This window comes from Aeromicrobium sp. Leaf245, from assembly GCF_942548115.1.
Classification (GTDB): Bacteria; Actinomycetota; Actinomycetes; order Propionibacteriales; family Nocardioidaceae; genus Aeromicrobium.
This window is the reverse complement of sequence record NZ_OW824151.1, coordinates 783,719-1,007,828: the sequence shown is the minus strand read 5'-3', so window position 1 is coordinate 1,007,828 and position 224,110 is coordinate 783,719. Positions and strand designations below refer to the sequence as shown.

Annotated in this window: 227 protein-coding genes, 4 tRNA genes, 1 pseudogene and 1 riboswitch (2 of these 233 cut by a window edge); of the genes and pseudogenes, 80 read left to right on the top strand and 152 right to left on the bottom strand. The window is 71.9% G+C overall.

Annotated elements, in window-relative coordinates:
* The 3 genes from panC to NBW76_RS05005 form a co-directional block, all read right to left on the bottom strand.
* Positions 1-175: the 5' portion of a pantoate--beta-alanine ligase gene (panC, locus tag NBW76_RS05015; RefSeq protein ID WP_056556061.1), read on the bottom strand. It extends 674 nt beyond the left edge of the window; only the first 175 of its 849 coding nucleotides appear in the window; the start codon lies at positions 173-175; the stop codon falls past the left edge of the window.
* A 1-nt stretch (position 176) separates the two neighbouring features.
* Positions 177-1,187, bottom strand: a complete 1,011-nt coding sequence (locus NBW76_RS05010; RefSeq protein WP_082482027.1) for a Rossmann-like and DUF2520 domain-containing protein — start codon at positions 1,185-1,187, stop codon at positions 177-179.
* 105 nt (positions 1,188-1,292) lie between these two features.
* Positions 1,293-2,798, bottom strand: coding sequence for a glycosyltransferase (locus tag NBW76_RS05005; RefSeq protein ID WP_056556064.1), 1,506 nt, complete (start codon positions 2,796-2,798; stop codon positions 1,293-1,295).
* 32 nt (positions 2,799-2,830) lie between these two features.
* Between NBW76_RS05005 and ilvA the strand changes: the two genes are divergently transcribed.
* From ilvA to NBW76_RS04990, 3 genes are all read left to right on the top strand, one after another.
* The gene (gene ilvA, locus NBW76_RS05000; protein WP_056556067.1) at positions 2,831-4,126 is read left to right on the top strand and encodes a threonine ammonia-lyase IlvA; all 1,296 of its coding nucleotides are present in this window, start codon (positions 2,831-2,833) and stop codon (positions 4,124-4,126) included.
* Between the two features lie 63 nt (positions 4,127-4,189).
* The gene (locus tag NBW76_RS04995; RefSeq protein WP_055963872.1) at positions 4,190-5,662 is read left to right on the top strand and encodes a polysaccharide pyruvyl transferase family protein; all 1,473 of its coding nucleotides are present in this window, start codon (positions 4,190-4,192) and stop codon (positions 5,660-5,662) included.
* A complete protein-coding gene (locus NBW76_RS04990) occupies positions 5,655-7,346 on the top strand; it encodes a DUF885 domain-containing protein (protein WP_056556070.1) in 1,692 nt (563 codons plus the stop codon). Before NBW76_RS04995 ends, NBW76_RS04990 begins: the two co-directional genes overlap by 8 nt.
* Positions 7,347-7,675: 329 nt before the next feature.
* On the opposite strand, the gene NBW76_RS04985 is transcribed toward NBW76_RS04990, so the two are convergent.
* From NBW76_RS04985 to NBW76_RS04940, 10 genes are all read right to left on the bottom strand, one after another.
* The gene (locus NBW76_RS04985) at positions 7,676-8,164 is read right to left on the bottom strand and encodes a DUF3180 family protein (RefSeq protein WP_156364862.1); all 489 of its coding nucleotides are present in this window, start codon (positions 8,162-8,164) and stop codon (positions 7,676-7,678) included.
* Entirely contained in the window at positions 8,164-8,727 is a 564-nt protein-coding gene (gene folK, locus NBW76_RS04980; RefSeq protein WP_056556076.1) for a 2-amino-4-hydroxy-6-hydroxymethyldihydropteridine diphosphokinase, read from the bottom strand. The genes NBW76_RS04985 and folK overlap by 1 nt, the downstream gene beginning before the upstream one ends.
* Positions 8,724-9,101 carry a dihydroneopterin aldolase gene (folB, locus tag NBW76_RS04975; RefSeq protein WP_055963858.1) on the bottom strand — a complete coding sequence of 126 codons (378 nt, stop codon included), beginning with the start codon at positions 9,099-9,101 and terminating at the stop codon, positions 8,724-8,726. The genes folK and folB overlap by 4 nt, the downstream gene beginning before the upstream one ends.
* A 13-nt stretch (positions 9,102-9,114) precedes the next feature.
* Complete coding sequence (locus tag NBW76_RS04970) at positions 9,115-9,564, bottom strand: nuclear transport factor 2 family protein (protein ID WP_055963855.1); 450 nt, start codon at positions 9,562-9,564, stop codon at positions 9,115-9,117.
* On the bottom strand, positions 9,554-10,429 hold the full coding sequence (gene folP / locus NBW76_RS04965; protein ID WP_235493047.1) for a dihydropteroate synthase: 876 nt from the start codon (positions 10,427-10,429) through the stop codon (positions 9,554-9,556). The genes NBW76_RS04970 and folP (NBW76_RS04965) overlap by 11 nt, the downstream gene beginning before the upstream one ends.
* Positions 10,430-10,442: 13 nt before the next feature.
* Positions 10,443-11,018, bottom strand: coding sequence for a GTP cyclohydrolase I FolE (folE, locus tag NBW76_RS04960; protein ID WP_055963852.1), 576 nt, complete (start codon positions 11,016-11,018; stop codon positions 10,443-10,445).
* 13 nt (positions 11,019-11,031) lie between these two features.
* Complete coding sequence (gene ftsH, locus NBW76_RS04955) at positions 11,032-13,047, bottom strand: ATP-dependent zinc metalloprotease FtsH (RefSeq protein WP_082482028.1); 2,016 nt, start codon at positions 13,045-13,047, stop codon at positions 11,032-11,034.
* 162 nt (positions 13,048-13,209) lie between these two features.
* Positions 13,210-13,761 (bottom strand): hypoxanthine phosphoribosyltransferase, encoded by a 552-nt coding sequence (gene hpt, locus NBW76_RS04950; RefSeq protein WP_369797005.1) that lies wholly within the window; start codon positions 13,759-13,761, stop codon positions 13,210-13,212.
* A 60-nt stretch (positions 13,762-13,821) separates the two neighbouring features.
* On the bottom strand, positions 13,822-14,769 hold the full coding sequence (tilS, locus tag NBW76_RS04945; protein ID WP_056556079.1) for a tRNA lysidine(34) synthetase TilS: 948 nt from the start codon (positions 14,767-14,769) through the stop codon (positions 13,822-13,824).
* A gap of 22 nt (positions 14,770-14,791) precedes the next feature.
* On the bottom strand, positions 14,792-15,844 hold the full coding sequence (locus NBW76_RS04940; protein WP_055963847.1) for a zinc-dependent metalloprotease: 1,053 nt from the start codon (positions 15,842-15,844) through the stop codon (positions 14,792-14,794).
* 55 nt (positions 15,845-15,899) lie between these two features.
* Between NBW76_RS04940 and NBW76_RS04935 the strand changes: the two genes are divergently transcribed.
* From NBW76_RS04935 to NBW76_RS04900, 8 genes are all read left to right on the top strand, one after another.
* Positions 15,900-18,812, top strand: coding sequence for a Na+/H+ antiporter subunit A (locus NBW76_RS04935; protein ID WP_056556082.1), 2,913 nt, complete (start codon positions 15,900-15,902; stop codon positions 18,810-18,812).
* 76 nt (positions 18,813-18,888) lie between these two features.
* On the top strand, positions 18,889-19,308 hold the full coding sequence (locus tag NBW76_RS04930) for a Na(+)/H(+) antiporter subunit C (protein ID WP_055963841.1): 420 nt from the start codon (positions 18,889-18,891) through the stop codon (positions 19,306-19,308).
* Complete coding sequence (locus tag NBW76_RS04925; protein ID WP_055963838.1) at positions 19,305-20,912, top strand: Na+/H+ antiporter subunit D; 1,608 nt, start codon at positions 19,305-19,307, stop codon at positions 20,910-20,912. The genes NBW76_RS04930 and NBW76_RS04925 overlap by 4 nt, the downstream gene beginning before the upstream one ends.
* Positions 20,912-21,442 (top strand): Na+/H+ antiporter subunit E, encoded by a 531-nt coding sequence (locus NBW76_RS04920; protein WP_055963835.1) that lies wholly within the window; start codon positions 20,912-20,914, stop codon positions 21,440-21,442. The genes NBW76_RS04925 and NBW76_RS04920 overlap by 1 nt, the downstream gene beginning before the upstream one ends.
* Positions 21,439-21,717: a monovalent cation/H+ antiporter complex subunit F gene (locus tag NBW76_RS04915; protein WP_200914374.1), complete on the top strand. Its 279-nt coding sequence runs from the start codon at positions 21,439-21,441 to the stop codon at positions 21,715-21,717. Before NBW76_RS04920 ends, NBW76_RS04915 begins: the two co-directional genes overlap by 4 nt.
* Entirely contained in the window at positions 21,714-22,043 is a 330-nt protein-coding gene (gene mnhG / locus NBW76_RS04910) for a monovalent cation/H(+) antiporter subunit G (RefSeq protein ID WP_055963831.1), read from the top strand. The genes NBW76_RS04915 and mnhG overlap by 4 nt, the downstream gene beginning before the upstream one ends.
* Positions 22,044-22,143: 100 nt before the next feature.
* The gene (locus NBW76_RS04905; RefSeq protein ID WP_055963828.1) at positions 22,144-22,932 is read left to right on the top strand and encodes an exodeoxyribonuclease III; all 789 of its coding nucleotides are present in this window, start codon (positions 22,144-22,146) and stop codon (positions 22,930-22,932) included.
* Between the two features lie 116 nt (positions 22,933-23,048).
* A complete protein-coding gene (locus NBW76_RS04900; protein ID WP_056556086.1) occupies positions 23,049-26,282 on the top strand; it encodes a CDP-glycerol glycerophosphotransferase family protein in 3,234 nt (1,077 codons plus the stop codon).
* 21 nt (positions 26,283-26,303) lie between these two features.
* On the opposite strand, the gene NBW76_RS04895 is transcribed toward NBW76_RS04900, so the two are convergent.
* The 4 genes from NBW76_RS04895 to NBW76_RS04880 all read right to left on the bottom strand — a co-directional run bounded on the left by NBW76_RS04895 (position 26,304) and on the right by NBW76_RS04880 (position 30,031).
* Positions 26,304-27,602: a class I SAM-dependent methyltransferase gene (locus tag NBW76_RS04895; protein WP_055963823.1), complete on the bottom strand. Its 1,299-nt coding sequence runs from the start codon at positions 27,600-27,602 to the stop codon at positions 26,304-26,306.
* Entirely contained in the window at positions 27,599-28,948 is a 1,350-nt protein-coding gene (locus NBW76_RS04890) for an FAD-binding oxidoreductase (RefSeq protein ID WP_055963819.1), read from the bottom strand. Before NBW76_RS04890 ends, NBW76_RS04895 begins: the two co-directional genes overlap by 4 nt.
* Positions 28,949-29,037: 89 nt before the next feature.
* Positions 29,038-29,697 (bottom strand): pirin family protein, encoded by a 660-nt coding sequence (locus NBW76_RS04885; protein WP_055963816.1) that lies wholly within the window; start codon positions 29,695-29,697, stop codon positions 29,038-29,040.
* The gene (locus NBW76_RS04880; protein ID WP_082480410.1) at positions 29,690-30,031 is read right to left on the bottom strand and encodes a metallopeptidase family protein; all 342 of its coding nucleotides are present in this window, start codon (positions 30,029-30,031) and stop codon (positions 29,690-29,692) included. Before NBW76_RS04880 ends, NBW76_RS04885 begins: the two co-directional genes overlap by 8 nt.
* Before the next feature lie 111 nt (positions 30,032-30,142).
* On the opposite strand from NBW76_RS04880, the gene NBW76_RS04875 reads away from it, so the two are divergent.
* From NBW76_RS04875 to gluQRS, 3 genes are all read left to right on the top strand, one after another.
* A tRNA-Glu gene (locus tag NBW76_RS04875) sits at positions 30,143-30,218 on the top strand.
* 124 nt (positions 30,219-30,342) lie between these two features.
* Complete coding sequence (locus NBW76_RS04870; RefSeq protein WP_055963809.1) at positions 30,343-30,528, top strand: hypothetical protein; 186 nt, start codon at positions 30,343-30,345, stop codon at positions 30,526-30,528.
* Positions 30,476-31,336 carry a tRNA glutamyl-Q(34) synthetase GluQRS gene (gluQRS, locus tag NBW76_RS04865; RefSeq protein ID WP_056556089.1) on the top strand — a complete coding sequence of 287 codons (861 nt, stop codon included), beginning with the start codon at positions 30,476-30,478 and terminating at the stop codon, positions 31,334-31,336. Before NBW76_RS04870 ends, gluQRS begins: the two co-directional genes overlap by 53 nt.
* 142 nt (positions 31,337-31,478) lie before the next feature.
* On the opposite strand, the gene NBW76_RS04860 is transcribed toward gluQRS, so the two are convergent.
* From NBW76_RS04860 to NBW76_RS04830, 7 genes are all read right to left on the bottom strand, one after another.
* On the bottom strand, positions 31,479-32,291 hold the full coding sequence (locus NBW76_RS04860) for an alpha/beta fold hydrolase (protein ID WP_056556091.1): 813 nt from the start codon (positions 32,289-32,291) through the stop codon (positions 31,479-31,481).
* Between the two features lie 112 nt (positions 32,292-32,403).
* Positions 32,404-33,309 carry an ABC transporter substrate-binding protein gene (locus NBW76_RS04855; RefSeq protein WP_056556094.1) on the bottom strand — a complete coding sequence of 302 codons (906 nt, stop codon included), beginning with the start codon at positions 33,307-33,309 and terminating at the stop codon, positions 32,404-32,406.
* Between the two features lie 24 nt (positions 33,310-33,333).
* Complete coding sequence (locus tag NBW76_RS04850) at positions 33,334-34,089, bottom strand: ABC transporter permease (RefSeq protein ID WP_082482029.1); 756 nt, start codon at positions 34,087-34,089, stop codon at positions 33,334-33,336.
* Positions 34,086-34,706: an ABC transporter permease gene (locus tag NBW76_RS04845; protein ID WP_055966194.1), complete on the bottom strand. Its 621-nt coding sequence runs from the start codon at positions 34,704-34,706 to the stop codon at positions 34,086-34,088. Before NBW76_RS04845 ends, NBW76_RS04850 begins: the two co-directional genes overlap by 4 nt.
* 30 nt (positions 34,707-34,736) lie before the next feature.
* The gene (locus NBW76_RS04840; protein ID WP_055963798.1) at positions 34,737-35,549 is read right to left on the bottom strand and encodes an ABC transporter ATP-binding protein; all 813 of its coding nucleotides are present in this window, start codon (positions 35,547-35,549) and stop codon (positions 34,737-34,739) included.
* Positions 35,546-36,004, bottom strand: a complete 459-nt coding sequence (locus NBW76_RS04835) for a rhodanese-like domain-containing protein (protein WP_055963795.1) — start codon at positions 36,002-36,004, stop codon at positions 35,546-35,548. The genes NBW76_RS04840 and NBW76_RS04835 overlap by 4 nt, the downstream gene beginning before the upstream one ends.
* Positions 36,001-36,534, bottom strand: a complete 534-nt coding sequence (locus NBW76_RS04830) for a cysteine dioxygenase family protein (protein WP_056556097.1) — start codon at positions 36,532-36,534, stop codon at positions 36,001-36,003. Before NBW76_RS04830 ends, NBW76_RS04835 begins: the two co-directional genes overlap by 4 nt.
* 154 nt (positions 36,535-36,688) lie before the next feature.
* Between NBW76_RS04830 and NBW76_RS04825 the strand changes: the two genes are divergently transcribed.
* From NBW76_RS04825 to NBW76_RS04810, 5 genes are all read left to right on the top strand, one after another.
* Positions 36,689-36,762, top strand: a tRNA-Asp gene (locus NBW76_RS04825).
* Between the two features lie 117 nt (positions 36,763-36,879).
* On the top strand, positions 36,880-37,491 hold the full coding sequence (locus NBW76_RS04820; protein ID WP_056556100.1) for a malonic semialdehyde reductase: 612 nt from the start codon (positions 36,880-36,882) through the stop codon (positions 37,489-37,491).
* 91 nt (positions 37,492-37,582) lie between these two features.
* A tRNA-Phe gene (locus NBW76_RS04815) sits at positions 37,583-37,658 on the top strand.
* Positions 37,659-37,792: 134 nt separating this feature from the next.
* Positions 37,793-38,029: a helix-turn-helix transcriptional regulator gene (locus NBW76_RS16935; protein WP_082482031.1), complete on the top strand. Its 237-nt coding sequence runs from the start codon at positions 37,793-37,795 to the stop codon at positions 38,027-38,029.
* 90 nt (positions 38,030-38,119) lie between these two features.
* On the top strand, positions 38,120-38,314 hold the full coding sequence (locus NBW76_RS04810) for a hypothetical protein (protein WP_156364864.1): 195 nt from the start codon (positions 38,120-38,122) through the stop codon (positions 38,312-38,314).
* Between the two features lie 116 nt (positions 38,315-38,430).
* Here the strand turns inward: NBW76_RS04810 and NBW76_RS04805 are convergent, their stop codons facing one another.
* From NBW76_RS04805 to NBW76_RS04795, 3 genes are all read right to left on the bottom strand, one after another.
* Complete coding sequence (locus tag NBW76_RS04805; protein ID WP_156364865.1) at positions 38,431-38,925, bottom strand: hypothetical protein; 495 nt, start codon at positions 38,923-38,925, stop codon at positions 38,431-38,433.
* 62 nt (positions 38,926-38,987) lie between these two features.
* Entirely contained in the window at positions 38,988-40,238 is a 1,251-nt protein-coding gene (locus tag NBW76_RS04800) for a hypothetical protein (RefSeq protein ID WP_156364866.1), read from the bottom strand.
* A gap of 316 nt (positions 40,239-40,554) precedes the next feature.
* Positions 40,555-41,172: a TetR/AcrR family transcriptional regulator gene (locus NBW76_RS04795; protein ID WP_055963777.1), complete on the bottom strand. Its 618-nt coding sequence runs from the start codon at positions 41,170-41,172 to the stop codon at positions 40,555-40,557.
* An 81-nt stretch (positions 41,173-41,253) separates the two neighbouring features.
* Between NBW76_RS04795 and NBW76_RS04790 the strand changes: the two genes are divergently transcribed.
* Together NBW76_RS04790 and NBW76_RS04785 are read left to right on the top strand one after the other, a co-directional pair.
* Positions 41,254-42,606 (top strand): cytochrome P450, encoded by a 1,353-nt coding sequence (locus NBW76_RS04790; protein WP_200931198.1) that lies wholly within the window; start codon positions 41,254-41,256, stop codon positions 42,604-42,606.
* On the top strand, positions 42,585-43,418 hold the full coding sequence (locus tag NBW76_RS04785; RefSeq protein ID WP_056556104.1) for an SDR family oxidoreductase: 834 nt from the start codon (positions 42,585-42,587) through the stop codon (positions 43,416-43,418). The genes NBW76_RS04790 and NBW76_RS04785 overlap by 22 nt, the downstream gene beginning before the upstream one ends.
* A gap of 37 nt (positions 43,419-43,455) precedes the next feature.
* Here the strand turns inward: NBW76_RS04785 and NBW76_RS04780 are convergent, their stop codons facing one another.
* A complete protein-coding gene (locus NBW76_RS04780; RefSeq protein WP_056556107.1) occupies positions 43,456-44,247 on the bottom strand; it encodes an SGNH/GDSL hydrolase family protein in 792 nt (263 codons plus the stop codon).
* 60 nt (positions 44,248-44,307) lie between these two features.
* Here NBW76_RS04780 and NBW76_RS04775 point away from each other — a divergent pair, with 60 nt between their 5' ends.
* Positions 44,308-45,081 carry an SDR family oxidoreductase gene (locus NBW76_RS04775; protein ID WP_056556110.1) on the top strand — a complete coding sequence of 258 codons (774 nt, stop codon included), beginning with the start codon at positions 44,308-44,310 and terminating at the stop codon, positions 45,079-45,081.
* Between the two features lie 10 nt (positions 45,082-45,091).
* Here the strand turns inward: NBW76_RS04775 and NBW76_RS04770 are convergent, their stop codons facing one another.
* Positions 45,092-46,018: a sterol desaturase family protein gene (locus NBW76_RS04770; RefSeq protein WP_235493049.1), complete on the bottom strand. Its 927-nt coding sequence runs from the start codon at positions 46,016-46,018 to the stop codon at positions 45,092-45,094.
* A 64-nt stretch (positions 46,019-46,082) separates the two neighbouring features.
* Between NBW76_RS04770 and NBW76_RS04765 the strand changes: the two genes are divergently transcribed.
* The 3 genes from NBW76_RS04765 to NBW76_RS04755 all read left to right on the top strand — a co-directional run bounded on the left by NBW76_RS04765 (position 46,083) and on the right by NBW76_RS04755 (position 48,729).
* Positions 46,083-46,712, top strand: coding sequence for a TetR/AcrR family transcriptional regulator (locus NBW76_RS04765; RefSeq protein ID WP_055963757.1), 630 nt, complete (start codon positions 46,083-46,085; stop codon positions 46,710-46,712).
* Positions 46,709-47,533, top strand: a complete 825-nt coding sequence (locus tag NBW76_RS04760; protein ID WP_055963752.1) for an SDR family NAD(P)-dependent oxidoreductase — start codon at positions 46,709-46,711, stop codon at positions 47,531-47,533. The genes NBW76_RS04765 and NBW76_RS04760 overlap by 4 nt, the downstream gene beginning before the upstream one ends.
* Positions 47,534-47,652: 119 nt before the next feature.
* Entirely contained in the window at positions 47,653-48,729 is a 1,077-nt protein-coding gene (locus NBW76_RS04755; protein ID WP_055963749.1) for a Glu/Leu/Phe/Val dehydrogenase dimerization domain-containing protein, read from the top strand.
* Between the two features lie 16 nt (positions 48,730-48,745).
* Here the strand turns inward: NBW76_RS04755 and NBW76_RS04750 are convergent, their stop codons facing one another.
* Positions 48,746-49,231: a MarR family winged helix-turn-helix transcriptional regulator gene (locus NBW76_RS04750; protein ID WP_162239228.1), complete on the bottom strand. Its 486-nt coding sequence runs from the start codon at positions 49,229-49,231 to the stop codon at positions 48,746-48,748.
* A gap of 23 nt (positions 49,232-49,254) precedes the next feature.
* Here NBW76_RS04750 and NBW76_RS04745 point away from each other — a divergent pair, with 23 nt between their 5' ends.
* Positions 49,255-51,315 carry an MMPL family transporter gene (locus NBW76_RS04745; protein ID WP_200932686.1) on the top strand — a complete coding sequence of 687 codons (2,061 nt, stop codon included), beginning with the start codon at positions 49,255-49,257 and terminating at the stop codon, positions 51,313-51,315.
* Between the two features lie 381 nt (positions 51,316-51,696).
* Here NBW76_RS04745 and NBW76_RS04740 read toward each other — a convergent pair whose 3' ends face one another.
* The 3 genes from NBW76_RS04740 to purF form a co-directional block, all read right to left on the bottom strand.
* A complete protein-coding gene (locus NBW76_RS04740; RefSeq protein WP_082480278.1) occupies positions 51,697-51,873 on the bottom strand; it encodes a DUF3073 domain-containing protein in 177 nt (58 codons plus the stop codon).
* 93 nt (positions 51,874-51,966) lie between these two features.
* The gene (purM, locus tag NBW76_RS04735; protein ID WP_056556121.1) at positions 51,967-53,055 is read right to left on the bottom strand and encodes a phosphoribosylformylglycinamidine cyclo-ligase; all 1,089 of its coding nucleotides are present in this window, start codon (positions 53,053-53,055) and stop codon (positions 51,967-51,969) included.
* A complete protein-coding gene (gene purF / locus NBW76_RS04730) occupies positions 53,052-54,545 on the bottom strand; it encodes an amidophosphoribosyltransferase (RefSeq protein ID WP_056556124.1) in 1,494 nt (497 codons plus the stop codon). The genes purM and purF overlap by 4 nt, the downstream gene beginning before the upstream one ends.
* 341 nt (positions 54,546-54,886) lie before the next feature.
* On the opposite strand from purF, the gene NBW76_RS04725 reads away from it, so the two are divergent.
* The 4 genes from NBW76_RS04725 to NBW76_RS04710 all read left to right on the top strand — a co-directional run bounded on the left by NBW76_RS04725 (position 54,887) and on the right by NBW76_RS04710 (position 59,343).
* On the top strand, positions 54,887-55,570 hold the full coding sequence (locus NBW76_RS04725) for a ZIP family metal transporter (protein ID WP_056556126.1): 684 nt from the start codon (positions 54,887-54,889) through the stop codon (positions 55,568-55,570).
* A 55-nt stretch (positions 55,571-55,625) separates the two neighbouring features.
* Positions 55,626-56,078: an SRPBCC family protein gene (locus NBW76_RS04720; protein WP_056556129.1), complete on the top strand. Its 453-nt coding sequence runs from the start codon at positions 55,626-55,628 to the stop codon at positions 56,076-56,078.
* 108 nt (positions 56,079-56,186) lie between these two features.
* Positions 56,187-57,764, top strand: a complete 1,578-nt coding sequence (locus tag NBW76_RS04715; RefSeq protein WP_056556131.1) for an AMP-binding protein — start codon at positions 56,187-56,189, stop codon at positions 57,762-57,764.
* A gap of 241 nt (positions 57,765-58,005) precedes the next feature.
* Entirely contained in the window at positions 58,006-59,343 is a 1,338-nt protein-coding gene (locus tag NBW76_RS04710) for a glycoside hydrolase domain-containing protein (protein ID WP_162239229.1), read from the top strand.
* Positions 59,344-59,404: 61 nt separating this feature from the next.
* Here NBW76_RS04710 and NBW76_RS04705 read toward each other — a convergent pair whose 3' ends face one another.
* From NBW76_RS04705 to NBW76_RS04680, 7 genes and pseudogenes are all read right to left on the bottom strand, one after another.
* Positions 59,405-59,773, bottom strand: coding sequence for a sterol carrier family protein (locus NBW76_RS04705; RefSeq protein WP_055966188.1), 369 nt, complete (start codon positions 59,771-59,773; stop codon positions 59,405-59,407).
* Between the two features lie 5 nt (positions 59,774-59,778).
* A complete protein-coding gene (gene purL / locus NBW76_RS04700; RefSeq protein WP_055963719.1) occupies positions 59,779-62,070 on the bottom strand; it encodes a phosphoribosylformylglycinamidine synthase subunit PurL in 2,292 nt (763 codons plus the stop codon).
* Positions 62,071-62,127: 57 nt separating this feature from the next.
* Complete coding sequence (locus NBW76_RS04695) at positions 62,128-62,493, bottom strand: hypothetical protein (RefSeq protein ID WP_056556136.1); 366 nt, start codon at positions 62,491-62,493, stop codon at positions 62,128-62,130.
* A 9-nt stretch (positions 62,494-62,502) separates the two neighbouring features.
* Complete coding sequence (locus NBW76_RS04690) at positions 62,503-62,799, bottom strand: DUF1905 domain-containing protein (RefSeq protein ID WP_056556139.1); 297 nt, start codon at positions 62,797-62,799, stop codon at positions 62,503-62,505.
* Between the two features lie 61 nt (positions 62,800-62,860).
* Positions 62,861-63,955 (bottom strand): NADH:flavin oxidoreductase/NADH oxidase, encoded by a 1,095-nt coding sequence (locus tag NBW76_RS04685; RefSeq protein ID WP_056556142.1) that lies wholly within the window; start codon positions 63,953-63,955, stop codon positions 62,861-62,863.
* A gap of 84 nt (positions 63,956-64,039) precedes the next feature.
* Positions 64,040-64,324 (bottom strand): cation:proton antiporter regulatory subunit, encoded by a 285-nt coding sequence (locus tag NBW76_RS16930; RefSeq protein WP_369797004.1) that lies wholly within the window; start codon positions 64,322-64,324, stop codon positions 64,040-64,042.
* Between the two features lie 63 nt (positions 64,325-64,387).
* Positions 64,388-65,248, bottom strand: a pseudogene (locus NBW76_RS04680) (RimK family alpha-L-glutamate ligase); the annotation flags it as partial.
* Here NBW76_RS04680 and NBW76_RS04675 point away from each other — a divergent pair.
* Positions 65,247-65,786, top strand: coding sequence for a RimK/LysX family protein (locus NBW76_RS04675; RefSeq protein WP_082480286.1), 540 nt, complete (start codon positions 65,247-65,249; stop codon positions 65,784-65,786). The pseudogene NBW76_RS04680 and the gene NBW76_RS04675 sit on opposite strands and share 2 nt — an antisense overlap.
* Entirely contained in the window at positions 65,786-66,736 is a 951-nt protein-coding gene (locus NBW76_RS04670) for a succinylglutamate desuccinylase/aspartoacylase family protein (protein ID WP_156364867.1), read from the top strand. The genes NBW76_RS04675 and NBW76_RS04670 overlap by 1 nt, the downstream gene beginning before the upstream one ends.
* 145 nt (positions 66,737-66,881) lie before the next feature.
* Here NBW76_RS04670 and NBW76_RS04665 read toward each other — a convergent pair whose 3' ends face one another.
* On the bottom strand, positions 66,882-68,081 hold the full coding sequence (locus NBW76_RS04665) for an NAD(P)/FAD-dependent oxidoreductase (RefSeq protein ID WP_056556145.1): 1,200 nt from the start codon (positions 68,079-68,081) through the stop codon (positions 66,882-66,884).
* Positions 68,082-68,128: 47 nt separating this feature from the next.
* On the opposite strand from NBW76_RS04665, the gene NBW76_RS04660 reads away from it, so the two are divergent.
* Positions 68,129-68,908, top strand: coding sequence for a hypothetical protein (locus NBW76_RS04660; protein WP_156364868.1), 780 nt, complete (start codon positions 68,129-68,131; stop codon positions 68,906-68,908).
* A 12-nt stretch (positions 68,909-68,920) separates the two neighbouring features.
* Here NBW76_RS04660 and NBW76_RS04655 read toward each other — a convergent pair whose 3' ends face one another.
* The 3 genes from NBW76_RS04655 to NBW76_RS04645 form a co-directional block, all read right to left on the bottom strand.
* Complete coding sequence (locus tag NBW76_RS04655; protein WP_055963695.1) at positions 68,921-69,235, bottom strand: META domain-containing protein; 315 nt, start codon at positions 69,233-69,235, stop codon at positions 68,921-68,923.
* Entirely contained in the window at positions 69,232-70,077 is an 846-nt protein-coding gene (locus NBW76_RS04650) for a hypothetical protein (protein WP_056556151.1), read from the bottom strand. The genes NBW76_RS04655 and NBW76_RS04650 overlap by 4 nt, the downstream gene beginning before the upstream one ends.
* Before the next feature lie 75 nt (positions 70,078-70,152).
* Positions 70,153-71,682 carry a gamma-glutamyltransferase gene (locus NBW76_RS04645; protein WP_056556154.1) on the bottom strand — a complete coding sequence of 510 codons (1,530 nt, stop codon included), beginning with the start codon at positions 71,680-71,682 and terminating at the stop codon, positions 70,153-70,155.
* A 185-nt stretch (positions 71,683-71,867) separates the two neighbouring features.
* On the opposite strand from NBW76_RS04645, the gene nhaA reads away from it, so the two are divergent.
* Positions 71,868-73,145, top strand: a complete 1,278-nt coding sequence (gene nhaA / locus NBW76_RS04640) for a Na+/H+ antiporter NhaA (protein ID WP_056556157.1) — start codon at positions 71,868-71,870, stop codon at positions 73,143-73,145.
* Positions 73,146-73,155: 10 nt separating this feature from the next.
* Here the strand turns inward: nhaA and NBW76_RS04635 are convergent, their stop codons facing one another.
* A complete protein-coding gene (locus NBW76_RS04635) occupies positions 73,156-73,602 on the bottom strand; it encodes a GNAT family N-acetyltransferase (RefSeq protein WP_156364869.1) in 447 nt (148 codons plus the stop codon).
* A gap of 17 nt (positions 73,603-73,619) precedes the next feature.
* Positions 73,620-74,252 carry a hypothetical protein gene (locus NBW76_RS04630; protein ID WP_055963683.1) on the bottom strand — a complete coding sequence of 211 codons (633 nt, stop codon included), beginning with the start codon at positions 74,250-74,252 and terminating at the stop codon, positions 73,620-73,622.
* A 115-nt stretch (positions 74,253-74,367) separates the two neighbouring features.
* Here NBW76_RS04630 and NBW76_RS04625 point away from each other — a divergent pair, with 115 nt between their 5' ends.
* Positions 74,368-74,763: a nuclear transport factor 2 family protein gene (locus NBW76_RS04625; RefSeq protein WP_056557170.1), complete on the top strand. Its 396-nt coding sequence runs from the start codon at positions 74,368-74,370 to the stop codon at positions 74,761-74,763.
* A 23-nt stretch (positions 74,764-74,786) separates the two neighbouring features.
* Here the strand turns inward: NBW76_RS04625 and NBW76_RS04620 are convergent, their stop codons facing one another.
* Complete coding sequence (locus NBW76_RS04620) at positions 74,787-75,386, bottom strand: class I SAM-dependent methyltransferase (RefSeq protein ID WP_056556162.1); 600 nt, start codon at positions 75,384-75,386, stop codon at positions 74,787-74,789.
* A gap of 66 nt (positions 75,387-75,452) precedes the next feature.
* Positions 75,453-77,012, bottom strand: a complete 1,560-nt coding sequence (guaA, locus tag NBW76_RS04615) for a glutamine-hydrolyzing GMP synthase (protein ID WP_056556165.1) — start codon at positions 77,010-77,012, stop codon at positions 75,453-75,455.
* A gap of 213 nt (positions 77,013-77,225) precedes the next feature.
* Here guaA and NBW76_RS04610 point away from each other — a divergent pair, with 213 nt between their 5' ends.
* Entirely contained in the window at positions 77,226-78,044 is an 819-nt protein-coding gene (locus NBW76_RS04610; protein ID WP_056556168.1) for an adenylate/guanylate cyclase domain-containing protein, read from the top strand.
* Positions 78,045-78,171: 127 nt separating this feature from the next.
* Here the strand turns inward: NBW76_RS04610 and NBW76_RS04605 are convergent, their stop codons facing one another.
* A complete protein-coding gene (locus tag NBW76_RS04605) occupies positions 78,172-78,570 on the bottom strand; it encodes a cyclic nucleotide-binding domain-containing protein (protein ID WP_055963666.1) in 399 nt (132 codons plus the stop codon).
* Positions 78,571-78,708: 138 nt separating this feature from the next.
* On the opposite strand from NBW76_RS04605, the gene NBW76_RS04600 reads away from it, so the two are divergent.
* Complete coding sequence (locus NBW76_RS04600) at positions 78,709-80,280, top strand: adenylate/guanylate cyclase domain-containing protein (protein WP_056556171.1); 1,572 nt, start codon at positions 78,709-78,711, stop codon at positions 80,278-80,280.
* A gap of 155 nt (positions 80,281-80,435) precedes the next feature.
* Here NBW76_RS04600 and NBW76_RS04595 read toward each other — a convergent pair whose 3' ends face one another.
* The 4 genes from NBW76_RS04595 to efeO form a co-directional block, all read right to left on the bottom strand.
* On the bottom strand, positions 80,436-82,127 hold the full coding sequence (locus NBW76_RS04595) for a GMC oxidoreductase (RefSeq protein ID WP_056556174.1): 1,692 nt from the start codon (positions 82,125-82,127) through the stop codon (positions 80,436-80,438).
* Positions 82,128-82,220: 93 nt separating this feature from the next.
* The gene (locus tag NBW76_RS04590; protein ID WP_055963658.1) at positions 82,221-83,771 is read right to left on the bottom strand and encodes a succinic semialdehyde dehydrogenase; all 1,551 of its coding nucleotides are present in this window, start codon (positions 83,769-83,771) and stop codon (positions 82,221-82,223) included.
* Between the two features lie 66 nt (positions 83,772-83,837).
* On the bottom strand, positions 83,838-85,112 hold the full coding sequence (gene efeB / locus NBW76_RS04585; RefSeq protein ID WP_055963655.1) for an iron uptake transporter deferrochelatase/peroxidase subunit: 1,275 nt from the start codon (positions 85,110-85,112) through the stop codon (positions 83,838-83,840).
* 31 nt (positions 85,113-85,143) lie between these two features.
* Entirely contained in the window at positions 85,144-86,277 is a 1,134-nt protein-coding gene (efeO, locus tag NBW76_RS04580) for an iron uptake system protein EfeO (protein WP_056556177.1), read from the bottom strand.
* Between the two features lie 279 nt (positions 86,278-86,556).
* Here efeO and NBW76_RS04575 point away from each other — a divergent pair, with 279 nt between their 5' ends.
* Together NBW76_RS04575 and NBW76_RS04570 are read left to right on the top strand one after the other, a co-directional pair.
* On the top strand, positions 86,557-87,249 hold the full coding sequence (locus NBW76_RS04575) for a response regulator transcription factor (protein WP_056556179.1): 693 nt from the start codon (positions 86,557-86,559) through the stop codon (positions 87,247-87,249).
* A complete protein-coding gene (locus NBW76_RS04570; protein ID WP_082482034.1) occupies positions 87,246-89,921 on the top strand; it encodes a DUF4153 domain-containing protein in 2,676 nt (891 codons plus the stop codon). The genes NBW76_RS04575 and NBW76_RS04570 overlap by 4 nt, the downstream gene beginning before the upstream one ends.
* Before the next feature lie 2 nt (positions 89,922-89,923).
* Here NBW76_RS04570 and NBW76_RS04565 read toward each other — a convergent pair whose 3' ends face one another.
* The 7 genes from NBW76_RS04565 to NBW76_RS04535 all read right to left on the bottom strand — a co-directional run bounded on the left by NBW76_RS04565 (position 89,924) and on the right by NBW76_RS04535 (position 97,044).
* Positions 89,924-90,340 (bottom strand): hypothetical protein, encoded by a 417-nt coding sequence (locus NBW76_RS04565; RefSeq protein WP_056556182.1) that lies wholly within the window; start codon positions 90,338-90,340, stop codon positions 89,924-89,926.
* On the bottom strand, positions 90,337-91,443 hold the full coding sequence (locus NBW76_RS04560) for a GuaB3 family IMP dehydrogenase-related protein (RefSeq protein WP_055966179.1): 1,107 nt from the start codon (positions 91,441-91,443) through the stop codon (positions 90,337-90,339). The genes NBW76_RS04565 and NBW76_RS04560 overlap by 4 nt, the downstream gene beginning before the upstream one ends.
* 212 nt (positions 91,444-91,655) lie before the next feature.
* Positions 91,656-92,183, bottom strand: a complete 528-nt coding sequence (locus tag NBW76_RS04555; protein ID WP_200932688.1) for an SRPBCC family protein — start codon at positions 92,181-92,183, stop codon at positions 91,656-91,658.
* Between the two features lie 10 nt (positions 92,184-92,193).
* Complete coding sequence (gene guaB / locus NBW76_RS04550; RefSeq protein WP_056556185.1) at positions 92,194-93,702, bottom strand: IMP dehydrogenase; 1,509 nt, start codon at positions 93,700-93,702, stop codon at positions 92,194-92,196.
* A gap of 59 nt (positions 93,703-93,761) precedes the next feature.
* On the bottom strand, positions 93,762-94,526 hold the full coding sequence (locus NBW76_RS04545; RefSeq protein ID WP_056556188.1) for a siderophore-interacting protein: 765 nt from the start codon (positions 94,524-94,526) through the stop codon (positions 93,762-93,764).
* A 74-nt stretch (positions 94,527-94,600) separates the two neighbouring features.
* Positions 94,601-95,599 carry an ABC transporter substrate-binding protein gene (locus NBW76_RS04540; protein WP_082482035.1) on the bottom strand — a complete coding sequence of 333 codons (999 nt, stop codon included), beginning with the start codon at positions 95,597-95,599 and terminating at the stop codon, positions 94,601-94,603.
* 47 nt (positions 95,600-95,646) lie between these two features.
* On the bottom strand, positions 95,647-97,044 hold the full coding sequence (locus NBW76_RS04535) for an RNB domain-containing ribonuclease (RefSeq protein WP_156364871.1): 1,398 nt from the start codon (positions 97,042-97,044) through the stop codon (positions 95,647-95,649).
* A 69-nt stretch (positions 97,045-97,113) separates the two neighbouring features.
* Here NBW76_RS04535 and NBW76_RS04530 point away from each other — a divergent pair, with 69 nt between their 5' ends.
* Positions 97,114-97,566 (top strand): SRPBCC family protein, encoded by a 453-nt coding sequence (locus NBW76_RS04530; protein ID WP_055963629.1) that lies wholly within the window; start codon positions 97,114-97,116, stop codon positions 97,564-97,566.
* Positions 97,567-97,581: 15 nt separating this feature from the next.
* On the opposite strand, the gene NBW76_RS04525 is transcribed toward NBW76_RS04530, so the two are convergent.
* The 5 genes from NBW76_RS04525 to groES form a co-directional block, all read right to left on the bottom strand.
* Positions 97,582-99,204 (bottom strand): 4Fe-4S binding protein, encoded by a 1,623-nt coding sequence (locus NBW76_RS04525; RefSeq protein ID WP_056556196.1) that lies wholly within the window; start codon positions 99,202-99,204, stop codon positions 97,582-97,584.
* A gap of 7 nt (positions 99,205-99,211) precedes the next feature.
* Positions 99,212-100,144, bottom strand: a complete 933-nt coding sequence (locus NBW76_RS04520) for a diiron oxygenase (RefSeq protein WP_055963621.1) — start codon at positions 100,142-100,144, stop codon at positions 99,212-99,214.
* Between the two features lie 305 nt (positions 100,145-100,449).
* Entirely contained in the window at positions 100,450-100,842 is a 393-nt protein-coding gene (locus NBW76_RS04515) for an MmcQ/YjbR family DNA-binding protein (protein ID WP_055963620.1), read from the bottom strand.
* Between the two features lie 109 nt (positions 100,843-100,951).
* Positions 100,952-102,556, bottom strand: coding sequence for a chaperonin GroEL (gene groL, locus NBW76_RS04510; protein ID WP_055963617.1), 1,605 nt, complete (start codon positions 102,554-102,556; stop codon positions 100,952-100,954).
* Between the two features lie 207 nt (positions 102,557-102,763).
* On the bottom strand, positions 102,764-103,057 hold the full coding sequence (groES, locus tag NBW76_RS04505) for a co-chaperone GroES (protein WP_055963614.1): 294 nt from the start codon (positions 103,055-103,057) through the stop codon (positions 102,764-102,766).
* Between the two features lie 228 nt (positions 103,058-103,285).
* Here groES and NBW76_RS04500 point away from each other — a divergent pair, with 228 nt between their 5' ends.
* Genes NBW76_RS04500 through NBW76_RS04480 form a run of 5 tightly spaced genes read left to right on the top strand, consistent with a single transcriptional unit; the run spans position 103,286 to position 107,538 of the window.
* Positions 103,286-104,455 (top strand): methyltransferase domain-containing protein, encoded by a 1,170-nt coding sequence (locus NBW76_RS04500; RefSeq protein ID WP_056556199.1) that lies wholly within the window; start codon positions 103,286-103,288, stop codon positions 104,453-104,455.
* Between the two features lie 37 nt (positions 104,456-104,492).
* Positions 104,493-105,182, top strand: a complete 690-nt coding sequence (locus tag NBW76_RS04495; RefSeq protein ID WP_056556202.1) for a LamB/YcsF family protein — start codon at positions 104,493-104,495, stop codon at positions 105,180-105,182.
* A complete protein-coding gene (locus NBW76_RS04490) occupies positions 105,179-105,787 on the top strand; it encodes an allophanate hydrolase subunit 1 (protein WP_056556205.1) in 609 nt (202 codons plus the stop codon). Before NBW76_RS04495 ends, NBW76_RS04490 begins: the two co-directional genes overlap by 4 nt.
* Positions 105,784-106,659: a biotin-dependent carboxyltransferase family protein gene (locus NBW76_RS04485; protein WP_056556208.1), complete on the top strand. Its 876-nt coding sequence runs from the start codon at positions 105,784-105,786 to the stop codon at positions 106,657-106,659. The genes NBW76_RS04490 and NBW76_RS04485 overlap by 4 nt, the downstream gene beginning before the upstream one ends.
* A 42-nt stretch (positions 106,660-106,701) precedes the next feature.
* Positions 106,702-107,538, top strand: coding sequence for a tryptophan 2,3-dioxygenase (locus tag NBW76_RS04480; RefSeq protein ID WP_055963597.1), 837 nt, complete (start codon positions 106,702-106,704; stop codon positions 107,536-107,538).
* 103 nt (positions 107,539-107,641) lie between these two features.
* On the opposite strand, the gene NBW76_RS04475 is transcribed toward NBW76_RS04480, so the two are convergent.
* The 12 genes from NBW76_RS04475 to NBW76_RS04420 form a co-directional block, all read right to left on the bottom strand.
* On the bottom strand, positions 107,642-108,301 hold the full coding sequence (locus tag NBW76_RS04475) for a methionine ABC transporter permease (RefSeq protein ID WP_055963593.1): 660 nt from the start codon (positions 108,299-108,301) through the stop codon (positions 107,642-107,644).
* Positions 108,301-109,377 (bottom strand): methionine ABC transporter ATP-binding protein, encoded by a 1,077-nt coding sequence (locus NBW76_RS04470; protein WP_056556212.1) that lies wholly within the window; start codon positions 109,375-109,377, stop codon positions 108,301-108,303. Before NBW76_RS04470 ends, NBW76_RS04475 begins: the two co-directional genes overlap by 1 nt.
* Before the next feature lie 73 nt (positions 109,378-109,450).
* Positions 109,451-110,392 (bottom strand): MetQ/NlpA family ABC transporter substrate-binding protein, encoded by a 942-nt coding sequence (locus tag NBW76_RS04465; RefSeq protein WP_056556215.1) that lies wholly within the window; start codon positions 110,390-110,392, stop codon positions 109,451-109,453.
* A gap of 155 nt (positions 110,393-110,547) precedes the next feature.
* Positions 110,548-111,288 carry a hypothetical protein gene (locus NBW76_RS04460; protein WP_156364872.1) on the bottom strand — a complete coding sequence of 247 codons (741 nt, stop codon included), beginning with the start codon at positions 111,286-111,288 and terminating at the stop codon, positions 110,548-110,550.
* 27 nt (positions 111,289-111,315) lie between these two features.
* Positions 111,316-111,690, bottom strand: coding sequence for an MmcQ/YjbR family DNA-binding protein (locus tag NBW76_RS04455; RefSeq protein ID WP_055966173.1), 375 nt, complete (start codon positions 111,688-111,690; stop codon positions 111,316-111,318).
* A 106-nt stretch (positions 111,691-111,796) separates the two neighbouring features.
* A complete protein-coding gene (groL, locus tag NBW76_RS04450) occupies positions 111,797-113,428 on the bottom strand; it encodes a chaperonin GroEL (RefSeq protein WP_055963583.1) in 1,632 nt (543 codons plus the stop codon).
* Between the two features lie 201 nt (positions 113,429-113,629).
* Entirely contained in the window at positions 113,630-113,908 is a 279-nt protein-coding gene (locus NBW76_RS04445; RefSeq protein ID WP_055963579.1) for a hypothetical protein, read from the bottom strand.
* Positions 113,909-113,917: 9 nt separating this feature from the next.
* Positions 113,918-115,180, bottom strand: coding sequence for a hypothetical protein (locus NBW76_RS04440; RefSeq protein WP_235493051.1), 1,263 nt, complete (start codon positions 115,178-115,180; stop codon positions 113,918-113,920).
* A gap of 18 nt (positions 115,181-115,198) precedes the next feature.
* Positions 115,199-115,642, bottom strand: coding sequence for a hypothetical protein (locus NBW76_RS04435; RefSeq protein ID WP_056556217.1), 444 nt, complete (start codon positions 115,640-115,642; stop codon positions 115,199-115,201).
* Complete coding sequence (locus NBW76_RS04430; protein WP_055963573.1) at positions 115,639-115,875, bottom strand: hypothetical protein; 237 nt, start codon at positions 115,873-115,875, stop codon at positions 115,639-115,641. The genes NBW76_RS04435 and NBW76_RS04430 overlap by 4 nt, the downstream gene beginning before the upstream one ends.
* Positions 115,872-117,752: a hypothetical protein gene (locus NBW76_RS04425; RefSeq protein WP_156364873.1), complete on the bottom strand. Its 1,881-nt coding sequence runs from the start codon at positions 117,750-117,752 to the stop codon at positions 115,872-115,874. Before NBW76_RS04425 ends, NBW76_RS04430 begins: the two co-directional genes overlap by 4 nt.
* 130 nt (positions 117,753-117,882) lie before the next feature.
* Positions 117,883-118,083, bottom strand: coding sequence for a cold shock domain-containing protein (locus NBW76_RS04420; protein WP_055963570.1), 201 nt, complete (start codon positions 118,081-118,083; stop codon positions 117,883-117,885).
* Between the two features lie 261 nt (positions 118,084-118,344).
* Between NBW76_RS04420 and NBW76_RS04415 the strand changes: the two genes are divergently transcribed.
* The gene (locus NBW76_RS04415) at positions 118,345-118,749 is read left to right on the top strand and encodes a DUF4870 domain-containing protein (RefSeq protein ID WP_055963566.1); all 405 of its coding nucleotides are present in this window, start codon (positions 118,345-118,347) and stop codon (positions 118,747-118,749) included.
* A gap of 142 nt (positions 118,750-118,891) precedes the next feature.
* Here the strand turns inward: NBW76_RS04415 and NBW76_RS04410 are convergent, their stop codons facing one another.
* Complete coding sequence (locus NBW76_RS04410) at positions 118,892-119,173, bottom strand: ubiquitin-like small modifier protein 1 (protein WP_055963564.1); 282 nt, start codon at positions 119,171-119,173, stop codon at positions 118,892-118,894.
* Positions 119,174-119,221: 48 nt separating this feature from the next.
* Complete coding sequence (gene thrC, locus NBW76_RS04405) at positions 119,222-120,529, bottom strand: threonine synthase (RefSeq protein ID WP_369797003.1); 1,308 nt, start codon at positions 120,527-120,529, stop codon at positions 119,222-119,224.
* 16 nt (positions 120,530-120,545) lie between these two features.
* Positions 120,546-120,671: riboswitch (SAM riboswitch) on the bottom strand.
* Between the two features lie 217 nt (positions 120,672-120,888).
* Here thrC and NBW76_RS04400 point away from each other — a divergent pair.
* Positions 120,889-121,263, top strand: coding sequence for a hypothetical protein (locus tag NBW76_RS04400; protein WP_056556221.1), 375 nt, complete (start codon positions 120,889-120,891; stop codon positions 121,261-121,263).
* A 51-nt stretch (positions 121,264-121,314) separates the two neighbouring features.
* Here the strand turns inward: NBW76_RS04400 and NBW76_RS04395 are convergent, their stop codons facing one another.
* The gene (locus NBW76_RS04395) at positions 121,315-121,899 is read right to left on the bottom strand and encodes a TetR/AcrR family transcriptional regulator (RefSeq protein ID WP_055963558.1); all 585 of its coding nucleotides are present in this window, start codon (positions 121,897-121,899) and stop codon (positions 121,315-121,317) included.
* 92 nt (positions 121,900-121,991) lie between these two features.
* On the opposite strand from NBW76_RS04395, the gene NBW76_RS04390 reads away from it, so the two are divergent.
* Complete coding sequence (locus NBW76_RS04390) at positions 121,992-123,464, top strand: MFS transporter (RefSeq protein WP_082482036.1); 1,473 nt, start codon at positions 121,992-121,994, stop codon at positions 123,462-123,464.
* 7 nt (positions 123,465-123,471) lie between these two features.
* On the opposite strand, the gene NBW76_RS04385 is transcribed toward NBW76_RS04390, so the two are convergent.
* Genes NBW76_RS04385 through NBW76_RS04370 form a run of 4 tightly spaced genes read right to left on the bottom strand, consistent with a single transcriptional unit; the run spans position 123,472 to position 125,666 of the window.
* Positions 123,472-123,933 (bottom strand): hypothetical protein, encoded by a 462-nt coding sequence (locus tag NBW76_RS04385; RefSeq protein ID WP_235493052.1) that lies wholly within the window; start codon positions 123,931-123,933, stop codon positions 123,472-123,474.
* Positions 123,934-123,943: 10 nt separating this feature from the next.
* Positions 123,944-124,759, bottom strand: a complete 816-nt coding sequence (gene otsB / locus NBW76_RS04380; RefSeq protein ID WP_055963551.1) for a trehalose-phosphatase — start codon at positions 124,757-124,759, stop codon at positions 123,944-123,946.
* Between the two features lie 30 nt (positions 124,760-124,789).
* Positions 124,790-125,356, bottom strand: coding sequence for a LytR C-terminal domain-containing protein (locus NBW76_RS04375; protein WP_056556224.1), 567 nt, complete (start codon positions 125,354-125,356; stop codon positions 124,790-124,792).
* A 13-nt stretch (positions 125,357-125,369) separates the two neighbouring features.
* Positions 125,370-125,666 carry a DUF3263 domain-containing protein gene (locus NBW76_RS04370; RefSeq protein WP_055963545.1) on the bottom strand — a complete coding sequence of 99 codons (297 nt, stop codon included), beginning with the start codon at positions 125,664-125,666 and terminating at the stop codon, positions 125,370-125,372.
* Between the two features lie 74 nt (positions 125,667-125,740).
* Between NBW76_RS04370 and NBW76_RS04365 the strand changes: the two genes are divergently transcribed.
* Together NBW76_RS04365 and NBW76_RS04360 are read left to right on the top strand one after the other, a co-directional pair.
* Complete coding sequence (locus NBW76_RS04365; protein WP_082482037.1) at positions 125,741-126,817, top strand: Gfo/Idh/MocA family protein; 1,077 nt, start codon at positions 125,741-125,743, stop codon at positions 126,815-126,817.
* A 104-nt stretch (positions 126,818-126,921) separates the two neighbouring features.
* Positions 126,922-128,379 carry a trehalose-6-phosphate synthase gene (locus tag NBW76_RS04360; protein WP_056556226.1) on the top strand — a complete coding sequence of 486 codons (1,458 nt, stop codon included), beginning with the start codon at positions 126,922-126,924 and terminating at the stop codon, positions 128,377-128,379.
* 3 nt (positions 128,380-128,382) lie between these two features.
* Here the strand turns inward: NBW76_RS04360 and NBW76_RS04355 are convergent, their stop codons facing one another.
* A complete protein-coding gene (locus tag NBW76_RS04355) occupies positions 128,383-129,090 on the bottom strand; it encodes a GAP family protein (RefSeq protein WP_056556230.1) in 708 nt (235 codons plus the stop codon).
* A gap of 272 nt (positions 129,091-129,362) precedes the next feature.
* Between NBW76_RS04355 and NBW76_RS04350 the strand changes: the two genes are divergently transcribed.
* Entirely contained in the window at positions 129,363-130,694 is a 1,332-nt protein-coding gene (locus tag NBW76_RS04350) for an MFS transporter (RefSeq protein ID WP_056556232.1), read from the top strand.
* A complete protein-coding gene (locus NBW76_RS04345; RefSeq protein WP_056556235.1) occupies positions 130,687-132,123 on the top strand; it encodes an aspartate aminotransferase family protein in 1,437 nt (478 codons plus the stop codon). Before NBW76_RS04350 ends, NBW76_RS04345 begins: the two co-directional genes overlap by 8 nt.
* Before the next feature lie 45 nt (positions 132,124-132,168).
* On the opposite strand, the gene NBW76_RS04340 is transcribed toward NBW76_RS04345, so the two are convergent.
* A complete protein-coding gene (locus tag NBW76_RS04340) occupies positions 132,169-133,368 on the bottom strand; it encodes an MFS transporter (RefSeq protein WP_055963531.1) in 1,200 nt (399 codons plus the stop codon).
* A 99-nt stretch (positions 133,369-133,467) separates the two neighbouring features.
* Here NBW76_RS04340 and NBW76_RS04335 point away from each other — a divergent pair, with 99 nt between their 5' ends.
* Together NBW76_RS04335 and NBW76_RS04330 are read left to right on the top strand one after the other, a co-directional pair.
* A complete protein-coding gene (locus tag NBW76_RS04335) occupies positions 133,468-134,178 on the top strand; it encodes a uracil-DNA glycosylase (RefSeq protein ID WP_055963527.1) in 711 nt (236 codons plus the stop codon).
* The gene (locus NBW76_RS04330) at positions 134,175-135,326 is read left to right on the top strand and encodes an AI-2E family transporter (protein WP_056556238.1); all 1,152 of its coding nucleotides are present in this window, start codon (positions 134,175-134,177) and stop codon (positions 135,324-135,326) included. The genes NBW76_RS04335 and NBW76_RS04330 overlap by 4 nt, the downstream gene beginning before the upstream one ends.
* 182 nt (positions 135,327-135,508) lie before the next feature.
* Here the strand turns inward: NBW76_RS04330 and NBW76_RS04325 are convergent, their stop codons facing one another.
* The gene (locus NBW76_RS04325) at positions 135,509-135,799 is read right to left on the bottom strand and encodes a WhiB family transcriptional regulator (protein ID WP_055963520.1); all 291 of its coding nucleotides are present in this window, start codon (positions 135,797-135,799) and stop codon (positions 135,509-135,511) included.
* A 116-nt stretch (positions 135,800-135,915) separates the two neighbouring features.
* On the opposite strand from NBW76_RS04325, the gene NBW76_RS04320 reads away from it, so the two are divergent.
* The 3 genes from NBW76_RS04320 to NBW76_RS04310 are packed head-to-tail and all read left to right on the top strand — an operon-like array spanning position 135,916 to position 138,623.
* Entirely contained in the window at positions 135,916-136,812 is an 897-nt protein-coding gene (locus NBW76_RS04320) for a MerR family transcriptional regulator (RefSeq protein WP_056556241.1), read from the top strand.
* 37 nt (positions 136,813-136,849) lie between these two features.
* Positions 136,850-137,716 carry a dihydropteroate synthase gene (gene folP, locus NBW76_RS04315; RefSeq protein ID WP_055963514.1) on the top strand — a complete coding sequence of 289 codons (867 nt, stop codon included), beginning with the start codon at positions 136,850-136,852 and terminating at the stop codon, positions 137,714-137,716.
* The gene (locus tag NBW76_RS04310; RefSeq protein ID WP_162237282.1) at positions 137,709-138,623 is read left to right on the top strand and encodes a glucosyl-3-phosphoglycerate synthase; all 915 of its coding nucleotides are present in this window, start codon (positions 137,709-137,711) and stop codon (positions 138,621-138,623) included. The genes folP (NBW76_RS04315) and NBW76_RS04310 overlap by 8 nt, the downstream gene beginning before the upstream one ends.
* Here NBW76_RS04310 and rpsN read toward each other — a convergent pair.
* From rpsN to rpmB, 3 genes are read right to left on the bottom strand one after another with little or no spacing between them, the layout of a single operon-like run.
* Complete coding sequence (gene rpsN / locus NBW76_RS04305) at positions 138,604-138,909, bottom strand: 30S ribosomal protein S14 (protein WP_055963508.1); 306 nt, start codon at positions 138,907-138,909, stop codon at positions 138,604-138,606. The genes NBW76_RS04310 and rpsN overlap by 20 nt on opposite strands.
* Positions 138,909-139,091 carry a 50S ribosomal protein L33 gene (gene rpmG / locus NBW76_RS04300; protein WP_055963505.1) on the bottom strand — a complete coding sequence of 61 codons (183 nt, stop codon included), beginning with the start codon at positions 139,089-139,091 and terminating at the stop codon, positions 138,909-138,911. Before rpmG ends, rpsN begins: the two co-directional genes overlap by 1 nt.
* Positions 139,091-139,327: a 50S ribosomal protein L28 gene (gene rpmB, locus NBW76_RS04295; protein ID WP_055963502.1), complete on the bottom strand. Its 237-nt coding sequence runs from the start codon at positions 139,325-139,327 to the stop codon at positions 139,091-139,093. The genes rpmG and rpmB overlap by 1 nt, the downstream gene beginning before the upstream one ends.
* Positions 139,328-139,382: 55 nt before the next feature.
* On the opposite strand from rpmB, the gene rpmE reads away from it, so the two are divergent.
* The 4 genes from rpmE to ykgO all read left to right on the top strand — a co-directional run bounded on the left by rpmE (position 139,383) and on the right by ykgO (position 141,286).
* A complete protein-coding gene (rpmE, locus tag NBW76_RS04290; RefSeq protein WP_056556244.1) occupies positions 139,383-139,682 on the top strand; it encodes a 50S ribosomal protein L31 in 300 nt (99 codons plus the stop codon).
* On the top strand, positions 139,679-140,809 hold the full coding sequence (locus NBW76_RS04285; protein WP_055963495.1) for a GTP-binding protein: 1,131 nt from the start codon (positions 139,679-139,681) through the stop codon (positions 140,807-140,809). The genes rpmE and NBW76_RS04285 overlap by 4 nt, the downstream gene beginning before the upstream one ends.
* A gap of 106 nt (positions 140,810-140,915) precedes the next feature.
* On the top strand, positions 140,916-141,089 hold the full coding sequence (gene rpmF, locus NBW76_RS04280) for a 50S ribosomal protein L32 (RefSeq protein WP_055963491.1): 174 nt from the start codon (positions 140,916-140,918) through the stop codon (positions 141,087-141,089).
* Positions 141,090-141,163: 74 nt separating this feature from the next.
* Positions 141,164-141,286, top strand: a complete 123-nt coding sequence (ykgO, locus tag NBW76_RS04275) for a type B 50S ribosomal protein L36 (protein ID WP_023645249.1) — start codon at positions 141,164-141,166, stop codon at positions 141,284-141,286.
* A gap of 130 nt (positions 141,287-141,416) precedes the next feature.
* Here ykgO and NBW76_RS04270 read toward each other — a convergent pair whose 3' ends face one another.
* Positions 141,417-142,202, bottom strand: a complete 786-nt coding sequence (locus NBW76_RS04270; RefSeq protein WP_056556247.1) for a TSUP family transporter — start codon at positions 142,200-142,202, stop codon at positions 141,417-141,419.
* A 129-nt stretch (positions 142,203-142,331) separates the two neighbouring features.
* Here NBW76_RS04270 and NBW76_RS04265 point away from each other — a divergent pair, with 129 nt between their 5' ends.
* The gene (locus NBW76_RS04265) at positions 142,332-144,050 is read left to right on the top strand and encodes an ATP-dependent endonuclease (protein WP_055963486.1); all 1,719 of its coding nucleotides are present in this window, start codon (positions 142,332-142,334) and stop codon (positions 144,048-144,050) included.
* 33 nt (positions 144,051-144,083) lie between these two features.
* Here NBW76_RS04265 and NBW76_RS04260 read toward each other — a convergent pair whose 3' ends face one another.
* The 11 genes from NBW76_RS04260 to NBW76_RS04210 all read right to left on the bottom strand — a co-directional run bounded on the left by NBW76_RS04260 (position 144,084) and on the right by NBW76_RS04210 (position 155,497).
* Complete coding sequence (locus NBW76_RS04260; protein ID WP_056557188.1) at positions 144,084-144,710, bottom strand: class I SAM-dependent methyltransferase; 627 nt, start codon at positions 144,708-144,710, stop codon at positions 144,084-144,086.
* Complete coding sequence (locus NBW76_RS04255; RefSeq protein ID WP_056556250.1) at positions 144,707-145,789, bottom strand: prenyltransferase; 1,083 nt, start codon at positions 145,787-145,789, stop codon at positions 144,707-144,709. Before NBW76_RS04255 ends, NBW76_RS04260 begins: the two co-directional genes overlap by 4 nt.
* A 7-nt stretch (positions 145,790-145,796) precedes the next feature.
* Positions 145,797-146,516 carry a bifunctional 2-polyprenyl-6-hydroxyphenol methylase/3-demethylubiquinol 3-O-methyltransferase UbiG gene (locus tag NBW76_RS04250; protein WP_055963476.1) on the bottom strand — a complete coding sequence of 240 codons (720 nt, stop codon included), beginning with the start codon at positions 146,514-146,516 and terminating at the stop codon, positions 145,797-145,799.
* A gap of 1 nt (position 146,517) precedes the next feature.
* Positions 146,518-147,801: a glycosyltransferase family 4 protein gene (locus tag NBW76_RS04245; protein WP_055963473.1), complete on the bottom strand. Its 1,284-nt coding sequence runs from the start codon at positions 147,799-147,801 to the stop codon at positions 146,518-146,520.
* 76 nt (positions 147,802-147,877) lie between these two features.
* On the bottom strand, positions 147,878-148,627 hold the full coding sequence (locus NBW76_RS04240) for a glycoside hydrolase family 16 protein (protein WP_200914382.1): 750 nt from the start codon (positions 148,625-148,627) through the stop codon (positions 147,878-147,880).
* A gap of 40 nt (positions 148,628-148,667) precedes the next feature.
* Entirely contained in the window at positions 148,668-150,077 is a 1,410-nt protein-coding gene (locus NBW76_RS04235) for an FAD-binding oxidoreductase (RefSeq protein WP_055963467.1), read from the bottom strand.
* On the bottom strand, positions 150,074-151,429 hold the full coding sequence (locus NBW76_RS04230; RefSeq protein ID WP_056556252.1) for a hemolysin family protein: 1,356 nt from the start codon (positions 151,427-151,429) through the stop codon (positions 150,074-150,076). The genes NBW76_RS04235 and NBW76_RS04230 overlap by 4 nt, the downstream gene beginning before the upstream one ends.
* 85 nt (positions 151,430-151,514) lie before the next feature.
* A complete protein-coding gene (locus NBW76_RS04225; protein WP_056556255.1) occupies positions 151,515-152,714 on the bottom strand; it encodes a GGDEF domain-containing protein in 1,200 nt (399 codons plus the stop codon).
* Between the two features lie 133 nt (positions 152,715-152,847).
* On the bottom strand, positions 152,848-153,807 hold the full coding sequence (locus NBW76_RS04220; protein WP_055963455.1) for a phosphotriesterase: 960 nt from the start codon (positions 153,805-153,807) through the stop codon (positions 152,848-152,850).
* A gap of 89 nt (positions 153,808-153,896) precedes the next feature.
* A complete protein-coding gene (locus tag NBW76_RS04215) occupies positions 153,897-154,685 on the bottom strand; it encodes an alpha/beta fold hydrolase (protein ID WP_056556258.1) in 789 nt (262 codons plus the stop codon).
* A complete protein-coding gene (locus NBW76_RS04210) occupies positions 154,682-155,497 on the bottom strand; it encodes an alpha/beta fold hydrolase (RefSeq protein ID WP_055963449.1) in 816 nt (271 codons plus the stop codon). Before NBW76_RS04210 ends, NBW76_RS04215 begins: the two co-directional genes overlap by 4 nt.
* A 127-nt stretch (positions 155,498-155,624) precedes the next feature.
* Between NBW76_RS04210 and NBW76_RS04205 the strand changes: the two genes are divergently transcribed.
* Complete coding sequence (locus NBW76_RS04205) at positions 155,625-156,113, top strand: MaoC family dehydratase (RefSeq protein ID WP_055963446.1); 489 nt, start codon at positions 155,625-155,627, stop codon at positions 156,111-156,113.
* A gap of 2 nt (positions 156,114-156,115) precedes the next feature.
* Complete coding sequence (locus NBW76_RS04200) at positions 156,116-157,120, top strand: NADP-dependent oxidoreductase (RefSeq protein WP_200932689.1); 1,005 nt, start codon at positions 156,116-156,118, stop codon at positions 157,118-157,120.
* A gap of 14 nt (positions 157,121-157,134) precedes the next feature.
* Here NBW76_RS04200 and NBW76_RS04195 read toward each other — a convergent pair whose 3' ends face one another.
* The 13 genes from NBW76_RS04195 to NBW76_RS04135 all read right to left on the bottom strand — a co-directional run bounded on the left by NBW76_RS04195 (position 157,135) and on the right by NBW76_RS04135 (position 169,767).
* The gene (locus NBW76_RS04195; RefSeq protein ID WP_055963443.1) at positions 157,135-157,803 is read right to left on the bottom strand and encodes a TetR/AcrR family transcriptional regulator; all 669 of its coding nucleotides are present in this window, start codon (positions 157,801-157,803) and stop codon (positions 157,135-157,137) included.
* Positions 157,804-157,870: 67 nt separating this feature from the next.
* Positions 157,871-158,179, bottom strand: a complete 309-nt coding sequence (locus tag NBW76_RS04190; protein ID WP_055963441.1) for a putative quinol monooxygenase — start codon at positions 158,177-158,179, stop codon at positions 157,871-157,873.
* Complete coding sequence (locus tag NBW76_RS04185; RefSeq protein WP_056556261.1) at positions 158,176-159,132, bottom strand: cyclase family protein; 957 nt, start codon at positions 159,130-159,132, stop codon at positions 158,176-158,178. Before NBW76_RS04185 ends, NBW76_RS04190 begins: the two co-directional genes overlap by 4 nt.
* A 52-nt stretch (positions 159,133-159,184) precedes the next feature.
* Positions 159,185-160,243, bottom strand: coding sequence for a phosphotransferase family protein (locus NBW76_RS04180; RefSeq protein WP_056556264.1), 1,059 nt, complete (start codon positions 160,241-160,243; stop codon positions 159,185-159,187).
* Positions 160,244-160,246: 3 nt separating this feature from the next.
* On the bottom strand, positions 160,247-161,029 hold the full coding sequence (locus NBW76_RS04175) for an SDR family oxidoreductase (protein WP_056556267.1): 783 nt from the start codon (positions 161,027-161,029) through the stop codon (positions 160,247-160,249).
* Complete coding sequence (locus NBW76_RS04170) at positions 161,026-162,261, bottom strand: acyl-CoA dehydrogenase family protein (RefSeq protein ID WP_056556270.1); 1,236 nt, start codon at positions 162,259-162,261, stop codon at positions 161,026-161,028. Before NBW76_RS04170 ends, NBW76_RS04175 begins: the two co-directional genes overlap by 4 nt.
* Positions 162,261-163,079, bottom strand: coding sequence for an enoyl-CoA hydratase-related protein (locus NBW76_RS04165; RefSeq protein ID WP_055963425.1), 819 nt, complete (start codon positions 163,077-163,079; stop codon positions 162,261-162,263). Before NBW76_RS04165 ends, NBW76_RS04170 begins: the two co-directional genes overlap by 1 nt.
* A gap of 54 nt (positions 163,080-163,133) precedes the next feature.
* Positions 163,134-164,138 carry an ABC transporter permease gene (locus NBW76_RS04160; protein WP_055963422.1) on the bottom strand — a complete coding sequence of 335 codons (1,005 nt, stop codon included), beginning with the start codon at positions 164,136-164,138 and terminating at the stop codon, positions 163,134-163,136.
* On the bottom strand, positions 164,135-165,691 hold the full coding sequence (locus NBW76_RS04155) for a sugar ABC transporter ATP-binding protein (protein WP_082480314.1): 1,557 nt from the start codon (positions 165,689-165,691) through the stop codon (positions 164,135-164,137). The genes NBW76_RS04160 and NBW76_RS04155 overlap by 4 nt, the downstream gene beginning before the upstream one ends.
* A gap of 51 nt (positions 165,692-165,742) precedes the next feature.
* Complete coding sequence (locus NBW76_RS04150) at positions 165,743-166,717, bottom strand: sugar ABC transporter substrate-binding protein (RefSeq protein ID WP_056556274.1); 975 nt, start codon at positions 166,715-166,717, stop codon at positions 165,743-165,745.
* Between the two features lie 91 nt (positions 166,718-166,808).
* A complete protein-coding gene (locus tag NBW76_RS04145) occupies positions 166,809-167,462 on the bottom strand; it encodes an HAD family phosphatase (RefSeq protein WP_056556276.1) in 654 nt (217 codons plus the stop codon).
* Positions 167,459-168,268 carry an SDR family oxidoreductase gene (locus tag NBW76_RS04140; RefSeq protein WP_056556279.1) on the bottom strand — a complete coding sequence of 270 codons (810 nt, stop codon included), beginning with the start codon at positions 168,266-168,268 and terminating at the stop codon, positions 167,459-167,461. Before NBW76_RS04140 ends, NBW76_RS04145 begins: the two co-directional genes overlap by 4 nt.
* Positions 168,265-169,767: an AMP-binding protein gene (locus NBW76_RS04135; RefSeq protein WP_200932690.1), complete on the bottom strand. Its 1,503-nt coding sequence runs from the start codon at positions 169,765-169,767 to the stop codon at positions 168,265-168,267. Before NBW76_RS04135 ends, NBW76_RS04140 begins: the two co-directional genes overlap by 4 nt.
* A gap of 134 nt (positions 169,768-169,901) precedes the next feature.
* Here NBW76_RS04135 and NBW76_RS04130 point away from each other — a divergent pair, with 134 nt between their 5' ends.
* Positions 169,902-171,116: an acetyl-CoA C-acyltransferase gene (locus NBW76_RS04130; protein ID WP_056556285.1), complete on the top strand. Its 1,215-nt coding sequence runs from the start codon at positions 169,902-169,904 to the stop codon at positions 171,114-171,116.
* Between the two features lie 17 nt (positions 171,117-171,133).
* Here NBW76_RS04130 and NBW76_RS04125 read toward each other — a convergent pair whose 3' ends face one another.
* The 27 genes from NBW76_RS04125 to NBW76_RS03995 form a co-directional block, all read right to left on the bottom strand.
* Complete coding sequence (locus NBW76_RS04125) at positions 171,134-171,883, bottom strand: dienelactone hydrolase family protein (RefSeq protein WP_056556288.1); 750 nt, start codon at positions 171,881-171,883, stop codon at positions 171,134-171,136.
* 69 nt (positions 171,884-171,952) lie between these two features.
* Positions 171,953-172,330 (bottom strand): metal-sulfur cluster assembly factor, encoded by a 378-nt coding sequence (locus NBW76_RS04120; RefSeq protein WP_082480317.1) that lies wholly within the window; start codon positions 172,328-172,330, stop codon positions 171,953-171,955.
* Positions 172,327-173,442, bottom strand: a complete 1,116-nt coding sequence (locus NBW76_RS04115; RefSeq protein WP_056556291.1) for an amidohydrolase family protein — start codon at positions 173,440-173,442, stop codon at positions 172,327-172,329. The genes NBW76_RS04120 and NBW76_RS04115 overlap by 4 nt, the downstream gene beginning before the upstream one ends.
* Positions 173,439-174,113, bottom strand: a complete 675-nt coding sequence (locus NBW76_RS04110) for a cysteine hydrolase (RefSeq protein ID WP_055963393.1) — start codon at positions 174,111-174,113, stop codon at positions 173,439-173,441. The genes NBW76_RS04115 and NBW76_RS04110 overlap by 4 nt, the downstream gene beginning before the upstream one ends.
* 24 nt (positions 174,114-174,137) lie before the next feature.
* A complete protein-coding gene (locus NBW76_RS04105) occupies positions 174,138-175,148 on the bottom strand; it encodes a LacI family DNA-binding transcriptional regulator (protein WP_162239230.1) in 1,011 nt (336 codons plus the stop codon).
* A gap of 10 nt (positions 175,149-175,158) precedes the next feature.
* Positions 175,159-175,827 (bottom strand): flavodoxin family protein, encoded by a 669-nt coding sequence (locus tag NBW76_RS04100; protein WP_082480320.1) that lies wholly within the window; start codon positions 175,825-175,827, stop codon positions 175,159-175,161.
* A gap of 31 nt (positions 175,828-175,858) precedes the next feature.
* Positions 175,859-177,400, bottom strand: coding sequence for a class I adenylate-forming enzyme family protein (locus tag NBW76_RS04095; RefSeq protein WP_056556294.1), 1,542 nt, complete (start codon positions 177,398-177,400; stop codon positions 175,859-175,861).
* A complete protein-coding gene (locus NBW76_RS04090) occupies positions 177,400-178,263 on the bottom strand; it encodes an amidohydrolase family protein (RefSeq protein WP_082480323.1) in 864 nt (287 codons plus the stop codon). Before NBW76_RS04090 ends, NBW76_RS04095 begins: the two co-directional genes overlap by 1 nt.
* A complete protein-coding gene (locus NBW76_RS04085; RefSeq protein WP_055963377.1) occupies positions 178,256-179,239 on the bottom strand; it encodes a carbon-nitrogen hydrolase family protein in 984 nt (327 codons plus the stop codon). Before NBW76_RS04085 ends, NBW76_RS04090 begins: the two co-directional genes overlap by 8 nt.
* The gene (locus NBW76_RS04080; protein WP_056556297.1) at positions 179,236-180,255 is read right to left on the bottom strand and encodes an ABC transporter permease; all 1,020 of its coding nucleotides are present in this window, start codon (positions 180,253-180,255) and stop codon (positions 179,236-179,238) included. The genes NBW76_RS04085 and NBW76_RS04080 overlap by 4 nt, the downstream gene beginning before the upstream one ends.
* Positions 180,256-180,296: 41 nt before the next feature.
* The gene (locus tag NBW76_RS04075; RefSeq protein WP_055963371.1) at positions 180,297-181,862 is read right to left on the bottom strand and encodes a sugar ABC transporter ATP-binding protein; all 1,566 of its coding nucleotides are present in this window, start codon (positions 181,860-181,862) and stop codon (positions 180,297-180,299) included.
* 2 nt (positions 181,863-181,864) lie between these two features.
* Positions 181,865-183,034 carry a sugar ABC transporter substrate-binding protein gene (locus tag NBW76_RS04070; RefSeq protein WP_056556300.1) on the bottom strand — a complete coding sequence of 390 codons (1,170 nt, stop codon included), beginning with the start codon at positions 183,032-183,034 and terminating at the stop codon, positions 181,865-181,867.
* A 232-nt stretch (positions 183,035-183,266) separates the two neighbouring features.
* Entirely contained in the window at positions 183,267-184,514 is a 1,248-nt protein-coding gene (locus NBW76_RS04065) for an XdhC family protein (protein ID WP_082482091.1), read from the bottom strand.
* Positions 184,515-184,518: 4 nt separating this feature from the next.
* Positions 184,519-185,277 (bottom strand): SDR family NAD(P)-dependent oxidoreductase, encoded by a 759-nt coding sequence (locus NBW76_RS04060; protein ID WP_200931718.1) that lies wholly within the window; start codon positions 185,275-185,277, stop codon positions 184,519-184,521.
* A 2-nt stretch (positions 185,278-185,279) separates the two neighbouring features.
* The gene (locus tag NBW76_RS04055) at positions 185,280-185,699 is read right to left on the bottom strand and encodes an Ohr family peroxiredoxin (RefSeq protein ID WP_055963360.1); all 420 of its coding nucleotides are present in this window, start codon (positions 185,697-185,699) and stop codon (positions 185,280-185,282) included.
* 31 nt (positions 185,700-185,730) lie between these two features.
* On the bottom strand, positions 185,731-187,761 hold the full coding sequence (locus NBW76_RS04050) for an FAD-dependent oxidoreductase (RefSeq protein ID WP_056556306.1): 2,031 nt from the start codon (positions 187,759-187,761) through the stop codon (positions 185,731-185,733).
* 37 nt (positions 187,762-187,798) lie between these two features.
* Positions 187,799-188,740 (bottom strand): 3-hydroxyacyl-CoA dehydrogenase family protein, encoded by a 942-nt coding sequence (locus tag NBW76_RS04045; protein WP_082480327.1) that lies wholly within the window; start codon positions 188,738-188,740, stop codon positions 187,799-187,801.
* A 68-nt stretch (positions 188,741-188,808) separates the two neighbouring features.
* Positions 188,809-189,594 (bottom strand): SDR family NAD(P)-dependent oxidoreductase, encoded by a 786-nt coding sequence (locus NBW76_RS04040; RefSeq protein ID WP_056556309.1) that lies wholly within the window; start codon positions 189,592-189,594, stop codon positions 188,809-188,811.
* A gap of 24 nt (positions 189,595-189,618) precedes the next feature.
* On the bottom strand, positions 189,619-190,659 hold the full coding sequence (locus NBW76_RS04035) for an ABC transporter permease (RefSeq protein WP_055963350.1): 1,041 nt from the start codon (positions 190,657-190,659) through the stop codon (positions 189,619-189,621).
* The gene (locus NBW76_RS04030) at positions 190,656-192,236 is read right to left on the bottom strand and encodes a sugar ABC transporter ATP-binding protein (RefSeq protein ID WP_082480329.1); all 1,581 of its coding nucleotides are present in this window, start codon (positions 192,234-192,236) and stop codon (positions 190,656-190,658) included. The genes NBW76_RS04035 and NBW76_RS04030 overlap by 4 nt, the downstream gene beginning before the upstream one ends.
* Before the next feature lie 5 nt (positions 192,237-192,241).
* A complete protein-coding gene (locus NBW76_RS04025) occupies positions 192,242-193,426 on the bottom strand; it encodes a sugar ABC transporter substrate-binding protein (protein WP_055963343.1) in 1,185 nt (394 codons plus the stop codon).
* Positions 193,427-193,722: 296 nt separating this feature from the next.
* Entirely contained in the window at positions 193,723-195,039 is a 1,317-nt protein-coding gene (gene hisD / locus NBW76_RS04020; RefSeq protein ID WP_056556312.1) for a histidinol dehydrogenase, read from the bottom strand.
* 61 nt (positions 195,040-195,100) lie between these two features.
* Positions 195,101-195,733 (bottom strand): isochorismatase family protein, encoded by a 633-nt coding sequence (locus NBW76_RS04015; RefSeq protein WP_055963337.1) that lies wholly within the window; start codon positions 195,731-195,733, stop codon positions 195,101-195,103.
* Positions 195,730-197,535, bottom strand: a complete 1,806-nt coding sequence (locus NBW76_RS04010; protein WP_082480331.1) for a hydantoinase B/oxoprolinase family protein — start codon at positions 197,533-197,535, stop codon at positions 195,730-195,732. The genes NBW76_RS04015 and NBW76_RS04010 overlap by 4 nt, the downstream gene beginning before the upstream one ends.
* Positions 197,532-199,595: a hydantoinase/oxoprolinase family protein gene (locus NBW76_RS04005; protein WP_055963334.1), complete on the bottom strand. Its 2,064-nt coding sequence runs from the start codon at positions 199,593-199,595 to the stop codon at positions 197,532-197,534. Before NBW76_RS04005 ends, NBW76_RS04010 begins: the two co-directional genes overlap by 4 nt.
* 40 nt (positions 199,596-199,635) lie before the next feature.
* Entirely contained in the window at positions 199,636-201,048 is a 1,413-nt protein-coding gene (gene leuC / locus NBW76_RS04000) for a 3-isopropylmalate dehydratase large subunit (RefSeq protein WP_055963331.1), read from the bottom strand.
* The gene (locus NBW76_RS03995; protein WP_056556314.1) at positions 201,048-201,851 is read right to left on the bottom strand and encodes an SDR family NAD(P)-dependent oxidoreductase; all 804 of its coding nucleotides are present in this window, start codon (positions 201,849-201,851) and stop codon (positions 201,048-201,050) included. The genes leuC and NBW76_RS03995 overlap by 1 nt, the downstream gene beginning before the upstream one ends.
* Positions 201,852-202,090: 239 nt before the next feature.
* Between NBW76_RS03995 and NBW76_RS03990 the strand changes: the two genes are divergently transcribed.
* Positions 202,091-202,984: an oxaloacetate decarboxylase gene (locus tag NBW76_RS03990; protein ID WP_055963325.1), complete on the top strand. Its 894-nt coding sequence runs from the start codon at positions 202,091-202,093 to the stop codon at positions 202,982-202,984.
* Positions 202,985-203,047: 63 nt separating this feature from the next.
* Here NBW76_RS03990 and NBW76_RS03985 read toward each other — a convergent pair whose 3' ends face one another.
* From NBW76_RS03985 to NBW76_RS03960, 6 genes are all read right to left on the bottom strand, one after another.
* Positions 203,048-204,064 carry a LacI family DNA-binding transcriptional regulator gene (locus NBW76_RS03985; RefSeq protein WP_055963322.1) on the bottom strand — a complete coding sequence of 339 codons (1,017 nt, stop codon included), beginning with the start codon at positions 204,062-204,064 and terminating at the stop codon, positions 203,048-203,050.
* Between the two features lie 157 nt (positions 204,065-204,221).
* Entirely contained in the window at positions 204,222-204,740 is a 519-nt protein-coding gene (locus NBW76_RS03980) for a (2Fe-2S)-binding protein (RefSeq protein WP_056556319.1), read from the bottom strand.
* Positions 204,737-205,561, bottom strand: coding sequence for a xanthine dehydrogenase family protein subunit M (locus tag NBW76_RS03975; protein WP_055963315.1), 825 nt, complete (start codon positions 205,559-205,561; stop codon positions 204,737-204,739). The genes NBW76_RS03980 and NBW76_RS03975 overlap by 4 nt, the downstream gene beginning before the upstream one ends.
* Positions 205,558-207,939 (bottom strand): xanthine dehydrogenase family protein molybdopterin-binding subunit, encoded by a 2,382-nt coding sequence (locus tag NBW76_RS03970; protein WP_055963310.1) that lies wholly within the window; start codon positions 207,937-207,939, stop codon positions 205,558-205,560. The genes NBW76_RS03975 and NBW76_RS03970 overlap by 4 nt, the downstream gene beginning before the upstream one ends.
* Complete coding sequence (locus tag NBW76_RS03965; protein WP_055963307.1) at positions 207,936-208,517, bottom strand: ureidoglycolate lyase; 582 nt, start codon at positions 208,515-208,517, stop codon at positions 207,936-207,938. Before NBW76_RS03965 ends, NBW76_RS03970 begins: the two co-directional genes overlap by 4 nt.
* A 501-nt stretch (positions 208,518-209,018) precedes the next feature.
* Positions 209,019-209,091, bottom strand: a tRNA-Thr gene (locus NBW76_RS03960).
* A 90-nt stretch (positions 209,092-209,181) separates the two neighbouring features.
* On the opposite strand from NBW76_RS03960, the gene NBW76_RS03955 reads away from it, so the two are divergent.
* From NBW76_RS03955 to NBW76_RS03945, 3 genes are read left to right on the top strand one after another with little or no spacing between them, the layout of a single operon-like run.
* Positions 209,182-209,592, top strand: a complete 411-nt coding sequence (locus NBW76_RS03955; RefSeq protein ID WP_056556320.1) for a hypothetical protein — start codon at positions 209,182-209,184, stop codon at positions 209,590-209,592.
* Positions 209,593-209,650: 58 nt separating this feature from the next.
* Positions 209,651-210,844 (top strand): alanine racemase, encoded by a 1,194-nt coding sequence (locus NBW76_RS03950; RefSeq protein WP_055963301.1) that lies wholly within the window; start codon positions 209,651-209,653, stop codon positions 210,842-210,844.
* Between the two features lie 19 nt (positions 210,845-210,863).
* Positions 210,864-212,159, top strand: a complete 1,296-nt coding sequence (locus NBW76_RS03945; RefSeq protein WP_056556323.1) for a D-arabinono-1,4-lactone oxidase — start codon at positions 210,864-210,866, stop codon at positions 212,157-212,159.
* A 5-nt stretch (positions 212,160-212,164) separates the two neighbouring features.
* Here the strand turns inward: NBW76_RS03945 and NBW76_RS03940 are convergent, their stop codons facing one another.
* The gene (locus tag NBW76_RS03940) at positions 212,165-212,419 is read right to left on the bottom strand and encodes a metal-sensitive transcriptional regulator (protein ID WP_055963293.1); all 255 of its coding nucleotides are present in this window, start codon (positions 212,417-212,419) and stop codon (positions 212,165-212,167) included.
* An 80-nt stretch (positions 212,420-212,499) separates the two neighbouring features.
* On the opposite strand from NBW76_RS03940, the gene NBW76_RS03935 reads away from it, so the two are divergent.
* The 10 genes from NBW76_RS03935 (at position 212,500) to NBW76_RS03890 (ending at position 220,937) form a co-directional block, all read left to right on the top strand.
* Positions 212,500-212,865 (top strand): carboxymuconolactone decarboxylase family protein, encoded by a 366-nt coding sequence (locus NBW76_RS03935; RefSeq protein ID WP_056556326.1) that lies wholly within the window; start codon positions 212,500-212,502, stop codon positions 212,863-212,865.
* A 15-nt stretch (positions 212,866-212,880) separates the two neighbouring features.
* The gene (locus NBW76_RS03930) at positions 212,881-213,045 is read left to right on the top strand and encodes a hypothetical protein (RefSeq protein WP_164468783.1); all 165 of its coding nucleotides are present in this window, start codon (positions 212,881-212,883) and stop codon (positions 213,043-213,045) included.
* 44 nt (positions 213,046-213,089) lie between these two features.
* Positions 213,090-213,695, top strand: a complete 606-nt coding sequence (locus NBW76_RS03925; RefSeq protein ID WP_082482038.1) for a DinB family protein — start codon at positions 213,090-213,092, stop codon at positions 213,693-213,695.
* Positions 213,696-213,840: 145 nt separating this feature from the next.
* Entirely contained in the window at positions 213,841-214,728 is an 888-nt protein-coding gene (locus tag NBW76_RS03920; protein ID WP_056556332.1) for a phenylalanine 4-monooxygenase, read from the top strand.
* Between the two features lie 117 nt (positions 214,729-214,845).
* Entirely contained in the window at positions 214,846-215,331 is a 486-nt protein-coding gene (locus tag NBW76_RS03915; RefSeq protein ID WP_056556334.1) for a flavin reductase family protein, read from the top strand.
* 102 nt (positions 215,332-215,433) lie between these two features.
* Entirely contained in the window at positions 215,434-216,570 is a 1,137-nt protein-coding gene (sfnG, locus tag NBW76_RS03910; protein WP_055963279.1) for a dimethylsulfone monooxygenase SfnG, read from the top strand.
* A gap of 101 nt (positions 216,571-216,671) precedes the next feature.
* Positions 216,672-217,925 (top strand): acyl-CoA dehydrogenase family protein, encoded by a 1,254-nt coding sequence (locus NBW76_RS03905; protein WP_056556337.1) that lies wholly within the window; start codon positions 216,672-216,674, stop codon positions 217,923-217,925.
* Between the two features lie 170 nt (positions 217,926-218,095).
* Positions 218,096-218,563 (top strand): OsmC family protein, encoded by a 468-nt coding sequence (locus NBW76_RS03900; RefSeq protein ID WP_055963272.1) that lies wholly within the window; start codon positions 218,096-218,098, stop codon positions 218,561-218,563.
* Positions 218,560-219,744 (top strand): SfnB family sulfur acquisition oxidoreductase, encoded by a 1,185-nt coding sequence (locus NBW76_RS03895; protein ID WP_056556340.1) that lies wholly within the window; start codon positions 218,560-218,562, stop codon positions 219,742-219,744. Before NBW76_RS03900 ends, NBW76_RS03895 begins: the two co-directional genes overlap by 4 nt.
* Positions 219,745-219,809: 65 nt before the next feature.
* Positions 219,810-220,937: an LLM class flavin-dependent oxidoreductase gene (locus NBW76_RS03890; protein ID WP_056556343.1), complete on the top strand. Its 1,128-nt coding sequence runs from the start codon at positions 219,810-219,812 to the stop codon at positions 220,935-220,937.
* A gap of 10 nt (positions 220,938-220,947) precedes the next feature.
* Here NBW76_RS03890 and NBW76_RS03885 read toward each other — a convergent pair whose 3' ends face one another.
* Positions 220,948-221,427 (bottom strand): CoxG family protein, encoded by a 480-nt coding sequence (locus NBW76_RS03885; protein WP_055963262.1) that lies wholly within the window; start codon positions 221,425-221,427, stop codon positions 220,948-220,950.
* Positions 221,428-221,514: 87 nt separating this feature from the next.
* Here NBW76_RS03885 and galE point away from each other — a divergent pair, with 87 nt between their 5' ends.
* Entirely contained in the window at positions 221,515-222,531 is a 1,017-nt protein-coding gene (gene galE / locus NBW76_RS03880) for a UDP-glucose 4-epimerase GalE (RefSeq protein WP_056556346.1), read from the top strand.
* A 502-nt stretch (positions 222,532-223,033) separates the two neighbouring features.
* Here galE and rlmB read toward each other — a convergent pair.
* Together rlmB and cysS are read right to left on the bottom strand one after the other, a co-directional pair.
* Complete coding sequence (gene rlmB, locus NBW76_RS03875; protein WP_055963255.1) at positions 223,034-223,981, bottom strand: 23S rRNA (guanosine(2251)-2'-O)-methyltransferase RlmB; 948 nt, start codon at positions 223,979-223,981, stop codon at positions 223,034-223,036.
* Positions 223,981-224,110 carry the final stretch of a cysteine--tRNA ligase gene (gene cysS / locus NBW76_RS03870; protein WP_055963252.1) on the bottom strand. It continues 1,301 nt past the right edge of the window, so the window shows 130 of its 1,431 coding nt (coding positions 1,302-1,431); its start codon lies off the right edge, out of view — the gene reads right to left on this strand; the stop codon is at positions 223,981-223,983. Before cysS ends, rlmB begins: the two co-directional genes overlap by 1 nt.

The window sequence follows — 224,110 nt, the reverse complement described above, 5'->3', positions numbered from 1 at the left end:
GGGTGGGGTTGACGAAGATCGAGACCACGAGCGTGTCGCCGAGCGGGCGTGCGTGCCGCATGAGGCGCGCGTGGCCGTCGTGCAGCGCACCCATGGTGGGCACGAACGCCGTGCGGTCGGCCCCCGCGAGGGCCGCACGCAGCTCGGCCCGGGTACGGGCGACGACGGGGGTCATGTCAGGCCCGTCCGTGCGCGTGCTGCCGCTCGTCGGCCGATCCCGACCCGTGGAGCCCCGACCCGCGAAGCACCGACTCGTCGAGGGCGGACTCCACGACCGCCGCGGTGGCGGCGTCGAGCCGACCGTCGGCCGCGGCGCGCTCGGTGGTGGCGTGGGCCATGGCGACGTAGGCGTCGCGGGTGGAGGCGGGCTCGGTGGCGAGAGCGTCGACGTGGGCCCGCACGGTGGTGACGTCGCCGCGGGCGATGGGGCCGGTCAGCGCGGCGTCGCCGAGGTCGAGGGCGTTCTCGAGGGCCGCCTCGAGCAGCGGGCGCAGGATCTGCGAGGCCTCGGCCCCGGCACCGATGCCGTGGAGCAGCTCGCGGGCCTGGGCGACGAGCGTGACGAGGTGGTTGGCGCCGTGGCTGAGCGCCGCGTGGTAGCGGACCCGGTCGGCGTCGTCGATCCACACCGGGGTGCCGCCGAGCGTGACGGCGAGGTCCTCGGCGACCTCGCGCTCGGCGTCGCCGGCCGTGAGGCCCATGGCGCACGAGCGACCCAGGTCGACCGACGAGCCGGTGAACGTCATGGCCGGGTGCAGGGCCACCGGGCGCGCGCCGACGCGCGCCGCGGACCGGAGGGCGTCCAGGCCGTGCCGCCCGCTCGTGTGCACGACCACCTGGCCGGGACGCAGCACCGTCGAGAGCTCCTCGGACACGGCCACGAGGGCGTCGTCGGGGACGGCGAGCACCAGCACGTCGCTGCGCGCGGCGACCTCGGCCGGCGACAGCACCGGCACGTCGGGCACGAGAGTGCGGGCGCGCAGGGCGGAGGCGTCGGAGCGGGCGCTGATGCCCACGACGTCGCGGCCGGCGGCGCGCAGTCGGGCGGCCAGGACGGAGCCGACCCGGCCGGCGCCGACGACGCCGTAGGTGGTGCGCTCGCGCGCAGCATCGTCCGTGGTGCGCTCACGCGCGGTGCCGTCGATCGAGCGCTCACGCGCAGGGTCGTGCTGACGTGGATGCGTCATGGGGAGTGCCTCTCGTTCCAGTCCCGCGAACGGGTACCAGACTGCTGACACCCTCAGTCTACGACCGTCCTCCGGCGGCGCACAGTGGCACGGAGGTGGCGAGGGTCACAGCGTGAGCCGGTGGCTCCGCAGGCCCTCGAGGTGCAGGCCCTCGGGCCCGTCGACGGTCAGCGTCAGCACCAGCTCGCAGCGCCGGGTGGCGGGGGCCGGGAACCGCAGCCGCCAGCCCGAGCCCGGGTAGCTGCGGACGGTGCCCGCCCGCGACGTGAAGGCGGCGGCGTCGTCGGTCCGCTCGACCTCGCCGGCTGCCGTGTCGCGGCCCGTGAGCATGCGTGCCGTGAGCGACGCGGCGGCCACGTCGGCGTGGGGGAACCAGGCCCGCACGTCGACCACGAGCTCGTCGGCTCCGGCCAGGACCTCGCGCACGGTCGTGCGAAGCCGCACCTGCTCGGCGGTGGCCAGGTAGGTCACGGGGTCGAGATCGTCGTCGAGGCGCCCCGGCAGGTCGATCGCCGGGCCGTCGGACGTGGGCACCAGGTCGAACAGCTGTGACTGCAGGCCCTCCGCGCGCACGAACCGCCAGACCGCGGCGAGGTCCCCGGTGGCGCGGGCCTGGTCCAGGAGGGCGTTCATGACGCGGTGCTGGGCCGGCACCTCGCGGGCGTAGCGGTCGGGGGCCACCGCCGCCACGAGCCGAGGGATCCGCTGCACGAGGACCTCGAGGTAGGCGTCGTCGGCCCGCTCGAGCTTGAGCGTGGAGTTGGGGACGTTGTGCTTGAGCAGCTGCAGCGCCCGCTCCTCGCGGACGGCGGGCAGCGGCTCGAGCAGGCGGAGTGACTCGTCGGCGGCGTCCATGCGGGCCGTCACGTTCTCGACGGTCACCTGCCCCTGCGAGGTGGAGGCCGTCTGCCGCCGCCAGGAGTAGGCCATCGTGGAGGTCACGTCGATGCCTGCGGCCTCGCGGAACGCCTGGGCCGTGAGGATCTGGTCCTCGTAGATGACCCCGGGAGGGAACGCCAGCCCGGCCGCGTCCCAGAAGGTGCGCCGGAACACCTTGGCGCAGGCGATGGCGTGGACGAGCACGTCGGGCCGTTCCGACACCGTGGTGCCCTCCACCGGCCGCGCGTGCAGCGCCCGGATCCACGGCGCGGGCCGCACCACGGTCCCGCCCTCGAGTCGCTGGTACGGCAGCACGGCGAGGTCGGAGCCGCTGCGCTCCAGCCCGCGCACGGCCGCGTCGAGGCCCTCACGGGTCACGACGTCGTCGGCGTCGACGAACGTGAGGTAGGTGCCGGTGGCCACCTCGACACCACGGTTGCGGGCCGCGCTCTGGCCCGCGTTCGGCTGCGAGAGCACGACCACGCGGGAGTCGCGCGCCGCGACCTCCTCGGCGATGGCCCGGCTGCCGTCCGTCGAGCCGTCGTCGACGACCACGACCTCGAGATGGCGGTAGCGCTGCCCGAGCACCGACTCCAGGGCCGCCGCCAGGTGCTCCTCGCCCTGGTACACGGGCATCACGACGCTGAGCGTCGGCCCGCGCAGGTCGCGAACCCGACGGGTGGCCCGGCCGACGGCACCGCGGACGAGGCGACGGACGGGCAGGCGGGGCACGCCGCGAGCATAACGTCGGGTAGACAAGCACCATGAGCACCGACGCACAGGCCGAGGCCCACGGCCTCCTGGTCACGGCCGACGACGTCGAGGCGGCCGCGGAGCGGCTGGCCGGCGTGGTGACCGCCACCCCGGTCGAGCGCAGCGCCCGGCTGAGCGAGGTCACGGGTGCCGACGTCTGGCTTAAGCGGGAGGACCTGCAGGTCGTGCGCTCCTACAAGGCGCGGGGCGCGTACAACCTCATCGCGCAGCTCGACGACGCCGCACGGGCTGCCGGCGTGGTCACCGCGAGCGCAGGGAACCACGCCCAGGGCGTGGCGTTCGCGTGCGCCGCGCTCGGTGTGCGCGGCCGCGTGCACCTGCCACGCACGACGCCCCACCAGAAGCGCGACCGGATCGCGAGCATCGGCGGCGACGCCATCGAGATGATCCTCGACGGCGAGACCTACGACGACGTGTCGGCGGCAGCCACCCGCGAGGCGCTCGACGGCGCCACCCTGGTGCCGGCCTTCGACGACCCGCGCACGATCGCCGGCCAGGGCACGGTCGTGCAGGAGGCGTTCGACCAGCTGCAGCGGCTCGGCGAGCCCGTCCCCGACGTGCTCGTGGTGCCCGTCGGCGGAGGCGGCCTGCTCGCCGGCAGCATGGCCTGGCTCCGAGAGCGCCATCCCGGGGTCCGGGTCGTGGGCGTGGAGCCGGCCGGGGCGACGTCCATGGCGGCGGCGCTCGCAGCCGGCGAGCCGGTGACGCTGCCCGAGATCGAGACCTTCGTCGACGGCGCCGCGGTGCGACGCGCCGGTCGGCACACCCTCGACACCGTGCGCGGCGACGGCTCCCCGTCCGTGCAGATGCTCGGCGTCCCGGAGGGCCAGGTGTGCAGCGAGATGCTCGCGCTGTACCAGAGCGACGGCATCATCGCCGAGCCCGCAGGCGCCCTCGCGACGTCGGTCCTGGGCTCCCTGCTGACGGTGGCGCCCGGCTCGCGCGTGCTGTGCATCCTGTCCGGCGGCAACAACGACGTCAGCCGCTACGCCGACGTCGTGGAGCGCTCGCTCGTGCACGAGGGCCGCAAGCACTACTTCCTCGTCGAGTTCGCGCAGGAGCCGGGTGCGCTGCGACGCTTCCTCGACGAGGTGCTCGGCCCCGACGACGACATCGCCCTGTTCGAGTACGTCAAGCACAGCAACCGCGAGACCGGCCCCGCCCTCGTGGGCATCGAGCTGGCCCGCGCCGACGACCTGCCGGCCCTGCTCGAACGCATGGAGGCCGCACCGCCGCGCATCGAACGGATCGAGAGCGACAGCCCGCTGTTCCGCTTCATCCTCTGACCCTCCTCGGGCACGGCGGCGCGACCCCGCCGTCGTGAGCACGGCCTCTGACAGACTGGCGCCATGCCTCGTCTGCTGGTCCGCTCCGGCAAGGACCCGTTCACCCCGGTGGGCGCGGAGACGACCCTCACGCAGGACGTCTTCAACTCCAACTCCGGCAACTACCTCTTCCAGCACTCGGTGTGGCGGTCCCTGGCCGTCGACGGCACCGAGCTGGTCAGCTCGAGCACGCTCTCGGAGCGGCGCTCCCCCGAGCCCGGCGACGCCGAGCGGATCAACGCCGAGTTCGACCACCTGGTGGTGCCGATGGCCAACGCGTTCCGACCGCAGTTCGTGCGTCACCTGACGGCGCTCACCGAGCTCGTCGAGCAGCTCACCATCCCCGTCACCGTGGTCGGCATCGGCTCGCAGGCACCGCACGGCGAGGGCCCGGAGTCCCTGGGCGAGATCGCCGACCCCGTGCGACGCTTCGTCTCCGCCGTGCTCGAGCGCTCCGCCTCCATCGGCGTGCGCGGCGACTTCACCCGACGCCACCTGGCACTCCTCGGGTTCGGCGACGACGTGGTCGACGTCATCGGCTGCCCCTCGCTGTTCCTCTGGGGGCCGGACCACCGCGTCGAGCGGCGCGTGACCGCCATCGGCGACGACGCGGCCCTGGCCCTCAACTTCACGCCCGAGGTACCGGGCATCGGCGACTTCGTCACCCGGCAGGGCGAGCGGCACCCGAACCTCGTAGCCGTCGGCCAGGACGCGCACGACCTGCGGGCCATGCTCTGGGGCGTCCCGCACCCGCACGTCGACGACCCCGCCGTGCCCGTCCACCTGCACCACCCGCTCTACCAGCAGGACCGGCTGCGGCTGTACCTCGACACCTGGACCTGGTACCGCGACCTCGCCCAGGTCGACTTCGTGTACGGCACGCGCTTCCACGGCAACGTCGCGGGGCTGCTCGGCGGCACGCCGGCCGTGCTGCTGGCCCACGACTCGCGGACCCTCGAGCTGGCCGAGTACCACCGCATGCCGCACCGCGTGGTGTCGGCGTTCGACGAGGCCACCGCCGGGCTGCACGCCGACGAGCTGCACGCCGCGGCCGACCTCGACGCCTTCCACGCCGAGCTGCCGGCCGGCTTCGCCCGGTACACCGCCTTCCTGGAGCGCAACGGCCTCACCCACCGGTGGTCGCCCGGCACCAGCGCGCAGTCCTTCGACGAACGCCTCGCCGCGGTGGACCTGCCGCCGGCGGTGCACACGCTCGCCGCGCCGGGGCTCGACCAGGTGGCCGCACGCCTGCAGTGGCTGCGCGAGGGGATGGTCCTCGACATCACACGGCACCCGCAGCGGTACGAGCCGCCCTTCCCGCACCCCGCGTGGCGCGGGGCGGGCAGCCGCCACGCGCGCCTGGCCGACGACGCGAAGGCCCGCGACGCCGCCAACGCCGACGCGGTCGCCGCGCTGGCGCGCCGTGTCGAGTCGTTGGAGAACACCCGGTGGCGGCGCTTCGTCGCCCGGCTCAGGAAGGCGGTCGGTCGTGGCTGACGCCTCGGGGCAGCGGGAGTCGGGGTCGCAGCGGTCGGGGCGGGTCCCGTCGGCCGTCGACGTCCTGGCCGAGGAGTGGCTCGACGTGGTGCTCGAGCACGAGCCCGAGTGGCACGTCTCCCTCGGCCGGCCGGGACGCGATGGCGAGTACGCCGACCTGTCGCCGTCGGGGCACGAGGCGTACGCCGACGCGGCACGCGCCATGCGTCGCCGGCTCGACCACGTGGAGCCGCGTGACGACGTCGACGTCGTCACGCACGCGGAGCTCGTGCGCGTGCTCGACCTGCACGTCGAGGAGCACGACGCCGGCACCTGGCGCAGCGACCTCAACGTGATCGCCTCGCCCGTGCAGAACGTGCGCGACGTCTTCGACCTGATGCCGCGCGACGACGTCGACGGCTGGTCCGGCGTCGCCACCCGCCTCGCGAACCTGCCGGGTGCGCTCGCCGGGTACACCGAGTCGCTGCGCTCCGGGATCCGCGCCGGCGACATCCCGGCGCGCCGCCAGGTGGTCGAGGTCGTCGACCAGGCCCGACGCCAGGCCGAGGCCGGCGCGTTCTTCGACGAGCTGGCCGACGCCGCCGCGTCCGCGTCCGTGCCGGCGTCGCTGCAGGCCGACCTGCGGCGCGGCGCCGACGGCGCGCGGGCCGCGTACGCCGAGCTGGCGACCTTCCTGGCCGACGAGCTGGCCCCGGCGGCCCGAGAGCGCGACGCCTGCGGCCGCGACCGGTACGCCCTCGCCTCGCGCGGCTTCCTGGGCGCGGCCGTCGACCTCGAGGAGACGTACGACTGGGGGCTCGAGGAGCTCGACCGCATGGTCCGCGAGCAGGAGGCCGTCGCGCAGCAGGTCCTGCCCGGAGCGTCGGTGGCCGAGGCCGTCGCGCACCTCGAGTCCTCCCCCGAGCACCGGCTGGTGGGCACCGACGCCCTGCAGGCCTGGATGCAGGAGACGAGCGACCGCGCCGTCGAGGAGCTGGGGCGCACCCACTTCGACGTGCCCGACATCATGCGCTCGCTCGAGTGCCGCATCGCGCCCACCCAGGAGGGCGGCATCTACTACACGCCGCCGAGCGACGACTTCGCCCGCCCGGGGCGCATGTGGTGGAGCGTGCCGGAGGGTGTCACGGAATTCGACACCTGGCGCGAGCTGACCACCGTCTACCACGAGGGCGTGCCCGGCCACCACCTCCAGTGCGGCTATGCGGTGTGGAACGCCGCCGAGCTGAACGCCTGGCGTCGCGGGGCCCTCTGGACCTCCGGACACGGCGAGGGCTGGGCGTTGTACGCCGAGCGGCTCATGGCCGACCTGGGCTACCTCGACTCCCCCGCCGACCGGCTCGGCATGCTCGACGGCCAGCGCATGCGGGCGGCCCGGGTGGTGCTCGACCTCGGGGTGCACCTCGAGCTGCCCCGTCCCGACGGCGACGGTCCCTGGACCGCCGAGCACGCCTTCGCGTTCATGGCCGAGCACGTGAACATGAACGCCCCGTTCGTGCGCTTCGAGGTGAACCGCTACCTCGGCTGGCCGGGCCAGGCGCCCAGCTACAAGGTCGGCCAGCGCATCTGGGAGCAGGTCCGCGACGCCTGGGTCCGTGAGCACGGTCCGGACCTCAAGGAGTTCCACCGCCGGGCGCTGAGCCTCGGCTCCGTCGGGCTCGACACGCTGCGCGCCACGCTGGTCTGAGCAGCACGCCCCGCCGCCCATCGGTGGATGCGCAACATCAGGACGCGCGCTGCGGTTGAGGATCCACCGATGCCACCACGTCCCCCGCCATCGGTGGATGCGCAACATCAGAACGCGACCTGCGGTTGAGGATCCACCGATGCCACCACGTCCCCCGCCATCGGTGGATGCGCAACATCAGAACGCGACCTGCGGTTGAGGATCCACCGATGACCACCACGTCCCCCGCCATCGGTGGATGCGCAACATCAGAACGCGCGCTGCGGTTGAGGATCCACCGATGGGGGCGGATCGGCGTCACTCCAAGGTGGTCCGGCGACCCGGCCGAGCTACGCCGCCGTCGCGGCGCCGGGAGGGGCGTCGTCGTCCTCGTCGTCGGGCTGGGGCACGTGCAGGGTGCGCTCGAGCAGGAGCGCTGCGACGAGGAGGAGGAGGCCGGAGACGGAGGCGAGGCCCCCCTGCAGCACCCGGTCCTGACCGAACATCGTGTCCCAGTCACGCACGAAGGAGAGAGCGAAGCCGCCGTAGGCGCCCACCGAGAGCGCCCCGACGATGCTGCACGCCTTCGCCATGGCGAGCAGGGTCACGGCGTGCTGGGAGGTCATCCGCTGCTTGCGCTGGTGCAGGCTCTGCCAGGTGCTCCAGGCGACCGCTGCCACGAGGGCCGCCAGCGCCAGGAGCAGCACGGCCACCAGCCAGCCGGGCCGCGGCGGCGACAGGCCGAGACGCAACGACGCGGGCCGGACGACCGATCCCAGCAGCAGCCCTACGGCGACCAGGGCGGCGACGTGGACGGCGGTCGTCCGCCCGGCGTGCATCACAGAAGGATCTCGAGATCCTCTCGCCGGACGACGCCGGACGTGTCGACGTCGCCGACGAGGTCGGCCACGAATCCCTTGCCGGGGATCTCGCCCTCGGGGTCGATCTCGAGCCACGGGACGAGCACGAAGCCACGCTCGTGCGCCCGCGGGTGCGGCAGCGTGAGGGTCTCGTCGTCGGCGATGCGGTCGCCGACGACGACCAGGTCGACGTCGAGGGTGCGCGGGGCGCCCGGCTCCGAGCGCTCGCGTCCGAAGGCGTCCTCGATGGCGTGGGCGCGGTCGAGCAGCGTGTGCACCGTGAGGGTCGTGTCGAGGAGCACGACGGCGTTGAGGAAGGCCCCCGACCCGTCGGGCGTGCCGACCGGCTCGGTCTCGTAGACCGACGACACGGACACGACCTGGACCTCAGGGGTGTCCTCGAGGGCGGACACCGCGCCCTGGAGACGGTTCAGCCGGTCGCCCAGGTTCGACCCGATCGCGATGACGGCCTGGCGGATGGGACGCATGCCACCCGTCATGGTGTCGGCGTCCAGCACGTACGGCGTGGGCGATTCGGTCACTGGTGGCTCCGCTCTATCGTCACGCTGACGTCGGAGAACGTCACCGCGATGGGCGCTTGGGGCTTGTGCACGGTCACGCTCGCCCATTCCACGGACGGACGTGCCAGGCACCAGTCCACCATACGGAGGGCGAGGGACTCAATCAGGTCCACCGGCTCCCCGGTGACCACGGCCTGGACCATCTCGGCGACCTCGGCGTAGTTGACGGTCGCCGTCAGGTCGTCGCTCGACCCGGCCGGTCCCAGGTCGATGCCGAGGCTCACGTCGACCACGAAGGTCTGGCCGAACCGGCGCTCGTGCTCGAGCACGCCGTGGTGGCCGAAGGCCGTCACGCCGCTCAGGTCGATGCGGTCGAGACCGTCAGGACATGCCATCAGTGCTCCTCCATCAGGGCTGTTCCGTCATGCCGGGCTCCTCGGGAGCCTCGGGGTCGATGTCGAGCACCGGCGAGGCGTGCCGCGACCACAGTCGCCACACGCCGCCGGACCGGACGAGCACCGACGTGCAGATCGCCTTGCCGCCGGAGAACTGCTCCGGTGACTCGGTGCCCTCCCCCGAGAGGATGTTCTCGGTGCACGTGACGAGCGCCAGGTCGGCCTCGGAGCCCAGCGGCCAGGACACCTGGACGTCGGTGAGGAAGAACTGGATGTACTCCACGTTCGCCATGACGAGCGCCCACGAGCGCAGTACCGCGTCGGTGCCCTCGATGGCCTCGGCGCCGGGGTGCACGCACAGGGCGCTGGGCGAGTCCACCCACAGCGAGCTCATGAGGTCGAGGTCGCCGGACTCCACCGCGTCGTAGAACGCGCGGTGACGCGCCAGCACGTCAGCGGCCATGGTCGACACCCCCTGGGACGGACTCCTGCGCGATCCGCGCGACCACCCGCACGGCGTCGGCCGACGCGGCCACCTCGTGCACCCGCACGGCCCACGCCCCGGCCTGCGCGGCCAGCGTGGACAGCGCGACGGTGGCCGCCTCCCGACCCTCGGTGGGCCGCAGCGTGCCGTCGGCGTCGGCGAGGAGCTCGCCGAGGAAGCGCTTGCGGCTGGCCGCCACGAGCATCGGGAGCCCCAGCGCGGTGAAGGCGGAGAGCGCGGCGAGCACGGTCCAGTTCTGGCCACCGGTCTTGGAGAAGCCGAGACCGGGGTCGACCACGAGGCGGGACCGGTCGACTCCCGCGGCCAGGGCCTCCTCGACCCGCTCGGAGAGCTCGGCGACCACGTCGGCGACGACGTCGTCGTAGTGGGTGAGGTCCTGCATCCGGTCGGCGTGGCCGCGCCAGTGCATGAGCACCAGCGGGACGTCGCGCTCGGCGGCGAGCGGCACCATGCGGGCGTCGGCACGGCCGCCGGACACGTCGTTCACGAGCACGGCGCCGGCGTCCAGCGCCGCCTCGGCCACGTCGGCGCGCATCGTGTCGACCGAGACGGCCACGCCGTCGGCAGCCAGCTCGCGCACCACGGGCACGACGCGGCGCAGCTCCTCGTCGAGGTCGACGCGCACCGCGCCGGGGCGCGTGGACTCACCACCCACGTCGACGAGGTCGGCGCCGGCCTGGGCCAGCTCACGCCCGTGCCGGACCGCGCTGTCGAGGTCGAACCAGCGTCCGCCGTCGGAGAACGAGTCGGGCGTCACGTTGACGACGCCCATGACCCGGCACCGCCCGATGGGCTCCAGCACCTGTGCGGGTGCGAGCCCCATCAGCAGGCCCCGGTCACCGAGCGCCACCGCTCGTGATGAGCCCCATCGCCTCGGCCCGGGTGGCGGGGTCGCGCAGCTGTCCGCGCACGGCGCTGGTGACCGTCCGGGCGCCGCCCTTGCGGACGCCGCGCATGGTCATGCACAGGTGCTCGGCCTCGATCACGACGATCACGCCGCGCGGTTCCAGCACCTCGGTGAGGGCGTCGGCGATCTGGGTGGTGAGCCGCTCCTGCACCTGGGGCCGACGGGCGAAGACGTCGACGAGCCGGGCCAGCTTGGACAGGCCGGTGACGAACCCGTCGGATCGCGGGATGTAGCCCACGTGCGCGACCCCGGTGAACGGCACCAGGTGGTGCTCGCACATCGACCACAGCTCGATGTCCTTCACGAGCACCAGCTCGTCGTGACCGACGTCGAACGTGGCCGTGAGGACCTCGCGCGGGTCCTGGTCGAGACCGGCCAGCAGCTCGGCGTACGACCGGGCCACGCGGTCCGGGGTCTCCTTCAGGCCGTCACGGTCGGGGTCCTCCCCGACGGCGATCAGCAGCTCGCGCACCGCCGCTGCGGCGCGCTCGACGTCGACGCTCATGCTGTCCTCGTCCTCACGCCGGCCCGACCGGGCCCTGCGGGGTGGGATCGTCCGGCGGCGGTGCGTCCGGGCCGGTGTCGGGACCGACGACGATGCCCTCGGTCTCGGGCTCCTTGAGCCGTGCCGCCTCCGGCGCCTCGACCGGGGGCTGGTCCGACGGCTGCCGCGTGTCCGAGCCGGTCCACGCCGGACGCACCTCGCGCCGGCGCAGCGGCTCGAAGATGCGGGCGACCTCGCGCTTGTCGAGGGTCTCCCTCTCCATGAGCTCCAGGACGAGGGAGTCGAGCACGTCGCGGTTCTCCGCGAGGATGTCGAACGCCTCCTGGTGGGCGTGGGCGATGAGCGAGGAGACCTCCTCGTCGACCACGGCGGCCACCCGCTCGGAGTAGTCGCGGGTGTGGCCCATGCCCATGCCACCACCGAGGAAGGGCTGGCTGTTGTCGCTGCCCAGCTTGATGGCGCCCACGCGCTCGCTCATGCCGTACTGGGTGACCATGGCCCGGGCCAGGCCCGTGGCCTTCTCGATGTCGTTGCCCGCGCCGGTGGTCGGGTCGTGGAAGACCAGCTCCTCCGCCGCGCGGCCACCGAGCATGTACGCCAGCTTGTCCTGCAGCTCCGCGCGCGTCTGGCTGTACTTGTCCTCGTCGGGCAGGACCATCGTGTAGCCGAGGGCGCGGCCACGGGGCAGGATCGTGATCTTGTGCACCGGGTCGCTCTGCGGGAGCGCCGCGGCCACCAGGGCGTGTCCGCCCTCGTGGTAGGCCGTGACCAGCCGCTCCTTCTCGTTCATCAAGCGCGTGCGCTTCTGCGGACCGGCCATGACGCGGTCGATGGCCTCGTCGAGCGTGGCGTCGGTGATGACCTTGTCGCTGTTGCGCGCCGTGAGCAGGGCGGCCTCGTTGAGCACGTTGGCGAGGTCGGCGCCGCTGAAGCCGGGGGTACGTCGGGCCACGCTCTCGAGGTCGACGTCGGGGCCGATCGGCTTGCCGCGGGCGTGCACCTTGAGGATCGTCTCGCGGCCCTTGAGGTCGGGGGCCTCCACGCCGATCTGGCGGTCGAAGCGGCCGGGACGCAGCAGGGCGGGGTCGAGCACGTCGGGCCGGTTGGTGGCCGCGATCAGGATGACGCCGCCGCGCACGTCGAAGCCGTCCATCTCGACGAGCAGCTGGTTGAGGGTCTGCTCGCGCTCGTCGTGGCCGCCGCCCATGCCGGTGCCGCGGTGGCGGCCGACCGCGTCGATCTCGTCGATGAAGACGATCGCCGGGGCGTTCTCCTTGGCCTGCTCGAACAGGTCGCGCACGCGGCTGGCGCCCACGCCCACGAACATCTCGACGAAGTCGGAGCCGGAGATGGAGTAGAACGGCACGCCGGCCTCGCCGGCCACGGCGCGGGCCAGCAGCGTCTTGCCGGTGCCGGGCGGGCCGTAGAGCAGCACGCCCTTGGGGATCTTGGCGCCGACGGCCTGGAACTTGGCCGGCTCCGACAGGAACTCCTTGATCTCGCCGAGCTCCTCGATGGCCTCGTCGCAGCCCGCGACGTCGGCGAAGGTGGTCTGCGGGGTGTCCTTCGTGATGAGCTTCGCGCGCGACTTGGCGAACTTCATGACGCCACCGCCGCCGCCCTGGAAGCGGGTCATGATGAACAGGAAGAGACCGACCAGGAGCAGGATCGGCAGGATCGAGCTGGCGAGGTAGGTGAGGAACCCGGTGGTGGGGACCTTGACGTCGAAGGTCTTGAGCTTCTTGTCGACGACCTCGGACTCGGCCTTCTCGACGAGGCGGTCGCCCTGGCCGGCGAGGAACTTCGCGCGCACCTTGGTGCCGTCGTCGAGGGTCGCCTGGATCTCCTGGTCACCCTCGACGAAGGTCATCTCCGAGATCGTGCCGTCGTCGAGGTAGCCGACCATGGTGGCCGTGCGGACCTCCTTGAAGCCGTCGGCCCGCCCGGAGAACTGGAGGGTGACGACGACGAGGACGAGGATGAGGACGATCCAGACCCAGGGACCGCGGAACAGGCGCTTGGCGTTCATGGACACGGGCCGGCGGGGCCCACTCCTCCTCGTGTGCTCGGTCGGCGGCCCTCGCCGCCGACACAGGAACCGTACACGTCAGGACGAAGTCCGACCTGCCGATCCCGTACTGGCAGAACGCTCACGCGAACCGTGACGTTCCCGCTGGATCGGGACGTGCTCTCAGGAGTACACGTGGGGCGCCAGCGTCCCGATGCTGCGCAGGTTGCGGTACTGCTCGGAGTAGTCCAGGCCGTAGCCCACGACGAACGCGTTGGGGATGTCGAAGCCGACGTACTTCACGTCGACGTCCATCTGCAGCGCGTCGGGCTTGCGCAGGAGCGTGGCGATCTCGACCGAGGCCGGACCGCGGGAACGCAGGTTGGTCACGAGCCACGACAGCGTCAGGCCGGTGTCGATGATGTCCTCGACGATGAGGACGTCACGGCCCGAGATGTCGGTGTCGAGGTCCTTGAGGATGCGGACCACGCCGGACGACGTGGTGCCGGAGCCGTAGGACGAGACCGCCATCCAGTCCATCTCGACGTGGCGGTCGAAGCTGCGCGCGAGGTCGGCCATCACCATGACGGCGCCCTTGAGCACGCCGACCAGGAGCAGGTCGCGACCGGCGTAGTCCGTCTCGACCTGGCGCGCGATCTCGCGCAGCCGCGCGACGATCTGCTCCTCGGTGAACAGGGTCTGGTCGAGGTCGAGGTCGGACTCGACGTGCTGGATGTCCACGGACTCAGCCTCCCACAGCACCCCTCGGCACGGACGAGGACCGCCCCGATCGGATCAGGGACCGCCGCCGATCCGGTGGAGCCGGCCTGCCGTCCGCGTCAGCGCGACGTGACCGGGCAGCTCGACCCGGTCCTGGCCGTGCCAGTCGGTGACGAGACGGTCGAGCGCGGCGAGGTGGACCGAACCGAGCTCCCCGGGGACGGCGCCGGCCTCGAGCGCGAGTCGGCGGAGCACCCGGGACCGCAGCGCAGGCGGGAGAGCCACGAGCGTCGCGACGTCGGCGGCGTCCTCGACCTGGCCCGCCAGCTCGTCGAGCAGCGTCGTGTCGTGACGCAGCTGGTCGGCGGTGCGGGCGAGCGCCTCCGGCACCCCCGAGCCCAGCACGTCGTCGAGCAGGGGAAGCACCTCGTGCCGGAGCCTGGCACGACGGTAGGCGGGGTCGGCGTTGTGCGGATCGGTCCACCAGACCAGGTCGTGGGCGCGGCACACCGCCTCGGTGTCGGACCGGCGCAGACCGAGGAACGGCCGACGCCAGCGCCCGTCGCGCGCTGCCATGCCGGCGAGCGAGCGCGGCCCCGAGCCCCGGCCCAGTCCGAGCAGCACGGTCTCGGCCTGGTCGTCCAGGGTGTGCGCCAGCAGCACCACGCCTTCGCCACCCGCGGCCTCGAGCAGGGCCGCCCGGCGTGCCGCACGCGCTGCGGCCTCGGGCCCGCCGACGGTCCCCACCTGCACACGGACCGCGCCGCCGGGCAGGCCGAGCGAGCGCACCTGCTCGACCGCGCGGGCCGCCACCGCGTCCGACCCGTCCTGGAGACCGTGGTCGACCACCACGACGCGCGCGCTTCGGTCGTCACGGTCGGCCACGAACGCGGCGCAGACCGCCAGCGCGAGCGAGTCGGCCCCGCCGGAGACGCCGAGCACCACCGGTGCGTCCGGTGCGACGTCGGCGAGGGCGTCGCGCACGCCCGCCCGACCACGCGCTTCCGCGTCGAGCAGCCTCACGCCGCGGCTCCCGGCCCGTCGCTCAGCCGTGCACCCGCGCCACCCAGGCGGCGGGGTCGAGGATCTCGGCACGGTCGGGCAGGTTCTCCGGCCGTTCCCACACCGCGTTGAAGCCCGACAGCCCGACCTTCTCGTTGACCTCGCGGACGAACACGGCCCCGTCGCGGTACTGACGCATCTTGGACTCCAGGCCCAGCAGACGCCGCAGCACCCGGTCGAGCCCGCCGCCGCCCTGACGTCGCTGGTCGAACCGCTTGCGGATCGTGGCGACCGACGGGATCACGTCGGGCCCCACGCCGTCCATGACGACGTCGGCGTGGCCCTCGAGCAGCGACATGACGCCGGTGATCCGGTCGACGACGGCCTTCTGCCGCTCGTTCTGGAACAGCTCGGCGAGAGAGGCGTCGGAGGTGCCCCGCAGGACCTTGACCAGCTCGCCCACGCCCTCGGTGAGGAAGCGCTGCACGGCCTCGGAGTCGAGGTCCGTGGCGGCGGTCAGCTCGTCGATCAAGCCGCGGAGGTGGTCGCGCATCCACGGCACGGCCGTGAACTGCACCCGGTGGGTCTCCTCGTGCAGGCACACCCACAGCCGGAAGTCGTGCGGGTCGACGTCGAGCGAGCGCTCCACGTGGACGATGTTCGGCGCGACGAGCAGCAGCCGGCCGCCCTCGCCGCGCGGCCCGGTCCAGAACGGGTCGAACTGGCCCAGCACCTTGCCCGACAGCAGTGCCACCAGTCCGCCGATCTCGGCACCGCTCACCCGGCTGCCGACGGCGTGGGCCAGACCGCTGCGCGGCCGCCCCGCCTCGATGCGGGCCACGACCGGGTCCATCAGCACCTCGAAGGTGCCGAGGTTCGCCTCGATCCATCGAGGCCGGTCGACCACGAGCACCGGCGCCTGCGCCTGGACGGTGTCGGGTGCGTGGAGGTCGGAGAACTCGCGGACCGGGCCGGTGGACCGGGCCGCCGCCTCCCGCAGCTCGCCGACGACGTCGTCGGCCTCCGCCGGCGACAGGTCGGGCCCCGGACGTGACAGCTTCGTCGCCGTGCCCTGCGCGACGCCCCAGTCGATCATGGGGCCACGGTACGGCGTGCCGCCATGCGGGACCTCCCGATAGGGTGGGGTCAGAATGATCGGGCTCCTCGCGCTGCACCTCGTCGCCGCAGCGGGAGCCCCTCTCCTGGTCAGGTTCCTCGACCGTCGCGCCTTCGTCGTGCTGGCCCTCGTTCCGGCCGCGTCCTTCGCGTACCTGCTGCCACGGGCGCTCGACGTGAGCTCGGGCACGAGCGACCCGATCGTCGAGCGCTGGAGCTGGATCCCCTCGCTCGGTGTCGACGTCGACCTGCTGATCGACCCCCTCACGGCACTGATGTCACTGGTGGTCACGGGCGTCGGTGCACTGGTGCTGCTCTACTGCGGCTGGTACTTCCGCCAGGGCGATCCCGAGATCTGGCGGTTCTCCGGCGTGCTCACCGCCTTCGCCGGGTCGATGCTCGGACTGGTCCTGTCCGACAACATGTACGTGCTGTTCGTGTTCTGGGAGCTCACGACAGTGCTGTCGTACCTGCTGATCGGGCACAACCCCGAGCGCCGGGCCAACCGCCGGGCGGCCATGAACGCGCTGCTCGTGACCACGTTCGGCGGGCTTGCCATGCTCGTGGGCCTGTTCGTGCTGCACGCCCAGACCGGGACGGCTCGGCTCAGCGAGATCGTCGCCGACCCGCCGTCGGGCCCGGCCGTCACGGCCGCGGTGGCGCTGCTGCTCGTCGGCGCGCTCAGCAAGTCGGCACTCGTCCCGTTCCACTTCTGGCTCCCGGGAGCCATGGCGGCGCCCACGCCGGTGAGCGCCTACCTCCACGCGGCGGCCATGGTGAAGGCCGGCGTGTTCCTGGTGCTGCTCCTGGCCCCCGCGTTCGCCGACACCCCCGGCTGGCGGCCCGTGCTGCTCACCCTCGGCATCATGACGATGATCATCGGCGGGCTGCGCGCCCTGCGCCAGCACGACGTCAAGCTGCTGCTCGCCTACGGCACCGTGAGCCAGCTCGGCTTCCTGGTCGCGGTGGCCGGGGCCGGCACCCGGTCGGCCGCGTTCGCCGGTCTCTCGCTCGTGCTCGGGCACGCGCTGTTCAAGTCCACCCTCTTCCTCGTGGTCGGCATCGTCGACCGCAGCACCGGCACGCGCGACCTGCGGGAGCTCAGCGGACTCGCCCGTTCCATGCCCGTCCTGTTCGTCGTCACGCTCGTGGCCGCGGCGTCGATGGCCGGGCTGCCCCCGCTGCTCGGATTCACGGCGAAGGAGGCCGCGCTCGCGGCGTTCGTCGACCTCGGCGAGGACGCGGGCATCGGCGTCTGGGGCACGGTCTCGCTCGTGGGACTGGTGGTCGGGTCGGTCCTCACGGTGGCGTACACGGCACGCTTCGTGTGGGGCACGTTCGGCACCAAGGACGTCACCCCCACCGACGTCGCGGCACCGGGACCCTGGTTCCAGGCATCTCCCGTGATCTTGTCCGTCCTCACGGTCGCCGGCGGCGTGGCCGGTCCCCTCCTGACGCCGCGGATCGAGTCCTACGCCGAGGCGTTCGGCGCCGGCGCCCACGAGCCCGTCCTGACCCTCTGGCACGGGTTCACCCCGGCGCTGTGGCTGTCGGTCGCCGCCGTCGTCGGCGGCATCGCCCTCTGGCTGCTCCGCCGACCCGTCGCGCACCTGCAGGAGACGCTCGTGCGTCGGCTGCACCTGCCCGACGCCGAGCGCAGCTACCACGCGGTCGTGCGCGGCGTCGACCGCGCGAGCGTCGAGGTCACGGGCTTCACGCAGCGCGGCTCTCTCCCGGTCTACCTGGGTGTCGTGCTCGTGGTGCTCGTGCTCCTCCCCGGCAGCGCCGCCATCAGGGCGTGGGGCTCACCGTCGATCTCCGTCGGCGACGGCGGTGCCTTCGAGCCCGACGACGCGCTACGCATCGCCACGGCGGCCCTCGTCTGTGGCGCCGCGCTGCTCACCGTCCGCTCCCGCCGACGCCTCCGTGCCGTGCTGATGCTCGGCGTCACCGGCTACGGCACGGCCCTGCTGTTCGTGCTGCACGGCGCCCCCGACCTCGCGCTCACCCAGGTCCTCGTGGAGACCTTCGCGCTGGTCACCTTCGTGCTGGTGCTGCGCCGCTTCACGCCGTTCTTCTCCGACCGGCCGTTCACCGCGGCCCGCCGGGTGCGCATCGCGATCGGCGCCACGGCCGGCCTGGCCGTGGCCGCGTACGCCGTGGTCGCGGCGAACGCCCGCACCGCATCGCCGGTCGGGCGGGCGTTCGAGGGTCCGGCCTACGACTTCGGCGGCGGCGAGAACATCGTCAACATCACGCTCGTCGACATCCGCGTGTGGGACACCTTCGGCGAGCTGGCCGTGCTCGTCGTGGCCGCCACCGGCATCGCGAGCCTCATCTTCCTCATCACCGACCGGGCCCAGTCCCACCGCGAGACCCGTCGGGCGCGCCCCAGCGCCACGGACGAGCGCGAGGACTGGCTGCCCGGCGCGGCCTCCCTCGACATCGAGCGCCGCTCCGTCGTCTTCGAGGTCGTGGCGCGCGCGGTGTTCCCCGTGCTGATGATCTTCTCGGTGTACCTCATGTTCACTGGCCACTACACGCCCGGCGGCGGGTTCGCAGGCGGGCTCGTCGCAGGGCTGGCGCTCGCCGTGCGCTACCTCGCCGGCGGTCGCCGCGAGCTCGACGCCGCCGCGCCCGTCGACGCCGGCGTCGTGCTCGGCTCGGGCCTGGCCATCGCCGCCCTGTCCGGGCTCGTGCCACTGCTCGTGGGTGCCAACACCTTCCAGAGCGGTGTCTTCGACATCCCCGTCCCGCTCCTCGGCGACGTCCACGTGGTCACCTCGGTGGCCTTCGACGTCGGCGTCTACCTCGTCGTCATCGGCCTCGCGCTCGACGTGCTGCGCAGCCTCGGCGGTGGCATCGACCGGCACGGCGAGCAGGGCCACACCGACTCCGGGCTGTCCGAGGAGTGCACGAGCGACGACGCGAAGGGGGCGAAGGCATGAGCGAGCGCCAGCGAGCGAACCGAGGGCTCCTCATGTCGGCGCGCCCGTACCATGCCCTTCCCACGGGGGTGACGACATGAGTGTCGATCTCGCCCTCGTGATCGCGATCGCCGTCCTGGTCGGCTGCGGCACGACGCTCATGCTCGAGCGCAGCCTGAGCCGGATCCTCGTCGGGTTCGTCATGGTCGGCAACGGCGTGAACCTGCTGTTCCTCGTGGCCTCCGGACCGAGCGGGGCGCCGCCGATCGTCGGCCGCGAGGACATCACCGACCCCCTCCCCCAGGCCATGGCCCTGACCGCCATCGTCATCACCCTCGGCGTCAGCGCGTTCGGCCTGGCCCTCGCCTACCGCTCCTGGCAGCTGTCCGGCAGCGACGACGTGAAGGACGACGTGGAGGACGACCTCGTGCGCCGTCGGGCCGAGGCCGACGAGACGTCCGGGACGTTCGACGAGCCCGAGACCAGCGTCCCCGACGAGGAAGGGGCCGACTCGTGACCCAGCTCGTCGTCCTGCCCGTGCTGCTCCCCCTGCTCGGCGCCGGCCTCTGCCTCGTGCTCGGCCGCTCCGCCCGCGCCCAGCGGATCGTCAGCGTCGCGGTGCTCGCGTCCGTCGTCGCCACCGCCGCCACCCTGCTGGTGCGCGCCGACACGCAGGGACCCCAGGCGCTCACGCTGGCCGGCTGGGGACCGGAGATCGGGATCACGCTGGTCGCGGACCGGCTCTCGGCGCTCATGCTGCTGGTCTCGTCGGTCGTCACCCTCGCCGTGCTGCTGTACTCCTTCGGCCAGGGCATCGTCGAGTACGGGCGCGACACCCCGCTCTCGGTGTTCCACCCCACCTACCTGGTGCTGAGCGCGGGCGTCTCCAACGCGTTCCTCTCGGCCGACCTGTTCAACCTGTTCGTCGGCTTCGAGGTGCTGCTGGCCGCCAGCTACGTGCTCATCACGCTGGGCGGCACGGAGGCGCGCATCCGGGCGGGCACGGTGTACATCGTCGTCAGCCTGCTGTCGTCGGTCGTCTTCCTCATCGCCATCGCGTGCGTGTACGCCGCGACCGGCACGGTGAACTTCGCGCAGCTCTCGCAGCGGCTCGGTGAGCTGGACCCGGCGGTCGCCCACATGCTGCAGCTGCTGCTGCTCACGGTGTTCTGCATCAAGGCCGCGGTGTTCCCGCTGTCGGCCTGGCTGCCGGACTCCTACCCCACCGCGCCCGCCCCGGTCACCGCCGTGTTCGCCGGACTGCTCACCAAGGTCGGCGTGTACGCGATCGTGCGCACCCAGACCCTGCTGTTCCCCGACGACTCGATGAGACCCCTGCTGCTGACGGCAGCGATCCTCACGATGGTGGTGGGCATCCTGGGCGCGGTCGCGCAGACCGACATCAAGCGCATCCTGTCGTTCACGCTCGTCAGCCACATCGGCTACATGCTGCTCGGCGTCGCGCTCGGCACGGAGCTGGCGCTGTCGGGCGCGGTCTACTACATCGCGCACCACATCACCGTGCAGACGGCGCTCTTCCTGCTGGCCGGACTGATCGAGTACCGCACCGGCACCACCAACCTCGACCGGCTCGGCGGGCTGGCACGGTCGGCGCCGATCCTGGCCGTCGCCTTCTTCGTGCCGGCGATGAACCTGGCCGGCATCCCACCCTTCTCGGGCTTCCTCGGCAAGGTCGCGCTCGGACGCGCCGGCATCGAGGCGGGCGACTGGCTCGCGGTCACGGCCGTGGTGGCCAGCGTCGCGGTCAGCCTCCTCACGCTCTACGCCATCGCCAAGGTCTGGAACCGCGCCTTCTGGCAGCCGGTCGACGACGACCTGGCCCAGTCCGTGGTCGACGACGGCTCCGACGTGTGGTCGCACGGTGCGATGCACGGGGGCGGCGACGTGAACACCCGCTTCCAGGCGACGTCGGCCTGGCAGCGCCTGGCCGAGGAGCAGCGGCTCCCCCTCGGCATGGGACTGCCGACGCTCGCGCTCGTCGTCGCCTCCGTGGCGCTCACCGTGCTCGCCGGGCCGTTGTTCGGCGTCACCGACGCCGCTGCCGTCGAGCTGCTGCAGCGCACCCCCTACATCACGGCGGTCCTGGGAGGTGGCGGCTGATGCCCCGCTGGCGGGTCGTCCTCGGCCTCACCGTCGTCTGGCTCCTGCTCTGGGGCTCCGTCACGCCCACGCTCGTGCTCGGCGGCCTCATCACGTCGGTCCTGGTGCTGCTGCTCTTCCCCTTCCCGCGGGCACCCTGGCGCTGGACGCTGCGACCGTGGCCGACGACCACCCTGGTCCTCCGGTTCGCCGCCGACATGCTGCGCGCGTCGGTGCAGGTGGCCTGGCTCGCCGTCCGTCCGTCCGCACCGCCGCCGAGCGCGGTCGTGCGCGTGCCGCTGGTGACCCGCTCGGAGCTGCTGCTCACCGCCACGGCCGAGCTGGTCTCCCTGGTCCCGGGCTCGTTGCTCGTCGAGCTCGACCCGGAGGCGCCGGCGCTCTACATCCACGTGCTCGACGCCCGCTCCCCCGAGCGCATCGAGCGGGCCATCGCCGCGGTCCACGAGCAGGAGCGTCGCGTCGTCGAGGCGTGGGCCCCCCGTGACGAGCGCGACGCCTACCGCCGCACCGTGCAGGAGGCCGCCTCGTGATCCCCGTCGCCGTCGCCTGCGCCACCATGCTGGTCGTCACCGGCGTGCTGTGCCTCGTCCGGATCGTGCGCGGCCCGACGATGCTCGACCGCACCGTCGCCGCAGACGTCTTCGTCGCCGCCTGCCTGTCCGCCGTGGGGGTCGAGGCCGCCATCAGCGGTCACGTCGACACCGCCCCCGTGCTGCTGGCCCTGGCGCTCGTGGGCTTCCTCGGCTCGGTCAGCATCGCGCGGTTCGCCGCACGCGACATCGACGCACCCCCGGAGGACCCATGACCACGTCCCTGATCGTCGACATCGTGTCCGGAGCCCTGCTGCTCGTCGGCAGCGCGCTCGCGCTCATCGCCGCCATCGGCCTGGTGCGCTTCCCCGACGTGCTCACCCGCATGCACGCAGCCACCAAGCCGCAGACCCTCGGCCTGCTCCTGGTGCTGGCCGGCCTGGCCCTGCGCATCCGCGACCCCGGCGCCCTCGCCATCATCGGGCTCGTCGCCCTCTTCCAGCTGTTGACCGCACCCGTCTCGGCGCACATGGTGGCGCGCGCCGCCTTCCGCACGGGCGTCGCCGACACCTCCCGCCTCGAGCGCAACGACCTCGACTAGTCCTTCCATTTCGGACACCTCCGGGGCACCACGTCCGGTCGAGATGCCCCGGAGGTGTCCGAAACGGAGGGACTGGAGCGACGTTGGTAGGTTCGGGGACGTGCGAATCGCCACCTGGAACGTCAACTCGATCCGCAGCCGCGTCGACCGCGTGACGGCCTTCCTGGAACGGCACGACGTCGACGTGCTGGCCATCCAGGAGACCAAGTGCCGCGAGGACCAGTTCCCCGCGCTCGAGCTCAGCTCGATGGGCTACGAGTACGTGCACGTGGGCCTCAACCAGTGGAACGGCGTGGCGCTGCTGTCGCGGGTGGGCCTCGAGGACGTGGCCACCTCCTTCGCCGACCAGCCGACGTTCGGCGACCCCGCGGTGGTCGAGCCGCGCGCCGTGGGCGCCACGTGCGGCGGTGTGCGGATGTGGAGCCTCTACGTCCCCAACGGCCGCGACCTCGAGCACGAGCACTTCACCTACAAGCTCGAGTGGCTCGACCGCCTTCGCGCCGACGCCGCAGGCTGGCTGGCCGCCGACCCCGACGCGCAGATCGCGCTCACCGGCGACTGGAACATCGCCCCCCAGGACGACGACGTCTGGGACATGGCGGCCTTCGACGGCAAGACCCACGTGTCGGCACCCGAGCGTGCCGCGTTCGCGAGCTTCGTCGACACCGGCTTCAGCGACGTCGTCCGCCCGCACGCCCCCGGCCCCGGCACCTACACGTACTGGGACTACCAGCAGCTCGCGTTCCCGAAGAAGCGCGGCATGCGCATCGACTTCGTGCTCGGCTCCCCCGCGCTGGCCGCGCGCGTCGAGGGTGCCTTCATCGACCGCGAGGAGCGCAAGGGCAAGGGCGCCAGCGACCACGCCCCCGTGGTCGTCGACCTCGGCTGAGGTCGTTATCGTGACGCAGTCGCCCAGCGTGACGGCACCGGACCGGCTCCTCGCCCCTCCGTGCGGAGACGCTCCGACCGCCCCGCCCCCGTCCCGAGCGCCCAGGGAGGTCAGTCGTGCCACCTCGTGAGACCACCGACGCCCCGCCGCTCGGACCCGACTCGCGTCTCGTCGTCCGCCGCGACGGCGCCCTGCTGACTCTCGAGATCTCGCTCGCACGGCCCGCCCACACCCTCGTGGTGCGCCAGCGCGACACCCTGCGTGAACGACGCGTCCCCGTGACCGACGGCACCGCGACGTTGGACCTCGACGACCTCTGGGCCTGGAGCGGTGACTTCGAGCGCTTCCTCGACCTCTGGCTCCTCGTCGGCGAGTCCGCGGACGAGGTCCGGCTCGGCGGGTTCGCCCACACCGACCGCGACGCGGCCTTCGGCCAGCACGTGGTCGTCCCCGGCGACGGGACCGAGGTCGTGCCCCACCGCGGCCTGACCTTCACGATGTCGCGAGCCGGGAACGCCGCGGTCCACGTGGGCCCACCGCGGCGGCAGGACGTGCGCACCGCCACCGACCGCATGACCACACGTCGCGGCAACCTGCACGTGTCCGCGCGGTTCACCACGGGCAACAACCTCCTCGGCCGAATCCGCCTGCTGGCCGTGGTGCGTGACACCGGCGAGGAGCACGAGCTGCCGATCACCGCCACGTACGACGAGGAGTCCACGCGGCGTAGGGCCGGCAACCGGCACTACGGCGTCGACTTCGAGGTGCCGTTCCAGCAGATCGCACCCGACGGACGCCTCGACGGAACCGTGCTCGACCTCGTCTACGAGATGGAGTTCGCCGACGGCGCTACACCGCTGCGTCGCGGCATCGTCATGCCGTCGCTGGTGGGCCGTCGCGGCCTGCGCGAGATGTTCGCCCGCGGACCCGAGCACGCCACGACGTTCATCCCCTACCGCACGTCGAAGGCGCACCGCGTCGCGTTCAACATCGAGACGACGACGCGCGAGCTCCTGCGGTACCGCCGGCGCCTCGCCGTCGTCGCGCCGCTGCTCAGCCTGCTGCGGCCGTTCCTGCGCGTCTGGCTCGTCGGCGAGCAGCCGTTCAAGGCCCAGGACAACGGCTACCACTTCTTCCGCTGGGTGCGGCTCAACCGGCCGAGGCGCCGCGTGTACTACGTGGCCGACCCCGGCCTGTCCAACCTCGCGGAGCTGCAGGACCTCGGCCAGGTGGTCATGCGCGGCTCGCGTCAGCACCTGCGTCTCAACCTGGTCGCGTCGCGGATCCTCTCCACCCACCACGCCGACTACCTCCTCGCCTCCCGCTCCCCCGGGTACCGGCGCTGGGTGCGCGGTCGTCGCGTCTTCCTGCAGCACGGCGTGATGGGCACCAAGAACATGGCGCACCTGTACGGGCGCCGGGCTCCCGGCTTCCGCACCGACGACGTCATCGTCAGCTCGACCTTCGAGGCCGAGATCCTGCGCAACGACTTCGGCTACGAGGCCGCTCAGGTGCACGTGACCGGTCTGGCGCGGTTCGACCGGCTGCTCGACGGCAGCGTCGAGCCCGACCGCGCACTCCTGGTCATCCCGACCTGGCGCGACTGGCTGCTGAACCCCAACGACGTGCCGGACAGCGAGTACGCGCAGGCCTGGTCGGCCGTGCTCGACCACCCCCGCGTGCGCGCCATGGCCGACGACGGCGTCGAGGTCCGGTTCATCCTGCACCCCAACATGCGCGCCCACTCGGCCCTGTTCGACCGACCCTGGGTCACGGTGCTGCCGTCGGGCGCGACGAACGTCCAGGACCTCATGAAGTCCAGCGCGGCGCTCCTCACCGACTACTCGAGCGTCGGGTTCGACTTCAGCATGCTCGAGCGTCCGGTGTTCTACCTGCAGTTCGACCGACGTCTCTACCTGGCCGGCGGCGGCTCCCACCTCGACCTCGATGCCCAGCTGCCCGGCCGCATCGCCTTCGACGTCGAGACCGCCGTGCGCCTCGTGACCGAGTCGGCTGCCGGGGGCTTCGTCGCCGACGAGGAGTCACGGGCGCGGGCGCGTCGCTTCCTGGACCACCGCGACCTGGAGTCCTCGCGCCGCATCCACGACCTCGCGATGCGGCGGTCGTCGCCCCTGGTGGCCGTCCGCCGCGTGCGCGCGAGCGTCTGGTCGATGCGCCTGTTCGAGACGTTCCGGCGCAGCAAGGCCTACGGACCGGCCATGCGGATGCTGTTCCGCATCGCACGGCTGCTCCCTCGGCAGGACGTCGTGGTGCTCGAGAGCGGCCTGGGCAAGCAGTACGGCGACAGCCCACGTGCCATCCACGAGGAGCTCCTGCGCCGTGGCACGCCGTTGCACCTGACCTGGGTCAACGACACCTCCACCCGTATCCCGGGTGACGACGTCGAGAAGGTGCGTCGGCTCTGGCCCCGGTACTTCTGGCGTCTGGGCCGGGCCCGCTACTGGGTCAACAACCAGAACTTCCCGCACTACCTGCGGCCGTCCTCACGCACCCGCTACCTGCAGACGTGGCACGGGACGCCGCTGAAGCGCATGCAGCACGACATCGACGGCATCGGCGAGCGCGACCCCGAGTACCTCGAGAAGGTCACCCGGATGACCGGCTACTGGGACGCACTCGTCTCGCCCAGCCCCTACGCCACCGAGTGCTTCCGCTCGGCGTTCCGCTACACCGGCGAGGTGCTCGAGTCCGGGTACCCCCGCAACGACCTCTTCCACTCGGCCGACGCCGCAGCCCGGGCCCGGCTCGTGCGGCAGCGTCTGCGCATCCCCGAGGACCGCAAGGTCGTGCTCTACGCGCCGACCTTCCGCGACGACGTGAAGCGCGGCAACAGCTTCCTGGCCGACCTGCGGCTCGACCTCGACCTGCTGCAGCGCAGGCTCGGCGACGAGTACATGGTGCTGCTGCGCTTCCACTCCATCGTCAAGGGCCGGCCCGAGGTGCGGGCCGAGCAGATGGACTTCGTCCGCGACGTCACGCTGTTCCCCGACGCCCAGGACCTGCTGCTCGTGGCCGACGTGCTCATGACCGACTACTCCTCGATCATGTTCGACTACGCCGCCCTCGACCGGCCGATGGTCTTCTTCACCTACGACCTCGACCACTACCGCGGGTCGCTGCGCGGCTTCTACCTCGACTTCGAGGACGTCGCGCCGGGCCCGCTCGTGCGCACCAGCGAGGAGGTCGCCGACGCGCTCGCCGACCTCGACGCCCTGCGCGAGACGTACGCCCCCCAGCGCGCGGCGTTCATGGAGCGCTTCGCACCGCTCGACGACGGTCACGCCGCCGCGCGGGTCGTCGACGGCTTCTTCGGCCCTGCGGGCTCGTAGGGCCGTCGCCCGGTCCGGGGGTCAGCTGCCCCAGGTGGGCCGCAGCGGCATGTGGGCGTCGCCGTCGGGCCCGACCTTCACGCCCAGCACCTGGTGCAGGCCGATCTCGTTGCGCTCGAAGGCGAGGCGCGAGCCGGCCATGTAGAGCCCCCACACCTTGGCGATGCCGAGGCTGACCTCGCCGAGAGCCTCGTCCCAGTGCTCCTCGAGGTTCTGCGACCAGCCCTGCAAGGTGAGGGCGTAGTGCTCGCGGATGTCCTCGACGTGGCGCACCTCGAGCCCGTGGTCGTGCATGGCCGACACGATCGTGCCGACCGGGGCCAGCTCGCCGTCGGGGAAGACGTAGCGGTCGATGAACGCGCCCGCCTTCGGCGACAGCGACCCGTCGCGCCGGGTGATGCAGTGGTTGAGCATGCGACCCCCGACCCGCAGCTTCCCCTGGAGGAAGGCGAAGTAGTCGGGGTAGTTGCGCACGCCGATGTGCTCCATCAGGCCGATGGACGAGACGGCGTCGAAGTCGCTCTCGCCCACGTCGCGGTAGTCGCTGAACCGCACCTCGGCCAGGTGGTCCAGACCCTGGTCCTTGATCGCCTGCTGCGCCCACTGCGCCTGCTGCTCGCTGAGCGTGACGCCGAGGGCCTGCACGCCGTAGTGCTCGGCGGCGTGGCGCACCATGCCGCCCCAGCCGCAGCCGACGTCGAGGAGCCGGTCGCCCGGACCGAGCCCGAGCTTGCGGCACACCAGGTCGTACTTCTCGTACTGAGCCTGCTCCAGCGTGGCGTCCTCGGTGGGGAAGACGGCGCAGGTGTAGGTCATCGACGGGCCGAGCACCAGCTCGTAGAACCGGTTGGACACGTCGTAGTGGTGGTGGATCGCCTCGGCGTCGCGCGCCTTGCTGTGCCGCATCCCCTCCACCACACGGCGCCAGCGCGGCAGGTGCTCCTCCGGGGGAGGCGGCGGCGGCTTGAGGTTCGACAGACCGAGGCTGCGGACGATCTGCAGCAGCTCGGCCGGGCCGGGCACCTTGAGCCGCAGGCGGCTCTGCACCAGGGTCATCAGGTCGTAGGGGTTGGCCAGCGACACGCCCTCGATCTCGAGGTCGCCGGCCACGAAGGCGCGGCCGAAGCCGAGGTCCCCGGGGGCGGTCATCAGGTAGGCCAGTCCGCGCTCGGTGCGCAGGCGGACGGTGATGTCGGCGTCCTCGGGCCCGGCGCTGCTGCCGTCGTAGGCCTCGAAGCGGAAGGGCATGCCATCGCGCATGAGGCGCTCGACGGCGCCGGCGATGGTGAGGGTGTCGGTGTCCCGCGTGATGATGCTCATGAGTTCCTCACGGCTTTCTCGTACAAGGAGCTGAGTCGCCCCTCGGGGTCGTGCTCGGCGCGCACGGCGTCGAGCGCCGCGGTGCCGTACAGGTCGGCGAAGGTGGCCTCGTCGTAGAAGGCCTCGGAGTACAGCGACTTGTGGCCGCCGAGGGTGTGCACGTGCTCCTCGATGCGCCGGTTCACCAGGCCGTCGGGAGAGCCGACCGGCACGACGACGGTGCCCCAGAAGCCCAGGTTCACGTAGGTCTCGCCCGGACGCAGCGGGTAGCCGGGCCAGGAACGGGTGGTGCGCAGCGGGCACAGCCACACCGGCCGCATGCCGACCTCGGCGTCGAACCAGGAGAGGAACTCCGGGACCGCGGCCACCGGGACCTCCACGTCCTGGATGACCTTCTCGCGGCCGGGAACCTTCTTCACGCGGTCGAGCAGCCGGCTGACGCCGACCTTCGCGTCGAGCGCGATGATCCGGTGGTAGACGTCGGAGCGTCGCCAGCGTCGGGGCCAGACGCGACGCACCCACGGGTTCTGGGCACCGAAGGCGGCCGAGCACCAGAACCAGTCGGTGTCCCAGCGCCACAGGTAGTCGTGCATCGTGAGGCGGTCGGTCTCGCGGCGCTGGAGCGAGCGGTAGAACACGTCCTGGCCGGTGTAGTCCGACGTCGGACCGGGCTCGTCGGTGAACCGGGCCAGCGTCACGTACACCTCGTCGGGCGCGAAGGCGGTGGCGTCGAGCCCGTGGACCGGTTCGCCGTGCCAGGTGCCGGACTCGGCGACCTCGCCCAGCATCGTCGCGGCGTCGGCGGCGTCGTCGAGGCGGACGTGGCGCAGCGCGACGTAGGGCGGCACGGCCTCGAGACGGATGCGCAGTCGCGTGGCGTAGCCGAGGCTGCCGTAGGAGTTGGGGAAGGCGTCGAACAGCGCGTCGCCGGGCTTGCAGGTGACGATCTCCCCCGCGCCGGTGAGCACGTCCATCTCCAGGACCGACTCGTGCGGGAGGCCGTTGCGGAACGACGTCGACTCGATGCCGAGCCCCGTGACGGCGCCGCCGAGCGTGATGGTGCGCAGCTGCGGGACCACGTAGGGGATCAGACCGTGCGGGAGGGTGGCGTCGACCAGGTCCTCGTAGGTGCACATGCCCTGGACGTCGGCGGTGCGCTCGCCGACGTCGAGGGCGACGACCCCGTCGAGGCCGTCGACGTCGAGGCCGGGGACCCCTGGGTCGGCACGTGGGCGGAACAGGTTGGACGTGCGCTTGGCGAGGCGGACCGGAGCGCCGGCCGGGATCGCCGCGTAGGAGCCGAGCAGCCTGTCGACCGCCCGCTGGTGCTCGCTCCAACCCTTCACCCGCCCAGACTAGGGCGGCGGGAGGGCGGACCTCCACCCGGGATGGTTGCAGACGTCAACGACCCAGGGGTGACGCCTCGTCCGGCTCCTCAGCGCGCGTCGGGCAGTCGCCAGACCAGTGCCTCGCCGTCACCGGCGACGAGGACGCGTTCGACGTCGGTCGCGCGGAGCTCGTCGCCCGGCCCGAGGCGGACGCCGTCGGCCACCACCTCGCCGCGCGTGACGTGGACGAGGACCTTCGCGGCACCGGTGACCTCCAGCGGCCTGTCGCCCCGAGGACGCGCCACCAGGAGCTCGGCGTCGGCATGGACGGGCACGGTCGGATGGAGCCCGGGCTTCTCCGGCACCTTCGCGGAGGCGTACTGCGGCGCGGCGTCGTGACGGGAGCGCAGCATCATCTGCACGAACCGCAGCGGCTCGGTCGGGGAGGCGTTCAGCTCGGCGTGCTCGGCCCCCTCACCGGCGCTCAACCGCTGCGCCACGCCCGGCGCGATCGTGCCCGCGTGGCCGGTGGTGTCGCGGTGCGCGAGTGCCCCCTCGAGCACCCAGGTGACGATCTCGACGTCGGCGTGGCGGTGGGCGTCGTACCCGCGACCCGGCGCGACGAGCTCCTCGTTGATCGCCACGAGAGGACCGAACGCCACGTTGTCGGGGTCGTAGTGCGCGCCGTAGGAGAACGAGTGGAGCGTGCGCACGCCCTCGCCCTCGGTGACGTAGCGCTCGCCCGCGCGGCGGACCCGACTAGGCATAGCCGAGCTCGTGCAGCCGTGCGTCGTCGATGCCGAAGTGGTGCGCGATCTCGTGCACCACGGTGATGCCGACCTCGTGCACCACGTCGTCCTCGGTGTCGCAGATCGCGAGGGTGGGGTTGCGGTAGATCGTGATGCGGTCGGGCAGGACTCCCCCGTAGGCGGTGTCGCGCTCGGTGAGCGCCACGCCGTCGTAGAGCCCCAGCAGGTCGGGGTCCTCGGGCGGGGCGTCGTCCTCGACGAACAGCACCACGTTGTCGAGCATCGCCGTCAGCTCGGGGGGCACTTGCGCGAACGCGGCCTCGACCAGCTCGGCGAACCGGTCCTCGCTCATCTCCACCACGGGTCCATCCTGCCCGAGCGCTCCACGGCCGTCGGGGCGGAGCACGCGGGGTGACGGGCGCGTCCCGTCGGCCTCCGTGGCCCCGTATGCTGGGGCGGCCGCGCCCCCTTCGTCTAGCGGCCCAGGACGCCGCCCTTTCAAGGCGGTAGCGCGGGTTCGAATCCCGTAGGGGGTACCAGATCTCCCCTCGCCCGAGCCGTCTCAATGTGATCTTGGTCACTTCTGGGCTCTTTTCCAGGAATATGCCCTGACCTGCGAAAACTCGAGTTGGACGCGTGTAGTTCTCGACCTACGATGACCCCATGGTCGCCGTCCTCCTCACCTTCGTCAGTCTCGTCCTCACTCTCGCCATCGGCGCCGTCTTCCTGCTCGGGGCCCACCAGCTCGTGACCATGATCGTGCGCCACCTCGAGACCCGTCCGACATACTCGGACGATGCCCGCCGGACGCTTCGCTCCCTCGCCGTCCGGCGACCTGCACGTCGGTAACCTCCGCACCGCGCTCCTCGCCTGGCTGTTCGCCCGCTCGACGGGACGCAGCTTCCTGATGCGCGTCGAGGACCTCGACCGCGTCCGCGCCGGCTCCGAGGAGCAGCAGCTGGCCGACCTGCGCGCCCTCGGCATCGACTGGGACGGACCCGCCGTGCGCCAGAGCGAACGTCGCGACGTCGTCGACGCCGCCATCGCCACCCTCGAGTCGGCGGGCCTGACCTATCCGTGCTTCTGCACCCGTCGTGAGGTGCAGGAGGCGGCGAGCGCACCCCACCTGCCGCCCGGTGCCTACCCGGGGACCTGCCGCGACCTGACCGCCGACGAACGCACCGCGCGCGCCGCCGAGCGGCCGGCGGCCCTGAGGCTGCGGTCCGCGACGCCCACGTGGACCGTGCACGACGAGCTCCACGGCGACGTCGAGGGAGCCGTGGACGACTTCGTCCTGCGTCGCAACGACGGCGTGCCGGCCTACAACCTGGCCGTCGTGGTCGACGACGCGGCGCAGGACGTGGACCAGGTGGTGCGCGGCGACGACCTGCTGACGTCGGCGCCGCGACAGGCCAACCTCGCCACGCTGCTCGGCCACGCCCAGCCGACGTACGCGCACGTGCCGCTCGCCGTGAACACCCAGGGCGTCCGCCTGGCCAAGCGCGACGGGGCGGTCACGCTCCGCGAGCTCGGCCGCGACCAGGCCTGGGCCATGATCACGGCGTCGCTCGGCCTGAGCGGTGACACCCCGTCCGACCTGCTCGCATCCTTCGACCCCGCATCACTCCCGCGGCAGCCCTGGACCGTGGTCGGCTGAGGCCGCCCCTTTCCCTTCCCCCGGGCGGTAGGTGGCCCGCACTGCCGGACCACCCAGAGGTGGGAGAGCCGCGGATGGCGGCGCCGTGTCCGCGCACCACCTACCTCGGCCCCGGAGGCACCGCAGCCACACGAGCAGTCGTTCAGAAACGGGCGAGGAAGTCCTCCACCAGACGGGTCACGGCCTCGGGCTGCTCGATGGTGCTCGAGTGCCCCGCCTTCGGCACGACCTCGAGGCGAGCACCGGCGATGCCGGCCACGATCGCCTCGGCCTTGGCCACCGGCGTGGCCACGTCGTCCTCCCCCACGATCACCAGGGTCGGTGCCTCGATCCGGTCCAGCTCCGGAGCGATCGGGTCGCGATCGGTCACCCCGAGGATCGCCGCGCGCATGCCTCGGCGGTCGACCGTGGCCAGCTTCGCCATCCACGGGCCGACGACCTCGTCGCGCCGCGACGAGCCGAGCAGGTCCGGGCCGAACATGATCGGCTCGACCTTCGAGCGCACCGGCCCCATGCCGAGCCAGCGGTAGACCCGCGCCAGCGTGCGGTACTGCGCGACCTTCTCGGGGTCCTCGGGGCCGGCGCTGGTGTCGAGCAGCACGAGCGAGAGCACCCGTTCCGCGTGTTGGGCCGCGAGCCTCATGCCCACGAACCCGCCCATCGACAGACCGGCGTAGTGCACCGCGTCGAGGCCCAGGTGGTCCAGCAGCGCCACCAGGTCCCCCGTGAGCGAGTCCATGTCGGCAGCGCGGTCCGCTGCGGCCGGGGTGTCCCCCTGGCCGCGCCAGTCCACCGTGATGCAGCGATACCGATCCTTCAGCGCCGCCACCTGCGGGTGGAACATCCACCCGCTGAACAGCAGGCCGTGGCCCATCACCAGCGTCGGCGCACCGGGCGACGGCTCGCCGGAGTCGGTGTAGTGGAACGAGATCCCGTTGACATGAGCGTGTGGCACGGGTCACAGGGTGCCACACTCCCTGGCGCATCCCGGGCGCACCGAACCGGGGCCGGACGCACCACGGCCCGGCACCCACGCGGGTGCCGGGCCGTGACGCGGGTCCGATCGATCAGATGAGGCCCTTCTCCTCCAGCCACTCCTTGGCGACGGTGGCGGCCGAGGCCTTCTCGTCGCCGTCGACACGGCCGTTGAGCTCGATGAGGTCCTCCGTCGTCAGCTCGGCCGAGACCGCGTCGAGAGCGTCCTCGACCACGTCGCTGGACTTCGCGTCGTTGATCAGCGGGATGATGTTCTGCGCCGCGATCAGGTTCTCCGGGTCCTCGAGGGTCACGAGGTCGTTGGCCTTGATCGAGGGCGTCGTCGAGTAGATGTTCGCGACGTCGACGTCACCGTCCTTGAGCGCCTTGATCGTGGCCGGTCCACCGGCGTCGCTGATGGGCGTGAACTCCACGTCCTTGGCGCCGTAGACCTTCTTCAGGCCGGGGACGCCGTAGGGCCGGGTCTCGAACTCGGGGTTCGCGCCGACCTTGACCGTGCCGAGCTTGGCGAGGTCGCCGATCGAGGTGATGCCCTCGGACTCGGAGAGCTCCCGGGTGACGTTGTAGGAGTCCTTGTCCTCGGCCGGGGCGGGCTCGAGCGTCTCGAGCTCGCCCGGCAGCGCGTCGTCGAGCGCGTCCTCGACCGCACCGGGCTCGGTGGCCGTGGCGTTCTTGTCGAAGTAGAGCAGCAGGTTGCCGGTGTACTCGGGGATGAGGTCGATCTCGCCGCCCTCGAGCGCGGGGATGTAGGCCTCGCGCGCACCGATGCGCAGCTTCTTCTCGACCTTGACGTCCTTGGCCTCGAGGGCCTGGGCGTAGATCTCGGCGACGATCTCGGCCTCGGTGAAGTCGGCCGAGCCGACGACGATCGTGTCGGAGTCGGACGCGCCGGCCTCCGTGGGGTCACCGCCGCAGGCGGTGAGGGTGAGGGCGGCGGCCGCGAGGGCGGCGCCGATCCCGATCTTGTGCACGGACATGTCTCTCCTTGGGGGTGGTCGTGCTCAGGTGGTGGAAGTCTGGGTGGTGGAGGTCTGGGTGGTGGAGGTCTGGGTGGTGGCTGTCTCGATGGTGTCGTCGCGCGAGGAGCCGGCGCCCCGCGTCGGGCGGGCGCTGCGGGCGGCAGCACCCTGCGCGACGGCGAACAGGCCGTCGAGCAGGAGCGCCAGGACGACGACCACCACGGACCCGCCCACCATCTGGGGGTAGTCGCGGACGGCCTGGCCGTCGAAGATGAAGCGGCCGAGCCCGCCGAGCGAGACGTAGGCGGCGACCGTCGCCGTGGCCACCACCTGCAGCGTGGCGGCCCGGAAGCCGCCGACGACGAGTGGCAGGCCCAGAGGGACCTCGACCTTGGTGAGGATCTGCCACTCCGTCATGCCTTGGGCGCGTGCGGCGTCGACCGTCTGGGGATCGACGGACTCGACGCCGGAGTAGGCGCCGGCCAGCAACGGCGGCACGGCGAGGACCACGAGGGCCAGGATCGGTGCGCCGAGGCCGATGCCGAGCAGCAGGGTGAAGACGGTCAGCACGCCGAGCGTCGGCAGAGCGCGCAGGGCGCCGGTGACGCTGATCGCGAGCCCGCGGAAGCGGCCCGTGTGGCCGATGTAGAGACCCAGCGGGACCGCGATCGCCGCGGCCACCGCGATCGTGAGGCTCGTGTACCCGAGGTGCTCGACCACCCGGTTCGGGATGCCGCGCTCGCCGGACCAGTTCGCGCCGTCGGTGAGCCAGGCTGCGGCGTCGGAGACCACGCTCATCGCTTCGCTCCGCTCGTCTGCGCCCACGGCATGAGCGTGCGTCCGGCCAGCACCAGGAGGGCGTCGATGACCAGGGCCAGCACCACGATGCCGACCAGGCCGACCATGATCTCGGTCAGGAAGTCACGCCGGTAGCCGTTGGTGAACAGCGACCCGAGGTTGGAGACACCGATGAGCGCGCCGACGCTCACCAGGCTGATCGTGGAGACGCTCACGACCCGCAGCCCGGCCAGCAGCACCGGACCGGCGAGCGGCAGCTCCACCCCGAAGCCCCGCTGTCGCGACGAGTACCCGGTGGCGGTGGCGGAGTCGAGCACCGCCGGGGACACCGACTCGAAGGCGTCGGCGGCCGTGCGGACCATGATGGCCACGGCGTAGAGGCTGAGCGCGACGACCACGTTGAGCGGGTCGAGGAAGCCGGTGCCGATGATGCCCGGCAGCGTGACGAACAGGGCCAGCGACGGGATCGTGTAGAGCACGCTGCCCGCCCCGAGCAGCGTGCCGCGCAGCCTCGGGTGCCGGCTGGCGTACCAGCCGATGGGCACGGCCAGGACGAAGCCGATGACGATCGGCACCAGGCTGAGCCAGGTGTGGGCCCAGAAGAGCTCGAGCACCATGTCGCGGTTCTGCCACGCCCACTCCACGGCTCAGTCCTCCAGCACGCCGGCGGGGCGCCCCGTGGCGTCGACGACGACACGGCGGCCGTCACGATCCTCCACGCGCAGGGACCGGCCCCCCTTGTCGAGGCCGACGAAGCTGGCGACGAAGTCGTCGGCCGGCGCGGCGAGGATGTCGGCCGGTGCGCCGACCTGCGCGATCTCGCCGCCCTTCTTGAGGATCACGACCTGGTCGCCCAGGGCAAAGGCCTCGTCGATGTCGTGGGTGACGAAGACGATGGTCTTGTCCAGGTCGCGCTGCAGTCGGCGCAGCTCGCCCTGCAGCTCGAGCCGGACGATGGGGTCGACGGCGCCGAACGGCTCGTCCATGAGCAGGATGTTGGGGTCGGCCGCGAGCCCGCGCGCCACCCCGACGCGCTGCTGCTGCCCCCCGGACAGCTGCCCGGGGTACTTGCGCGCCTGGGACTCGTCGAGCCCGACCGTGCGCAGCACCTCGAGCGACCGCTCGCGCGCCGCCTTCTTGTCGGTGCCGTTGAGCCGGAGCACGGTGGCCACGTTGTCGACGACCTTGCGGTGCGGCAGGAGGCCGGCGTGCTGCATGACGTAGCCGATGCTGCGGCGCAGCTGCACGGGCTCGGAGGTCGCGACGTCGACGTCGTCGATGAGCACCTGCCCGGCACTCGGGTCGACCATGCGGTTGACCATGCGCAGCAGCGTGGTCTTGCCACACCCCGACGAGCCGACGAACACGGTCGTCGTGCGCGACGGGATGGTGAGGTCGAAGGAGGCGACGGCCTGGGTCCCGTCGGGGAAGGTCTTGCCGACGGACCGGTACTCGATCATGGGACGACAGTCTTCACGGCCGCACCGACATCGGCAATCGGAAACGTGTCGACGGGCAGCCCGGCGGCGCGCCACGCGTGGATCCCACCGACCACGTCGGTGGCGTCCAGACCCAGGGATCGCAGCGCTGCAGCGGCGAGCGAGGACGTGTAGCCCTCGGTGCAGAGCACGATCCACTCGGCGTCCCACGTGGCCTCCGCCAGGCTGGCGCCGGACTCCGGGTGCAGACGCCACTCGAGGTGGTTGCGCTCCACGTGGAGGGCGCCGGGCACGATGCCGTCGGACTCACGCTGCCACTGCGGGCGGATGTCGACGAGCCGGGCGCCGGCCCTCGTGCGGTGCGCCGCCTGGTGAGGACTGACCCGGACCAGCCGGCTGCGGGCGTCGGCCAGCAGCGCGTCGACCGAGGCGAAGCGTGCCGCCCTGCGGGGCGGCTCGGCCGCGAGCGCGCTCACGAGGCAGCCTGCCGAGCGTCCCGTGCGGGCGCCTCGACCTCCGGGTCGTCGGTCCAGACGTGGGCGAGCCGGACGAGTCGAGCCGATCCGTCTCCGTCGGGCTCGACGTCGAAGAAGTCCATCCGCTCCAGGGGCGGGGAGTAGACGTGGACACTGACCGCCGTGCCGGGGAGGACGTTGCGCACGTCGTGCACGTACCCGGGGCCGAAGGCGACGACGTCCCCTCGCGTGCGAGTGGCGCCGTCGGCCTCGCGGACGGCGGGGTCCCACACGGTCTCCTCGAGCTCGCCGGACACGACGGTGAAGGCGCCGCTCGACCCGCCGTGCCCGTGCAGCTGGGTGCCCTGCTCCCGGGTCCAGGAGATGAGCCAGACGTCGACGTCGTCGTCGTGGTGCAGGCGCACGTGCCAGCGCTCGTCGGGGTCGGCGTGCACGGAGTGCAGCTCGGCGCGGACCTCGTCGGCCACACAGGTCGCGCGCTCGACCAGCTGGGCGAGGGGCAGTGCGCGGCGGTGACGGCGAGGCTTCATGGGTCGATCGAACCGCGCCGCGACCGTTCGCGGGCGGGGTCCCGGCATGCGGACGCACCGCTGGGCGCCGACGTGCGGTGATAGGCGAGCCCCCGTTTTGTGGTCGCCCGACCCCATGGGATAGAGTGACCGTCGCGGTTACGCCGCACTGCAAGGCCCCGTGGCGCAGTTGGTTAGCGCGCCGCCCTGTCACGGCGGAGGTCGCCGGTTCGAGTCCGGTCGGGGTCGCAGAGGAACGAGAAGAGGGCCCGCGCCATCAGGTGCGGGCCTTCTTCGTGCTCCGGCGCCGGTGTCCAGTGCGTCACAGTCGGAATGCTCGGCGGAGCCAAGATGGTTGAACGTTCCATGACTTCCACGACCACGAGCGAGTACGTCCTCGACGACACGGCCCTCGACACGCTGTTCCGCGAGGCGCGCACGGCGAACACCTTCACCGACGAGCCCGTGACGGTCGAGGAGATCCGCGCCGTCCACGCGGTGACCAAGTTCGGCCCCACGGCCATGAACAACCAGCCCCTGCGGATCGTCCTCGTGCAGAGCCCCGACGCCCGCGCCCGTCTCGTCGAGCACATGAGCGGCAGCAACAAGGCCAAGACCTCCACGGCCCCGCTCGTCGCGATCCTGGCGGCCGACACGGACTTCCACGACCACCTGCCGGAGTTCTTCCCGCCCTTCCCCGGTGCCCGCGACATGTACGACGCCGACGAGGCCATGCGCTTCCAGCAGGCCGAGTTCAACGCGGCCCTGCAGATCGCCTACTTCCTCATGGGGGTGCGCGCGACCGGTCTGGCCGCCGGACCCATGGCGGGCTTCGACCGCAGCGGCGTCGACCGTGACTTCCTGGGCGGCACGAGCTGGCGGTCGCAGCTCGTGGTGAACCTCGGCCACCCCGGCCCGGACGCCTGGCAGGAGCGCCTCCCGCGCATCGAGTTCGACGACGCGGTGCGCGTCGTCTGACGTCCGGCCCCCCTTTGCCGCACCCACCCAAACCGGTTTCAGGTCCGCCGATCCGGTGCGATAAGGTGGCGGTCGCCCGCTCACGGGCGACGGTCAGGTAGCTCAGTTGGTAGAGCGTCCGCCTGAAAAGCGGAAGGTCAGCGGTTCGACCCCGCTCCTGACCACCAGAGCGGTCCCGGTGATCGGGACTGCTTTCCGGGGTAATTGTTTCCCCTCGAATCCCAGACTCAGATCGAAGATGGCCCGCGGAAGTCGCGGGAGGGTTTGATTTCTCAAACCTGCCCGATCAAGGAGTGAGTGGATGCCCGCTACTGAGCCCGCGGGCAGGTCCGAAGGCCGTCGAGCCACGCTCACGGAACTGGGCCTCCGCGTTGCTGCGTGTCGCACTGAACTTGGACTGAGCCTGGCGTCTGTCGCCGAGGCCGTTGGGGTCCACCACTCCACGCTGTCGAGACTTGAACGCGGCCAACAGGACCTCGGCGCGAGTCATCTCCCGATGCTTGCCCAGGCCCTCGACGTCAGCGTCCGTGTGTGGTGACGTGTGACGCAGCGATCTAACTTGAGGACGCGTATCTTCGAAGTGTCTGGCGGCTCGGGCGGCGCTTACCACCTCGATAGGACTAACGCCATGGGTGACACCGCCGACATCCCGTACGACGAGCTAGCACCAGAGCAGCGGGCCGTGACCCGGCACCAGTGGGATGTCGACATCAGGGCGACCCGCGAGGCTCTGAACTATGCGGAGCGCTTTGCCTCAAAGGGCCGCGCCTACGTGGAGGCAGCCTCCGATGAGTCCGTAATTCGTCGCAGCGGGGCGCGCTAGCCGATGGAAAGCCGATCAGCCGCGCCTATGCCTGGCTGAATTCTTGGCAGCGCAGTCATACATTTGCGCAAGCGCAGCAGGAGGCCCACTCACGACATTGGATCGAACAGAGGAGGTCACGCCTCGGGGCAAGTCTTTCCGGCGACGATCTGAAGGCTATAGCGAACCTCTTGCTGAAGTTCTTGCCCGTCGTGCAGATAGTTGACGCGCACGGCCCCAGACGAGCCTGCACCGGTCCGCGCGCGGACGCCGACCCAGAGAAACCATGTCTGGGCCGGCTTGATAACCGCGCCGGGAACAGACTGACCTTCCTCCTTTAAAGTCTCTTCGGCCCCGGGATAGGCGGGTGGCCACTGAGACCAGACCAGCCCATTCGCTTTCTTGTCGCTAGGCACGATCGCTGCGCCAACGATCTCCAGTCCCTGGGCATCGATCAGTTCTGCGGACTCGAGCGTGACGTCTGACTGAGTAGTGTTCTTGAGTAGTGCCTGCCCGAACGTCTTCGGCTCGCTGCCATTCGCCTGGCAAAGAGTCCACGCCGATCCGACATCGAGCGCCTCGCCGGTCCGGACTCCATTGCTCGAACAGCTCGCCGTGGCCGCGACCAACAAGGCAACGGCTAGGACCGCCGCGACCCGTCGAGACTGGGACGAAACCCGTACAGGTGAACCTCTCACGTGAGCCCTTGCATGGCGATGACTCGGGCGTCACCACCGGGGAAGTCGGCGCTGCCGCACAAGTTTCCAGCCGTCGTGAAACTCCATTTCTGCTCAGCCGCGGTCGTGAACCCCGTCTGCGAGGAGAGGTCGATGCCGATGGCTGCCTCGATCTTGACGCCGTTGTTCCACCTGATCGCCTCGGTAGAGTTCTTCGTGCCTGACGAGCCCGCGGCGTAGGGAGTGCAGTTGGGTGTTGCGAGCGTGCTGCGACCCGTTCGGGTTCGCGTACCGCCCTCGTGCTTGATGGGGCGCACCGTCACTTCGCTGACGCCCCTCGTGGGGTAGAACGTGCAGTACTTGCCGTACGAGAACTGAGTGTCGAAATTCAGGTACTGCGGAGTAGTAATCTTCGGGAACTCGACCTTCAGGGTGTGTTCGCGAGTTACTGCATCAGAAGCGGTGAAGATGCCGTCGACCTCGATAGCGGTCCCGAGCGACGTCGACGCCAGAGTGCTGTAGACGAACTCTGATTCTTTCCCGCTCACCCTGATGAGGGCGTTGCCGACGTTGACCCAACGGTTTCCGAGATTCTCGATCAAGGTGGTGCCGGTGGACGGGCAGACCTCGTCCTGACTGGCCTTGGTGCTCGTCGGCGAAGGCACGTCCGTCAGCGCTTCCGCTTGAGACTTCGACTCTTCGTCGGACTCACCCACGGTCTGGCCAGTCGCCGAGTACGACCGCTTGCCGGCTGTAGCCGTCGTCGAAGGCGCATTTAGAGCGACTTCGGAGCCGCGCAAAACGTCGCCCGTCCTGCTGTCGACCACGGCCGCAGATTCAGGCACACCGTCAGCCACACGGGAGTCCGCGAGCGTCACCGTCCGAGTCACGATGCCTTCTGACCCGAGGTCGCCGACGACGTCAATGTCGAGGTACTTCTCGCCATGCATGAGGTTCGTGATGTCGGCGATGTCGCTCGCAAGAATGTCGACCTGCCCCGTCCGTGAGGTCGCGCGTCGCGCGATCTCCACGCGATCAACTTGCTGTCCCACCCTCACATCGGCAAGGTCCTTTGCCGATGGCCACGCGTAGAGGGTGACGGGGACATGTGCTGCCGGGTCGCCTTGCGCATCAGCGACCCCGACCGAGACGACGACCTCGTCGTCAGCAGAGGCGGTTGCGCTCTGCCAAGTCAGTCCCACAACTGCCACCGCGCCCACGACTGCGCTGACTCCGATTTTTTGTGCGCCCAACAAGCTTGTACGCATGCCTCGACCCCCCGAGATTGGTTCCGCTCAAGCAAGCGGTGCCCGCAGTTTCGGCGTTCAGGTGGCCGCCGTCAAGGATTCAGTAGATGGCCACACCGTTTCGAGACGAACGTAGGTACTTCTCGACCTTGTTGTCATTATTCGGCTTCTGCCATGTTATCGACGCCGTTATTGCCTGACTGTCACACGATGTCGAGGTCGCCCGACTCCGCCGAAGAGGTTCGCCTCGAGGACGACCGTCGGATTGGCGCGCTACCGGCCTGGCGCGACGGATCTCCCGCGCCGCGTCCTCCCGTCCGGAGGCACGAGCGCACCCTCAGCGGTGCGCGGTGGCCTCGAAGAGGTGGACCGCCGCGTCGACGATGTCGTCGGGCTCCGCCTCGACGGCACCCTCGAGCCAGTCGGTCACCAGCTGGGCGATCCCGCCGATGAACATCGTGGCGGCCAGCCGACCCTCGGGCTCGTCCCAGGCGCTCGGCCCGTGCAGCGACCGCGACTCCTGGGCGGTGAGCGCCACGAAGTCGCGCAGCAGCTCGGCGCGGCGTGCCCGCAGCGCCGGCAGCGCGACCGACTCGATCATCGCCACGCGTCCCTTGCGGGGGTCGTCGGTCAGGATGCGCACGAAGGCCGCGAGACCGGCGCGCACCCGCTGCTCGGCGTCGCCCTCGGCCTGCTCGAGCGCCGAGACCGACGCGGACGCGATCTCGGCGGCGACCGCCTCGAGCACCGCCGTGAGCGCCGCCTCGAGGTTCGTGAACTGCTCGTAGAAGTAGCGCTCGGAGAGTCCGGCGGTCGTGCACACCCGGGTCATCGTCACCGGTCCGGCCGCCTCGGTGCCCCACACCTCGAGGGCAGCCTCGAGCAGCCGTTCACGCCGCTCCCGCCGTCGCTCCTCGTGCGTCCGTCCGCCGTAGACCCCTGCCTTCACCGCCATGTCGACATCATACGTGGATATTGACAGGACGCCCTTCCTGAATCAGGATGACCCGTGATGCAGGTCACTCCTGGAGGTCCCATGACACAACCGGTGGACGCCCCGTACCGACGCGGGCTCCCGTGGGTCGGGCAGACGCTGCGCTACGTACGCGACCCGCTCGCGATGATGCGCGACCAGCACGACCGCTACGGCCCCGTCAGCGAGATGGACTTCATCGGCGACCGGTGGACCGTGCTGCTCGGCCCCGACGCCTGCGAGGCAGCGTTCCGCAACGCCGACAAGGCCTTCGCCAGCGGACCAGGATGGGGGCGACTGGTGGGGCCGTTCTTCGACCGCGGGCTCATGCTGCTCGACTTCGAGGAGCACCACCGCCACCGCCGGATCATGCAGGCCGCCTTCACGCGCGACCACCTCGCCGGCTACACCGCCGCCCTGCAGGAGCCGGTCCGCCGGACGATCGCCGCCTGGGAGCACGGACCCGACGTCCAGGTGTACCCGGCGCTCAAGTCGCTCACCCTCGACGTCGCGACCGAGGTCTTCATGGGCGGCGTGGAGCCCACCGACCCCGGCGAGCTCGACCGCGTCAACGCCGCCTTCATCGACTGCGTCCAGGCCGCGACCGCCCTCGTGCGTCTGGACGTGCCGTTCACCCGCTGGGGCCGGGCGCTGCGCGGACGGCGACTCCTCGAGGACTTCTTCGCCCGCCACCTGCCCGGCCGCCGCGACGGTGACGGCACCGACCTGTTCTCGGTGCTGTGCCGCCTGCGCGACGAGGACGGCAGCACGTTCAGCGACGACGACGTCGTCAACCACATGATCTTCCTGCTCATGGCCGCGCACGACACGTCCACCATCACCAGCTCGACCATGGTCCAGCTGCTCGGCCAGCACCCCGAGTGGCAGGAGCGCTGCCGGGCCGAGGCGATGGCCCTCCCGGAGCACCCGACCCTCGACGACCTCGACACGCTCGTCGACATCCCGCTGGTGATGAAGGAGGCGCTGCGGCTGGTCCCGCCCGTCCCCGTGGTCGCCCGGCGCACCGTGAAGGAGACCGAGGTGCTCGGCCGACGCATCCCGGCCGACCGGCTCGTCGTCGTGATGATGCACCTGTCGCACCACCTGCCCGAGCTGTGGCCGGACCCGGAGCGCTTCGACCCCGAGCGCTTCGCCGAGCACCGCCGCGAGGACAAGGCCCACCGGCACGCGTGGGACCCGTTCGGCGGCGGGGTGCACAAGTGCCTCGGCCTGTTCTTCGCCGGCGCCGAGGTGAGCTCGATCCTCGTGCACCTGCTGCGGCACCACCGCTGGAGCGTCGACCCCGACTACCGGGCTCCGCTGAGCTACCTCTCCCTCCCGTTCCCGAAGGACGGACAGCCCGTCCACCTCTCACCCCTCCCCCAAGGAGCGACATGGCACGCACGCACCAGCTGACCGGCAGCACCGTCCTCGTCACCGGCGCCGCGCGCGGCATCGGTCTGGCCACCGCCGAGCGGTTCGCCGCGGCCGGGGCCCGCGTGGTCCTGGGCGACCTCGACGACGACCTGGTCGACAAGGCGGCGCGCTCCGTCGGTCGCGGCGCCGTCGGCCACCGCCTCGACGTGAGCGACCGCGCGTCCTTCGCCGCGTTCGTCGCGTTCGCCGAGGCCGAGGTCGGGCCGGTGGACGTGCTCGTCAACAACGCGGGCATCATGCCGATCTCCCCGCTCGTGGACGAGACCGACGACGCCACCGACCGGATCCTCGACGTGAACCTGCGCGGCGTCATCACCGGCACCAAGCTCGTCGTGCCGGCGATGATCGCGCGAGGTCGCGGTCACGTGGTCAACGTGGCGTCCGGCGTCGGCCGCATCGCCCTGCCGCACGGCGCCACCTACAGCGCGAGCAAGTACGCCGTCGTCGGCTTCACCGAGGCGATGCGCACCGAGCTCGCACCCCGGGGCGTCGACGTCTCGGCGATCCTGCCCACCGTGGTCGCCACCGAGCTGGGCTCAGGCATCCAGGCGACGCGCGGCATGCGTCCGTGCCGCCCCGAGGAGGTGGCCGACGCCGTGGTGGCGGTGGCGCGGAAGCCGCGCTTCGAGACCTGGGTGCCGCGGCACGCCAAGGCGATCTACTACGGGGCCAACCTGCTCCCACGACGAGCGAAGGACACGCTCGGTCGGGCCCTCGGCACCGACGGCGTCCTGGCCGACGCCGACGAGGAGATCCGCGACGCCTACGAGCAGCGCGCCGCCCACTCCTGAGTCCCCGCGTCTCGGAGCGTCATCGGCCGATCCGCCGTCACTCGGACGACGGTGCTCCGAGGCGCGAGGGGTCGGGGTAGCGCGCCGACAGGGTGTCGCCCGACGAGGTGCCCGTGAGGCGGCGCTTCACCCACGGGGCGGCGTGCGTGCGTGCCCAGTCGAGGTGGTCGGCCCGGGCTTCCCGGGGCGTCCGTGCCGGCGGGTCCACGAGGGGCAGCGGCTCGAGGTCGTGCGGCACGCCCAGCTCGTCGAGCACAGCGATGGCCATCCGCTGGTGGCCGGCCGACGACATGTGCAGCCGGTCGACGGCCCACATCCTCGGGTCGCGGTACTCACGCATGCGCCAGAAGTCGACGAGTCGCGTGCCGTGCCGGTCGGCCACCTCGCGCACCAGCTCGTTGTAGATCGCGAAGCGCCCGCGCCCGGCGGAGAAGATGGGGAAGCCCGCAGGGTCGAACGCGGTGAACAGCACGACCGTCGCCCCCGTGCCCGCCAACGTCCCGACAGCGTCGTCGTACCGGGACACGAGCGCGTCGATGTCGACCTTGGGGCGCATGATGTCGTTGCCGCCCGCGTACAGCGAGACGAGGTCGGGCCGGGCCGCCACGGCGGGCTCCAGCTGCTCGTCGAGCACCGCGGCCAGCTTGCGACCGCGGATCGCGAGGTTCACGTAGCCGAAGCCGTCGCCTCCCCCGCCGACCGCACCGCGGCCGAGCACCTCGGCCACCCGGTCGGCCCACCCGCGCACGCCGTTGGGGCGGGTCGGGTCGGGGTCGCCGACGCCCTCGGTGAAGGAGTCGCCGAGGGCCACGTACCTCTGGAAGCTCATCCGGACAGGCTAGGTGGCGCGCCCGACGCCGGTCACCGGAGCCCGCCGTAGGCTGACGACATGGACCTCGGACTGGCAGGCAGGACGTACGTCGTCACCGGTGGGACCCGCGGACTGGGTCGCGCGACGGCGGAGGTGCTCGTGGCCGAGGGCGCGAACGTCGTGCTCTCCTCCCGCTCGCAGGAGTCGGTCGACGCCGCCGTGCGGGAGCTGGGCTCGGCCGGTCCCGGCGGAGCGGTCGGCATCGCCGCCGACAACGCCCACGAGGACACCGCCACCTCACTGGTCGCCGTCGCGCAGGAGCACTTCGGCGCTGTGCACGGAGCCCTGGTGAGCGTGGGCGGCCCGCCTCCGGGCACCGTGCTGGGACGCACCGACGCGGAGTGGCGCGGCGCCTTCGAGAGCGTCTTCCTCGGCGGCCTGCGCATCGCCACCGCCGTCGCCGAGGCGATCGAGCCGGGACGGGGCGGCTCCATCGCGCTCGTCCTGTCGACGTCGGCCAAGATGCCCGTCACGGGGCTGGGCATCTCCAACGGCCTCCGCCCAGGGCTGGCCATGGCGGCGAAGGACCTGTCCGACGAGCTGGGCCCTCGCGACGTGCGTGTGAACGCGTTGCTGCCCGGACGCGTGGACACCGAGCGCGTGCAGGAGCTGGACGCGCTGTCCGGCGACGCGGCGGGCTCCCGCGAGCGCGCCGCCGCCGCCATCCCGCTGCGCCGCTACGGCCGACCCGAGGAGTTCGGTCGCGCCGCGGCCTTCCTGCTCTCCCCCGCGTCGGGCTACCTGACCGGCGTCATGCTCCCGGTCGACGGCGGCCTGTCGCGCGGTCTCTGACGTCCCCGCGTCAGCGCCGGGGCAGGACCGTCTGCTCCGGTGCCGAGTGGTCGGCGGGCGTCCAGCCGGGCGGGCCGAACAGGTAGCCGAGCTTGTCGCGGAACCGGTGGGCCGAGCGCACGTCGCGCACGATCTCGACGTAGTCGCCGTACTGCAGCTTCAGCAGGTTGTACGTCTCGACCTTCTTGGTCAGGCCGTAGGTGGGGCGCTGTCGCTCCTCGGTGAACGAGCCGAACAGCCGGTCCCACACGATGAGGATGCCGCCGTAGTTCTTGTCGAGGTACTCGGGGTCGCTGCCGTGGTGCACCCGGTGGTGGGACGGCGTGTTGAACACGTACTCGACGGGCCTCGGCAGCTTCGTGACCAGCTCGGTGTGCACGTAGAACTGGTAGATCAGGTTGAAGCCGAACGCCACGTAGAGCGTCCACGGCGCGAAGCCGAGCAGCGGCAGCGGCAGCCAGAAGAAGAACTCGAACCAGGGGTTCCACTTCTGCCGCAGCGCGGTGCCGAAGTTCATGAACTCGCTGGAGTGGTGCGCCTGGTGCCCGGCCCACGCGATGCGGACCCGGTGGCTGAACCGGTGGTGCCAGTAGTAGCCGAGGTCCACGCCCAGGATCACCAGGACCCAGTACCACCACGTGTCCGTGGGCAGCTGGAACGGCGCGACGTAGGCGTAGACGGCCACGAAGCCGAAGAACGTCACGACCTTGAACGCCGTCAGGAAGACCAGGGAGAGGACGCCCATGGAGATCGACGTGCGGGCGTCCTTGAGGGCGTAGCCGGTCGTGTTGTCGTCGTGGTCGAGCCACTTGAGGGCCGCGAACTCGATGAGGATGGTCAGCACGAAGAACGGCGCGGCGTAGGTCACCGGGTTCTTCAGCGGGTCCAGCAGGTCGTCCATGCGTCCTCCGACGTCGACGTCGACCCCGGGCGTCACCGTCCGGGCATATGACTTTTGGGTAAGTTACCACGTGTTCATACTCGTCCGCTAGAGTTCGGACATGGCCGTCCGACCCAACGCCGGCACCAAGGGGGTCCCCCGTGCCGAGCGCGAGGAGCAGATCCTCGACGTCGCCTCCGTGGCCTTCGGGACCGACGGCTTCGCGGCCACCAACATCGCCGACGTCGCGCGCGCCGCCGGGATCTCCAAGCCGCTCGTCTACAACTACTTCGGCTCCAAGGAGGGCCTCTACGCCGCGTGCCTCGACCGCGCCGGGACCCTCCTGGGCGACGAGATCGAGCGCATCGCGCGGGAGGACGTCGTGGGCATCGAGCGCGGCGTCCGCACGCTCGCGGGGATGTTCGCCGTGCTGGAGGACCGCCGTCACGTCTGGCGGCTCCTGCACGACCGCACCGCGCCCACCGCGAGCGAGGTCGTGGGCGTGGTCAGCGCACACACCGAGCGTCTCGACAAGCTGGCCCACGAGGGCGTGAGCGAGCTGCTCGCCCTGGGAGGCGTCACCGACGAGCTCGACGTGTCGGCCATGACCGCCACCTGGCTCGGCATCGTCGACTCCCTCATGGACTGGTGGGTCGACCACCCCGAGCAGACGGCCGCCGACATGGTCGACCGCGTGGGCCGGCTCATCGGTGCCCTGTTCGTCGACGCGTCCGCCGTGGCCACGCGATGAGTCCGCGAGTCCGACGGTCCAAGGTCGCGGTCGTCACCGGCTCCTCGAGCGGCATCGGCGCCGAGGCGGCGGTGCAGCTGGCCGAGCGCGGCTGGACCGTGTGCCTGCTCGCCCGTCGCGCCGACGAGCTCGACACCGTCGCGGCTCGCGTGCGAGAGGCCGGCGGCACGGCTTGCACCTACCCCGTCGACCTCACCGACGACGCCGACACCGCCCGGGTCGTCGACCAGCTGCTGGCCGAGCACCCACGCATCGACGTGCTCGTCAACAACGCCGCCCGGTCCATCCGACGCTCGATCCGCGACTCCACGGACCGCCTGCACGACTACGAGCGCACCGTGGCGATCAACTACCTCGGCGCGGTGCGGCTCACGCTGGCCCTGCTGCCCCGCTTCCTCGAGCAGGACCGCATCGACGGGTCACGCGGCCACGTCGTGTTCTCCTCGACCATGTCGTCCCAGCTGCCGATCCCGCTCTTCTCGGCCTACCTCGGCAGCAAGGCCGCCCTCGAGTCGTTCGCGCGGTCCCTGCTCGCCGAGCACGGCCACGAGGGCGTGACCACCACCGTCGTGTACTTCCCGATGGTGCGAACGGAGATGTCCGGGGCCACGAGCATCTACGCCGCCATGCCGATGATGACGCCCGACAAGGCGGCTCGCTGGCTGGTCAAGGCCGCCACCGAGCGGCCGACGCGGGTCACCAGCCTCGGCGGCGCCGTCACCGAGGCCGGCATGTCGGTGCTGCCCGGGGCGCTCACCAAGGTGATCACCCCGAGCATCCGCCGGATGGACAAGCGTCTCGCGCGCCGCACGCGCGACTGATCGATCCGTGCGTCGAGCGTCCGGACGGGAGTAGCATCCGAGGAGGTCCTCACCACCCCGAGGGCCACCACCAGCGCCCCGTCCACCCACACCGGGGCCCAGCACACCAGGAGCACTCCGTGACCACGTCCGTCTTCGCCCATCCGCACGAGCAGGTCGTCTTCTGCCACGACGAGGCCAGCGGCCTGCGGGCCATCATCGGCCTGCACTCGACCGCCCTCGGCCCCGGCCTCGGCGGCACCCGCTTCCACCCCTACGCGAGCGAGGCCGACGCCCTCGCCGACGTGCTCGCGCTCAGCCAGGGCATGGCCTACAAGAACGCGCTCGCCGGGCTCGACCTCGGCGGCGGCAAGGCCGTCATCATCGGCGACCCGCGCACCCAGAAGACCGAGGCCCTGCTGCGCGCCTACGGTCGCATGGTCGAGTCGCTCAACGGTCGCTACTACACCGCGTGCGACGTGGGCACCTTCAGCCCCGACATGGACGTCATCGCCCGCGAGACCTCCTACGTGACCGGCCGCACCGTCGAGCACGGCGGCGCCGGCGACTCCTCCGTGCTCACCGCCTTCGGCGTCTACCAGGGCATGCGCGCCAGCGCCCAGCACGCGTGGGGCAGCCCGTCCCTCGCCGGCCGTACCGTGGGCGTGGCCGGCGTCGGCAAGGTCGGCAAGCACCTCGTGGAGCACCTCGTGGCCGAGGACGCCTCCGTCGTCGTCACCGACGTGGACACCGCCGCGATCGAGGCGCTCACCGCGCGCTTCCCGCAGGTGCGCGTCGTCGCCTCCACCGAGGCCCTGGTGGCCGAGCCGCTCGACGTCTACGCGCCGTGCGCGCTCGGGCGGGCCCTGTCCGACGACGTGATCGACGTCCTGTCGGCCCGCGTGGTCTGCGGCGGCGCGAACAACCAGCTCGCGCACGACGGCACCGCCAAGCTGCTCACCGAGAAGGGCGTCGTCTACGCCCCCGACTACTGCGTGAACGCCGGCGGCGTCATCCAGGTGGCCGACGAGCTCGACCCGCAGGGGTTCAGCTTCGAGCGCGCGAAGGCCCGTGCCACGGGCATCTTCGACACGACCCTCGCCGTGCTCGAGCGGGCCGCCTCCGAGAGCATCACGACGGCCGAGGCCGCGGACCGCCAGGCGGAGCAGCGCATGCGTGACGTGGGCCGACTCGGCCAGATCCACCTGCCGCGCTGACCCTCCTCCCCGTCGGTCAGGGGTCCTGCGCGCGCGGTTCCTGGGCGTCGATGACGTCGATCATCGCGGCCAGGAACCGGCGCACGACGGCGAGCTCGTCGTCGTCGAACTGGTCCATGGCCGCGTCCATCGACGCGGCCATGGGTCCGAACATCGCGCTGGCGGCCTCGCCTGCGGACCTGGTCATCGCCAGGCTGACCCGACGGCGGTCGACCTCGTCGTGGGAGCGCTCCACGTGGCCGGACCGCTCCAACCGGTCGAGCAGCGTCGTGGTGGCCGACGGGCTCAGCGCGAGGGCGCGGGCGAGCACGCCGGGTGTCAGCGGCGCCCGCCCGTCCTCGTGCGCGCGAGCCAGCACCGACAGCGCCGTGAGGTCCGACCGGTGCAGGCCGTGGGCGGCGCCGGCGCGCTCGGCGTAGCGCGTGGATCGCTCGGACAGGTCGCGGAGCTGGCGCACGACGTCGGCCCGGTCACCCTCGGGGGGTCCGTGTTGCGCACTCATGCCGCCCATCCTATCCTTCCAACGTGGAAACTTTCGATCATCGAACCTTCCCCCTCGCCCGGCTCGTCGGCCCGAGGCGGTCCGTCGTCGTGCTGCTGCTCGGGCTCGTGCTCTCGGCAGCCGTTCTCATTCTGGCCCCCGGGCCCACGGAGAGCACCGACGCCTCCGTGAACCTGCCCGACAACGCCGAGTCCGCGATCGCGCGCGACCGGCTGGCAGACCTGCCCGGAGGCCAGGACGCTCCCGCGATCGTCGTGGTCTCCAACGGCGGCGAGCGCATCGACCGCACGCAGCTGGCTGCCCTGGGTCGGCTCTCGCAGGACCTGGGATCGTCCTTCGACAGCGAGGTCGCCGGACCCGTCCCGTCGCAGGACGGCACGGTCGCCCTGCTCACCGTCCCCCTGCCCGGAGGCGTCGGCACCGACGAGAACTCCGAGCGGATCGAGGACCTGCGGGCCGACGTCCGCGAGGCCCTGCCCGACGGCCTGACCGCGGAGGTGACGGGCGCCCCGGCCGTCCAGGCCGACCTCGGCGCCGTCTTCGAGGGCGCCGACTTCCGCCTGCTCGCCGCGACCGCGATCGTGGTGGCCCTGCTGCTCATCGTCACGTACCGCAGCCCGTGGCTCTGGCTCGTCCCGTTGATCGTCATCGGGCTCGGCGACCGCGTGGCCGCGAAGGTCGTCGAGGCCATCTCGGGCCTGACCGACATCCCGATCGACGGCTCGACCACCGGCATCACGTCGGTGCTCGTGTTCGGCGCCGGCACCAACTACGCACTCCTGCTCATCGCGCGCTACCGCGAGGAGCTGCGCCGCCACGAGGATCGCCGCGAGGCCATGCGTCAGGCCGTCGGCGCAGCCGCACCGGCCATCCTGTCGAGCTCCGGCACGGTCGTGATCGGCCTGCTGGCGCTGCTCCTGGCCGACGCGCCGTTCGTCAGCCGCATCGGCCTGTCCGGTGCTGCGGGCATCGTCGTGGCCGTCTTCTTCGCCCTGGTCGTCCTCCCCGCCGCCATGACGCTGCCCGGACGCTGGCTGTTCTGGCCGTTCGTGCCCCGCGTCGGCGACCCCGACCCGTCCGAGCGTGGGCTCTGGCGTCGGGTCGGCACGACCGTGACCCGTCGTCCCGTCGTCGTGACCGTCAGCGGCCTCGTGATCCTGGTCCTGATGGCCCTCGGCACGCTCGGGCTGCGCACCGGCCTCGGCCAGGACGAGCAGTTCCTCGACACCCCGGAGTCGATCACCGCGCAGAAGACGCTGTCGTCGGCCTTCCCGGCCGGCTCGTCGGCGCCGACGAGCATCGTCACCACGCCCCAGCGGGCCGAGCAGGTGGCCCGTGCCGCGGGCGACGTGCCCGACGTCCGCTCGGCCGAGGTGGGCCGCGAGGGCGACGGGATCGCCGAGGTCAGCGTGGTGCTGAGCGACGAGCCGTCCAGTGAAGCGGCCCTGCGGACGGTCGGGCTGCTGCGCACCGCCGTGCAGGACGTCGACCCCGACGCCCTGGTCGGTGGCCAGGACGCCGAGGCCCTCGACGAGGCCGACACCGCAGCCCGGGACCGCGGCGTCATCATCCCGGTCGTCCTGGCCGTCGTGCTCGGCATGCTGCTCCTGCTGCTGCGCTCCGTGGTCGCGGCCCTGCTGCTGGCGTCGACGACGGTGCTGTCCTACCTGTCGGCCCTCGGCGTGGGGTGGCTCGTGTTCGACCACGTGCTCGGCTGGTCGGCGATGGACGTGGGCACCCCGCTGCTGGCCTTCGTCTTCCTGGTGGCGCTCGGCGTGGACTACAACATCTTCCTCACCGCGCGCGCACGGGAGGAGATGCGTCGGACGGGGGACGCGACCGGGTCGATCGTCACGGCCCTGGCCGTCACCGGTGGCGTGATCACGAGTGCCGGCATCCTGCTGGCTGCCGTGTTCGCCGTCCTCGGCGTCCTGCCACTGGTGCTGCTGGCCCAGCTGGGCGTGCTGGTCGGCTTCGGCGTGCTGCTCGACACCGTGGTGGTGCGCGGCCTGGTCACGCCGGCCCTGGTCGCCTGGTGCGGCCGCCGGTTCTGGTGGCCGAGCCGGCTGTCGCGCTCCGCCTGACCCCGCGGGGCGCCGGCTCCCCCACCCAGGGCACAGCGGGTGAGAGGTAGGTGGCGCGCGGAACGGGCAGGTCAGAGGTAGGTGAGCCGCGGATAGGCGCCCTGTATCCGCGCGCCACCCACCTCTGACGGACCGATGACGCGCGCCACCTACCTCCGACGGCCCCGACCGAGCACGCACCCGTCCGACGGCCGAGGCTCCTCTCGGAGCGCAGGTCGACGCGGAGCCGCGTCGTCGCAGCCGCAGGACACGACCCCAGCCGAGCAGGCACACCCGCAGAGCACGCCGACGACGGAGTGCACCGCCGGACCCACCCTCGCGGGCAGACGCCAGCCCACGGCCACCTCACGACGACGGCCACGCAACCACGGCCGAACCGCGTCAGCTGGCGGCTTCGTCCCCGTACTTCTGGGCGAGATCGGCGTACTGGTCCGGGATCGGGTCACCGGAGTCGTGGTGGAGTTCCTGTTGCAGATCGTCGAAGTCCGGATCAAAGGTCCGGTACTTCAGGTCGCGTGCGACCTTGGTCTGCTTTGCCTTTGCACGGCCGCGCCCCATGGGTCCGACCCCCTCGCAGAAAGAAATCGTCAGTATGTCGTGGGGCCCACCCTACCCAAACCCTGCCAACGTCGCTGGCACCGGGTCGAAGAGTCAGGCGTGTGTCCCGGCCAGCGTGACGCTGCCGCCCGGTCCGTGCACGCCTGCCTCGGCGACGTCGCCGGCGATCCAGGCCACCACGCCGTGCTCGCCCAGCAGGCGCACGGCCGCGTCGGCGTCGTCGGGCGCGACCAGGGCGACCATCCCGACGCCGATGTTGAGCGCCTCCTCGAGGTCGCCCTGCGAGACGCCACCCAGGTCGGCCACCAGGTCGAAGATCGCCGGCCGCGCCCAGGTGCCCCGGTCGACGCGCACCGAGACGGCCTCGGGGACCACTCGCTCGAGGTTGGCCGCGAGCCCACCGCCGGTCACGTGCGACATGGCGTGCGTCTGCGTGCGCCGCACGAGGTCGAGGCACGGCAGCGTGTACAGGCGCGTGGGCGTCAGCAGGGCCTCGCCGAGCGTGGCACCCAGCTCGGGCACGTCGCGGTCGAGGGACCACTGCGCCGTCCCGAAGAACACGTGGCGCGCGAGCGAGTACCCGTTGGAGTGCAGGCCGGAGGACGCCATGGCGACGACGACGTCGCCCGGGCGGACGAGCTCGGCGCCGATCAGCGCGTCGGCCTCGACCACACCGGTGGTGGAGCCGGCCACGTCGTACTCGTCGGGGTGCAGCAGTCCGGGGTGCTCGGCGGTCTCGCCACCGAGCAGCGCGGTGCCGGACTCCGCGCACGCCTGGGCGATGCCCTTCACGATGTCGGCGATGCGCTCGGGCACGACCTTGCCGCACGCGATGTAGTCGGTCATGAACAGCGGCTCGGCACCGCAGACCACGAGGTCGTCGACGAGCATCCCGACCAGGTCGAAGCCAATGGTGTCGTGCACGTCCATGCGCTGGGCGATCTGCACCTTCGTGCCCACGCCGTCGGCCGACGTCGCGAGCAGCGGCCGGCGGTAGTCCTTCAGGGCCGACGCGTCGAACAGGCCCGCGAAGCCGCCGATGCCACCGACCACCTCGGGGCGCCGAGCCTTGTCGACCCACTCCTTCATCAGCTCGACGGCGCGGTCGCCCGCCTCGATCGAGACTCCGGACGCGGCGTACGCGCTCGGCTCCGTGGTCGTGGGATCGGCGGCACTGGTCACTGGATCACCTTCAACGGCGTGACGTCGGACTCGAGCAGGTGCTTGCCGATCAGGTCGTCCTCGGGCAGCGGCACGGGGTAGATCCCGTCGAAGCAGGCCCGGCACAGCTTGTCCTTGGGGACGTTCGTCGCCTCGACCAGCTGGTCGAGCTCGACGTAGGCGAGCGAGTCGGCGTCGATGGAGCGGCAGATCTCGTCGACGCTGATGCCGTTGGCGATGAGCTCGGCGCGCGAGGCGAAGTCGATGCCGTAGAAGCACGGCCACTTGACCGGCGGGCTCGAGATGCGCACGTGCACCTCGGCGGCGCCGGACTCGCGCAGCATCCGCACGAGGGCGCGCTGCGTGTTGCCGCGCACGATCGAGTCGTCGACCACCACGAGGCGCTTGCCGGCGATGACGTCGCGCAGCGGGTTCAGCTTGAGCCGGATGCCGAGCTGGCGGATGGTCTGCGACGGCTGGATGAACGTGCGGCCCACGTAGGAGTTCTTGACCAGCCCGTGGCCGAAGGGGATGCCGCTCTCCTCGGCGAAGCCGATGGCCGCAGGGGTGCCCGACTCCGGCACGGGGATGACCAGGTCGGCGTCGACGGGGTGCTCACGGGCGAGGCGGCGTCCGATCTCGGCGCGGACGGAGAAGACCCGCTGGTCCGAGATCGTCGTGTCCGGACGCGCGAGGTAGACGTACTCGAAGATGCAGCCCTTGGGCGCTGCGGGCGAGAACCGCTCGGTGCGCAGCCCGTTCTCGTCGATCGCGATGAACTCGCCGGGCTCGATCTCGCGGATGAAGGACGCACCGACGATGTCGAGGGCCGCCGTCTCGCTGGCGACCACCCAGCCGCGCTCGAGGCGACCCAGCACGAGCGGTCGGATCCCCTGCGGGTCGCGTGCGGCGTACAGCGTGGTCTCGTCCATGAACACCAGCGAGAACGCGCCACGCAGCTTCGGCAGGACCTCGATGGCCGCCTCCTCGACCGAGCGGTCGCGGTAGGAGGCGAGCAGGCTGGCCATGACCGACGTGTCGGTGGTGGCGGTCTCGCCCTTGCCGCGGCGGTCCGGAGCCTGCTGGGCGGTCCGCTCCTCGAGCATCGTCACGAGCTCGGCGGTGTTGGTGAGGTTGCCGTTGTGGGCGAGGGCGACCGAACCCTGCGCCGTGGGCCGGAACGTCGGCTGGGCGTTCTGCCAGACGCTGGCGCCCGTGGTGCTGTACCGGGAGTGCCCGATGGCGACGGAGCCCTTCAGCGACTCCAGCGTCGGCTCGTCGAACACCTGGGAGACCAGGCCCATGTCCTTGTAGACGAGGATCTGCTTGCCGTTGCTCACCGCGATGCCGGCGGACTCCTGGCCGCGGTGCTGCAGGGCGTAGAGGCCGAAGTAGCTGAGCTTGGCGACCTCCTCACCAGGGGCCCACACCCCGAACACGCCACAGGCGTCCTGGGGTCCGACGTCCTGGGGATCGATGTCGTGCGTCAGCCGACCGTCTCCGCGTGCCACCGCACCAGTGTAGGGGCCTGCGCGAGGCCCCGGAACCGTCCTGGGCGTGACGTGGTCGGTGGTGGGAGGTAGGTGGTGCACCGAACCAGGCCGTCGGAGGTAGATGGCGAACCTCAAGGCGTCGCGATGAGGTACGAGCCCTACCCCCGGGCGAGCCGCAGCCCGAGGACCCGACCCGAGGACGCCTCCAGCCGCTCGGTCGGGGCCCTTCGGAGGCCACCCCCGGCACGAGCCGAGCCAGCGCAGCAGCGGGTTCGGACCTCCCACACCAGCGCACCCGCAGAACGTCAGGACCGGGCCACCGACGGGCACGACCGCGCCACCGGTCCTAGCGTGGACGGGTGCTCACCGCTGCTCTGTACGGCACCGCCACGGCCGTGCCCCTGGTCGTCGGCGCCGCGGCGGGCCTGCGGTGGCGGATCCCCCGGGCAGCCCTCGCCGCCCTCATGGCGTTCGGGGCCGGCACCATGATCGCCGCAGCCTCCCAGGAGCTGTTCGGGCCGGCCTTCGAGGCCCTCGACGCCGTCCGGGCCGGGATCGCCCTCCTCGGCGGCGCCGGGCTCTACGTGGTCCTCAGCCACCTCCTGGACCGCCGCGCGGGCACCTCGGCCGTCGGCATGGGCCTGCTGCTCGGGGCGTTCCTCGACGGCGTGCCGGAGAACACCGCGCTCGGGGTCTCCCTGGGCGAGGGCGGTCTGGCCCTGCTGGTCGCGATCGCCGTCGGCAACACGCCTGAGGCCATCGCGAGTGCTGCGGCCCTGCGCGACGACGAGCGACTCGGCCCTCGCCGCGGACTGGCGCTGTGGGCGGCCGTCGGCGTGCTGCTGACCCTCGTCACCGTCGGTGCGCACGCCGCAGGCGGCGCGGTCTCCCCGGCCGCCGTCGCGGTGGCCCAGGCCGTGGCCGGCGGCGCGACGCTGGCCGTGCTCTCCGACACGCTCCTCCCCGAGGCCTACCGCGAGGGCGGATGGTGGGTCGGGATCGCCACCGCACTCGGCTTCTGGCTCGCGTTCGTGCTCGGCTGACCCGCGCACCCCTGCTTGGCGTGCGGGCACGCCCCACCTCCGCCACGATGAGCCCATGTCCACCGACCAGGTCACGGCCGAGCGCCTCGTCGCCGCCCCCGCCGAGCGCATCTTCGCCCTGCTGTCCGACGCCGCACGGCACCGTGAGATCGACGGCTCCGGAACGGTGCAGGGCACGAGCAGCGAGAGCGAGCCGCTGCACATGGGCTCGGTGTTCGGCATGTCGATGAAGATGGGTCTGCCGTACTCGACGAAGAACGAGGTCGTCGAGTTCGAGCCGAACCGACGCATCGCGTGGCGCACCACCGGCCTGTTCGGCCTCATCGGCGGCCGGGTCTGGCGCTACGAGCTCGTCGACCAGGGCAGCAGCACGATCGTCCGCGAGACGTGGGACATCAGCCGCGACCGCCAGCGCGTCGCCCTGCGGCGCGGCAACATGCCGCGCTCCACGAAGCGCAACATCGAGCGCACGCTCGAGCGGATCGCCACGGTGGTCGAAGGCTCCTGAACGGCTGTACCGGTACTCACGACGGGCCGAATCCGGTACCGGGAAGCTGCTTCACCGTGGGGTCGGGAGCCCCTAGGCTGGCGTGACCCACGCCACAGAGGAGACGCCGTGCCCGACCTGCCCGACGCCACGTACCTGACCGACTTCCACGCGTACCGCGCCGAGCACGACCCGGACGGCCGCTGCTGGACCTACCTCGAGCGCACGTGGACCTGGGGCGAGGCCTGGGACGACGTCCGACGCTTCGCCGGGGCGCTGCAGGCGGAGGGCATCGTGCGCGGCGACCGGATCGCCTTCCTCGACAAGAACAACCCGGCCATCCTCACGGCGACCCAGGCGTGCTGCCTGCTCGGCTCGGCCAACGCGATCGTCAACTGGCGGCTGGCCGGCGACGAGCTCGACTACGTCATCAACGACGCCGGGGCCCGCATCCTCTTCGTCGGCCACGAGCTGGCCCCGTCGATCGACCTGATCCGCGACCGCCTGGTCGGCGTCGAGCGCATCGTCGTGGTCGGGGGCGACGAAGACGAGCTCGAGGCGTGGCTCGCAGCGGCGACCCCCGTCGAGCGCCAGCCCGGCGTCGACCCCGACGACGTGTGCCTGGTCATGTACAGCTCGGGCACCACGGGCCGGCCCAAGGGCGTCATGCTCACCCAGCACAACATGGTCGTGCACACGCTCAGCGCCATGGGCGACATCGAGTACGGACCCGACGACACCATGCTGGTCGCGATGCCGATGTTCCACGTGGGCGGTTCGTCGTACGCCCTGTTCGGTCCCGCGACCGGCACTCACGGCTACATCATCCGCGAGGTCGATCCTCAGCTGCTGGCCGGCGCGATGATGGCCGGCGCCACCCACGCGTTCCTCGTCCCCGCCGTCGTGGCGGCCCTGCTGCAGGCCGGGGCCCAGGCCATGGCGTTGTTCAGCCGGCTGAAGGCGTTCTCCTACGGCGCGGCCCCCATGCCCCTGCCGGTGCTGCGCGGTGCCATCGAGCACTGGCCCGACACCGCGTTCATGCAGGTCTACGGCATGACGGAGATGGGCGGCGTCGTCACCATCCTCGACGACGCGGCACACCGCGACGCCGAGCACCCGGAGCGCCTCGTCTCGGCCGGTCGACCCATCCCCGGGGTCGAGCTGCGCGTCGTCGACGTCACCACCCTCCAGGACGTCGAGCCGGGCGGATCGGGTGAGCTGTGGTGGCGGACCGAGCAGAACACCGTGGGCTACCTCGGCCGCCCCGAGGCCACCGCCGAGCTCCTCGTCGCGGCCGACGACGGAGGCGGCCCCTGGCTGCGCTCGGGTGACATCGGTCGGGTCGACGACGGCGGGTTCGTGTTCATCGAGGACCGTGTGAAGGACATGATCATCACGGGCGGGGAGAACGTGTACTCCCCCGAGGTCGAGCGCGTGCTCGCCGAGCACCCGGCCGTGCTGGAGACCGCGGTCATCGGCGTCCCGGACGACCGGTGGGGCGAGACGGTCAAGGCCGTCGTGGCGTTCCGGCCCGAGCACACTGTGGACCCGCAGGAGCTCATCGACTTCGCCCGTGAACGGCTGGCCCACTACAAGGCCCCCCGCACGGTCGACGTCGTCGAGGCCCTGCCCCGCAACCCCTCGGGCAAGATCCTCAAGCGGGACCTGCGCAAGGGCTACTGGCCGAGCGACGGCCGCCAGGTCTGACTCGATCCCGGTCACCACACGGGAGAGGACATTAAAACGGTCCCGACCCTCCAGGGGTGTGGGCCGGGACCGTTGTGCCTCCAGGATACATGCCCGAGCGGCTTTCGTCTCCCTCGCGGTCGGATGAACTCTGGTTACGAATGTTTTACGCCACGAACCTGCCGCTCGGACGCCGCGGCGAGAATCCCTCGTGCACCTGACAGGACGCCACACGTTCCGTAGCCTTCGGACCATGCCTACGGTGACTTCCCCCCCGTCTCACCTCGGCGCAGGGCGGCAGGCCTTGACCCTCGCCTGCGCGCTCCTCGCGTCCGTCCTCGTCACGCTCGCTCTGCCCGGGCCCGCCTCGGCGGCCACCCCGGCGGCGCCCGGTGACCGGACCGCCTACGCCTTCGACGCGTGCGTCGCGCCGAGCACCAAGGTCATGGACGCGTGGATGCGCGACTCGCCCTACTCGGCCGTCGGCATCTACGTGTCCGGCAACTCCCGCTACTGCGGGGACCGCTACCAGCCGAACCTCTCGAAGTCGTGGGTCCAGCACAACGCCGACGCCGGGTGGGGCTTCATGCCGATCCACGTGGGCTACCAGTCGCCCTGCTTCAAGAACAACCCGCAGAGCCGCGTGCAGAAGAAGAGGATGTCGACGTCGCAGACGACGGCCCGCAAGCAGGGTGCCGCCGACGCGCGCGAGGCCATCGCCGCCCTCAAGAAGTACGGCTTCGGCGCAGGCTCGGTGGCCTACCTCGACATCGAGTGGTACGCCCGCACCACGACGTGCGACAACGCCGTCCTCGCGTTCTCCGACGCCTGGACCGAGACCCTGAAGGCGTCGAAGTTCCGCTCCGGGATCTACTCCAGCGGCTCGGCCGCCATCAAGCTCGTCGACGACGTCCGCTCCGGCGCCAAGAAGTTCTCGGGCTTCACGCAGTTCGACCAGGTGTGGTTCGCGTGGACGAACAAGGTGGCGAACGTGGACGGCGGTCCGTACCTGTCCGACACCGGCTGGAAGAACGCCCGCATCCACCAGTTCCACAACAACGTGAACGAGACGTACGGCGGGCACCGCCTCACCATCGACCGCAACCTGATGCGCGTGGGCACGGGGTCCGTGGCCACCACGGAACCGCGGTCCTGCGGTGTCGACCTCACACTCGCGTCCTACCCGACGCTGCGTGCGGGCTCGAAGGGCAAGGCCGTCGAGGCCCTGCAGTGCCTGCTCCAGGAGCGCGGCCTCAAGAAGTCCGTGACGGGCGAGGTCGGGTCCGGCACCGTCTCGGGCATCAACGCGTACCGCGCGAGCAAGGGCTGGAGCCGCAACGGCGTCGTCAGTCGTCCGGTGTGGACCGCACTCCTCGCGGAGGGCTCGACGCCGAAGGTCCTGAAGTACGGCTCGACGGGCTCGGCGGTCTGGCGGCTGCAGCGCTCGCTGCGCGCCGCCGGCTACGCGCCGTCGGTGAAGGGCGTGCTCGACACCGCCACGGTCAGGGCCGCCCAGCAGCTGCGCCGCGACAACAAGCAGGCCGCACTGCAGACGGTGACCTCGTCGCAGTGGTCGCTCCTGCGCCGCGGCAACCTCTGACGGCTGCGGCTCGGTCCCGGTCCGCGCCGGCCCGTCCGACCCTGCCCCTCCGACGGGGCGGCTACGCGTCGTCGAGCGGCAGGTGGGGCGAGAGGTCCGAGCGCTGCCCCGAGGCCCGCACCCGCGTCCGGTCGGCCGACGCCTCGCTCCAGGCCAGTGACCCGCGGGCCAGGGCGATCCAGGTGGCCGCGTCCATCTCCACGACGGCCGGCGGCGTGCCGCGGGTGTGCGTGGAGCCCTCGATGCACTGGACGGCCGCGAAGGGCGGGACCCGCACCTCCACGCTGCGACCGGGCGCCCGCTGGGCCAGTGCACCCAGGTAGTGCTTGACCAGGGGCTTGACCACCTCGCGAGCGTCGTCACCGTCGTCGAGCCGGGCCAGCAGGCCGTCGACGACCTCCGGCGTGAGCAGGGTGGACGGGCGCGCCACGCGGCTCAGCCGCCGAGGACGGGACCGAGCACCGCGGGCAGCGTGGCGCTCCACGCGTCGCGCAGGTCCTCGAGGTCGATCGTGAACTGACCGGCCACCTCGTAGGCCGAGCCGCCCGTGCGACCGATCGACGTCAGCTCGACCCCGTGCTCGGCCGCGATCTCCGCGACCTCGTCGTGGTGGTGCTCGGGAACGGCCAGCAGGGCGCGCGCGGCGGACTCGCTGAACAGCTGGACGAACGGGTCGTCGTCGAGCACGACCCGCACGCCGACACCGTGCGCGAACGCACCCTCGGCCAGCGCCATGGCGAGACCGCCGTCGGACAGGTCGTGCGCCGACGTGAGCAGCCCGCGCCGACCGGCCTCGCGCACGACCGCGGCGAGCGCCTGCTCGGCGGCGAGGTCGACCGTGGGGGGCAGCCCGCCGAGGTGACCGTGCACGACGTCGGCCCAGGACGAGCCGGAGAGCTCCTCCCGCGTCTCGCCGAGCACCAGCAGGTGGTCGTCGTCGCGGGTGAAGCCCTGGCGGACGCGCTGGCGCACGTCCTCGATGACACCCAGCACGCCCACGACGGGGGTCGGCAGGATGGCCGTCTCGCCGGTCTGGTTGTAGAAGCTCACGTTGCCGCCGGTGACGGGGATCCCGAGCTCGGCACACCCGTCCTTGAGTCCGTGCGTGGCCTGCTCGAACTGCCACATGACCGCCGGGTCCTCCGGGGAGCCGAAGTTCAGGCAGTCCGTGACGGCCAGGGGCAGGGCGCCGGTGACCGCGACGTTGCGGAACGACTCGGCGAGCGCCAGCTGGGCCCCCGCGTACGGGTCGAGCTTGGCGAAGCGGCCGTTGCAGTCGGTCGAGACGGCCACGCCGAGGTTGCTCCGCTCGTCGACACGGACCATGCCGGCGTCCTCGGGCTGGGCCAGGACCGTGTTGCCCTGCACGTAGCGGTCGTACTGGTCGGTGACCCACGACGGGTCGGCGAGGTTGGGGCTCGTGACGACCCGCACCAGCTGCTCGCCGATCTGTTCGCCGGTGGCCGGACGCGGCAGCGCCTCGGCGGTGTCGGCCTGCAGGGCGTCCTGCCAGTCGGGGCGCGCGTAGGGGCGCTCGTAGGTGGGTCCGTCGTGCGCGACGGAGCGCGGGGGGACGTCGACGATCGTCTCGCCGTGCCAGTCGATGACCAGGTGCTCGCCGTCGGTGACCTCACCGACGACGACGGCCTCGACGTCCCACTTCTCGCAGATCGCCATGAACGCGTCGAGGTGCTCCGGCTCGACGACGGCCATCATGCGCTCCTGGCTCTCGCTCATGAGGATCTCCTCCGGCGAGAGCGACGGGTCGCGCAGGGGCACGGTGTCGAGCTCGACGTGCATGCCGCCGTCGCCGGCGCTGGCCAGCTCGCTCGTGGCGCACGACAGACCGGCGCCGCCGAGGTCCTGGATGCCGTTGACGACCTTGGCCGCGAACAGCTCGAGGGTGCACTCGATGAGCAGCTTCTCCATGAACGGGTCACCGACCTGCACGCTGGGCCGCTTGGCCGGGCCATCCGCGTCGAACGTCTCGGACGCGAGGACCGACACGCCGCCGATGCCGTCGCCGCCGGTGCGGGCGCCGTAGAGGACGACCTTGTTGCCGACGCCCGAGGCGAACGCGAGGTGGAGGTCCTCGTGGCGCAGCACGCCCACGCAGAGCGCGTTGACGAGCGGGTTGCCGAGGTAGGTCTCGTCGAAGACCACCTCGCCACCGATGTTGGGCAGGCCGAGGCAGTTGCCGTAGCCGCCGACGCCGGCCACGATGCCGGGCAGCACCCGGGCGGTGTCGGGGGCGTCGAGCGGTCCGAAGCGCAGCGGGTCCATGACCGCGACGGGGCGCGCTCCCATGGCAAGGATGTCGCGGACGATGCCGCCGACGCCCGTGGCCGCACCCTGGTACGGCTCGACGTAGCTGGGGTGGTTGTGCGACTCGACCTTGAACGTGACGGCGTAGCCCTGGCCGATGTCGATGACGCCGGCGTTCTCGCCGATGCCGGCGAGCGTCTTGCCCAGCGGGGTCTCCTGCGGCAGCTCGCCGAACTTCTTCAGGTGCACCTTGGAGGACTTGTACGAGCAGTGCTCGCTCCACATCACCGAGTACATGGCCAGCTCGGCGCCCGTGGGACGCCGCCCCAGGATCTCGACGATGCGGTCGTACTCGTCGGGCTTGAGCCCCAGCTCGGCCCACGGCAGCTCACGCTCCGGCGTCTCCTGCGCGTGGGCGACGGTGTCGAGCTGGCGCGTGCTGTCGGGCGAGGCATCGGTCACGGACTGAATCCTATCGGCGGGGCGGCCCCGGTCGTCGGGCATGTCCGTGCGACCGGCTCAGCGAACGCCCGCCAGGTAGAGCGCCAGGGCGAAGGGGAAGAGCGCGACGGCCGCGAAGCCGACGAGCGCACCGAGGACCGAAGCACCCGCGCGCCCTCCGCCGACGCCCTGCGGACGCAGCCACCACGACCCCGCGGAGCACCCGACCAGCACGGCCCCGCTCAGCAGCAGGAGCCAGAGGGCGAACGTCGTGAGCCCGTCGGCCTGGAGGGCGGTCACGACCGCGGCGGGATCGCCTTCGAACCGCGGCGAGACGTAGGCCACCAGACCGCCGGAGAGGACCACGACCAGCAGCGAGGCGCACAGACCGCCCAGCGACCCGCCCCAGGCCAGGCTCCGCGCCGCGCCGCGCTCGTTCTCCATGGTGGGAACCTAGCCCGTGACGACGCGCAGGATCAGCGACGCGACGTCGCCCTCGTGCACGTCCTCCGCCGTGCGCACGGACTTCTTGACCGGCAGCACGTAGGCGCGGTGCTGCTTCGACGGGAACACCGACGTGCGCCACGTGGAGCCGCCGATCGTCACCTCGACCCGGACCGACCCGAACCCGGCGGCCGTGGCGCCGAAGCGCTCCTCGACCTCGTCGGAGACGTCCTCGGGGACGGTGACGAAGTGCCAGGCGCCGTCGCGCCACAGTGCGCGTTCGAAGGTCCAGGTCGCGTCGTCCACGCCCCCATCCTGACCCGTCCGGCGGTGCGCTGTCGCCCGAGGACCGGACGAGGAACGGGCGTCAGCGCCAGGTGCCGCGCTCGTACTGCAGCGGGTAGAGGCCGTCGGGCGCGTCGCCGAGCTCGTGGGCGGCGCGCTGCGGCCAGGCGGGCTCGCGCAGCGCCGCGCGGGCCAGCAGGACGAGGTCGGCGTCGCCACGGGTGAGCACGTCGTCGGCCTGCTGCGGGTCGGTGATGAGACCGACGGCGCCCGTGGGCAGCCCGGAGCCCTCGCGCACCTCGCGGGCCAGCGGCACCTGGTAGCCGGGACCCACGGGGATCTCGGCCGGGAGCAGACCGCCGCTCGAGACGTCCACGACGTCGACGCCGTGGTCGGCCAGCAGCCGCGACAGCCGAGCCGTCTCGTCGACCGTCCAGCCGTCGTCGAGCCAGTCGGTGGCCGAGAACCGGACGGCCAGCGCCTTCTCGTCGGGCCACACGGCGCGCACGGCGTCGACGACCTCGACCACCAGGCGCGTGCGGCCCTCGAACGAGCCGCCGTACTCGTCGTCGCGCTGGTTCGACAGCGGCGACAGGAACTGGTGCAGCAGGTACCCGTGGGCGGCGTGGACCTCCACCAGGTCGAAGCCGGCGGCATCGGCCCGACGGGCCGCGTCGGCGAAGTGACCCGGGATCGCCCGCACCTCCTCGAGGTCGAGGGCCCGCGGGGTGGCGTATCCGGGGAAGGCGAGCGCGGACGGGGCGACCGTCTCCCAGCCGCCCTCGTCGAGCCCGACGCTGCCCTCGCCCGTGGTCGCGGCGCGCGGGTGCGCGAAGGGGGCGAACGTGGAGGCCTTGCGGCCGGCGTGCGCGAGCTGCACCCCGATCGGCGTGCCCTCCGCGTGCACCACGTCGACGATGCGCGCCCAGGCCTCCTGCTGCTCGTCGTTCCACAGCCCCGTGTCCTCCGGGCTGATCCGACCCTCGGGCACCACGGCGGTCGCCTCGGTGACCAGCAGGCCGAAGCCGCCGGTCGCGCGGGCGCCCAGGTGCACGAGGTGCCAGTCGGTCGGCACGCCGTCGCGGGCGAAGCACGAGTACTGGCACATCGGTGCGAGCCAGATGCGGTTGCGGGCGGTGACGCCGCGCAGGGTGACGGGTTCGAGGAGAGCGCTCACGTCAGGTGGCCAACGCGGCGCGGGCGGCCGATGTTCCCCGCCCCGCACCCCACGGCCCAGCACTCAGGGCTCAGGGCTCAGGGCTCAGGGCTCGACGGTCGGCCAGGGCTCGTGGATCGGGTCCTTGGGCAGACGCTTGACCTTGCGGGTGCGCCGGCGTCGGCTGGGGATCATCGAGCGCATCTCCTCGAGCTTGCCGAAGCACAGCAGCCGGTCACCCGCCTCCAGGACGTGCGAACGCCGCGGGTTCGGGATCACCTGGGTGCCCCGCTGCAGGGTGAGCACCGAGATGTCGCGGTCGCGCAGGCCGCTCTCGCCGAGCGGCTTGCCCACCATGTCGGAGGCCGCCTGCACGAGCAGCTCGGCCACGCCGTACCCCGTGGAGACGGTGAGCCGCTGGCGCACGTCGATCTCGGGGAACGCGACCTGGTTGTCGATGTGGTCGATGATCGCGCCCGCGACGTCGAGGTTCGTGGCCGACTCGATGCCCTCGAGGCCCGGCGAGGAGTTGACCTCCATGACCAGGGGGCCGTCGTCGCCCTCGAGCATGTCGACGCCCGCCACCCGCAGGCCCATGATCTGGGCGGCGCGCACGGCGACCCGCTCGTACTCCGGGTCGAGCGAGACCGCCTCCACCGAGCCACCCCGGTGCACGTTGGAGCGGAACTCGTCGCCCTTGGCCACGCGGCGCATCGCCGCGACGACCCGGTCGCCGACCACGAGGGCGCGGATGTCGCGGCCCTTGCTCTCGGCGACGAAGCGCTGGATGAGCACGTTCTGCCGCGTGCTCTGGAGCGTCTCGATGATCGCCTCGGCGACCTTGATCTCGGGCGCCAGGATCACGCCGATGCCCTGGGTGCCCTCCAGCAGCTTGATGACGACCGGCGCCCCACCGACCCGCTCGATGGCCGCGATCACGTCGGCCCGGTCGCGCACGAAGGTCGTGGCCGGCATGCCGATGTCGTGGCGCGACAGGATCTGGCTGGCGCGCAGCTTGTCGCGCGAGTTCTGGATCCCCCACGACGTGTTGGGCGTGAAGACGTCCATCTGCTCGAGCTGGCGCACCACGGCCGTGCCGTAGTACGTGATGGAGTTGCCGATCCGGGGCAGCGCCGCGTCGTAGTGCGACAGCGGCTTGCCGCGGTACTGCAGGTCGGGCTCGGGCCCGGAGAGATCGATCGCGAAGCGCAGCGTGTTGAGGACCTTGACCGTGTGGCCCCGGTCGAGCGCCGCGGTGCGCAGGCGCTGCGTACTGTACGAGCGAGGCGCACGTGACAGGATCGCGAGTTTCATGGACTCCCCGAGCTGGAAGGACGGACGATTGACGCACCCACCTTCCTACACCCCCGCCCCAGCCGCAGGGCCGGACGGCGGTCTGCTCGACCAGACCCTGGTCGGCTGGCGGGAGTGGGTCCGTCTCCCCGACCTCGGCGTCCCGTGGATCAAGGCCAAGATCGACACCGGCGCCCGGACGTCGTCGCTGCACGCCTTCGACATCGAGCCCGACGACCACGGCCGGGTGCGGTTCAGCATCCACCCCTGGCAGGGCACCGACGAAGATCCCGTGCAGGTGGAGCTCGACGTGCTCGACCTGCGCGAGGTCCGCTCGTCGTCGGGTCACGTGGAGGAGCGCTACGTGGTGGTCCTCGACCTCACGCTCGCCGGCCGGGTGGTGCCGTCCGAGGTGACGCTGTCGCGGCGCGACGAGATGGGCTTCCGCATGCTGGTCGGCCGGGAGGCCCTGGCGCAGGGGTACCTCGTCGACTCCAGCGAGTCCTACCTCGGTGGCCGACCGCCCGTGCGGGTCCGTCGCCGGAACCGGGGTCGATGATGGCGCGTCCGTCCTTCGAGATCGGGCCGATCCGGGTGCGCCCGGGGCAGGCCAAGGCGGTGTCGCTGCCCATCACCCGGCTCGTGACCGGCGCCGACGTCGACCTGCCGGTGCGGGTGGTGCACGGCCGCGAGGACGGTCCCACGGTGTGGGTCGACGCCGCGATCCACGGCGACGAGGCGGTCGGCGTCGAGGTGATCCGCCAGGTGCTCGCCGACATCGACCCCAAGTCGATGCGGGGCACGCTCATCGCGATCCCCATCGTCAACGTGCTCGGCTTCATGACCGGTGACCGCTACCTGCCCGACCGCCGCGACCTGAACCGCTCGTTCCCGGGCTCGGCCCGCGGGTCGCTCGCCTCCCGCATCGCGCACCTGATGATGACCGAGGTGGTGGCCAAGTGCGACGTCGGCATCGACCTGCACACGGGGTCGGACCGGCGGACCAACCTGCCGCAGATCCGCGCCGACCTGGAGGACGACCGCACCCGTGAGCTGGCCGAGGCGTTCGCCGCACCGGTGATGCTGCACGCCAAGATCCGTGACGGGTCGCTGCGGGCGGCCGCGCGCGAGGCCGGTGCGACCGTGCTCCTCTACGAGGCGGGCGAGGCGTGGCGCATGGACGCCTGGGCGATCGACGCCGGCGTACGCGGCGTGCGTCGGGTGCTCGCCGCGCTCGGCATGACCGAGCCGGTGGACGAGGATCCGCCCGCCCCCAGCCAGGCGTCGTACCGGAGCAGCTGGGTGCGGGCCCGCGGCACCGGCATGCTGCACCTGGAGGTCGCCCTCGGCGAGCACGTGACCGAGGGCCAGCGCATCGGTGGCCTGTTCGACTCCTTCGGCAAGCGGGTGCGCCTCGTCCACGCCGAGCGGTCCGGCGTCGTCATCGGCCGCACCGAGGCCCCCGTGGTCAACAGCGGCGACGCCGTCGTGCACGTCGCCGAGGTCTGATCAGTGATTCCCATCAGGTGATGGGAATCCCCCACTCACCCTGGCGAACCCTCCATGGTGAGTGGCAGAGAACCATGGTGAGCTCGTGATTCCCATCAGCTGATGGGAATCACGAGCACGGTAGGACGGACCGGGCGAGCACGGGTCAGGCGAGGTCGGCCAGCTCGACGTTCGGGTCGGCGAGGCGCTCGGCCGACACCTCCTGGCCGACGAGGGCGCGCAGGTCGTCCTGGACGTCCCAGATGTTGACGTTCATGGCCGCGGTCACGACGCCGTCGCGCTGCCAGAAGACGATGAACTCGCCGTCCCCGGCGCCGTCGTCCAGCTCGCCGCGGACCACCACGTCGTCGTCGCCCGACCCGTGGCCGACGTACTCCATGCCCAGGTCGTACTGGTCGGTGAAGAAGTACGGCTCCCAGTCGTACGCCGCGTCGTGGCCGAGGAGCACCGACGCCACGGCCTCGCCCTGGCGCACCGCGTCGTCCCAGTGCTCGACCCGGACGGCCTCGCCGCGACCCGTGTGGAGCGTCGAGGCGACGTCGCCGATGGCATGCACGTCGGGGTGGCTGGTCGCGAAGTGCTCGTCGGTCACCACGCCGTCGTCGACGAGCAGCCCGGCCGCCTCCGCCAGCTCGACGTTGGGCGTGGCGCCCACACCCAGCACGACCACGTCGGCCTCGAGCACCTCGCCACCGCCGAGGCGGACGGTGCGCGCGGTCACGGCGTCGACCCGCTCGCCCGTGCGCAGGGTGACCCCGTGCGACGTGTGAACGTCCGCGAAGTAGCGGCCCAGGCGTTCCCCCATGACCGACGCGAGCGGCACGTCGCCGCGGAGCACGACGGTGGTGCTCAGGTCGTGGTGCCGCGCGGCGGCGGCGACCTCGAGACCGATCCAGCCGCCGCCGACCACGATCACCGACGACGCGTCCGCGAACGCGGCCGTCAGCCTCTCGACGTCGGCCGCGTTGCGCAGGAAGTACGCGTCGGCCCCACCGGCGATGGAGTCCGGGACGGCGGGCCTCGCGCCCGTGGCGAGGACCGCCTTGTCGTACGGGACCACCTGGCCGTCGGCGAGGTGCACGCGGTGCGCCTCGACGTCGATGCGCTCGGCCGCCACCCCGGTGACCAGGCGGACGTCGTGCTCGTCGTACCACTCCTGGGGCTGCACCGTGGCGTCGTCGAGCGGCGCCTCGCCGAGCAGGACGTCCTTCGACAGGGGCGGCCGTTCGTAGGGCAGCCGGTCCTCGTCGGCCACGATCGTGAGTGCTCCGTCGTGCCCGTTCTCGCGCAGGGCGGCGGCCGCCTTGGCCGCGGCAAGGCCGCCCCCGATGATGACGATGTCCATGCTTCGAGCCTGCCACGGCTGGTCTCCACGGCAACCTGGGTCGCGGCGTGCCACGATGCCCCTACGCCACCCAGGGGGAACGACTCATGCGCCGCTCGGTTCGACACGTCACGACGGCTCTCGCCGTCCTCGCCGTCCTCGCCGGATGCGGCCAGGGGGGATCCGACCCGGAGCCGACGGCGTCCGCGTCCAGCCCGGCACCGCTGCCCACCGAGGAGGCCGCGATCGAGGGCGCCCTGCCCACCCTGGACCAGGTGCCGGGCGCCTCGGACGTCGACTTCCAGTGCCCGAAGGACGAGGAGAAGTGCGCCGGGTCCGACGTCGGTCATCCGTTCTGGGCGTTCTCCGTGCGCCTCGACTCCGTCGGCAACCCCGTGGACATCGAGCGCAACGGCACCACGAGTGCTCCCAACGACGTCGCGGTCGTCAACCTCAACCTGCTCGACGACGCCGAGGCGGCCCGCACCTTCATGGCCGGTCTGCGCAAGGACCAGGAGCCCTACGACGGCACGTTCGACATCCCCGCCGAGCCCGTCGGCGGCGGCCGTGAGGTCCCGGCGAGCTCGGGCGAGGGGTCGCTCGACGACGTCACCGTGCAGGGGCTCGACGGCTACCTGAGCTCCTACCGGCTCGACTCGGCCGAGACCGGCGACCCGGCCCAGCGCGTCGTGAGCCTGCTGGTGGGCGAGGGCCGCGTGGTGGTCGGCGTGTTCGTCAGCATGTCCGCACCGGGCCGCGACGCCGACGCCGCGGAGCAGCTCGCGCAGCGCCTCGCCCGGGACACCGTCGAGCGTCTCCGCAAGGGAGCGGCCACGTTCACCCAGTGACGTCCGACCGGCTCAGTCCGGGTCGGTGAGCAGGACGCCGAGGTCGGTGCCGTCGGGTCCGACGGCGCGCAGGTGGCCGTCGTCCCACACGAAGGTGGTCGCCTGGCCGAGCCAGGTGTCGACGTCGGGGCAGGCCATCAGCGTCGAGACGCGTGCGCCGCTCGTGACGACCTTCTTGCCGTCGAGCGACCACTGCTGGCCGCCGAAGCGGTTGCAGCCGTCGTGCCCGGCGAGGTCGCCGTTGTCGCGCAGCTCGAGGAACGCGCGCGGCGGGCCGCCCTCGGGCAGCCACCGCCCGACGACGTCGGTCCGTGCCGGCGTGCTCACTCGCTGCCGTAGAGGTCGTCGGAGGTCGCCGTCGTCGGTGACGACGGCGATGCGGAGGCGAGCACGCCGCGTCGACGTCCACCGGGAAGTCGCTGCGCGAGCGTCCCGAGAGGCTCCACGGCTCCGCTCAGCACCGCGACCGCCTGGTTGAGGTTGGGGATGGCGTTGCCCAGCGCCTCGAGCCGCGGCACGATCGCGTCGAACGTCGCCCCCAGGGAGACCAGCTGGTCGAGCGTCCCGCCCGGCATCAGCAGGTTCTCGAGGATGCCCTCCTCCTCGAGCAGCTTCTCGAGCAGGCCGCCGGGCTTCAGCACGTTCTCGAGCGTGCCGTCCTGCTCGAGGATGCGGTCCAGCGGCCCGCCGGGCACCAGCATCCGCTCGATAGGCCCGCCCGGCGCCGTCAGCCGCTCGAGCGGCCCGTCCGGTGCCAGCAGGCGGTCGAGCGAGCCTCCGGGCGCGAGGAAGCGGTAGAGCGGTCCGTCCTCGGCCAGGGCGCGGTCGAGCGGGCCGTCGGCCTCGAGCAGCCGCACGAACGGGCCCTCCTCGGACGCCATCCGGTCCACGAGCCCGTCCCGCTGCAGCGCCTTGCCGACGGGCCGGTCCTCGGACGTGATGTCGGCGACGAGGTTGCCGAGCGCGATGATCCCGCGCTCGTCGGCCAGCAGCTTCGCGAGCTGCTCCAGCAGGCCGTCCTCGCCGATCAGCACCGCGATGCGGGTCCCGTAGCCGCCCTCGCGCAGGATCGGGCCGTCGGGTGCGGCCAGCTGACCCAGCGCCAACGTCGTGCGCGTGGCCGAGATGGTCACGCGCAGGGGCAGGGTGGCTAGACCGACGAGGTTCATGCTCGCAGCGTAGGACCGTGACAGTGGCGGTGTCACGTGGTTGTCCGACCCGTCCTCGAGGGTCGCGAGGGTCCGTCAGGACCGCACGAGCCGGACGGCCCCGTCCCGGCGGGGATCGGCGGCTGCCTCCAGGTGCAGCTCGCCGGCCGCGTCACGGCGCAGCAGGGTCGCACCCACCCCGCCGTAGTACATCGTCAGGTCGGTCTCGACCTTGACGACCTCGTCCGGTCGTCCGGCGCGGTGCACGTGGACCCGCGGATGGTTCACCGCCTGCTGCAACCCCATGCCGCCGTTCGTGAAGCCCGCGACCACCTGGGCGACGGCCGTGGAGATCCGGTCCGCGCCGGGCGAGCCGATCGCCAGCGCCGCACCGTCGCGGTGGTGCGCGACCGTGGGCGCCATGTTCGACAGCAGGCGCGTGCCCGGCTCCAGCCCGTGCAGGCCGCGGGGGTTGAGCTCCTGCTCCCCCAGGCAGTTGTTGAGCCAGATGCCGGTGCCCCGCGCGATCATCCCCGAGCCGTAGCCCGACGAGACCGTGACCGAGCAGGCTCCGCCGTCGCCGTCCGTCGCCGAGACGTGCGCGGTCGAGCCCGCCGACCGCACCTCGTCGTCCACCGACGCCAGGTAGGCCAGCGCGTCGGCCACCAGGTCGTGGCTGTGGTCGAGCACGTCGAGCCGGTGGCCCAGCACGGCGCGCTGCACCTCGACGAGGCGGGCGACGTCGGCCTCGGACCAGCGGCCGTCGACCACGGCGTGCGGTGTGCCGTCGAGCAGGCGCAGCATCGCCGCGACGCACACGCCACCCACCGCCGGCGTGGGGTTGGTGCCGAGCGCCCAGTCCCCCAGCTCCACCCGCAGCGCCGGACGCACGACCGGGCGGTACGCCGCGAGGTCCTCGCGGCCCAGCAGGCCACCGCGGGCCTGCACGTCGTCACAGATCCGTCGAGCCAGGTCGCCCGTGTGGAGTGCCGATGCACCGTCGGCCGCGATGACCTCGAGCGTCGCGGCCAGGTCGGGCACCACCACCAGGTCGGTCGTGACGGCACCGGTGGCGTCGTGCACGCAGGCCCGGCTCTGCTCGTCCCACCCGAAGATGTCGTCGTGCACGTACTCCAGGTAGTACCGCGACGCCGACCCCAGCCGGAACCCGCCGCGCGCGACGTCGACGGCCGGCGCCACGATCTCGCGCCACGGCACCGACCCCCAGCGCGCGTGCGTCTCCTCGAAGGCCGCCACGGCGCCGTGCGCGGCCACCGAGCCCGGCCCGATCGTGACCGTCACGCCGCCGCCGTAGTCCGTGCGGACGTCCCAGGTCCCGGTGTCGGGATCGGTGTCGGTGTCGGGCCGTGCCGGCGTCGAGGGGCCGGACCGTGAGCCGCGGCCCGGCATGTCCATCCACCCGTCGACGGTGACCGGCGCGGACCCGTCGGCCGGCTGGACCGTGACGAACCCGCCCGAGCTGAGCGAGACGATGCCGACCTCGTTGACCATGGTCACGAGCGCGGCGGCGAGGGCGGCGTCGACCGCGTTCCCACCGGCCAGGGCCACCTGCTCCCCCGCGTCGGCCGCCGCCTCGTTGGGTGCGGCGATCGCGACGTCAGGCATGGACGCAGGCTAGTCTCCCGCGCCCCGACCCCGCGATCCGACGGGTCGATGACGATCGGGAGCGAGGAGGACGTCACGATCCCGTCGAATCGCGTCGTGGGGGCGGCCGCCGGTAGAGTTGGTCGCGGTGTGCCGGGAAGTCTGGTCGGCGTCAGTTCATCGACCCCATTGGAGATCGTGACCCCATGACCACCCCCCGCCGTCGCCTGCTCACCCGCGGTTCCTGGCTCGAGACCCAACGCATCGGCGAGCTCGTGCGCGCCGAGACCTTCGGCGGTGCGCTGCTGATGATCGCGGCGATCCTGGCGCTCATCGCGGCCAACACCACCGACACCTACGCCCAGGTCCGCGACACGGTGATCGGTCCCGCGTCGCTGCACCTCGACCTCTCCATCGGCGCGTGGGCCGCCGACGGCCTGCTGGCGATCTTCTTCTTCGTCGTCGGCCTCGAGCTCAAGCGCGAGTTCGTCGCCGGCGACCTGCGCGACCCCTCGCGCGCCGCGGTCCCGATCGTCGCCGCCATCGGCGGCATGGCCATGCCTGCGCTGATCTACGTGGCGATCAACAGCATCAACGACGCCGGCCGGCCGGTCGGCTGGGCCATCCCGGCCGCCACCGACATCGCCTTCGCCATCGCCGTGCTCGCCGTCGTCGGCTCGTTCCTGCCCACCGGCCTGCGCCTGTTCCTGCTCACGCTGGCGATCGTCGACGACCTCCTGGCCATCACGATCATCGCGATCTTCTACACCTCCGACCTCGACGCGATCTGGCTGCTGCTCGCCCTGCTGCCCATCGCGGCGTTCGGCGCCCTCGTGCAGCAGCGCATCCGCTCGCCCTGGCTGCTGATCCCGCTCGCGGTCACCGCCTGGGCCCTCGTCCACGCCTCCGGGGTGCACGCCACCGTCGCCGGCGTGCTGCTCGGCTTCACCGTCCCGGTCCTGCGTCGCGACGGCCAGGACGGCCCGGGCCTCGCCGAGCACCTCGAGGAGATCGTGCGGCCGCTGTCCTCGACCGTGGCCGTCCCGGTCTTCGCGTTCTTCTCCGCAGGCGTGGCGATCGAGGGCGCCTCCGGGTTCGTCGAGGCGCTGCGGGACCCGGTGACCCTGGGCATCATCGCCGGGCTCGTGATCGGCAAGCCGCTCGGCGTCCTCCTCTTCACCTGGCTCATGGCCCGGTTCACGAAGGCCGAGCTGGACGACGACCTGGAGTGGATCGACCTCGTCGGCGTCGGGCTGCTCGCGGGCATCGGGTTCACCGTCGCGCTGCTCGTGGGCGAGCTGGCGTTCGGTGTCGGCAGCGAGTCCGACGAGCACGTGAAGGTCGGCGTGCTGCTCGGCTCGCTCACGTCGGCCCTGCTCGCCGTGGTGGTGCTGCGCCTGCGCAACCGCACGTACCGGCTCATCCACGAGCGGGAGACCCGTGACGACGACGCCGACGGCATCCCCGACGTCTACCAGGGCTGAGACGCGGCCGTCAGGACGCCGGCACGAGGGGCCGCGACCACGCACGCTCGACGTCGAGCTGGCCGGTGCGGGCGAACAGCTGCACCTGCTGCGTGGTGGCGAGTGCCCCGGCCAGGTCCGCGAGGTCGGCCGGCACGAAGCCGAGGCCCTGCCAGAACGGACCGGACCGGCGGCTGAACAGCCAGGCCGTGGTGGCGCCGGACTCGGCGGCCCGGTCGAGAGCGAATCGCGCCAGTCGGGTCCCGTGGCCGCCGGCACGACGCTCGGGGGCCACGGCGACGCTGCGGACCAGCACGTGCGCCCCGTCGTCGCCTGCCTCGTAGCCGGTGCTCCCGACCACGGCGCCGTCGACGTCGCGCTCGATCCAGCAGCGCAGGCCTGGGGCGTCGAGCCCGGCGACCGTCAGGTCGGCGTCGCGGAGGAAGCGAGCGAGGTCCGGCACGTCAGCGGCACGCACCGGCAGGAGCACCGTGGTCAGTCCCCGTCGGGCTCGTTGTCGAGCGAGCTCCAGTCGCCGTCGGACTCCAGCGTGCGGCTGCCGTTCTCGGTGGACACGACGATCGAGCCGTTGCGGCCGACGATCTCGTAGAGCGTGGAGCCCTTCTCGCCGACGAACGCGTCGTTGCCCGGGTCGTAGTCGCCGGCCATGTCGATCACGTCGTCGCCCGCGGGCTTCACGACCACACGGAACCGCTCGCCCGAGGAGTTCCGCCCGCACACGGACGCCTTGGAGCCGTCGGTGGTGGTGGTCTTGTAGAGGATCACCGGGTAGGTACCGCCGCAGCCGAGGTCGAGTCCCGACGCCTCCTGCTGGCGCACGTTGACCACGCGGGTCCCGCAGTCGGGCAGCAGGCTGTCCTGCTCGACGCCCTCGACGTTGAACTGGGTGTCGGCGTCCTCGCAGCTCGTGGTGGCCGACTCGGTGGGGCTCGGGGTCCCGGTCGGCGACGGCGAGGCCGAGGGGCTCTGCGTGGCCTCCGGCTCCGAGCTGGGTGAGGCGAGCGGCTCGGCGTCGTCGCCTCCACCGCCGATGAGGGCCCAGCCGCCGAGGCCGGCGAGCACCACGAGGACCAGGCCGACGAGGACCAGCCTCAGCTTGGGGTTCACGCGCGGCACCTCCCGAGATCGACAGCCGGTCCGGGATCGACGACCAGCACAGCCCTCGACACTAGCAACACGTCCGATGGCGTGGGGTCGGACGCGTCCGTGGTGGGATCAGGGCATGGAACCGGCGCAGCTCTCCCACCGCTACCTCGAGGCGCTCGAGGCCGGCGACCTCGCCGGCGTCCTGGCGCTGTTCGCCCCCGGCGCGACGGTGGTCTCGCCCCTGTACGGAACCCTCCCGGCGACGGAGTTCTACCCGCTCCTGCTCGCCGACACCGGCCAGTCGCGGCTGACGCTGCGGACGACGATGACCGGCGAGGTCGACGGCCGCACCGTCGTGAGCCTGTGGTTCGACTTCGACTGGACCCTGGCCAGCGGCGAGCCCGCACCCTTCACCGTGGTCGACGTGGCCGAGCTCGACGCGGACGGTCGGATCGATCGGCTGCACATCGTGTACGACACCGCCCCGATCCGCGCGGCCTTCGACCGTCAGCGCGGCGCCGGACCGGCCTGAGCAGCCCGAGCTTCCCGGTCACGTCACGCGCGGGTCGCGAGGATCGCTCCGTGCGACCGGGCGGGGCGATCGGTTCGCGACTCGGTGTGCGTGACGGCGAAGCCGGCCGCCTCGACCTCGGACGACAAGAAGTCGACGGGCCAGTAGTGGGCCGTGGTGATCGCGTGCTCGAACGGTTCCAGCGTCGGGCCGGTGAAGAACCCCAGCGCGAGACCGCCGCCGGGCCGGGTGCAACGGGCGAGCTCGGTCAGGGCTGCGCCGATCTGCTCGGGGGCGGTGTGGATCAGTGAGTACCACGCGAGCACACCGCCAAGTGAGCCGTCGTCGACGCCCAGGGCTTCGGCTCGCCCGACCCGGTAGCGCTGGGCGGGGTAGGTGGCCTGCGCCCTCTCGACGAGCTCAGGCACCGGATCGACGCCCTCGACATCCGTGCCGAGTCCGGCGAGATGGTGCGTCCACTGCCCGGGTCCGCAGCCGACGTCGAGCGCAGGCCCCTCGATACGACGGGCCCATCTCTCGATGAGTGCCAGGTCGGCGGCGGCCACGTGCTCGATCCGGCCGACCGCCTCGACGTACTCGTCCGCTCTCGCTCCGTACGAACCGCGGACGGACTCGAGTGACATGCCCCCAAGCCTCTCGCACGGGACGACCGTCCCCTAGCCGGGTGCTCGCAGGTCAGCCCGCCCGGCTCACTCCCACTCGATGGTGCCCGGCGGCTTGCTGGTGATGTCGAGGACGACGCGGTTGACGTCCTCCACCTCGTTGGTGATGCGGGTGGAGATCCGCTCGAGCACCTCGTAGGGCAGGCGGCTCCAGTCGGCGGTCATCGCGTCCTCGCTGGAGACGGGGCGCAGCACGATCGGGTGGCCGTAGGTGCGGCCGTCGCCCTGCACGCCCACCGAGCGGACGTCGGCGAGCAGCACCACCGGGAACTGCCAGATGTCACCGTCGAGCCCGGCCGCCGAGGTCTCCTCGCGCACGATCGCGTCGGCCCGACGCAGGATCGCGAGCCGCTCGGCGTCGACCGCGCCGACGATGCGGATCGCGAGGCCGGGACCTGGGAACGGGTGCCGGCCGACGATGGCCTCGGGGATGCCGAGCTGGCGGCCCACCTCGCGCACCTCGTCCTTGAAGAGCGTCCGCAGCGGCTCCACCAGCGAGAACTCGAGGTCCTCGGGCAGGCCGCCCACGTTGTGGTGGCTCTTGATGTTGGCCGCACCCTCGCCGCCGCCGGACTCGACGACGTCGGGGTAGAGCGTGCCCTGCACCAGGAACTTGACCGGCGGGCCCGGGGTGGCGAGCACCTCGCGCTCGGCCTCCTCGAACACGCGGATGAACTCGCGGCCGATGATCTTGCGCTTGGTCTCGGGATCGCTCACCCCGGCGAGGTGGCCGAGGAACCGGTCCTTCGCGTCGACGACCTTGAGGTCGACCCCCGTGGCCTCGACGTAGTCGCGCTCGACCTGCTCGGCCTCGCCCTCGCGCAGCAGCCCGTGGTCGACGAAGACGGCCGTGAGCCGGTCGCCCACCGCGCGCTGGACCAGGGCGGTCGAGACGGCGGAGTCGACGCCGCCGGACAGTGCCGAGATGACCCGGGCGTCGCCGACCTCGGAGCGGATCTTCTCGACCTGCTCCTCGACGATGTTGACGCTGGTCCACGTCTGGCGGCAGCCGGCGATGTCGACGAGGAACCGCTCCAGCACCTGCTGGCCGTGCTCGGAGTGCAAGACCTCGGGGTGCCACTGCACCCCGGCCAGTCGGCGGTCGGTGTTCTCGAACGCCGCCACCGTCGCCCGCGGGGAGCGCGCGTTGACCGTGAAGCCGTCGGGTGCGCCGACGACCTCGTCGCCGTGCGACATCCACGAGGTGATGGGGCCGGGCAGTCCCTGGAGCAGGGTCCCGGGGTCGAGCACCTCGACCGAGGTGCGTCCGTACTCCCGCTGGCCGGTGCGGGCGACGTCGCCGCCGAGCGCCGCGGCCATGGCCATGAAGCCGTAGCAGATGCCGAAGACCGGCACGTCGGACTCGACCATGGTCGGGTCGAGCTGGGGGGCGCCCGGCTCGTACACCGACGACGGGCCGCCCGAGAGGATGATCGCGGCCGGCTTGCGGGCGAGGATCTCCTCGACGGGCATCGTGTGCGGCACGATCTCGGAGTAGACGCGCGCCTCGCGGACCCGCCTCGCGATCAGCTGCGCGTACTGGGCGCCGTAGTCGACGACGAGGACGAGGTCGTGGTCTGGAGTCACCCCGTCATCGTATCGGTCGAAATATTTCTCCAGACCCTCGTAACCCCCTCTGGGGAGCGTCGTTGATCAGGACGGATCTCACTACACTCCCTCCCGTGAGATCCACCGTGCCCGCTCCTCGTGGCACATACAGGACCCGGCCCGTGAGCTCCCTCCAGGCCGGGTCCTGTGCTGTCCGGCACTCCCCCGCCCCAGCGCCGTAGATTGGCTGCGATGTCCGTCCTCGAGATCGTCCTCTCCGTCACCTGCGCCGCGCTGGCCGTGTCGCTCGTCGTGGCCTGGGGCCTGCTGCTCGGCGCACGCCGACGCATCGCGCAGCTCAAGCGGGCGATCCGGACCGAACGGCCGCGCATCCGGCTGGTGCCTACGCCGTCCGACGCCGTCCGCACCGTCGTCGGCACCGCGATCAGCCTGAAGGACAAGGGCTTCAGCGGAACGCTGCGCAGCTCGATCGACGACCTCGCCCGCTGGGCCGACGTGGAGCGTCCCGACCTCGCCCGCATGGCGTCGCGCGACGGGACCGTGGCGATCCTGTTCTCCGACATCGAGGGCTCGACGGCCCTCAACCACGCCCTGGGCGACCGCGGCTGGGTGCAGCTGCTCTCGCGGCACGACGCGGTCGTCAACCGGGCCGTCAGCCGCAACGGCGGCTACGTCATCAAGACCCAGGGCGACGGATTCATGGTGGCGTTCACCGACGCCGCGCAGGCGGTGGCCGCCGCGGCCGAGGTGCAGCGTCGGATCACCCGTGCGCGGCCCGGGTCACGCCTGAGCGGGGTGGCGGTGCGGATCGGCGTGCACCAGGGCTCGGCGGTGCACCGCGACGGCGACCTGTTCGGCCGCAACGTCGCCTACGCGGCACGCGTGGCGGCCCAGGCCGAGGGCGGCGAGGTGCTCGTGAGCGACGGTGCGCTCGAGTCGCTGGAGGAGACCCACGGCGAGGACAAGCCTGCCGTGCTGGAGAGCCGCGAGGTCGACCTCAAGGGGATCCCGGGCACGCAGGTCGTCCACGCGATCGACTGGAAGGTCTGAGCGCGAGCGCTCGGCCACCCGCTCGGCCGGTGCGGGTCCCACCGTCTCAGCGCTGAGACGGTGGAATCCGCACCGTGCGGGGCGTGGCCGCCCGATTCGGTGGAGAACTCACCGCTCGGGGGGGGGATCAGTCGAGGCGCTCGGTGGCCTTCTGCTGCAGCTTGGAGGCGAAGTTCGGGTCGTGGTCGAGCAGCTCGGCCACGTCGGAGTCGGTCAGGTGCAGGGCCTTGACGGGCGTCTTCGCCACGACGGTCGCGTTGCGCAGCTTGCCGTTGACCAGGGCCATCTCACCGATCACGTCGCCGGCCTCCAGCTCGGCGATCGGCTGCTTCTGACGCCGCACCTCCATCGTCCCCTCGAGGATGATGTACGCCTTGTCCGCGGGGGTGTTCTCGATCATCACCGCCCAGCCCTCGGGGATGTTGACCGGACGACCGACGCCGGCGAGCTTCTCGACGGTCTCGGCGTCGAAGTCGGTGACGCGGGTGAGCGCGTCGATGGTCTCGCGGTCTGCCTTGCGTGCCATGGCTTCCTCTCGGTCGTGCGACACCGGGGTGGGAGGGCGCCGCAACTCGTCCAACGACTCGAGCGGAGGGAGGACACGCCGCGGCATGCTGACGGTACGCTGCCGCACGTCCCCACCGCCAGCCCTGGAAGGTCCGACGTGGACGATCGTCCCTCCCGCTCGGCCACCCGGTCCCGGCGTGCCTTCGGGTCGGTGCTGCTCGGTCCGGCCGAGCAGGACCCCAGCCGGCTGAGGTTCCGCATCCAGCTGCTGCTCACCCTCTTCCTGGTGAGCACCAACGTCATCGGGGCCAGCATCGTCTTCGTTCTCTCGGTCTTCGTGGTGCCCAGCCCCGCGCCCACCCGGGACATGGCGTACGCGCTCGCCGTGGCCGTGCCCTGCTACGTCGGGCTCGCGGTGCTCGTCGGCGCCACCTGGGGCACGTCGGCCACGCTCAAGGCGCAGCGGTGGGCCATCGAGGGACGTGAGCCCGGGCCCAAGGACCGACGCCGCGCGCTGCGCGCCCCCCGCATGCTGACCCTGCTGCAGGCGGCGCTCTGGATCCTCGCGACCATCCTGTTCACGGTGCTCTCGCTGGTCGTGCAGGAGGAGCGCGCCCTGTCGACCGGTCTCACGGTCGGCATCGCCTCCATCGTCGTCACGACCATTGCCTACCTGCTCGCGGAGTTCGCGATGCGGCCCGTGGCCGCACGCGCCCTCAGCGGCGCGGTCATGAAGAAGCCGCGCGGGCTCGGCGCCGCCACCCGGGTCCTCATGTTCTGGTGGCTCGGCACGGGCGCACCCGTCGTGGGCCTGGTCGTGGTGGGCATCCTGGCCCTCTCCACCGACCAGCTGACGCTCAGCGAGCTGGCCGTCGTCGCCCTCGTGCTCGGCAGCGTCGTGCTCTGCTTCGGCTTCTTCGTCATGTGGTTGACGGCGCGCGCCGTCGTGCAGCCGATCACGGGGGTCACCGCGGCGATGCGCGAGGTGGAGCGCGGCGAGTTCGGCACCACCATCGAGGTGTTCGACGGCTCCGAGCTCGGCATGCTGCAGTCCGGCTTCAACCAGATGTCCACGGGCCTGCTCGAGCGGGAGCGGCTGCGCGACGCCTTCGGGCGGCACGTGGGACGCGACGTGGCCGAGGCCGCTCTCGGGGAGATCCGGCTGGGCGGTGAGACCCGCGAGGTCTCGGTGCTGTTCACCGACCTCGTCGGCTCCACCACGTACGCCGAGCAGCGCGACCCCGACGAGGTCGTGGGCATGCTCAACGACTACTTCGGCGTGATCATCGCCGAGGTCGACGCCCACGGCGGGCTGGTCAACAAGTTCATGGGCGACGCCGTGCTGGCGGTCTTCGGCGCTCCGCGCCCGCTCGACGACCACCCCGGGCAGGCCCTCGCGGCCGCTCGTCGCATCGGGGAGCGGCTCGAGACCGAGCTCGTCGGCGTCCGCGCCGGGATCGGGGTGGCCACCGGCCGCGCCGTCGCAGGCTACGTCGGCGACGAGTCCCGCTACGAGTTCACCGTCATCGGCGACGCGGTCAACGCCGCGTCGCGCCTCACCGAGCTGGCCAAGGACGTCGACGGCGGGGTGCTGGCCGACCTGCAGGCCGTCGAGGCGGCCGGCTCCGAGGAGTCGGCGCACTGGGCGTCGCACGGCAGCACCGTGCTCCGCGGCCGCTCCGACGAGACGCGGACCGCGGTGCCGCGGCGCACCTCGTCCACGTCCTGAGGCCACGAGCCGGTCCCGACCGTCCCACGATTCCCATCAGCTGATGGGAATCCCCCACTCACCTGCGGATGCATCCGCAGGTGAGTGGGGGGAAACCATGGTGGGCTCACGATTCCCATCAAGTGATGGGAATCGTGAGCCGACGGCCGCGACGCTCAGCTGACCCCGACGATGGGCAGCCGGAGGGCGCCGGGGGCGTCGTCGGGGACCACGGGGCTCTTGGGTGCGATCGGCTCCATGGACCGGAAGCCCTCGCCCACGGCGGGCCGGACGTCGGTCTCGCCACGGTTGGGCCAGTAGGCCATGGCCCGCTCGGCCTGGGCCGTGATGGTCAGCGACGGGTTGACGCCCAGGTTCGCGCTGATCGCGGAGCCGTCGACCACGTGCAGGCCCTCGTACCCGTACAGGCGGTGGTAAGGGTCGATGACGCCCGTCTCGGGCGAGTCGCCGATGCAGGCGCCGCCCATGAAGTGCGCCGTGAGCGGCACGTTGAACGGCTCGCCGATGGTGCCGCCGGGGGTGCCCCCCATGTGCTCGGCCATGCGCTGCACCGCCACGTGCCCGGGCTCGATGAACGCCGGGTTGGGCGCACCGTGGCCCTGGCGCGACGTGAGCACCTTGCGGCCGAGCAGGTTGCGCTTCGTGTACGTGGTGATCGAGTTGTCGTGCGTCTGCATGACGAGCGCGATGATGGTGCGCTCGGACCAGTGCCGCAGGTCGTACAGCTTGAACAGGTTGCGCTTCTGGTTCCACATCTCCTTGAGCCAGGTCTTCCAGCGCTTCGTCGGCAGGCTGCCGTCGGTGAGGACGGTCTGCAGCAGCGACATCGCGTTGGAGCCGCGGCCGTAGCGGCACGGCTCGATGTGGGTGTACTCGTCGGGGTGGAACGAGGAGGTGATCGCCACGCCCTCGGAGTAGTCGATGTCCTTGCCGTCGGAGATCGAGCCCAGGAGCGCCTCGGAGTTGGTGCGCGTGAGCAGGCCCAGGCGATCGGAGACCTTCGGCAGCACGCCGCGGTCCTTCATGCGGTGCAGCAGCTTCTGGGTGCCCATCGAGCTGGCGGCGAAGATCACCTGCTCGGCGGTGATGACCTTGTGCTTGCGGAAGCGCTTGTTGGTGCCACGGGTCTCGACGGCGTAGCCCCCGCCGGGCAGCGGCGTGACCGACACGACGGTCGTCAGGGCCTGGATCTCGGCGCCGTTCTGCTCGGCCAGGTGCAGGTAGTTCTTGACGAGCGTGTTCTTGGCGTTGTGCCGGCACCCCGTCATGCACTCACCGCAGTTGATGCAGGCGTTGCGGTCGGGTCCGGCGCCGCCGAAGTACGGGTCGGCGACCTTCGCGCCGGGCTCGTCGCCGAACAGCACGCCGACGGGCGTGTGGTGGAACGTGCCCTCCACGCCCATGTCGGCCGCGACCTTCTTGACGATCCGGTCGGCCGGGGTCTCGAAGGGGTAGGTGGCCACGCCGAGCATCCGCTTGGCCTGGTCGTAGTACGGCGCCAGCTCGGCCTTCCAGTCGGCGATGTGGCCCCAGGCGGGGTCCTTGTAGAACGGGTCGAGCGGCTCGTAGAGCGTGTTGGCGTACACGAGCGACCCGCCGCCCACGCCGGCACCGGAGAGGATGAGGACGTCCTTGAGCTTGTCGATGCGCTGGATGCCGTAGCAGCCCAGCTGCGGCATCCAGAGGAACTTGCGCAGCCGCCAGGACGTCTTGGCGAAGTCCTCGTCGCGGAAGCGCTTGCCGGCCTCGAGCACCGCGACCTTGTAGCCCTTCTCGGTCAGGCGGAGCGCGGACACGCTGCCGCCGAAGCCTGAGCCGATGACGATGACGTCGTGGTCGAATGCCATGGGATACCTCTCGTCGTGCTGCGGGGTCGTGCTGGGTGGGGTCGTGCGGGAGCGAGACGCTGCGGTGTCGTGCTGGGGGGGTCGTGCTGGGGGTCAGGCGCGCCGGGTGCGTCGCAGCACCTTGAGGCCGAGCGTGAGGGCCCGAGCGTAGGTCTTGGCGGGGACGAACGCAGGGCCGGCCATCGGGACGGCGCGCTGGACGGCCACCGACTGCGGCTCGGTGTAGCGCAGGATGCCCTCGGCGCCCTGGCGGCGGCCCACGCCCGAGCTGCGCATGCCGCCCATGGGGGCGTCGATGCTGCCGAACGTGGCGGCGAAGCCCTCGTTGATGTTGACCGTGCCGGCCTTGATGCGCGGCGCGACGAGGCGCGCCTGGCGGACCGGGCCGAAGATGCTCGCGTTCAGGCCGTACTCGCCGGCGTTGGCGAGCGCGATCGCGTCCTCGACGGTGCGGTAGCGGTACAGCGAGACGAGCGGGCCGAACGTCTCCTCGGCGAAGCAGGCGGCCGCCTCGGTGACGCCCTCGAGGACGGTGGGCTCGTAGAAGTAGGGGCCGAGGTCGGGCCGGGCCCGCCCACCGGCGAGGACGGTCGCGCCGTTGGCGACGGCGTCGTCGACGTGCTTGGTGACGGTCTCGACCTGGCTCTGGGAGATGAGCGAGCCCATGTCGGCGTCCCAGTCGAAGCTGGCGCCGAGGCTGAGCGCGCGCACGCGCCGCACGAACGCGTCACGGAAGGAGTCGTAGAGCGCCTCGGGCACGTAGATGCGCTCGATGGACACGCACAGCTGGCCCGCCGAGGAGAAGGCGGCGTTGACGGCGCCGGCCGCGGCGCGCTCGACGTCGGCACCGGGAAGCACGATCATCGGGTTCTTGCCGCCGAGCTCGAGCGAGCAGCTGACCAGCCGCTCGGCGGCCTGCTTGGCCACGAGGGTGCCGGTGGCGGTGGAGCCCGTGAAGCAGATGTAGTCGGCGCGCTCGATGATCGCGGTCCCGACGACGGAGCCGGCCCCGCTGACGACCTGCCAGACGTCGGTGGGGATGCCAGCGCGGCGCAGCAGCTCCACGCCGGCGAGCGCGATCAGCGGGCTCTGGCTGTCGGGCTTGTGCACCACGGCGTTGCCGGCGGCGACGGCGGGCAGACCGTCGGCGATGGCCATGGTCAGGGGGTAGTTCCAAGGGCTGATGACGCCCACGACCCCCTTCGGCACCTGGTTCACGTGCACGCTCGTGAGCCCGGGGAGGGCGCCGTTGCGCCGACGCGTGCGCAGCTGGCTGCGCAGGCGCCGGGCGTAGAACCGGGCGGTGAGCGCCAGGTGGGCCACCTCGTCGAAGGCGTGCGCACGCGCCTTGCCGGACTCCAGCTGGATGAGGTCGAGCAGCTCGTCCTGGTGGGCGAGCACCAGGTCGTGCAGGCGCAGCAGCGCGGCCGACCGGGCCTCGAGCGGCGTGCGGGCCCAGCGCTCCTGGGCGATGCGGGCGGCGTCGAACGCGGCCTCGACGTCGTCGATCGAGGAGACGGGGATCTCCGCGACGGCCTCGCCCGTGAGCGGCGTGCGGGTGGTGCGGGTCTCGCCGCTCGTGCTGCGGATGAGGGCGGTGAGGCTCGTGACGCGGGAGGCGGGGACGACGCTGGCGGCGGACATGCTGCTCAGGATACCGCCGGTATGTGGAACGCGACAGGGCTTGTGTCACATCGGGGACGTCACACGTCAGCCGAGCAGGCCCTCGCCCCAGAACCCCTTCGCCCCGAGTCCGGGCGGGCACGCGAACAACCCGGAGCTGCGGTGCACGATGTACTCGTTGAGCGCGTCGTTGGTGCTGCCCGCGAGGGTGCGCTGGATGCGCACGAACTGCTCGGGCGAGCGCTGGAAGCTGATGAAGAACAGCCCCGCCGCCAGCTGGCCCAGACCGTCGGTCCCGTTCACGAAGTTGTAGCCGCGGCGCAGGATCTTGGCGCCGCCGTTGGAGTCGGGGTGCGCCATCCGCACGTGCGAGAGGGTGGGGATGGCCGGCTCGCCGTCGGCGCCCTTGGCGGCCAGGTCGATCGCGGCGTGCTCGTCGCCGCCCGACAGCGGTCCGCCCGACCCCTTGGCCCGGCCGATGATCGCCTCCTGACCGGCCAGCGGCTCGCGGTCCCACGTCTCGATGCGCATGTCGATGCGTCGGGCCACCAGGTAGGACCCGCCCACCAGCCAGTCCGGTCCGTCGGACTCCTGCACCCACACGACGTCGTCGACGTCGCGGTCCTCGGACTTGACGTTGGCCGTCCCGTCCTTGAACCCGAAGAGGTTGCGCGGCGTCACCTGGGCGGCCGAGGTGGACGACGTGCGTCCGAAGCCCAGCTGGCTGTAGCGGACCGACGCCCGCCCGAAGGCGATGCGCACGAGGTTGCGGACCGCGTGCACGGCCACCTGCGGGTCGTTGGCACACGCCTGGATGGCGATGTCGCCACCGGTGAGCGCCGGGTCGAGCCGGTCGCCGGAGAAGGCCGGCAGATCGACGAGCTCGGCGGGCCGTCGACCGTCTAGGCCGAACCGGGCCTTCCCGTCGCGCTCGAAGAGGCTGGGGCCGAAGCCGATCGTGAGGGTCAGGCCCGACGCGGGCAGACCCAACGCCTCCCCGGTGTCCTCCGGCGGGGCGAGCGGGGTCCCGGCGACCGCGCCGTACACCCCGACCTCGTTGCCCTGCGTGAGGCGGCGCGCGGCCTGCGTCCACTCCTTCAGCAGCGACACCAGCTCGTCACGGCTCTCGGTGGTCACGTCGAGCACCACGAAGTGCAGACGGTCCTGGGCCGGGGTGAGGATCCCCGCCTGGTGCCGGCCCTCGAACGCGACCGGGACCGCGTCGGGGTCGGGCGCGACCGGCTCGTCGCGGGTGGCGGCCACCGCGTAGCCACCTGCGGCTCCCGCGGCGAGCGCGCCGACCCCGGCCGCCCCCAGCAGGGAACGACGGGAGACACCGCTGCGCTCGGTCACGATCGCCATCCTGCCGTGCTCGAGCCCGTGGGGCAGGTGGTCACGCCGAGGCGGCCACGACGGCCGCGACCTTGCTGATCGGCTCGCTCAGGGCCGCGACGGCGTCGGAGAGCTTCTTGACCTGCGCCTTCGTGAGCGTGTCGTAGCCGACCCACTCGCCGGTGTCGGCGTCCTGGTGCTGGTCGAGCTCGGTGTCGAGCGCCTCGAAGCGCTGGTCGATGAGCGTCACCAGCTCGGGGTCGGCCTTCTCCAGCACGGGGCGCAGGGCCGCGATGGCCGCCTGGGACCCTTCGATGTTGGCCTTGAAGTCCCACAGGTCGGTGTGGCTGAACTCGTCCTCCTCGCCGGTGATCTTGCCGGTGGCGACCTCGTCGAGCAGACCCTTCGAGCCCTGGGCCAGCTGCAGCGCGGTCAGCGGCTGCTCCTTGCTGAGCTCGACGACCTTCTTCACGTTGGCGAGCAGCTCGTCGGCGTAGGGGTCCATGCCCTTCGTGTCGCCCTCGACCCACAGCTGCTTCTCGATGCGGTGCCACCCGGTGAAGTCGCGACCCTCGGCCTTCGCGTCGGGCTCACGACCGTCGGTGATCGGGTCGAGGTCGCCGAAGATCTCGGCGACGGGCTCGATGCGCTCCCAGTAGGTGCGGGCCCGCGGGAACAGCGCCTTGGCCTCGTCGACCTCGCCGGCCTTGACGGCGTCGACGAACTCGGTGGTCTTGTCGATGAGGGCGCCGGTCTGGCTCTCGACGTAGCGCTCGTAGCTCGCGGCGGCGGCCTTGAGCTCCTCGGAGTCCGACAGGTCCTTCGCCGGCGCGCCCGTCACGGACAGCGTCTGGCGGATGCCGTCACCGACCATGCCCGGCTTGCAGGCGCCCTCGTACGAGCCCTTCGGCAGGTCGACGACCAGGTCCCGCGACAGGCCGGGGCCGACGTTCTCGACCTCGCCCATGATGCGGTCGCCCTCGGCGTAGACGTAGAACTCGGTGACCTTGGAGCCCTTGTTGGTCACCTGGAACGTGGTCGGGCCGGCGTCGAGCTTCGTGGCGGACACCTCGCACGAGGAGTCCGAGGCGGCGACGGCGACGCTGCCGTCACCCGCGGCCGGCTTCTCGGCGCACGCGCCGAGCAGGGAGAGGGAGACGGCCACCAGGCCGGTGGCGGCGAGACTGCGGTGCATGGGGATCCTTCGGGAACGGGCGTCCAGGTGAGGACAGCCTCACCATGGTAGTCCCGCTCCGGTTCCCCCACGCAACGATCCGGAGTGTGACGTGCGCCGGCCGCTCACCCGCCCCCTCGACCCGCCCCCTATCGGTGGATCCTCAACCGCAGGGCTGCCGCTGCGGTTGAGGATCCACCGATGGGGGGCAGGGGGCGGGGCACGCGGCCGACGGATCTTCACACGATCTCCAGGTCGCTCCCCCACCCCGGGACGCGCACCGAACCTAGGGTCGGGTCCATGACCACCGAAGCCCGTCGCACCATCCTCGTCGTCGAGGACGAGCCGCTCATCAACCAGATGGTGACCGACCGCCTGCGCGCCGAGGGCCACGACGTGGTCCAGGCGCACGACGGGCCGGGGGCCGTGGTCGCGTTCGAGGAGCACGACCCCGACCTGGTCGTGCTGGACCTCATGCTCCCCGGGTTCGACGGGCTGGAGGTGTGCCGACGCGTGCAGGCCCTGCGTCCGGTCCCCGTGCTGATGCTCACCGCACGCGACGACGAGACCGACGTGCTCGTGGGCCTCGGCGTCGGCGCCGACGACTACGTGACCAAGCCGTTCCGCCAGCGTGAGCTGGTGGCCCGCGTCCACGCCCTCCTGCGCCGTGTCGACCGGGCCGCCGAGCTGGCCGCGCAGGCAGCGCCGACGCGCACCGTCGGCTCGCTCGCCGTCGACGGCGCCACCCGTCGGGTGAGGGTCGACGGTGCCGACGTGCACCTCACGCCGCTGGAGTTCGACCTCCTCACGGCACTCGCCGCCGAGCCCGGGTCGGTGCGCAGCCGCGAGGAGCTGATGCAGGAGGTGTGGGGCTGGTCCGACGCCTCGGGCACCCGCACCCTCGACAGCCACGTGAAGGCCCTGCGCGCGAAGATCGGCGCCGACCGGGTGCGCACGGTGCACGGCGTCGGGTACGCCCTGGAGGAACGATGAGCCCCCGACCTCCCAGCACAAGACCGACCAGCACTGGACCGACGGGCGCTCGACCGACGGGCGGCGCGCGTCCGCTCGACGCGGTCGGCTCGATCAAGGCCAAGCTGGGCCTGCTCGTCGGCGCGAGCACGGTGGTCGCCGCACTCCTCGCCCAGATCGGCGACCGGGCCGGCCTGCCCGTCTGGGTCTCCCTGCCGGTCACGGTGGGGGCCGCGCTGCTCGTGACGCAGTGGCTCGCCCGCGGCATGACCTCGCCGCTTCGCACCATGACCGACGCCACCGCGCGCATGTCGGCGGGCGACTACGGCGTCCGTGTCGGCGTGACGTCCGACGACGAGGTCGGCCGGCTCGCCCGCGCGTTCGACGCCATGGCCGCCGCGCTGGAGTCGACCGACCGCGAGCGCCGCCAGCTGGTCGCGACCGTGGCGCACGAGCTGCGCACCCCGCTCACCGCGCAGCGGGCGCTGCTGGAGAACCTGGCCGACGGCGTCGTCCAGCCCGACGACGCGGCGCTCGGCGCCGCGCTGCACCAGGCGGAGCGCCTGAGCGACCTGGTAGCCGACCTGCTCGACCTGTCGCGGATCGACGCGGGTGTGGCGCCGCTGCGCCTCGAGGACGTCGACGTCGAGTCGCTCGTGCGGTCCGTCGTCGACGAGAGCCCCGACCGGGGGCGCGACACGTCCGTGACCGTGGAGGTGTCGCCACCCGATCTCGCCGTCCGCGCCGATCCCGGTCGACTCGCCCAAGTGGTGGCGAACCTGGTCGACAACGCCGTCCGGCACAGCCCGACCGGGCGCTCGGTCCGGGTGAGCGCCTCGGCCGAGGACGGCCGGTGGCACCTCGACGTCCGCGACGAGGGCCCGGGCATCCCGTCCGACCTCGAGAACCGCGTCTTCGAGCGGTTCGGCACCGGCCCCGACGCAGGGGGTGGCACCGGCCTCGGGCTCGCGATCACCCGCTGGGTCTGCGAGCTGCACGGCGGCACCGTCGACGTCGTGCCCTCCACCGCGGGAGCGCACCTGCGCGCCACCCTGCCGCGCGACCCCCGTCCCACGCCCCGTCCGACCGCCGCCCAGGCATCGACCCTCCCGACGATCGACCCGAGGAGCACCCCCATGACCACGAGCACCCCTCCCCAGCGCCCAGGCACGACCGCACCGGCGCCGGACGTCGCGGCACCACCCTCCACCGGGCGAGCCGACGACCTGCTGGCCCGCCTGTGGCCCGAGCGCGCGCTGCCCCCGCAGGTGCCGCTGCTCCTCGCCTCGGCCGGCGTGGGCGTGCTCGGCTCCCTGCTGATCGTCGACCAGCCGATCGGCGTCGGCTCCCTGCTGCTCGCCCTCGCCGTCGCTGCCGTCGTGCTGACGGCGGCACGCGGTCGCTCCCGCGGTTCCGCCGACCCGTTCACGGTCGTGGGCGTGGCACTCGGGGTCGCCCTCGCCTCGATGACGGTGCTGCGCGCGAGTGAGTGGGTCGGGCTCCTCGGGGTGGTCGTGGCCGGCACCACGGTGGCCGTGGCCGTCACCCGAGCCCGGTCGGTCGTCGCGATCCCCGGTGCCGTCGTCGCATGGATCGCGTCCGCCGCCCGCGGGCTGCCGCTCCTCGGTCGGACCCTCTCGGCCACGAGCCGCTCACGCCTGCTGTGGCCGGTGCTGCGCACGACGGCCCTGGCCGCGGGCGGCCTGGTGCTCTTCGGCGGGCTCTTCGCCTCGGGCGACGCCGTCTTCGGCACCTGGGCGTCGAGCATCGTGCCCGACCTCGCCTGGGACTCGGTCGTGGCTCGCGGGTTCGTCTGCTTCTTCGTCGCCGGCGTCACCCTGGCCGGCTGCTACCTGGCCCTCAACCCACCGCCCCTGCTCGCCGAGGACCTCCCCACCGGACGACCGGTGCGGCACCGGTGGGAGTGGCTCGTGCCGCTCGGCACCGTCGTCGCCCTGTTCGTCGCCTTCCTCGTGGCGCAGTCCGCGGCGATGTGGGGTGGCCGCGACTACCTGCAGCGCACCACCGGCCTGACCTACGCCGAGTACGTGCACCAGGGCTTCGGCCAGCTGACGACGGTGACGTTCCTGACCCTCGTCGTCATCGGGGTCGCCGCCCGCAAGGCCCCGCGCACCGACGAGCGGGACAGGCTCGTGCTGCGACTGGTTCTGGGGCTGCTGTGCGTGCTGACGCTCGCGGTCGTCGTGTCCGCCCTCTACCGGATGGATCTGTACCAGGAGGCCTACGGCTACACCGTGCTCCGCCTCGCCGTCGTGGGCTTCGAGCTGTGGCTCGGGCTGCTCGTGGCACTCACCCTGGTCGCGGTCGGCCGGCTCACCGGGACCTGGCTGCCGCGGGCCGCGCTGCTGTCCGGCGCCGGCGTCCTGCTGGTCCTCGGCCTGATGAATCCCGCCGGCTGGGTGGCCACCCACAACGTGGAGCGGTTCGCCGAGACCGGGACCCTCGACGTCGACTACCTGCGCTCGCTCGGCGACGACGCCGTGCCGTCGATCGTGGCGGGCCTGCCCGAGCGGACGGCCGCGTGCGTCCTGGACGATCCGTACGGCCCGACGGAGACCGACGACGGCGGTGCCTGGTCCTGGAACCTGGGCCGGGAGCGCGCCGACCGGGCACGGGCCGAGGTGGCCGCGGTCCCGTCCGACAGGTCGTGCCTCACCATCGCGCGTGAGTGAGGTCAGCGCGTGAGGACGACCATCCAGCCGATCATCGCGGCACACCCTGCGACACCGACGACAAGGCCGACGAGAGGCCAGTGCCACGTGCGTCTGCGCCGGATCGCCCCGCGGACGATGAGCAGCGCCGAGCCGAGGACGGCGGTCGCCAGCACCAGCCAGAGGACGGCGATGCCCAGGAAGAACAGCAGTCCTCCCCCGTCGCCGCACAGCAGTGCGCCGTCGTCGGAGGAGGTTCCGCAGCCGTCGGCCGCCATGACCAGCAGCAGCGCCATGACGCCGGCGACGGCGGACAGGGCGGAGAGCCCGAGCCACAGGACGGTCGAGACCACGACGTCGGCGGCGCGCACGGGGCCGAGGTCGGCCGGAAGCGACGGCAGCCGGCTGGCGGTGCTGTCCGGCGCCGACCCGTCGATCACGCGACGACGACCTCGACCCGCTGGAACTCCTTGAGCTCGGTGTAGCCCGTGGTGGCCATCGCGCGGCGGAGGGCCCCGATGAGGTTCATCGTGCCGTCGGGCACCGACGACGGGCCGAAGAGCACCGACTCGAGCGAGCCGACGGTGCCGATCTCGACGCGCTTGCCGCGCGGCAGCTCGGCGTGCCACGCCTCGGCACCCCAGTGGAAGCCGCGGCCCGGGGCCTCGGTGGCACGGGCGAACGGGGAGCCGATCATGACGGCGTCGGCCCCGCACGCGACGGCCTTGGCGATGTCGCCGCTGCGGCCGATCGAGCCGTCGGCGATGACGTGCACGTAGCGGCCGCCCGACTCGTCGAGGTAGTCGCGGCGGGCCGCGGCGACGTCGGCGACGGCCGAGGCCATGGGCACCGCGACGCCGAGCACCGACCGCGTGGTGTGCGCGGCTCCGCCGCCGAAGCCGACGAGGACGCCCGCCGCGCCGGTGCGCATGAGGTGCAGGGCGGCCTGGTAGGTGGCGCAGCCGCCGACGATCACGGGGACGTCGAGCTCGTAGATGAACTCCTTGAGGTTGAGCGGCTCCGTCTGGCTCGAGACGTGCTCGGCCGAGACGGTGGTGCCGCGGATGACGAAGAGGTCGACCCCGGCCTCCACGACCACGTCGGAGAACTGCTTGGTGCGCTGCGGCGAGAGCGCGGCGGCCACCGTGACGCCGGCGTCGCGGATCTCGCGGAGGCGGTCCTTGATCAGCTCGGCCTTGATCGGCTCGCCGTAGATCTCCTGCAGCCGTGCGGTCGCGGCGACGGCGTCGAGGGACGCGATCTCGGCGAGCAGGGGGGTGGGGTCCTCGTAGCGGGTCCACAGACCCTCGAGGTCGAGCACGCCGAGCCCACCGTGGCGACCGAGCGCGATCACGGTCTCAGGGCTCATCACCGAGTCCATCGGTGCGGCGATGACCGGGAGCTCGAAGCGGTAGGCGTCGATCTGCCAGGCCGTCGAGACCTCCTCGGGGTCGCGGGTGCGCCGGCTGGGCACGATCGCGATGTCGTCGAAGGAGTAGGCGCGGCGGCCGCGCTTGGCGGCGCCGATGTCGAGCTCAGGCATGCGTCCCACCCTAGTGGCGACGGACGTCACGTCTCGCCGGGCGTCGTCGCGCGTCCCACCCAGGGTCCTCGTCCTCAGAGGTAGGTAGCGCGCGGAATCGGCGGGGCGGAGGTAGGTAGCGCGCGGAAACGGGCCTCGTATCCACGTGCCACCTACCTGCGACGCGCGAAATCCGCGGGTCACCTACCTCTGACGGCGATTCCGCGGGCTACCTACCTCTGACGGCCGCGCGCCTCGCGCTCGGCGAGCGCCTTGAGGTTGAGCAGCTGGCGGCGCGCCATCGGGAGGTCGCCGAGCGACAGCAGGTCGACGAAAGGCCGACGGCCCCGGGAGACGAGCTTGAGCAGCAGCCGGGTGCGCCCCCGCTCCACGGGCTCGACGCGGTAGCTCATGACGGCGGGGCCGATCCGGGCCGTGAGCTCACGGCCCGGCTCCACCGCGAGCACACGCCCGACCTGGCGTCCCATCGCCGTCATGAACACCTCGCCGACGACGGGGTCGGGCAGGTCGGCGCGCACCCGCGGCGAGCGTCGGCCGAGGTTGTCGACCCAGTCGTAGGAGTACGGGGCCAGCCTCAGCTGGCGCACCCACGCCCACACCACGTCGGCCGGCGCGTCGACGGTGACGCCCCGCCACGCCTGCATCGGCGCGTCGGGCAGCACGTCGTCGCAGCCGTACTCCAGCGCGACCTCGGCGTCGGTGACGCCCCAGCGGTCGCCCAGGACTCGAGGGCGCACCACGGCGGGGCCGTCAGCGTCCGGCGTAGTTGGGGGCCTCGACGGTCATCTGGATGTCGTGCGGGTGGCTCTCCTTGAGCCCCGCCGACGTGATGCGCACGAAGCGACCGCGCTCCTGCAGCTCGGGGATGGTGCGCGAGCCGACGTAGAACATCGACTGGTGCAGACCACCGACGAGCTGGTGGGCGACGGCACCGAGCGGACCGCGGTAGGCCACCTGGCCCTCGATGCCCTCGGGGACGATCTTGTCGTCGCTGACCACGTCGGCCTGGAAGTAGCGGTCCTTGGAGTAGGACTTCTTGCCGCGCGAGGCCATGGCGCCGATGGAGCCCATGCCGCGGTACGTCTTGTACTGCTTGCCGTTCATGAAGATCAGGTCCCCGGGGCTCTCCTCGCAGCCGGCGAGCAGCGAGCCGACCATGACCGAGTCGGCACCCGCGACGAGCGCCTTGGCGATGTCGCCGGAGTACTGCAGCCCGCCGTCGGCGATGACCGGCACGCCCGCCGGCCTGGCGGCGAGCGAAGCCTCGTAGACGGCCGAGATCTGTGGGACGCCCACACCGGCGACCACGCGGGTGGTGCAGATGGAGCCGGGCCCGACGCCGACCTTCACGGCGTCGACGCCGGCGTCGACGAGAGCCTGGCTGCCGGCGCGGGTGGCGATGTTGCCGCCGATGACCTGGATGCCGTCGAAGGCGCGGTCGGCCTTGATGCGGCGCACCATGTCGAGCAGCAGGCGGGCGTGGCCGTGGGCGGTGTCGACCACGAGCACGTCGACCCCGGCCTCGCGCAGGGCGTTGGCGCGGTCCCAGGAGTCGCCGAAGAAGCCGACCGCGGCACCGACGAGCAGACGGCCCTCGTCGTCCTTGCTGGCGAGCGGGTACTGCTCGGACTTCACGAAGTCCTTGACGGTGATCAGACCGGCGAGCCGGTCGTCGGCGTCGATGATCGGGAGCCGCTCGCGCTTGTGCTGGCGCAGCAGCGACGAGGCGTCCTCACGACTGATGCCGACCGGCCCGGTGACGAGCGGCATGGGCGTCATGACGTCGCCGACGATCGTGGTGGACCACTCCGCGACGGGCGTAAAGCGCAGGTCGCGGTTGGTGATGATGCCGAGGAGCCGGTTGTCGGGGTCGACGACGGGCAGGCCCGAGACGCGGTACTCGCCGCAGATCTCGTCGAGCTCTTCGAGCGTGGCCTTCGGGCCGATCGTGACGGGGTTCGGGATCATGCCCGTCTGGGTGCGCTTGACCAGGTCGACCTGGTAGCTCTGGTCCTCGATGGAGAGGTTGCGGTGCAGGATGCCGATGCCGCCCTCGCGCGCCATGGCGATGGCCATGCGCGACTCGGTGACGGTGTCCATCGCGCTCGACAGCAGCGGGATCCGCAGCGTCAGGTCGCGCGTGAGCCGTGCGGTGGTGTCGACGTCACTCGGGACGACGTCGGTCTCGCCGGGAAGCAGCAGGACGTCGTCGTACGTGAGGCCGAGGCTGGCGAACTTGTCGGGGATGCCCTGCTCCATGCAGCCATGGTACGGCCGCCGACCCCGGGACCCCAGGGGCCCGGACGTGACGTGCCCCGCTACAGCCCCGGCCTCCCCTCGGCCCAGTAGGGCTGCGTCTTCACGGCCTTGCGGTCCAGACCCACGACGTCGCGCAGGAGGGTGCGCTGACGCTGGATGGCCGGACCGTTGCCGGCGAGGTAGGCCACCGGGTCGGGCAGCACGCGCAGCGCCTCGACGTTCGCGCGGATCCAGGCGTCCAGGACCGCACCCGGCGTCTCCACCGCCGGGAGCACCGTGGCCTCAGGCACGAGCGCCCGGGTCGCGTCCACGTCGGGCTCGGGCACCTCGAGCACGGTGACCAGGTCGCGTCCGTCGCGGCCCGCACGCTCGGCCATGCACAGCGCGAGACTGATCACGGTCGCGTCGCCGAGCAGCACGACGGGTCGTCCGTCACCGGGCGCCGTCTGCCGCCCACGGCCCGGCACCCCCGCCGGGTCCCAGGTGAAGGCCCGCGCGGACGACCACCGGCAGACCTTCACCGCGTCACCCTCGGCCCACCCCTCGACCAGGTCGTGGCCGGGCGTCGGCCCGGGATGGTCGTGGCGCTGCACGATGATCGTCAGGGCGTCGCCCTCGATCAGTGCCGGCGTGTAGTGCCTGAACTCGTTGCGGGACACGCGGAACGCAGTCACGTCGCACGGCTCGATCGTGGCGGACGCGAAGTCGGGACAGCGCAGGACGAGACGGCGCAGGCCCGGCGAGATCACCTCGTTCGAGCCGACGGTGGCCTCGTGGGCCTGGGCCTCGACGTAGTTCGCGAGCAGGGTGGGCGTCTTCGACACGGTGTGCTCCAGGTCGGCCGGATCGGGCGACGACGGCCCCGACCCCTGGGTCGGGGCCGTCGCTGCCCGAGGTGTCAGGACGTGAACGTCTCGAGACCGTCGGCGAAGCGGTCGAAGACGTCGGCGTAGGCCTGCGCCGACGGCGGCGCCACGGACGTCCACGGGATGTAGGCGTCGTCCTCGGCGGCCGTGGTCTTGCCCCAGACCGGCTCCTTCTTCAGCGCGGCCAGGCCGGCGCTGCCGATGCGGTCGTCCCAGTAGGCGACGTCGGCGTCGTAGGTGTCGGCCTTCTCCCAGCTGAGCGACTCGAAGTAGCCACCCTCGTCGGGGTTCTTCGGCGTCACGATGTCGAGGCCGATCTCGTCGCGGTAGTACTTGAGGTCGGGGCTGACCTCGGGGTTGGAGACGTAGAACAGGTCGGGCGAGTACGAGACCGCGAGGATCGACGGCTTCGCGCCCTGCGCGACCTTCTCGAGCCGCGCCTGCGCGGTCTCGAAGGCCTCACGGTCCTCGGCGAAGTCGGCCTCGTCGGCACCGAGCGCCGTGGCGGCCTTCTCGGTGGAGTCGATGATCTGCGGGAGCGTCTTGCCATCGAAGCTGATGACGAGCGTCTGGAACTGCGCGTCGAGCTTCTTCTTGACGTCGGCGTTGACGTACCAGAGGTCGGGCTCGAGGTAGCTGCTGGTGACGACCAGGTCCGGCTCGAGACCGGCCAGCTTCTCGAGGTCGATGTCGCCGTACTCGCCGCCACCGGTGACGTCCTCGACGGCGTCGGCGTCGAGTCCGGCGGCCTGGGAGTCGAGCTCGCCGTCGGCGTTCTTCACCGGTCCGAAGACGCCGACGATCTTGTCGCCGAGGCCGAGGTCGGTGAGCGCGGCTGCGACCGACGACTGCACGACGAGGCGCTCGGGCGCGGCGTCGAGCTCGAGCTTCGTGCCGAGGTCGTCGGTGTAGGTCCAGGCCTGGTCGGAGCCGGAGTCGTCGTCGGACGAGCCGCAGGCGGCGAGCGGGAGCGCGAGGGCCAGGGCGGCGGCAGCCACCGTGCGGCGGAGCAGGGGGGAACGTCGTGTCATGCAGGGCAGCCTAACTTAAGGTTGCCTTACCTGAGCAAGAGGTCAGATCACCCGGTCGGCGTGAGGTGCACCACGCCCGCCGCAGGGTCGGCGGCGACCACCCGGACCTGGCGCCGCTCGCCCTCGCGCAGCCGGGCCGACCCCGCGCCGGCGTCGGTCGCGACCAGCACGGCGGGCTCGAGCAGCATGACGTCCGCGTCCTGCCCGTCCACGTCGACCACCAGCGCCTCGAGCTCCTGACCGACGAACGGGGCGAGCATCGACGCCTCCACCCGGTCCAGAACGCCGCGGGTGGCACGGGACGCGAGGGCGTCGGAGGCCCGCATCGCATCGGGGACCGACGGCAGCGCCTCGCGCAGCGCCGTCGGGACCTCGCCCCCGCTCGACACCGCCAGGCAGACCTCGCTCGCGAACCGGTCGGCGAGCCGCCTCAGCGGTGCGGTGACCTGGGCGTACGGCGCCCCGACGCCCGCGTGCCCCGGGGTCGCGGGCGGCTCTCCGTCGAAGGCGGCGAACGAGGCTCCGCGCAGCAGACGAGTGGCGTCGGTCATGACCGCCAGGTGGGTGACGTCGTCGGCGTCGAGGCCGTCGAGCAGCGCTGCCGGGTCATCACCCGCGTCCACGCCGAGGGCGCGGGCGCGGGCGAGGAACCGCTGCACGTCGCGCGGGTCGGGGTCGGGCAGGGTGCGCAGCAGCCCCACCCGCGCCTCGAGCATGATCGACGCCGCCACGGTGCCGGTGAGCAGCGAGATCTCCGCGTTCCAGTCGTCGGCCTCGCGTCGGACACGCCACACCGCGCGCCACCCGCCCGAGGTCGCCTCGTCGGGCACGACCTCCTGGTCGGGCAGGCCCAGCTCGAGCGCACCCGCGGCCACGCGGACCGCGCGCCGCAGCCGGCCGACGTCGCGCAGCGCCTCGATGCTCGGATGCAGACGTCCGGCGTCGGCGTCGGCCTGGACGGTCGCGTAGTCGAGGCGGGCGACCGACCGCACCAGGGCGCGCTCGACGCGGTGGGCGACGACGGCACCGTCGACGTCGAGGTCGATCGTCCACAGCACGGCGCCCCGCACCTGGTCGGGCAGCAGGCTCAGCGCGCCTTCCGAGAGCACCGGCGGATGCAGCGGCACGCGACCGTCGGGCAGGTAGATGGTCTGCCCGCGTCCGCGGGCCTCCGTGTCGATCGCGCCGCCCAGCGGGACCACGCCGAGGTCGGCGATGGCGTAGTGCACCCGGAACCCGCCGTCGCGACGCTCGAGGTGGACCGCCTGGTCGAGGTCCATGGCCCCCGGCGGGTCGATGGTGACGAAGGGCAGGCCGGTGCGATCGGTCGTCGCGAGCGGGCCGCGGGCCGCGACCTCCTCGGCCTCGGCGAGCACGTCGTCGGGGAAGTCGTCGGAACGCTCGGCGGCTGGCAGGTCGAGCTCTCGGCGCAGCGTCTCGAACACGTGCGCGACGCTACCAGCGCACCGCACCGACCCGGTTGCGCCGACCTCGGTGGGAGGCAAGGTGGAGACATGGACACGCACATCACCGCCACCCGCACCATCGATGCACCGGCCGGCGAGGTCTTCGCGATCCTGTCCGACCCCCAACGGCACCACGAGATCGACGGCTCCGACATGGTGCGCAGCGACGACCGCTCGGACCGCATCACCGCGGCGGGGCAGTCGTTCCGGATGAACATGCACCACCCGAGGGCCGGGGACTACCAGACCGACAACCACGTGACCGGCTTCGAGCAGGGCTCCCTGCTGGTGTGGCAGACCGGAGCGGTCGACTCCGACCCGGCCGGCTGGGAGTGGGTGTGGCGGCTGACCCCTCTCGGGCGCGACTCGACCGAGGTCAGCGTCACCTACGACTGGTCGAAGGTCACCGACCCGGCCGTCCTGAAGCGGCTGCACTTCCCCGTCGTGCCGCACGAGGCACTCGAGTCGACCCTGGCCAACCTGGCAGCCGCGGTCGCCTGAGTCGGCTCGCCGCACTCACCGTCCGGCGGCGAGCAGGTCCTCGACGGTGGTCAGCTTGACCCGCGGCCGTCCGCTCGCGAGGCCCGCGTCGATCTCGCGGCGCTCGATGGCCCGCACCCCCGCACCGCGGACGAGCTGCGGCTGACGCCGCTGCACCAGCCGGGACAGTGCCCGCTCCGACCGCGACGGGGAGCGAAGTCGGCCGTCGGCCGCATCGCCCAGCAGCGTCGTGACGGTCTCGCCCGCGCACACCCGGTTGGCGCCGATGCCACCGGTCGACCCGCGCTTGGCCCAGCCGACGACGTAGGCGCCGGGAACGGGCTCGCCGGTCGCCGGGTCGACGACCCGGCCGTCGTGGTTCGGGATCAGGCCTCGCTCCTCGTCGAACGGCAGCCCGGGGACCATGCGACCGCGCCGGCCGATCGAGCTGACCAGCAGCTGCGTGGGCGCCTCGGCCTCGCCGTCGGGGCCCGCCACGATCACCGACGCCAACACCCCGTCCCCGTGCGCGGCCGTGACCCGGCGGCCGAAGGCCAGCACGAGCCGCTTGCCCGCGCCGGCACCCCCACCGGGCTCGGACGTCCAGTCGCTCCGCACGCGCGGGAACCCAGCCAGCAGCGCGGCGTTGGTCCCCGGCTCCGGGGCGGCCAGGGCCGTCGCGACCGCCTCGTCGTCCTCGACGCAGAGCTCGATGCCGTCGGGCAGCGTCAGCAGCTCGGGCCGGGTGAAGGCGGCGTGCTCGGGACCGCGACGCCCCAGCAGCACGACCTCGCGCACGTCGGCCCGACGCAGCGCCTCCAGGGCGTGGTCGGCGATCTCCGTGCCGGCCAGTCGACCGGGATCGCTGAGCAGCAGGCGCGCGACGTCGAGCGCGACGTTGCCGTTGCCCACGACGAACACCCTCGCCCCCTGCACGCCGACGGCGTCGCCCGGGACGTCGGGGTCGCCGTTGTACCAGGAGACGACCTCGGTGGATCCGTGCACGCCCTCGAGGTCCTCCCCCACGATGCCGAGCCGTCGGTCCTCGGGGGCGCCGATGCCGTAGACCACCGCGTCGTGGTGCTCGAGCAGCTCCTCGTGCGAGAGGTGCCGACCGACCTCCACGTTCATGAACAGGCGCGCGCGGGGGTGGTCGTAGGTCCAGCCGAAGGTGTCCTGCACCCGCTTGGTCTCCGGGTGGTCCGGCGCCACCCCGCCGCGCAGCAGACCGCCCGGCACCGGGAGCCGGTCGAAGAACGACACGTGCGCGTCGGACGCCGCGAGCAGCTCACGTGCGGTGTAGGTCGCGGCCGGGCCGGTCCCGACCACGGCGACCCGCAGGCCCGTGGGCCCGCCCGGCCGCACGCGGGCGTGGGTCTGCTGCTTGGCGACCTCGCGCTCGGGCCGCTGCTCGTAGTAGGCGGCGTTCAGCTCGGCGAACACGGCCTCGCCGCCGCGCAGGATCTCGATCGGCTTGATCGCCGACGCGGGGCAGGCGTCGGCGCAGGCGCCGCAGTCGATGCACGAGCGCGGGTCGACGTAGAGGATGTCGGTCGTGCCGAAGTCGGGCTCTCCCGGCGTCGGGTGGATGCAGTCGACCGGGCACACCTCCACGCAGGAGGCGTCGGAGCAGCAGCTCTGGGTGATGGCGAAGGGCATGGCGGCCTCAGAGCATGTGCACGCGGCGGTACAGCCGCTTGGCCGTCGGCGTCAGCAGCCCGGCCTCGGCCAGGAAGTCCATCAGGTGCACGCACGACAGACGCATGAGCGCGTGGTGGTGCTCGTTGTTCTTGGCCGCCTCGACGGCCTCCTTCACGTCGAGCCCGGCCTCGGCGTACACCTCGGGGCGGACGAGGCTCTTGACGATGAAGTAGCCGACGCTCGCGATCTGCAGGGCGCTGGCGCGGCGGCGGGCCTCGGAGATGCCCTTCATGGCCTCGAGGGTCTCGTGGCGCGCGAACTTCATGTGCCGCGACTCCTCGACCACGTGGATCTTGCAGATCGTCTTGACCTGGGGCGAGACGGAGGCGCCGCGCATCCAGTCACGCTGCATGACGTCGAGGACCTCCTCGGCCACCAGGATCGACGTGTAGGCGACCTCGCCGCGCGCCGTCAGCTTGAGCAGCTTGGCGGCCTTGTGCAGCAGCGGGTGGGGCAGGTAGGAACGACCGGCGATGTGCTGGGCGCCCTTGGCGAACATGATCGAGTGGCGGCACTCGTCGGCGATCTCGGTGAGCGCGAACTGGAACTCGCTGCTCGCGTAGTCCTTGTCGTAGATGTCGACGAGCAGCATCTGCTGCAGGAGCATCTCGAACCAGATGCCGATGCTCGCGACGCTGGCCGCCTCGTGGCGCGTGAGCGTGGCGCGCTGCTCCGGCGTCATGCGCTCCCACAGGTCGGTGCCGAAGAGCGTGCACCACTCGGGGTTCACGCCGTCGTGCAGCGGGTCGAGCGGCGCGTCCCAGTCGACCTCCTTCTCGGGGTCGTAGGACAGCTGGGCCGACGACGACAGGAGCCGCTCGAGCACGCCGTCACGCTCGACCTCCGCACGGAACGCGGCGGCGTCGGGGGTGGTGGGGCGGGTCTCGGTGATCGTCATGGCAGTCTCCTCGGCTACTCGACAACGGTGATGTGACATCGGGAATGTCGCATCCATACCCACGGTATGGCGAGTTGGTCGCGAGCGCAAGAGACGACCGTCACGCGGCCCCTCGACGGGACGTCGGAGCGCGGATGCACCCGTGCGGTCGGGACGCGGACGTCCCGAACCCCGCGGGGCAGGGTGGGAGATTCCCAGGTCGACCTGGGAAACCTGCAGAAGCACAGGTTGCTACCCGTGCAGTCGTAGGGAAAGCCGTGCAGTCCGGAAGATTCCCAGGTCGACCTGGGAATCTGCGGCACGGGTCAGGGGCGGTCGGCGAGCCAGGACTCGGCCAGGCGGGCGGGTGCGCGCGCGAGCCAGGCGTCCTCGACCGCGGTCTCCAGCCGGGCGGGGTCAACCATGTCGAGCTCGACCAGGAAGCCGGGGTGGTTCGCCAGGTGCTCGATGGTGAAGAAGCCCGGCACCCCCTCGCCGAGGATCGCGTCGCGGTCGGCGAGGTCCTCGGTGCGCAGACCGACGATCTCGCCCTGCGGCACCGGGTCGTCGCCGAACCGCCTCAGGTCGGCCTTGCTGAACGGTCGCACCCAGCAGAACATCGCCTTCTCGACGAACCAGGCGCGGTTCCCCCAGCTGGTGCGCTCGGCGACCTCCGGCAGCGCCAGGCACAGACGCTCGACGTCCTCGACGGTGGCCATGGGATCACGGTGCGGGTTGGCCGGCGGCGCGTCAAGCACGGGCGGGAACGACGACGGCGCCCACCCCCCGAAGGGGCGGGCGCCGTCGACAGCGCGTCGGTGCGACGACTCAGTGGTTGTGCCCGGCGTGGGCGTCACCCTCGTCGTCGGCCGGCTTCTCGGCCACCAGGGTCTCGGTGGTGAGCAGCATGGCGGTGATGGACGCGGCGTTGGCCAGCGCGGAGCGCGTGACCTTGACCGGGTCGAGGATGCCCTGCGCGAGGAGGTCCCCGTAGGTGTCGGTGGCGGCGTTGTAGCCCTCACCGGACTCGCGGACCTTCGACACGACGACCTCGCCGGAGACGCCGCCGTTGCGGGCGATCCACTCCAGCGGGGCGTCGGCACCCTTGCGCACGATGCGCACGCCGACGGCCTCGTCGCCGCTGAGCCCGAGGTCGCCCTCGAGCACCGAGACGGCGTGGACGAGGGCGGAGCCGCCACCGGCGACGATGCCCTCCTCGATGGCCGCGCGGGTCGCCGAGACGGCGTCCTCGATGCGGTGCTTCTTCTCCTTGAGCTCGACCTCGGTGGCCGCGCCGACCTGGATCACGCACACGCCGCCGGCCAGCTTCGCGAGACGCTCCTGGAGCTTCTCGCGGTCCCAGTCGGAGTCGGTGAGCTCGATCTCGGCCTTGATCTGGTTGACCCGGCCCTCGACCTCGGCGGTCTCGCCGCCACCGTCGATGATCGTCGTGTCGTCCTTGGTGACGACGACGCGACGGGCGGTGCCGAGCACCTCGAGGCCGACCTGGTCGAGCTTGAGGCCGACGTCGGGCGTGACGACCGTGGCGCCGGTGAGCGTCGCGATGTCCTGCAGCATGGCCTTGCGGCGGTCACCGAAGGCGGGCGCCTTGACGGCGACCGAGGTGAACGTGCCGCGGATCTTGTTGACGACCAGCGTGCTGAGCGCCTCGCCCTCGACGTCCTCGGCGATGATGAACAGGCTCTTGCCCGCGCCGATGACCTTCTCCAGGAGCGGGAGCAGCTCGGCGACCGAGCTGATCTTGCCCTGGTTGACGAGCACGTAGGGGTCGTCGAGGACGGACTCCATGCGCTCGGTGTCGGTGACCATGTACGGCGAGAGGTAGCCCTTGTCGAACTGCATGCCCTCGGTGAAGTCGAGCTGCGTGCCGAGCGTGTTGGACTCCTCGACGGTGATGACGCCGTCCTTGCCGACCTTGTCGAACGCCTCGGCAATGAGCTCGCCGATGTGCGCGTCGCGCGAGGAGACGGTGGCGACGTCGGTCATGTCCTTGATGTCGTCGACGTCGCGGGCGATCTCGTGCAGCTTCTCGCTGACGGCCTTGACCGCGGCCTCGATGCCCTTCTTCAGGCCGACCGGGTTGGCGCCGGCGGCCACGGCGCGCAGGCCCTCGTGGACCATCGCCTGGGCGAGCACGGTGGCCGTGGTGGTGCCGTCACCGGCGACGTCGTTCGTCTTGGTGGCGACCTCCTTGGCCAGCTGGGCTCCGAGGTTCTCGAACGGGTCGTCGAGCTCGACCTCACGGGCGACGGTGACACCGTCGTTCGTGATCGTGGGGGCGCCCCACTTCTTGTCGAGCACGACGTAGCGGCCCTTGGGGCCGAGGGTGACCTTGACAGTGTTCGCGAGGGCGTCGACGCCCCGCTCGAGGGCGCGGCGTGCGTCCTCGTCGAACTCGAGGATCTTGGGCATGTGATGCCTTCCTACGCATGGATCAGATGGGGTGCCCGGCGAGTGCCGGACAGAGTGCGCCGGGAGACCCGGCGGGTGACGTCAGGCGGTTCTGACGTGCGTGGCGCCCGACTGGCAAGGCGCCGTCGCGACGGCGACCTTGGAGCGGAGCGGTCGCCGAGCGACGAGCAACGCCGCCAGCCGGGATGCCACGTGCGTCAGAACGCGTCAGGAGACGACGGCGAGGACATCGCGGGCGGAGAGGATGAGGAACTCCTCGCCCGAGTACTTGACCTCGGTTCCGCCGTACTTGCTGAAGATGACCTTGTCGCCGACGTTGACGTCGAGCGGGACGCGGTTGCCGGAGTCGTCGATGCGACCGGGGCCCACGGCCACGACCTCACCCTCCTGCGGCTTCTCCTGGGCGGTGTCCGGGATGACGAGTCCGGATGCGGTGGTCTGCTCGGCCTCGACGGCCTTGATGACGAGACGATCCTCGAGCGGCTTGATGGTGACCGACACTGGTCGACCTCCCCTTCAACGTTGGTGGAATGACGGATGGAACGTGATGGGTGTGCACGCCGTCGCGGGGGTCGTGCACGGTTGGCAGTCTCGGTACCCGAGTGCCAGTTCCGAATCTAGCACTCACCCCTACTGAGTGCTAAAGGGTGTTCGCCGTCGGCGGACGCACGATCGTCCGCCGACCTGCGAGGAGGGAGCGCCGTTCGTGGCGGCTGGTTGGATGGGCGCGTGGACCTGGCGACGTTCGAGCGGCTGCAGACCGACGAGGGACGGGCGCTGGTGGCCGAGGTGCACCAGCGGGCCGGGGTCGAGTCCGACCTCGCCCTGGGCACGCGGCTGCGCCGCGCCCACGACGTCGAGCTGGTGGCGGCGGCCGTCACGCAGAACCACCTGCGCGGGCTCGCGCGCACCAAGCTGGGCGACGACGCGGCGCGGATGTTCTTCACCCACGAGGCGCTGCAGCAGGCCACCCGTGGCTCGGTGGCCCGGCTGCGTGCCGAACGCCTCGCCGGCACGGGTGCCACGGCGGCACTCGACCTGGGCTGCGGCATCGGCTCGGACCTGCTCGCGCTCGCCCGCGCCGGCCTGCGGGTCCGGGGCGTGGAGCGCGACCCGGTGCGTGCCGCCATCGCCCGCGCCAACCTGGCCGCCCTCGACCTCGACGGCGAGGTGCTCTGCGCCGACGCCGCCGACGTTGACCCGACGGACGACGAGGTGGTGTTCCTCGACCCGGCCCGCCGCGACGACCGTGGCCGGGTGTTCGACCCCGAGGCGATGAGCCCGCCGTGGTCGGTCGTGGCGACACACCTGGCCGGTCGCGCGGTCGTGAAGACCCTCCCGGGCATCCCGCACGCGCTGGTCCCCACCGGCGTGGAGGCGCAGTGGGTCAGCGACGGCGGCGACCTGGTGGAGGCGTGCCTGTGGGGCGCCGGCCTCGACCTGACCGACCGCGCGCCGCGTCGCGCCACGGCCCTGCCCGGCGGTGACGACCTGGCCGGCGACGGCGCACCCGGCGACGTCGGCGAGCTGGGAGGCTGGCTGCACGAGCCGGACGACGCGGTGATCCGTGCCGGTCTCGTCGGAGGCCTGGCGGAGCGGATCGACGGCCAGCTGGTGGACCCGCGCATCGCATGGGTGACCACGGACGTCGACGTGCGCCACCCGCTCGCCCGCTCCTTCCGCGTGGTGCAGGAGCTGCCCTACCGCGAGAAGCAGCTCAAGGCGGCGCTCGTGGCGCTCGACGTCGGCACCCTGACGATCAAGAAGCGCGGCGTCGACGTCGTGCCCGAGCAGCTGGTCCGCCGCCTGCGGCTCAAGGGGTCCGTGCGCGCCACCGTGGTGCTGACCAGGGTGGACGACAAGGCCGTCGCCCTGCTCGTGGACCCGCTCCCCCGCTGAGCCGTCCGGCACCCCGCGCGGGTCCTAGGGTGGAGGCGTGCGGATCGACCTGAACGCCGACGTCGCGGAGTCGGCCGACGACCTGGCCCTGCTCGACGTCGTCACGAGCGCGAACGTGTGCTGCGGCGCCTACGCCGGCGGCGAGGAGCTCATGCTCGACGCGTGCGAGCGCGCGGTCGAGCGTGGCGTCGCGATCGGTGCGCAGGTGGGCTACCCCGACCGCGAGGGCTTCGGCCGACGCCCCCAGGAGCCGGCCACGGACGAGCTGGTCGACGAGCTGCGTGCCCAGATCGACCTGCTCGCCGAGGTGGCCGACGCCGTGGGTGGCCGCGTGGCCTACGTCAAGCCGCACGGCGCGCTGTACAACACCGTCGCGCACGACGAGCGGCAGGCGACGGCCGTGGTCGAGGCCGTGGGACCGTACGGGCTTCCGCTCCTCGGGCTGCCCGGGGCCGTCTCGCTGCGGCTCGCCGCCACCGAGGGACTCCCGACCGTCGCCGAGGGCTTCGCCGATCGCGCGTACACCGCCGCCGGGACCCTCGTCCCGCGTGACCAGCCGGGCGCGGTGCTGGGCGACGTCGACGAGGTCGTGTCCCAGGCGCTGCGCCTCGCCGGCCAGGTCGACTCGCTGTGCGTGCACGGCGACTCCCCCGACGCGCTCGCCCTCGTCCGGGCCGTGCGCGCCGCCCTGGCGGAGGCCGGGCACGAGGTCGGACCGTTCGTGTGAGGGTGCTCGCGTGCGGGGAGGACGCCGTGCTCCTGGACTGCGACGACCTCGACGAGGCGCGCCGCCGCCACGCGGCACTGGTCGACCACCCCGACGTCGTGGAGGCCGTGCTGGGGGCGCGCACCGTGCTCCTGCGCGGTCGACCGTCGACGATGCGAGCGCTGGCCCGCAGCGTCCCTCCGGCGCCCACGGCGTCGACGTCCGGCGCGCGTGAGCACGTGGTCGACGTCGTCTACGACGGGCCCGACCTCGACGCCGTGGCCGAGGCGACTCAGATGAGCGTCGAGGCCGTGGTGGGCGCGCACACCGCAACACCCTGGACCGTCGCCTTCGGCGGGTTCGCCCCCGGCTTCGCCTACCTGGTCGACGGCGACCCGCGGCTCACGGTCCCCCGCAAGGACACGCCCCGGCCACGGGTTCCCGCCGGCGCCGTGGCCCTGGCCGGCGGGTTCAGCGGCGTCTACCCGCGGGAGTCGCCCGGTGGCTGGCAGCTGGTCGGACGCACCGACGTGGTGCTCTTCGACGTCGAGCGCTCCCCTGCGGCACTGCTCGCACCGGGCGACACCGTCCGCTTCCGCGCCGCCGGCCCCGGGGCCTCGCCGTGAGCCTGGTCGTCGTGCACCCCGGGCCCCTGACGCTCGTCCAGGACGACGGGCGACCGGGGCTGGCCGCGCAGGGGGTCGGCGCCGCGGGGGCCTTCGACCGGCGAGCCCTCCACCAGGCCCGGACCCTCGTGGGCGACGCGTCCGGCACCGCCGTCCTGGAGGTGCTCGGAGGCGGCCTCGAGCTGCGGGCCACGTCCGAGCACGTCGTCGCCGTGACGGGGGCGGTCGGGCCGGTGCTGGTCGACGGTGCTCCGGTCGAGCACGGTCGGGCGGTGCGCCTGGGCGCCGGGCGGCACCTCGCGGTCGCCGCGTTCGGCCACGGCCTGCGCGGCTACGTGGCGGTCGCCGGCGGCATCGACGTGCCTTCGACCCTGGGTTCGCGCAGCGCCGACACCCTCAGCCGGCTCGGACCACCGGCACTGACCTCCGGCGACGACATCGCCGTCGGGGAGACGCTCCAGGATCCGCCCGACGTCGCCCCCGTCCCGAGCCTGCTGACCCCCGGCACCACGACCGTCGAGGTGGTGCTCGGTCCGCGCGACGACTGGTTCACGCCCGACGCCCTGGCCGCGTTCCTCGGCACCGGCTGGGTCGTGTCCGAGCGGTCGGACCGCATCGGCGTCTGGCTGGACCACCCCGCTCCCGGTCGCACCGGCCTCGAGCGGGCCGTCGACGGAGAGCTGCCCAGCGAGCCGTGCGTGCGCGGCAGCGTGCAGGTGACGTCGGCCGGGCTCCCGGTCGTGCTCGGGCCCGACCACCCCGTCACCGGCGGCTACCCGGTCATCGGGGTGGTCACCGGCCGCGGCCTCGACCGCCTCGCGCAGGCTCGCCCGGGCGAGACCGTGCGCTTCCGCCGGCACACCCTGCCCTGACCGCGGCGCGGCCCGACCCGCGCCTGGGGCACCATCGAGGGCATGAGGCCCACCCACCGACCCGTCGAGGACGGCGTCGCCACCGACCTGGCGGGCGAGTCGACGTACGGCTCCTACCTGCGCCTGGACCTGCTGCTCGCCGCACAGCAGCCGGTCACCGACCACCACGACGAGATGCTCTTCGTCGTCCAGCACCAGGTGACCGAGCTGTGGCTCAAGCAGCTGGTGCACGAGCTGCGCTCGGCCATCGCGCTGATCGACGCCGACGAGCTCGCCCACGCGCTCAAGCGGCTGGCCCGCGTCAAGGCCGTCCAGCGACAGATGTTCGAGCAGTGGGGCGTGCTCGAGACGCTGACCCCCGTGGAGTACCTGCAGTTCCGCGACGCGCTCGGCAAGGCGTCGGGGTTCCAGTCGGCGCAGTACCGGACGGTGGAGTTCCTGCTCGGCAACAAGACACCGGCGATGGTCAAGGTGTTCGAGCACGAGCCCGACACCCAGGCGCAGCTGGCCGCCGACCTCGCCGCGCCCAGCCTCTACGACGCCTTCCTGGGCCACCTGGCCCGCCAGGGCCACGACGTGCCGCCCGCGGTCCTCGAGCGCGACCTCACGCAGCCCTACGAGCCGCACCCCGGCGTCGTGGAGGTGTTCCGCCGCGTCTACGCCGACCCCGAGCGCCACTGGGAGGTCTACGAGACGTGCGAGGAGCTCGTCGACGTCGAGGAGGGGTTCCACCTCTGGCGGTTCCGCCACCTCAAGACGGTGCAGCGGATCATCGGCCACAAGCGCGGCACCGGAGGCTCGAGCGGCACGTCCTTCCTGCAGCGCGCGCTCGAGCTGACGTTCTTCCCCGAGCTGCAGGACGTCCGCACCGCGCTCTGACCGCGGCCGCGCTCCCGGGCCAGCGCTCCCGTTTCGGACACGTCCGGGGCACTGTCCGGGGTGCAACTGCCCCGGAACTGTCCGAAACGGCGGACGCCGGGCCCTACCGCCGCAGCACCTTCCGCGCCCAGGCGTTGCCGGCGAACTGCAGCACCTGCACGATGACGATGACCAGGAGGATCGCCGTCCACGTGACGTAGCCGTTGAACTGGCGCAGCCCGAAGGTGAGCGCCAGGTTCCCCAGACCGCCCGCGCCGATCACGCCGACCACGGCCGTCATGTCGACGATCGCCACGACGGCGAACGTGAAGCCGAGGATGAGCGGGCCGAACGCCTCGGGCAGCAGGACGGTGAGCACCACCCGCAGCCGGCTGGCCCCCATCGCGCGGGCCGCCTCGAGGACGCCCGGCTGGACGCTCACCAGGTTCTGCTCGACGATCCGCCCGATGCCGAACATCGACGCGACGACGATCGCGATGATCGCGAACTCGTTGCCGATGCCGCGGATGCCGACCTCGCGCACGAACGGCTGCAGCGCGATCGCGAGCAGGATGAACGGGATCGGGCGGAAGAAGTTCACCACCACGTTGAGCAGCGTGTTGGCCACCGCGTTCGGCCAGATGCCGCCCCGCCGGGTCACGTAGAGCGCCGTCCCGAGCACCAGCCCGAGCAGCCCACCGAGCAGCAGACCGGCCCCGGCGAGGTAGAGGGTCACGAAGAACTCGGAGACGAACTCCCCGCGCAGCTCCAGGACGCGATCCATCAGGCCACCTCCCCCGTCGAGCCGACGTCCGCGACGCGGGCCTCCGCCTCCGGCACGTCGGTCACGGTCACGAGCTCGCCGATGCGTCGCACGGCGTCCTCGACGGCGGCGTCGTCGCCGCGCAGCTCCAGCGTGAGGTGGCCGAACGCGCGACCCTGGACGTCCTCGATCCCACCGAAGACCAGCTCGAACTCGACGTCACGCCGCACCAGCTCGGCGAAGACCCGCGACTGGCTGACGCTCTCGTCGCGGAAGCTGACCGTCACGAGCCGCCCGTCGTGACGTTCCCGCAGGTGCGCGACGGCACGCGCGTCGGGGACGTCGTCGACGAGCGTCCGCACGAAGCGCTGCGTCGCTGGGTGCGACGGCTGGGCGAAGACGTCGAACGTCGATCCGGCCTCGACGACGCGGCCGCGCTCCATGACGACCACGCGGTCGGCGAGGCTCTTCACGACCTCCATCTCGTGGGTGATCACGAGGATGGTGACGCCCAGCTCGGCGTTCACCCGGCGCAGCAGCGCCACGACGTCGGCCGTGGTCTCGGGGTCGAGTGCGCTCGTGGCCTCGTCGGCCAGCAGGATCGCGGGGTCGGTGGCGAGGGCGCGGGCGATCGCCACGCGCTGCTTCTGCCCGCCGGAGAGCTGCTCGGGGTGCTGGTGCGCCTTCTCGCTCAGCCCCACGAAGTCGAGCAGCCGCTCGATCCGCGCGTGGCGCTCCGCCTGCGGCACGCCCGCGACCGCGAGCGGGTAGGCCACGTTGCCGTAGACCGTGCGGGAGTGGAACAGGTTGAACTGCTGGAAGATCATGCCGATGCCGCGCCGAACCCCCTGCAGCTGCCGCTCCGACAGCGTCGTCACGTCGGTGCCGTCGACGCGGATCGTGCCGCTCGTGGCCGGCTCGAGCGCATTGACCAGCCGGACCAGGGTCGACTTCCCGGCGCCGGAGTAGCCCATCACGCCGACGATCTCCCCGGCCTCGACGTGGAGGGTGACGTCGTCGACGGCGTGCACGGGCTCACCACCGCGACGGGTGGGCGGGTACGTCTTGCTGACACCCTCGATCTCGATCAGGGCCATGGTCTCCTCCTGGACGTCGGACGCGCAGGTCCGTGCCCGACGACCAGGTCGTGGTCGTCGGGCACGAGCGGCGTCAGGACTGGTTGGCCTTCGTCTCGGCCTCGGCCCGCTCGTACACGTCGACGAGCTCGGACCGCGGCGCCTTCACCAGCTGGGCGGTTCCGCCGGAGACCTGCTGGAGGCCGTCGGTCACGGCCTTGGTGTCCTGGAAGATCTCGACGAGGCGCTGGTAGGTGGGATTGTCGGCGTCCTCGGCGCGGGCCACGAACACGTTGACGTAGGGCTCGGCCGTCGGGTCGGCGGCGTCGTCGGTCGCCAGGGCGTCGTCGAACGACAGGCCGGCCTTCTCCACGAAGTCGTTGTTGATGACCGCCGCGTCGAGGTCCTCCAGGCTGGTCGCGGTCACGTCGGCCGCGAGCGCCTCGACCTTCACCCGCGAGGCCCCGGTGTCGACGTCGGAGAGGTCGGTGAAGATCGACGGCTCGCCGTCGAGCTCGATCAGACCGTTCTTGGCGAGGATGCCGAGGGCGCGGGCCTGGTTGCTCACGTCGTCCGGGACGGCCACGGTGCCGCCGTCCGGGATGTCGCCGACGGCGTCGTGCTGCGAGGAGTACAGACCCAGCGGGTACACGGCGGTGGAGCCGACCGGGGTCAGGTCGGCGTCGTTGGCCAGGTTGTAGTCGGCCAGGTAGACCAGGTGCTGGAACTGGTTGAGGTCCAGCTCGCCCGCACTGACCGCAGGGTTCGGCTGCGTGTAGTCGGTGAAGTCGCGCAGCTCCACGTCGATGCCCTCCGCGGCGGCGGCGTCGACGAAGACCTCCCAGTACGGGTCGCTGGCACCGACGACGCCGATGGAGACCGTCTCGGCGTCCTCGCCGGCGGCGCTCGTCGCGTCGTCGCCGCGGGTCAGGAAGAACGCGACGAGGGCGATCACGACGACGGCCGCGACGGCCGCGCCCGCGACGAGCGGACCTCGCCGCTTCGGGGCCTCGATGGTGGTGGGCTGCTCAGACATGGCGGGGTCCTTCTCTCGGCGATCGGCCGACACGGGGGCAGGCGACGTCGTCCGGGTGAGGACGACCCCTGCACGCTACGAACTCCCGTCACGACACCGTGACCACGCCCAGCATGCGAGAACGGGCCGAGCAGGGGCCGCGGTAGTGGTACGACTCAGGCCTGGTCGTCGTAGGACCAGACCACGTCGTCGCGGACCACCCTCGCCGGCACCCCGGCGACCACGCTGTGGGCCGGGACCTTCTGACCACGCACCACCGACCGCATCGCCACGACGGCGCCGTCGCCGACGTCGGCGTGACCGGTCACCACGGCGTCCTTGCACAGCCACACGTGCCGGCCGAGGCGGATGTCGGCGCCGAACGGGTTGATCCGCTCGCCCGTGACGCGGTCCTCGAGCCGGTGCATGTCGTCCGTCGCGACGTACACGTCGGAGGCCCACAGCTGCTCGGGGCCGGCCACGATGCTCCCCCCGTTGCGGGCGTCGACCACGGCGCACCGCGTGGCGATGAGCGGGCCGTGCAGCACGATGTTGGACCCGCCGCCGCAGAACAGCTCGCCGGCGGTGATCTCGCAGCCGGCGTCGACGAACACGGTGGCCTCGTCGCCGCCGACGAGCAGGGTCGACACGGTGCGCAGGGCGGACCCGACGGCGATCACGACGTCGCGGACGGGGAACAGCGTCAGCTGGGCGAGGACCTTCTCCGGCAGGCAGGCGCCCTCGGCGAGGTAGAGGGCGTTGTCGCAGTCGTGCCACCACTGCGGGACACCCTCGGTCGCACGGTGCCAGGTGAGGGCGTCGATCGCGCCGGCCTCGGCCCCGGCCGCGCGCAGACGCTCTCGGTGGCCGGGGTCCATGCCCGGGCCCATCGCGTCCTGCGTCGGCGTCGTGGTCACCCGTGCATCCTGCCAGCCGCGCCGACCTCAGTGCGCGGGACGCTCGACCTGCGCTACGAGCTCCTGCGGGGCCTGCACGCAGTACGACTCCGTGAGCAGCTCGCGCAGCTCCGCCGGCTCGACGCCGGGACCGTCGTCGAGCACCAGCCCCACCACGTCGCCGCTGCGCCCGACGCGGAAGTAGGGGTGGCCGAGGTGCTCGAAGGCGGCCACCTCGTCCATCGGCGCCCGGAAGGTGACCCGCACGAGGCCGTCCTCACCCCCGAACACGTGGGCGACGTTGTGTCCTCGCACCACCCATCGGGTCCCCGTCCAGGCTCGCTCGCGGCGCGTCTCGGGCAGGTCGTCGAGGACGGCGGCCACCTGCGCCAGCAACGCCTCGGGTACCGGTGCACGTGCCACGCGGAGCAGCCTGCCACGCCCCGCCGACACGACCCGCCGCACGTGCGAGGGCCCCGACCACCTCGCGGTGGTCGGGGCCCTCGTCAGGGGTGGTGCGGGTGGGGGCTCAGAAGCCCATGCCGCCCATGTCGCCCATGTCCGGCGCGCCGCCACCGGCGGCAGCCGGCTCCGGCTTGTCGGCCACGACGGCCTCGGTGGTGAGGAACAGCGCCGCGATGGACGCGGCGTTCTGCAGCGCGGAGCGCGTGACCTTGGCCGGGTCGATGATGCCCGCGGCGATGAGGTCGACGTACTCGCCCGTGGCGGCGTTCAGGCCGTGACCGGCGTCGAGGCCGGCGACCTTCTCCGCCACGACGCCGCCCTCGAGGCCGGCGTTGATCGCGATCTGCTTCAGCGGGGCCGACGCGGCGGTGCGCACGATGTTGGCACCCGTGGCCTCGTCACCCTCGAGCTCGAGCTTCTCGAACGCGGCCTTGGTGGCCTGGACGAGCGCCACGCCGCCACCGGCGACGATGCCCTCCTCGACGGCCGCCTTGGCGTTGCGCACGGCGTCCTCGATGCGGTGCTTGCGCTCCTTGAGCTCGACCTCCGTGGCCGCGCCGACCTTGATGACGGCCACGCCGCCGGCCAGCTTCGCGAGGCGCTCCTGGAGCTTCTCGCGGTCGTAGTCGGAGTCGCTGTTCTCGATCTCGGCGCGGATCTGGTTGACCCGTCCGGCGATCTGGTCCTGCGAGCCGCCACCCTCGACGATCGTGGTCTCGTCCTTGGTCGTGACGACCTTGCGGGCCGTGCCGAGCAGCGAGATGTCGGCGTTCTCGAGCTTGAGGCCGACCTCCTCGCTGATGACCTCGCCACCGGTGAGGATGGCGATGTCGGCCAGCATGGCCTTGCGGCGGTCACCGAAGCCGGGGGCCTTGATGGCGACCGACTTGAAGGTGCCGCGCATCTTGTTGACGATCAGGGTGGCCAGGGCCTCGCCCTCGACGTCCTCGGCGATGATCGCGAGCGGCTTGCCCGACTGCATGACCTTCTCGAGCACCGGGACGAAGTCCTTGACCGAGCTGATCTTGCTGTTGACGATGAGGATGTAGGGGTCCTCGAGGACCGTCTCCATGCGCTCGGGGTCGGTGACGAAGTAGCCCGACAGGTGACCCTTGTCGAAGCGCATGCCCTCGGTGAGCTCGAGGTCGAGGCCGAACGTGTTCGACTCCTCGACCGTGATGACGCCCTCCTTGCCGACCTTGTCCATGGCCTCGGCGATGATCTCGCCGACCGTGGGGTCAGCGGCCGAGATGGACGCGGTGGAGGCGATCTGCTCCTTGGTCTCGACGTCCTTGGCCATGCCCAGCAGCTGGCTGCTGATGGCCTCGACGGCGGCCTCGATGCCCTTCTTCAGGCCCATCGGGTTGGCGCCGGCGGCCACGTTGCGCAGACCCTCGCGCACGAGCGCCTGGGCCAGCACGGTGGCCGTGGTGGTGCCGTCACCGGCGACGTCGTCGGTCTTCTTGGCGACCTCCTTGACGAGCTCGGCGCCGATCTTCTCGTAGGGGTCCTCGAGCTCGATCTCCTTGGCGATGGAGACACCGTCGTTGGTGATCGTGGGCGCGCCCCACTTCTTCTCGAGCACGACGTTGCGACCCTTGGGGCCGAGCGTCACCTTGACTGCGTCGGCAAGCTGGTTCATGCCGCGCTCGAGACCGCGACGGGCCTCTTCGTTGAACGCAATGGTCTTGGCCATGTGGAACTCTCCGGTTCGACGTGGTGGGTGTGACCGGTCGGTGCCCGCGACGGACGAGCCCTGCGCCGCGGCGAACCCTTCCCGCTGCGGCCGTGACCCTCACCGGGCCGGTCTGATGTCTAGCACTCTCACTATAGGAGTGCTAACCAACGACTGGCAATCGGGTCCCGAGAGTGCCAGTCCGCCCCGCGGGACGACCGGTCAGTCCTCGTCGCCGATGACGAGGCGGGGGAGGCGGTCGCGCCAGGGCCGGCCGCGGGTCTCACCGCGAGTGGGATCGACGGCGGCCACGGGGACCGGCACGGGCAGGACCGGAGCGACAGGGTCGCCGGCCTCGTGCTCCGCGGCCTCCGCCAGCCGGTCCTTGCGGGCGATCCACAGGACCGTCGCGACGATCACCACGACCGGGATGAACGCGGGGATGGCCAGCACGGCCACCGGGTGCGTCGTCAGCACCTCTCCCGCGACCGTCGGCTCCATCCGTCGAGCCTAGACCGAGAGGAGCAGGTAGATGCCGGTGAACGTGTAGCCGACCATGAGCACGAGCATGGCGAGCTGGCCGGTGAGCCGGTGCGCACGCGGCAGCAGCGCGAGTGCCCGGTCGTGCGCCGCGACGACGGCCACGACGTGCCCGGCCACCACGAACCCGACCTTGTAGACGGCCAGCACGTCCGGGTGCTCGGACAGGAAGTACGAGACCTCCAGCCCGTTGCCGACCCCCAGGAGCTGGAGCAGGTCGATCGCCGCGGCCTGGCCGCGCTCGAGCAGGTAGGTCAGGTAGTGGGCGAAGATGTAGCCCACGACGATCGGCACCAGCGAGTGCGCCATCAGTCCGGGCAGCGCCCGGCGCTCGTGTGGCGTGACCCCGCCCGTGGCCACCGACGCCGCGACGAACGCCACGCCGACCACGACGCAGAACAGCAGCAGCACCAGTGACGTCGTGAGCGTGGAGTGCGAGCCCGACTGCCACCGCTCGGACGCCGAGAAGCTGTCGAAGGCCGTGGACCCCAGCAGCACCGCGATCGCGGCCACCAGGCCGGGCGCGACGGGCAGCAGCGGCAGAGAGCGCAACGGGTCGTGCGGGTCGAACCTGCGGTCACGCACGAGCGGGGCGAGGCGAGCCACGAAGGCGCTGTAGACGTCGAACGGGTCGGCGCGGTCGAACCAGCGCGGGCCGAACAGCACACCGCCCAGCACCGTGACGACCACGTAGGTGGCCACCCAGGTGCGCACCGTGACGACGTCGCCGGCGTCGGGCGAGACCAGCTCGAGCCACACGAAGGCGAACAGCCCCACCGCCGCCGGCCAGTAGCCCCAGACGTCGCGGTAGGCCACGAAGCCCTCCGGACGACCGGTCGCGCGACCCACCAGCCACTGCAGCGACCGCCACGGCGACAGGTCCTTCCACACGTGCCCGGCGAGCAGCGCCAACGGCACCAGCCCCACCCACACGAGGATGTAGAAGGCGGCGATGCCCGGGTTCGTCGCGTCGTCGGGGCCGAGGAACAGGGCACCCAGGAACCAGGCGGCGAGCAGCGCGCCCAGCACCGCGAGCCACGGCCGCCGCGACGGCTCGTCGGGGACGACGTGCCCGGCCGGCGGCTGGAGGCGCGGCTCCTTCCACGCGAACGCCAGCACGGCGAAGGAGATGGTGAGCGCCCACGACGCACCGACGATCGCGTACAGGAACGGGATCGGCAGGTCCGTCGAGCCGCCGACGCCGTGCATCGGCAGCGGCAGCACGGCTCCCACGAACGGATCGAGCACGGGTCAGGGCCGGACGACGAGCTGCACGATCACGGCGTGGGTGGCGTGCGACTCCACCGCCACCTGGCCGGGGCGGTCGATCGTGAACGTCCTCGACGTCTCGTCACCGGCCTCGACGTCGATGCTCACCTCCGGGTCGGAGTGCACGTGCACCTCGTCGGCGACCTCGGCCGTGACGTTCAACGTGATCGGCTCCCCGACCTTGACCTCCACCCGCTCGCCCTGCGGCGTCGGGCCGTCGGCGGAGAGGGTGACGTCGACGACCACGCCAGGTTCGGCACTCACGTCGGCACTCTCCTCGGCCGACGGGGACGCGCTCGCGCTGCTCGGGGCAGCACTGGGGGCGTCCGTGCCCGGGTCCGGGTCTCCGCACCCGGCGAGCAGCAGCCCGGCAGCCACGGTCGTCACCAGGGCGGCGGTCAGCCGCGCGGTCGGAGTCGTCCTCATGTCGGGTTCCTCTCCTCCCCGTCGTCGGGGGTCTCGCCGGCGTCGGGCTCGAAGGCCCGGTCGATCAGGTCTCGTTCGCGCTGCTCGTCCTGGCGGTCCTTGCGGGCGATGTAGAGCACCACCCCCACGACCACGATCGCCGGCACGAAGGCCGGGATCGCGACGAGGGCGGCGTGGTGCGCCCACAGCACCTCGCCGTGGGCGACCCCGAGGACCGCCGGGTCGGGGGTCACGCCGTCCCGGCTCCGCTCCCCTGGTCCAGGCCCGAGCCGCCGCCCGGGCCGTGCTCCAGCTCGTCGCGCCGACGGCGTCCCTCGCGGGCGATGGCCCCGGAGACGCGCGCCACGGCCACGCTGATGCCGGCCAGGATCGCGAGGCTGCAGATCAGGACCACGAGGTTCGCCACGCCCCACATCCACGGCGAGGTGTCGAGCTCGCGCTCACGCTGCAGGATCTCGATCTCCGGGACGAACTCGCGGGTCATCTGCGACTCGACCGGGACCTCCTCGGCCCCGAGCGCCTCGTCGGCCGGCAGGAAGATCGGCGCGGCGGTGAGCATGCGGCCGTCCTGCACGCGCAGCAGCGTCTTCCAGGTGCCGCCGATCGGCATGGGCTCGGTGGTCTCCCACGAGTCCGGGCCGGTGCGCCTCAGCGACTGCGTGACGACGCCGGCGCCGCCGCCCTGCCACGCGGTGATCTGCACCCACGTCGGGTTCTCGTCGACGAGGCCCTCGGTGGTGGTGACCTCGACCATGATCTCGGGCTGGGCCTCCGTGCCGACCTGCTGGACGGCGAACGTGGCCTCGGCGTTCTCGGGCACCGTGGCGTTGAGCCCGTTGCCGACGGCCACGGACGTGACGACGATCGACCCGACCACGATCGAGCGACCCACCCAGCGGTTGCTCGGCAGGCGGCCGTCGAGGCCCATCGCGAACAGGGCGCCGCACAGACCGGCGCCCAGGGCCACGGGAACCACGGTCACCAGGCTCTCGAGCCAGATGTCCTGCGGCCACGGGAACTGGAAGACGGCGTCGTTCCAGAACTTCTCGATGACTGTGCCGACCGTGCCGATCAGCAGACCGCCGACGGCGCCGAACACGAGCGGCCTGTCCTTCAGCCGGCTGAGCGCCAGCAGCTCGATGATCAGGGCGCTGCCGAGGTAGAGCGGGAACACGTGCGACGCCTGGCCGAAGACGTCGCCCACGATGAACGAGACGACGCCGCGCGTGATGACGAAGAAGAACGCCGCGAACAGGGCCGCGCCCGGACCGGCGTACAGCCGCGCGGCCACGAGGGTCAGTGCGGCGGCCGCAGCGATCATCAGCGGCGCGAAGACCATGCGGAACTGCGCGATGCCGAAGTCGAACTCCGCCTGGAAGACCGACAGGCCGATGAGGAGGCCGCCGAACGCCATCGAGAGGGTCAGCTTGTGCAGCGTCCGCGCGCCGTGGTTGTCGGCCGAGCGCTTCCACTCCTCGGAGAACTCGGCCTCGCGGTGCAGCAGGATGATGCCGGCCGTCGAGAGGCCGGCGCCGCCGATCAGCATGAGGTGCGTCGGGCCCCAGAGCGTGACGTCCTGGCCGAACAGGCGGTGCCACACGTCGTCGAGCGGGAAGCCGATGAGGGCGTAGAGCCCGCACGCGGCGATGAAGATGCCGGCGACGGGGGCGTACCAGCTGCGGGTGATCCGCACCGACGCGATGCCGGGACGCTGGCCGTCGCGCGGGAACACGATCGCGCTCATGCCGGCGATGAACAGGGCGAAGAGCCCGTAGAGGATCAGGTAGTGGGCGGGGTTCGCGAGCGGGCCCTCGTCGCGTCCGCGACCGGCGTGCAGGCTCACGTCCCACAGGAACCCGAGCAGCGCGACGACGAGGGAGCTGGCCACGAACAGCGAGGGGATGGACGCCCAGCCGGGCTCGCCGGTGCGCTCGTGCAGGCGGTCACCGAGGGTCTGGAACCACTCGATGCGGTGGGTGCGGTGGGCCCAGGCGATGGCGACGAGGACCGCGGTCACGAGGCCGGCCCCGACGCTCAGTCCGATGACCTGGTCGAGGGCCGCTCCGCCCACGGGGGCAGGCTCTGCGGCGACGAGGATGGCGGGGAACATTCCGGGAGTATGTCAGCGCGCCATGTGACACCGCAAGTGTCAGATGAGGTGCGTCACACCGGGGCGCTCGACGTCGACGAGCGTCCGGTGCGCGTGGTCACGACGGGCAGCGACGGCGCCCGTCACCGGGTCAGTGCCCGACGACCTCCTGGGCCTCACGGCCCTTGGGGCCGTCGACCACCTCGAGCTCGACCGCCTGGCCGTCCTCGAGCGTCTTGTAGCCGTCGGACTTGATCTTGGACCAGTGGACGAAGACGTCACCCTGGCCCTCGACCTCGATGAAGCCGTAGCCCTTGTCGGCGTTGAACCACTTGACGGTGCCCTGCACCATGACGAACTCCCACCTGGTGACGCGATCGAACCACCTGCCCGGACCGATCTGACGCCGAGCCTATACGCGCCGGTCGCGGCGCAGAAGAGCGCGGTTCACCCGCTGGTCACCCAGCCCGTCGACCGGCCTGCGACACCGCCCTCGGGATGGACCCCGATCGACCCTGACCGCACCCTGGCCGCACCCCGGGAACAGGGTGCGCTGCTCGGTCGGCGTGCTTCAGTGGAGGCACACGAACATCGATCGAGGAGCTGGACTCTCATGACCGCCTATCCCCACGAGCCCGCGCCCGGCCAGGGCACCGGGCAGGGCGAGCCCCTGTCCGACGACACCCAGCGCAGCATCGGCGTCATCGTGCACGCCGTGCCGGCGGCCGCCCTCGTGCTGAGCGCAGGCACCCTCGGCTTCGTGGCGTCCCTCGTGATCTATCTCGTCTACAAGGACCGTGGCGAGTACGCCCGCCGCCAGGCGGCCAACTCGCTCAACGTCCAGATCACCACGGGCATCCTGCTGCTGCTCTCGCTCCCGCTCATGCTGGTGCTGATCGGCTTCGTCACCTACGGGATCGTCATCGTCTGGGCCGTCGTGCTGCACGTCGTCGGCGCGGTGCGCGCCAGCAACGGCGAGTGGTGGAACCCGCCGCTCACCCCCCGCTTCGTCCGCTGACGCGGCTCGGAGATTCCCAGGTCGACCTGAGAATCGCCCGGCACGCACGGCTTCCTCACGTCTGCACGGGTTGCTTGCCGTGCGGGCGTGAGGTCTCCGTGCGCCGGTGCGCCTGTTCGGCTGCCCACCCGCAGGACGAGGATCAGGCGCAGCCGCCGGCGACGGCGGGGATGATGCTGATCTGCGCGCCGTCCTTGACGGGGGTCTCGAGGCCCTGGGCGAAGCGCACGTCCTCCTCGGCCACGTACACGTTGACGAAGCGGCGGAGCTTGCCGTCCTCGTCGACGATGCGGGCCTTGATGCCGGCGTAGGACGACTCGAGCGAGTCGAGCACCTCGGCGAGCGTCGCGCCGTCGGCCTCGACCTTGGAGGAGTCGCCGGTGTAGCTGCGCAGGATGGTGGGGATGCGGACGGACACGGACACGGTGGTCTCCAGTCGATCGAGGGGTGAGGGGCGGGAGCGGTCGTCGGCTCAGGCGAGGCCGGAGGCGACGAACGCGTCGTACGTGGGGGCGATCGTCGCGGCCGGGCCGACGCGGCCCGAGACGGCGTCGAGGGTCTTGAGCCCGTGGCCGGTGTTGATGAACACCGTCTCGAGGTCCGGGTCGAGCTGCCCGGTCTCGACGAGCTTCTTCAGGACGGCCAGCGTCGTGCCGCCGGCGGTCTCGGTGAAGATGCCCTCGGTACGCGCCAGCAGCACGATCGCGTCGCGGATCTCGTCGTCGCTGACCTGCTCGACGGCGCCGCCGGTGGCCCGCGCGATGTCGAGCACGTAGATGCCGTCGGCGGGGTTGCCGATGGCGAGGGACTTGGCGATCGTGTCGGGCTTGACCGGGCGGATCGCGTCATGACCCTCGGCGAACGCCGTGGCCACCGGGTTGCAGCCCTGCGCCTGGGCGCCGAAGACCTTGTAGGGCTTGTCCTCGACGAGGCCGAGGTCGATGAGCTCCTTGAACGCCTTGTGCACCTTGGTCAGCTGCGAGCCGGAGGCCACCGGGATGACGATCTGGTCGGGCAGGCGCCAGCCCAGCTGCTCGGCGATCTCGTAGCCCAGCGTCTTGGAGCCCTCGGCGTAGAACGGTCGGACGTTGACGTTGACGAACGCCCACCCGTCCTCCTCGCCGGCGATCTCGCTCGCGAGCTTGTTGACGTCGTCGTAGTTGCCCTCGACGGCGACGAGGTTGTCGGTGAAGACGGCCGAGTTCACCTGCTTGGGCGTCTCGAGGTTGCTCGGGATGAACACGACGGTGCGGATGCCGGCGCGCGCCCCGGCGGCGGCCACGGCGTTCGCGAGGTTGCCGGTCGACGGGCACGCGAAGACCTTCGCGCCCAGCTCGGTGGCGGCGCTCAGGGCGCACGCGACGACGCGGTCCTTGAAGGAGTTGGTGGGGTTGGTGCTGTCGTCCTTGACCCAGAGCCTGGTCAGGCCCAGCTCGGCGGCGAGGTTGCGCGCCTCGAGCAGCCGCGTGAAGCCGGGCTCGGTGTTCGGGCTGGACTCGATGTCGTCGGGCACCGGCAGGAGCGCCTTGTAGCGCCAGATGTTGCGCGGGCCGCTCTCGATCTGCTCGCGCGTGACCGTGCCGAAGTCGTAGTCGACCTCGAGCGGCCCGAAGCAGTCGTCGCACGCGTAGTGCGGGCCGAGCGGTCGCGTGGCGCCGCACTCGCGGCAGACGAGCCCGGTGGCGGACCCGAAGGCGCCGTCGCGCAGCGAGCCGCGCTGGGCGACCTCGGCCTGGTCGACGTCGGATGCCGCGGACGTGGTGGACGGGGCGGTGGTGATGCTCACGAAAGCCTCCTGGTCATCTTTCCCGACCTCTCTGGTCGGGACGGAATGAGCACCTGGCTCCGGTGTCCTGGGTGGACGGTGGAGCTGGTTGCTGGGGCGTCGTCGGGCCGTGTCCCTGTACCCCTCTGGATGAGCAGGTCCAGCGTAGGCAGGCGTCTCACCATGTGTCCAATTGGTCCGCGATGCGAGACGCAACGGTCCACGGAGCGGGCGTCCACAGATCGAGCCGCAGGCGAGCGCGCCGCCCGTGGTCGTCCACAGCCGTCGGCGCAGCCGGGCGTCGCGCCGGCCACGAGGGCCATGTCCCGTCGACCGCACCGGACCGACCGGTGCCGACGTCGGAGGTCTTCACTATGCCGCTCACCATCCGTCCACTCCGCACCCGTGCCGCCACGCTCGTGGCTGCGCCGGCGCTCGCCGTCACCGCCGGACTGCTGAGCAGTGCCGTCCTCGCCGACCCGCCGTCCAGCCGGCACCGCCTGCCGGGGCACACGATCGTGGCCGTGGAGGGCGATGCCGAGAACGGCTTCAGCGTGTTCCGACTGGACGGCAGCAGCGAGCACCCGCCGACGCTCTCGGAGTCGACGGCGGAGTGCCACGAGCACGACGACCCCACCGACGTCGCGGTGTGCCTGGCCGAGGTCGAGACCCGCTTCGAGGGACTGACCGACGTGCAGCTCAGCCTGCGCTGGGCAGCGGGGCGTCGCGGGGGCCCCGGCCCTCGGTGAACCGGGCGCACGTGTGACGCACGGGACCCGACCCCGGTTTCCGCGGCAGGCCTAGGAGGCCTCGGTGAGCGAGTCGGCGACGTCGCCGAACACGCAGTCGGTGAGGGCCAGCAGCGCGGGGTCGCCCGTCACGTGCTCCGGGGCGCCGATGGCCAGCATCACGTTGATGAGCATGCCGTGGGCCACGAAGTCACGGGCCCGGTCGTCGTCGATCCCGGTGCCGCGGACGACCTGGAAGATCTCGGTCATGCGCGACCGCGCGAACGCCCCGATCTCGGGATCGGTCGCGGCGGCGAACCCGTGGACCATGAGCTGCAGGGCGTCGCGGTCGCGCAGGACCAGGTCGGCGTAGGCCTGGCCGAGCGGCGAGAGGCCCTCCTCGGAGTCGGGGTCGATCACCTGCGTGGCGATGACGTGCTCGAAGGCGTCGATGATGCGACGGGTCGCGCGGTCGAACACCTCCACGAACAGCTCGAGCTTCGTGCCGAAGATCCGTACGACGTAGGGCTGCGAGACGCCGGCCTCCTTGGCCACCGCGTCGGTGCTGGTCCCGGCGTACCCCGTCCGGGCGAAGGCGCGGGTGGCGGCCTCGAGCACGAGCTCGCGGCGGGCGTCGGCACTCATCCGGGGGGTCATGGTTGACAGGTTATCACCTGATTACTTAAAGTCGTCCACAAGTAATCATTCGATGCCTTCCACGCTCGGCCCCCTCCCCCAGGAGCACTCCCATGACCACCGACACCCTCGACTCCCCCGCCTCTGCCCCACCGCCCACGGGCACGCCGTCGGCGACCACGACCTCCGCGCGCCGACGCACGGCGCTCGCCCTCACGGCGGCCTCGTTGCCGATGTTCATGGCCACCCTCGACAACCTGGTCATGACGAGCGCCCTGCCGGTCGTGCAGTCCGACCTGGGCGCCACCGACACCCAGCTGTCGTGGTTCATGAACGCCTACACGCTGCCCTTCGCGACGTTCATGCTCGCGCTGGCCGCCGTGGGCGACCGCCTCGGACGACGACGCGTGATGCTGGCCGGCATCGGCGTCTTCACGCTCGGGTCCGTGGCCGCCGCGCTGAGCGGGTCGGCCGAGGCCCTCATCGCGGCGCGGGCCCTCCAGGGCGTCGGCGCCGCGGCGATCGTGCCGCTGTCGCTCACGCTCCTCGTCGCCGCCGTGCCCCCCGCGGCGCGAGCCGCGGCGATCGGCATCTGGAGCGGCGTGGCCGGGCTGGGTGTCGCCGTCGGACCCGTGATCGGCGGCGCCGTGGTCGAGGGGCTCAGCTGGCAGGCCATCTTCTGGATCAACGTGCCCGTGGCCCTGGTCGCCGTGCCGCTGCTCCTGCTCGCCACCCCGGAGTCGCGCAGCTCCGCGCCCGGACGCCCCGACGTCGTCGGCACGTTCCTGCTCGGTGGCGCGGTCTTCGCAGGTGTCTGGGGCATCGTCCACGGCAACGACGACGGGTGGTCCTCCGCCGGGGTCGTCGGCACCCTCGTGGCCGCCTCGGCCCTCGCGCTCGGGTACCTGACATGGGCCGCACGGCTCGACCGATCCACGCGGCCGGGTGACGACGCCGTCCTCCCGCTCCGCCTGTTCCGTCGCCGGGCGTTCAGCGCGGCGAACGTCATCGGCCTCATGTTCAGCCTCGGCATGTTCGGCAGCGTGTTCCTGCTGTCGCAGTACCTCCAGGTCGTGCAGGGCTACTCCCCGCTCGAGGCCGGTCTGCGCACGCTCCCCTGGACCGCCGCCCCCATGGTGGTCGCCCCGATCGCCGGAGCACTCGTCCCCCGCCTGGGCGCCCGGTCGCTGCTGGTCGTCGGGCTCTCCCTGCAGACCGTGTCGCTCGTGTGGTTCGCATCGGTCGTCGAGAGCTGGTCGGGCTACGGCGACCTGGTGGTCCCCCTGGTCCTGGCCGGCGTCGGCATGGGCCTGACGTTCGCCCCCATGTCGACCGCCGTGCTCGACGGACTGCCCGACGACGACCTCGCGATCGCGAGCTCGGCCAACAACACCGTCCGCGAGTTCGGCGTGGCGCTCGGGATCGCGGTCATCGTCGCGGTCTTCCAGGGAGCCGGCGGCTCGATCTCGCCGCAGGGCTACGACGGGGCGATCGGTCCGTCGCTGCTCGCCGCCGCGGGCGCGGTCGGCGTGGCGCTCGTCGCCGCGCTGTTCGTCCCGGGCCGGCCGGACCGGACCGTCGGCTGAGCCCTGCTCACCGCCCGTGCCGACGCCGACGTCGCGTCGTCACGGGCGGGTAGCCGCCGTCGTCCAGGCCCGCGAGCCGCTCGAACGGGTTGTACGACGAGTGGTCGCCCGCGACCACCCAGGAGAACCCGGCCGCCAGCAGGTAGAGCGGCACCATGACCGGACCGACCAACCAGGCGTACCGGGTGACGTGCCGGTCCTCGTGCTGCAGGAGCCGGGGCCGGTCGCGCAGCCAGGCGTGGTCGTGGGTGCTCACGACCACGGAGCCGAGCGTGAAGGCACTCGCCACCGGGAAGCGCCATCGGTAGCCGCCCGCCAGGTAGGTGCCGCGCCCGTGCCGCTCGATCGTGGCGCCGCCCAGCCACGCGACCACGAGGCCGGCCACGGTGCTCAGGTTGACCCAGTTCAGCACCGTCCGGACGCGCGTCCACGGCGTGTGGACCGGCAGGCGCTCCCCGGGGATGCTCACGGCGCAGCACTCAGGCGTCGAGGGCGTCGGCCCAGGCCGTGAGCCACGCTGCGACGCCGTCGGGTCCGGGCAGCACCACGTCGGAGCGACTCACGAGCGCGTCCTGCTCGCCCGACGCCGACGCCACCAGGACACCGTCGCCACCGCTGCGGCGCAGGTGCTCCACCGCCTCGAAGGCCGGCAGGTCGCCCAGGTCGTCGCCGACGTAGACGACCCTCCGCAGGCCGGTCGTCTCCACGAGGTCGCGCAGCGCGACCCCCTTGTCGGTCGCGTGACCGCGCAGCTCGAGCACCTGGCGGCCCGGCTCGACCTCGAGGTCCAGGTCCGCGGCGAGCGCCCGGAGCGGGCCCTCGAGCTCGTGGATCAGGTCCGCGTCGATGCCCCGCGTGTGGATCGCGACCGCCAGGCCCTTGTCCTCGATGCGGACGTGCCCTGCGCGGTGGTCGGCGAGCCACTGGGGAAGCATCGACGCCAGCCGCTCCACCGAGTCCGGACGGTCGGGACGCTCGAGCACGTCGACCTCGGCGTCCCACCGCTCCGCTCCGTACTGCCCACAGATCACGAGCCGCTCGAGGCCCGCGAGCCCACGGAACCCGCTGAGCGTCAGCGCCTGCTCGACCGGACGGCCGGTGACGATCGCGACCTGCCCCAGCACGTGACCCAGACGGGCGACGGCCGTGACGGCGTCGGGGTGCGCGAAGGCCCGGGTCGGGTCGTCGACGACGTGCGAGAGGGTGCCGTCGAAGTCCAGTCCGAGCAGGATCTGCCGGGGGTCGACGAGCAGCGACGCCGGGACGTCGGGCGTGGGGTGGTCTGCCGCGGGCACCCGAGCATCATCGCAGCCGCGGAGCGCGACTCAGGAGACGGGACCGACCAGCACGATCGTGAGCCGCTGGCCGCTCATCCCGTTGACGATCGGGGCCACGGCCTGGATGCCGAGGTCGTCGGCCAGCTGCCGCGCCTCCGCCTCGCGGCCCTGCGGGTAGTGCACGGTGTTGGCCGCCGAGTAGCCGCGCCAGTTGCCCACCGCGCCGACGGTCCAGCCCTCGGCGGTGACCCGCTGGCCCACCGTGCGGGCCAGGCCCTGGGTGCGCGACGCGTTGAGGACGGAGACCTGGATCGACGACCGGTCGACCGCGGGCTCGGTGGGCTCGGGCTCGCTGGTCTCGGTGGGCTCGGGCTCCGGCGTCTCGCTGGGCTCCGGCTCGGTCGTCTCGGTGGGCTCCGGCGTGGGCGTGGCGGACGGCTCGGACGCAGCAGGGCTCGAGCTCGCCGACGCGACCGGGGCGTCGTCGTCGTGGCCGGTGACCAGGAGCCAGGCGAGCCAGGCTCCTGCCAGCACGACCACCCCGCCGACCGCGAGGAGCGCCCAGGTGGGCAGCACGAGCGCCCGGCGGGTCACCGTGCGGCGGTGGTCGGACACCCGCGACCGCGACTCAGAGATCGATGCCGAGGCGGCGCGCCGAGCGACTGCGCTGGCGCTGAGCACGCAGACGACGCAGACGCTTGACCAGCAGCGGGTCGAAGGCGAGGGCGTCGTCGCTGTCGATGAGGGCGTTCAGCAGCTGGTAGTACCGCGTGGCGGACATGTCGAACTTCTCGCGGATGGCCTGCTCCTTGGCCCCGGCGAACTGCCACCACAGCCGCTCCATCGACAGCATGTCGAGGTCGCGGTCGGTCAAGGTGCTGCCCGGACGTGCCGGGTCGTGGCTCGACTGCTCCACTGCGCTCATGGCGTCACCCTAACCCAGGAATGACAGTGGTGTCATTCGCTTCGGCGGACTGCTGCTCTGGTATGCGTGGAGGCATGGCCGAGTCCCCCAGCAACATCCAGCCCAGCAACGACCAGCCCAGCAACGACCAGCGCGCCGCCGCGGCCGTCCCCGCCGACCGGCCCCTGCGCTGGGGCATCCTCGCCACCGGACACATCGCCGGCAGCTTCGCGCGGGACCTGGCCCTGCTGCCCGACCACGAGGTGGTGGCCGCGGGCTCGCGCGACCGGACGCGGGCCCAGACCTTCCTCGACGAGCACGGCACGCCGACGGCCCGCGCGTACGGGAGCTACGACGAGCTCGTGGCCGACCCGGACGTCGACGTCGTCTACGTCGCGAGCCCGCACAGCCGCCACCTCGAGGACGCGCTGCTGTGCCTCGACGCCGGCAAGCCGGTGCTGTGCGAGAAGGCCATGACGCTGGACGTCGCGAGCGGACGCGAGCTCGTCGCCCGCGCACGCGAGACGGGCCTGTTCCTGGCCGAGGCCATGTGGATGCGCACGAACCCCGTCATCCGCGAGGTGAAGCGGCGCGTGGACTCCGGCGCGATCGGAGAGGTCGGCGAGCTCAGGGCAGCCCTCGGGTTCGCGGCCGGCCCGGACGTCGCACGCCTGTGGGACCCCGAGCTCGGGGCCAGCGCGCTGCTGGACATCGGCATCTACCCGCTCACCTTCGCCCACCTGGTGCTTGGCCACCCGCACAGCGTCACCGCCGCCGGCGCGCTGCACGCGCGCGGATTCGACGTGGCGGGAGGGGCCACGCTGGTGCACGAGGCTCGCGGGTCCGGTGGCTACCAGCCCGTCTCGAGCATCGCGTGGACGCAGCTCGCCCAGTCCGACAGCACGGCGTCGATCGCCGGCACGGACGGACGGATCGAGATCGACGGCCGCTTCCACCACCCCACGTCCTTCACGCTCGTGCGCGGGGACGAGCGTGAGCGGATCGACGTGCCCGTCACCGGACGCGGGTACGCCCACGAGGCCGAGGAGGTCGCGGCCTGCCTGCGGGACGGACGGACCGCGTCGGCGCTGCTGCCGCTCGAGGCCACCCTGCAGATCCAGGAGCTGATGGACACGATCCTCGAGCAGATCGGCACGCACGCTCATCGGTGACCAGCCAGTGCTGACCGGCCAGCGCTGACCGGCCAGCGCTGACCGACCCATCTCGTCCGGCGCGGTCGACGGGCGCGGTCCCGCCGCTCGCCTAGGGTGGAGCCATGGCGGCAACGGCGGACTTCGTGGTGATCGCCAACCGGTTGCCCGTGGACCGGGTGGTCCAGCCCGACGGCAGCACCACCTGGCGCACCTCCCCCGGCGGCCTGGTGACCGCCCTCGAGCCCGTGATGCGCCGCAACGGCGGAGCCTGGATCGGGTGGCACGGCGCTCCCGACGAGAAGCTGCGGACCTTCGAGCACGACGGCATCACGCTCGTCCCGGTGCACCTCACGAGCCAGGAGTACGAGGAGTACTACGAGGGCTTCTCCAACGGCACGCTCTGGCCGCTCTACCACGACGTCGTCGCCCCGCCGGAGTTCCACCGCGAGTGGTGGGACTCCTACGTCGAGGTGAACCGGCGCTTCGCCAAGCGGGCCGCGAAGGTCGCGCGCAGGAACGCCGTGGTGTGGGTGCAGGACTACCAGCTGCAGCTCGTGCCGCAGATGCTCCGCGAGCTCCGGCCCGACCTGCGCATCGGCTTCTTCCTGCACATCCCGTTCCCGCCGAACGAGCTGTTCCAGCAGCTGCCGTGGCGTCGCTCGATCCTCGAGGGCCTGCTCGGTGCCGACCTCGTCGGCTTCCAGCTGCCCGGCGCCGCGCAGAACTTCGTGCGACTCGTGCGGCAGCGCGTCGGCAACAAGACCCACCGTGACACGGTCTACCTCGACGACGGCCGGATCGTGACGGCCCGCGCCTACCCGATCTCCATCGACTCCGCCGGCTTCGAGGAGATGGCCCGACGACCTGAGGTGGCGGCCCGGGCCGCGGAGATCCGCGAGAGCCTCGGCAACCCGCGCTGCGTGCTGCTCGGCATCGACCGCCTCGACTACACCAAGGGTCTGCGGCAGCGGCTCCGCGCCTTCGGCGAGCTCATCACCGAGGGCTCCGTCGACGTCGAGGACGCGGTGTTCGTGCAGGTGGCCACGCCGTCGCGCGAGCGGGTGGGCCAGTACAAGATCCTGCGCGACGACATCGACCGGCTCGTGGGCCGCATCAACGGCGACGTCGGCCGCATCGGCGCCCAGCCGATCACGTACCTGCACGCGTCGTACCCGCGCGAGGAGATGGCCGCGCTCTACCGGGCCGCCGACGTCATGGTCGTGACACCGCTGCGCGACGGCATGAACCTGGTGGCCAAGGAGTACGTGGCGTGCCGCTACGACGACGACGGCGCGCTGGTGCTCAGCGAGTTCGCTGGCGCAGCGGCCGAGCTGCGCCACGCCTACCGGGTGAACCCCTACGACATCAACGGCCTCAAGGAGGCCCTGGTCGAGGCCATGCAGGCGCCCGAGAAGGAACGCCACCGCCGCATGAAGGCCATGCGCAAGCAGGTGGTCGAGAACGACATCGACACGTGGGCCAACAGCTTCCTCGACGACCTGCGCAACGTCAGGCGCACGCACGACAAGACGCCCCGGCCCGCGCGGAGCAACCCCGAGACGAGCACGCGTCGGCGCTGACGGTCAGCCGAAGAGCCGGTCGAACGCGTCGATGCCGACGAAGAAGCCGACGATGCCGATGACCCAGCTCATCATCGAGCCCGTGCGCGCCGACATCCAGGCGTCGGCCCGCTCGAGCCACGGCTCCACGAGTCGGGAGGCCGCGACTCGGAGCACGAGGAGGACGAGGGCCGGCAGCACCATGACGAGCACGTAGCCCACGAGCACGAGCAGCTGGACCGGACGGTCGACGTCGGCACGCGAGAGCAGGCCCATGGCGGCCAGGTACGGGAGCATCGTCGCGACCTCGAGCACGGTGGCCACGAGCGCGATGCCCATGGTCGTGCGCACGGGGACGCCCTCGCCCTGCAGTGCCGCACGCCAGCGTCTGGCGCGCGGACTCGGTCCGGACTGCTCCTTGGCCTTCTTCTCGACGCGGAAGCTCCAGAGGAACAGCCCCACGCCCACCACGAGCTGGGCAATCGTGAGCGGCCGGTTGTCCGCGAGCGCTCCACCGAGGTCGGAGGCCGCCTCCACGGCGACGTCGATGCCGAGGAGCAGCAGGACGCCGACCGCGTAGTAGAAGACCACGACGGTCCCGAGGAACAGCAGCACCCGACCCGGCCGAACTCGCGGCGCGAGCAGCATCCAGAGCGGGATGAGCAGCGTGCCGAAGCTGGTGCTGTCGACCAGCGCGAGGCCGGCCAGGCCGGCGAGCTCCGCCCACGTCATGCGCTCCCCCTCCCGCGCGCCACGTCGCGCGCCCCACGCCGACCGTGCCACATCGCATCGCGTCACGTCATCTCGCCCACCGTCCCGCCGTGCCGGCCGGGTCCGCGCACCCTGCACGGGTGATCGGAGGCACGGAGATCTCACACCCGCACGGAGAGCAACCCGTGCAGGGGTGAGGAATCCGTGCGGAACGGGAGATTCCCAGGTCGACCTGGGAATCGTCGAGACGCGTGGGACCGCCGGTGGCCCCGGCCTCGCCTAGCCTGACCGCCATGACGTCGACGCCGCTGCCCCCGCGGGTCCGGCGCGGCTACGCGCTCGGCAGCGTGGCCACGGGCACCTTCGGCACGGTCCCGGGACTCCTCCTCCTGCCGTACCTGACCGACACGCTCGGCATCGCCGCCGTCGTCGCCGCGGTGATCGTCTTCCTGCCGAAGGCGTGGGACGTGGTGCTCAACCCGATCGCGGGGCGCATCAGCGACGCCTCGACGCACCCCCAGGGCCGACGCCGCCCCTTCCTGCTGCGGGGCGGGCTGCTGCTGGCGGTGTTCTTCGCGCTCATGTTCGCCGGACCCACGGAGCCGTCGGTGCTGGCGGGCGCCTGGGTCGTGGTGATGTTCCTGGGCTGCGCGAGCGCGTACGCGTTCTTCCAGGTGCCGTACGTGGCGATGCCGGCGGAGATGACGTCGGACTACGCCGAGCGCACCCGCCTGATGACGTGGCGGGTCGCGGTGCTGGCGCTCGCGATCCTGCTCTCCGGCGCCACGGCTCCGATGGTGGTCGACGCCGTGGGCGACGGCGACTCCGACGCTGCGGGGTACCGCGTCATGGGCGTCTACGTCGCGGTGCTGCTGGCGCTCGGCGTCGTCGGTGCGTGGCGTGGCACCCGCGACGCGCCCCGGCTCGACGTCGCGCCGCCATTGGGCGGTCTGCGCGAGCAGCTCGCCCTCGTGTCGGGGGACCGCGACTTCCGCGCGCTGCTCGGCTGCTTCGTCCTCCAGGCCCTCGGCGTCGGCGCCATGCTCGCCGGCGTGGCCTACGTGGCGGACGAGCTGTTCGACTCCGCGGCCGCCTCGACGTTCCTGTTCGCCTCGTTCGTGGGCCCGGCCCTCCTCGTGACCCCGCTCTGGGAGCGGTTGTTCGCCGAGCGCGGCAAGCGTGCCGGGTACACCGTCGCCACGCTGCTGCTCGTCGTCGGCGCCCTCGGCCTGCTCGCCGCCCGTGACGCCACGGCGGTGGTCGTCTACCCCGCCGCAGCCCTGGTGGGCATCGGCTACGCCGGCGCCCAGGTGTTCCCGATGGCCATGCTGCCCGACGTCGCGGCGCGCGACGCCCGCCGCAGCGGGCAGAACCGCATCGGCGTGTACACCGGCGTCTGGACCGCCGGCGAGACGCTCGGCCTCGCACTCGGCCCAGGACTGTTCGCCCTGGTGCTCGCGGTCGGCGGGTACGTCTCGTCCACGGGCGGGCAGGACGTCGCGCAGCCCGACTCGGCCCTCACCGCGATCACCCTGGGGTTCTCGCTGGTCCCCGCCGCGATCATCGCGCTCAGCCTCCTGCTGCTGCGCCGCTACCGCCTCGACGAGGAGCTCGCCCGTGCCTGACTCTTCCCCCAGCCATCCCACTCCCGAGGCCGTCATCGCCGAGCTCGAGGAGCTGCGCGCCGGCGACCTGCCCACGCACGGCGGCCGCACCCTGGCGTACGTCTACGACTCGGGCATCGCCGAGGCCGACGAGCTCGGCCGCCGGGCGCTCGCGATGTACGGAGCGACGAACGGGCTCGACCCCACCGCGTTCCCGAGCCTGCTGCGCATGGAGCGCGACCTCGTGACCTTCGCGCGCGACGCGCTGCACGGACCGCCCGAGACGGTCGGCACCGTCACGTCGGGCGGCACCGAGTCGATCCTGCTCGCCGTCAAGGCCGCGCGCGACGCCTCGCCCGTCGACCGCCCGGCCATGGTCGTGCCCACCACGATCCATGCCGCGTTCCACAAGGCCGCCCACTACTTCGGGGTGGAGCTCGTGGCGGTCGACGTCGACCCGCGGACCCGTCGCGCCGACGTCGGCGCGATGGTCGAGGCGATCGACGGGCTCGGCGAGCGCGTGGTGCTCGTGGCGGTGTCGGCGCCCTCGTACGCCCACGGCGTCGTCGACCCGGTTCCCGAGATCGCCACGGAGACGTCGGCGCGAGGCCTGCGGCTCCACGTGGACGCCTGCATCGGTGGCTGGGTCCTGCCGTGGGTCGACGACGCTCCGGCGTGGGACCTGGCGGTCCCCGGCGTCACCAGCGTCTCGGTCGACCTGCACAAGTACGCCTACGCGCCCAAGGGCGTCTCGCTGCTGCTGTTCGCCGACCCCGCGCACCGGCGCGCGCAGTTCTACGCGAGCGCCGACTGGCCCGGCTACACGATGCTCAACTCCACCGTGCAGTCCACCAAGTCCGGTGGACCCCTCGCGGCGGCGTGGGCCGTGGTCCGCTACCTCGGCGACGACGGCTACGCCCGACTCGTGCGCCAGACGATCGACGCCACCCGCGCGCTCGCCGACGGCATCGGCGGCATCGACCACCTGCACGTGGTGGTGCCGCCGGACTCGACGCTGCTGTGCGTCGGCGCCGACGACGCGCTCGACGTGTTCACGCTGAGCGACCGCATGCTCGCCCGCGGCTGGTTCGTGCAGCCGCAGATGTCGTGGCGTGACGAGCCGGCCACGCTGCACCTGACGATGTGCGCCGCCACCGCCCCGCAGGTCCCGCAGCTGCTGGAGGACCTCGCTGCCGCGACGGCCGACGCGGTCGCGGCCGGTCCGGTGACGGTCGACGCCGAGCTGCGCGCCGTGGCCGAGTCCCTCGACCCGGCCACGCTGGACGACGCGACGTTCGACCTGCTCCTGCAGACCGCGGGCCTCGGTGACGGCAGCGGCGAGGTGTCCGTGCCGCAGGAGATGGCGCCGGTGAACGCCCTGCTCGACGTCGCGCCCCCGCGCCTGCGCGAGGCCCTGCTCGTCGCGTTCCTGGACCGCCTCACCCGGTGAGACATGGACCGGGGTCCGACCCCAGGGAACGCCGACCCGGCACATTCAGGACGACGACCCGCGCCGTGCGCGGAAGGCGAGGGAGAGCACCAGGGCCAGCGCCGTGGCGGTGACGGTCACCGCGAACGCCGGGGTGTGGCCGCCGAGGTCGGCGAGGCGGCCCGCCACCGTCGAGCCGAGCGCGTACCCGATGCCCGTGGCACCGGCGAGCAACGTCATGGCGGTGCCGACGCGCTCGGGCTCGACCACGGATCCAGCCATCGCGAAGTTGCTGATCATGTACGGCGCCACCGCGAAGCCCAGCAGGGCGATCACGGCGACGAGCTGCCCGATGGTCTGCACCAGGAGAAGCGGCACCGACAGGACGAGCAGCGCGGACGCGGACGCGACCATGCGCGTCGGGTAGCCGATGCGCTCGGGCAGGGCGGCGATCGCGAGGCCGGCGATCGCGCTGCCGACCCCGAGCGTCGCGTGGATGAGACCGGCCTGGCCGGGCTCGCCCGCGGCGGTGGCCAGCACGGTGGACCCCGTCTGCGTGGCACCGAACAGCATGCCGATCAGCATCTGGGCGAGAGCGAGCACGACGAGGACCCCGGTGATCACGGGCGCGTCGGACCGGACGGCCCCCGGTTCGGGTCGGGTGAGCGCGGCGGTGGGGTGGAGTGCGAACCACGACCCGAAGGCCACGAGCAGCCCCGCAGCCACCAGCAGCGCGTCGCCCGGGGCCACCACGACCGCCAGCAGCCCGACCGTGGCGGGGCCGAGCACGAAGGAGACCTCGTCGGCCGCTCCTTCGTAGGAGAACGCCGCGTCGACGAGCCGGCGCTGGTCGGGAGCGCGACGGGTGATCGGCTGCCACCGCACGCGGGCCAGCGGACCGATCTGGGGCGTGGCGAGCCCGGCCAGGGCCGCCACCACGATGATGGCGGCAGGTGACGCGTCGGACTGCGTCGTCCACACGATCGCCGCGAGTCCTGCCCCTCCGGCCCACGACTGGGCGAGCACGACGGGACGCTGACCGATGCGGTCCGCCAACGACCCGAAGAACGGTGCACCGACGGCGTTCGCCACGGCGAGGGCGCCGGCGGCCGCACCGCCGAGCGCGTAGCGACCCGTGGCCCCGCTGACGAGGAGCAGCGTGCCCATCTGGCTCATGGCAAGCGGAACTCGCCCGAGGAAGGCTACGACGACGTAGGCGGGCCCGACGATCCGCAGCAGCGTGCGGTACGCGGTGATGGCTGACACTGCGCCCCAGAGTCTAGGGCGCGCCGTTCTCGGAACGCCATCGCCCTCACGAGGTCGCCGGACGGGCGACCACGTCCCGATCCTGCCTAGGGTGAGGTCATGCCGAAGTCGTTGCACGAGCTCGTCGCACCCGACTGGGCCGAGGCCCTGGCGCCGGTCGCCGACGACGTGACCCGGATGGGCGAGCTCCTGCGGGCCGAGACCGAGGCCGGCCGACCGTGGCTGCCCCACGGCGACGCGATCCTGCGGGCGTTCCGGGAACCGCTCGCCGACGTGAAGGTGCTCGTCGCCGGCCAGGACCCGTACCCGACGCCCGGTCACGCCATGGGTCTGTCGTTCTCGGTCCACCCCGACGTGCGCCCCCTTCCCCGCAGCCTCGCCAACATCTACACCGAGCTCGAGGCCGACCTGGGCATCCCCCGCGCGCCCCACGGGGACCTGACGGCGTGGTCGGAGCAGGGAGTCCTGCTGCTCAACCGGGTGCTGACGGTGGGGGCCGGCGCCCCGGCCAGCCACCGCGGGATGGGCTGGGAGCGCGTCACGGAGCAGGCGATCCGGGCCCTCGTGGCCCGCGACCGGCCGCTCGTCGCGGTGCTCTGGGGGCGGGACGCCCAGAAGCTGCAGCCCCTGCTGGGCGACACTCCCGCGGTCGCGAGTGCCCACCCCAGCCCGCTCTCCGCATCGAGGGGGTTCTTCGGCTCGCGGCCGTTCAGCCGCGTCGACGCGCACCTCCTCGAGCTGGGCAGCGCACCCGTCGACTGGCGGGTCCCGCCGATCCCACCGACCGCGGCGCCTACGCTGCAAGGATGAGCACTCCGACCGTCCGCGATCGCGCCGTGGTCATCGACCAGGCGTTCGCCGTCCTCCAGCGGTGGGGGCTGCGCCTCGTGGTGCTGGCCGCCGCCGTGTACGTGCTCGGCTGGATCGTCGGGCACCTCTGGATGGTGTTCTTCCCGCTGTCGCTGGCCCTGCTCGTGGCCACCGTCCTGGCGCCCCCGGTCACCTGGCTGCGTCGGCACAAGGTGCCGAGCAGCCTGGCCGCGGCCCTCGTCATGATCGGCTTCATCGCGGCGATCGTCGGTGCGATCGCGGTGCTCACGCCCCAGGTCGCAGGTCAGGCGCCGGCCATCGCCTCGCAGGCCTCCGACGGCCTGCAGCGGGTGCGCGACTGGCTCACCGACGGACCGCTGCAGCTGTCCGACGGACAGATCACCCGCGCCATCAGCGCCGTGCAGGACAAGCTGCAGGAGAGCGCCGCGGCCATCAGCTCGGGCATCTTCTCGACGTTGAGCGCCGCGACGAACGCCGTCATCAACCTGGTGCTGGTCCTGATGCTCACGTTCTTCTTCGTCAAGGACGGCCACCGCTTCCTCCCGTGGCTGGCCACGCTGGGCGGCCGCCGGGCCGGCGAGCACGCGACCGAGCTGCTCGGCCGCACCTGGAACACCCTGGGCGGGTTCATCCGCACCCAGACCCTGGTGTCCTTCATCGACGCCGTCATCATCGGCATCGGTCTGACGATCCTGGGCGTGCCGCTCGCGATCCCCCTCGCGGTCATCACGTTCTTCGGCGGCTACATCCCGATCGTCGGCGCGTTCGTCAGCGGCATCCTCGCGGTGCTCGTGACGCTGGTGACGAACGACTTCAAGGCCGCCGTGATCGCCGCACTCATCGTGCTGGCCGTCCAGCAGCTCGAGGGCAACGTCCTGTCGCCGTGGCTGCAGGGCAAGACCATGAACCTCCACGCCGGGGTCGTGCTGCTGTCGGTCACCGCCGGCGGCACCCTGTTCGGGGTCACGGGCGCGTTCCTGGCCGTGCCGGTCGCGGCGGCCACCGCCGTGCTGCTGCGCTACATCAACGAGCAGATCGACGACGGCGTGGACCCCGAGGCTCCGCCCGAGGACTCCCACGCCGCGGCACTGCTGGCCGAGGGCAAGGTCGCCGACGACGCGGACTGACGTCGGCGCGAGCCTGCCGCACCTGGTCCGTGGAAGCCGAAGAGCCAACCCCGCAGGTCGGGGTTGGCTCGTCAGTGCTGTGCTGTGCGGTCGGGACTGTGCGGTCGGGGCTGTGCGGTCGATCGCCTTCGCGGGCCCGTCGCGCCGGCCCGTCGGCCAGGCCGGATCGTCAGGCTACGTCGTCAGGCTGGGACGTCGGCGGAGCGCTGCAGGATCGCGGTGCGCTCGTGCTCGGTCAGTCCGCCCCACACGCCGTAGGGCTCACGCGCGGCGAGGGCGTGCTCGCGGCACTCGGTGATCACGGGGCAGGTGCCGCAGACCGCCTTGGCGGCGGCCTCACGGTCGCGACGTCGCGAGCCGCGCTCGGCGTCGGGCGAGAAGAACCGCGCCGACTCCAGGCCCTGGCACGCGCCCTGGTACTGCCACTCGTAGACCTCCTGCAGCGGAAGCGGCAGGTTCTTGAGGTTCGCCATGATGGGCTCCTTCGCTGCATGGAGAGTGAGATCGGGGGTCGATCTCGGGGTTGTTCAGAACGTACCCCGAACTTGTTCAGGTTGGCAAGCGGGTGAACAAGTTCTATAGTTGAGGCATGACACCGCCCGATCCGAGCACCGCGCAGCGGCAGGAGATCCTCCTGTCCGTCGGTGAGGTCGCGGCTCGTCTCGGGGTGCCCGCCTCCACGTTGCGCACGTGGGAGCGCCGGTACGAGCTCGGCCCCACCGCCCGCAGCAGTGGTGGCCACCGCCGCTACGACGCCACCGACGTCGAGCGGCTCGAGCGCATGAACCTGCTCATCAGCAGTGGCCTCGGGCCCGCGGCCGCGGCGCGCGCCGCACTCAGTGGCGACCCCGTCGAGGTCGACGGCGACGCCGCCGACTTCGGTGACGCCATCGTGGCCGCCACCCGGGCGTACGACGCCGAGGGCTTGCGCACGCTGTTCACGCGCAAGCTGGAGGATCTCGGCACCCTCCACGCGTGGAGCGACCACATCGCGCCGAGCATGCGACGCATCGGTGACGAGTGGTACCAGGGCAACATCGGCGTCGACGGCGAGCACCTCGTCAGCGACGCGCTGCACACCGCCCTGCGGGCCCGCTTCGCCGCCCGACGCCTTCGGCACCAGGACCACCGCCCCGTTCTGCTGGCCTGCGCCGAGGACGAGCACCACGTCCTGCCCCTGCTCGCCCTGCAGTGCGCCCTCGCCGAGGAAGGCGTCGGCTGCCACATGCTCGGCCAGCGCACGCCGTTCAGCGCCATCTCGGCCATGACCCTGCGCCTCCGACCCGCGGCCGTCTTCCTCTGGGCCTCGATCGTGCACTTCGACGCGGGCGCCCTGTCGTCGGTCGTCGACGCCGCCGGCGACCAGTCCGAGCTGATCCTCGGCGGGCCGGGGTGGAGCGTCGACAGCCTCCAGGTCGCGACCGACCTGGCCGAGGCCGTCGCGGCCGTGAAGAACGCCATCGCCCTGCACCCCGTCGACGCGTGACCGGCGCCCCTCCCACCGTTCTGACACGATTGACGACGTGGCCGACCTGACCTTCCGCGGACGCCGCGTCGTCCAGGACCGGGCCCTCGTGATGGCGATCGTCAACCGCACGCCCGACTCCTTCTACGACCGCGGCGCCACGTACGACCCCGCCGTCGCGCTCGACGCCGTCCGGCGCGCGGTCGACGACGGCGCCGACGTCGTCGACATCGGCGGCGTGAAGGCCGGCCCGGGCGACGCGGTCGACGCCGCCGAGGAGGTGCGGCGCACCATCCCGTTCATCGAGGCGGTGCGCGAGGCCGCGCCCCACGTCGTCATCAGCATCGACACGTGGCGCGCCGAGGTGGCCGACGCCGCCGCCGCAGCCGGCGCCGACCTGCTCAACGACACGTGGGCCGGGCACGACCCCGACGTCGTGGCCGTGGCCGCTCGACACGGTCTCGGCTACGTCTGCTCCCACACCGGCGGGGCGCTCCCCCGCACCCGCCCCCACCGCGTCCGCTACGACGACGTCGTGGCCGACGTCGTCGCCACGACCACCCGGGCGGCGAAGGCCGCGGTCGAGGCCGGCGTGCCACGTGAGGGCGTGCTGGTGGACCCCACCCACGACTTCGGCAAGAACACGTTCCACAGCCTCGAGCTGGTGCGCCGCGCCGACACTCTCGTCGCCACCGGCTGGCCGGTCCTCATGGCCCTGTCCCGCAAGGACTTCGTGGGCGAGACGCTCGGCCTCGGTCCCGACGACAGGCTGGAGGGCACCCTCGCGGCCACGGCCCTCACCGCTGCCGCCGGGTGCGCCATGTTCCGCACCCACGACGTGACGGCCACCCGGCGCGTGCTGGAGATGACGGCCACCCTGCGCGGTGAGCGACCGCCGACCAGGGCGGTGCGCGGCCTTGCCTGACCTGCAGCCCTGGTTCGCCACCCACACCCACGCCGCGTCCGCCCCGCTCGGCGACCTGGTGGCGGCCAAGCGTGGACGCCGCGTCGGCGTGGTGCTGCCCGCCCGCGACGAGGCCACGACGATCGGCGAGATCGTGCGACGCGTCCGCACCGCCTGGTGCGACCTCGTGCCGCTGGTCGACGAGGTGGTCGTGGTCGACTCCCGCTCCAGCGACGACACCGCCGCCGCGGCACGCGAGGCCGGAGCCGTCGTCGTGACCGCCGAGGACCCCGATCCCGCGTTCGACGGTGGCAAGGGATCGGCCATGCGCACCGGCATGGCCCACCTGACGAGCGACGTCGGCGTCTTCCTCGACGCCGACGTGCGCGGCTTCGACCCCGCCTTCGTGGCACGACTCGTCGGCCCCCTGCTCACCGACCCCTCGCTGGTGCTCGTGAAGGCCTTCTACGACCGCCCGACGCACGACGGCGGCGGTGGACGGGTGACGGAGCTGGCCGCCCGGCCCGAGATCGCGCGACGAGCACCCGAGCTGGCCGGCTTCGTGCAGCCGCTCGCCGGGGAGTGCGCGTTCGTCCTCGACGCGTTCGTCGACCTGCCCGTGGTCAGCGGCTACGGCGTCGACGTCGGCATGCTGCTGCAGGCGGTGCGCAAGCACGGCCTCGACGCGACGGCACAGGCCGACCTGGGCCGCCGCGAGCACGACCACCAGGGCCTGCGCGCCCTCGGGCGGATGGCGCTCCAGGTGCGCGCGGCATTCGACCTGGTCCTCGACGACCGCGACGTCGTGGTCGACGAGCGCTGGGTGCCCGGCCGTGACGCCGACGGCGCCGCGACCCTGGTGGCCGAGCGGGTGGAGACGCGCCTGCTCCCTCCGCCCGGCGCCGGGGCTACCAGCTCGACTTCGTGATGCCCGGCAGCTCGCCCCGGTGCGCTCCCTCGCGGAACCGGATGCGCGAGAGTCCGGCGACCCGCAGGTGGCCCCGCGGCCTGCCGTCGACCTGGTCGCGGTTGCGCACCCGAGACGGGGAGGAGTCACGCGGCAGCCCGGCCAGGGCACGCGAGGCCTCCATGCGCTCGGCCATGGACAGCGACGTGTCCCGGGACGCGGCGCGCAGGGCGTCACGTCGTTCCCGGTAGCGCTCGACGACCTCCTTGCGGCGCTCGTTGGCGACGATCTTGCTGCGCTTGGCCATCAGCGCTCCTCCTTGAACTCGACGTGCCTGCGGATCCTCGGGTCGTACTTGCTCAGCACGAGCCGGTCGGGGTCGTTGCGACGGTTCTTGCGCGTGACGTAGGTGGTGCCCGTGCCCGCCGTGGATCGCAGCTTCACGATGGGCCGGACGTCGTTGCCCCGCCCCCTCGACGATCCCGCCATCAGAGCCTCTCCCCTCGAGCGAGGATGTCGGCGACCACGGCGTCGATGCCGCGCACGTCGACGGTCTTGATCCCTCGGGCACTGAGCGTGAGCGTGACGTGCCGGCCGAGGGTCGGCGCCCAGTAGCGCTTCTTCTGGACGTTGACGTCGAAGCGCCGCTTGGTGCGCCGGTGCGAGTGGGACACGTGGTGGCCGAAGCCCGGGGTGGCCCCGGTGACCTGGCAGGTGCGCGACATGGCGACCTCCTGTGTAGAATGACAATCGTTCTCATCAGCCTACCGGAGACGTGACGTGAAGAAGAACCAGCACCCCCGCTACGACGAGGTCGCCTTCCGCGACCGCTCGGGCGACCTCCTGCTCGTGACCCGCTCGACGCTGCCCGAGCGCCTCCCTGCCGACCACGGCGCAAACGGCCGCCCAGGGCCCGGCACCCCTGCCAAGACGGTCGACGTCGACGGCCGCACCCTGCCCGTGGTCGACGTCGAGGTCTCCAGCGCCAGCCACCCGTTCTGGACCGGCCGCGGCCGCGTGGTCGACACCGAGGGACGGGTCGAGCGCTTCCGTCGCCGCTACGGGCAGGTCGACGCATGAGCCCCGTCGGCCGCGGACGCCGGCGCGTCCTCTCGCGCACCACCCCAGCCGTGCTCGTGACCGGCGTCGACGAGGTGGCCATGGAGGCCGTCACCGTGGGCCTCCAGTTCGACCTTCCCTCGGCCGTCGTCGTGCGCCACGTGCTCGACGTCGAGTCCCAGCGGCTCGTGCGCGTGGTCAGCGACTGCACCGGCGTCCTGGAGCGGCACGTCCACGAGCTGGAGCACGCCTGCGTGGCCTGCGCCCTCCGCGAGGACGTGGTGCCCACGATGGAGCGCCTCGCAGCCAGCGGTCGCTGGGGCGCGGTGGTCGCCCACCTGCCGGTGGCGGCCGAGGCCCTGCAGGCCTGCCGGGTCATCGAGACCTACGTGCAGGCCGCGCCGCACGTGCACGTGGCGGCCGTCGTCGCAGCCCTCGACGGCCGGACCGTGCTCGCCGACCTGCTCGGGGACGACCTGCTGCACGAGCGCGACCTGCACACGAGCGAGGACGACTCCCGCGGCGTCGCCGAGACGGCCGCCGCGATCGTCGAGTACGCCGACGCCGTCGCGCTCACCGGACCGTGCGACCCCGCCGGGCTGGACCTGCTGCGTGCGCTCGCTCGTCCGGGCGTCACGGTCGTCGACGACCCGTCGGCGCTCGACGCCACGCCGCTCGTGGCCGGAGCGCACCGCCACGACGTCACGGAGGCGTGGGTCGACGTCGTGCGACGCGACGAGCTGCCGCTGCACGGCTCCCGCTACGTGTGGACGCTCGACCTCCGCTCCGACCGCCCGTTCCACCCCGGACGCCTGCTCGAGAGCATCGAGAAGATCGGCGGCGGGCCACGTCGCTCGCGCGGTTCGTTCTGGCTGCCGAGCCGCCCCTCCGACGTCTGCGTGTGGGACGGGGCGGGCGGACAGCTGAGCGTCGGGACGGCCTCCCCGTGGGGCACCGACACGCCCCTGACCCGCATCGTCGTGCACGGCCTGGCGTCGGGACCGCTCGCCAGCAGCCCCGACGACGTGCAGGAGGCCTTCGAGCACTGCCTGCTCAGCGACGCCGAGCTGGCCGACCGGGGCCCGTACTGGGAGGTCGCCTCCGACGGCCTCGAGCCCTGGCTCGGCGACGTCCGCCGCGCCGCCTGAGCCGTACCCATCGCCGCCCAGGGCCCGGCACCCCTGCCGGGTCCGCCCACCGCCCAGGGCCCGGCACCCCTGCCGGGTCCGCCCACCACCCGATCGAAGGAGCCCCATGGCCGTCCCCAAGCGCAAGACCTCGCGCAGCAACACCCGCCACCGGCGGTCGCAGTGGAAGGCGACGCCCGCCGACCTCGTGCCCGTCACCGTCGAGGGCCGCACGGTGCGGGTGCCGCGCCGGCTCGTCAGGGCCGTGCACCGCGGCCTGGTCGACGTCGACCGTCTCTGACCCACCGCCCCCGAGCCTGTCTGAGCCTGTCGAAGGGTCGGGGGCCCGAACCCGTCCCACCCACAGGAGGAACCATGAAGGTCCGCAACTCCCTGCGCTCGCTCAAGAACCAGCCCGGCTCGCAGGTCGTGCGCCGACGCGGGCGCACCTACGTGATCAACAAGCAGAACCCGCGCCTGAAGGCCCGCCAGGGCTGACGACCTCCGGACCCACCACGGTTCCCTGCCACTCACCATGGCGCGCACGCCATGGTGAGTGGGGCAGGACCGTGGTGGGTTCGCGATTCCCATCAGGTGATGGGAAATCGTGGGGCCGGTGGGCCGGAGGTCAGCCGACGAGCTGCTGCCAGGTGTCCCAGCCGATGCGCACGACGAACGCCGACACCACGACGATGAACACGATGCGGATGAACCGGTTGCCCCGCGCCACGGCGAGGCGGGCGCCGAGGTAGCCGCCGGCCACGTTGCAGACCATCAGCACCGCGGCGACCTTCCAGATGACCGCACCCTGCGGGACGAACACGACCAGGGCGGCCAGGTTGGTCGCGAAGTTGGCCAGCTTCGCCTTGCCGCTGGCCTCCAGGAACCCGTAGCCGAGCACCCCCACGAGCGCGAAGACGAGGAACGAGCCGGTCCCCGGCCCGAGGGCGCCGTCGTAGAAGCCGATGGACGCACCCACCAGCATGGCCGCCCCGTAGTGGCGCCGACCGGTGAAGCGGATGGCCGCCACCTGGCCGAGGTCGGGTCGCAGCACCGTGAAGGCACCGACGACGACCAGGACCACGAGGATCGCCGGGTTGAAGGCCGCGCGCGGGATCCACGAGGCCACGACCGCACCCAGCAACGAGCCGATGAACGCCGCACCCGCCAGGGGCGCGGCCGTGCGCAGGTCGAGCCGCACGCGTCGCAGGTAGGTGATGCTCGACGTCGTCGTGCCGGCGATCGAGCCGATCTTGTTCGTGGCCAGCAGCTGGACCGGCGCCGCCTGCGGGAAGGCCACCATGAGGGCGGGCAGCTGGACCAGCCCGCCACCCCCCACGACGGCGTCGATCCATCCGGCGAGGAACGCGGCCACGCCGAGGAGCAGCAGCACTCCCCCGGTGAGCTCCTCCACCCGGTCAGGCTACGCACCGGCCGGACCCGGCCACGAGGCGGCGACGTCATGAGGAACGACCAGCGCACTCCTCACCGTCGGGACCAGTAGCCTGAGTCCCGCCAGAGCCCCTCCACGGAAGTAGGCCCCATGCGACTGATCGCTGCGCGCGTCCGCAAGGTCATGTCGGTCCACGACTCCGGACGCCTGGCGCTCGACGAGGGCATCACGACCATCGTCGGCAAGAACGAGTCGGGCAAGACGGCCATGCTGCAGGCGCTGTACCGGGCCAACCCGCTGCCCAGCGGTCACGTCACCGCGTTCACCGCGCGACGCGACTACCCCCGACGCGACCTCGGGCGCGATCGCGAGGTCATCGACCAGGTCCGCCCCGTCACCCTCGAGATCGAGCTCGACTACGACGACCGCCAGGTCCTGGAGCGCGCCGGCGCCCTGCTGCCGACGACCCCGCTGTTCGTGAGCCGCTCGTACGGCGACGGCGAGCTGCACTGGGCGTCCGACGAGGAGGGCACCCCGCTCGAGGCGTCGCCCGAGGCCATCGCCCGGCTGACCGCGATGCTGCCGGGCTTCCAGTACTTCGACGACCACAACGTGCTCCCTGGCAGCGTGTCCATCCGGCGTCTGCAGGAGATGGACTCGGCCGACCTCTACCCCTCCGAGCGCACCGCGCTGGCGCTGCTGAGGCTGGCCGGCGTGGCCGACGCCTCGTTCGACGAGGACGACTACGAGGTCCGCAAGGCCGCGCTCGAGGCCGCCGCCGCACGCCTGTCGGACCAGCTGCTGGAGTACTGGAGCCAGAACCGCGAGCTGTCGATCGAGCTCGACCTGGAGACGATGGGCATCTCCTCGCCCGACCCGTGGCTGCACATCCGCGTGCGCGACGACCGCCAGCGGATGAGCCTCAATGTTGCGGAGCGCTCCAAGGGCTTCATCTGGTTCTTCTCCTTCCTCGCGGCGTTCTCGGAGTTCGCCGACCAGGACCGTCGGGTCATCCTGCTCGACGAGCCCGGCATGAACCTGCACGCGAACGCCCAGGCCGACCTGCTGCGCTACATCAAGGAGCACCTCGGCCCCTTCCACCAGGTCGTCTACTCCACCCACTCGCCGTACCTCATCGACTCCGGTCGCCTGAGCCGCTGCCGCGTGCTCGAGAACGTCGGCGACGAGGGCAGCAAGATCAGCTCCGACCTGTGGCGGGCAGGGTCCGAGACCACGGTGCCCCTGCTGGCGGCGCTCGGTGCGGACCTCACGCGCAAGCTGGTCAGCGGGCCGCACCAGCTGCTCGTCTCGTCACCGTCGGACATCACGTACCTGACGGTCATGGGTGACCTGCTCCGTTCCGAGGGCGGACGCGCGCTCGACCCGCGCTGGAACCTGACGCCCGTCGGTGGTGCCTCCGGCATCCCGACGATCCTGGCGCTGCTCGGCACCACGGCCGTCTCGGCCACGGTGCTCATGGACGGTCCGGCCGGCGCGCGGGGCGCCGTCGAGGAGCTGGTGAACCGAGGGGCGATCTCGGCCGACCACATCGTCCCGCTCACCGACATCACCGGCACCCTCGACGCCGACCTCGAGGACCTCTTCGACTCCCGGTGGTACGTGACACTCCTGGAGGAGTCCGGCGGACCGAAGGTCTCGCACCGCAAGATCACCGGCAAGCGGTTCCTGCGCAAGCCGCCTCGCCGACGCATCGTGCACCAGGCCGAGACGGTCGTCGGCGGCGCCTACGACCGCTTCCAGCCCGCCGGCCACCTGCTGCGCAACCGGTCGCAGGCGCTCGCCTCGGTCGACGCCGAGACGAAGAAGCGGTTCCAGCAGCTCATCGACCGGCTCAACGCCCTGCTCTGACCGCCCTCTCCCTGGTCGACCAGGAGTGGCTCGTCAGCGACGGAGGACGCGCAGCGAGCCGGTGTGGCCGACCTCGGTGAAGCCGTCGTCGAGGGCGCGCAGGTAGATGCGGTAGGGCGCCTGCCCGCCGTCGGCGGGGTCGGGGAAGACGTCGTGGATGACGAGCACGCCGCCCGGCCGCACCCACCGGGCCCAGCCCTCGTAGTCGCCCTGGGCGTGCTCGTCGGTGTGCCCGCCGTCGACGAACACGAGGTCGAGCTCGCGGCCCCACCACGACGCGACGTCGGGCGAGCGGGCCACCACCACGTCGACGACGTCCTCCAGGCCGGCGCGCGCGAGGGTCTCGCGCAGGAACGGCAGGGTGTCCATCCGGCCGTCGGTGCCGACGAGGGTCTCGTCGTGGTACTCCCAGCCGACCTGCTGCTCCTCCGAGCCGCGGTGGTGGTCGATCGTCACGAGCCGCGCACCGCTCTCGCGTGCGACGTGGCCGAGGTGCACCGCGGACTTGCCGCAGTAGCTGCCGATCTCGACGGCCAACCCGCCCGCGCGCAGGTGGGCGGCGGCCGCGGCCCGCAGGGCGTCGGCCTCGTCGGCCGGAAGGAAGCCGCGCACCTCGTCGGCCACCGCCTGCAGCGCCTCGGGCAGCGGCGGTGCACTCATGCCACGCACGGCTGGTCGCACTCCTCGGCGGCGGCCAGGAGGGGCAGGCCCTCCCCGCGGAACAGCCCGTTGGCGGGTGTGGTCCGGGTCAGGGCGTCGACGGCGAGGAGCACGGTGCCCGCCGTCCAGGTGGTCTGCTCGATCGGCCAGTAGGTCTCGTCGGGATAGACGTAGCCGGTCCAGTACGTGGCGTCCTCGCGGCGCAGGACCTGGATGTCGGCGAGGAGCGCCCGGGCGTCCGCGCCACGGCCCACCGCGTCGAGCGCCAGGACGAGCTCGCACGTCTCGCCCCCGGTGACCCAGGGGCTGTCGTCGACGCACCGCGCGCCGAAGCCGGGCACCACGAAGTCGTCCCAGCGCCGCTCCAGGCGGGCCAGGGCGACGGCGCGCGGCAGTGCCCCGCCCAGCACGGGGTAGTACCAGTCCATCGAGAACCGGGCCTTGTCGGCGAACCGGTCCGGGTGGTGGTCCAGGGCGTGGCGCAGCCGCACCGCCGCGTCCTCCCAGTGCGGCACCCGCTCCCCCACGACGTCGGCCAGCGCCACGCCGCACCGCAGGCTGAGGTGGATGCTGGCGTTCCCGGTGACGAGGGCCTCGTCGGCCACGCACCCGTCGGCGCCGCGCGACCAGCGGACCGGACCCGCGTCGTCCTGCAGGACGAGCACGGCGTCGAGCGCACCCTGCACCGACGGCCACATGGAGCTGACGAAGGCCCGGTCGCCGGTCAGCCGCCAGTGGTGCCAGACCGCGGTGGCCACGTAGGCGGTGAAGTTGGCGTCGGTGGCAGGCTCGACCACCTCGCCCCCGGAGTACTTGGTGGCCCACGTGCCGTCGGGTCGCTGCTGCGAGCGGCTCCAGGCGTAGGCGGCCTCGGCCTCGTCGCGGCGCCCGGCGACGGCGAGCCCCATGGCGGCCTGGAGGTGGTCCCACGGGTCGAGGTGCCCGTCGGCCTCCCACGGGATCGCCCCGTCTCGGGTCTGCACGTCCGCGATCGTGTCGGCCGTGGCCTGCACCTGGGCAGCGTCGAGCACGCCGGGGAGCGCGAGGACGGCCGGCGATCCGGTGACGGCGGGGGTCACGGCGACCTCAGGCCGCGAGCGGCTTGGTGTAGTACAGCGCCACGCTCTTGCCCAGGACCGGGTCGAGGAGCTTCTCGGCCACGCGGGTGGTGCGGGGCGCCTTCATCATGTCCCACACGAGCAGCTGGTGGTAGGCGCGCACGGCCGGGTGCTGGTCGCGCTCCACGCCCACGGCGCACTTGATCCACCAGTACGGCGCGTGCAGGCCGTGCGCGTGGTGGGTGTGGGTGTGCACCAGGCCCTCGGCACGCAGCTTCGCGTCGAGCTCGCTGGCCTTGTAGATGCGGATGTGCCCGCCCTCGTTGGCGTGGTACTCGTCCGACAGCATCCAGCACACCTTCTCGGGCCAGAAGCGCGGGACGGTCACGGCCAGCGTCCCGCCGGGCGCCAGGATGCGCACGAGCTCGCTGATGGCCTGCTCGTCCTCGGGCACGTGCTCGAGGATCTCCGAGGCGAGCACGACGTCGAAGGAGGCGTCGGCGTAGGGCATGTCGAGGATGGTCCCGGCCTGCACGGCACCACGCCCGGTCCTGGGCACCTGCCCCTCGACCCGCATCGCCTCGAACATCTCGTCGACGCCCTTGAGCTCGACCTCGTCGAGGTCGAACGCGGTCACGTCGGCACCGCGGCGCAGGGCCTCGTAGCTGTGCCGGCCGGCGCCGGCACCGACGTCGATGAATCGGGTGCGGGCGCCCACCCGGAGGCGGTCGAAGTCGACGGTCAGCACGTCACTGCTCCTTGCCGGCGAACCTGCGGATCGCCTCGTCGTAGACGTCGGCGGTGGCCTTGGCCACCGAGGTCCAGCTGTAGCGCTCGAGCGCACGGGCACGGCCGGCGGCGCCCAGGGCCGCGCGGCGGTCGGGGTCGTCGAGCAGGGAGGAGACGGCGGCGGCCAGCTGCTCGGCGTCGCCCGGCTCGACGAGCACCGCGCACGGCTCGCCGCCCTCGGCGTCGCCCACGACCTCGGGGATGGCGCCGGCGCGGCTCGCGACGACCGCGGTGCCGCTCGCGAGCGCCTCGACCGTCGGCAGGGAGAAGCCCTCGTAGAGCGAGGGGACGCACATGATCTCGGCCGAGCGCAGGAGCTCGGCGATCTGCTCGGACTCCAGGCCGCTGTGGGTGGTCACGCAGTCGCGCAGGTCGAGCGCGTCGATGCGGCGGTCCGTGGCGCCGCCGGGCTCGACGCTCGAGACGAGCTGCAGCTCGACGTCGGGGTGCTCGACCCGCACCTTGGCGAGTGCGTCGAGGAGGTGGGCGACGCCCTTGAGCGGCTTGTCGGCGCTGGCGACCGCCACGATGCGGCCGGGCACGCGGGACTCGGTCGCGGCGGGGGTGCCGGGCTGTCGGCGGCGAACGGGACCGAAGGTGTCGGTGTCGACGCCGAGCGGCACCACGCGGATGCGGGCCGGGTCGATGCCGAAGTCGGTGACGGTGTCGTCGGTGGCCACCGTGGAGACGCCCACGACGAACGGCAGCCGCCGGGCGACGCGGGCCTGCATGCCCACGAACGAGTACCACCGAGCGACCGAGAGCTTGCGCCACCCACGGGCAGCCTCGAGCTCGACGATGCGGTCGCGGCTGATCGGGTGGTGGATCGTGACGACGAGCGGGAGCCGTCGGCGCAGGGCGAGCAGCCCCCAGCCGAGGCTCTGGTTGTCGTGGACCACGTCGAAGTCGTCGAGCCGGTCCTTGAGGTGACGGTCGGCGCGCAACGTGAACGAGAGCGGCTCGCCGAAGGCGCCGGTGACGCTGAGCAGCCACTCGACGACGTCGGGAACGCTGCGCAGCGTCCAGGGCGCCGGGGGCTTGAAGGGGTCGGGCTCGTCGTAGATGCCGAGACTCGGCAGCCTCGTCAGTCGCACCCTCGGGTCGAGACCCTCGGGGTAGGGCTGACCGGAGATGACCTCGACGTCGTGGCCGGCCTCGACGAGACCCCGGCTGAGGTGCTCGACGTAGACGCCCTGGCCACCCACGTGCTGCTTGCTGCGGTACGACAACAGGGCGACGCGCACGTGACCACCTTCCTGTGACGTCGCACCGACAGCGACCGTTGAGAGACCAACGGTATCCGAGTCGCGCTCCGGCGCCTCAGCGGCCGGTGACCCGACGCACCTCGAGCAGCGGCACGTGGTCACCCGTCGTGCGGTCGGGGAAGTCGAAGACCGCGAGGACGAGCAGCATCGGGTAGCTCGGCGACTGGTCGGACGCAGCCACCTGCTCGCCGTCGAGGAACCAGGTGATCCCGTGCTCGGTCCAGTCCACGGCATAGGTGTGCCACGCACTCACGTCGAGGCTCCGACGTGGGGCCGCGAACTCCTCGACCAGGTCGGGGTCGCGGAAGGGATGGACGCCCCGTCCGACCTCGAGGGTCACCGTGCCGTCGGGCGTGGTGGCGCGCGTGTCGCCGAAGACCTCGACCAGGCAGATCTCACCGCAGCGCCGGGGCTCGTCCTCCATGCCGATCGTCCACGCCGAGAACATCGACCCTGCGCCGACCGTGGCTCGGCACTCGACCTCGATGCGGCCGTGCAACGGCACGAAGCCCGCGACCCGGGGCTGCTCCTCGCGCACGGTCAGACCGGGGCGGAACGGCTGCTGCCCACGTGTCGACCCCACCGGACCGGACCAGCTGCCGCTCTGCACGGCCGAGACCCGCAACGGTGGCTCGTGCAGGTCGGGGCACCACCGGGGATGCTCGGGGGGAAGCGACAACCGCAGTCCGTCGTCACCGACCTCCCACGTGGCACGTGCGTCCTCACGGGAGCTCCAGGCGGGCAGGTAGGCGGGGACCCACCGCTGGAGGTCCAACCCGTCGAAACGTTCCTCGAACCGCTCCACGATCGGCATCCTCGCACGCGGCACCGACACCGCGGACGACTCAGGAGTCGAAGCCGAGGCCGAGCCGGTCGAGGGTGCGCAGCAGCAGGTTGCGGCGACCCTCGTCGTGGTCGGCGCGATCGAGCGACCAGCGGGTGGCCTCGATGCCGATCGTGGCCAGCGGCTCGGGCGGGAAGGGCACGGCCGGGCGTCGCACCATCGCGAGCCGGGTGCGCTCGGTGTCGTCACCGGCGAGGTGGTCGAGCATGACCTCCGCGGCGAACCGGGTGGCACCGACACCGAGGCCCGTGAAGCCGGAGGCGTAGGCCACGCGACCGCGGCGGGCGAGGCCGTGGAAGGCGCAGAAGCGGGTGGACGTGTCGATCGCGCCCGCCCATCGATGGGTGAACGCGACGCCCTCGAGCTGCGGGTAGGTGGTGAGGAAGTGCGACGCGAGCCGGCGGTAGGAGGCGTCGCGGTCCTCGTGCTCGGGGCTCACCTGCCGCCGATGGATCGCGTCGTAGCCGCCGTAGAGGATCCGGTCGTCGGCGCTGAGCCGCGAGTAGTGGAACTGGTGCGCCAGGTCGGCGACGCCCTGGCGACGGTCCCAGCCGATCGACGCCTTCTGCGCGGCGTCGAGCGGCTCCGTCATGAGGACGTAGTCGTACACCGGCACGGTGGACAGGCGCGTGCGCCGCAGGAGTGGGCGGAACACGTTCGTCGCGAGGGCCACGGCGCCGGCGCGGACCACGGCGCGCTCGGTCCGCACCCGCACCCCGCCCGTGCGGCCGGAGGACAGGCCCGTCACGCGGGAGTGCTCGAAGATCTCCACCCCGAGGTCGGCCGCCACGCGGGCGAGCTCGTGCGCGAGCCGGGCCGGGTGGACGAGGGCGGTCTCGTCACGCTCCCAGCGGCCCGCACGGTAGATCGGGCTGTGGATCTCGGCCTGCACGGCGGACTCGTCGAGCCAGTCGCCGCTCTCGTCCTCCTCGAGCCAGCGCACCTGGTGCGGCTCGTAGGCGACGGACAGGGTGCCCGTGCGCTCCAGCTGCACGTCGAGACCGAGGTCGTGGACGTCACGCTCCAGGGCGTCGAGGTTCTCGCGACCGAGGCGGTGGAGGGTGTCGTACTCGTCGGGCCACCGGGCCCGCCCGTTGACCTCGCCGTGGGTCAGGCTCGCCTCCACGAAGCCGCCGTTGCGTCCCGACGCCGCCCAGCCGATGGTCTCGGCCTCGAGCAGCACCACGCGTCGACCAGGGTCGCGGCGCTTCGCCAGCACCGCGGTCCAGAGGCCGCAGTAGCCCCCGCCGACGACGACGAGGTCGGCCGTGGTCGACGCCGTGAGCTGCGGGTGGCCGGCTCCGGGGGCGTCCTCGAGCCAGTAGGAGCTCAGCCGGCTCGGTCGCAGCGCGGCATCGATGGCCGCCTCGCGGGGAGGCTGCCGCTCGAAGACCGTGCTGTGCCGGCTCATGGGCGCTCGGACGACCCCTCGGCAGGTTCCAGCTCGCTCGACGCCGCCGTGTCCTGGCCGGGCGCGCCCGGCGTGACCGTGACGAGGTGGAGCCGCATGATGCGACGCCCCTCCACCGCGGTGACCGTCAGCCGGTAGCCGTCGAGGTCCACGACCTCGCCCTCGACCGGGATGTGGCCGAGGCGGTCGAGCACGAGACCGGCGACGGTCGAGTAGTGGGCGTCGGGGAGCTCCAGGCCCGTCAGCTCCACGAAGTCGTCGAGGTGCATGGCGGCGTCGATGTCGTCGCCGTCGGAGGAGTGCAGCAGCTCGGCCACCTCGGCGAGGTCGTACTCGTCGCGGATCTCGCCCACCAGCTCCTCGATGATGTCCTCGAGCGTGACGATGCCGTCGGTCCCGCCGTACTCGTCGACCACGAGCGCGATGTGCACGCCCTCGCTGCGCATCTGCGCCATGGCCGGGAGGATCCGGTTGGTGCTGGGCAGCACGGGGATCTCGCGCACGATGTCGGCGACGGACCCGGTGCCGGCACCCTCGGGCACGGCCAGCAGGTCGCGGACGTGCACGAACCCGATGACGTCGTCGGTCGAGCGTCGCCGGGTGACGGGGTAGCGGGAGTGCGGCATGGCGAGCGCCTCGCCGGCGGCCTCGGCCAGACTCATGCCGCCGTCCAGGAAGTCGACGGCTCCGCGCGGCCGCATCACCTCGCGCAGCGTGCGGTCGGTGGCGGTGAACACGTCCTGCAGGATCTGCCGCTCGTCGTCCTCGAGGCTCTCGTGGGCGCCGACGAGGTCACGCAGCTCGTCCTCGCTCATCTCCTCGCCCGCGGCGTGGGGGTTGCCGCCGAGCAGACGGACGACCATGTTGGTCGACTTCGACAGCAGCCAGATGACCGGTCGCATGAGGGTGGCGAACCGGGCGAGCGGCGGCGCGACGGCCAGCGCGATGGGCGCCGACTTCTGCAGGGCGAAGCGCTTGGGCACGAGCTCGCCGAAGACGAGCGACAGGTAGGCGATGAGCAGCGTCATCGCGACGAGCGCGACGCTCGATGCGGCGCTCTCGGACAGGCCCAGCGCCTCGAAGGTCGGCGCCACGTCGGGCGCGAGGGTCGACGCGCCGTAGGCGGCGGACAGGAAGCCGGCCACCGTGACGCCGATCTGCACGGCCGCGAGGAACGTGTTCGGGTCGCGCGCGAGCGTGGCGACCTTCGACCCGCGTGAACCGGTCTTCTCCAGCTGGTTCAGCTGGCTCTCGCGCAACGAGACGAGGGCCAGCTCCGTGGCCGCGAACACCCCGCCGACGAGCACGAAGACCATCACGAGGCCGAGGTTGAGCAGGGTGTCGGTGTCCATCAGGCCCTCCTGGCGACGCAGCGGAGGAGGGCCTGGCAGGTACTCGGAGGTTGGTCCACGAGATTCATTCTAGGGAGGCTCCCCGTCACGGCGAGGTGGAGCGGTCTGCGGTGGCGCCGTCGGCCACGACCACCCGCGCCCGACCGGCGTCCTTGGCCGCGTAGAGGGCACCGTCGGCGCGGGCGACGACGTCGGCGAGGTCGTCGCCACGACCGACGAGGGTCATGCCGTAGCTGACCGTGGGCAGCACCACGCCGCCGGGGAGCGACGTGGCCTCCAGCGCGACGGTGATCCTCTGCACGACGTCGCGCGCCTCCTCGACGGTCGCCTCGTCGAGGAAGAGGACGAACTCCTCGCCGCCGAAGCGCCCCACGATGTCGGCACGACCGACCGTGCTGCGGCAGGCCGCCGCGAACACCTGCAGGGCGACGTCGCCCGCCGGGTGGCCGTACGTGTCGTTGATCTGCTTGAAGTGGTCGAGGTCGGCCATGACCAGCACGCCGTGGACCTGGCGACGACGGTGGCCGCGCCAGCGCCGCTCGACCAGGCGCACCAGCTCGTCTCGGTTCAGCAGGCCGGTGAGGCCGTCCCGGGTGGCTCGCTCCTGGAGCTCGAGCGTGTCGTCGGCATAGCTGAGAGCCGTCATGCTGAACGAGACGGTGGCGAGCATGACCGTGGTGACCAGCGTCGTGACCTCGGTGCCGAGGTAGACCGCGAACGCGCGTCCGTCCTGGCCGACCAGGAGGTAGGCCACCAGGCGCAGGCCGTAGAAGGTCGACAGGCCGGTCGACATGACCGCGAGCGAGCGCAGGATCGGCCGGTACATCCGTTCACGGGGGCCCGGACCGAAGGACCCGCTGCGACCCGTCTGCCACAGCTCGACCGAGGCCAGGGCGATGAAGATCGTCATGAGGCCGAGGAACACCGGCGCACCGGACCACTCGTTGGTGCCCGGGTCGTCGAGCGCCGACGTGACGAGCAGCCCCACGAGCGTGGCGCCGACGAGCCACCAGCTGACCGACCTTCCCTCGACCGCCCGCGCCCCCGACCACACGGCTGCGGCGCCCGCGACGACGCACACGTTGCCGAGCGGGTTCGCCCACCACTGCTGCGACGTGCCGTCGAACAGGTAGGCCGCGGAGCCGGCGAGGAACAGCCCGAGCGCTGCGCACCACCAGCCGGCGTAGGCCGAGCGGGTGGAGCGGTACGCGACGAAGTAGAAGAGCGCGAGCAGGGTGACGGCCACGATGGCGAACGAGACGCGCAACGAGATCGGGTCCAGCATGTCGCCCCTGGTCGGTCGGCACGGATGGTCCGGTCATCCTCGCACAAGGACCTGCCTGCACGGCCGTGTTTCCAGGCGGCTCACGGCCACGCGGCGGACCGGCGACGCCGTCGCCACCGGTCCGCGCGGCGGCTCACTCGAAGTGGCGCCGCGGGTTGGCCACGAGGATCGTCTCGATGTCGGCCTCGGTCAGACCACCCTCGAGCAGGGCCGGGATGACGTCCTCGCTGATGTGGCGGAAGTGCCAGTTCGGGGCCGCGTGCGCCTTGGCGTCCGGGCTGAAGTAGTCGATGAAGCAGTTGGCGTCGTGCGCCAGGGTGACGTGCTCGACGTAGCCACGCCGCACGAGCTCGATGATGGTGCCGATCCGCTCCTGCATCGGGTTGAACAGGTCGAGACCGAACCGGTCCATGCCGAGCATCGACCCGGCGTCGGCGACCTTGCAGAGGTAGTCGACGTCGTTGGTGTCGCCGGAGTGGCCGATGATCACCTTCGACAGGTCCACGCCCTCCTCCTTCAGCACCTGCTGGGCGACGAGCCCGGACTCGTTGGCCGGGTTGGTGTGCACGGTGATGGGGGCTCCGGTCTCGACATGGGCCTGGCCGACCGCCCGCATCACGCGCTCGACGCCCGGGGTCAGCCCGGCGAGCTCGATGGCGCACTTGAGGATGCCCGCGCGAACATCGGTCCCGGCGATCCCCTCGCGGATGTCCTTGACGAACATCTCGGTCAGGGGCTCCGGGACGTCGACCAGCAGTCCCGGTCCGCGGTGCTCGAACTGGTGGGGCACGTCGTTGTAGGTGTACAGGCCCGTGGCCACGACGATGTTGAGCTCGACCTGGGCGGCGATCTTCTGGATGCGCGGGATGTACCGACCGAGCCCCAGGACGGTGGGGTCCATGATCGAGTCGATGCCGACGCCCTTGAGCTCGGTGAGCTTCTCGACGGCGTCCCTGATGCGCTCCTCCTCGTCCCAGTCGTCCTGGTAGTTCTGGTTGTACTCGGTGTTGAGGACGAAGACGTGCTCGTGCACCAGCGTCCTGCCGAGCTCGCTCGAGTCGATGGTGCCGCGTGCGGTGGGGATGGTCGTCATCAAGGCTCCTGGTTGTCGTGGTCGGGTTGGGGGGTGTGTCGGTCTGGGGTCGGGCCGTCCGGCGTCACGCCGACGGCAGGGGTCGGGGGTCAGGCCGGATCGGTCAGGAAGTCCACGACCCGCGGGATCACGAGCGCCGGCCGCTCGAGGATGACGCTGTGGCCCACGTCGGGCAGGCTCCACAGCTCGCCGTGCTGCACGCCGTCGACGACCTCCTGGGACCAGGCCGGCGGGCGCGCCACGTCCTCACCCCCGCTGACGACGAGCGTCGTGGCCGTCACGGCAGGGAGCAGGTCCACGGCACTGCGGCGCTCGACCACGCCGCGCACCGCGTGCACGAGGGTCGGCGGGAGTGCCGCGAACGCGGCCCGCGACTCCGCGACGAGTGCTGCTCTCCCCGGGTCGCTGCGACAGGACTCGCCCAGCATGATCTGCATGATCATCTCGAGCAGGTCGCCCTGGAAGCCCGACCGCTCGACCTCGTCGGCGATCGGACGGAAGGCCTCGAGCTGCTCCGGAGGTTCCGCGCGCACCGAGGACCCCAGCATGACCAGACGGTCGACCAGACCCGGACGTCGTGCCGCGACCCGGACGGCGACGTCGCCGCCCATCGACTGCGCGACGACGTGGACGCGGGTCAGGCCGAGCGCGTCGACCACGTCCAGGACGTCGTCGGCGCACTGCTCCATCGTCACCGTGTCGTCGGCGGCCGGACTGGAACCTTGGCCCTTGAAGTCCGGCCGCACGACCCTGAGGCGACCCTGCACCGCCTCGGCGAAGGCGTCGAACATCGTGTGGTCGAGGAACAGCGAGTGCAGGCAGAGCACGACCGGCAGGTCGGTCTCGCCGGAGTCGACGACGTGCAGCGCCGCGCTCACGACGAGACCGCCGTGTCGAGCGACGCGAGGTGCCGCTCGAGCAGCTCGGTCACCTCACCCGGGTTCTCCAGCGCGTGCACGTGACCCGTGCGCTCCATGGTCACGAGGGTCGCCCCGGGGGTCAGGTCGACGATCTGCTGCGACTTCGGCGGCGGGTAGGTGTGGTCCTCGGTGCCCGCGACGACCACGACCGGGACGGCGATGCCGCCGAGCTCGTCGAGCACCGGCTTGCGGTGGGCGATGTGCCAGGCCGCGTCGGCGTACTCGGGCGTGCGGCTCCGCAGCAGTGCGGTGACCTCGGCGAGCACGTCGGCGCGCGACGGGTCGGTCAGCGTCGTGTCCCCCATCATGAACTGGAGGACGCCGTCGAGGACGGGCTCGATGCCCTGCTCGGCCAGCACGTCCACGAGGGCGTCCATGTCGTCCGCCTGCTCCTCGACGTCGGCCGACGTGCCCATCAGCACCGCGGAGGCCAGGAGGTCGGGCCGGCGAGCCGCGAGGCGGAGCCCGACGAAGCCGCCCATCGAGTTGCCGACGAAGGTCACCCGCCCGAGGTCGAGCGCCTCGATGAGGGCGGCCGCGTCCTCGGACAGCGTGTCCATGTCGAGGTTCTCGCGCACGTCGCGCGCGCTCTCCCCCTGGCCGCGGTGGTCGTACCGCACGACCCGGTAGCGGTCGCCGAGCGCCTCGGCCTGGTGCCGGAACATGCGGACGTCGAAGAACATGGACGGGCTCATGACCACGGCGTGCGCGTCGCGAGGTCCCTCGTCCTCGTAGCGCAGGGTGGTGCCGTTGACGTCGATCATGGCCATGTCGGACTCCTGGGGGGGTGTGATGGCGGTCACGCTACCTGCACGCTACTTGAACCCGGTTTCGGGTTCAAGTACGTTTCGGTGCATACCGTGATCCCCATCACGCTGGCCCCCTCCGGAGGACGTCATGACCGAGACCACCGCCCCCATCCGACCCACGACCATCCAGGACCTGGTCGACCTCGTCGGGACACGCCTGGGCCCCACCGCGTGGCACGACGTCACGCAGGACCGGATCGACGCCTTCGCCGACCTCACCGGTGACCACCAGTGGATCCACGTCGACCCGGAGCGTGCGAAGGAGAGCGCGTTCGGGTCGACCATCGCGCACGGCCTCTACAGCCTGTCGATGGGTCCACGGTTCATGGAGGACCTCATGGCCTTCGACGGCTTCGCCCACAGCCTCAACTACGGGTACGAGAAGGTCCGCTTCCCCGCTCCCAACCCCGTCGACTCGCGCATCCGCATGCACGCCGAGATCGTCTCGGTCGACGACGTCGGGAACGGAGCCGCGCGCATCGTCACGGTGCAGACCTTCGAGCGCGAGGGGTCCGACAAGCCGATCTGCGTCGCGCAGTCCATCGGTCAGTTCACCGAGTACCCGACGGAGGACTGAGCGTGCCGATCGCCGCCCGCAGGGTCCACCTCGCCGCGCGCCCCGTCGGCCTGCCCGACGCGTCCACCTGGGACGTGTCGGACGACCGGCTCGACGACCCCGCCGACGGTGAGGTGCACGTCGCCGTGAACCACCTGTCGCTCGACCCGGCCATGCGCGGCTGGTTGAACGACGTCCGGTCGTACGTCCCACCCGTCGGGATCGGCGAGGTCATGCGCGCCTTCGGCATCGGCACCGTCATCGCCTCCCGTGCCGAGGGCCTCGAGCCGGGCGACACCGTGATGGGCACGATCGGCGCGACCGACCACGCGGTGGTCGCGGGGGCCGACCTCACCAAGGTCGACCTCGCCGTGGCCCCGGCCCCGACCTGGCTCGGTGCGCTCGGCATGCCGGGCATGACGGCGTGGTTCGGCCTCTTCGACGTCGCTCGAGCCCAGCCGGGCGAGACGGTCGTGGTCTCGGGTGCGGCCGGCGCGGTCGGCTCCGTCGTCGGCCAGCTCGCGAAGGCCCGCGGCTGTCGCGTGGTCGGCATCGCCGGCGGTCCCGAGAAGTGCGCGTGGCTCACCGACGAGCTCGGCTTCGACGCCGCCGTCGACCACCGCGAGGGCGCGGTGCACCGCGCCCTGCGTCAGGCCGCGCCCGACGGGATCGACGTCTACTTCGACAACGTCGGCGGCGTGGTCCTCGACGCTGCGCTCCGCACCCTGCGACTCGGCGCACGCGTCGCGATCTGCGGCGCGATCTCGACGTACAACGCGACCGAGCCCGCCCCCGGACCGGCGCACTACATGTCGCTCCTGGTGAACCGAGCGTCGATGGCCGGCTTCCTGGTCTTCGACTACGAGGACCGGTACGGCGAGGCGGTCGACGGCATCGGCGCGATGATCGCCGACGGCTCGCTGATCGCCCGCGAGCACGTCGTGAGCGGGGGGATCGACGCGTTCGGCGACACCCTGCTGATGCTGTTCAGCGGCGCGAACACGGGCAAGCTCGTGCTGGCGCTCTGACCCAGCGTTCTGACTCAGCGCTCGGTGGTGAGCCCGAGCGCGTTGGCCCACAACCGCGTCGAGGTCTCGACGAGGTCGTCGACCGACCAGTTCTCCCCCAGCGCGAAGCTCGAGTACGCCAGCCGGCTGACCATGCCCGAGAGCGCCCGCGACGTCATCATCGGATCGAGCGTGGCGTCGACCCGGCCGTCCTCCTGGAGCTTCTGGATGCTCTTGGCGTTGCGGCGCGCGAACGCCTCACCGCGCTCGAGCCGGCGCCGACGGAAGTCGTCGTCGATCGTGGCGACCTGCTCCTGCAGGCGCATCAACCGACCGTTGCGCTTGTAGGTCTCGAAGTAGGCGCGATTGCTCGCCTCGATGACCGCGACGGGGTCGTCGGCCTCCTCGACGTGGGGCATGCCCGGGTGGAGCATCTCGTCGCGTGCCGCCTCCATCACCGCAAGGAAGATCTCTTCCTTGCTGTTGAAGTACGTGTAGAACGTCCCCGTCGAGCAGCTGGCCTCGGCGGTGATGTCCGTGAGCCTCGAGGCGAGGAAGCCGTCGCGCTCGAACACCGTCCGCGCGGACGCCACGAGAGCCGCCCGCGTGCGCAGGCCGCGGCGGGTGGTCGGGGGCTCCTTCAGGCCGGAGGTGTCCGCCAGGGCCGGGACCACGTCCTTCCTCGCCGCGGGCTGCTCGCTCATGGTGCTGTTCTACTGGCGACGGCGTGGCGGTGCAAACCGGTGTTGCCGGTCCGGAGCCCCTCGGGGCTCATGAGGGGTCCGCGACGTCGACCGCCTCCAGCACCCGGACCACCGGTGCCGCGGCGAGCAGGGGCGCCAGCCTGGCCGAGGTCTCCTGGAAGTGCTCGGCCGCTCCGTGCGCCTTGAGCGCCTCGACCGAGGACCACCGCTCGAGCATGACGAGCTCGTCCGGTCGGCGTCGCACCCGGTGCAGGTCGTAGCGCAGGCATCCCTCCTCGCCACGGACCGTCGCGAGCGACGCCTGGAGGATCTCCGCGAGCTCGTCACCGCGCCCCTCCTGCGCCTGGATCGTCGCGACCACGTCGAACGCGCTCATCGCACGACCACCGGGTTCACGGGGGCGCCCGTGCCACCGACGACCTTGAGCGGTGCCGCCGTGTAGAGGAACGTCCAGCGCTCGTCCGCGGCACAGGCGGCGGCGAGGTCCTCCAGCCACGCGATCTCCGTGAACGCGACGCCCAGGTTGCGCATGAGGGCGCTGTGCAGCGGCAGCGTGACACCGCTCGAGGGCTCCAGCGTCACCTCGTTCGCGATCGTGTCCGTGACGAGGTTCGGGATCTCCATCGCCTGGAACCACTCGACGAGCTCGGGGCTGTAGGTGAGTCCCGGCTCGAGGAAGCCGTCGTAGAACTCCTCGGCGCTCTGCCGGTAGAAGGACCCGACGAAGCCGGTGCGGACGACCAGGATGTCGTGCTTCTCGATCGTGGAACCCTGCGCGGCAGCGATCTCCAGCAGGTCCTCGTGGGTGAAGGTCTCCCCCTTGTCGAGCGCCGCCTTGCCCCGGTGGCGCGCGACGTCGATCAGCACGCCGCGCCCGACCACACCGCGTTCGGCGATGGGCAGGACCGACGCCTTCTCCATCGCGCCGTCGGTGGTGGCGGCGTCGTAGCCGTTCCAGATCTGGCCGTCGTACCAGACGTGGCCGAGGGAGTCGTACTGCGTGGACGCCTGCAGGTAGAGCGTCGCGACGTCGTCGGAGTAGTGCGCTCCGCCGGGCGTCTCCACGCCCTCGCCCCGCTGGAAGAAGCCCTCGTCCATCACGTTCGTGCGCTGGATGCTCTCGCGGCCCGGCCACACCGGGTCGCCGGACGGATCGCCCATCCGCACCTGGAGCGTGAAGACCTCGCCCGACCGGACCTCGGCGACGCCGCGGAGCACCTCCGCACTCGTGAGGTAGTTCAACGAGCCCACCTCGTCGTCGGGCCCCCACTTGCCCCAGTTCCTCGGGGAGTCCTTCAGGAAGTCGCCCACGTAGGGGGTCTCGGTCATGTCGTGCTCCTTCGGTCGTGGATCGGGTGGGGTCGGATCATGGGTGGGCTGGTCAGCGGTCGAGACCGGCGGTCTCGACGACGACCCAGGCGCGCTCGACCAGCTGGTCGATGGCCTCCGGCACGGGTGGGCCGCCGTCGGCGGCGTTGCTCGGCTCGTCCAGGGCCCGCCGCATCACGCCCTCGGCGATGACGGCGATCTTCCAGAGACCGAGGGCGTGCCAGTAGTCGAGGTCGGACCGCTCGCGGCCCGAGGCCTCCAGGTAGGTCGTGGCGATCTGCTCGCGCGAGGAGAAGCCCGGCAGCGCGGACGCGGCGAACGCGTGGGTCGCACCGTCGGAGGCCTCCGGCCAGTAGGCGAGCAGGCTGCCGATGTCGGCGAGCGGGTCGCCGAGGGTGCTGAGCTCCCAGTCGAGCACGGCACGCACGTCGCCCAGCTCGGGGTCGACGATGACGTTGCGCAGGTGGAAGTCACCGTGCACGAGGGCGACGTCGCGCCCAGCGTGCGTGGACTGCTCCGGCATGCGCCGGCGCAGGAGCTCGGTCATGGCGTCGAGCCGGGGCAGGTCACGCGTGCGCGAGGCCTCCCACTGCCGGGACCAGCGCTTGAGCTGGCGGGCGGCGTACGGCGAGCGGCTCGCGAGGTCACCCAGCCCCACCTCGTCGACGTCGACCTCGTGCACCGCCGCGAGCGTGCGTGCGAGCGACGGTCCGATCGCGGCCCGCAGCGAGAGGCCCAGGCCCTCTGCCACCTCGTCGCGGTCGACGACCAGCCCGTCGACGTGCTCCATGACCACCACCGGGGTCTCGGCGAGGGCGTCGTCCACGTAGCGTCCCAGGACCTGCGGCACGGGCACGTCGGTGTCCGAGAGCGCCGCGAGGATCCGGTGCTCGCGCAGCACGTCGTGCGCCGAGGCGAGCAGCTCGCCACGTGGCGGGCGCCGGACGATCCAGCGAGCGCCGTGCTCGTCGCGCACGAGGTAGGTCAGGTTCGACTGGCCGCGACCCACCCGGTCGGCCACGAGGCCTCCCTGCACCTCGTGGCCGTCGGCACGCAGCAGCGCGGCGAGCACGTCCAGGTCCAGCGCGACGTCGGTCGCGGTCCCGGGCACGACTCAGCCCTCGACCCGCGCCGCGAGGGCATCGGCCGCCGCACCGGACCCGATCATCTGGCCGCCGTCGATGACGAGCGTCTCGCCGGTGATCCAGGACGACGCGGACGATGCGAGGAACAGCACGGCCGCCCCGACGTCGTCGGGCTCGCCGATCCGGGCGAGCGGCGTCCGCTCCACCACGGCTCCCTCGTGCTCCTTCCACAGCGCCTCGGCCAGCTTCGTCCGCACGACACCCGGCGCGACGGCGTTGACCCGGATCGACGGTGCGAGCTCGATCGCGAGCTGCTTCGTCAGGTGGATGAGGGCGGCCTTCGACACGTGGTAGATCCCGAGGTCGGGCCCGACCGACAGGCCGCCGATCGAGGCCGTGTTCACGATCGAGCCGCCGTGCTCGCCCATCCAGGCGTCGACCACGAGGCGTGACCACAGGATCGGCGCCCACAGGTTCACGTCGAGCGTCTTCGCGAAGCGGCCGTGGTCCTGCGCGAGCACCGGGCCGTAGGCCGGGTTGGTGCCGGCGTTGTTGACCAGCACGTCGACGCTGCCGAACGCCTCCACCGTCCGCTCCACGCACGCGCGGGCGAGGTCCTCGTCGGTCGCGTGGGCCCCGATCCCGAGCGCCCGCGGGCCGACGGAGTCGGCGGCCGCACGGGCCGCCTCCTCCGTCCGTGCCGTGAGCACCACGTTGGCGCCTGCGTCGTGCAGCGCCGCCGCGGCCGCGAGGCCGATGCCGCGCGAGGCGCCCGTGACGATCGCGGTGCGGCCCGCGAGCGGCTCGCTCACCTCTTCTTGTTCCAGTCGGCGTTGATCCGGCGCAGCTCGACCTGGGCGATGGTGCGCTTGTGCACCTCGTCCGGGCCGTCGGCCAGGCGCAGCGTGCGCTGGTGGGCGTAGAAGCTGGCGAGCGGGAAGTCGTCGGTGATGCCGCCACCGCCGTGCACCTGGATCGCGCGGTCGATGATCTTGAGCGCGACGGCCGGAGCGGCCACCTTGATCGCCGCGATCTCGGTGCGCGCCTTCTGGTTGCCGACCGTGTCCATCAGCCAAGCGGTCTTGAACGTGAGCAGACGGATCATCTCGATGTCGATGCGCGCCTCGGCGATCCAGTCCTGGATGTTGGACCGGTTGGCCACGGGCTCGCCGAACGTGACCCGGTTCTGCGCGCGCTCGATCATCAGGTCCAGGGCGCGCTCGGCCATGCCGATCGACCGCATGCAGTGGTGGATGCGACCGGGTCCCAGGCGGGCCTGGCTGATCATGAAGCCGTCACCCTCGCCGGCGAGCAGGGCGGTCTTGGGCACCCGGACGTCCTCGAACAGGATCTCCGCGTGACCCTCGCGGTCCATGTAGCCGAAGACCGGGAGCCCTCGGACGATCGTGATGCCGGGGGTGTCGAGCGGGACCACCATCATCGACTGCTGGCGGTGGGTCGCGGCCTCGACGTCGGTCTTGCCCATGACGATCAGGACCTTGCAGTTGGCGTGCAGCGCGTTGGAGGCGAACCACTTGCGGCCGTTGAGCACGTACTCGTCGCCGTCGGCGTCCATGCGCAGCTGGACGTTGGTGGCGTCCGAGCTCGCGACCTCCGGCTCGGTCATGCAGAAGGCCGAGTTGATCTCACCGGCGAGGAGCGGCTTGAGCCACTTCTCCTTGTGCTCGTCGGTGCCGAAGAGCTCGAGCACCTCCATGTTGCCCGTGTCGGGGGCGTTGCAGTTGATCGCCTCGGGGGCGATGTAGGGGCTGCGTCCGGTGATCTCGGCGAGCGGCGCGTAGTCGAGGTTGCTCAGGCCGGGGGCTCCCCAGTCCTCGCGCTCGTGCGGGTGGAAGAGGTTCCACAGACCACGCTTCCTGGCCTCGGTCTTGAGCTCCTCGAGGATGGGCGGGTGGAAGTTGGCGTTGCCCGACTCCGCCATCTGGGCGGCGTAGACGGACTCGGCGGGGTAGACGTAGCCGTCCATGAACTCCAGGAGCTTCTCCTGGTACTCCACGGACCTCTGGCTCGGTGCGAACTCCATCAGATCTCCTTGCGAGGTAGCGGTGCGAACACCGGCGGGCGCCGTTCGGCGAAGCTCGCGACGCCCTCGGCGATGTCGGAGCCCCGGAAGGACTCGCGCATCAGGACGTCGGCGGCCTGCACCGACTCGGCGAAGCTGCGCTCGGCGTCGAGGAGCAGCTGGGACTTGATCGTGGCCATCGACCACGGGGAGCAGGACGTCGTGAGGTCGGCGGCGTAGGCGACGGCCCGCTCGAGCAGCTCGTCGGCGGGCACGAGGTGCTCGACGAGCCCGATGCGGTGCGCCTCGTCCCCGTCGACGCGTCGCCCGGAGAGCAGCAGGTCCGCCGCGCGTCCGGGCCCGACGAGCCGCTGGAGCAGCCAGGCCATGCCGTACTCGGCCACGAGACCGCGACGCGAGAAGGCCGTGAGGAACACCGCGTCGGGCGAGGCGAAGCGCACGTCGCAGTAGAGCGTCTCGACCATGCCGAGGCCGGCCGCGGCCCCGTTGACCGCGGCCACGAGCGGCTTGCGGAGCGTGAGCGGCAGGTGCCGCGGGAGCGGGCGGTCGATCTCGGCGTCGGTGGCGTCCGCCGCGCCCGCCAGGTCGCCCATGTCGGCGCCGGCGCAGAAGCCTCGGCCTGCACCGGTGACCACCACCGCGCGCACGTCGGGATCCTCGTCGGCCGCCAGCAGCGCGGCGAAGTACTCGTCCTCCATGGCGTTGGTCCAGGCGTTGAGCCGCTCGGGCCGGTGGAGGGTGAGGACGAGCACCGCACCGCGTCGCTCGGAGAGCACGGTCGGCTCGGACCTCGTCTCCTCCGGGGACGTCGTCGTCATGACTCGACCTTACATGAATCTGAGTTCAACTTCATGAAATTGGTCCTGCCCACGCTAGGCCATCGAGGCTCGGCGGCGAGCCAGCGAGCCCACCCCGACACCGAGGATCAGGAGCAGACCCTGGAACAGGTACTGCCAGTAGGTCTCGAGCCCGACGAGGGCGATGGCGTTGAAGCCCACCGAGACCGTGACGACGCCGATCAGCGTGCCGATGACGTGGAACTCGCCGTCGCGCAGGACCGCGGACCCGAAGAAGGCTGCGGCGAACGCGGCAAGCAGGTAGCTGTCTCCGCCGGAGACCGCCGCGCTGCCGGTGCGCGACGCCAGCAGGATGCCGGTGAGGGCGGCACAGATGCCACAGATGACGAAGGCGAAGACACGCACCCGGTCGACGCGGATGCCCGAGAGCTGGGCGGCCACGGCGTTGCCGCCGACCGCCTGCATCGACTGCCCGAGCACGGTGCGGTTGAGGATGAACCACAGCACGGCGGCGAGGCCGAGCATCATGAACACCGGGTACGGGATCCCCAGGAAGCGGCCGAGCGTCAGCTGGATGAAGCCGGCCGGGTCCGGCAGGCCCACCGGCGTGCCACCGGCGACGGCGTAGTTGATGCCGACCGCGACCGTGCCGATGCCGAGGGTCGCGACGAGCGCGTTCACGTTCAGCAGCGTGACCACCAGGCCGTTCGCGAGTCCGACCACGGCACCGATCACGACGGCCAGCACGAGCGCGGCGACGACCCCGATCTCCTGGTCGACCATCGCCGAGAGGCAGATGACGCCGGACAGGCTCGCGACGTTGCCGATGCTGAGGTCGAACTCGCCCGTGACCAGCGCGAACGTCAGCCCCATCGCGATGATCGCCGACAGGGCGCTCTGGTTCAGGATGTTGATGAAGTTGTCCCAGGTCGCGAAGGTGTCGGGCTCGAGGATGCTCGTGCTGACGACCAGGACGGCGAGGACGAGGAGGGCGCCGTAGCGGCCGAACCACTTCCACACGCGTGTGCTGGTGGAGGGGGTGGCGACGACGGCCGTGGGGTCGAGCGCGGTGACGGTCATGCGAGGTCCTGTTCTGTCGAGCCGAAGCAGAGCGAGGTGAGACGGTCCTTCGTGGCCCGGGCGGCGGGCACCGTGGCGGTGATGGTTCCTTCGCGCATCACGACGACGCGGTCGCAGATGGCGAGCTCCTCGAAGTCGCTGGAGATCATGAGGATCGAGGTCCCCTCGGCGGCGAGCGCCCGGATGATGTCGTAGATCTCGCTGCGGGCGCCGACGTCGACGCCGACGGTGGGCTCGTCCAGGATCAGCAGTCGTGGGCCGGCGAGCACGTTCTTTCCGACGACGATCTTCTGCTGGTTCCCGCCGCTGAGCTCACCGACCTTCTCGTGGACGGAGCCGGCCTTGACGCCGAACCGGGACACCGCGTCGCGGGCGATGCGCGCCGCCCTGCGCGGGCTGAACGTGCCCAGCCGCTTCTCGGGGTCGCGCAACGAGGCCATGTTGAGGTTGGAGCTGACGGAGTTGCGCAGGATCAGGCCCTGGGAACGACGCTCCTCGGGCACGAGTGCGACACCGGCACGGATCGCCTCGAAGGGCGAGCGCGGTGCGTACGGGCGTCCGTCGAGCGTCATCGAGCCGGAGCCGACCGGGTCCGCCCCGATGAGCATGCGCGCCAGCTCGGTGCGACCCGCCCCGACGAGGCCGGCCACGCCGAGGATCTCCCCCCGGTGCAGGGTCAGGTCGACGTCGTGCACCCGCGGCAGGCGGGTCAGGCCCTGCACGCGCAGGAGCTCGGGAGCCTGCGTGGGGTCGCCCTCCGTCTCGCGGTGGGTGACCTCCTCCACGTCCCGACCGACGATGTGGCGGGTGAGCGCGGGGACGTCCAGGTCGGCCGCGGCGAAGCTCCCGACCAGTCGGCCGTTGCGCAGCACCGTCACGTCGTCGGCGACCTGCAGCACCTCCTCCAGGCGGTGCGAGATGTAGAGGATCCCGACGCCGTCGGCCGTGAGCTCGTCGATGATGCCGTAGAGCCGCTCGGCCTCCTCCTGGGTGAACGACGCCGTCGGCTCGTCCATCGCGACGATGGTCGCGTCCCGCATGAGCGAGCGGCCGAGCGAGACCATCCAGCGGTCGGAGACGGCGAGGTCCTCGACCCTGGTGTCGAGCGGGACGCGGTAGCCGATGCGCTCCTGGACGGCTAGTGCCTTGCGACGCAGGCCGCGCTGGTCGATGACGCCGGAGCGGTGGTGGTCCGCGCCCATCGCCATGTTCTGCAGGGCCGTGAACTTCGGGACCAGGTTGAGCTCCTGGTGGATGAAGCTCAGGCCGAGCCGCGTCGCGTCCTGCGGCGCGTGGATCGAGACCTGCTCGCCGTGGACGCGGATCGTGCCGGCGTCGGCCGACTCCGCCCCGGCCAGGATCCTGACGAGGGTCGACTTCCCGGCCCCGTTGGCCCCGCACAGGGCGAGGACCCGCCCGGGGCGCAGGCTGATGGACACGTCCTCCAGGGCCTGGTGCCCACCGAACTGCTTCGAGATGCCGGACATCTCCAGGCACGTCGGCTCGGGCACCGGGGCGACCTCGCGGTCGTCGAGGGCTGTTGCTTCGCTCATGCACACTCCTCTGGGGTTCCAGGGCGCCGGCCCTGGAGGACGTGGTCGGGACTACTTGGTCGAGTCGGGGTACTCGGCCAGGAAGTCGTCGATCGTGTCGGTCGTGACCAGCACGTTGGTGAGAGGAACCTCCTGCGGCTCCGCGTCCACGCCGCCCTCCACGAACTCCGGGACGAGCTTCGCGAAGTCCTCGCCGGCCTGGTCGGCCAGCAGGAAGACGGTGGCCCGCATGTCGCCGGCCTCGATCGCGTTGATGGCACCCGGCTGTCCGTTGATGCCGTAGACGAGGACGTCGTCACGGCCGGCCGACTTGAGCGCGGCGATCGCGCCGAGGGCCGGGTCGTCGAAGCATCCCCAGACCGCGAGCTTGCCGCTGCCCTTCGGGTGCTTGGCGAGCCAGGCCTGCGTGAACTGCGTGCTGCCCTCGACCTGGCCGGGGATCGGCACCTCGTTGCGCGTGGTCTCGATGTCGGTGCTCTTCAGCGCCGTGTCGAGCGCCTCCTCGCGGCCGATGCACGGCAGGCCGCTCTTGTAGCCCAGGACGAGCAGGTCGCCCGCGCCGCCCATGTCCTCCACGAGCTGCTTGGCGACGGGCTCACCGTTGGAGACGCCGGCGTCGAGGTTGGCGGTGATGCCGTCGGCCGTGCCACCGGAGATCGAGACCACCGGGATGCCTGCGGCCTTCGCCGCCTGGGCGCCGGCGGTCAGGGTGTTGCTGTCGAAGACCGCCGTGACGATGAGGTCGACCTTCTTCTGGACGTAGTCCTGCATCGCGCCGTTGGCCTTGTCGACCGCGCCCTGCGGGTCGACCGCGCTGGTCTCCCAGCCCTGCTTCTTCGCGTACGCCTGAAAGGAGGCGATGGCCTGCTCGGACGTCTGGTCGCTGGAGGCGAACTTGACGATGCCGATCGAGTAGCTGTCGTCGCCTCCGTCGCCGGACCCGCCCGAGTCGCCGCTGCCACAGGCAGCGGTGACGGTCAGGGCCGCGGTGACGACCAGACCGATGCCGAAGCGTCGAACGTTCATGGGTTCCTCCTGAGGGTGGTCCGCCCGGGTGGGCAGACAGTGCTGTCGGAACGACCGGACGGCCGCGCCGGGGTGCTGCTCGATCCCCCGATCACTGCACGGTGGAGGTCCTCCTCGCCCCGACCTCGAGCAGCTGCGAGAGCTGCGCCGCGGTCTCCTCCGCCTCGCGGTGCACGACGCCGGCCATCCCGAGACGCTCGGCAGCGACGATGTTCTGGGCGAGGTCGTCGACCATGACGGCCTCGTGGGGCGCGACGCCGAGGCGTTCGCACCCGATCTCGTAGAGGCGGCGTGACGGCTTGCGCACGCCCTCCTGCCCCGAGATGGTCACGGCGTCGAACATCGCGGGCAGGTCGAATCCCGCGTAGCAGTCGCGTCCGAGCGAGTTGGACACCAGACCGACCGGCACACCGTCCTCCCGCAGCGACGCGACCAGCTCGACCATCGCCTCGTCGCGGACCAGGCGTGCCTGCATCCGACCGATGAGTCCCTCGGTCTCGACCTCGACCCCCTGGGCGCGAAGGCGCTCGGCGAGTCCCGCCTCGAACGGGTCGTGCCCGAGGCGCCCCTCCTCGTGGTCGACCAGCAGCTGCCGGGCGGTGGGGTCCTCGGCGAACAGGCGCATGGGAAGTGTCTCGTCGCCGCACTCGTCGCGGCCGAACGCGGCGAACCCGTCGAGGACGCTCGAGGTCAGCACCCCGCCGAAGTCGAACAGCACCGCGCGACGAGCGCTCCGGGCGCTCATCCGAGCGACTCCTGGTAGCGCCGCATGCCGGCGATCCATCGGTCGTAGTCCGACCCCTTTCGCCGGAAGTACTCCAGCACCTCGGGGTGGGGGAGGATGAGGAAGCGCTCGGCGTCGATGCCCTCGAGCACGATGTCGGCGACCTCCAGCGGCTCCAGCACCCCGCCCGCCTCCGTGACGGCCTTGGCGCCACGGCGCGCGGTCTCGTCGTCGGACTCGGCGCCACCGTTGAGCATGTCGGTGTTGACCCCCATCGGGCACAGGCAGCTCACCGCGACGCCCCGCGACCCGTACGTGACCGAGAGCCACTCCGAGAACGCGACCGCGGCGTGCTTCGTGACGGAGTAGGTGGCCGAGCCGATCTGCGTGACCAGGCCGGCCGCCGACGCGGTGCTGAGGAAGTAGCCCTCGCCCCGCTCGAGCCAGCCCGGGACGAGCAGACGGGCGGCCCGCACGTGGGACCGGACGTTCACGTCGATCGAGGTGTCCCACTCGGCCTCCGTGGCCTCGAGTCCCTGGCCGAGGCCCACCCCGGCGTTGGCGGCGTAGAGGTCGACCGGGCCGAAGCGCGAGGCCGCGAGGTCGAGGACGCGGCGGATGTCACCGTCGTCGGCACAGTCCCCCGCGACTCCCGCCACGCGACCCGGTGCGACGCCGTCCAGCCGTTCCACGACGTCCTTCACGCGCACGTCGTCGAGGTCGGTGACCACCACGCTCGCACCGTGCTCCAGCAGCCGCTGGGCCAGGGCCGCGCCGATGCCGCCGGCGCCGCCGGTCACGACGGCGACCCGCCCCTGGACCTTCATGCGGTCACCTCCGCGGCAGCGACCCGGATCGCGTCCCGGTCGATCTCCCGCTTGAGGATCTTGCCGGTCGCGCCCTTCGGGAGGGCCTCGACGAACTGGTAGAGCCGGGGCACCTTGTAGGCGGACAGCTGGACCTTGGCCCAGGCCCGCAGCTCCTCCCCGGTGAGCCGCGCACCGGGGCGCAACGAGACCACGGCCGCCACCTCCTCGCCGAAGTGGTCGTCCGGGACACCGACGACGGCGACCTCGACGATGTCGGGGTGCTCGTAGAGCACCTCCTCGACCTCGCGCGGGTACACGTTGTAGCCGCCGCGGATGATCAGGTCCTTCGCCCGGTCGACGATGCTGAGGTAGCCGTCGTCGTCGAGCGACCCGAGGTCACCGGTCTTGAGCCAGCCGTCCCGCAGGTCGGCGGCGGTCGCGTCGGGGCGGTTCCGGTAGCCCTTCATGATCGTCGGCCCCTTCAGGAAGACCTCGCCGACCTCCCCGGACTCGAGCACGCCGCCGTCGACGGCGCGGACCTCGATGGAGGTCCCCGGCAGGGCGGGTCCCACCGTCCCGGCCTTCTGGGGGCGGTTGATGTCGTTGAAGGTCGCGGCACCCGTGGACTCGGTGAGCCCGTAGCCCTCGAGGATCGTGCAGCCGAACCGGTCGAAGAACGCGCGCATGACCTCGGCGGGCAGCGAGGCGCCGCCCGAGGTCGCGAGCCGCAGCTGCTCGAAGTCGGACGGGCCGAACTCGTCGGTGGCGGCGTGCAGCATCGCGTTCCACATCGTCGGCACGCCCGCGAGCACGGTGAGGCGGTCGCGGCGCACCATCTCCAGCATCTGCGTCGGCTCGAACGGCGCGAGCAGCGAGAGCGACGCCCCCTGCACCAGCACCGTGTTCATCACGACGGCCTGGCCGTAGACGTGGAAGAGCGGGAGACCGGTGCCGAAGCGGTCGTCGGGCGTCAGGTTGAGCACGGGCATGAACGAGGCGGTGGTGTCGACCAGGTTCGTCGCCGTGAGCTCGACGCCCTTGGGGCGGCCGGTGGTGCCCGACGTGTAGAGGATGATCGCCGTGTCGTCCGGCGCGTGCTCGTGCGCCTGGGGCACCGGCTCGGCGTCGAGACGAGCGCCCTCGTCGAGGCGCCAGAACGCGATGCCGCGCTCGGAGGCGGCGGCGGACGCGGCGTCCTGGCACTCGTGCCAGGCGATGACGAGCGACGCCTCGGAGTCGTCGAGGACGTAGCCGATCTCCGGGCCCGTCGCCATCGTGTTCATGGTGATGACGCTGATGCCCGCGGCGTGCAGTCCCAGGTAGGCGACGGGGAACTCGACGATGCTCGGGGCGATCAGCACCACGCGGTCGAGCGGTCGCAGCCCGGCCGCCACGACGGCGCCGGCGAACCGGGCGCTGGCCTCCTTGAGCTCGCCGTACGTGAGCCCTCCCCGCGGGGAACGGAGGGCGACCCGCTCGGGGTCGCGATCCGCGATGGACCAGACGTCTGCTGCCACGTTCACCATGCGCTGCCACTTTCCTCGGTCGGGATCGGTGTGACCTGACTCACGCGACGGACGCTAGTTGAATCCGGGTTCAGGTTCAAGTAGGTTGCGGAAAAATCTCTCCCCACCGACCCAGGAGCGCTCCCGTGAGCCGTCCAGCCCCTCGTGCCGCGATCGTCTCGACCGCCCGCACCCCCATCGGGAAGGCGTACCGCGGCGCCTTCAACAACACCCCGGCCGCCGAGCTGGCGGGCCACGCGATCTCGCACGCGGTGGAGCGGTCCGGCGTCTCACCCGCTGAGATCGAGGACGTGATCCTCGGCTGCGCCCTCCCCGAGGGCTCGTCCGGCTTCAACGTCGCGCGTCAGGCGGCCCTGCGCGCCGGGCTGCCCGTGACGGTGCCGGGATCGACCGTCGACCGGCAGTGCTCGTCCGGTCTCATGGCCGTGGCCATCGCCGCCAAGCAGATCCTCGTCGACGGCCAGCGGGTCGCCGTCGGCGGCGGGGTCGAGTCGATCTCCCTGGTCCAGAACGAGCACATGAACACCCACCGCGCCGGCGACCCGTGGCTGCGTGAGCACGTGCCGGGCCTGTACATGCCGATGCTGCACACCGCCGAGAACGTGGCGGCGCGGTACGGCGTGAGTCGTGAGCGCCAGGACGAGATGGGGCTGCAGTCGGTGCAGCGCGCGGCGGCTGCGCAGGCGGCCGGTCACTTCGACGACGAGATCGCTCCCATCACCGTGCGGACGCTCGTGCTCGACAAGACCTCGGGAGAGACGAGCGAGGTCGAGCAGACGGTCTCCGCGGACGAGGGGGTGCGCGCCGGCACGACCGCCGAGGGCCTGGCCGGCCTGCGCACCGTGCTCGAGGCGGGCGAGGTCACGGCCCACCCGACCGTGACGGCCGGCAACGCCTCGCAGCTGAGCGACGGCGCCTCGGCCAACGTGCTGATGGACGCCGAGCTCGCCGAGGCCCGCGGCATCGCTCCGCTCGGCTACTACGTCGGCATCGCGGTGACCGGCTGCGAGCCGGACGAGATGGGCGTCGGTCCGGTGACGGCGATCCCCCGGCTGCTCGAGCAGCACGGCCTCGCCGTGGAGGACATCGGGGTGTGGGAGCTCAACGAGGCCTTCGCCTCGCAGGCCGTCCACTGCCGGGACGTCCTCGGCATCGATCCCGCCCGGATGAACGTCGACGGTGGCGCGATCGCCCTCGGCCACCCCTACGGCATGACGGGTGCCCGCGGCGTGGGCCACGCGCTCCTCGCCGGCCGTCGGCTCGGTGCGCGCTACGTCGTCGTGTCGATGTGCGTCGGCGGCGGGATGGGCGCAGCCGGCCTCTTCGAGGTCGGCGGCTGACGAGACGCTCTCGACGGTCAGCCGAGGACGGAGGCGAGGTGCTCTCGGAGCTCGTCCTCGTGACGCTGCGCCGCGCCCGCGTCGTACATCGACGTGTCGGCCATGGTGAAGCCGTGCGGCGCTCCAGGGTAGACGGCCTGGTCGAGCACGACGCCGGATGCGGCAGCGAGCTCGGCGATCGACTCCTGGTGCTCGGAGGGCATCGACGGGTCGTCGTCGGCATGGCGCAGCAGCACCGTCGCACGCGCGGTGCGCAAGGAGAGGTGCGGGCTCTCCTCGGTGTCGTCGACGAGCCCACCGCCGTGGAAGCCCGCGGCGACGGAGACGCGGCCGGGGTGGTCACCTGCGGCACGCAGGGCGATCCGGGCGCCCATGCAGTACCCGACGACCCCGACCGGACCGTCGGCCACGTCGTCGCGCGCCTGCAGCACGTCGAGGAAGAGGGCGGTGTCGGGCCGTGAGAGCTCGGGCGTGAGGGCGTGGACGCGCGGCATGGCCTGCTCGAAGAACGCCTCGCGAGCCCCGGGCTCGCGCAGGTCCCCCTCGGGCGACGTCTCCGCAGCCGTGCCGAAGTGGTGGAAGACGTTCGGCGCGAGCACCGTGTAGCCCAACGACGCGAACCGGTCGGCCATGACATGGATCTGGGGTCGCAGCCCGATCGCATCGACCACGAGGAGCACTCCCGGCCACGGCCCCTCCCCCACGGCAGGCGTGGCCACCCACGCCTCGATGGGACCGTCGGGACCTTCGATCTGCGCCTCAGCCATGCTGCGAGCCTAGCCAGCCGCCGTGCGTGCACCGAGACCCGACGAGTGCGCCGTCCTCAGGACACCGCGTCACGGTCGCGGCCCCCCGATCCTGGCCCGGGCGAGATCGAGCGTGCGGCGACCCTCCGCCGTCGCGCGCGCCTCGGTCCACAGCGGCGCCCACCGGGGCGACACCTCGACGGACGAGACACCATCGATGGCCAGAGCCGCCTCGGTGACCTCTTCGATGATGTGGTGGGTGAACGGGCAGCCGGGTTCGGTCAGGGTGACGACGACGCGTGCGCAGCCGTCCACGACGTCCACGGCGTCGACCAGGCCCAGGTCGACGATCGAGGTCGGGGCACCGGCAGCCACCATGCAGGGGTCGGGCACGTCACGCAGGGCGACGGCCACCGCGTCTGCCGCGGTCCCGCTGGTCGCCGGGAGCCGGCTCCCTGCCGCACTCATGCCGGGACCTCGGCGGCGTCGGCGGCGCGCACGATGCTCCAGGGGTCGCGGTACCCGTCCCGGGCCACAGCGGTGGCAAACCGGTCCCCCGCGGTGCTCGCGCGTCGCTCGACCGGGTCGATGCCGTGCAGCCGCGCGAGGTTGCCCCCGAGAATCAGGTCGCGTGTCCGACGATCGAGGGTGTGCGGGACGTCGTCCGGCAGCTCGAACCGGTCGAACGCGTCGAGCAGGTACCGCGGGTGGGGGTTGGTCGCGGCCGAGGAGTAGAGGATCCGGTCCGGGCCGCCCTCTGACAAGAACGCGCCGAGGATCCGCCCGAACGCCGCCGGATCGAGCAGCACGCTGACGAACGAGGCCTCGAGCGTCACGTAGACGTTCGGGTGGTTCATCAACAGCATGCGCGTCTCGTCGATGAACATGAACCCGGCATGGACGATCTGGAAGTTGATGTCCGGGAACCGCGCGGCGGCGCGACCGATGTCGTCGACCCGCATCGCGTCGGTGGAGACCGGCCCGAGGGGCAGCGCCTTGTGCACCGCGATGTTCTTGACCCCGAGCTCCTGGGCGAGCTCGAAGACCGGATAGGCGAAGGTGTCGTCCGACATCTCCCAGTACCGCGTCCGGCCACGCAGGTACTGCGCCGGGTAGAGCTTGATGCCGTCGGCGCCGAGGTCACGGACCTGGTGCTCGATCGACTCGAGCGCCTCCTCGCCCCGGAACAGGTCGGCTGTCGCGTACCAGAGCACCCGCTCCGGGTACCGCCGCTTCAGCTCTGCGCCCTTGTCGATCGCGGAGAGGCCGTCGACGTACGCGTCGTAGATCGGCAGGGAGTGCACGCAGGCCAGGTCCGTGGCGCTCTCCAGGAACATCGTGTCGACGAACTGCTCGATGTCCCAGTCGCGCTCCCACTGCTCACGGGTCAGCTGGTGCTCGGGCGGGTTGATGATGGGGTGCGAGCTCCACATGACGTCGGTGAACGCTTTGCCGTAGGAGCCGCGCTGGTTCTCCGGCGCGAAGTTGTAGGGGTGGCAGACCGCGTCGGCCACGAAGGGCCGGTCCCCGGGCGGGGTCACGTCGGGCGGGGTCGCACTCTCGGGTGCTGGACTGGTCATCGTCGTGCTCCTTCGGTGAGGGCGGCGACCGTGGCCGCCGCGGTCGAGAGGGTGCCGATCCCGTACGCCATGCTGCGCAGGGAGGACGTGTGCAGGTCGTCGTCGACCGCGGCCGTCGCGTCGGCCACGACGACGACCCGGAGGTCGTGGGCGAAGGCGTCGCGGGCGGTGCCCTCGACGCAGACGTTGGTGGTCACGCCGCACACCACGACGGTCCCGACGTCGAGCGCACGCAGCTCCTCCGCGAGGCCGGTGCCGAAGAACGCGCTGTACCGCGTCTTGTCCACCACGCGCTCTCCTGGCCACGGGGTGAGGGCGGGCACGATCTCGGCGTCCCAGTCGTCGCCGACGAGAGCACCGGGCAGGCGCAGCGCCGGCGCGACCTCGAAGAGCAGCCCGGCGTCGCCGTGGTCGGCCCGCAACGAGTAGCGGGTGTGCACGACGTGCGCGCCACCGTTCCGGGCAGCGGCGAGCAGCGACGCCACCGTCGGCACCACCGCGGCCGCCGGCCGGTGGTCGAGCCCGCTGCGGGCGAGGCTGCCGGCCTCGTCGCAGAAGGCGTTCTGCATGTCGACGACGAGCAGTGCCGTGCTCGCGGGGTCGAGCTCCAGGCCCCGTCCGCCGGCGCCGTCGAGGCCGGATGCATACGTATGGATCATCTCGTCGACCATGCCCGTCCCCGCCCTCTCGCCGGCTCAGGCCCGCGCCGGGCCGGTGCTGGAACGGCGGACGAGCCGCACCGGGTGGACCTGTCGCTGCGGCTCCGCCGAGTCGTCGGTGCCGTGGATGCGCCCGAGCACGAGCCGGGCCGCCGCCCGCGCCATCTCGTCCATCGGCTGGCGGACGGTCGTGAGACCGAAGCGGTCCCAGCCGGCCATCGTGAGGTCGTCGTAGCCCATGACCGAGAGATCATCCGGGACCCGCAGCCCGTGCCGCTGGGCGGCGTCGAGCACGCCGAACGCCACGAGGTCGTCGGCGCAGAAGATCGCCGTCGGCACGTCCGGCCCCTGCATGAGCTCGGCGCCCAGCTGCTCGCCGACCTCGTAGGAGAACGGACCCTCGCGTCGCAGCCGCTCGTCGAACGGCACCCCCAGCTGCGCGAGCGTGCCACGGAAGGCCTCCTCGCGGTCACGGAAGACGGCCATCGCGCTCGGACCGGTGATGAGGCCGATGCGGCGGTGGCCGAGCTCGACGAGGTGCTCCGCAGCGAGCCTGCCGCCGGCCGTGTAGTCCGACAGCACGCGATCGAGAGGCCGGCTCTCGATCTCGCGATTCACCAGCACGACCGGCATCCGCAGGTCGGCGAAGCCGGTCGCGGCGGTGTCGGCACTCTGCGCCGAGGCGAACACGACACCGTCGACCGAGCCCAGCAGCAGGTCGACGAGCTCGCTCCCGTCGTCGGAGCCCTGCTGGTCCGACACGAGGAACGTCCGGTAGCCGGCGAGGTGGAGCTCGTCGCGCAGCGCGTCGACGACCTCCAGGAAGTAGGGGTTGCGCAGGTCGGCGACCACGACGCCGATGGTCTGCGTCCGACGTGTCTTGAGGCTGCGCGCCGCGTGGTTGGTGACGTACCCGAGGCGCTGGGCCACCTCCTGGACGAGCAGCTGCGTCTGCTCGGTCACCCTCGGGTCGCGACGGAGCGCACGAGACACGGTCGACTGGGAGACGCCGGCCTCGCGGGCGATGTCGCGACTCGTGGGGCCCACGCGCGTCATGCTACTCAGCAAGGGGCACCTCCCAGAGGGTCGCGGGCACGCCAGGACGTACACAGCGGTCCGGGTAGGGCGAGGGATGCTTCGCCCGCCCGGCCGCGAGCTGGCGTGCCACCGAGGCCACGTGCTGGCCGTGCAGCTCGGCGGTGCGCAGGTCGTTCGCGGGCGGGGCGTCCGGCGGCCGTCGGTCGATGTCGGCCTGTGCCATCACGCCGAGGTACCCGCCCATGCGGTTGAGGGCCGTCTCCATCGACGTCGAGGTGGCGTAGTGCCCCCCGACGTGTCGGACGGGCACCCAGATCATGCCGAGCTGGGCCGCGAACACCGCGAGGTCCTGGAGCGCGTTGAGCTTGTCCCCGGACGGCCCGGCGCTCACCGTGAACCCGCTCGCCACCTTGTTGAGCCACATCCGCTCGCGCCACACGTCTCCCGCTAGCCGTTCGACGAACGTCTTGAACACCGCGCTCACCGAGCCGATGTAGGTCGGGCTGCCGAGCACGACGGCATCGGCGGCATGCAGGCGGTCCCAGTGGTCGTCGACCTGCTCGACCGGCACGAGGAGCGCCGTGGCGCCCTCGACCATGGCGACGCCGCGGGCGACCGCCTCCGCCAGCGCCCGGGTGGAGCCCCGATAGGCGCTGTGGAAGACGACCGCGACGTCGACGTCGGTCATGCCCGGCCCCTGCTCACGGACGCCCGCCCGTTCATCGGCCGGCCTCCGCGCGGTCGCGCAGAACTCGACGCAGGACCTTGCCGCCCGCGTTGCGCGGCAGCGCCTCGACGACCTCGACGTGCTTGGGCACCTTGTAGCCGGCCAGCTGCTCGCGGCAGAACGCGAGCACCTCCTCCACGTCGAGGCGACCCGACGCGCCCGGGGCGAGCGTGACCGAGGCGCGGATCGCCTCGCCCCACCGCTCGTCGGCGACACCGAAGACCGACGCCTCGTCGACCGCGGGGTGGCGGGCCAGCACCTCCTCCACCTCGCGCGGGTACACGTTGAGCCCGCCCGTGATGATCTTGTCGCCCTTGCGGTCGACCAGGTAGAGGTAGCCCTCGTCGTCGCGCACCGCGAGGTCGCCCGCCGAGAACCAGCCGTCGCGCAGCGCGGCCGCGGTGGCCGCCTCGCGCCCCTGGTAGCCAGTGAACAGGTACGGCGAGCGGCTGAACAGCTCACCGACGTCGCCGACGCCGACCTCGTGGCCCTCCTCGTCGAGCAGCCGGACCTCGGTCGCCGGGAACGGCAGCCCGACGGACCGCTCCTTGCGCAGTTGGTCGGCGGGCGCGAGGTTGGACACGACCCCGGCCTCGGTCGAGCCGTAGCACTCGAAGAGGTACCCGTCGCCGATGACGTCGACGATCCGCTCCTTCATCGCCTGCGAGAGCGGCGCCGCGTTGGACACGATGGTCTTGAGCGCGCCGTGCCCGATCGCCGCGACGCGCTCGTCGCCGAGGCCGAAGAGACCGTGGAAGTGCGTCGGGACCATGAAGGCGTTCGTGATCGGCTCGGCGGCGAACCCGGCCAGCACGGCCTCGGGGTCGAACCTCGGCAGGATCGTCGCGGACCCGCCGAGGAAGACGTTGGCGAGCGTGAACGAGAGCCCGGCCCCGTGGTACATCGGGGCGATCGTGAGCCCGTGGTCGCGGGGACCGTAGGCGCCGTACTCCGCGGCCATCGCCAGGTAGTTGAGCGTGCGCGAGCGGTGCGGGCACAGGACGCCCTTCGGCTCGCCCGTGGTGCCGGAGGTGTAGTGGACGACCATGGCGTCCCACTCGTCCGGGACGACGCCGGGGTGCGAGTCGCGTGCCGCGCCGAGCCAGTCCTCGTAGCCGTCGTCCAGCAGCACGACCGGGATCCCCGCCGCGTCGGCGACCGACCGCGCCACCTCCTCGCACGCCCGGTCGACGACGAGCGCCCGCACCTTGCTGTCGGCCACGATGTAGCTCATCTCCGCCGCCGACGAGGCCGGCGAGATCGTCACGACCGCCAGGCCCGCGCCGGCGAGGCCGACCACCAGCTCGACGTACTCGAGGCGGTTGCCCGCGACGACCGCGACGTGGTCGCCCGACGTGAGCCCCAGCCCGGCGAGAGCGGCGTTGCCCACGCGGTGCACGCGGCTGCGCAGGGCGGCGTAGGTGAGGGTCCGCTCCCCCTCGCGGAGCGCGACCTTGCCGGGAGTGCGTCCGGCCGAGACCCGGACGCCGTCGGCGACCGTGAGCGGGACGAAGGTCGCAGGGATGGCCGCCATCACAGACCGAAGATCCGCACGGCGTTGTCGCGCAGGAGCTTGCGGCGCGACTCCGGTCGCAGTCCCAGCCCGTCGATCTCCTCGATCGCGCGCTCGGGCCCGATCACGGGCCAGTCGGTGCCGAACAGGCACTTGTCCGAGCCCCACGAGTTCGCGAACTTCACGTACTCCGCCGGCCAGTGCTTGGGCGCGTAGGCGTCGGCCGCGACGTAGACGTTCGCGTGCTTGAAGCACATCGCGATCATCTCCTCCGTCCACGGCCAGCCCAGGTGGATGCCGATGATGGTCAGCTCCGGGAAGTCGATCGCCACCCGCTCGAGGGTCTGGGGACGCCCGACGCTCTCGAGGATCCGGTCGCGGCGGTAGTCGAGGCAGTGGCCGACCTGCATCATGATCGGGATCCCGAGCTCGGCGCAGCGGGCGTAGTACGGGTAGTACTGGGCCGCGTCCGGTGCCAGGCCGAACCAGTGCGGGTAGAGGTGCGCCCCCACGAAGCCGAGGTCGTGGACGGCGTGGTCGAGCTCCTTCAGCCCGGAGATCCCGCGGGTCGGGTCGATGCCGGCGAGCCCGCTGAAGCGGCCGGGGAACGCCGCGCAGTAGTCGGCGACGCGCTGGTACGGGATCTCGTAGGAGTGGCGGACGCGCAGGTCGCCCGCCCGGGTGGCGATCAGCAGCGAGCGCTCCACACCGGCCCGGTCCATGGCGGCGACGTAGTCCTCCATGGGGACGCCCCGGCGCATGTCCTCGGGCATGCGGACCTTGTCCATGAAGGTCTCGTCGACGCCGACCTGGTCCTCGGCGATCTCGCGGGGCGTGTGCGGCGCGACGACGATGTCGATCGCGCCGTAGGACATCTCAGTCATCGTTCTCCTTGGTCGGGTGCGGCGCGGACGCCAGCGTGGTCTTGGGCTCGTCGTCCACCCACAGGCGCAGCACGTCGCGCCGCGAGAAGTGACCGTTCGCGTCGAGGAGCGCGTGGACGCCGTCGATGGCCGTCAGGTCGATCTCGGCGGCGAGCAGGCACTCCTCGGGGCCCGTGTGGGGTCCGGCGGCCGTCGTGCCGTCGGGGTTGAAGATCGCCGACCAGCCGCCGCCGGCCGGCTGGATGGTCTGCGGGCCGAGCTCGGCCTCCATGAGCGCGACCATGTCGTCGGTCAGGGGGTTCTGGGCGACTACGACGAAGCACTGGCCGGTGAGCGCGTGCGTGCGCGACATCGCCTCGACCTGCAGGTCGAAGCTCTCCTCCATCCCCCGATGGGTCTGGAGGCCGGGCCAGGCGCCGGCATGGACCTGCTCGCCTTGGACGATGAGGGCCTGGCGCGCCAGGTTCATGGTGTGCTCCCAGCAGGCGAGGCCGCCCACGCGGCCGAGCCGGGTCTCGAACACGCTCAGCGTCGACGCGTCCCCCTGCCCCCAGACGAAGCGCTCCGCGTACGTCGGCTGGAGCTTGCGGTGGATGCCCAGCAGCGTGCCCTCGTCGTCGATGTGGACCTGCGTGTTGTAGAGCGTCCCGCCGTCGCGCTCGGAGACTCCGAGGACGACGTTCACGCCTGCCTGACGAGCCGCGTCCTGCACACGCGCGACGAGCGGCCCCGGCACCTCCACCGACGCGCCGCGGTAGCGCGCGTGCATGCCGAACAGGTCGGCCGGCGGGTACAGGTTGATCCAGTAGGGGAAGCCGGGCACGAACACCTCGGGGAAGACCAGCAGGTCGATGCCGCGCTCGCCCGCCTCCGCCACGAACCCGCACGCCTTGTCGATCGTCGCCTCGGCGTCGAGCAGCACGGGCGCGGCGTGCACCGCGGCGACCGTCCACACGGTCCGATCGCCGGTCGTCATGCCGCGGATCCCGAGATCGGTGCGGACCCGCGGGTGACCAGCTGCGACAGCCCGACGGCCACCACGAGCGCGCCGCCGTAGAACAGCTGCTGCACGTAGTTCTCGGCGCCCAGGAACTGCAGCCCCGTGATGCCGGTGGCCAGGAAGTAGGTCGCGACGAGCGTGCCCCAGGCGTTGAACCGGCCGGGCATGATCGCCGTCGCGCCGAGGAAGGCGCCGGCGAAGACGGGAAGCAGGAAGCTCGGTCCCGACGTCGGGTCGGCCGACCCGGACGTCCCGGCGTACATGACCCCGGCGACGCCGGCGAGCGTGCCGCCCGTGACCAGGGCCCCCACCCGCACGCGGTCGACCCGCAGGCCGCTCAGGCGCGCCACCGACCGGCCGCGGCCGACGATGAGCATCCGCCGGCCCAGGGTCGTGAACTCCATGACGTACCAGAGGACGACGACGGCGAGCAGTGCGTAGTAGAACTGGATCGGGATGCCGAGAAGGCTGTTGCCGACCGTCCAGTCGCTCAGGGCGACGTCGATGCCGGGCACCGTCGAGGAGCCCGAGATCATCAGCGTGACTCCGTAGGCGAAGGTCCCCGTGCCGAGCGTGACGATGATCGGGTCGATGCGGCACAGCGTGGCCAGCACGCCGTTCAGCAGACCCATCGCCGACCCGACCAGGATCGCGGCCACGATCGCGAACCCGATCGGCCAGCCGTGGTTCACGTTGAGCACGGCCACGGTCACGCTGGACAAGGTGAGCGTGTAGGCCAGCGAGAGATCGATGTCGCCGGTCGTCAGCGGCACGATCAGCCCGAGCGTGAGGATCAGGAAGACCGACTGCGTCGACAGCATCGACGACCAGTTCGCCGAGGTCGCGAAGGTGTCCGGCCGCAGGATGCTGAAGATGACGATCGTCACGACCCAGACGGCCGGAAGGGCCAGACGGCTCGGCAGTCCTGCCGGGAGTCGTCGGGCCGGGCGAGCCGTGTGCGAAGCGGTGCTCTTCTCGGCGGTGGTGGTCATGGGAGCCTCAGTCCTGGGAGGGGTCGGTCGGGTCGGCGGGGTCACGCCGCATCCTCGGCGGCGGCGGCAAGCTGCACGCTGCTCAGGCAGCGCTCGGTGATGCGTTCCTTGGTGACGTCCCCTCCGGTCAGCTCCGCGACCACCCGGCCGCGGGCCAGCACGACCACGCGGTCGCACAGCGCGGCCAGCTGCTCGTGGTCGGAGCTCGCGCAGACCACAGCGCCCCCGGCGTCCGCGCTGCCGCGGATGACGTCCCAGATCTGACCTCGTGCGCCGACGTCGACACCCTGGGTCGGCTCGTGCAGCAGGAGCAGGCGCGGGCCGGTCTGCAGCCACTTGGCGATGACCGCCTTCTGCTGGTTGCCGCCGGACAGTGCCGACAGGGGCAGCGAGGGATCGCGGGGACGCACGTCGTACTCCTCCATGAGCGCGGCGGTGGCCGTCGTCATCGCCCGGCGGTCGAGGCCGAGGGCTCCCCGGAACCGGCCGAGGACCGGCATCGTGACGTTGTCGGTGACCGGGAGGGTCTGCACGGCCGAGTCGTTCTTGCGGTCGGCGGGCACGAGCGCGGTGGAGGCACACGGGCCGCGTCGCGACGTGAGGTCGTGCTCGGTCCCGTCGAGCTCGAGGCGGCCGGACGTCGGCGCGACGGCGCCGTGCAGCACGTAGGGCAGGGCCTCGAAGCCGGAGCCGAGCAGGCCGGTCACGCCCAGCACCTCACCCTCGTGGACGTCGAGGTCGACGTCCACGAGGGGGTCCGACGTGAGTCCACGCACCCGTGCCATCACCGGCGCGGCGTTCACGGTCGTCCCCGCCGCCGGGGGCGCGTGAGCCTCCAGCCGGCGGCCGATGATGCGCTCGATGAGGGCGTCGTGGTCGGTCTCGGCCGTCACGAGGGTGTCGACGAGACGACCGTCGCGCAGGACGGTGGCGCGATCGGTCACCCGCAGCACCTCGTCGATGTCGTGGGAGACGAACAGCACCGACGCCCCGGACGCCGCGATGTCGCGCATCAGGCCGAACAGCTGGTCGACCTCCTCCCGCGGGAGGAAGACGGTCGGCTCGTCCAGGACGAGCAGGCCGTGGGCGCCTCCGTCGCCGTGGCCGCGCGCCTCGCGCATCCCCTCCATGGCCCGGGCGATCGCGAGCTGGGCACGCTGCACCGGTCGGACGTCCGCGACCGTCGCCGCCGGGTCGAGGTCGATGCCGTAGCGCTCGAAGACCTGCCGGGCCTTGCGCCGCTCCTGCGCCCACGAGATCCGTAGCCGCCGCTGGGCCATGTCGGCCACGACGAGGTTCTCCACGACGCTCAGCGACTCGATCAGCCCGAGGTCCTGGTGGACGAACTGCAGACCCAGCGTGCGGGGCGCGTCCGGCTGCAGCGGCAGCGCGACGTCGCGCCCGCCGACCCGCAGGCGGCCGCCGTCCGGGTCGTGGAACCCGGCAAGGACCTTGATGAGGGTCGACTTGCCCGAACCGTTCTCCCCGAGCAGGCCGTGCACCTCCCCCGGCGCGACCGACAGGTCGACCGCGTCGAGGACGGTGGTGCCGCCGAACGTCTTGGTGAGTCCGACCAGCTCGAGGACGGACGGTCCGGGCGTCGCCATGGCTACTTGACCCCCCACAGCTCGAGGTAGCCGTCCTTGAAGGTGTCGCCGTAGCCCTGGGTGGGCTTCGGCGGCGTGCCCGCCTCGTCGATGTTCGACGAGTCCCAGACGCGGACGGGCGTGTCCATATCGGTCGCGTCGTCGGCGTCGCCGTTCACGAGCACGCGCAGCGCACGGTCGATCGTGGACCACCCGGTCCACTCCAGGTTCTCGCCCATGGTGGAGGTGACGGTGCCGTCGGCGATTCCCGAGAGGGCGAAGCCCTGGCCGTTGAACCCCGTCAGCTTGACCTTGCCCTTGCGACCCGCGGCCTGGATGGCCGGGACGACGTTCGGCATGGCGCCGTCGTAGATCGTGATGACCCAGTTGATGCTCGGGTCCTTCAGGAGCGCGGTGCGCACCTCGCCCTGCAGCTTGGTGGCCCAGTCGACGATCGGGACGTTGAGGACCTCGTTCTCGCACGAGTCGCACACGGCGGCCAGCTCGTCCTGGATCATCTTGACCAGGCCGCGGCTCGCGGGCGCCTCGTTCGCGGTGACGATCAGCGCGTTCACGTCGGCGCCGTCCTCGGCGACCGTGTAGTCGGCCATGAGCTTGGCCCCCTGGACGAACGGTCCGGGCTGCACCGCGGTGAGTCCGGTGACGTTGGTCTTCGGGAGCGTGCCCTTCGGGAACTCGTCGTCGAGCGGCACGTGGTTGGCGATGACGGGGATGCCCGCCGCCTCGGCGGCCTTGATCTGTGGCTGCAGCTGCGACGGGGAGGGCGAGCCGTTGAGGACGATGAGGTCGGGCTTGGAGGAGATCGCCTTGTCGAAGCACTTCACCCAGCCGCCGACGGTGCCGTCGTTGTTGCAGTCGTCGACCTCGAGCCCGGCCTCCTTCGCCGCATCCTTGAGCCCGACGTTGATCTCCTGGACGAACGGGAGCATGGGGTAGTCGGGCACGAGCGCGATGCGCTTGCCGCGCGCCGCGCTCGCGTCGAAGGCGGGTCCGGGGGCGACGAACTCGGGCACGGCCTTCGCCTCGTCGATGGCGGCCTTCGCGGCGGCCTGGTCGGCGGTGCCGCCTCCGGCGCCGCCTTCGCTGCCGGAGCCCGAGCCGCAGGCGGCCACGAGCAGCAGGGACAGGGTGGCCGCACCGACGGCGGCTCCTCGGGGGGTGGGTCGTCGCATGAGATTCCTCGTTCTCTGGGGGGTGGGACGACCGGACCTCGCGCCCGTCGACCCCAGCGCGAGCCGAGCGACTCACCCTGATGACTACGTATGCAAGCCCATCTGTGCATACGTTGTCAATGCCTTGTCGGCAGGAGTTTCTCCGGAACTGAGGTCGCCACGGTCACCGGTCTGTTTCGCCGCGATGACGTCGCAGGTCAGATGCGGCGGAACCTCGCTCGGCCGTGCGTGGTCACGCGCCGGGGACGGCGGGCCGGAGGTGCCCGACGGCTGGTGTCGCCCGGCCGTGGATGGGCGTCTGCGCGCCGCGCAGGTGCTGCATCGAGGCACCGTGCCGAGAGGCCGTCACCTCGGCGGCGATCGCGAGCGCCGTCTCGGCGGGCGTCCGTCCACCCAGGTGCAGCCCGATGGGACTGTGCAGGCGCGCCACCCGCTCGGGCGGCACGCCCGCGTCCGCGAGCGACGCCACGCGACGATGATGGGTGCGCGCCGACCCCATGGCCCCGACGTAGCCCAGGTCGTCGCGCGTCAGGGCGAGGGTCAGCAGCGGGAGGTCGAACTTCTCGTCGTGCGTCAGCACGCACACCACGGTCCGCCCGTCGGTCCGTCCGGCCAGCACCTCCCGCTCGAGGTGGCGGTGGGGCCAGTCGACGACCACCTCGTCCGCCGAGGGGAACCGCTCGGAGGTGGCGAAGACGGCACGTGCGTCGCACACCGTCGTCCGGTACCCCAGCAGCCGCACCTGGTCGCACAACGCTGCGGCGAAGTCGACGGCGCCGTACACGAGCAGGCGCGGGGCCGCCTCCAGGACCGAGACGAACGCCTCGCGCCCGGGGCTGGTCGGATCGGGGCTGGTCGGATCGGGGCTGGTCGGGTCCGGGCTGGTCGGGTCCGGGCTGGTCGGGTCGGGGCTGGTCGGGTCGGGGCTGGTCGGGTCGGGGCCGGTCGGGCCGTGGCCGAGCCGGACCAGGCCGCCGCCCGCTGACGCGGCGACCGAGACCCGGGCGAGGTCGTCCCCGTCCCAGCCGTCGACGCCGTCGAGCGCGACGTCCTCGAGCAGGATGCGCGGCGCGGGAGGTGCGCCGTCCGCGGGGGGCGCGGACACGATCGTCGTCGTGCGCCCGTCCCGGACGCTCGCCAGGACGGTCGTCCAGAGCGGTCGCTGGTCGACGTCCACCCGCTCGACGTGGACCTCGATGGTGCCGCCACAGGTCAGTCCCACCGCGATCGCGTCGTCGTCGCTCACGTCGAAGCGGCACCGGACCGGTTCACCGGTGTCCTGGACCTGCTCGGCGAGCTCGTAGGTCGCGCCCTCCACGCAGCCTCCGGAGATCGAGCCGACCACGCGACCGTCCAGCCGTCGCAGCATGGCGGCGCCCGCCGGCTGTGGCGCACTGCCCCACGTGCCGACGACGGTCGCCAGCACCACGGACCCGTCCTCGTCCAGGGCGCGGACCAGGTCGGGCAGCACGGCGCGCACGGCGTCAGCCCAGGTGGACCGTGAGGCCACCGTCGACGACGAGCGCCTGGCCCGTGACGTAGCGCGCGGCGTCGGAGGCGAGGAAGAGCACCACGTCGGCGACCTCGTCCGGCTCGCCGATCCGTCGCAGCGGGACGCTCGAGGCCGCCGCGTCGAGGGCCACGGCACCCGCGGAGTTGACCTCGTCGAGCGACTGGGCCGTCCGGATCATCCCCGGCGCGACGGCGTTGACCCGGATACCGTCGGGGCCGAGCTCGGACGCCAGGGCGCGCACCAGACCCACGAGACCGGCCTTGGAGGTGGAGTAGTGCGCGTGCTCGGCCCAGCCGTAGGCCACGCCGTGCACGGACGACATCGCGACCACGCTTCCCCCGCCGCGGGCTCGGAGCCCGGGCAGCGCGGCGCGCACGACGCGCATGGCTCCGGTGAGGTTCACGTCGAGGACGTGGGCCCACTCGGCGTCGGTCAGGTCGCCGAAGGGACGGCGGCGGGCGATGCCGGCGTTCGCGACGACGACGTCGAAGCCGTCGTCCGCCGTGGCCGCGATCCCGGCGACCACGTCGTCGGGCACCTCGACGTCCAGGTGCACGTACTCCGCCGAGAGGCCCTCGGCGACCAGCGCGGCCACCAGCTCGGACCCCTCCGCGTCGAGCACGTCGGCCACCACCACGTGGTCCCCGGCCTGGGCCAGGGACCTCACGCACGCCGCGCCGATCCCCAGCGACCCGCCGGTGACCAGGACCCTACGGCGGCGGCCCTCCACCACTACTCCGCCAGCCCGACGCTGACGATCGCGTCGCCGCGCAGCGCGTCGGAGAACGGGCACATCTGGTCGGCCTCGGCGACGTACTTCTCCGCGACGACGGGGTCGACGTCGGGGAGCTCGGCGGTCACCGCCACGTCGAGCCGGTAGCCCTCCGGGTAGCGGAAGATGCCGACCTGCGCCGAGACGACCGGCTCGACGTCCGTGACGTCGTGCTGGCCCAGCACCGCGCGGAGCGCCGTGTTGAAGCACGCGGCGTACCCGGCGGCGAGCAGCTGCTCGGGGTTGGTGCCGGGGCCGGAGTCGCCGCCCAGCTCCTTCGGTGCGGAGAGCTGGAGGTCGAGACGACCGTCGCTCGTGGCGACGGACCCGCCGCGGCCCGTGGTGGTGGTGGCCTCGGTGGAGTACAGGATCTTGGGCATGGCTGGTCCTTCGTGTCGGAGGTGAGGTGGATCAGATCTGACGACCGATGAGCTCACCCTCGTAGGTGAGCTCGGCGATCTTGCGCGGGGCGAGCGCGTCGCCCACGCGCTGGACGGTCTCGCCGAGGTCCACGAGCTCCTCGGCCAGGTCCGTGCGGGAGCGGCGGTGGATGGAGAGCACCAGCGTGCTCACGTCGGGGATCTCGACCGAGCGCCCGTTCCAGAGGTCGGACGTCACGACGCAGGCGCCGCTGACCGCGTCGAGCCGCCGCTGCGGGACGAACTCGACCCCGAGGTCGAGCAGGCGGGGCATCTTCCACGGCAGGCCGAGGTGGCGCTCCAGCTCCGCTCCGACGTACATCTGCGGGGTGACGATCGAGACGTGGGCCCCGGCCCCGGCCACGAGCTCGGCCAGGCCGAGCGGCAGGTACTGCCCGGACTCGTCCACGATCACCACGCGCGGACCGAGAGCACTGCCGCCGTGCTCGAGCACGCGGCGCACGGCCTCGTCGATGGCGAGGACGTGGGGGGCGTCGATGCCGGGCACCTCGTCGACCTGGGGCGTCCAGGGACTCACTCCCCGGGTGTCGTAGTACGAGCCGACCGCCAGGAAGACGCGGTCGGCCCCGAAGGACCGGACGAAGTCGGCGTCGGCGCGTGTCCCGAGCCGGATCTCGACACCGGCGTTCTGCGCCGCGCGCACCAGGTCGTCCGCAGCGACGGCCCAGCCGGGCTGCTGCGGCATCGAGGACAGGAGGTTCAGGTGACCGCCCAGCTCGTCGCGCTCCTCCACGAGGGTCACGCGATGGCCCCGCGTGGCGGCGACCGAGGCCAGCTTGAGGCCGGAGGGGCCCCCGCCCACGACCAGCACGCTCTTCGCGTCCTCGGGCGCGACCCTGTCGGTGGTGCCCCAGCGCGCCTCGCGGCCGGTGACCGGGTTCATCATGCAGATGACCTCGGTCTCGTCGAACAACCGCCCGATGCACTCGTTGACGCTCGTGCAGCGGATGATCTCGTGCTCACGCCCCTCGAGGGTCTTGCGGACGATCTGCGGGTCGGCCAGCTGCGCCCGGCCCATGGCGACGACGTCGGCGGCGCCCGAGGCGATGACCTCCTCGGCCAGGTGGAGGTCCTTGATCTTGCCCACGGCGATGACAGCGGCCCGGTCGGACACGATCTCCTTGGCGCGTCGCGCGAACGGCACGAGGTGGCCGTCGTCCTCCTGCATGGGCGCCGTCCCGCGGTGAAGCGTGTGGTAGCTGCCCGCCGAGATGCTGAAGTAGTCGAACAGCCCGGTCGAGGCGAACAGGCGCACGTGCTCGTCGGCCTCGTCGGGCGTGATGCCGACGCCGTCGACGAACTCGTCGTAGGACAGGCGGATGCCGAGCGCCAGGTCGTCGCCGACCTCGGCGCGGATGCCCCGGGCGATGTCGAGGATGATCCGGGCCCGGTTCTCCAACGAGCCGCCGTACCGGTCGGTGCGCTTGTTGTAGATCGAGCTCAGGAACTGGCACAGCAGGTAGCCGTGCGCGGCGTGCAGCTCCACCCCGTCGAGGCCGCCGTCGCGCACGTTGCGCGCCGACCGGACGAAACCGGCGACGATCTCGTCGATCTCGCGCTGGCCCATCACCGACGGCACCTCGTTGTGCACGATCGACGGGATGTCCGAGACGCCCCACAGCGGGTGCCACTCGTCGAGCAGCATCATGCCCTTGTCGTGGGTACCGGGCCCGAAGAGCTCGACCGCACCCATCGCGCCGTGCTCGTGCACGATGTCGGCCATCTTCTGGAACTGCGGCACGGAGTGCATCTCCCACGCCGAGCACGGGTGGTGGAAGGAGCCCTTTGCGATGGGGTAGGCCGCGTGCTGCTCGGTGACGATCATGGCGGCGCCGCCCTCGACCAGCCGGCGGTAGTGGTCCAGGTGGCGCTGGCTCAGCACGCCGTCCTCGCCCCAGTTGAGCACCCGCGGGGGCACGATGATGCGGTTCTTGAGCCGCAGCGGGCCGATCTGCATCGGCTGCCAGACCCGGCTCAGCGTGGTGGTGGCGTTCGTCGTCATCGTCGGTCCTCTCGTCGCGGGTCGGGCTGGTCGGTGCTCACGAGTCCGACAGCAGGTCGTTCATGCGGGCGTAGGCGTCGTCGCGCGCCGCCACGAGCGTCTCGCCCTCGTCGGGTGCGTAGGCGCGGAAGCCGCGGCCCGTCTTCAGCCCGTAGTGGCCCTGGTCGGTGAGCGCCACCAGCGAGTCCGGGGCGGCGAAGCGGTCCCCGAAGCCCTGCTGGAGGGTCGCGAAGATGCTGCGGTACACGTCCAGGCCCGCCATGTCGGCGATCGCGAACGGTCCGAAGAACGGCAGCCTGAACCCGAAGGAGGTCGAGACGACCGTGTCCAGGTCGGCGGCGGTGACCAGTCCCTCCTCGACGCACTTCACGGCCTCGAGGAAGAGCGCCATCTGCAGCCGGTTGGCGATGAAGCCAGGCGAGCTGCGCACGGTGGCCGGACGCTTGCCCGCGGCGGTCAGCCAGGCGGAGACCCGCTCGACGACGGCCGGGTCGGTCGCCTCGCCGGCGATGACCTCGACGCCGGGGATGACGTCGGCGGGGTTGAAGAAGTGCATGCCGAGGAACCGCTCGGGTCGCAGGCAGTCCTCGGCGAGCTCGTCGATCGGGAACGACGACGTGTTGGTGGCGATGATGCAGTGCGCGGGCGCATGCTCCGACACCGTCCGCAGGACCGAGGCCTTGATCGCGCGGTCCTCGGCGACGACCTCGACCACGAGGCCTGCGCCCTGCACGAGCTCCTCGAGAGTGGCGACGTCGGTGGCACGCACCCGCCCGTCGTCGCCCCGCAGCTCGTCGGCGGAGAGGGAGTCCACCCATCGTGCGGCCACGCCGGGCAGGTGGTCGTGGATGCGCACGTCGTGCCCGGCACGCAGGAACAGCCCGGCGATGCCGCGACCCATGGTCCCCGCGCCCACGACCGCCACGGTCGTGACGTCGTCGCTGATGGCCTGGGTCGTGGCCTCGGTCGTCTCGGTCATGGTCTCTCCGTCAATGATTCGTATACGTAGTCATGAAGTTCGGTCGGCGTGTGGCGCGTCGCGCTCCGTCAGCGCCAGGCGGTCTGTCCGCCGTCGACGACGAAGCAGGCGCCCGTCGTCCACGCAGAGGCGTCGGAGGCCAGGAAGCACACGGCCTCCGCGACCTCGGCAGGCAGGCCGAACCGCTTCAGCACGTAGGTGTCGAGGGCGTCGGCCCGCGCAGCCGCCGGGTCGGCGGTGGAGGCGAGGATCCGGTCGGTCATGGCAGTCTCGATGGCGCCGGGCGCCACCGCGTTGCAGCGGATGCCACGCTCCGCCAGGTCGACCGCGGTGCTCCGCGTCAGCTGGACCAGACCGGCCTTGCTGGTCGTGTAGGCCGGGCTGGCCGCTGCACCCACGAGGCCCAGCTGCGAAGCCACGTTCACGATGCTGCCACCGTTCGGCATGCTCGAGGCGAGCTCGCGGGTCAGCAGGAAGGGCGCGGTCAGGTTGATCGCCATCACCAGGTTCCACAGGTCGAGCGACATCACGTCGACGGCGGTGTCGGCGGCGAGCACGCGTTCGTGCACCCCGGCAGCGTTGACCAGCACGTCGATCTCCCCGGCCCGGTCGACGGCTTCGCTCGCCAGCTGGACGACGGCGTCCGCCTCGCCCAGGTCGGCGGCCAGGACGACGGTCGCGGCGCCGGCGGCCTCGACCTGCGAGGCCACCGCCGACAGCTCGGCTCCCGGGCGGTCGGCCAGGAGGACGGACGCGGCACCGGCACCGGCCGCGGCGATCGCGACGGCGGCACCGATGCCGCCCGCGGCCCCGGTGACCAGGACGCGACGTCCGGCGAGTGAGGCGTCACTCATCGGCGCACCACATCGCCTCGGACCTCACGCCGCCACCTTCTTGCGCTTGCGGCGGCGCTCGGGGATCTTCGCCAGAGCGACTGCGAGGATGAGAGCCCCGCCGTAGAACAGCTGCTGGACGTAGGAGGCGGCGCCGAGGATCTGCAGACCGGTGATGCCACTGACGAGGAAGAACACCGCGATGAACGTGCCGACGGGGTTGAACCGACCCGGCTGCACGGCGGTCGATCCGAGGAAGCACGCCGCGAAGGCGGGCAGGAGGAAGCCGAGTCCCGACGTCGGGTCGGCGGCTCCCTGGCTGCCGGTGTAGATGATGCCGGCAAAGGACGCGATGACTGCGGCCCCGACCATCGCACCCCACTGGATGCGCGCCACCGGCACCCCGCTGAGGCGCGAGACCTCGGCGTTGCGGCCCACGAACAGCATGCGGCGACCGAGCGCGGTGAACACGAACAGGTAGGCCAGGAGGAGCGTCAGGACGACGCCGTACCAGAACCCCAGCGCGATGCCCGCGAAGCGGTAGTTCGCCGAGAGGTTGATGAGGGTCGAGCTGACACCCGAGTACGTCTGACCGTTGGAGATCGCCAACGCGAGGCCCTGGAGCACCGTGGCGATGCCGAGGGTCGCGATGAGGGAGTCGATGCCGAGCCCGACGATCAGGAAGCCGTTCACCATGCCGATGACGACGCCGACCGCCAGAACCACGAGGACCGCGACCCCGAGCGACAGTCCGGCCTCGACCTGCAGCACGGCGAGCAGCACGGAGGAGAACGCGAGGTTCGCCGCGACCGACAGGTCGAGGTTGCCCGTGACGAGCGGCAGCAGCAGTCCCAGCGCAAGCAGCAGGAGGACCGCCTGCGACCCGAAGATCGTCTGGAAGTTCGCCGCGCTCAGGTAGATGTCGGGACGTAGCGCACCGAACACCACGATGACGACCACCCAGGCGATGAGCAGCGCCCAGCGCTGTCCGAGGTCGCGCCAGCGCGGCCCGCCTCTCCGGGCGGCCGGCGGCGATGCCTCCGCCTGCTGGTCGGCCTTCTTCTTCTCCTCGGCCAGTGCGCTCATGCGGGTGTCCCCTCGTGCTGGTGCTGCGGTTCGGTGATGGTCGCGGTGTTGTAGACCTGCTCGACCAGGTGGTCCTTCTCGATGGCGTCGCCGCTCAGCTCCGCAGCGATCCTGCCGCGGGCGACCACCACCACGCGGTCGCAGATCCGGGCGAGCTGCTCGCAGTCGGAGCTGGCGCAGACCACGGCGGTGCGGCGCTCGCGAGCCGCGTCGAGCGCCGCGAAGATCTGCTCGCGAGCGCCCACGTCGACACCCTGCGTCGGCTCGTGCAGCAGGAGCACGTCGGGTTCGGTGGTGAGCCACTTCGCCATGAGGGCCTTCTGCTGGTTGCCGCCGCTGAGCGAGCCGTACATCGCCTCGGGCCTCGCGGGCCGGACGTCGTACTCCTCGATGAGGCGCACGCCGTCACGTCGAAGCGCGTCGCGACGCAACATCCAGGGACGGTGTCGGTCGATCGCCTGCATGGTGATGTTGTCCGCCAGCGTGAGGTCGCCGACTGCACCCTCGCGCTTGCGATCGCCCGGCACGAACGCCATCCCGGCCGAGAGCGCGGCCCGAGGGTCGAAGGACGACAGGTCGTGGTCGACGCCGCCCGCGCGCACGGTCCCCTCGGCGTCGGACAGCGCGCCGAACAAGGCGTACGGCACGTGCTCGAAGCCGGAACCGTTCAGGCCCGTCACGCCGAGCACCTCACCCTCGCGGACCTCGATGTCGATGCCGTCGAGCAGCGAGGTGCGCACGGACCTCGCGCCGAGGACCACGTCGCCGCGGCCGTCGTGCGCGCGGAGCTGGCCCTGGTGGCGAGCCAGCTGCTGCCCGACGATCATCGTGACGAGCTCCTCGTCGCTCACCTCGGCCGTGACGGCCGTGCCGGCGATGGCACCGTCCCGCAGGACGGTGACGTGCGACGTCAGCTCGCGGACCTCGTCGATGTCGTGAGAGACGAACAGGACGCTCGTCCCCTTCGACGCGACGCTGCGCACGAGCGCGAACAGGCGCTCGACGCCCTCGCGCGGCAGGAAGACGGTCGGCTCGTCGAGGACGAGCAGCCCGCGCCGGTCGCTCTCCTGGATGTGGTGGACCGCGCGGACGATGGCGAGCAGCGCCCGGTCCGTCGGCTCGAGCGAGGCCACCGAGGCCCGCGTGTCGACGTGCAGTCCGTGGCGCTCCAGCACCTCCTGCACCCGGGCCCGGTCCCGACGCCACCGCAGGTAGTACGAGCCCGAGCGGGCCGTCTGCGGCAGGAGGAAGTTGTCGAGGACGGTCATCTCCTCGATGAGGCCCAGGTCCTGGTGCACGAAGCTGAACCCGACGGCGGCGAAGTCCACGAGCGGAAGGCCCTGGGGGTCACCCTCGACGAGGACCTCGCCACCGTCCGGGTCGTAGGTTCCGCTCAGGACCTTGATGAGCGTCGACTTGCCCGAGCCGTTCTGGCCGAGCAGGCCGTGGATCTCCCCGTGTGCGATGGAGAGATCCACGCCCTTGAGCACCTGCACGCCGACGAACGACTTGGTGATGCCGCGGAGGACGACGTTCGCCTCGACGTCCGTGTGACCGAGCTGCACAGGTGCTCCCATCTCGATCAGCTCCCGGTCTGCCAGAGGTTCTCGTAACCCTCGACGTAGGCGTCGCCGTAGCCGTCCTCGTTGTTCGGCGGCGTGCCGGTCTCGTCGACGTTGGAGTCGTCGATGATGCGCAGCGGCGTCTTCTGGTCGCCGCCCTCGGTGGGCTCGACGCCCGAGAGGATGCGGAACGACTGGTCGACGACCGACCACGCGAGCCAGTTGATGCTCTCACCGACGTCCGCGGCGAGGATGTCGCCGTCCTGGATCTGCTTCACGTTGGCCGGAGTTCCGTTGTAGGCGGTCATCTTGACCGATCCACCCTTGCCGGCGGCCTGGATCGCGGCGATCGCCGGGACCGTCTGGTCGTCGTAGCTGGCCATGACCCAGTCGGTGTCGGGGTTCTTCACCAGGTAGGACTGCACCTCGGGCTTGATGTTGGTGCCCCACTGACCGACGGGCACGTCGATCACGCCGGGCTCGAGCTCGGGGCACAGCTCGGCGAACTCGTCCTTCATCCCCTTGAGGATGTGCTTGGACGCGAGGAGGTCGTTGGTGGTGATGATGAGTGGCTTCGCCTCGCAACCGGACTGCGCGACGACGTAGTCGGCCTGGAGCTGGCCCGAGCGGGCGAACGGCACCGTGGTGGTCGAGGCCAGCAGGTCCTTCACCGCGGCCGGGGGCTCCTCGCCGTCCTGGTAGGTGTGGGTGGCGATGACCGGGATGCCGGCGCGCTTGGCGCGCTGGAGCGCCGGGATGATCACCTCGGGGTTGATGCCGGAGTGCGCGATGATCAGGTCGGCCTTGACCTGGATGCCGTAGTCGATGCCCTTGGACCACTCCGTCGGCGTACCGCCGTTCTGGTAGTTGACCCACTTCACGCCGTACTTCTTCGCGACGCGCTCCATCTCCACGTCGACGGCCTTGACGTAGGGGATCTGCTCGGTGATCGGGACGTTGACGATCGTCTTGCCCTCGGCCTTCGTCACATCGAACGCCGGGGCGTCGAGGGTGAAGGTGGGGATGGCGGAGGCCTCGTCGACCTTGGCCTGCGCTGCCTTCTGGGCGTCGCTCTGCTCACCGCCGTCGGACGACGACGACGAGTCGGACGCCGTGCTGCACGCGGTCATCACGGCGGCGGACAGCAGCAGGGCCACGGCGGCACCACCGGTGCGACGCAGTCGGCCTGGAGTTCTTGGGGTCATGTCTCTCTCCTGATGGGGTGGGTCGACGTCGTCCGCGGCCGACGGCCGGGATGCGGCGTCCGTCCGGCCTGCACCGCGGGCGCGGCCGACCGTTCGTCCTTGGGCTCGTGGGCCCCCCGCCCTCGGGCTGCGGAGGAGGAGAGATGCCCGCCCGCTGGTGCGGCGAGACCACGGTGCAGCGACTCCGACATCTCTCCTCCTCTCTACGATGTATACGTATACAACTCGGTGACGCAGACCCTGTCAAGGGTTTTTGTGCCCTGCATCACGAACGTGACGGCGACGTCACGTGAACGTCACACGACGGAGCGCGCCTCGGTGATCCAGTCCGGCTCGACACCGTTGTGGCCCGCCGCGCGGACGTCACCGGACCGTGCGTGACCTTCGAACAGCTCCACTCGCGCCGCGCGACCGCAGAGCTCGCCCAGCGCCGCGCTCGAGGCCGGATCGGTGACCTCCTGGTAGGTGACGGTCTTGAGGTACTTGCCCACCCACAGGCCGCCGGTGTAGCGCGCACTGCCCCGCGTCGGCAGGGTGTGGTTGGTGCCGATGACCTTGTCGCCGTAGGACACGCAGGTGCCCTCCCCGAGGAACAGCGCGCCGTAGTTGCGCATCTCGGTCAGGGCTCGACGCGGCTCCTGCGTCAACACCTGGACGTGCTCGCTCGCGAAGCGGTCGGCCAGCGCGTAGGCCTCGGTGAGGGAGTCGACGACGATGACCTCGCCGTGGTCCCGCCAGGCCGGTCCCGCGTTGTCGTTGGTCGACATCCCGGGCAGCAGGCGCTCGACGTGCGCGATGACCTCCTCGCCCAGCTCGCGGCTGGTGGTGATGAGCACGGCCGGCGAGTCCGGGCCGTGCTCGGCCTGGCTCAGGAGGTCGACGGCCACCACGAACGGGTTCGCGTGGTCGTCCGCGATGACCAGGATCTCCGTGGGCCCGGCGAAGAGGTCGATGCCGACCTCCCCGTAGAGCTGACGCTTGGCCTCGGCCACGTAGGCGTTGCCGGGACCGGCCAGCATGTCGACCTTGCCGATGGTCTCGGTGCCGATGGCCATCGCAGCCACGGCCTGGACGCCGCCGAGCAGGTAGATCTCGTCCGCACCGGCGAGCGCCATCGCGGCGATCGTGGGAGCAGGCACCTCGCCACGGATCGGCGGCGTGCAGGCGGTGGTCCGCTCCACTCCGGCGACCTTGGCGGTCACGACGGTCATGTGCGCCGAGGCGAGCAGCGGGTAGCGACCACCTGGGACGTAGGCGCCTGCCGCCTCGACCGGGACGTGCTTCTGGCCGAGGAGGACGCCCGGCATGGTCTCGACCTCGAACTCCTTCATCGAGTCGAGCTGGTGCTGCGCGAACTCGCGGACGTTGGCCTGCACCGTCACGATGTCGTCGCGGACCTGCTGCGGGACCGAGGAGACGATGCGGTCGATCTCCTCGGCCGAGAGCCTGAAGCTCTCGGGCTCCCAGGAGTCGAACTTCGCCGACAGCTCACGCACGGCGGCGTCGCCGCGGGTGCGCACGTCCTCGATGATCGAGGCGACGGTCTGGGAGACGACGAGGTCGCGGGTGCCGGCCGACGCGTCGCTGCCGGTGGGCTTCTTGAGGTGTTCCATGGGGGTGCTCCGTTCGGTGAGCGGCGGGCGCCGCGGCGGGGTGGGAGGTGTCGGTTCGGGGCTAGGAGGTAGCGGCGAGCGAGCGCAGGTGCTCGAGGACCTCGTCGAGGCTGCGGACGTCGGCGTACTTGGCGTCGAGGTCGAACAGGGCCGCGTCGTGCGGGCCGGCCGCGCGGTCGCCGACCGCCTCCCGGACCACGATCGGCACGAAGCCCGACTGGATGGCGTCGAGGCTGCTCGCCCGGACGCAGCCGCTCGTGCTCAGGCCGGCGACGATGACGCTGTCGACGCCCATCTCCTCGAGCGTCTCCTTCAGGCCGGTCCCGAAGAACGCGCTGGCGAACTTCTTGCGGATGACGAGCTCGCCGTCACGCGGCGCGAGCTCGTCGCAGATCTCGCCCGCCTCGGTGTCGCCGACGAAGTTCTGCAGCGCACGCACCTTGCGGAAGAACGGGCCGCCCTCGGTGGGGTCCTCGTAGTGCACGACCGTGTACAGCACCGGCACGTCGGACTCCCTGGCCGTCTCGACGAGCGTCGTCGCGGCGGCCAGGGCGTCCTCCACCCCGGCGTAGAGGGGGTTGCCGGGGGTCAGGTAGGCCTTGACGAAGTCGACGACCAGGACGGCCGGCCGCTCACCGAAGCCCAGACGCTGGTTGAAGCCGGACTGGCGGTAGTCCTCGTCGAGCGCGTTCATGCGGAGGCTCCGTCCCGACCGGCGGACGAGGCGGCGACCTGCACCGGCGGCACGAGGCCGTCGGGGAGGGCGCCGAAGTCGAAGCCGAGCGCACCGGTCCGTGACGCGGCGAGCTCCTCGCGCAGCACCGCCGTCGCCTCCGGGTCGCCGGCGACGACGCCGTACTCGGCGCGGGCCGCTTCCTTCGACACGAGCCCGCGGGCGATGTCCTGCTCCACGGCGGCCACCGGCCGCTGCAGCGGATCTCCCCAGCCACCGGCTCCGGCGGTGCGGAAGACCAGGCGGTCGCCCGGCTCGACCTTGATGTTGTCGCGCTTGGAGGGCAGCTCCTCGCGGGTGCCGTCGGCGCGCACGATCAGCTTGGAGGAGCTCCCGCCGGCTCGTCCGCCGCCGATGCCCCACGGCTGCAGGGTCGCACGGTCGTCGTTGACGCCCACGAAGCCCGGGCGACGGAACAGGTACTCCCGCTCGATCCCGGCGCCGCCACGGTGGAGACCGGCTCCGCCGGAGTCGGTGACCGGCTCGTAGCGCATGGCGACCAGGGGGTAGTTCGTCTCCATGTACTCCGCCGGGGTGCTTCGGAACTCCGGCCACCAGGAGTGACCGTCGAGGCCGTCGCCGGCCTTGCGGCCGGGCAGCCCGCCGAACAGCAGCTCGGTCATCTGGAAGTACTCGCCGTCCTCGGCGTAGCCGGAGTAGACGAGGTGCGGGCTGGTGCCGTAGCCCGCGCCCATCGAGAGGTCGGGGGCCTTCTGGCCGAGCGCACCGGAGATGCAGTCGAACAGCCGGGTGTGGACGTTGAGCCGGTTGGACAGCGGGGCGGGGAAGTTCGGGTTGAGCAGCGAGCCCTCGGGCAGCGTGACCTCGAAGACGCTGTTGTAGCCGTCGTTGAAGAGGATGCTCGAGTCGAACGCCATGATCATGTAGACGCCGAAGAACAGCTTGCAGAGGTTCTCGTGGATGAGGAAGTTGATCGAGCCCGGAGCCTGCGGGTCGGTGCCCGTCCAGTCGAAGTAGGCCGTGTCGCCCTCGCGCCAGACCGTGAGCTGCAGCTTGAACGGACCGTTGCCCGCGCCGTCGTCGTCGACCCAGTCCCAGAAGACGACCTTCTCCTCGGGGACGTACTTGCGGATCAGCGTGATCATGGCGACGCGCGTGCGCTCGAGCAGCGCGTCGCAGGCCGCCGAGTAGGTCGGCTGGCCGTGACGGTCGCAGAGCTCGACGACGCGGCTCGCGGCACGCTGGCAGGCGCCGATCAGGCCCATGATGTCGCTGCGAACGATGTCGGGGACGCGCGTGTTGTTGAGGATCAGCGCAACGACCCCCTCGTTCAGCACGCCGCCCTCGACGATCTTGACCGGCGGGATGCGCAGGCCCTCGTCCCAGATGGAGTGCGAGTCGGCCGTCTGCGTGCCGGGCGAGGTGCCGCCGATGTCCAGCACGTGTCCGAACTGGCTCGCGTAGCCCACCAGGCGCTCGCCGTGGAAGATCGGGACGATCACGAGGATGTCGTTGGTGTGCGAGATCGAGCCGCGGCACAGGTACGGGTCGTTGAGGATGTAGGCATCACCCGGTGCGACCGTGTCGAAGCGCGCCACGACGTCGGGGATGTAGGAGCCGAACTGGCCCACGATCATCTGGCCGCGCTCGTTGGCGATCATCGGGAACTCGTCGTGCTGCTCGCGGATCGACGACGACATGGCCGAGCGCCGCAGCACCTCGTCCATCTCGATGCGGATGTTCTTGAGCGAGTTCTCGATCAGGTCGAGGGTGACCGGGTCGATGGCGGACGTCGTGGTCATCGGGACTCCTCGAGCAGCAGGTTGAAGAAGGTGTCGACGCGCGCGCGGTGCCCGGGGAGCACCAGCACGGTCGAGTCGTACTGGGTGATGACGGCCTTGCCCTCGACGCACATGCCCGGCTGGAGCAGGGCGCGGTCGTAGATCGGCACGTCCTGCAGGGCACCGTCGACCCACGACGGCTGGCTGCCGACCCGCGCGGCGGACGCGTCGGGAGCGACCTCGGTGCCGGGCTCCAGGTCGACCTTCTCGGTGCGGCCGATGCCACGCGAACGGACCGTGACGACCTCGACGCTCGCCGGGAGCTCGAAGCCGTAGAGCCGGACGTGCTCCTCGTGGAAGCGGCGGGTCAGGTCGTCCAGCTCGAGGGTCGCGGCGGTGTCGGCGTCGATCTCGACGGTGATCTCGTACCCCTGGCGGCGATACCGCATGTCGAAGACGTAGCGGACGCTGCGGTCGGCGGCGGGGACGCCCTCCTCCTCGAGCCACGCGTCAGCGCGGCCGCCGAGCTCGGCGAGCGTCGCGCGCAGGGCCTGGACGTCGATCGACTCGACCGGCGAGAGGTAGGCCTGCGCGAACTCGTTCTGCACGTCGGCGACGACGAACCCGACTGCCGACAGCACGCCGGCCTCCGGCGGGATGATCACCGGGAAGCAGCCGAGCTCGGCGGCGAGCGCGTTGGCCTGCAGGCCCCCCGCGCCGCCGAAGGACAGCAGCGAGAACTCCCGCGGGTTGAGGCCGCGCTGCACCGTCACGGCGCGCAGCGCGCCGAGCATGTTGCCGTTGACGATGTCGATGACGGCCTGAGCCGCACTGTGCACGTCCACGCCCATCTCGGCGGCGAGCGGCTCGTGCGCCTTCATCGCGGCGTCGGCGTCGAGCGTCATGTCCCCGCCGAGCAGGGTGGTCGGCAGGTGGCCGAGCACCAGGTTGGCGTCGGTGACGGTCGGCAGCGTGCCGCCGCGGCCGTAGCAGGCCGGCCCCGGCTGGGCGCCCGCGCTCTCCGGACCCACGCGCAGGCCGCCGGTGACCTCGGAGACGTTCGCGATCGATCCGCCGCCGGCGCCGATCGTCTCGACGTTGATGGCGGGGGCGCGCACGGGGAAGGCCGCGACCTTGGTCTCGCGCGTCACCTCGGGCACGCCGCCCACGCAGACCGCGACGTCGGAGGACGTCCCGCCCATGTCGAAGGTGATGATCTTGTCGAACCCGGCGCGCTGGGCCACGTACGCGGCACCGTTGACGCCACCGGACGGTCCGGACAGCGCCGTCTGGATCGGGTGCTCCTGGGCGCCGCCGACCGACATGAGGCCGCCGTCGGAGCGGACGACCTGCAGGCTCGCGCTCACGGGGACGTCGCGCAGGGCCGTGTCGAGCGTCGACAGGTACCGCTGCATCACGGGGCCCAGGTAGGAGTTGAGCACGGTCGTGACCGCACGCTCGTACTCGCGGAACTCCGGGCTGACGTCGCTCGACAGCGAGACCGGGATGTCGACGCCGAGGTCGGCGAGCACCTTGCCGGCGATCTTCGCGACCTGCTCCTCGTGGGCCGGGTGGGCGTAGGCGTGCATCAGCGAGATGGTCAGGGCCTCGATGCCCTCGTCGACAAGCTCGCGCACCTTCTGCTGGACGTCGGCCTCGTCGAGCTCGAGGATCACCTCGCCGTCGGCGGTGATGCGCTCCTCGAGGGCACGCACTCGCTCGAAGGGGACCACGGGCTCCGGCGGGGCGTAGTTGAAGAAGCCGAAGAGCGGACCGGGCGTCCAGCTGTCGGCGAGGTGCAGGATGTTGCGCCAGCCGTGGCTCGTGAGCAGGCCGACCCGCGAGCCCTTGTCCTCGAGCAGCGCGTTGGTCGCGACGGTCGTGCCGTGCAGCACGGCGTCGAGCTGCTGCGGCTCCAGGCCCGCCTTCGCGCAGATCTCCTGGATGCCGCGGATGACGCCCTCGGCCTGGTTGCCCGGCGTCGACGGTGTCTTGGCGAGCCAGAACCGGGAGCTCTCGGAGTCGTGCAGGAAGAGGTCGGTGAAGGTGCCTCCGACGTCCACGCCGATGCGCAAGGTCATGTCTGTTCAGCTCCTGTGTCGTCCCGGTGGGGAGGGGTGGTCATGGTGCGGTCGACGAGGCGAGGACCTCGCGCACGTCGACGAGGTGTCCGTGGAGGGCCGCGGCGGCGGCCATGGTCGGGGAGACGAGGTGCGTGCGCCCTCCGGCGCCCTGACGACCCTCGAAGTTGCGGTTGGAGGTCGACGCGCACCGCTGGCCGGCCGACAGGCGGTCGTCGTTGATCCCGACGCACATCGAGCAACCGGGCGTGCGCCAGGAGAGCCCGGCGGCCTCGAAGACCTCGCCGAGGCCCTCCTCCTCGGCCTGGCGACGGACCGCCGCGGAGCCCGGGACGACCATCGCCTCGACGCCGGGGGCGACGTGACGACCGCGCAGCACGTCGGCCGCGGCGCGCAGGTCCTCGATGCGGCCGTTCGTGCACGAGCCGATGAACACCCGGTCGATCGCGACGTCCTGGAGCGCCTCGCCCCCCTGCAGTCCCATGTACTCCAGGGCGCGACGCGCGGCGTCGGGGTCGGGCTGATCGTCCGGCAGCGGCACGCGCGACGTGACGGGCACGCTCATGGCGGGCGTCGTGCCCCAGCTGACCATGGGCACGACGGAGGTGGCGTCGACGTGGCGCATCGCGTCGAAGGCCGCGTCGGGATCGCTGCGCAGTTCGGCCCAGGTGGCGACGAGCTCGTCGAGACCCTGGTCCATCGCCGCCACGAACGGGCGGTCGCGCAGGTAGGCGTACGTGGTCTCGTCCGGCGCGACCATGCCGATCCGACCACCCATCTCGATGGTCATGTTGCACAGGGTCATGCGACCCTCCATCGACAACCGGCTGACGGTGTCGCCGCGGTACTCGACCGCGTAGCCCGCGGCGCCGCCCGTGCCGAGCTCGTGCATCAGGGTCAGGGCCAGGTCCTTGGCGGTGACGCCGGGGCCGAGCTCGCCGCTCACCTCGACGAGGAGCGTGCGGGGCCGCTGCTGGGGGAGGCATTGGGTGGCGAGGACGTGGGCGATCTCCGAGGTCCCGATGCCGAACGCCAGGGCGCCGAACGCGCCGTGCGTGGAGGTGTGGCTGTCGCCGCAGACGATCGTCATCCCCGGCTGCGTGAGGCCCAGCTCTGGGCCGATCACGTGGACGATGCCCTGACGGGGGTCACCGACGCCGTACAGCGGGACGCCGAAGTCCTCGCAGTTCTGCGTCAGGGTCTCGACCTGCAGGCGTGCCGTGTCGTCGGCGAGCGCGAGCCCACGGCCCAGTGTCGGCACCGCGTGGTCGGCGGTCGCCAGGGTCAGGTCCGGGCGCCGCACCGGTCGGCCGTCGAGCCGCAGCTGGCTGAACGCCTGCGGGCTCGAGACCTCCTGCACGAGGTGCAGGTCGACGTAGAGCAGGTCGGCCTCACCCGGCGCGGACCGAACCACGTGCTGGTCCCAGACCTTGTCGAAGAGGGTGCCGGTCATCAGTACATCACCAGCCCGGAGGAGACGTTGACGTCCTCACCGGTGATCGCGGATGCCGCGTCGCTGGCGAGGAAGACGACGGTAGCCGCCACGTCCTCGGCGGTGGTGAACCGCTTGAGCGGGGTGCCGTCGAGCAGCTCCTCGCGGACGGTGGCCACGTCGGAGCCGAGCGCCGTCGCCTGGTTCTCGATGACCCACTCGAGCCGCTCGCCCGCGACGAACCCCGGCGAGACCACGTTCGCGCGAACGCCGTGCTCGCCGAGGTCGAGGGCGAGCGTCCGGCACAGACCGACCATCGCGAGCTTGGTGGCGGCGTACGGGGCCCGGTGCAGCAGTGGACGCTTCCCCGTCATGGAGCCGATCACCAGCACGACGCCCCGGCCGGCCTCGACCATGTGGGGCGTGGCCGCGCGGATCGACAGGAAGGTGCCGGTGAGGTTGACGTCGACGACGTCGTCCCACTGCTCGTCGGTGACCGACCACAGGGCCGCCGACGGACCACCGACGCCGCTGTTGCACACGAGCACGTCGAGCGCGCCGAAGGACTCGACGACCTGGGCGAAGGCGGGCGCGACCTGCTCACGCACGGACAGGTCGAGCGCGACGGCGAGTCCCTCGCCGCCACGGGCGACGATGTCGTCGACCGTGCCCTGCGCGTCCTCGACCCGGCGCGCCGTGACGGCGACACGCGCCCCGGCCTCGGCCGCCGCCAGGGCGATCTCGCGGCCGATGCCACGAGCGCCACCGGTGACCACCGCGACGCGACCCGCCAGAGGGGCGGTGTGCGGTTGGTCCTCACGCATGCGGTCTCCCGTCTCAGTGGGCGGCTGCCGCCCTGGATCCGGATGTTCCGGTCCTTCGCTCGGTGTCTGTATACGTATACAAGCATCGTGCTGCCGCGTCGTCAACGCTTTCGCGAGACAATCTCACAGAGCGACGAAGGGGTGGAGCCCACGTGGCTGAATACGTATACTCGACCGCGACCGCCGACGCCGAGCACCGGCGGCCCACGCCCCATCTTCTCCCCGACGACAGGACCGCCATGACGACGACGCCCCGCACCAGCCCCGGCGACACCCTGCGGGGCCTCCTCGACCGCGACGGGGTCCTCGCGGCACCCGGCGGCGGCACGCCCTTGGAGGCGCACTGCGCCGCGGCGGCCGGCTTCGAGGCCTTCTACCTCAGCGGGTACGCCGTGGCGGCGTGGCGCCACGGCCAGCCCGACCTCGGCGTCACCGGCATGACCGACGTCGTCGACGCGGTCGCGGCCATCACGACGAGCACGCCCGTCTCGGTCATCGTCGACGCCGACACCGGCTACGGCGACGTCACCGCCGTCGCGGCCACCGTGCGCCGCCTGGAGCAGGCCGGCGCCGCGGCGGTGCAGATCGAGGACCAGGTCGCGCCCAAGCGGTGCGGCCACATGCAGGGCAAGGAGGTCATCCCGGTCCTGCAGATGGAGCGCAAGGTCGCCGCCGCCGTGCGGACCCGCGCCGACGCCCTCGTCATCGCCCGGACGGACGCGCTGGGCCCGCTCGGCGTCGACGAGGCGATCGAGCGGGGCAAGCGCTACCACGACCTCGGTGTCGACGCCGTCTTCGTCGACGCGCCCGAGAGCCGCGAGCACCTGGAGCGCATCGCCACCGAGATCCCGGGCCGGCTGATCGTGAACCTCACCGAGTCCGGCCGCACCCCCATCCTGCCGCTCGAGGAGATCGACGCGATGGGCTACGCGATCGCGCTGTACCCCACGGCCGCGCTCCGGCTCGCGGGGCGCGTCATCTCCGAGCTCTACGCCGGGATCCGCGACGCGGGGTCGACCGCCGCGTGGCAGCCGCAGATGATGAGCCTCGACGAGATGAACGCCCTGATGGGCCAGGGTCGCGTCGACGACCTCGAGGCGGCCGTCCTCACCCAGCTGCCCGAGCGGGGCTGACCCGCCCGGGCCCGGCCCGGCACGCGGCACCCACCCGGTGGGCGCCGATCGGGCAGCGGCCGCTCAGACGAGCGCGCGCTCGGGGACCGGCACCCAACCCGTGGAGTCGCGCACGACCAGCTCGCTGACGAAACGCTGATGCGTCGACGGACGCCGCGGGCTGTCGATGCGCTCGAGGAGCAGGTGCACACCCACGCGCACCATCTCCTCGACCGGCTGGCGAGCGGTGCTGAGGCTGAACGCCTCCCAGGAGGCCATGTCGACGTCGTCGTACCCGACGATCCACAGGTCGTCGGGCACGACGATGCCGGCGGCACGGGCCGCGTCGAGGGCGCCGAAGGCGCTGAGGTCGTTGCTGCAGAAGACTGCCGTGGGCGGGTCGGGGTGCTCGAACATTCGCTGCAACGCCTCGTAGCCGCCGCGGTGGGAGAAGCGGCCGTCCATGACGAACTCCGACGGGATCTCCACACCGTGCGCCGCCGCACCCCGCACGAAGCCGACCCTCCGGTCGTGGGCGGTGCTCGCGTCGGGCGAGCCCGTGATGAGGCCGGCCCGGACCCTGCCGTTGACGGCGAAGTAGTGCGCCACCCGCGAGGAGACCGACGCGTTGTCGGAGTCGACCTGGTCGCAGCGCACCCCCTCGACGATGCGGTTGACGAGCACGAGCGGGGCCCCGGCGTCCAGCGCGGTGCGCAGGGCGGTGGAGGTGCTCGTGGCCGTGGTGAAGATGAGGCCGTCGACCATCTTCTGGCCGATCGCCTGGATGGCGCCCTTCTCCCCCGCTCCCTGGGAGTCCCACAGGATCATCCGCAGGTCCAGGCTGTCGAGGGTGCGCGACAGGGACTCGATGACCTCGGGGTAGAACGGGTTGGTGACGCGGTCCACGACCACACCGATCGTGCCGCTGCGCTTGAGCCGCATGGCCCGCGCTGCGAAGTTCAGCTCGTAGCCGAGCTCCTCGGCGGCCTTGATGACACGGGCCCGGATCTCCTCGGAGACGCCCGCGGCGCCCGACAGCGTTCGCGAGACCGTCGCCTGGGACACGCCCGCGGCCGACGCCACGTCCCTGCTGGTGACCACGTGGACCCCGTGCCTCTCGTCGGCCTGACCGTCTGACTGCGCGCAGGCTACTACCAGCGCATACGTATCCGCAAAAGATTCGCAGCCGCGCACGGACTCCCGACCGTGGTCCGGGCGAGCCGGGCACCACCCCGCCGGGACAGCAGCCTCGGCGGGCTCAGGCCCGCATCCGCGCGGCCGCCTCGCGGACCGCGCGCACGATGTTGTGGTAGCCGGTGCATCGGCACAGGTTGCCGACCAGTGCCGCGCGGATCTCCTCGTCCGTCGGGTCGGCGTTCGTCGCGAGCAGCTCGCGCGTGGCGAACAGCATCCCAGGCAAGCAGAACCCGCACTGGAACCCGTACTCGTCCCAGAAGGACTCCTGCACGACGTCGAGCTGCTCGGCCCCTTCGACGGGGGCGGACCCTCCGGCGAAGCCCTCGATCGTCGTCAGCGCGGCGCCGTCGACGCTGCCTGCGAGCACCATGCACGACTTCACGCTGCGGTCGTCGAGCGCCACCGTGCAGGCGCCGCAGTCGCCCGTCTGGCAGCCGAGGTGGGTGCCGGTGAGACCGAGACCCTCACGTACCAGCTCGAGCAACGTGAGGCGCGGGTCGAGGGCGACCGCACGGTCCTCGCCGTTGACGCTGAGCCGGAGCGGCGCGTCCTGCGACGCAGCCGTCGGATCGTGGCTCATGGTGCGACTCCTGCCTGCTCGAGAGCTCGTCGGGCGGCGACGGGCGCGACGCTGCGCCGGTAGCCGGCGTCGGCCAGGACGTCGTCCCAGGTCTGCTGCAGCAGCGCCGCCACCTCGGCCGCGAGCGCCCCGGCCCCGGGGGCCACGTCCCGCTCGAGGACGACGGGGACGGGACCGGCCGCGCCGATGGCGACCCGCACACGCCGGCCGTCCGCGTCGAGGACGCACGCCCCGGTCGCGATCGGCCACGAGCTCGCCGCGTGCTTGAGCTTCACGTACCCGTGCGCGCGTCCCGCCGTGCTCGGGAGCACGATCTCCAGGAGCAGCTCGTCCGGTCGCAGGGCGGTGCGGTGGGCTTGGAGGAAGAACGCGTCGACGCCGACCTCGCGCACGCCCTCCTCGCTGGCCAGGCGGAAGCGGGCGTCGAGCGCCGCGAGGCAGCCGGGGACGTCCGACCCGGGTGCCGCCTGGCAGGCGGACCCGGCGAGCGTCGCCGCGTTGAGCAGCTGCACGCCCCCCGTGACGCCGGAGGCCATCGCGACGAGGGTGGGCGCGTGCTCGGCGACCCGCGGGTCCGCCAGCACGTCGGCGTAGGTGGCGGTGGCCGCGAGGACGAGGTCGTCCCCGTCGAGGCGGACCGGCTGCAGGCCCAGTCTTCCGAGGTCGACCACGTGGTCCGGGGACGCCTCGCCCGCGACCATCTCAGGGACGAGCAGGGTGCCACCGCCCAGCACGCGGGCACGTGGCCCGGCCTCGGCCAGCACCGCCACCGCGTCGGCCAGCGCCGTCGGCCGCTCGTGGCGGAACCGGTGGCGGATCATGCGTTCCTCCCCTCGGCCGTCTGCAAGGCGGCCAGGACCGTGGGCGGGGTCAGGGGCAGCCGGTCGAGCACGACACCGAGCGGCGCCAGGGCGTCGTCGATCGCGTTGACCACGGCCGACAGTGCGCCGCCGACCCCCGCCTCGCCGGCGCCCTTGGCGCCGAGCAGGGTGAAGGGGCTCGGGGTCACCAGGTGCTCGACCTCGATGTCGGGCAGGTCCCCCGCGCGCGGCATGAGGTAGCGCTTGAGACGGTCCGTGACGAGGCAACCGTCGTCGTCGTGGACGATCGACTCCATCAGCGCGGCGCCGATGCCCATGGCGACGGCCCCGTGCATCTGGCCCTCCACCAGCGTGGGGTTGATGACCGTCCCGCAGTCGTGCACGACGCCGAAGCGGCGCACCGTCGAGATGCCCGTCTCCACGTCGACGTCGACCACGGCGGCGTGCACCGCGTAGGAGTAGGTCGGGTAGGTCTGCGGCCGACCGTGCTCGTCGGGCACGAACGTCAGGTTGTCGGGCTTGTAGACCCGCGTCGACTCCAGCGCCGGCGTGACGCCGTCGGCGACGCCGAACGCCTGCGAGTACACCGTGAGGGCGACCTCTTCGAGCGGGCACGAACGGTCGCCCGCCCGAGCCCGGCCATCGGCGAGGACGACCTCGTCGACGGTGACGTCGAGCAGCGACGCTGCCACGGTCCGCAGGCGCAGGGCGATGTCCTCGGCGGCGAGCGCGGCGGCACTGCCGCCCACGACCATGCTCCGTCCGCTGAAGTTGCCGAAGCCGTAGGGGCAGCGGTCGGTGTCGCCCTGCACCACGGTGATCGCCGCAGGCGCGACGCCGAGCCGGTCGGCGACGATCTGGGCGATGCCGGTGTCGTTGCCGCCGCCGGGCGAGGTGACGCCGGTCAGGACGGTGACCTGTCCGCTCGGCGCCACGCGGACGGTCGAGGTGTCGAAGCCGCCGACCAGGGTGCCGGGCGTGCCGCCGGCCTCCGGCGTCAGCTCGAAGGCCAGGCCCAGGCCGGTGCGCACCGTCGCGTCGGCCGACTGCTCCCGCTGCCCGCGGCGGACGCCCGGCTCGTCGACGAGCGCGCGGACCCGGTCGAGCGCCAGGTGGTACTGGCCGCTGTCGATGTTGAGCCCGGCGGTGGTCTTGTACGGGAAGGCGTCGTCGGCGATGAGGTTGCGGTGCCGCACCTCGGCGGGGTCGAGGCCGAGCTCGCGCGCCACGAGGTCCATGACGCGCTCCATCATGAGGTTCGTGGCCTCCTTGCCGTACCCGCGCGAGGCGTTCCACGGCGACTTGTTCGTCGCCACGATCCGGAAGCGTGCGTCGACGACCTGGACGTCGTAGCCCGTGGGGAAGGCGAGCGCGGTCAGGTAGGCCATGCCCCAGCCGGGCGCGGCGCCGAGGGCGCCGACGTTGGCGACCAGGTCGTCGCGCAGCGCGCGCACGCGGCCGTCGCCGTCGAAGCCGACCGTGACCTCGTGGTGCTGCTCGCGTCCGCCCACGAGCAGGCAGTCGCTGCGCCGCTCGGTCCAGCGCACCGGGCGGCCAGTGATCCGGCTCAAGACGCAGACGAGCGGCTCCTCGGGGTGGCCGTGCATCTTGAGGCCGAACGCGCCGCCGACGTCGGGCACCACGACCTGCACCTGCTCCTCACCGAGGCGCAGGGCCGAGGCCAGCACGGCTCGCAGGGGGTGCGGGTTCTGGCACGAGCCGTGCAGCGTCATGCGCCGGGTCTGCTCGTCCCAGGTCGCCACGTAGCCGCGGGTCTCCATCGGCTGCTGGGAGTAGCGCTGGATCGTCATGGTCGTCGTGAGCACGCGCTCGCAGCGCGTGAGCTCCTCGTCGACGTCGCCCTGGGTGTACGAGCCGGCCATGACCACGTTGTCCGGCCAGTCGGCGTATGCGCGCGGCGCGGTCGACTCGAGGGCCCGCACCGCATCGAGGACGTGCGGCAGCGGTTCGTACTCCACCGAGATCGCGTCCAGCGCGGCCTCGGCGTCGTGGATCGTCTCGGCGACGACCGCTGCCACGGGCTGGCCCACGTGGACGACCTCGCCGAGCGCGAGGCAGCGCACCTCGACGCTGCGCCCGCCAAACGTCGCAGGGTCGATGAAGTGCGGGATCGGGTCGGCCAGCTCGGCAGCGCCGACGCCGTCGAGCGCCGCGACCACGCCGGGGCTCCGGCGTGCCGCCTCGAGGTCGACGTCGACGATGCGCGCGTGTGCGTGCGGGCTCCGCAGGATCGCGAGGTGCAGCGCACCGGCCGGACGGATGTCGCCGACGTAGCGCGCGCGGCCCGTGAGGAAGGCGTCACCGCGCAGTCGTCGGGTCCGTGAACCGACGTGGGTCGGCGCCACCCCCGCGGTCACGGCAGCTGGATCCGCAGCTCGACGCCGGTGCGGCCCGTGACGTGCCGCTTGTCCACGTCGCCCCAGTGGATCTCACCGTTCTCGTCCGGCGTGGAGCCGAGCGCCTCGGTGAGCGCCCGGTGGCTCGTGACCACCATCGTCGCGCCGCTCGACAGCGGGAACGGGGGCTCGTGCCACGTCCCGCGGTGCAGCGTGAGCCCGGCGTCGCCCGGGACCCAGAAGGCCCGCACCTCGTCCAGGCGGGGGATGCCGTTCTCCTCGGGGGCGTCGGGGCGGGCCACGACGCACAGGAACGGGTTGCCGCCGAGCGGGATGAACGCCTGGGCGATCTCGAAGTGCCGCTCCAGGAAGTTGATCCGGTACTCGCGGATGTGCTGGCGGGTCAGCAGGACCTCGACGTGGTGGTCGCTCTCGAGGGAGCCGGCGACGAAGTTGTCGTCGCGGTCGCCGTAGAGGTCGTAGCCGAGCGACTCGCGCCCGGCGGTGCTGATGACCTCGCCGTACGGCGCGAACGCCTCGGCGGTCAAGGGCTCGGGGACGACGGCCATGAGCGTCGTGGGGGCGGTGACGTCGGACATGGGGCTCCTTGCGGATGCAGCGGTCTGAATACGTATTCAGACAGATGCGAGAGGGCCTGTCAAGAGGGCTGACCAGCAGCCGGACAGACCTCGACCCGCGCGACCTGGCGCCCCGTCCGGCGGCGGAGCCTCCGACAGGAGTCGAACCGCGACATCCTCATGACACGTGCGGCGCACTCATATCGAACCTGCACCTCGGGAGGAATCAGAGCCTCCGACAGGAGTCGAACCCGCGACATCCTCATGACACGTGCGGCGCGCTCATATCCACCGTCGAATCAGAGCCTCCGTCAGGAGTCGAACCCGCGACATCCTCATGACACGTGCGGCGCGCTCATATCCACCGTCGAATCAGAGCCTCCGACAGGAGTCGAACCCGCGACATCCTCATGACACGTGCGGCGCGCTCATATCCACCGTCGAATCAGAGCCTCCGACAGGAGTCGAACCCGCGACATCCTCATGACACGTGCGGCGCGCTCATATCCACCGTCGAATCAGAGCCTCCGACAGGAGTCGAACCCGCGACATCCTCATTACAAGTGAGGCGCTCTACCAACTGAGCTACGGAGGCGTACCGACCCATCGTAGGGCGACTGCCGTCACAGACAGGGGTGCACGTCCTCCTCTACCGTGGACGACGCCGCCGATCATCGAGGACCCCATGCGCATTCGCACCGTCAGCCTGACCACTGCCTTCGCGGTGATGGCCATGCTCACCGTGGGCACGGTCGCCCTCGTGTCCGCCACGGGTGGCGGCGACCGGTCGAGCGCCAGCGACGCGCCGGCCGGGGTCCCGACCACGTCGCTGACGCCGCCCACGACGAAGCCGTCGCCCACACCGCGACCCACGAAGTCGTCCGACGACACCGACGAGCCGGCCGACCCCAAGCCGTCGGACCGCGCGACGGCGGCACCGTCGAAGGCCCCTCGCACGTCGGCTCCTCGCGCCAGCTCGCCCCGACCGGCGGCCACCACCCAGCGCCCCGCTCCCGCTCCGTCGAGCGCCGCGCCGGAGCCCAGCGCGACTCCCGGCCTGCTCGACGGCCTGCTCGGCCCCCTGCTCGGCGACTGAGCACGAGCCTGCGTCCGGGCCCTCCCGCTGACCCTCCAGGTCGTGCCATCCTGAGCGGGTGAGCGCACCCTTCGCACGCCTGCTCTCGGCCACCGCTCCACTCTCGGCTCCCCTCGCGGCGCTCGACGCCCCGGCACTGTGGGCCAACGCCGACGACCTCGTGCGGCGCGCAGCCGGCGTGCCGATCCGCGTGGCCAGCAAGTCGGTGCGGGTGCGGTCGGTCATCGAGCGCACGCTCGCCCGTCCGGGCTTCGCCGGCGTCATGTCCTACTCGTTGGCGGAGAGCTGCTGGCTCGTCGACCAGGGCGTGACCGACGACGTGCTGCTCGCCTACCCGACCGTCGACCGCGCGGGTCTGCTCCTCCTCACCGAGCGCAGCATCGAGGGCGAGCGGCGCCGGGCGGCGATCACGCTGATGATCGACTCGGTCGAGGCCCTCCGGGTCGTCGACACCCTCGTCGGAGGGTCCCACCCCGAGCTGCGCGTCTGCCTCGACGTCGACGCCTCCCTGCGTCCTGGCGTCCTCGGGGTCCACCCGATCCACCTCGGCGTGCGCCGCTCGCCCGTGCACTCGGCCAAGCAGGCGGGCGCCCTGGCCCGCGCCGTCAGCGCCCACGCGGGCTTCGACCTCGTGGGCGTCATGTTCTACGACGCGCAGGTCGCGGGGCTGCCGGACACGTCGCCGGCCGTCCGCATGGTCAAGCGGATCTCCAGCACCGAGCTCGCGCACCGTCGGGGCGACGTCGTCCGCGCCGTCTCGCAGCACGCCGACCTCGAGATCGTGAACGCGGGCGGCACCGGCAGCCTCGAGGTCACCGGGGCCGATCCCGCCATCACCGAGCTCACGGCGGGCTCGGGGCTGTTCACCCCCACGCTCTTCGACGGATACGACGCGTTCGAGGCGCACCCGGCGGCCTACTTCGTGCTCGACGTCGTCCGCCGGCCCGCCAAGGACGTGGCCACGTGCTTCGCCGGCGGCTACACGGCGTCAGGGCCGGCGCAGGCCAACCGCATGCCCACTCCGGTGTGGCCGGAGGGGCTCACGCTCCTCGGCACCGAGGGGGTGGGCGAGGTGCAGACCCCGGTGAGGGGCAAGGCGGCCCGCGGCCTGCGCATCGGCGACCGCGTGGTGTTCCGCCACGCCAAGGCCGGCGAGATGTGCGAGCGCTTCGACGCGGTCACGCTGGTCGACGACGCCGGCCGCGCCGAGACGGTGCCCACGTATCGCGGAGAAGGGAAGAACTTCGGATGAGCGAGCGGTCGGCGGCGCGATGAGCGTCCTGTGGCAGAACTGGGCCCGCAGCGTCCGAGCGCACCCGCGGCGGGTGCTGCACCCGGCGTCGACGCAGGAGGTGGTCGAGGCGGTGCGCGCGGCACGCGCCGAGGGACTGCCGGTCAAGGCCTACGGCGCCGGCCACTCGTTCACGCCGATCGCGGCCACCGAGGGCGTGCTGCTGCGGCTCGACAGGATGGACGCCGTGCTCGGACACGACGCCGCCACGTCTCGGGTGCGGGTGCAGGCGGGCATCTCGCTGCACGCGCTCAACCCACGCCTGCTCGCGCTGGGGCTGGCGCTGCCGAACCTCGGCGACGTGGACCCCCAGTCGGTGGCGGGCGCGGTGTCCACGGGCACCCACGGGACGGGCCACCGACTGCACGGCATCTCCGCAGCGGTGGTCGGGGTGCAGCTCGTCACCGCCGACGGCGACGTGATGGAGATCGACGAGCAGCACCCGTGGTTCGGGGCCTCCCGCGTCACGCTCGGCGCGCTGGGGATCGTGACCGAGGTGACGCTCCAGTGCGTGCCGACGTTCCTGCTGCACGCCCGCGAGGAGCCGATGGCGCTGCCCGAGGTGCTGGACCGGCTTCCCGAGCTCGTCGAGGAGAACGACCACTTCGAGTTCTACTGGTTCCCGCATACGGAGAAGGCGCTCGTCAAGCGCAACAACAGGGTGCCGGACGGGTCCGAGCGCGCACCCGTGGGGCGGGTGCGGCACCTCGTCGACGACGAGCTCCTGAGCAACGGCCTGTTCGAGGTGGCCAACCGGGTGGGCCGTCGCGTTCCGTCACTCGTGCCGCGCATCAACCACCTGAGCGGGTCGGCGCTGTCGGCCCGCGAGTACGCGGACCACTCCCACGAGGTGTTCGTCTCCCCGCGGCGCGTCCGGTTCCGCGAGTCGGAGTTCGCCATGCCGCGGGCGGCCCTGCCCGAGGTGATCGCGTCGCTTCAGCAGTGGTTCGGCGCGGGACACGAGACGGTGTCGTTCCCGATCGAGGTCCGGTTCACGGCCGCCGACGACGTGTGGATGTCGACAGGGCACGAGCGCGACAACTGCTACGTGGCGGTGCACCAGTACCACCGGGTCGACCCGACGGCGTACTTCGCGGCCGCGCAGGACGTGTTCACCGCGCACGAGGGACGACCGCACTGGGGCAAGATGCACACGCTCGGGGCCGACTACCTCAGCGGTCGGTACGCCCGCTTCGACGACTTCGTCGCGATCCGCGACGAGCTCGACCCGCACCGCGTGTTCTCGAACCCCTACCTCGAGCGCGTGCTCGGGTAGGGGCCTCACGCGAGCGACAGGAAGACCTTCTCCAGCCGGGCGACGTCGACGTCCTCGCCCTCGGTGACGCACTTCTGCATCCCCGTGCTCACGAGGGCGAAGCCGCTGCGACTGAGGGCCTTGCTCACGGCGGCCAGCTGCGTGACGACGTCCTCGCACTCCGCGCCCTCCTCCAGCATGCGGATGACGCTGGCCAGGTGGCCGTGGGCGCGCTTCATGCGAAGGGCGACGGCCTTGGTGTCCTCGGGCTCCAGGTGCATGCTCGCATCTTAACCCCCCAGGGGGATGTGTGATAGCGTCCTGACAGGATCCCCCCAGGGGGATGGAGAGGAGATTCGTCATGACCCACGGAAAGGCCGTGCTCGACGAGCTGTCGCCCCTGCACCGCGCCCTCCGGCGCGCTGTCCCCGACGTCTACGCGGGCTTCGGCGAGCTGCACCGCGCGGCCTTCGCCGACGGCGCCCTCGACGTCCGCACCAAGGAGCTCATCGCGCTCGCGATCGGCGTCGTGGAGGGGTGCGACGGATGCATCGCGTCGCACGCCCAGGCCGCCGCCCGCGCCGGCGCCACCCGCCAGGAGGCCGCCGAGGCCATCGGCGTCACGTTCCTCATGCACGGCGGCCCCGCCACCATCCACGGCCCGCGCGCCTACGACGCGTTCTGCGAGTTCGCGCCTGAGGACGAGCCCGCACCCACCACCCCCTGACCCAGGAGTCCCGACATGTGCCGACCCGTGACCTGCTCCACCTGCTCCAAGACCACCTGGGCCGGCTGCGGCCAGCACGTCGCCCAGGTGCGCGCCACGGTCCCCGACGACCAGTGGTGCGCCGGACATCCCGACGAGCCCCGCAGCGGTGGGGTGCTGCGCCACCTCCTCGGTCGCTGACGCGTCCTCTTGCCGCGCTCCCCGGCCACGTGCTGGAGTGAGGGATGACCACAGATGAGCACGGCGGGGGTGCCGGGCCGCGGGCGGCCGATGAGCACGGCGGGGGTGCCGGGCCGCGGGCGGCCGATGAGCACGGCCGGATCGATCCGCCCTTCGCGGGTGACGAGATGTCGACGCTGCGGGGCTTCCTGGACTTCCACCGCCGCACGCTCGCGTGGAAGCTCGAGGGGCTGACCCGTGACCAGCTGGCCGCGACGCACCCTCCGTCGACCATGACGCTGGGCGGGATGCTCAAGCACCTCGCCTACGTCGAGGACTCCTGGTTCGGGGAGGTGTTCCTCGGACGCGAGCCGTCGGAGCCCTGGCGGAGCACCGACTGGCAGGCCGACGCCGACTGGGACTGGCACTCGGCGGTCGACGACGACCCGGCCGACGTCCTGACGCTCTGGAAGGAGTCCGTCGCGAGGTCCGACGCCGCACTCGAGGCGGCGGCCGACGGCCTCGACACCCTCGGCGTGCGCCCCTGGCGCGGCACGGGAGAGCCGCTCTCCCTGCGATGGATCGTCGTGCACATGATCGAGGAGTACTGCCGCCACAACGGCCACGCCGACCTCCTGCGCGAGGCGATCGACGGCTCGACGGGCGAGTAGCGCCACGACCTTCCGGTCCGTGTAGGCCCATGGTTGGATGGATGTGACCAGCACCACATTGCTGCGTCATCGGCGTGTGCCTCACCCCGGCACCGCTCCCACCCATGGCGGACCCCCACCCGGTCGTCCGCGGACAGGAGGACCCGTGTTCGAGGAAGGCCAGTACTTCGCCCCCGTGAAGCAGACCGACGACGGCCGGATGACCGTCGAGCTGGGCGCCGACCACCCCGGGCTGCACGACCCGGAGTACCGCGAGCGCCGTGACCTCCTGGCCACGCTCGCCCACCGGTGGGAGCCCGGCGAGCCCGCCCCCGAGGCGCCCTACACCGACGCCGAGCACGAGGTGTGGCGCGTCGTGAGCGAGGACCTCCTCGCCAAGCACGAGACCTACGCCTGCCGCGAGTTCCTCGACGGCAAGGCCGCCCTCGACCTCCCGCTCGACCGCGTGCCGCAGCTCGAGGAGCTGTCCGACCGGCTGGAGCCGATCACCGGCTTCCGGTACCGCCCTGCCGCCGGGCTCGTGCCCCTGCGCGAGTTCTACGGCGCCCTCGCCGACCACGGCTTCTGGGCCACCCAGTACGTGCGCCACCACTCCGTCCCGCTCTACACGCCCGAGCCCGACGTGCTGCACGAGGTCGTCGGGCACGGCAACACGCTCGCCGACCCCCGGTTCACCCGCCTGTACGAGGCCGCGGGCCAGGCGGCCCGTCGCGTCGAGACGGCCGAGGCGCTCGAGTTCGTCAGCCGGGTCTTCTGGTTCACCCTCGAGTTCGGCGTGGTGCACGAGCCCGACGGCCTGAAGGCCTTCGGCGCGGGAATCCTGTCGAGCCCCGGCGAGATCGAGGAGTTCCGCGGCATGACGATCAAGCCGCTCGACGTCGTGGCCATGGGCACCACCGACTACGACATCACCCACTACCAGGACGTGCTGTTCGCGGCAGACTCCTTCGCCCACGTGGAGGACGCGGTCGGCGGGTTCTGGGACACCTGCACCGACGACTCGATCAACGCCCTGCGCGCGACCGCTGCCTGACGACTAGCACGGGCCGACCGGACGCCCCAGGACGTCCCACCTCCTGAGCAGGTGCCACGACCCCCTCCCCGCGGTCCACGGTGGACACATCACCACCGCACACCTGGGGAGGACGAGATGACCGTGTCCGTGGACACCACGCTCGAGACGGCCCTGCGCAACGCCATGGCGAACTTCGCCACCGGGCTCACCATCGTCACGACGTCGGCCGCAGGGCGCCCGCACGGCACCACCCTGAGCGGCGTCATGTCGCTCTCGATGGACCCGCCGATGATCCTGCTGTCCCTGTCGCGGACGTCGAGCCTTCTCGCCCGCCTGCAGCGCGGCGGGCGCTTCGGTGTCAACGTGCTCGCGGCCCACCAGGACCAGGTCGCCCTGCGGTTCGCGACGAAGGTCCACGACCGCTTCGCCGACATCGGGTGGCGCGACGACGGCGCACCGCGCCTCGACGACGTCCATGCCTGGGTCCTGGCCGACGTGACCGGCACCGTGCCGGCGGGCGACCACGTGCTCGTGCTCGGCACCGTCGTGTCCGCCGAGACCGGCGACCACCAGCCGCTCACCTACTGGCAGCGCACCTTCGGCACCCACAAGGCGTTCTGATGCGAGTCCACTCGCCGCTCGCCGAGCGATGTCACGACTGAGCCGACCCCGCCACCTCCTCACCACCTCCATCACCTCTCACCAGGAAGGGGCTGCTTCGCCATGCCCATCAGCACCGATCCCCTGAAGTTCGCGTACTGGGTCCCCAACGTCTCCGGCGGACTCGTCACCAGCACCATCGAGCAGCGCACCGACTGGAGCTACGACTTCAACGTGAAGGTCGCCCAGCTCGCCGAGCAGGTCGGCTTCGAGTACGCCCTCAGCCAGGTCCGCTACACCGCGTCGTACGGCGCCGACCAGCAGCACGAGTCGACGAGCTTCAGCCTCGGCCTGCTCACCCAGACGGAGAAGCTCAAGGTCATCGCCGCCGTCCACCCCGGTCTCTGGCACCCGGCGGTGCTGGCCAAGTGGATCATCACCGCCGACCACATCTCCGGCGGTCGCGCGGCGGTGAACGTCGTGTCCGGCTGGTTCAAGGACGAGTTCACCGGCCTCGGCGAGCCGTGGCTGGAGCACGACGAGCGCTACCGCCGCAGCGAGGAGTTCATCCGCGTGCTGCGAGGGCTCTGGACCGAGGAGGGGTTCGAGCACCGCGGCGACTTCTACCGGATCCACGACTTCACCCTGAAGCCTGGACCGGTCGACGTGCCGGGCCGTCCGCACCCGGAGATCTTCCAGGGCGGCAACTCCACGGCAGCCCGCCGCAACGGCGGCTCGGTGGCCGACTGGTACTTCTCCAACGGCAAGGACCTCGACGGCTTCACCGAGCAGTACCTCGAGGTGAACCAGAACGCGTCGATCGCCGGACGCGAGGGGCAGGTGAGGTTCGGCCTCAACGGCTTCGTCGTCGCCCGCGACTCCGAGGCCGAGGCCCGCGACGTGCTCGAGGAGATCATCGCGAAGGCCAACCCCGACGCCGTCGAGGGCTTCCGCCAGGCCGTCCAGCAGGCCGGCAGCAGCACGAGCGACGGCAAGGGGATGTGGGCCGACTCCTCCTTCCGGGACCTCGTCCAGTACAACGACGGGTTCCGCACCGGGCTCGTCGGCACGCCGGAGCAGGTGGCCACCCGCATCGTCGAGTACAAGAAGCGCGGCGTCGACCTGTTCCTGCTCGGCTTCCTGCACTACCTCGAGGACATCGCGTACTTCGGCGAGAAGGTGCTGCCGATCGTCCGGGAGCTCGAGACGCAGGCCGTCGAGGCCGGGACCCTCGGCGAGGACGCCCTCACGTCGGCCTGACACCACGATCCCCCGGCGGCAGAGGCCGGCGGGTGCCCGCCGGGGTGGCGAGACCCCGACGGGCGGCATTCCCCACTAGCGCAAGGAACAGGAGCAAGACTATGACCACCACCGAGAACATCACCGTGCAGGAGGCCGTCACCTCCTCCCCCTGGGCCGACCAGGCCCGACCCACCACCCGCGAGGGCTGGCTCGAGCGAGCGGCCGACGTCGCCGGGATCCTGGCGGCGGACGCCGTCGAGCGCGATCGCGCCCAGGCCGTGCCCACGGCCGAGGTTCAGCTGCTCAAGGATGCCGGCCTCGTCACGCTGCTCGGTCCCGCCGAGCACGGCGGCGCGGGCCAGACGTGGGACCTCGCGTACCAGGTCGTGCGTGAGGTCGCCTCCGGCGACGGGTCCATCGGCCAGCTGCTGGCCTACCACTACCTGTGGGCCTGGGCGGTCCGCCTCGTGGGCACACCCGAGCAGATCACCGCGGTCGAGGAGCTCTACACGACCGGCAACCTCTTCTTCGGCGGCGCCGTGAACCCCCGTGACGGCGACCTCACCATCCGCGACGAGGGGGACGAGATCGTCTACAACGGTCGCAAGTCGTTCTCGACCGGCTCGAAGGTCAGCGACCTCACCGTCCTCGAGGGTGTCCTCGACGGCACCGAGAAGCACATCTTCGCGATCGTCCCCAGCGACCAGCCCGGGATCGTGTTCCACGACGACTGGGACAACCTCGGCCAGCGGCTCACCGAGTCCGGGGGCGTCACCATCACGGACGTCCGAGTGCCGTGGGCGGCCGCCGCCGGCTACGTCGACAAGGAGCTGGTCGAGCTGGTCTACGGCACCCTCAACCTGCCGACGATCCAGCTCGTCTTCAGCAACTTCTACCTGGGCATCGCGCGAGGTGGCCTCAAGGCGGGGACCGCCTACACCCGCTCGACCACGCGACCGTGGCCCTACGGCGGCGACGACAAGGCCAGCGCGAGCGAGGAGTGGTACGTCCTGGAGGGCTACGGCCGACTCCAGAGCCAGCTGTGGGCCGCCGAGGCCCTGGCCGACGAGGTGGGCCGGGAGATCTCCACCCTTCTCCACGCGCCGCGCGAGGACCTGACGCCCGAGGCACGTGGGCGGGTGGCCGTGCGGGTGGCCGCGGTCAAGCAGCTCGCGAACGACGTCGCCCTCGAGGTAGGCACGAAGATCTTCGAGCTCACCGGGGCGCGGGCATCCAGCAACAAGGTCGGCCTCGACCTGTTCTGGCGCAACGCGCGGACGCACACGCTCCACGACCCCGTGGCGTACAAGCGTCGCGAGGTCGGCGAGTACGCGCTGCTCGGGAAGATCCCCGAGCCCAGCTGGTACACGTGAGCCCCTCTCCCACCCAGGACCGCTCGGGCGGGTGACCGGTCACGCACCGGTCCCCGCCCGGGCCTAGCACCCCGCTGCCCTTCACGCAGACCAGCCCACTGCTCGACACGCGACCCAGGCGTCGACCGCGAGGTCGACGCTGGTCGCACCACCCAACGAGAGGACCCCTCATGAGCACCACCACCCTCGTCCCGTTCGTCGTCGAGAGCACCGGCCACGGTGTCGCGCAGCAGATCACGGTCGGAGGTGACAACGCCCACGTCTTCCACGCCGACACCTACCCGGCCTTCGGCGGATCCGACGCGGCCCCCAGCCCGCTGGCGTACACGCTCGGCGCGCTCACGTCGTGCAACCAGATCACCGCAACCCTCGTCGCGAAGGACCTCGGCCTCACCCTCGGCGCGTTCACCTTCCACGCCCAGGGCGACCTCGATCCGTCCGTGTTCGTCGGCGGCGCCGAGGGCGACGCGAACTTCCGCGCCGTCAGCGTCGTCGCCACGGTCGAGACCGATGCCGACGAGGCCGCCTTCGACCGGTTCGTGAGCGAGCTCGAACGCCGTTGCCCCGTCACCCAGCTCTTCCAGCGCAGCGGGCTGGACTTCCGGTCCTCCTGGACCCGCGAGCCCCTGCCGTCGTGAGCACCGTCCCGCCGTCCGAGCTCGTCGTGACCGTCGCCGAGCACCTGCCGACCATCGCCGCAGGAGCGGGCGAGCGCGACCGGGAGCGGGCCCTTCCGCGCGCGGAGCTCGACCTGTTGTCCGCGCTCGGCGCCCTGGCCGTCACGGTGCCGGCCACCCACGGCGGACCGGGCGGCGGGGCAGTCGAGGCGGCCGAGCTCCTGCGGCTGCTCGCCACGGTCGACCCGAGCGTCGCGCAGGTGCCCCAGAGCCACTTCGTGTACCTGCGACTCGCCGAGATCGCCGGGTCCCCCGCCCTCCAGCAGCAGCTGTTCGGGGACGTCCTCAGGGGAGCCCGCGTGGCCAACGCGCAGTCCGAGCGCACGGGAGCGACCGTCACCGACATCGCCACCCGCGTCCGGATCGACGACCAGGGGTGGGCCGTGGTCGACGGCGAGAAGTTCTACGCCACCGGGAGCGTGCTGGCCGACTGGCTCGCCGTGCTGGCCCGCGACCGTGACGGTGCGGACCGCATCGCGTTCCTGCCGGCCGAGACGCCCGGCGTCTCGGTGATCGACGACTGGGACGCCCTCGGCCAACGCACCACCGCCAGCGGCACGGTGCGGCTCGACGCCGTGCGCGTCCCACTGACCCACGTCGCCGAGCGGGAGGCCGCGGTCGGCGGTCCGCACGGCTACGGGGCCTTCGCCCAGCTGCTGCACGCAGCGATCGACGTGGGCATCGCGCGAGGCGCGCTGACCGACGCGGCGACCTTCACCCGTACGTCCTCGCGGCCCTGGTTCGAGTCCGGGGTCGACCGCGCACAGGACGATCCGTTGCTCGTCCAGCGCTACGGCGAGCTGGAGGTGGCCGTCCGTGCCGCCGAGGCCGCGCTCGACGTCGCCGCACGCGCCGTCGACGCCACGTGGCGAGAGCCGTCCGACGCGGCCGCCACCGAGGCGTCGCTCTCCGTGGCCGCCGCGAAGGTGCTGGGCGACCGAGCGGCCCTCGAGGTCACGTCGGTGGGGTTCGAGCTGGGCGGCACCCGCTCGGCCGCACGCGGCACGGCCACCGGGGCCCACGACCGGCACTGGCGCAACGCGCGCACCCACACGCTCCACGACCCCGTGCGCTGGAAGCTGCAGCACCTGGGCCGATGGGCCGTCGCCGGGACACCCCCGCCACGCACGGCGCAGGTGTAGTCGGTGGACGAGTCCGGGATGTGGGACCAGCGGTCCACCTTCTGTCGCGGCGTCATGCTCGTCTCATGAGCCTGACGTTCCACTGGTTCCTGCCCACCACCGGCGACAGTCGCACCCTCGTCGGCGGTGGGCACTCCGTGCCGGCCGACGTGGCGCGCGGCGGTGGCGCCGAGAACACCGCCGGTCGGTACCGCGAGCCCGACCTCGACTACCTCGTCGACGTCGCCCGCACCGCCGAGCGGCTCGGCTTCGAGGGGGTCCTGACCCCGACCGGCACCCCGTGCGAGGACGCCTGGGTCGTCGCATCGGCGCTGCTGGCGCACACCAGCCGGCTGAAGTTCCTCATCGCCCTGCGCCCGGGCCTGATCAGTCCGACGCTGCTCGCGCAGATGTCGTCGACGTTCCAGCGCGTGTCCGGCGACCGCCTCCTGCTGAACGTCGTGGTGGGCGGTGACCCGTCCGAGCAGCTGCGCTTCGGCGATCGCGTCACCAAGGACGACCGCTACCGCCGGGCCGAGGAGTTCCTGCAGGTCTTCCGCGACGCCTTCACCGAGGCCGGCTCGTCGTTCACCGGTGAGCACTACGACGTCGAGGACGCCCGCACTCGACAGCCGGGCACGGTGCCACCGATCTACCTGGGTGGCTCGTCCGCGGCTGCCGGACCCGTCACCGCGCGGCAGGTCGACACCTACCTCACCTGGGGCGAGGCGCCCGACGCGGTCGCCGAGAAGATCGCGTGGATCCGCAAGCTCGCGGCCGACGAGGGTCGCGAGGTGCGCTTCGGCATCCGGCTGCACACCATCAGCCGCGACACGAGCGAGGACGCCTGGGCGGTGGCCGACCGCATGCTCGCCGAGCTGGACCCGACCGACGTCGCGAAGGCGCAGGCGGCTCTGGCGGACAGCGAGTCGGAGGGCCAGCGACGCATGCGCGAGCTGCACGGCGGGGTGGCACCCACGAGCGCCCGGAGCCTCGAGGTCCACCCCGGTCTCTGGGCGGGCGTGGGACTGGTGCGCAGCGGCGCGGGCACGGCGCTCGTCGGCAGCCACGGCGAGGTCGCCGACCTCATCGGCGAGTACGCCGACATCGGCATCGAGGAGTTCGTCCTCTCCGGCTACCCGCACGTGGAGGAGGCCTACTGGTTCGCCGAGGGCGTCCGGCCCATCCTGAGCGCTCGGGGGCTCGCGGAGTGACGCCGCGCGCCTAGGCGTCGACCTGGTCGGCGTCGAGGCGGTCGAGCAGGGCCCGGCCGAAGCCGCGACCCATGGTCGCGAGGACCCCGTCCATCGCGGTCCTCACCGCGGGCTTGGCCAGCTTCGCCAGGGGCAGGTCGACCCGGACCTCGAGGTCGATGTCGAGCAGGGTGCCCTGCTCGTGCTCGGTGAGCGTGTAGACGCCCTCGACGCCGGCCCGCTCACGCTCGCCCTCGGGCGGGTCGTGCGTGAAGGACAGCCGGCTCGGCTCGTCGGACTCCATGCGCACCGTGAACGCGGGCGCGATGCTGACGCCGAGGCCGGGCACCTCGTCCATCGACCAGCGCCAGTGGTCGCCGTCGACCTCGATGCTGCGCACGAGCGGCGTCATGTCGGCCACGGCGTCGGGGTCGGTGAGGACCGCCCACACCTGCTCCCGGTCGGCCGTGACGACGGCGGACGACGAACGCTTCGACGAGAACCAGGTCATGCGTCGATCCTGCCCGCAGAAGCACCGGACCGCGCGTCGGCGACGGCAGGCTGGGTCGGCTGCCGGGCGCCTCGGTAGCGTGACGCCATGCGTGTCCTCGTCACCGGCGGTGCCGGCTACATCGGTTCCCACACCGTCCTCACCCTCCTCGAGCAGGGTCACGACGTCGAGGTGGTCGACAACCTCGTCAACGGCAAGGCCGAGGCGGTGCGTCGCGTGGGCGAGCTCGCTGGTCGCGACGTCGCTCTGCACGAGGTCGACCTGACCGACCGCACGGCGACGCATGCGGTGCTGGGTCGCGGGTTCGACGCCGTCATCCACTTCGCCGCGCTCAAGGCGGTCGGCGAGAGCACCCAGAAGCCGCTCGAGTACTACGCCAACAACATGGGATCCACGTTCACCCTCCTCGAGGCCATGCGCTCCCACGACGTGCGCACGCTCGTGTTCTCGTCCTCGGCCACCGTGTACGGCGAGAAGGCACCGGTCCCCTACGTCGAGGACTTCCAGCCGCTGGACTCCTCGAGCACCTACGGCCAGACGAAGGTCATGACCGAGCGCATCCTCACCGACGTCGCCGCGGCCGACCCCGCCTGGCGGGTGGCGCTCCTGCGCTACTTCAACCCGGTGGGCGCCCATCCCTCCGGCCGCATCGGCGAGGACCCGCAGGGCACCCCCAACAACCTGGTGCCGTTCATCGCCCAGGTGGCGGTGGGCCGACGTGAGCGGCTGTCGGTCTTCGGCGGCGACTACCCCACGGCGGACGGCACGTGCGAGCGCGACTACATCCACGTCCAGGACGTCGCCGAGGGCCACGTGGTCGCCCTCGACGCGATCCTCGCCGACGAGCCGGGCGTGCACGCCTGGAACCTCGGCAGCGGTCAGGGCACGTCGGTGCTGGAGATGATCCACGCCTTCGAGCGCGCCAGCGGACGCGAGATCCCCTACGACGTCGTCGACCGCCGACCCGGCGACCTGCCCGCCTTCTGGGCCGACCCGAGCAAGGCCGAGCAGGAGCTGGGCTGGACGACCTCGCGCACCGTCGACGACATGTGCCGCGACACCTGGACCTGGCAGTCGCAGTACCCCCAGGGCTACGACGCCTGAACCTGACCGAGCGCAGCGAGGGAACGGTTCAGGCGGGTCGAGTGGTGCACGCCGAAGGCGTCCTGCTGTATCGAGACCACGAGAGCGTCCAGACCCCGCCGCCTCGAGGCGGTCGGCCTCCGAAAGGGCCTCGACCGGAGCGGACCCAGCGCCCCGACCGAGCCCCCGGGCCGTCATCCCGTTCTGGACACTTCCGGGGCACGGATCGGGGTCCAGATGCCCCGGAACTGTCCAGAACACGCGTTTTGACGAGTTCGTGTCGATCCCTCGCAGAGAAATCGACACGAAGTCGTCAGAACGCGTGGACCCGCAGCCGGGAGGCCCGATCGAGCCCGGCGCCCCCGTTCCGTCGAGGCCCTTTCGGAGGCCGCCCCCACGACGAGCTGCAGCAGCGCAGCCGCAGGACCTCAGACCCGACGGAGCGCGGCCGCAGGCCGAGAACGACCCGACGGAGCGCAGCCGCAGGACCTCACCGACCCGCCGCAGCGCAGCCGCAGGGACCTCAGACCCTCCGCTGCGCGATCGCGTACATCGCGATGCCCGCGGCCACGCCGGCGTTGAGGCTCTCCAGGCTCGAGGCCATGGGGATCGAGACCATCTGGTCGCACGTCTCGCCCACGAGGCGGGAGATGCCCTTGCCCTCGCTGCCGATCACGACGACGAGCGGACCGTCGGCGAGGTCGAGGTCGGGCAGAGCCACGTCGCCGTCGGCAGCGAGGCCGACGACCATGAGCCCGGCCTCCTGGTAGGCCTTGAGCTGACGGGTCAGGTTGGTGGCACGCGCCACGGGCACCCGCGCCGCCGCCCCGGCCGACGTCTTCCAGGCCGCGGCCGTCATCTGCGCGGCCCGACGCTCGGGGATGACGACGCCGTGGGCTCCGAAGCCCGACGCCGACCGCACCACGGCCCCGAGGTTCCGGGGGTCGGTGACACCGTCGAGCATGACGATGAGCGGCGGGACGCCCTGCTCGGCAGCACGCGCGAGCAGGTCGTCGGGGTGCGCGTAGTCGTAGGCGTTGAGCTTGGCGGCCACGCCCTGGTGCACGGCACCACCGGTGAGCTTGTCCATCTCGATGCGGCCGATCTCCAGCAGCGACACGTGCTGGTCGGCGGCCAGCTTGAAGATCTCGCGGATCCGCTCGTCGCGCTCGGCGCCCTCGGCGATGTAGAGCCCGGCCACCGGGACCTTCGCACGGAGCAGCTCGACGACGCTGTTGCGTCCGGCCACCCACTCCGGGCCACCGTCGCTGTTCTTGCGCTTGGGGCGCGCGGCCTCGCGCTTGTCGGTGGCGCGCGCCATCTTGTACGCCTTGTGGTTGGGGCGTTCCTCGGCACGCGGCGTGGGGCCCTTGCCCTCGAGGCCCTTGCGGCGTCGGCCGCCGGACCCGGCGGTGGGGTTGCCCTTGCCGGTCTTCTTGATCGCGCCTCGGCGCTGGCTGTTGCCGGCCATCATCGTCCCTTCACGGACCAGCGCGGACCTTGCGCCGTGTCCTCGATCTCGATGCCGGCCGCAGCCAGCTGGTCACGTACTCGGTCGGCGGTGGCGAAGTCCTTCGCCGCCCGCGCCTCCTGCCGCTGC

Bases quoted from the DNA above. Each gene is read 5' to 3' on its own strand.
- NBW76_RS04070 (WP_056556300.1), bottom strand. From the start codon at position 183,034: ATGCGACGACCCACCCCCCGAGGAGCCGCCGTCGGTGCGGCCACCCTG.
- NBW76_RS04765 (WP_055963757.1), top strand. From the start codon at position 46,083: ATGGCCGTCCGACCCAACGCCGGCACCAAGGGGGTCCCCCGTGCCGAG.
- NBW76_RS04475 (WP_055963593.1), bottom strand. From the start codon at position 108,301: ATGGATCGCGTCCTGGAGCTGCGCGGGGAGTTCGTCTCCGAGTTCTTC.
- NBW76_RS04090 (WP_082480323.1), bottom strand. From the start codon at position 178,263: ATGACTGAGATGTCCTACGGCGCGATCGACATCGTCGTCGCGCCGCAC.
- NBW76_RS04045 (WP_082480327.1), bottom strand. From the start codon at position 188,740: ATGACCGAGACGACCGAGGCCACGACCCAGGCCATCAGCGACGACGTC.
- NBW76_RS04620 (WP_056556162.1), bottom strand. From the start codon at position 75,386: ATGTCACTCGAGTCCGTCCGCGGTTCGTACGGAGCGAGAGCGGACGAG.
- sfnG (WP_055963279.1), top strand. From the start codon at position 215,434: ATGCCCATCAGCACCGATCCCCTGAAGTTCGCGTACTGGGTCCCCAAC.
- NBW76_RS04265 (WP_055963486.1), top strand. From the start codon at position 142,332: ATGCGACTGATCGCTGCGCGCGTCCGCAAGGTCATGTCGGTCCACGAC.
- NBW76_RS04075 (WP_055963371.1), bottom strand. From the start codon at position 181,862: ATGGCGACGCCCGGACCGTCCGTCCTCGAGCTGGTCGGACTCACCAAG.
- NBW76_RS04850 (WP_082482029.1), bottom strand. From the start codon at position 34,089: ATGAGCGTGGTCTCCGACGCCGCAGCCTGGCTCACCGACGGCGCGAAC.
- NBW76_RS04185 (WP_056556261.1), bottom strand. From the start codon at position 159,132: ATGACCGAGACCCCCTACGTGGGCGACTTCCTGAAGGACTCCCCGAGG.
- NBW76_RS04395 (WP_055963558.1), bottom strand. From the start codon at position 121,899: ATGACCCCCCGGATGAGTGCCGACGCCCGCCGCGAGCTCGTGCTCGAG.
- NBW76_RS04920 (WP_055963835.1), top strand. From the start codon at position 20,912: ATGCCCCGCTGGCGGGTCGTCCTCGGCCTCACCGTCGTCTGGCTCCTG.
- NBW76_RS04190 (WP_055963441.1), bottom strand. From the start codon at position 158,179: ATGAGCGCGTTCGACGTGGTCGCGACGATCCAGGCGCAGGAGGGGCGC.
- NBW76_RS04695 (WP_056556136.1), bottom strand. From the start codon at position 62,493: ATGGAGAACGAGCGCGGCGCGGCGCGGAGCCTGGCCTGGGGCGGGTCG.
- NBW76_RS04845 (WP_055966194.1), bottom strand. From the start codon at position 34,706: ATGGTGCTCGAGCTCTTCTGGGCCCACACCTGGCTCAGCCTGGTGCCG.
- NBW76_RS04355 (WP_056556230.1), bottom strand. From the start codon at position 129,090: ATGACGTGGGCGGAGCTCGCCGGCCTGGCCGGCCTCGCGCTGGTCGAC.
- NBW76_RS04645 (WP_056556154.1), bottom strand. From the start codon at position 71,682: ATGCCTGACGTCGCGATCGCCGCACCCAACGAGGCGGCGGCCGACGCG.
- leuC (WP_055963331.1), bottom strand. From the start codon at position 201,048: ATGACCGGCACCCTCTTCGACAAGGTCTGGGACCAGCACGTGGTTCGG.
- NBW76_RS04115 (WP_056556291.1), bottom strand. From the start codon at position 173,442: ATGACCAGTCCAGCACCCGAGAGTGCGACCCCGCCCGACGTGACCCCG.
- nhaA (WP_056556157.1), top strand. From the start codon at position 71,868: ATGACCACCCCCCGCCGTCGCCTGCTCACCCGCGGTTCCTGGCTCGAG.
- NBW76_RS04155 (WP_082480314.1), bottom strand. From the start codon at position 165,691: ATGAGCGAAGCAACAGCCCTCGACGACCGCGAGGTCGCCCCGGTGCCC.
- NBW76_RS04940 (WP_055963847.1), bottom strand. From the start codon at position 15,844: ATGATCGACTGGGGCGTCGCGCAGGGCACGGCGACGAAGCTGTCACGT.
- NBW76_RS03990 (WP_055963325.1), top strand. From the start codon at position 202,091: ATGACGACGACGCCCCGCACCAGCCCCGGCGACACCCTGCGGGGCCTC.
- NBW76_RS04540 (WP_082482035.1), bottom strand. From the start codon at position 95,599: ATGACACGACGTTCCCCCCTGCTCCGCCGCACGGTGGCTGCCGCCGCC.
- rpmB (WP_055963502.1), bottom strand. From the start codon at position 139,327: ATGTCGCGCACCTGCCAGGTCACCGGGGCCACCCCGGGCTTCGGCCAC.
- NBW76_RS04575 (WP_056556179.1), top strand. From the start codon at position 86,557: ATGACCACCGAAGCCCGTCGCACCATCCTCGTCGTCGAGGACGAGCCG.
- ykgO (WP_023645249.1), top strand. From the start codon at position 141,164: ATGAAGGTCCGCAACTCCCTGCGCTCGCTCAAGAACCAGCCCGGCTCG.
- NBW76_RS04930 (WP_055963841.1), top strand. From the start codon at position 18,889: ATGAGTGTCGATCTCGCCCTCGTGATCGCGATCGCCGTCCTGGTCGGC.
- NBW76_RS04120 (WP_082480317.1), bottom strand. From the start codon at position 172,330: ATGAGTGCGGCAGGGAGCCGGCTCCCGGCGACCAGCGGGACCGCGGCA.
- ilvA (WP_056556067.1), top strand. From the start codon at position 2,831: ATGAGCACCGACGCACAGGCCGAGGCCCACGGCCTCCTGGTCACGGCC.
- NBW76_RS04970 (WP_055963855.1), bottom strand. From the start codon at position 9,564: ATGGCCGCTGACGTGCTGGCGCGTCACCGCGCGTTCTACGACGCGGTG.
- NBW76_RS04530 (WP_055963629.1), top strand. From the start codon at position 97,114: ATGGACACGCACATCACCGCCACCCGCACCATCGATGCACCGGCCGGC.
- NBW76_RS04035 (WP_055963350.1), bottom strand. From the start codon at position 190,659: ATGAGCGCACTGGCCGAGGAGAAGAAGAAGGCCGACCAGCAGGCGGAG.
- NBW76_RS04230 (WP_056556252.1), bottom strand. From the start codon at position 151,429: ATGGACACCGACACCCTGCTCAACCTCGGCCTCGTGATGGTCTTCGTG.
- NBW76_RS04560 (WP_055966179.1), bottom strand. From the start codon at position 91,443: ATGCCTGAGCTCGACATCGGCGCCGCCAAGCGCGGCCGCCGCGCCTAC.
- NBW76_RS04595 (WP_056556174.1), bottom strand. From the start codon at position 82,127: ATGGCATTCGACCACGACGTCATCGTCATCGGCTCAGGCTTCGGCGGC.
- NBW76_RS03885 (WP_055963262.1), bottom strand. From the start codon at position 221,427: ATGACCTGGTTCTCGTCGAAGCGTTCGTCGTCCGCCGTCGTCACGGCC.
- NBW76_RS04370 (WP_055963545.1), bottom strand. From the start codon at position 125,666: ATGAGCGCAGTGGAGCAGTCGAGCCACGACCCGGCACGTCCGGGCAGC.
- hisD (WP_056556312.1), bottom strand. From the start codon at position 195,039: ATGGAACACCTCAAGAAGCCCACCGGCAGCGACGCGTCGGCCGGCACC.
- NBW76_RS04025 (WP_055963343.1), bottom strand. From the start codon at position 193,426: ATGACCCCAAGAACTCCAGGCCGACTGCGTCGCACCGGTGGTGCCGCC.
- NBW76_RS04870 (WP_055963809.1), top strand. From the start codon at position 30,343: ATGGTCGCCGTCCTCCTCACCTTCGTCAGTCTCGTCCTCACTCTCGCC.
- NBW76_RS04570 (WP_082482034.1), top strand. From the start codon at position 87,246: ATGAGCCCCCGACCTCCCAGCACAAGACCGACCAGCACTGGACCGACG.
- NBW76_RS04285 (WP_055963495.1), top strand. From the start codon at position 139,679: ATGAGCCCCGTCGGCCGCGGACGCCGGCGCGTCCTCTCGCGCACCACC.
- NBW76_RS04435 (WP_056556217.1), bottom strand. From the start codon at position 115,642: ATGAGGACGACTCCGACCGCGCGGCTGACCGCCGCCCTGGTGACGACC.
- NBW76_RS04080 (WP_056556297.1), bottom strand. From the start codon at position 180,255: ATGACCACCACCGCCGAGAAGAGCACCGCTTCGCACACGGCTCGCCCG.
- NBW76_RS04150 (WP_056556274.1), bottom strand. From the start codon at position 166,717: ATGAACGTTCGACGCTTCGGCATCGGTCTGGTCGTCACCGCGGCCCTG.
- NBW76_RS04400 (WP_056556221.1), top strand. From the start codon at position 120,889: ATGCCGCTCACCATCCGTCCACTCCGCACCCGTGCCGCCACGCTCGTG.
- NBW76_RS04235 (WP_055963467.1), bottom strand. From the start codon at position 150,077: ATGAGCCGGCACAGCACGGTCTTCGAGCGGCAGCCTCCCCGCGAGGCG.
- guaB (WP_056556185.1), bottom strand. From the start codon at position 93,702: ATGGAGCAGGGCATCCCCGACAAGTTCGCCAGCCTCGGCCTCACGTAC.
- NBW76_RS03900 (WP_055963272.1), top strand. From the start codon at position 218,096: ATGAGCACCACCACCCTCGTCCCGTTCGTCGTCGAGAGCACCGGCCAC.
- NBW76_RS03980 (WP_056556319.1), bottom strand. From the start codon at position 204,740: ATGAGCCACGATCCGACGGCTGCGTCGCAGGACGCGCCGCTCCGGCTC.
- NBW76_RS04885 (WP_055963816.1), bottom strand. From the start codon at position 29,697: ATGCCTAGTCGGGTCCGCCGCGCGGGCGAGCGCTACGTCACCGAGGGC.
- NBW76_RS04820 (WP_056556100.1), top strand. From the start codon at position 36,880: ATGACTTCCACGACCACGAGCGAGTACGTCCTCGACGACACGGCCCTC.
- NBW76_RS04365 (WP_082482037.1), top strand. From the start codon at position 125,741: ATGGCCGAGTCCCCCAGCAACATCCAGCCCAGCAACGACCAGCCCAGC.
- NBW76_RS04260 (WP_056557188.1), bottom strand. From the start codon at position 144,710: ATGAGTGCACCGCCGCTGCCCGAGGCGCTGCAGGCGGTGGCCGACGAG.
- NBW76_RS04325 (WP_055963520.1), bottom strand. From the start codon at position 135,799: ATGGCGAACCTCAAGAACCTGCCGCTTCCGCTGCAGGAGGTCTACGAG.
- NBW76_RS04050 (WP_056556306.1), bottom strand. From the start codon at position 187,761: ATGACGACGAACGCCACCACCACGCTGAGCCGGGTCTGGCAGCCGATG.
- NBW76_RS04610 (WP_056556168.1), top strand. From the start codon at position 77,226: ATGTCCGTCCTCGAGATCGTCCTCTCCGTCACCTGCGCCGCGCTGGCC.
- NBW76_RS03890 (WP_056556343.1), top strand. From the start codon at position 219,810: ATGAGCCTGACGTTCCACTGGTTCCTGCCCACCACCGGCGACAGTCGC.
- NBW76_RS04125 (WP_056556288.1), bottom strand. From the start codon at position 171,883: ATGGCTGAGGCGCAGATCGAAGGTCCCGACGGTCCCATCGAGGCGTGG.
- rpmF (WP_055963491.1), top strand. From the start codon at position 140,916: ATGGCCGTCCCCAAGCGCAAGACCTCGCGCAGCAACACCCGCCACCGG.
- efeO (WP_056556177.1), bottom strand. From the start codon at position 86,277: ATGCACCGCAGTCTCGCCGCCACCGGCCTGGTGGCCGTCTCCCTCTCC.
- NBW76_RS04085 (WP_055963377.1), bottom strand. From the start codon at position 179,239: ATGACGACCGGCGATCGGACCGTGTGGACGGTCGCCGCGGTGCACGCC.
- NBW76_RS04390 (WP_082482036.1), top strand. From the start codon at position 121,992: ATGACCACCGACACCCTCGACTCCCCCGCCTCTGCCCCACCGCCCACG.
- folB (WP_055963858.1), bottom strand. From the start codon at position 9,101: ATGGCATGTCCTGACGGTCTCGACCGCATCGACCTGAGCGGCGTGACG.
- NBW76_RS04995 (WP_055963872.1), top strand. From the start codon at position 4,190: ATGCCTCGTCTGCTGGTCCGCTCCGGCAAGGACCCGTTCACCCCGGTG.
- NBW76_RS04015 (WP_055963337.1), bottom strand. From the start codon at position 195,733: ATGAACGCGCTCGACGAGGACTACCGCCAGTCCGGCTTCAACCAGCGT.
- NBW76_RS04320 (WP_056556241.1), top strand. From the start codon at position 135,916: ATGACACCGCCCGATCCGAGCACCGCGCAGCGGCAGGAGATCCTCCTG.
- NBW76_RS05010 (WP_082482027.1), bottom strand. From the start codon at position 1,187: ATGACGCATCCACGTCAGCACGACCCTGCGCGTGAGCGCTCGATCGAC.
- NBW76_RS04415 (WP_055963566.1), top strand. From the start codon at position 118,345: ATGACCGCCTATCCCCACGAGCCCGCGCCCGGCCAGGGCACCGGGCAG.
- NBW76_RS04625 (WP_056557170.1), top strand. From the start codon at position 74,368: ATGGAACCGGCGCAGCTCTCCCACCGCTACCTCGAGGCGCTCGAGGCC.
- groL (WP_055963617.1), bottom strand. From the start codon at position 102,556: ATGCCCAAGATCCTCGAGTTCGACGAGGACGCACGCCGCGCCCTCGAG.
- NBW76_RS04110 (WP_055963393.1), bottom strand. From the start codon at position 174,113: ATGGTCGACGAGATGATCCATACGTATGCATCCGGCCTCGACGGCGCC.
- NBW76_RS04165 (WP_055963425.1), bottom strand. From the start codon at position 163,079: ATGACGACGACGTCCCCGGAGGAGACGAGGTCCGAGCCGACCGTGCTC.
- NBW76_RS04010 (WP_082480331.1), bottom strand. From the start codon at position 197,535: ATGACCACGACGTCCGCCATCGACCCGGTCACCCTCGACCTGATCGAG.
- NBW76_RS04855 (WP_056556094.1), bottom strand. From the start codon at position 33,309: ATGTCCGTGCACAAGATCGGGATCGGCGCCGCCCTCGCGGCCGCCGCC.
- NBW76_RS04145 (WP_056556276.1), bottom strand. From the start codon at position 167,462: ATGAGCGCCCGGAGCGCTCGTCGCGCGGTGCTGTTCGACTTCGGCGGG.
- efeB (WP_055963655.1), bottom strand. From the start codon at position 85,112: ATGGCGATCGTGACCGAGCGCAGCGGTGTCTCCCGTCGTTCCCTGCTG.
- NBW76_RS04465 (WP_056556215.1), bottom strand. From the start codon at position 110,392: ATGTCTGAGCAGCCCACCACCATCGAGGCCCCGAAGCGGCGAGGTCCG.
- NBW76_RS04665 (WP_056556145.1), bottom strand. From the start codon at position 68,081: ATGGACATCGTCATCATCGGGGGCGGCCTTGCCGCGGCCAAGGCGGCC.
- NBW76_RS04515 (WP_055963620.1), bottom strand. From the start codon at position 100,842: ATGGCCACCGTCGAGGACGTCGAGCGTCTGTGCCTGGCGCTGCCGGAG.
- NBW76_RS04425 (WP_156364873.1), bottom strand. From the start codon at position 117,752: ATGTTCCCCGCCATCCTCGTCGCCGCAGAGCCTGCCCCCGTGGGCGGA.
- NBW76_RS03965 (WP_055963307.1), bottom strand. From the start codon at position 208,517: ATGTCCGACGTCACCGCCCCCACGACGCTCATGGCCGTCGTCCCCGAG.
- NBW76_RS04780 (WP_056556107.1), bottom strand. From the start codon at position 44,247: ATGAGCTTCCAGAGGTACGTGGCCCTCGGCGACTCCTTCACCGAGGGC.
- NBW76_RS04750 (WP_162239228.1), bottom strand. From the start codon at position 49,231: ATGAGTGCGCAACACGGACCCCCCGAGGGTGACCGGGCCGACGTCGTG.
- NBW76_RS04445 (WP_055963579.1), bottom strand. From the start codon at position 113,908: ATGGAGCCGACGGTCGCGGGAGAGGTGCTGACGACGCACCCGGTGGCC.
- NBW76_RS03930 (WP_164468783.1), top strand. From the start codon at position 212,881: ATGTGCCGACCCGTGACCTGCTCCACCTGCTCCAAGACCACCTGGGCC.
- NBW76_RS04605 (WP_055963666.1), bottom strand. From the start codon at position 78,570: ATGGCACGCAAGGCAGACCGCGAGACCATCGACGCGCTCACCCGCGTC.
- NBW76_RS04760 (WP_055963752.1), top strand. From the start codon at position 46,709: ATGAGTCCGCGAGTCCGACGGTCCAAGGTCGCGGTCGTCACCGGCTCC.
- NBW76_RS04330 (WP_056556238.1), top strand. From the start codon at position 134,175: ATGAGCACTCCGACCGTCCGCGATCGCGCCGTGGTCATCGACCAGGCG.
- NBW76_RS04985 (WP_156364862.1), bottom strand. From the start codon at position 8,164: ATGCACGCCGGGCGGACGACCGCCGTCCACGTCGCCGCCCTGGTCGCC.
- NBW76_RS04360 (WP_056556226.1), top strand. From the start codon at position 126,922: ATGGCGGCAACGGCGGACTTCGTGGTGATCGCCAACCGGTTGCCCGTG.
- NBW76_RS04140 (WP_056556279.1), bottom strand. From the start codon at position 168,268: ATGAAGGTCCAGGGGCGGGTCGCCGTCGTGACCGGCGGCGCCGGCGGC.
- NBW76_RS04005 (WP_055963334.1), bottom strand. From the start codon at position 199,595: ATGACCTTGCGCATCGGCGTGGACGTCGGAGGCACCTTCACCGACCTC.
- NBW76_RS03945 (WP_056556323.1), top strand. From the start codon at position 210,864: ATGAGCGTCCTGTGGCAGAACTGGGCCCGCAGCGTCCGAGCGCACCCG.
- rpmG (WP_055963505.1), bottom strand. From the start codon at position 139,091: ATGGCGGGATCGTCGAGGGGGCGGGGCAACGACGTCCGGCCCATCGTG.
- NBW76_RS04095 (WP_056556294.1), bottom strand. From the start codon at position 177,400: ATGGCGGCCATCCCTGCGACCTTCGTCCCGCTCACGGTCGCCGACGGC.
- rpsN (WP_055963508.1), bottom strand. From the start codon at position 138,909: ATGGCCAAGCGCAGCAAGATCGTCGCCAACGAGCGCCGCAAGGAGGTC.
- NBW76_RS04205 (WP_055963446.1), top strand. From the start codon at position 155,625: ATGACCGAGACCACCGCCCCCATCCGACCCACGACCATCCAGGACCTG.
- NBW76_RS16935 (WP_082482031.1), top strand. From the start codon at position 37,793: ATGCCCGCTACTGAGCCCGCGGGCAGGTCCGAAGGCCGTCGAGCCACG.
- NBW76_RS04350 (WP_056556232.1), top strand. From the start codon at position 129,363: ATGACGTCGACGCCGCTGCCCCCGCGGGTCCGGCGCGGCTACGCGCTC.
- NBW76_RS04810 (WP_156364864.1), top strand. From the start codon at position 38,120: ATGGGTGACACCGCCGACATCCCGTACGACGAGCTAGCACCAGAGCAG.
- folE (WP_055963852.1), bottom strand. From the start codon at position 11,018: ATGAGCGTCGACGTCGAGCGCGCCGCAGCGGCGGTGCGCGAGCTGCTG.
- NBW76_RS04100 (WP_082480320.1), bottom strand. From the start codon at position 175,827: ATGACCGACGTCGACGTCGCGGTCGTCTTCCACAGCGCCTATCGGGGC.
- NBW76_RS04830 (WP_056556097.1), bottom strand. From the start codon at position 36,534: ATGAAGCCTCGCCGTCACCGCCGCGCACTGCCCCTCGCCCAGCTGGTC.
- NBW76_RS04800 (WP_156364866.1), bottom strand. From the start codon at position 40,238: ATGCGTACAAGCTTGTTGGGCGCACAAAAAATCGGAGTCAGCGCAGTC.
- NBW76_RS04720 (WP_056556129.1), top strand. From the start codon at position 55,626: ATGTCCACCGACCAGGTCACGGCCGAGCGCCTCGTCGCCGCCCCCGCC.
- NBW76_RS04840 (WP_055963798.1), bottom strand. From the start codon at position 35,549: ATGATCGAGTACCGGTCCGTCGGCAAGACCTTCCCCGACGGGACCCAG.
- NBW76_RS04055 (WP_055963360.1), bottom strand. From the start codon at position 185,699: ATGCCCAAGATCCTGTACTCCACCGAGGCCACCACCACCACGGGCCGC.
- NBW76_RS04675 (WP_082480286.1), top strand. From the start codon at position 65,247: ATGGACTCCCCGAGCTGGAAGGACGGACGATTGACGCACCCACCTTCC.
- NBW76_RS04775 (WP_056556110.1), top strand. From the start codon at position 44,308: ATGGACCTCGGACTGGCAGGCAGGACGTACGTCGTCACCGGTGGGACC.
- rlmB (WP_055963255.1), bottom strand. From the start codon at position 223,981: ATGGCCGGCAACAGCCAGCGCCGAGGCGCGATCAAGAAGACCGGCAAG.
- gluQRS (WP_056556089.1), top strand. From the start codon at position 30,476: ATGCCCGCCGGACGCTTCGCTCCCTCGCCGTCCGGCGACCTGCACGTC.
- NBW76_RS04220 (WP_055963455.1), bottom strand. From the start codon at position 153,807: ATGACGACCATCCCCACCGCACGCGGCACCATCGACTCGAGCGAGCTC.
- NBW76_RS04525 (WP_056556196.1), bottom strand. From the start codon at position 99,204: ATGCCCTTCGCCATCACCCAGAGCTGCTGCTCCGACGCCTCCTGCGTG.
- NBW76_RS04420 (WP_055963570.1), bottom strand. From the start codon at position 118,083: ATGGTGCAGGGCACCGTCAAGTGGTTCAACGCCGACAAGGGCTACGGC.
- NBW76_RS04895 (WP_055963823.1), bottom strand. From the start codon at position 27,602: ATGAGCATCATCACGCGGGACACCGACACCCTCACCATCGCCGGCGCC.
- NBW76_RS04935 (WP_056556082.1), top strand. From the start codon at position 15,900: ATGATCGGGCTCCTCGCGCTGCACCTCGTCGCCGCAGCGGGAGCCCCT.
- NBW76_RS04160 (WP_055963422.1), bottom strand. From the start codon at position 164,138: ATGACCGTCACCGCGCTCGACCCCACGGCCGTCGTCGCCACCCCCTCC.
- NBW76_RS03905 (WP_056556337.1), top strand. From the start codon at position 216,672: ATGACCACCACCGAGAACATCACCGTGCAGGAGGCCGTCACCTCCTCC.
- NBW76_RS04650 (WP_056556151.1), bottom strand. From the start codon at position 70,077: ATGAACCTCGTCGGTCTAGCCACCCTGCCCCTGCGCGTGACCATCTCG.
- NBW76_RS03935 (WP_056556326.1), top strand. From the start codon at position 212,500: ATGACCCACGGAAAGGCCGTGCTCGACGAGCTGTCGCCCCTGCACCGC.
- NBW76_RS04030 (WP_082480329.1), bottom strand. From the start codon at position 192,236: ATGGGAGCACCTGTGCAGCTCGGTCACACGGACGTCGAGGCGAACGTC.
- folP (WP_235493047.1), bottom strand. From the start codon at position 10,429: ATGGGGCTCGCACCCGCACAGGTGCTGGAGCCCATCGGGCGGTGCCGG.
- NBW76_RS04195 (WP_055963443.1), bottom strand. From the start codon at position 157,803: ATGAGCGAGCAGCCCGCGGCGAGGAAGGACGTGGTCCCGGCCCTGGCG.
- NBW76_RS04590 (WP_055963658.1), bottom strand. From the start codon at position 83,771: ATGTCCGCCGCCAGCGTCGTCCCCGCCTCCCGCGTCACGAGCCTCACC.
- NBW76_RS04040 (WP_056556309.1), bottom strand. From the start codon at position 189,594: ATGAGTGACGCCTCACTCGCCGGACGTCGCGTCCTGGTCACCGGGGCC.
- groL (WP_055963583.1), bottom strand. From the start codon at position 113,428: ATGGCCAAGACCATTGCGTTCAACGAAGAGGCCCGTCGCGGTCTCGAG.
- ftsH (WP_082482028.1), bottom strand. From the start codon at position 13,047: ATGAACGCCAAGCGCCTGTTCCGCGGTCCCTGGGTCTGGATCGTCCTC.
- NBW76_RS04520 (WP_055963621.1), bottom strand. From the start codon at position 100,144: ATGACGATCACCGAGACCCGCCCCACCACCCCCGACGCCGCCGCGTTC.
- NBW76_RS03915 (WP_056556334.1), top strand. From the start codon at position 214,846: ATGACCGTGTCCGTGGACACCACGCTCGAGACGGCCCTGCGCAACGCC.
- NBW76_RS03955 (WP_056556320.1), top strand. From the start codon at position 209,182: ATGCGCATTCGCACCGTCAGCCTGACCACTGCCTTCGCGGTGATGGCC.
- galE (WP_056556346.1), top strand. From the start codon at position 221,515: ATGCGTGTCCTCGTCACCGGCGGTGCCGGCTACATCGGTTCCCACACC.
- NBW76_RS04740 (WP_082480278.1), bottom strand. From the start codon at position 51,873: ATGGGGCGCGGCCGTGCAAAGGCAAAGCAGACCAAGGTCGCACGCGAC.
- NBW76_RS04335 (WP_055963527.1), top strand. From the start codon at position 133,468: ATGCCGAAGTCGTTGCACGAGCTCGTCGCACCCGACTGGGCCGAGGCC.
- NBW76_RS04670 (WP_156364867.1), top strand. From the start codon at position 65,786: ATGGCGCGTCCGTCCTTCGAGATCGGGCCGATCCGGGTGCGCCCGGGG.
- NBW76_RS03975 (WP_055963315.1), bottom strand. From the start codon at position 205,561: ATGATCCGCCACCGGTTCCGCCACGAGCGGCCGACGGCGCTGGCCGAC.
- NBW76_RS04790 (WP_200931198.1), top strand. From the start codon at position 41,254: ATGACACAACCGGTGGACGCCCCGTACCGACGCGGGCTCCCGTGGGTC.
- NBW76_RS03995 (WP_056556314.1), bottom strand. From the start codon at position 201,851: ATGCGTGAGGACCAACCGCACACCGCCCCTCTGGCGGGTCGCGTCGCG.
- NBW76_RS04785 (WP_056556104.1), top strand. From the start codon at position 42,585: ATGGCACGCACGCACCAGCTGACCGGCAGCACCGTCCTCGTCACCGGC.
- NBW76_RS03925 (WP_082482038.1), top strand. From the start codon at position 213,090: ATGACCACAGATGAGCACGGCGGGGGTGCCGGGCCGCGGGCGGCCGAT.
- NBW76_RS04170 (WP_056556270.1), bottom strand. From the start codon at position 162,261: ATGGAGTTCGCACCGAGCCAGAGGTCCGTGGAGTACCAGGAGAAGCTC.
- NBW76_RS03940 (WP_055963293.1), bottom strand. From the start codon at position 212,419: ATGCACCTGGAGCCCGAGGACACCAAGGCCGTCGCCCTTCGCATGAAG.
- NBW76_RS04225 (WP_056556255.1), bottom strand. From the start codon at position 152,714: ATGCTGGACCCGATCTCGTTGCGCGTCTCGTTCGCCATCGTGGCCGTC.
- NBW76_RS04795 (WP_055963777.1), bottom strand. From the start codon at position 41,172: ATGGCGGTGAAGGCAGGGGTCTACGGCGGACGGACGCACGAGGAGCGA.
- mnhG (WP_055963831.1), top strand. From the start codon at position 21,714: ATGACCACGTCCCTGATCGTCGACATCGTGTCCGGAGCCCTGCTGCTC.
- NBW76_RS04480 (WP_055963597.1), top strand. From the start codon at position 106,702: ATGAGGCCCACCCACCGACCCGTCGAGGACGGCGTCGCCACCGACCTG.
- NBW76_RS04880 (WP_082480410.1), bottom strand. From the start codon at position 30,031: ATGAGCGAGGACCGGTTCGCCGAGCTGGTCGAGGCCGCGTTCGCGCAA.
- NBW76_RS04210 (WP_055963449.1), bottom strand. From the start codon at position 155,497: ATGGCCATGATCGACGTCAACGGCACCACCCTGCGCTACGAGGACGAG.
- NBW76_RS04470 (WP_056556212.1), bottom strand. From the start codon at position 109,377: ATGGCCCTGATCGAGATCGAGGGTGTCAGCAAGACGTACCCGCCCACC.